At 72.1% G+C, this 230,686-nt stretch carries 180 protein-coding genes and 6 pseudogenes (1 of these 186 only partly in view); 89 read left to right on the plus strand and 97 right to left on the minus strand.

Annotated elements, in window-relative coordinates:
* Positions 1-150: 150 nt before the first annotated feature.
* The 3 genes from ACF059_RS12230 to ACF059_RS12240 all read right to left on the minus strand — a co-directional run bounded on the left by ACF059_RS12230 (position 151) and on the right by ACF059_RS12240 (position 3,501).
* A complete protein-coding gene (locus tag ACF059_RS12230; protein ID WP_392055043.1) occupies positions 151-1,137 on the minus strand; it encodes an SCO0930 family lipoprotein in 987 nt (328 codons plus the stop codon).
* 187 nt (positions 1,138-1,324) lie between these two features.
* A complete protein-coding gene (locus tag ACF059_RS12235) occupies positions 1,325-2,740 on the minus strand; it encodes an NADH-ubiquinone oxidoreductase-F iron-sulfur binding region domain-containing protein (protein WP_392055046.1) in 1,416 nt (471 codons plus the stop codon).
* A gap of 29 nt (positions 2,741-2,769) precedes the next feature.
* On the minus strand, positions 2,770-3,501 hold the full coding sequence (locus tag ACF059_RS12240) for a hypothetical protein (protein WP_392055049.1): 732 nt from the start codon (positions 3,499-3,501) through the stop codon (positions 2,770-2,772).
* A gap of 671 nt (positions 3,502-4,172) precedes the next feature.
* On the opposite strand from ACF059_RS12240, the gene ACF059_RS12245 reads away from it, so the two are divergent.
* Positions 4,173-5,258 carry a PucR family transcriptional regulator gene (locus ACF059_RS12245; RefSeq protein ID WP_392055052.1) on the plus strand — a complete coding sequence of 362 codons (1,086 nt, stop codon included), beginning with the start codon at positions 4,173-4,175 and terminating at the stop codon, positions 5,256-5,258.
* 200 nt (positions 5,259-5,458) lie between these two features.
* On the opposite strand, the gene ACF059_RS12250 is transcribed toward ACF059_RS12245, so the two are convergent.
* The 5 genes from ACF059_RS12250 to ACF059_RS12270 form a co-directional block, all read right to left on the minus strand.
* Entirely contained in the window at positions 5,459-6,835 is a 1,377-nt protein-coding gene (locus ACF059_RS12250; protein ID WP_392055055.1) for a DUF1996 domain-containing protein, read from the minus strand.
* A 9-nt stretch (positions 6,836-6,844) separates the two neighbouring features.
* Positions 6,845-7,483, minus strand: a complete 639-nt coding sequence (locus tag ACF059_RS12255) for a DUF4142 domain-containing protein (RefSeq protein ID WP_360893722.1) — start codon at positions 7,481-7,483, stop codon at positions 6,845-6,847.
* Between the two features lie 291 nt (positions 7,484-7,774).
* Positions 7,775-8,554 (minus strand): SDR family NAD(P)-dependent oxidoreductase, encoded by a 780-nt coding sequence (locus ACF059_RS12260; protein WP_392055058.1) that lies wholly within the window; start codon positions 8,552-8,554, stop codon positions 7,775-7,777.
* A 123-nt stretch (positions 8,555-8,677) separates the two neighbouring features.
* Positions 8,678-9,220, minus strand: a complete 543-nt coding sequence (locus ACF059_RS12265; protein ID WP_392055061.1) for a DapH/DapD/GlmU-related protein — start codon at positions 9,218-9,220, stop codon at positions 8,678-8,680.
* A gap of 168 nt (positions 9,221-9,388) precedes the next feature.
* Positions 9,389-9,967 carry a TetR/AcrR family transcriptional regulator gene (locus tag ACF059_RS12270; protein ID WP_392055064.1) on the minus strand — a complete coding sequence of 193 codons (579 nt, stop codon included), beginning with the start codon at positions 9,965-9,967 and terminating at the stop codon, positions 9,389-9,391.
* 91 nt (positions 9,968-10,058) lie between these two features.
* On the opposite strand from ACF059_RS12270, the gene ACF059_RS12275 reads away from it, so the two are divergent.
* Positions 10,059-10,505 (plus strand): anthrone oxygenase family protein, encoded by a 447-nt coding sequence (locus tag ACF059_RS12275; RefSeq protein WP_392055067.1) that lies wholly within the window; start codon positions 10,059-10,061, stop codon positions 10,503-10,505.
* A 175-nt stretch (positions 10,506-10,680) separates the two neighbouring features.
* Here ACF059_RS12275 and ACF059_RS12280 read toward each other — a convergent pair whose 3' ends face one another.
* Complete coding sequence (locus tag ACF059_RS12280; RefSeq protein ID WP_392055070.1) at positions 10,681-10,998, minus strand: hypothetical protein; 318 nt, start codon at positions 10,996-10,998, stop codon at positions 10,681-10,683.
* Positions 10,999-11,258: 260 nt separating this feature from the next.
* Between ACF059_RS12280 and ACF059_RS12285 the strand changes: the two genes are divergently transcribed.
* Positions 11,259-11,762 carry an N-acetyltransferase gene (locus ACF059_RS12285; RefSeq protein ID WP_392055073.1) on the plus strand — a complete coding sequence of 168 codons (504 nt, stop codon included), beginning with the start codon at positions 11,259-11,261 and terminating at the stop codon, positions 11,760-11,762.
* A gap of 133 nt (positions 11,763-11,895) precedes the next feature.
* On the plus strand, positions 11,896-12,372 hold the full coding sequence (locus ACF059_RS12290) for a macro domain-containing protein (RefSeq protein WP_392055076.1): 477 nt from the start codon (positions 11,896-11,898) through the stop codon (positions 12,370-12,372).
* Positions 12,373-12,582: 210 nt separating this feature from the next.
* Here the strand turns inward: ACF059_RS12290 and ACF059_RS12295 are convergent, their stop codons facing one another.
* Positions 12,583-13,044 (minus strand): MarR family winged helix-turn-helix transcriptional regulator, encoded by a 462-nt coding sequence (locus ACF059_RS12295; protein ID WP_392055078.1) that lies wholly within the window; start codon positions 13,042-13,044, stop codon positions 12,583-12,585.
* A 196-nt stretch (positions 13,045-13,240) separates the two neighbouring features.
* On the opposite strand from ACF059_RS12295, the gene ACF059_RS12300 reads away from it, so the two are divergent.
* The 3 genes from ACF059_RS12300 to ACF059_RS12310 all read left to right on the plus strand — a co-directional run bounded on the left by ACF059_RS12300 (position 13,241) and on the right by ACF059_RS12310 (position 15,869).
* Positions 13,241-14,446, plus strand: a complete 1,206-nt coding sequence (locus ACF059_RS12300; protein WP_392055081.1) for an MFS transporter — start codon at positions 13,241-13,243, stop codon at positions 14,444-14,446.
* Positions 14,447-14,499: 53 nt separating this feature from the next.
* The gene (locus tag ACF059_RS12305; protein ID WP_392055084.1) at positions 14,500-14,730 is read left to right on the plus strand and encodes a heme-binding protein; all 231 of its coding nucleotides are present in this window, start codon (positions 14,500-14,502) and stop codon (positions 14,728-14,730) included.
* Between the two features lie 104 nt (positions 14,731-14,834).
* A complete protein-coding gene (locus ACF059_RS12310) occupies positions 14,835-15,869 on the plus strand; it encodes a hypothetical protein (RefSeq protein ID WP_392055087.1) in 1,035 nt (344 codons plus the stop codon).
* Positions 15,870-16,017: 148 nt separating this feature from the next.
* Here the strand turns inward: ACF059_RS12310 and ACF059_RS12315 are convergent, their stop codons facing one another.
* The 7 genes from ACF059_RS12315 to ACF059_RS12345 form a co-directional block, all read right to left on the minus strand.
* A complete protein-coding gene (locus ACF059_RS12315) occupies positions 16,018-16,674 on the minus strand; it encodes a DUF2278 family protein (protein WP_392055090.1) in 657 nt (218 codons plus the stop codon).
* Between the two features lie 130 nt (positions 16,675-16,804).
* Entirely contained in the window at positions 16,805-19,645 is a 2,841-nt protein-coding gene (locus ACF059_RS12320) for a TIR-like protein FxsC (RefSeq protein ID WP_392055092.1), read from the minus strand.
* Complete coding sequence (locus ACF059_RS12325; RefSeq protein WP_392055095.1) at positions 19,638-20,591, minus strand: AAA family ATPase; 954 nt, start codon at positions 20,589-20,591, stop codon at positions 19,638-19,640. The genes ACF059_RS12320 and ACF059_RS12325 overlap by 8 nt, the downstream gene beginning before the upstream one ends.
* Entirely contained in the window at positions 20,588-22,660 is a 2,073-nt protein-coding gene (locus ACF059_RS12330) for a hypothetical protein (protein WP_392055098.1), read from the minus strand. Before ACF059_RS12330 ends, ACF059_RS12325 begins: the two co-directional genes overlap by 4 nt.
* A complete protein-coding gene (locus ACF059_RS12335; RefSeq protein ID WP_392055101.1) occupies positions 22,657-23,691 on the minus strand; it encodes a hypothetical protein in 1,035 nt (344 codons plus the stop codon). Before ACF059_RS12335 ends, ACF059_RS12330 begins: the two co-directional genes overlap by 4 nt.
* A 141-nt stretch (positions 23,692-23,832) precedes the next feature.
* The gene (locus ACF059_RS12340) at positions 23,833-24,288 is read right to left on the minus strand and encodes a GNAT family N-acetyltransferase (protein ID WP_392055104.1); all 456 of its coding nucleotides are present in this window, start codon (positions 24,286-24,288) and stop codon (positions 23,833-23,835) included.
* Between the two features lie 201 nt (positions 24,289-24,489).
* Positions 24,490-24,927 carry an SRPBCC domain-containing protein gene (locus ACF059_RS12345; RefSeq protein WP_392055107.1) on the minus strand — a complete coding sequence of 146 codons (438 nt, stop codon included), beginning with the start codon at positions 24,925-24,927 and terminating at the stop codon, positions 24,490-24,492.
* 202 nt (positions 24,928-25,129) lie between these two features.
* On the opposite strand from ACF059_RS12345, the gene ACF059_RS12350 reads away from it, so the two are divergent.
* From ACF059_RS12350 to ACF059_RS12360, 3 genes are all read left to right on the plus strand, one after another.
* Positions 25,130-29,116: a Pls/PosA family non-ribosomal peptide synthetase gene (locus ACF059_RS12350; RefSeq protein ID WP_392055110.1), complete on the plus strand. Its 3,987-nt coding sequence runs from the start codon at positions 25,130-25,132 to the stop codon at positions 29,114-29,116.
* A gap of 86 nt (positions 29,117-29,202) precedes the next feature.
* Positions 29,203-30,540: a M1 family metallopeptidase gene (locus ACF059_RS12355; protein ID WP_392055113.1), complete on the plus strand. Its 1,338-nt coding sequence runs from the start codon at positions 29,203-29,205 to the stop codon at positions 30,538-30,540.
* A gap of 110 nt (positions 30,541-30,650) precedes the next feature.
* A complete protein-coding gene (locus ACF059_RS12360; RefSeq protein WP_392055116.1) occupies positions 30,651-31,379 on the plus strand; it encodes a hypothetical protein in 729 nt (242 codons plus the stop codon).
* A 32-nt stretch (positions 31,380-31,411) separates the two neighbouring features.
* On the opposite strand, the gene ACF059_RS12365 is transcribed toward ACF059_RS12360, so the two are convergent.
* Both ACF059_RS12365 and ACF059_RS12370 read right to left on the minus strand, forming a co-directional pair.
* The gene (locus tag ACF059_RS12365) at positions 31,412-31,993 is read right to left on the minus strand and encodes a sigma-70 family RNA polymerase sigma factor (RefSeq protein ID WP_392055119.1); all 582 of its coding nucleotides are present in this window, start codon (positions 31,991-31,993) and stop codon (positions 31,412-31,414) included.
* A 208-nt stretch (positions 31,994-32,201) separates the two neighbouring features.
* On the minus strand, positions 32,202-35,237 hold the full coding sequence (locus ACF059_RS12370) for a BTAD domain-containing putative transcriptional regulator (RefSeq protein ID WP_392055121.1): 3,036 nt from the start codon (positions 35,235-35,237) through the stop codon (positions 32,202-32,204).
* A 325-nt stretch (positions 35,238-35,562) separates the two neighbouring features.
* Here ACF059_RS12370 and ACF059_RS12375 point away from each other — a divergent pair, with 325 nt between their 5' ends.
* The 3 genes from ACF059_RS12375 to ACF059_RS12385 all read left to right on the plus strand — a co-directional run bounded on the left by ACF059_RS12375 (position 35,563) and on the right by ACF059_RS12385 (position 38,643).
* Complete coding sequence (locus ACF059_RS12375; RefSeq protein ID WP_392055124.1) at positions 35,563-36,711, plus strand: serine hydrolase domain-containing protein; 1,149 nt, start codon at positions 35,563-35,565, stop codon at positions 36,709-36,711.
* 197 nt (positions 36,712-36,908) lie between these two features.
* A complete protein-coding gene (locus ACF059_RS12380) occupies positions 36,909-37,739 on the plus strand; it encodes an alpha/beta fold hydrolase (protein WP_392055127.1) in 831 nt (276 codons plus the stop codon).
* Between the two features lie 70 nt (positions 37,740-37,809).
* Positions 37,810-38,643, plus strand: coding sequence for an alpha/beta hydrolase (locus tag ACF059_RS12385; protein ID WP_366868231.1), 834 nt, complete (start codon positions 37,810-37,812; stop codon positions 38,641-38,643).
* A 79-nt stretch (positions 38,644-38,722) separates the two neighbouring features.
* Here ACF059_RS12385 and ACF059_RS12390 read toward each other — a convergent pair whose 3' ends face one another.
* The 4 genes from ACF059_RS12390 to ACF059_RS12405 all read right to left on the minus strand — a co-directional run bounded on the left by ACF059_RS12390 (position 38,723) and on the right by ACF059_RS12405 (position 43,362).
* The gene (locus ACF059_RS12390) at positions 38,723-40,027 is read right to left on the minus strand and encodes an MFS transporter (protein ID WP_392055130.1); all 1,305 of its coding nucleotides are present in this window, start codon (positions 40,025-40,027) and stop codon (positions 38,723-38,725) included.
* On the minus strand, positions 40,024-41,181 hold the full coding sequence (locus tag ACF059_RS12395) for a PLP-dependent cysteine synthase family protein (RefSeq protein ID WP_392055133.1): 1,158 nt from the start codon (positions 41,179-41,181) through the stop codon (positions 40,024-40,026). The genes ACF059_RS12390 and ACF059_RS12395 overlap by 4 nt, the downstream gene beginning before the upstream one ends.
* Positions 41,182-41,377: 196 nt before the next feature.
* Entirely contained in the window at positions 41,378-41,887 is a 510-nt protein-coding gene (locus ACF059_RS12400) for a hypothetical protein (RefSeq protein ID WP_392055136.1), read from the minus strand.
* A gap of 662 nt (positions 41,888-42,549) precedes the next feature.
* Positions 42,550-43,362, minus strand: a complete 813-nt coding sequence (locus tag ACF059_RS12405; protein ID WP_392055138.1) for a DeoR/GlpR family DNA-binding transcription regulator — start codon at positions 43,360-43,362, stop codon at positions 42,550-42,552.
* A gap of 128 nt (positions 43,363-43,490) precedes the next feature.
* Here ACF059_RS12405 and galT point away from each other — a divergent pair, with 128 nt between their 5' ends.
* From galT to ACF059_RS12420, 3 genes are read left to right on the plus strand one after another with little or no spacing between them, the layout of a single operon-like run.
* On the plus strand, positions 43,491-44,540 hold the full coding sequence (gene galT, locus ACF059_RS12410; protein ID WP_392055141.1) for a galactose-1-phosphate uridylyltransferase: 1,050 nt from the start codon (positions 43,491-43,493) through the stop codon (positions 44,538-44,540).
* Positions 44,537-45,769 (plus strand): galactokinase, encoded by a 1,233-nt coding sequence (gene galK, locus ACF059_RS12415; protein ID WP_392055144.1) that lies wholly within the window; start codon positions 44,537-44,539, stop codon positions 45,767-45,769. The genes galT and galK overlap by 4 nt, the downstream gene beginning before the upstream one ends.
* Positions 45,766-47,682 carry a glycoside hydrolase family 5 protein gene (locus ACF059_RS12420; protein ID WP_392055147.1) on the plus strand — a complete coding sequence of 639 codons (1,917 nt, stop codon included), beginning with the start codon at positions 45,766-45,768 and terminating at the stop codon, positions 47,680-47,682. Before galK ends, ACF059_RS12420 begins: the two co-directional genes overlap by 4 nt.
* Positions 47,683-47,766: 84 nt before the next feature.
* On the opposite strand, the gene ACF059_RS12425 is transcribed toward ACF059_RS12420, so the two are convergent.
* Complete coding sequence (locus tag ACF059_RS12425) at positions 47,767-48,069, minus strand: DUF1876 domain-containing protein (protein WP_392055150.1); 303 nt, start codon at positions 48,067-48,069, stop codon at positions 47,767-47,769.
* Positions 48,070-48,216: 147 nt separating this feature from the next.
* Here ACF059_RS12425 and ACF059_RS12430 point away from each other — a divergent pair, with 147 nt between their 5' ends.
* Positions 48,217-48,990 (plus strand): DUF72 domain-containing protein, encoded by a 774-nt coding sequence (locus ACF059_RS12430; RefSeq protein WP_392055153.1) that lies wholly within the window; start codon positions 48,217-48,219, stop codon positions 48,988-48,990.
* A 3-nt stretch (positions 48,991-48,993) separates the two neighbouring features.
* Here the strand turns inward: ACF059_RS12430 and ACF059_RS12435 are convergent, their stop codons facing one another.
* Complete coding sequence (locus ACF059_RS12435; RefSeq protein ID WP_392055156.1) at positions 48,994-50,097, minus strand: amidohydrolase family protein; 1,104 nt, start codon at positions 50,095-50,097, stop codon at positions 48,994-48,996.
* Between the two features lie 45 nt (positions 50,098-50,142).
* A complete protein-coding gene (locus ACF059_RS12440) occupies positions 50,143-51,459 on the minus strand; it encodes a cytochrome P450 (protein ID WP_392055158.1) in 1,317 nt (438 codons plus the stop codon).
* A gap of 263 nt (positions 51,460-51,722) precedes the next feature.
* On the opposite strand from ACF059_RS12440, the gene ACF059_RS12445 reads away from it, so the two are divergent.
* Together ACF059_RS12445 and ACF059_RS12450 are read left to right on the plus strand one after the other, a co-directional pair.
* Positions 51,723-52,292, plus strand: a complete 570-nt coding sequence (locus ACF059_RS12445) for a hypothetical protein (RefSeq protein ID WP_392055161.1) — start codon at positions 51,723-51,725, stop codon at positions 52,290-52,292.
* Complete coding sequence (locus ACF059_RS12450; RefSeq protein ID WP_392055164.1) at positions 52,293-52,934, plus strand: 2'-5' RNA ligase family protein; 642 nt, start codon at positions 52,293-52,295, stop codon at positions 52,932-52,934.
* Between the two features lie 33 nt (positions 52,935-52,967).
* On the opposite strand, the gene ACF059_RS12455 is transcribed toward ACF059_RS12450, so the two are convergent.
* The 6 genes from ACF059_RS12455 to ACF059_RS12480 form a co-directional block, all read right to left on the minus strand.
* Positions 52,968-55,886 (minus strand): NHLP bacteriocin export ABC transporter permease/ATPase subunit, encoded by a 2,919-nt coding sequence (locus ACF059_RS12455; RefSeq protein WP_392055168.1) that lies wholly within the window; start codon positions 55,884-55,886, stop codon positions 52,968-52,970.
* Position 55,887: 1 nt separating this feature from the next.
* Positions 55,888-58,161: an NHLP family bacteriocin export ABC transporter peptidase/permease/ATPase subunit gene (locus tag ACF059_RS12460; RefSeq protein ID WP_392055170.1), complete on the minus strand. Its 2,274-nt coding sequence runs from the start codon at positions 58,159-58,161 to the stop codon at positions 55,888-55,890.
* Positions 58,158-58,964: an HlyD family efflux transporter periplasmic adaptor subunit gene (locus ACF059_RS12465; protein ID WP_392055172.1), complete on the minus strand. Its 807-nt coding sequence runs from the start codon at positions 58,962-58,964 to the stop codon at positions 58,158-58,160. Before ACF059_RS12465 ends, ACF059_RS12460 begins: the two co-directional genes overlap by 4 nt.
* Positions 58,965-59,071: 107 nt before the next feature.
* Positions 59,072-59,317 (minus strand): hypothetical protein, encoded by a 246-nt coding sequence (locus tag ACF059_RS12470; protein ID WP_366868212.1) that lies wholly within the window; start codon positions 59,315-59,317, stop codon positions 59,072-59,074.
* A gap of 408 nt (positions 59,318-59,725) precedes the next feature.
* Entirely contained in the window at positions 59,726-60,544 is an 819-nt protein-coding gene (locus ACF059_RS12475) for a class I SAM-dependent methyltransferase (protein WP_392055176.1), read from the minus strand.
* Positions 60,545-60,595: 51 nt separating this feature from the next.
* Positions 60,596-61,225, minus strand: a complete 630-nt coding sequence (locus ACF059_RS12480) for a pyridoxamine 5'-phosphate oxidase family protein (protein ID WP_392056646.1) — start codon at positions 61,223-61,225, stop codon at positions 60,596-60,598.
* Between the two features lie 453 nt (positions 61,226-61,678).
* Here ACF059_RS12480 and ACF059_RS12485 point away from each other — a divergent pair, with 453 nt between their 5' ends.
* Entirely contained in the window at positions 61,679-63,799 is a 2,121-nt protein-coding gene (locus ACF059_RS12485) for a SpoIIE family protein phosphatase (RefSeq protein ID WP_392055179.1), read from the plus strand.
* A gap of 44 nt (positions 63,800-63,843) precedes the next feature.
* Here the strand turns inward: ACF059_RS12485 and ACF059_RS12490 are convergent, their stop codons facing one another.
* From ACF059_RS12490 to ACF059_RS12500, 3 genes are all read right to left on the minus strand, one after another.
* Entirely contained in the window at positions 63,844-65,121 is a 1,278-nt protein-coding gene (locus ACF059_RS12490; protein WP_392055182.1) for a cation:proton antiporter, read from the minus strand.
* Positions 65,122-65,272: 151 nt separating this feature from the next.
* Complete coding sequence (locus ACF059_RS12495) at positions 65,273-66,070, minus strand: VOC family protein (RefSeq protein WP_392055185.1); 798 nt, start codon at positions 66,068-66,070, stop codon at positions 65,273-65,275.
* Positions 66,071-66,136: 66 nt separating this feature from the next.
* Positions 66,137-66,877 (minus strand): hypothetical protein, encoded by a 741-nt coding sequence (locus ACF059_RS12500; protein ID WP_392055188.1) that lies wholly within the window; start codon positions 66,875-66,877, stop codon positions 66,137-66,139.
* 384 nt (positions 66,878-67,261) lie between these two features.
* Between ACF059_RS12500 and ACF059_RS12505 the strand changes: the two genes are divergently transcribed.
* Positions 67,262-68,389, plus strand: a complete 1,128-nt coding sequence (locus ACF059_RS12505) for a hypothetical protein (protein WP_392055191.1) — start codon at positions 67,262-67,264, stop codon at positions 68,387-68,389.
* A 17-nt stretch (positions 68,390-68,406) separates the two neighbouring features.
* Here ACF059_RS12505 and ACF059_RS12510 read toward each other — a convergent pair whose 3' ends face one another.
* The 6 genes from ACF059_RS12510 to ACF059_RS12535 form a co-directional block, all read right to left on the minus strand.
* Positions 68,407-69,852 carry a cytochrome P450 gene (locus ACF059_RS12510; RefSeq protein WP_392055194.1) on the minus strand — a complete coding sequence of 482 codons (1,446 nt, stop codon included), beginning with the start codon at positions 69,850-69,852 and terminating at the stop codon, positions 68,407-68,409.
* Positions 69,849-70,472 carry an ATP/GTP-binding protein gene (locus ACF059_RS12515; protein ID WP_366869395.1) on the minus strand — a complete coding sequence of 208 codons (624 nt, stop codon included), beginning with the start codon at positions 70,470-70,472 and terminating at the stop codon, positions 69,849-69,851. Before ACF059_RS12515 ends, ACF059_RS12510 begins: the two co-directional genes overlap by 4 nt.
* On the minus strand, positions 70,453-70,767 hold the full coding sequence (locus tag ACF059_RS12520; RefSeq protein WP_366869396.1) for a DUF742 domain-containing protein: 315 nt from the start codon (positions 70,765-70,767) through the stop codon (positions 70,453-70,455). The genes ACF059_RS12515 and ACF059_RS12520 overlap by 20 nt, the downstream gene beginning before the upstream one ends.
* Before the next feature lie 38 nt (positions 70,768-70,805).
* Positions 70,806-71,195 (minus strand): roadblock/LC7 domain-containing protein, encoded by a 390-nt coding sequence (locus tag ACF059_RS12525; RefSeq protein WP_366869397.1) that lies wholly within the window; start codon positions 71,193-71,195, stop codon positions 70,806-70,808.
* A 20-nt stretch (positions 71,196-71,215) separates the two neighbouring features.
* A complete protein-coding gene (locus tag ACF059_RS12530; RefSeq protein WP_392055197.1) occupies positions 71,216-72,697 on the minus strand; it encodes a sensor histidine kinase in 1,482 nt (493 codons plus the stop codon).
* A 418-nt stretch (positions 72,698-73,115) separates the two neighbouring features.
* Positions 73,116-73,700: a DinB family protein gene (locus ACF059_RS12535; RefSeq protein ID WP_392055200.1), complete on the minus strand. Its 585-nt coding sequence runs from the start codon at positions 73,698-73,700 to the stop codon at positions 73,116-73,118.
* A 133-nt stretch (positions 73,701-73,833) separates the two neighbouring features.
* Here ACF059_RS12535 and ACF059_RS12540 point away from each other — a divergent pair, with 133 nt between their 5' ends.
* On the plus strand, positions 73,834-74,202 hold the full coding sequence (locus ACF059_RS12540; protein ID WP_392055203.1) for a VOC family protein: 369 nt from the start codon (positions 73,834-73,836) through the stop codon (positions 74,200-74,202).
* A 143-nt stretch (positions 74,203-74,345) separates the two neighbouring features.
* On the opposite strand, the gene ACF059_RS12545 is transcribed toward ACF059_RS12540, so the two are convergent.
* A complete protein-coding gene (locus ACF059_RS12545) occupies positions 74,346-74,666 on the minus strand; it encodes a hypothetical protein (protein ID WP_392055206.1) in 321 nt (106 codons plus the stop codon).
* Between the two features lie 477 nt (positions 74,667-75,143).
* Here ACF059_RS12545 and ACF059_RS12550 point away from each other — a divergent pair, with 477 nt between their 5' ends.
* From ACF059_RS12550 to ACF059_RS12565, 4 genes are all read left to right on the plus strand, one after another.
* On the plus strand, positions 75,144-76,556 hold the full coding sequence (locus tag ACF059_RS12550) for a family 2B encapsulin nanocompartment shell protein (RefSeq protein ID WP_392055209.1): 1,413 nt from the start codon (positions 75,144-75,146) through the stop codon (positions 76,554-76,556).
* Between the two features lie 101 nt (positions 76,557-76,657).
* Positions 76,658-78,040: a family 2 encapsulin nanocompartment cargo protein terpene cyclase gene (locus tag ACF059_RS12555; protein WP_392055212.1), complete on the plus strand. Its 1,383-nt coding sequence runs from the start codon at positions 76,658-76,660 to the stop codon at positions 78,038-78,040.
* 3 nt (positions 78,041-78,043) lie between these two features.
* A complete protein-coding gene (locus ACF059_RS12560) occupies positions 78,044-78,952 on the plus strand; it encodes a geranyl diphosphate 2-C-methyltransferase (RefSeq protein ID WP_392055215.1) in 909 nt (302 codons plus the stop codon).
* 178 nt (positions 78,953-79,130) lie between these two features.
* Positions 79,131-79,682 carry a DUF5133 domain-containing protein gene (locus ACF059_RS12565; RefSeq protein WP_392055218.1) on the plus strand — a complete coding sequence of 184 codons (552 nt, stop codon included), beginning with the start codon at positions 79,131-79,133 and terminating at the stop codon, positions 79,680-79,682.
* A 15-nt stretch (positions 79,683-79,697) separates the two neighbouring features.
* On the opposite strand, the gene ACF059_RS12570 is transcribed toward ACF059_RS12565, so the two are convergent.
* Positions 79,698-80,144 carry an STAS domain-containing protein gene (locus ACF059_RS12570; RefSeq protein WP_392055221.1) on the minus strand — a complete coding sequence of 149 codons (447 nt, stop codon included), beginning with the start codon at positions 80,142-80,144 and terminating at the stop codon, positions 79,698-79,700.
* 209 nt (positions 80,145-80,353) lie between these two features.
* Here ACF059_RS12570 and ACF059_RS12575 point away from each other — a divergent pair, with 209 nt between their 5' ends.
* The 3 genes from ACF059_RS12575 to ACF059_RS12585 all read left to right on the plus strand — a co-directional run bounded on the left by ACF059_RS12575 (position 80,354) and on the right by ACF059_RS12585 (position 81,401).
* Entirely contained in the window at positions 80,354-80,650 is a 297-nt protein-coding gene (locus tag ACF059_RS12575) for a hypothetical protein (RefSeq protein WP_392055224.1), read from the plus strand.
* Between the two features lie 55 nt (positions 80,651-80,705).
* Positions 80,706-80,867 (plus strand): ANTAR domain-containing protein, encoded by a 162-nt coding sequence (locus tag ACF059_RS12580; protein WP_392055226.1) that lies wholly within the window; start codon positions 80,706-80,708, stop codon positions 80,865-80,867.
* A 132-nt stretch (positions 80,868-80,999) separates the two neighbouring features.
* A complete protein-coding gene (locus tag ACF059_RS12585; RefSeq protein WP_392055229.1) occupies positions 81,000-81,401 on the plus strand; it encodes an ATP-binding protein in 402 nt (133 codons plus the stop codon).
* A gap of 120 nt (positions 81,402-81,521) precedes the next feature.
* Here ACF059_RS12585 and ACF059_RS12590 read toward each other — a convergent pair whose 3' ends face one another.
* The 4 genes from ACF059_RS12590 to ACF059_RS12605 form a co-directional block, all read right to left on the minus strand.
* A complete protein-coding gene (locus ACF059_RS12590; protein WP_392055232.1) occupies positions 81,522-83,783 on the minus strand; it encodes a (Fe-S)-binding protein in 2,262 nt (753 codons plus the stop codon).
* Positions 83,784-83,953: 170 nt separating this feature from the next.
* Positions 83,954-84,559, minus strand: coding sequence for a TetR/AcrR family transcriptional regulator (locus ACF059_RS12595; RefSeq protein WP_392055235.1), 606 nt, complete (start codon positions 84,557-84,559; stop codon positions 83,954-83,956).
* 212 nt (positions 84,560-84,771) lie between these two features.
* Positions 84,772-85,809, minus strand: coding sequence for an LLM class flavin-dependent oxidoreductase (locus tag ACF059_RS12600; protein WP_392055238.1), 1,038 nt, complete (start codon positions 85,807-85,809; stop codon positions 84,772-84,774).
* On the minus strand, positions 85,806-87,116 hold the full coding sequence (locus ACF059_RS12605) for an NtaA/DmoA family FMN-dependent monooxygenase (protein WP_392055241.1): 1,311 nt from the start codon (positions 87,114-87,116) through the stop codon (positions 85,806-85,808). Before ACF059_RS12605 ends, ACF059_RS12600 begins: the two co-directional genes overlap by 4 nt.
* A gap of 623 nt (positions 87,117-87,739) precedes the next feature.
* On the opposite strand from ACF059_RS12605, the gene ACF059_RS12610 reads away from it, so the two are divergent.
* From ACF059_RS12610 to ACF059_RS12700, 19 genes and pseudogenes are all read left to right on the plus strand, one after another.
* Entirely contained in the window at positions 87,740-101,665 is a 13,926-nt protein-coding gene (locus ACF059_RS12610) for an SDR family NAD(P)-dependent oxidoreductase (RefSeq protein WP_392055244.1), read from the plus strand.
* Positions 101,666-101,709: 44 nt separating this feature from the next.
* Positions 101,710-112,584: a type I polyketide synthase gene (locus ACF059_RS12615; protein WP_392055247.1), complete on the plus strand. Its 10,875-nt coding sequence runs from the start codon at positions 101,710-101,712 to the stop codon at positions 112,582-112,584.
* Between the two features lie 18 nt (positions 112,585-112,602).
* A complete protein-coding gene (locus ACF059_RS12620) occupies positions 112,603-116,016 on the plus strand; it encodes a type I polyketide synthase (protein WP_392056649.1) in 3,414 nt (1,137 codons plus the stop codon).
* Positions 116,017-116,102: 86 nt separating this feature from the next.
* Positions 116,103-119,465 (plus strand): type I polyketide synthase, encoded by a 3,363-nt coding sequence (locus ACF059_RS12625; RefSeq protein ID WP_392056651.1) that lies wholly within the window; start codon positions 116,103-116,105, stop codon positions 119,463-119,465.
* Between the two features lie 10 nt (positions 119,466-119,475).
* Positions 119,476-123,468: pseudogene (locus ACF059_RS12630) on the plus strand (type I polyketide synthase); the annotation flags it as partial.
* A 6-nt stretch (positions 123,469-123,474) separates the two neighbouring features.
* Positions 123,475-124,260 (plus strand): thioesterase II family protein, encoded by a 786-nt coding sequence (locus ACF059_RS12635; RefSeq protein WP_392055250.1) that lies wholly within the window; start codon positions 123,475-123,477, stop codon positions 124,258-124,260.
* A gap of 133 nt (positions 124,261-124,393) precedes the next feature.
* On the plus strand, positions 124,394-125,638 hold the full coding sequence (gene ccrA, locus ACF059_RS12640; protein WP_392055253.1) for a crotonyl-CoA carboxylase/reductase: 1,245 nt from the start codon (positions 124,394-124,396) through the stop codon (positions 125,636-125,638).
* A gap of 102 nt (positions 125,639-125,740) precedes the next feature.
* Entirely contained in the window at positions 125,741-126,271 is a 531-nt protein-coding gene (locus ACF059_RS12645; protein ID WP_392055257.1) for a nuclear transport factor 2 family protein, read from the plus strand.
* Positions 126,272-126,326: 55 nt separating this feature from the next.
* Entirely contained in the window at positions 126,327-127,550 is a 1,224-nt protein-coding gene (locus tag ACF059_RS12650) for a cytochrome P450 (protein ID WP_392055260.1), read from the plus strand.
* Positions 127,547-128,779, plus strand: a complete 1,233-nt coding sequence (locus ACF059_RS12655) for a cytochrome P450 (RefSeq protein ID WP_392055263.1) — start codon at positions 127,547-127,549, stop codon at positions 128,777-128,779. The genes ACF059_RS12650 and ACF059_RS12655 overlap by 4 nt, the downstream gene beginning before the upstream one ends.
* Before the next feature lie 64 nt (positions 128,780-128,843).
* Positions 128,844-129,950, plus strand: a complete 1,107-nt coding sequence (locus ACF059_RS12660; protein WP_392055266.1) for a serine hydrolase domain-containing protein — start codon at positions 128,844-128,846, stop codon at positions 129,948-129,950.
* Between the two features lie 350 nt (positions 129,951-130,300).
* Entirely contained in the window at positions 130,301-131,113 is an 813-nt protein-coding gene (locus tag ACF059_RS12665; RefSeq protein ID WP_392056655.1) for a BTAD domain-containing putative transcriptional regulator, read from the plus strand.
* Positions 131,114-131,175: 62 nt separating this feature from the next.
* Positions 131,176-131,451, plus strand: a pseudogene (locus tag ACF059_RS12670) (4'-phosphopantetheinyl transferase); the annotation flags it as partial.
* Positions 131,452-131,466: 15 nt separating this feature from the next.
* Positions 131,467-131,853, plus strand: a complete 387-nt coding sequence (locus tag ACF059_RS12675) for a 4'-phosphopantetheinyl transferase (protein ID WP_392056658.1) — start codon at positions 131,467-131,469, stop codon at positions 131,851-131,853.
* Positions 131,854-131,893: 40 nt separating this feature from the next.
* Entirely contained in the window at positions 131,894-132,400 is a 507-nt protein-coding gene (locus ACF059_RS12680; protein WP_392055269.1) for a flavin reductase family protein, read from the plus strand.
* Positions 132,401-132,688: 288 nt separating this feature from the next.
* Positions 132,689-133,108, plus strand: coding sequence for an aspartate 1-decarboxylase (panD, locus tag ACF059_RS12685; protein WP_392056661.1), 420 nt, complete (start codon positions 132,689-132,691; stop codon positions 133,106-133,108).
* A gap of 14 nt (positions 133,109-133,122) precedes the next feature.
* A complete protein-coding gene (locus ACF059_RS12690) occupies positions 133,123-133,464 on the plus strand; it encodes a GNAT family N-acetyltransferase (RefSeq protein WP_392055272.1) in 342 nt (113 codons plus the stop codon).
* The gene (locus tag ACF059_RS12695) at positions 133,461-134,135 is read left to right on the plus strand and encodes an aspartate/glutamate racemase family protein (RefSeq protein WP_392055275.1); all 675 of its coding nucleotides are present in this window, start codon (positions 133,461-133,463) and stop codon (positions 134,133-134,135) included. The genes ACF059_RS12690 and ACF059_RS12695 overlap by 4 nt, the downstream gene beginning before the upstream one ends.
* 457 nt (positions 134,136-134,592) lie before the next feature.
* Positions 134,593-135,849, plus strand: a complete 1,257-nt coding sequence (locus ACF059_RS12700; RefSeq protein WP_392055278.1) for a transglycosylase family protein — start codon at positions 134,593-134,595, stop codon at positions 135,847-135,849.
* Between the two features lie 111 nt (positions 135,850-135,960).
* Here the strand turns inward: ACF059_RS12700 and ACF059_RS12705 are convergent.
* A pseudogene (locus ACF059_RS12705) lies at positions 135,961-136,686 on the minus strand (DMT family transporter); the annotation flags it as partial.
* Positions 136,687-136,975: 289 nt separating this feature from the next.
* On the opposite strand from ACF059_RS12705, the gene ACF059_RS12710 reads away from it, so the two are divergent.
* Positions 136,976-138,463, plus strand: coding sequence for an SDR family NAD(P)-dependent oxidoreductase (locus ACF059_RS12710; protein ID WP_392055281.1), 1,488 nt, complete (start codon positions 136,976-136,978; stop codon positions 138,461-138,463).
* Positions 138,464-138,571: 108 nt separating this feature from the next.
* Here ACF059_RS12710 and ACF059_RS12715 read toward each other — a convergent pair whose 3' ends face one another.
* Positions 138,572-138,718 carry a hypothetical protein gene (locus tag ACF059_RS12715; protein ID WP_392055284.1) on the minus strand — a complete coding sequence of 49 codons (147 nt, stop codon included), beginning with the start codon at positions 138,716-138,718 and terminating at the stop codon, positions 138,572-138,574.
* 332 nt (positions 138,719-139,050) lie between these two features.
* On the opposite strand from ACF059_RS12715, the gene ACF059_RS12720 reads away from it, so the two are divergent.
* On the plus strand, positions 139,051-139,224 hold the full coding sequence (locus ACF059_RS12720; protein ID WP_360902130.1) for a hypothetical protein: 174 nt from the start codon (positions 139,051-139,053) through the stop codon (positions 139,222-139,224).
* A gap of 219 nt (positions 139,225-139,443) precedes the next feature.
* On the plus strand, positions 139,444-140,427 hold the full coding sequence (locus ACF059_RS12725; RefSeq protein WP_392055287.1) for an NAD-dependent epimerase/dehydratase family protein: 984 nt from the start codon (positions 139,444-139,446) through the stop codon (positions 140,425-140,427).
* Here the strand turns inward: ACF059_RS12725 and ACF059_RS12730 are convergent.
* A complete protein-coding gene (locus ACF059_RS12730) occupies positions 140,413-141,852 on the minus strand; it encodes a lipase maturation factor family protein (protein ID WP_392055290.1) in 1,440 nt (479 codons plus the stop codon). The genes ACF059_RS12725 and ACF059_RS12730 overlap by 15 nt on opposite strands.
* A gap of 162 nt (positions 141,853-142,014) precedes the next feature.
* Here ACF059_RS12730 and ACF059_RS12735 point away from each other — a divergent pair, with 162 nt between their 5' ends.
* The 4 genes from ACF059_RS12735 to ACF059_RS12750 all read left to right on the plus strand — a co-directional run bounded on the left by ACF059_RS12735 (position 142,015) and on the right by ACF059_RS12750 (position 146,697).
* Positions 142,015-143,268 carry a DUF6777 domain-containing protein gene (locus ACF059_RS12735; protein WP_392055293.1) on the plus strand — a complete coding sequence of 418 codons (1,254 nt, stop codon included), beginning with the start codon at positions 142,015-142,017 and terminating at the stop codon, positions 143,266-143,268.
* Between the two features lie 7 nt (positions 143,269-143,275).
* A complete protein-coding gene (locus tag ACF059_RS12740) occupies positions 143,276-145,342 on the plus strand; it encodes a SpoIIE family protein phosphatase (protein ID WP_392055296.1) in 2,067 nt (688 codons plus the stop codon).
* Positions 145,343-145,425: 83 nt separating this feature from the next.
* Positions 145,426-146,286: an Fpg/Nei family DNA glycosylase gene (locus ACF059_RS12745; protein ID WP_392055299.1), complete on the plus strand. Its 861-nt coding sequence runs from the start codon at positions 145,426-145,428 to the stop codon at positions 146,284-146,286.
* Positions 146,287-146,313: 27 nt separating this feature from the next.
* Positions 146,314-146,697, plus strand: coding sequence for a hypothetical protein (locus ACF059_RS12750; RefSeq protein WP_392055302.1), 384 nt, complete (start codon positions 146,314-146,316; stop codon positions 146,695-146,697).
* 35 nt (positions 146,698-146,732) lie between these two features.
* Here ACF059_RS12750 and ACF059_RS12755 read toward each other — a convergent pair whose 3' ends face one another.
* Positions 146,733-147,233: a hypothetical protein gene (locus ACF059_RS12755; protein WP_392055305.1), complete on the minus strand. Its 501-nt coding sequence runs from the start codon at positions 147,231-147,233 to the stop codon at positions 146,733-146,735.
* A 219-nt stretch (positions 147,234-147,452) separates the two neighbouring features.
* Entirely contained in the window at positions 147,453-147,992 is a 540-nt protein-coding gene (locus ACF059_RS12760; protein ID WP_366864392.1) for a sigma-70 family RNA polymerase sigma factor, read from the minus strand.
* A gap of 317 nt (positions 147,993-148,309) precedes the next feature.
* On the opposite strand from ACF059_RS12760, the gene ACF059_RS12765 reads away from it, so the two are divergent.
* The 3 genes from ACF059_RS12765 to ACF059_RS12775 all read left to right on the plus strand — a co-directional run bounded on the left by ACF059_RS12765 (position 148,310) and on the right by ACF059_RS12775 (position 153,934).
* Entirely contained in the window at positions 148,310-149,506 is a 1,197-nt protein-coding gene (locus ACF059_RS12765; protein WP_392055308.1) for a CapA family protein, read from the plus strand.
* Between the two features lie 155 nt (positions 149,507-149,661).
* Entirely contained in the window at positions 149,662-152,964 is a 3,303-nt protein-coding gene (gene lysX / locus ACF059_RS12770) for a bifunctional lysylphosphatidylglycerol synthetase/lysine--tRNA ligase LysX (RefSeq protein ID WP_392055310.1), read from the plus strand.
* Between the two features lie 70 nt (positions 152,965-153,034).
* Positions 153,035-153,934 carry a polysaccharide deacetylase family protein gene (locus ACF059_RS12775; RefSeq protein WP_392055313.1) on the plus strand — a complete coding sequence of 300 codons (900 nt, stop codon included), beginning with the start codon at positions 153,035-153,037 and terminating at the stop codon, positions 153,932-153,934.
* Positions 153,935-153,980: 46 nt separating this feature from the next.
* Here ACF059_RS12775 and ACF059_RS12780 read toward each other — a convergent pair whose 3' ends face one another.
* The gene (locus ACF059_RS12780) at positions 153,981-154,643 is read right to left on the minus strand and encodes a class F sortase (protein WP_392055316.1); all 663 of its coding nucleotides are present in this window, start codon (positions 154,641-154,643) and stop codon (positions 153,981-153,983) included.
* Between the two features lie 430 nt (positions 154,644-155,073).
* Here ACF059_RS12780 and ACF059_RS12785 point away from each other — a divergent pair, with 430 nt between their 5' ends.
* Positions 155,074-155,574, plus strand: coding sequence for a hypothetical protein (locus ACF059_RS12785; RefSeq protein WP_392055319.1), 501 nt, complete (start codon positions 155,074-155,076; stop codon positions 155,572-155,574).
* A 153-nt stretch (positions 155,575-155,727) separates the two neighbouring features.
* On the opposite strand, the gene ACF059_RS12790 is transcribed toward ACF059_RS12785, so the two are convergent.
* The 3 genes from ACF059_RS12790 to ACF059_RS12800 form a co-directional block, all read right to left on the minus strand.
* The gene (locus tag ACF059_RS12790; protein WP_392055321.1) at positions 155,728-156,321 is read right to left on the minus strand and encodes a hypothetical protein; all 594 of its coding nucleotides are present in this window, start codon (positions 156,319-156,321) and stop codon (positions 155,728-155,730) included.
* A gap of 184 nt (positions 156,322-156,505) precedes the next feature.
* Positions 156,506-157,276 (minus strand): hypothetical protein, encoded by a 771-nt coding sequence (locus tag ACF059_RS12795; RefSeq protein WP_392055324.1) that lies wholly within the window; start codon positions 157,274-157,276, stop codon positions 156,506-156,508.
* A 36-nt stretch (positions 157,277-157,312) separates the two neighbouring features.
* On the minus strand, positions 157,313-157,438 hold the full coding sequence (locus ACF059_RS12800; protein ID WP_366864399.1) for a hypothetical protein: 126 nt from the start codon (positions 157,436-157,438) through the stop codon (positions 157,313-157,315).
* A 973-nt stretch (positions 157,439-158,411) separates the two neighbouring features.
* Between ACF059_RS12800 and ACF059_RS12805 the strand changes: the two genes are divergently transcribed.
* Entirely contained in the window at positions 158,412-159,242 is an 831-nt protein-coding gene (locus ACF059_RS12805; RefSeq protein ID WP_392056664.1) for an SAM-dependent methyltransferase, read from the plus strand.
* 107 nt (positions 159,243-159,349) lie between these two features.
* Complete coding sequence (locus ACF059_RS12810) at positions 159,350-161,491, plus strand: putative bifunctional diguanylate cyclase/phosphodiesterase (RefSeq protein WP_392056667.1); 2,142 nt, start codon at positions 159,350-159,352, stop codon at positions 161,489-161,491.
* Between the two features lie 19 nt (positions 161,492-161,510).
* Here ACF059_RS12810 and ACF059_RS12815 read toward each other — a convergent pair whose 3' ends face one another.
* Positions 161,511-162,578 carry an FAD-dependent oxidoreductase gene (locus tag ACF059_RS12815; RefSeq protein ID WP_392055327.1) on the minus strand — a complete coding sequence of 356 codons (1,068 nt, stop codon included), beginning with the start codon at positions 162,576-162,578 and terminating at the stop codon, positions 161,511-161,513.
* 139 nt (positions 162,579-162,717) lie between these two features.
* Here ACF059_RS12815 and ACF059_RS12820 point away from each other — a divergent pair, with 139 nt between their 5' ends.
* Positions 162,718-163,362, plus strand: a complete 645-nt coding sequence (locus ACF059_RS12820) for a TetR/AcrR family transcriptional regulator (protein WP_392055330.1) — start codon at positions 162,718-162,720, stop codon at positions 163,360-163,362.
* A 47-nt stretch (positions 163,363-163,409) separates the two neighbouring features.
* Here the strand turns inward: ACF059_RS12820 and ACF059_RS12825 are convergent, their stop codons facing one another.
* Entirely contained in the window at positions 163,410-164,288 is an 879-nt protein-coding gene (locus ACF059_RS12825) for a LysR family transcriptional regulator (protein WP_392055333.1), read from the minus strand.
* A gap of 71 nt (positions 164,289-164,359) precedes the next feature.
* On the opposite strand from ACF059_RS12825, the gene ACF059_RS12830 reads away from it, so the two are divergent.
* From ACF059_RS12830 to ACF059_RS12845, 4 genes are all read left to right on the plus strand, one after another.
* Positions 164,360-165,064 carry a succinate dehydrogenase cytochrome b subunit gene (locus ACF059_RS12830; protein ID WP_392055336.1) on the plus strand — a complete coding sequence of 235 codons (705 nt, stop codon included), beginning with the start codon at positions 164,360-164,362 and terminating at the stop codon, positions 165,062-165,064.
* 2 nt (positions 165,065-165,066) lie between these two features.
* The gene (locus ACF059_RS12835; RefSeq protein WP_392055339.1) at positions 165,067-167,046 is read left to right on the plus strand and encodes a fumarate reductase/succinate dehydrogenase flavoprotein subunit; all 1,980 of its coding nucleotides are present in this window, start codon (positions 165,067-165,069) and stop codon (positions 167,044-167,046) included.
* Positions 167,043-167,789, plus strand: coding sequence for a succinate dehydrogenase/fumarate reductase iron-sulfur subunit (locus ACF059_RS12840; protein ID WP_392055342.1), 747 nt, complete (start codon positions 167,043-167,045; stop codon positions 167,787-167,789). The genes ACF059_RS12835 and ACF059_RS12840 overlap by 4 nt, the downstream gene beginning before the upstream one ends.
* A gap of 136 nt (positions 167,790-167,925) precedes the next feature.
* Entirely contained in the window at positions 167,926-168,576 is a 651-nt protein-coding gene (locus ACF059_RS12845; RefSeq protein ID WP_392055345.1) for a hypothetical protein, read from the plus strand.
* 4 nt (positions 168,577-168,580) lie between these two features.
* Here the strand turns inward: ACF059_RS12845 and ACF059_RS12850 are convergent, their stop codons facing one another.
* Both ACF059_RS12850 and ACF059_RS12855 read right to left on the minus strand, forming a co-directional pair.
* Positions 168,581-170,992: an ABC transporter gene (locus tag ACF059_RS12850; protein ID WP_392055348.1), complete on the minus strand. Its 2,412-nt coding sequence runs from the start codon at positions 170,990-170,992 to the stop codon at positions 168,581-168,583.
* A 10-nt stretch (positions 170,993-171,002) separates the two neighbouring features.
* Positions 171,003-172,064: an LLM class flavin-dependent oxidoreductase gene (locus ACF059_RS12855; RefSeq protein ID WP_392055350.1), complete on the minus strand. Its 1,062-nt coding sequence runs from the start codon at positions 172,062-172,064 to the stop codon at positions 171,003-171,005.
* 72 nt (positions 172,065-172,136) lie between these two features.
* On the opposite strand from ACF059_RS12855, the gene ACF059_RS12860 reads away from it, so the two are divergent.
* Positions 172,137-172,628 carry a hypothetical protein gene (locus ACF059_RS12860; RefSeq protein WP_392055353.1) on the plus strand — a complete coding sequence of 164 codons (492 nt, stop codon included), beginning with the start codon at positions 172,137-172,139 and terminating at the stop codon, positions 172,626-172,628.
* A gap of 16 nt (positions 172,629-172,644) precedes the next feature.
* On the opposite strand, the gene ACF059_RS12865 is transcribed toward ACF059_RS12860, so the two are convergent.
* Positions 172,645-172,860 (minus strand): dodecin, encoded by a 216-nt coding sequence (locus ACF059_RS12865; RefSeq protein ID WP_366864411.1) that lies wholly within the window; start codon positions 172,858-172,860, stop codon positions 172,645-172,647.
* A 165-nt stretch (positions 172,861-173,025) separates the two neighbouring features.
* Here ACF059_RS12865 and ACF059_RS12870 point away from each other — a divergent pair, with 165 nt between their 5' ends.
* The 3 genes and pseudogenes from ACF059_RS12870 to ACF059_RS12880 all read left to right on the plus strand — a co-directional run.
* Positions 173,026-174,288 (plus strand): extracellular solute-binding protein, encoded by a 1,263-nt coding sequence (locus ACF059_RS12870; protein WP_392055356.1) that lies wholly within the window; start codon positions 173,026-173,028, stop codon positions 174,286-174,288.
* A 159-nt stretch (positions 174,289-174,447) separates the two neighbouring features.
* Positions 174,448-175,260, plus strand: a complete 813-nt coding sequence (locus tag ACF059_RS12875; protein WP_392055359.1) for a GNAT family N-acetyltransferase — start codon at positions 174,448-174,450, stop codon at positions 175,258-175,260.
* Positions 175,257-175,787 (plus strand): annotated as a pseudogene (locus ACF059_RS12880) (lysophospholipid acyltransferase family protein); the annotation flags it as partial. The gene ACF059_RS12875 and the pseudogene ACF059_RS12880, both read left to right, overlap by 4 nt.
* A 236-nt stretch (positions 175,788-176,023) precedes the next feature.
* Here ACF059_RS12880 and egtD read toward each other — a convergent pair.
* Genes egtD through egtA form a run of 4 tightly spaced genes read right to left on the minus strand, consistent with a single transcriptional unit; the run spans position 176,024 to position 180,496 of the window.
* Positions 176,024-177,034: an L-histidine N(alpha)-methyltransferase gene (egtD, locus tag ACF059_RS12885; RefSeq protein WP_392055363.1), complete on the minus strand. Its 1,011-nt coding sequence runs from the start codon at positions 177,032-177,034 to the stop codon at positions 176,024-176,026.
* Positions 177,031-177,789 (minus strand): ergothioneine biosynthesis protein EgtC, encoded by a 759-nt coding sequence (egtC, locus tag ACF059_RS12890; RefSeq protein WP_392055366.1) that lies wholly within the window; start codon positions 177,787-177,789, stop codon positions 177,031-177,033. Before egtC ends, egtD begins: the two co-directional genes overlap by 4 nt.
* Entirely contained in the window at positions 177,789-179,195 is a 1,407-nt protein-coding gene (gene egtB, locus ACF059_RS12895; RefSeq protein WP_392055368.1) for an ergothioneine biosynthesis protein EgtB, read from the minus strand. The genes egtC and egtB overlap by 1 nt, the downstream gene beginning before the upstream one ends.
* Entirely contained in the window at positions 179,138-180,496 is a 1,359-nt protein-coding gene (gene egtA / locus ACF059_RS12900; RefSeq protein ID WP_392055371.1) for an ergothioneine biosynthesis glutamate--cysteine ligase EgtA, read from the minus strand. Before egtA ends, egtB begins: the two co-directional genes overlap by 58 nt.
* 115 nt (positions 180,497-180,611) lie before the next feature.
* Here egtA and ACF059_RS12905 point away from each other — a divergent pair, with 115 nt between their 5' ends.
* A complete protein-coding gene (locus tag ACF059_RS12905) occupies positions 180,612-181,457 on the plus strand; it encodes a TIGR02452 family protein (protein WP_392055374.1) in 846 nt (281 codons plus the stop codon).
* A gap of 79 nt (positions 181,458-181,536) precedes the next feature.
* On the opposite strand, the gene ACF059_RS12910 is transcribed toward ACF059_RS12905, so the two are convergent.
* Complete coding sequence (locus tag ACF059_RS12910) at positions 181,537-182,001, minus strand: type II toxin-antitoxin system PemK/MazF family toxin (protein ID WP_366864418.1); 465 nt, start codon at positions 181,999-182,001, stop codon at positions 181,537-181,539.
* 142 nt (positions 182,002-182,143) lie between these two features.
* Between ACF059_RS12910 and ACF059_RS12915 the strand changes: the two genes are divergently transcribed.
* On the plus strand, positions 182,144-183,361 hold the full coding sequence (locus ACF059_RS12915; RefSeq protein ID WP_392055377.1) for a phosphatidylserine/phosphatidylglycerophosphate/cardiolipin synthase family protein: 1,218 nt from the start codon (positions 182,144-182,146) through the stop codon (positions 183,359-183,361).
* A 49-nt stretch (positions 183,362-183,410) separates the two neighbouring features.
* On the opposite strand, the gene ACF059_RS12920 is transcribed toward ACF059_RS12915, so the two are convergent.
* Entirely contained in the window at positions 183,411-184,286 is an 876-nt protein-coding gene (locus ACF059_RS12920; protein WP_392055381.1) for a YihY/virulence factor BrkB family protein, read from the minus strand.
* 213 nt (positions 184,287-184,499) lie between these two features.
* On the opposite strand from ACF059_RS12920, the gene ACF059_RS12925 reads away from it, so the two are divergent.
* The 4 genes from ACF059_RS12925 (at position 184,500) to ACF059_RS12940 (ending at position 189,271) form a co-directional block, all read left to right on the plus strand.
* Entirely contained in the window at positions 184,500-185,699 is a 1,200-nt protein-coding gene (locus tag ACF059_RS12925; RefSeq protein WP_392055383.1) for a thiolase family protein, read from the plus strand.
* 172 nt (positions 185,700-185,871) lie between these two features.
* Positions 185,872-187,311 carry an aldehyde dehydrogenase family protein gene (locus ACF059_RS12930; RefSeq protein ID WP_392055385.1) on the plus strand — a complete coding sequence of 480 codons (1,440 nt, stop codon included), beginning with the start codon at positions 185,872-185,874 and terminating at the stop codon, positions 187,309-187,311.
* An 83-nt stretch (positions 187,312-187,394) separates the two neighbouring features.
* Positions 187,395-187,802 (plus strand): thioredoxin family protein, encoded by a 408-nt coding sequence (locus ACF059_RS12935; protein WP_360903665.1) that lies wholly within the window; start codon positions 187,395-187,397, stop codon positions 187,800-187,802.
* A 41-nt stretch (positions 187,803-187,843) separates the two neighbouring features.
* Entirely contained in the window at positions 187,844-189,271 is a 1,428-nt protein-coding gene (locus ACF059_RS12940; RefSeq protein WP_392055388.1) for a dihydrolipoyl dehydrogenase family protein, read from the plus strand.
* 4 nt (positions 189,272-189,275) lie between these two features.
* Here the strand turns inward: ACF059_RS12940 and ACF059_RS12945 are convergent, their stop codons facing one another.
* On the minus strand, positions 189,276-189,476 hold the full coding sequence (locus ACF059_RS12945; RefSeq protein WP_366864447.1) for a DUF5988 family protein: 201 nt from the start codon (positions 189,474-189,476) through the stop codon (positions 189,276-189,278).
* A 119-nt stretch (positions 189,477-189,595) separates the two neighbouring features.
* Between ACF059_RS12945 and ACF059_RS12950 the strand changes: the two genes are divergently transcribed.
* Positions 189,596-190,369 carry a metallophosphoesterase gene (locus ACF059_RS12950; protein ID WP_392055391.1) on the plus strand — a complete coding sequence of 258 codons (774 nt, stop codon included), beginning with the start codon at positions 189,596-189,598 and terminating at the stop codon, positions 190,367-190,369.
* Here the strand turns inward: ACF059_RS12950 and ACF059_RS12955 are convergent.
* The 7 genes from ACF059_RS12955 to ACF059_RS12985 form a co-directional block, all read right to left on the minus strand.
* Positions 190,342-190,665, minus strand: coding sequence for a DUF2087 domain-containing protein (locus tag ACF059_RS12955; protein ID WP_392055394.1), 324 nt, complete (start codon positions 190,663-190,665; stop codon positions 190,342-190,344). The two genes, ACF059_RS12950 and ACF059_RS12955, sit on opposite strands and share 28 nt — an antisense overlap.
* Positions 190,666-190,817: 152 nt before the next feature.
* Positions 190,818-191,468: a hypothetical protein gene (locus ACF059_RS12960; RefSeq protein WP_392055397.1), complete on the minus strand. Its 651-nt coding sequence runs from the start codon at positions 191,466-191,468 to the stop codon at positions 190,818-190,820.
* On the minus strand, positions 191,465-191,947 hold the full coding sequence (locus ACF059_RS12965) for a DUF6114 domain-containing protein (protein WP_392055400.1): 483 nt from the start codon (positions 191,945-191,947) through the stop codon (positions 191,465-191,467). Before ACF059_RS12965 ends, ACF059_RS12960 begins: the two co-directional genes overlap by 4 nt.
* A complete protein-coding gene (locus tag ACF059_RS12970) occupies positions 191,938-192,567 on the minus strand; it encodes a DUF6230 family protein (RefSeq protein WP_392055403.1) in 630 nt (209 codons plus the stop codon). Before ACF059_RS12970 ends, ACF059_RS12965 begins: the two co-directional genes overlap by 10 nt.
* 107 nt (positions 192,568-192,674) lie before the next feature.
* Entirely contained in the window at positions 192,675-193,427 is a 753-nt protein-coding gene (locus ACF059_RS12975; protein WP_392055406.1) for a MerR family transcriptional regulator, read from the minus strand.
* Between the two features lie 28 nt (positions 193,428-193,455).
* Complete coding sequence (locus ACF059_RS12980) at positions 193,456-194,649, minus strand: methyltransferase (protein WP_392056670.1); 1,194 nt, start codon at positions 194,647-194,649, stop codon at positions 193,456-193,458.
* 69 nt (positions 194,650-194,718) lie between these two features.
* Positions 194,719-195,099: a tetratricopeptide repeat protein gene (locus tag ACF059_RS12985; RefSeq protein ID WP_392055409.1), complete on the minus strand. Its 381-nt coding sequence runs from the start codon at positions 195,097-195,099 to the stop codon at positions 194,719-194,721.
* A gap of 134 nt (positions 195,100-195,233) precedes the next feature.
* On the opposite strand from ACF059_RS12985, the gene ACF059_RS12990 reads away from it, so the two are divergent.
* Complete coding sequence (locus tag ACF059_RS12990) at positions 195,234-196,199, plus strand: pirin family protein (protein WP_392055412.1); 966 nt, start codon at positions 195,234-195,236, stop codon at positions 196,197-196,199.
* Positions 196,200-196,316: 117 nt separating this feature from the next.
* Here ACF059_RS12990 and ACF059_RS12995 read toward each other — a convergent pair whose 3' ends face one another.
* On the minus strand, positions 196,317-196,748 hold the full coding sequence (locus tag ACF059_RS12995; protein WP_392055415.1) for an NUDIX hydrolase: 432 nt from the start codon (positions 196,746-196,748) through the stop codon (positions 196,317-196,319).
* A gap of 209 nt (positions 196,749-196,957) precedes the next feature.
* Positions 196,958-198,436 (minus strand): RICIN domain-containing protein, encoded by a 1,479-nt coding sequence (locus ACF059_RS13000; protein WP_392055418.1) that lies wholly within the window; start codon positions 198,434-198,436, stop codon positions 196,958-196,960.
* Between the two features lie 297 nt (positions 198,437-198,733).
* On the opposite strand from ACF059_RS13000, the gene ACF059_RS13005 reads away from it, so the two are divergent.
* Both ACF059_RS13005 and ACF059_RS13010 read left to right on the plus strand, forming a co-directional pair.
* Positions 198,734-201,247 (plus strand): tetratricopeptide repeat protein, encoded by a 2,514-nt coding sequence (locus ACF059_RS13005; protein ID WP_392055421.1) that lies wholly within the window; start codon positions 198,734-198,736, stop codon positions 201,245-201,247.
* 300 nt (positions 201,248-201,547) lie between these two features.
* A complete protein-coding gene (locus ACF059_RS13010) occupies positions 201,548-202,273 on the plus strand; it encodes a DUF4241 domain-containing protein (protein WP_392055424.1) in 726 nt (241 codons plus the stop codon).
* Between the two features lie 123 nt (positions 202,274-202,396).
* On the opposite strand, the gene ACF059_RS13015 is transcribed toward ACF059_RS13010, so the two are convergent.
* The 3 genes from ACF059_RS13015 to ACF059_RS13025 form a co-directional block, all read right to left on the minus strand.
* The gene (locus ACF059_RS13015) at positions 202,397-202,522 is read right to left on the minus strand and encodes a hypothetical protein (protein WP_392055427.1); all 126 of its coding nucleotides are present in this window, start codon (positions 202,520-202,522) and stop codon (positions 202,397-202,399) included.
* Positions 202,519-203,121 (minus strand): HAD family hydrolase, encoded by a 603-nt coding sequence (locus ACF059_RS13020; protein ID WP_392055430.1) that lies wholly within the window; start codon positions 203,119-203,121, stop codon positions 202,519-202,521. The genes ACF059_RS13015 and ACF059_RS13020 overlap by 4 nt, the downstream gene beginning before the upstream one ends.
* Before the next feature lie 70 nt (positions 203,122-203,191).
* Positions 203,192-204,418, minus strand: coding sequence for an MFS transporter (locus ACF059_RS13025; RefSeq protein ID WP_392055433.1), 1,227 nt, complete (start codon positions 204,416-204,418; stop codon positions 203,192-203,194).
* A gap of 169 nt (positions 204,419-204,587) precedes the next feature.
* Here ACF059_RS13025 and ACF059_RS13030 point away from each other — a divergent pair, with 169 nt between their 5' ends.
* Positions 204,588-205,355, plus strand: a complete 768-nt coding sequence (locus ACF059_RS13030; protein WP_392055436.1) for a DeoR/GlpR family DNA-binding transcription regulator — start codon at positions 204,588-204,590, stop codon at positions 205,353-205,355.
* Positions 205,356-205,529: 174 nt separating this feature from the next.
* Here ACF059_RS13030 and ACF059_RS13035 read toward each other — a convergent pair whose 3' ends face one another.
* Together ACF059_RS13035 and ACF059_RS13040 are read right to left on the minus strand one after the other, a co-directional pair.
* Entirely contained in the window at positions 205,530-206,864 is a 1,335-nt protein-coding gene (locus ACF059_RS13035; RefSeq protein WP_392055439.1) for a hypothetical protein, read from the minus strand.
* A 701-nt stretch (positions 206,865-207,565) separates the two neighbouring features.
* On the minus strand, positions 207,566-208,042 hold the full coding sequence (locus ACF059_RS13040) for a DUF4265 domain-containing protein (RefSeq protein WP_392055442.1): 477 nt from the start codon (positions 208,040-208,042) through the stop codon (positions 207,566-207,568).
* Between the two features lie 165 nt (positions 208,043-208,207).
* On the opposite strand from ACF059_RS13040, the gene ACF059_RS13045 reads away from it, so the two are divergent.
* On the plus strand, positions 208,208-209,068 hold the full coding sequence (locus ACF059_RS13045; RefSeq protein WP_392056673.1) for an alpha/beta fold hydrolase: 861 nt from the start codon (positions 208,208-208,210) through the stop codon (positions 209,066-209,068).
* Positions 209,069-209,308: 240 nt separating this feature from the next.
* On the opposite strand, the gene ACF059_RS13050 is transcribed toward ACF059_RS13045, so the two are convergent.
* Entirely contained in the window at positions 209,309-210,415 is a 1,107-nt protein-coding gene (locus tag ACF059_RS13050) for a glutamate--cysteine ligase (protein ID WP_392055445.1), read from the minus strand.
* A 139-nt stretch (positions 210,416-210,554) separates the two neighbouring features.
* Entirely contained in the window at positions 210,555-211,034 is a 480-nt protein-coding gene (locus ACF059_RS13055; protein ID WP_392055448.1) for a peptidylprolyl isomerase, read from the minus strand.
* 421 nt (positions 211,035-211,455) lie between these two features.
* Between ACF059_RS13055 and ACF059_RS13060 the strand changes: the two genes are divergently transcribed.
* Positions 211,456-212,346 (plus strand): SDR family NAD(P)-dependent oxidoreductase, encoded by an 891-nt coding sequence (locus tag ACF059_RS13060; RefSeq protein WP_392055451.1) that lies wholly within the window; start codon positions 211,456-211,458, stop codon positions 212,344-212,346.
* Positions 212,347-212,435: 89 nt separating this feature from the next.
* Positions 212,436-213,014: a TetR/AcrR family transcriptional regulator gene (locus ACF059_RS13065; RefSeq protein WP_392055453.1), complete on the plus strand. Its 579-nt coding sequence runs from the start codon at positions 212,436-212,438 to the stop codon at positions 213,012-213,014.
* A gap of 450 nt (positions 213,015-213,464) precedes the next feature.
* Here ACF059_RS13065 and ACF059_RS13070 read toward each other — a convergent pair.
* The 7 genes and pseudogenes from ACF059_RS13070 to ACF059_RS13100 all read right to left on the minus strand — a co-directional run.
* Positions 213,465-214,211, minus strand: a pseudogene (locus ACF059_RS13070) (PIG-L deacetylase family protein); the annotation flags it as partial.
* 56 nt (positions 214,212-214,267) lie between these two features.
* Positions 214,268-214,882 carry an NUDIX domain-containing protein gene (locus ACF059_RS13075; RefSeq protein WP_392055455.1) on the minus strand — a complete coding sequence of 205 codons (615 nt, stop codon included), beginning with the start codon at positions 214,880-214,882 and terminating at the stop codon, positions 214,268-214,270.
* On the minus strand, positions 214,879-215,007 hold the full coding sequence (locus tag ACF059_RS13080) for a hypothetical protein (RefSeq protein ID WP_392055458.1): 129 nt from the start codon (positions 215,005-215,007) through the stop codon (positions 214,879-214,881). Before ACF059_RS13080 ends, ACF059_RS13075 begins: the two co-directional genes overlap by 4 nt.
* Before the next feature lie 96 nt (positions 215,008-215,103).
* On the minus strand, positions 215,104-215,460 hold the full coding sequence (locus tag ACF059_RS13085; protein ID WP_392055461.1) for an NUDIX domain-containing protein: 357 nt from the start codon (positions 215,458-215,460) through the stop codon (positions 215,104-215,106).
* Positions 215,461-215,696: 236 nt separating this feature from the next.
* Positions 215,697-216,236: pseudogene (locus ACF059_RS13090) on the minus strand (class I SAM-dependent methyltransferase); the annotation flags it as partial.
* Positions 216,237-216,273: 37 nt separating this feature from the next.
* The gene (locus ACF059_RS13095; RefSeq protein WP_392055464.1) at positions 216,274-216,852 is read right to left on the minus strand and encodes a class I SAM-dependent methyltransferase; all 579 of its coding nucleotides are present in this window, start codon (positions 216,850-216,852) and stop codon (positions 216,274-216,276) included.
* The gene (locus ACF059_RS13100; protein ID WP_392055467.1) at positions 216,849-218,273 is read right to left on the minus strand and encodes an MFS transporter; all 1,425 of its coding nucleotides are present in this window, start codon (positions 218,271-218,273) and stop codon (positions 216,849-216,851) included. Before ACF059_RS13100 ends, ACF059_RS13095 begins: the two co-directional genes overlap by 4 nt.
* A gap of 712 nt (positions 218,274-218,985) precedes the next feature.
* Here ACF059_RS13100 and ACF059_RS13105 point away from each other — a divergent pair.
* Together ACF059_RS13105 and ACF059_RS13110 are read left to right on the plus strand one after the other, a co-directional pair.
* Entirely contained in the window at positions 218,986-220,437 is a 1,452-nt protein-coding gene (locus tag ACF059_RS13105; protein WP_392055470.1) for a non-reducing end alpha-L-arabinofuranosidase family hydrolase, read from the plus strand.
* Positions 220,438-220,801: 364 nt separating this feature from the next.
* Complete coding sequence (locus tag ACF059_RS13110; protein ID WP_392056676.1) at positions 220,802-220,942, plus strand: LuxR C-terminal-related transcriptional regulator; 141 nt, start codon at positions 220,802-220,804, stop codon at positions 220,940-220,942.
* Between the two features lie 29 nt (positions 220,943-220,971).
* On the opposite strand, the gene ACF059_RS13115 is transcribed toward ACF059_RS13110, so the two are convergent.
* The 4 genes from ACF059_RS13115 to ACF059_RS13130 all read right to left on the minus strand — a co-directional run bounded on the left by ACF059_RS13115 (position 220,972) and on the right by ACF059_RS13130 (position 226,259).
* Positions 220,972-221,607 carry a VOC family protein gene (locus tag ACF059_RS13115; RefSeq protein ID WP_392055473.1) on the minus strand — a complete coding sequence of 212 codons (636 nt, stop codon included), beginning with the start codon at positions 221,605-221,607 and terminating at the stop codon, positions 220,972-220,974.
* 159 nt (positions 221,608-221,766) lie between these two features.
* The gene (locus tag ACF059_RS13120) at positions 221,767-222,687 is read right to left on the minus strand and encodes an NUDIX domain-containing protein (RefSeq protein WP_392055476.1); all 921 of its coding nucleotides are present in this window, start codon (positions 222,685-222,687) and stop codon (positions 221,767-221,769) included.
* 47 nt (positions 222,688-222,734) lie between these two features.
* Entirely contained in the window at positions 222,735-224,750 is a 2,016-nt protein-coding gene (locus ACF059_RS13125; RefSeq protein ID WP_392055480.1) for an ATP-binding cassette domain-containing protein, read from the minus strand.
* A gap of 315 nt (positions 224,751-225,065) precedes the next feature.
* Positions 225,066-226,259, minus strand: coding sequence for an MFS transporter (locus tag ACF059_RS13130; protein ID WP_392055483.1), 1,194 nt, complete (start codon positions 226,257-226,259; stop codon positions 225,066-225,068).
* 61 nt (positions 226,260-226,320) lie between these two features.
* Between ACF059_RS13130 and ACF059_RS13135 the strand changes: the two genes are divergently transcribed.
* Positions 226,321-227,337 (plus strand): ArsR/SmtB family transcription factor, encoded by a 1,017-nt coding sequence (locus tag ACF059_RS13135; RefSeq protein ID WP_392055486.1) that lies wholly within the window; start codon positions 226,321-226,323, stop codon positions 227,335-227,337.
* A 122-nt stretch (positions 227,338-227,459) separates the two neighbouring features.
* Positions 227,460-228,110, plus strand: a complete 651-nt coding sequence (gene lepB, locus ACF059_RS13140; protein WP_392055488.1) for a signal peptidase I — start codon at positions 227,460-227,462, stop codon at positions 228,108-228,110.
* Positions 228,111-228,518: 408 nt separating this feature from the next.
* On the opposite strand, the gene ACF059_RS13145 is transcribed toward lepB, so the two are convergent.
* Complete coding sequence (locus tag ACF059_RS13145) at positions 228,519-229,382, minus strand: haloalkane dehalogenase (RefSeq protein WP_392055491.1); 864 nt, start codon at positions 229,380-229,382, stop codon at positions 228,519-228,521.
* Positions 229,383-229,466: 84 nt separating this feature from the next.
* Positions 229,467-230,282, minus strand: a complete 816-nt coding sequence (locus ACF059_RS13150; protein ID WP_392055494.1) for an SDR family oxidoreductase — start codon at positions 230,280-230,282, stop codon at positions 229,467-229,469.
* Positions 230,283-230,362: 80 nt separating this feature from the next.
* Here ACF059_RS13150 and ACF059_RS13155 point away from each other — a divergent pair, with 80 nt between their 5' ends.
* Positions 230,363-230,686, plus strand: the 5' portion of a protein-coding gene (locus tag ACF059_RS13155) for a TetR/AcrR family transcriptional regulator (protein ID WP_392055496.1). Its footprint extends 255 nt past the window's final position; only the first 324 of its 579 coding nucleotides appear in the window; its start codon is at positions 230,363-230,365; its stop codon lies beyond the right edge, outside the window.

Raw genomic sequence — 230,686 nt, forward strand, 5'->3', positions numbered from 1 at the left:
ACGGGGGGGGGGGGGGGGGGGGGGGGGTGGGGGGGGGGTTGGGCGCCGTCGGGGGGGGGGGGGGGGGGGGGGGGGGGGGGGGGCGGGGGGGGGGGGGGGGGCCGGGCCCCCACGGGTCTGGGGTGCGGGCGGAAAGCCGGCCGCGGCGGTCTATGAGGCGGACTTCGCCTTCTTTCCCTTGTCGGTGACGGCGAACCAAAGGCCCTGCTTGTTGTGGCCGCTGATGTCACCGGGCTCCTTGTCCCCGGTGAACGAATAGACCGGCCAGCAGTCGATCGTCAATTGCTCGCTCCCGTCCGGCCGTTTCACCGAACCCACCAATTCGGCGGGAATTCCGCTCACCTTCGACTTGTCGACGGGCTTGGCCGGCTTCCAGGTGTCCAGGCAGGCATCGAGGCATCCGAACTTCATCGGCCAGGCGCTGTCCTTGTCGAACCGGTAGAGCGTCCGGCCCTCCGCGTCCGCGACGATGGTGCCGAGCTGGGTGTTCTGGACGGCGCTGAGTTCACTGCCCGCCGCGCTCTTGCCCTTCGCGGCGTCCTCGCCGTGCGCCCCCGCGGCCGGCTTCTTGCCTCCGGCGGCGGCCGGCTTCCCGTCGGCTCCCAGCGCGTGCCAGGTCCCGCCGACACCCTCGCCGAGCGTGTCGCCCGCCTTGGCGTCCTTGGCGTAGCGGTACACGGGCCACCCCGCGAGCGTCAGCTGCCGGGTACCGTCGGCCCGCGCGACCGAGCCGAGCAGGGTCGCGTCGATTCCCTCGCCGGCCGAGGCGTCGTCCGCGGACACCGCGGGCCAGGCCGTCGCGCAGTCGCCGTCGCAGTTGGACTTGGGGGGCTTGGCCGTGTCCTTGTCGAAGCGGTAGAGGGTGAAGCCCTCGCTGTCGGTGACCGCCGCGCCGAGCGCCGGGACCTCCTTCACCTGCAGCTGGCCGGCCGGCCCGTTCTTCCCGGCCTCGCCGGCCGGTACGGCGCCGGAACCGGCACCGTAGGCGTCGTAGGCGGACCCGAGCTGTTTGCTGTCGCTCACCGGCTTCACCGCGTTTCCCTTTCCCGGGGATTCGCCGCCGCTGCCACATCCGGCGGTCAACAGAAGTACCGCGATCGCCGACCCGGCGAATATGTCACGACGCGCTTTCTTCACGATCTCTCCTTCAGGTTCGGTCCCGCGATTTCCTGCCCGCGATTTCTTGTCTGCGTCATTGATACGGGGCGCCGGGCCCAAGGAGCCGATTTCCCCGGGAATTTATCGGATCACGCAAAGAATGAACCCGGGGGAAGGGCGGAGCCGTGTACCGGACGGACCGGGCCGGCTCATTCGCTCCGTCGGGTCACTCCTGGATGCGCAGCGCGAGCGCCGGGCAGCGCCGCACCGCGCGCAGCGCCTTCGGCCGCAGCCGCCCCGGGACCGGCATGGAGGCCTGGGCCGGATAGCCGTCGGCGTCGAGCCGGACGACGTCGGGGAGGATGTCCACGCACAGCCCGTGCCCCTTGCACAGCGTCCAGTCCACGACCAGTCGCTCGGGGCTCTCGTCCTGGGGCAACGGCAGCGCCCCCAGCACCCGTCGGCCGCACCCGCTGCCGAGGGCGTGGTCCATGAACTCCTCGGGGAAGGCGGCCAGCGCCGACGCCACGAAGTGCGACGTGCCGTCCGGATGGCTGCACGCGCCCCGGCCCCGCACCACGCGCATCCGCGCCTCCACCGCTTCGAGGGCTGCTCTGCCCCCGCCCGCGACGGCGTCCTCCAGTACGTCGGCCAGCGCGGGCAGCCCCCGTACGCACGGGCCGCACTGGCCCGCCGACTCCTTGGCCATCCAGCGGGTCACGCGCGCCACTTCGCCGGCCGGGCAGGTGTCCTGCGGCAGGGGCAGGACCGCTCCCGCCCCCAGCACCGCGCCGAGCGCGGCGAGGGACTGCCGGGACACCTCGGCGCCGCGGGCGGACCCCGGTGGCAGCCATCTGCCGTGGTAGCCGCCGACCAGTACGCCTTGACCGGCATCGGAGCCGCACAGTTCGAGGACGTACGCCAGCGAGGTCCCGGTGGGAGTCTCGACGACCGTGGAGCCGGCCACCGTCAGCAAGGTGGTGCCCGGCTCGCCGGGCAGGCCGCTCGCACGGTAGTCCAGCGCGCCGAGGCGGGCGGCGACGGCGAGCTGGGCGAAGGTCTCGGTGTTCGACAGCAGCGTGGGCGCGCCGCCCAGGCCCCTCTCGCTGGTGCGCACCTTCTGCCCGGACGGCAGCGCCGCACCGCCGTTCAGACCGCTGACGAGAGCGGTTCCCTCGCCGGTCACGAAGCGCTCGGGCAGCCGGGTCACCCGTACCCGCCGCCCGGCCGGGCCGCGTTCCGCGACGGCGTCCCGTACCGACTGCTCCACGTCCTCCCGGGTGACGGCCACGACCACGTCCTCGGCGCCGAGCGCGGCGGCGGCCAGGAGGGCTCCGTCGAGCACCAGGTGCGGTGCGTGCAGCAGCAGTGCGGTGTCCTTGAGGCAACTCGGCTCGCCTTCACTGCCGTTGACGACGACGGCCGTGAGCCCGTCCCGCTCGCGGGCCGAGCGCATGACCGCGCGCAGCTTCCGGGCGAAGGGGAAGCCCGCCCCGCCACGGCCCCGTAGGTCGATGTCCTCGGCCAGGTCGACCAGTTCGTCCGGACGCAACCGCGGCAGTGAGCCGTGTGCGGTGAGGTGGGCGACGCGGTCGAGGCGAGGGGCCCGGTCCAGTCCGGCCAGCAGCCTGGGGGCGCCCACACAGCCGAGGCTGGGGCGCGGCGCGCCGCTCACGTCAACCTCTCACCGGTCGCGAGCCGTTCGTCGAACGGGTCGACGCCACCACCCGGCCGGCTCGGCGCGTACGCGGGGAACACGACCGGGCGGCGCCGCGTCCATCTCCGCTGCCGGGGGAGGGGGACCGCAGGGGGCTTCCGCGGTGCGGCCAGGGGGACGGACGGACGAGAAGTCGCCATGTCGAGACGCGACTTGAGGCGTAGGACGAGTACGCCGGCGACGCCGGCCAGGCACAGGGCGTACGAGGCCGTCACCCAGGCGTCGGCGGCCCGGCCGGCCTTCAGCCCGTGCACCAGAGAGGCACCCCACGCCGGGTAGGCGCCGATGTGCAGGGCCCGCCACCACAGGGAGCGGCTCTTGGTCGCGAAGACGCTGCGCACGGCGCCGGACACCGCCACCGAGAGGAACAGATATCCGGCGAGCGTGCCGAGCCCGATGAGGACGGGGCGGCCGGCGTCCGTGAACGGCACGACCGCCGCGGTCGCGCTGGTCTGTCGCTGCGCGACCTTGACCCAGATGTGGAGGGCCAGGAAACCCAGCCCCGCCACGGCGAGACCGCGGTGCACTCCTTGGGCGAGCAGCCGGTGGCCCGAGCCGAGCAGCAGCCGGTCGGTGGCCATCAGGCCCCAGAGGACCGTGGCCGTGAGGGAGACGAGCGAGAGGACGCCCGCCCCGTAGTCGAGGAACTCCCACACGTGGGTCAGGGCGCCCGCGCGGGCCGCCACTGTGACGGAGACGAGAGCCGCGAGGGCGGCGCAGATCGCCCCGGGTCTCAGTCTGCCCGCCGTGGGAAGGAGGGAGGGCCGCCGTACGGCCCGCCGTCCGGCGGCCGGACTCGAGGCCGCGTGACGGCTTCGGCGGCGGGCTCTGTGTGAGCGGGGCATGTGAGGCTGGGGCAAGGGCATCCAGTTCTCCTGTGAAACTCCGCTCCGGCCGAGGGAACTTGGGGCCGGAGTGCAGAAGCATCGTGGAGGTGCACAGGGGCTCCACAGGATTTATCGAAACGTGATAATTTCTCGCACCGCGTCTCCGGCGCATCGAACAACACCGGAAGATTCCCCTCCAACGGAGGTTGTGACAGGCCCAGTGGTCGGACCTCTCAGGAGGGACGGGGGTCACAACCTCCTTGCCAGCGAAGGCTGTTGGCGAAGGGGGAACCTCGGTGGGCTGGTCGCTCTTCCCCGGGCGGGCTCACCCCGGCACGAACGAGGAAACGATGTGCGAACTTCTGAACCGCATCTGGTCCCGCCCCCGTGGCGAGTGGACCCGCGTCCTGCGACGGGAACTCCCCGCGTTGGCCGCCGAGATAGTGGAGGAGCTTCTGCATGGAATTCCGGAATTTTCCGCACTTGTCGATGACAACGATGCCATCGATGACGAGCTGCTCCGGCAGAGGGTGGAAGAGGCTCTTCTCACCGCTCTCGGCTACCAGGAGCAGCCCCGGGAACACGCACCGGACGAGGACGAGGCAGCGGACGAAAGCGAGGCCGAGATCAGCGACGAGGCCAAGATCAGCGACGAGTACGAGATCACGCACGAGGGCCGGCACGAAGGCATCGGCGTGGGCCGGCGGGAAGGCGTTGGCGACGGCCGGCGGGACGGCGGCCATGAGGACGCGCATGAGGCCGCTCATGAAGACGCCCATGAGGACGGCCACGAAGACGGCCGGGAGGGCGTCCGCGAAGGCGACCGGGCGCGCCAGGAGCTCTTCAAGGCGCTCACCGACGACAGGGCCGCATCGGAGACCTCCCTCACCGAGCTCGCCGAGGCGGCCGGATGGTCCCTGCCACCGGCCCTACGGGCCATCGTGCCCTCAAGCCCCGGCGAGACCGCACAGCTCGCCGCCGTACTGGACGACGCCCTCGCGGGTACCTTCGCCGGCCGGCCCTGCCTGCTCGTCCCGAGCCAGGACCCGGACGTCCGCGCCCCGCTGGAACACCTGCTCCGCGGCCGTTTCGCGGCCGTCGGCCACGCCGTCCCCCTGCGGGACGCGGCCTCCTCGCTGCGCTGGGCGCTACGCCTCTTCGCTCTGACGCCCACCCGCCCGGGCCTTGAAGCCCGCACCGTGTTCGTCGACGACCACCTCTCGACCCTGCTCCTGCTCCAGGACGAGCCCCTCGCCCACGCGCTGGCCGCCCGCTGGCTGCGACCGCTGGCGGACCTGACCCCGCGCCAGAGCGAGCGGCTGGAGGTGACCCTGCTCGCCTGGCTGGAAGGGGGCGGAGCCCCCGAGGCGGCCAAGGCCCTGAGTGTGCACCCGCAGACCGTGCGGTACCGCATGCGCCAGCTGGAGAAGCTCTTCGGAACCGGGCTGCGTGACCCCCGCACCCGCTTCGAGCTGGAGATGGCCCTGCGCAGCCGCCGCCTGATGGCCCAGGTGCGGCGTCAGCACTCCCGGGTGGGACGCAGGACCGCCCGCGTGATCACGGCGGACTTCACCCCCGTGGTCGTCGGACGCATCGCGCGTGTGAACGGCCTCTGAACCAGCTCTGACCACCGGTCCTGACCACAAGTCCTGACAACCGGTCCTGATCTCCAAAAAACGGTGTTGGCCCGAAGTCGGCTTCGGGCCAACACCTTTGTCCCGGAACGGGCGCAGTGGGTGGGGGAGGGGGCGCCCGCCCCGGGAGCGGAGGGGGATCCGCGGAGGGAGATCTCGCGGAGGGGATCCGTACCGCGCGGTCAGCGGCAGGTGCGCCCGTCGTTGATGCAGCCCACGGCCTTGTTCATCAGGCCGTTCGACATCACGTTGATGAAGTCGTCGTGGTCGGTGACCGGCTTGTGCAGCTGTTCGGGGAAGCTGTCCACGGCGAAGCGCGCGCCCGGCGCCACCCCGTAGGTGAGGCGCTGTACCAGCTGCGGAATGGCCTTGAAGCCCTTCGGGCAGCGGCCGTTCCGGTCCGGAAAGGCCACGTGCGTACGGTGGTTGGCGCTGTCGGTGTTCCGGCCGTCCCAGCAGCTCTGGAAGGTGAACGTGCGCACCACGTCGCTGCCCTTGGGGCAGATCGGGTACTTGTCCTTCAGCTGGCGGTTCTCGAAGCCGGTGCAGCTCCACGAGGCGTTCGCGTTGGCGTTGCCGTTGGCGAAGGCCTTGGCGTCACCGGTGATGATGCGCAGGAAGCGGGGCATGGCCGTGACCTTGCCGGCCGGACTCCCCTTGAAGGTGATCGTGACCTGCTTCGGCCGCAGGATGGTGCCGACGTTGCCGTCCTTGCCGCCACCGGCCGCCTTCGCGTCCCGCTCCGCCTTGCCGTCGCGCAGGCGCAGTACGGGCCAGTAGTAGCTGGACTGGTCGCCGTTGGAGCAGGTGGTGCCGGCCGCGGCGAGGCTGTCGTTGGTGGAGAAGGCGTCGGTGGACTTGTTGCCCACGTAGTCGTGCATGTGGTGGGCGCCGTTGGAGACACCGGGTGCGACGATCACGTTGTCGGGGTTGAAGTGGCCGTTCTCGTTGCGGCCGCACTGCGAGGTGAACGTACCCGTGGAGGCGCCCGCCGAAGGGGCCGGGGTGCGTACGTTCGGCCGGATCTTGGTGATGGAGACGAAGTCGCTGCGGGCCGGACCACCCTTCTGTGAGGTGCCGGAGGCGACGCCGAACTGTTCGCCGGAGGAGTCCGCGGCGGCGGGTTCCTCGGCGGCGGGCGCCTGCTTCATCTCGCAGCCGCTCAACGCCTTCAGCTCCTCCGGCGGTTGGCCCGAGCGGCCGATCGCGTCCGTCATCTCGGCGATGGTCTTGTCGCGCTGCTCGCGGAGCTCCCCGAGGAGGGCGTCCCCCTGCGCCTCGCCGGCGGCGAGCCGCCGGTAGGCGTCGGCCACCTGGTCGTCCAGCTTGGCCAGATTCCCGTCGACCTCGGCCTTGGCCTGGTCGGGGACGCTGGTGAGCCGCTCTCCCACGTCGGGGCAGTCGATGGTGGCCGTCAGCTGCCCCGCGCGGTCGCCCTCCTGTCCGGCGGACGCGTTGCCGGCGATGACGGCGACCCCGCCCCCGCCCAGCACGAGGGCGGAGACCACGGCCAGCAGCTTGTTCGACAACCGGGGGCGTTTGTGGCCCTTTTGGCTCATGCGATCACTTCACTTCGTCGGTCGGACATTGTCGGAAAGCGCGTCGAAATCGACCAGCCCGCTGTCTTCGAGGACCGAGATGTGGTCCAGCACCGTGGCATTGGCGGACGTGGCGAGGGCGCGCACCATGGAGTTGCGGGTCTGTGCCCGTACTCCGGCCAGCAGGGCGAACACCTTTCCGTGCGCTCGGCGCAGCAGTTGGATGAACAGCCGTTCGTAGTCGTCCCCGCGGGCGCGGGTCAGCTGGCCCAGCCACTCCTGCTGCTGCTCGGAGGGCTGGTTGGGCAGGTCGATGCCGAGGGCCTGGCCGACCTGGATGACCTGCCGGTCCAGCTCGGTGTGGCCCTCGACGAGGTGTTCCCCGGCCGTGCGCACCGCGGGGCGCGTCCCGCGCTGCTGGGCCTGCCGTCCCGCGGGCAGCTCCCACAGCCCGGCGAGCCGTACCTTCCGGACGAAGTCGCGGTCCGCGGCGGTCAGCGGCCCGTACGCCGTGCTCATGGTCCCGGCGCCGTCGTCCTCGCCCGCCGGACCCGCGACGGCGGCCGAGGCCCGGCCGTCGAATCTGTCCACGGGTATCAGCAGCGCGATCAGGGTGAGGGCGAGGGCGGTGATGACCACGCCGCTCCCGATCGTGTATCTGGTCGCCACCGAAAGGCTGTTGATGGATCGTCGCCGCAGTGACAGCACGGTGCCTCCTCGCTCCAGGGGGCCGGGAGGGGGCGGCGCAGGAGGGCCGCACGTGCCGTGCGGTGCACACCCGCATTCCCGGGGTGTCACGGGACGCTAGTGCCCGCCGCGGCGCCGCTGCGGGAGCACATCACCCTTGGACAAACATCCCGGCGAGCCCGCGAAAGACTGCTATCTTGCCGCGCCGGCGGGCGCGCCGGCGGGCGGCCGGCACGCCGTGCGCGGGCGCGCCGGCCCGGTCCGCCCTGCGCGTCACCGGGCTGCGAGCGGCCCGAGGTAGGTGCCTCCGGAGACGTCGATGGTCTGGCCGGTCACCCAGCGCCCCCGCGGGCCCGCCAGGAAGCCCACCACGTCCGCGACATCCTCCGGCTCGCCGATGCGCCCGAGAGCCGTGATCGACTCAAGGGCGGCCACCGCCTCGGGAACCGCGGCGTAGGGACCGATCATGTCGGTCAGCACCACCCCGGGTTCGACCGTGTTCACGGTGATACCACGTCGCCCCAACTCGTTGGCGAGCGACGGGCCGAGGGACGCCAGCGCCGCCTTGGTGACGGTGTAGCCGATCTGGCCGGGTTCCGCGATCCGGGTGGCCGCCGAGCCCATGTTGATGATCCGTCCGCCCTCCCGCAGCAGCGGCAGCGCCCGCTGGACCACGAAGAGCGGCGTGCTCACGTTGACCGCCAGCAGCCGCCCGAACTCCTCCTCGGTGAGCTGCCCGATCGGACTGACCGAGTGGATACCCGCGTTGTTGACCAGGATGTCCAGGCCATCCGCGCCGCGCTCGGCCAGCCCGACGGTGAGCCCCTCGAATAACCGGTCCACCGCACCGCTCTCGCCGAACCGGGCCCGTACCGCGAACGCCCGGCCGCCGGCTTCGGCGATCCGCGCCACCGTCCCGGCGGCGGCCGCCTCGTTGCCGCCGTAGTGGACCACGACCAGCGCCCCCTCGGCGGCGAGCCGCAGGGCGACCGCGCGCCCGATTCCCCGCGAGCCGCCCGTCACCAGCGCGGTCCTGCCGTCCAGTTCCCCCATGATCGCCTCTCCCCTCGTGATGCCCCGGTGGAATCCGGGAACGCCTCAGGCTAGGCGGACTTGGGGACGTGCGGTGCGGATCCCGCCGACGCGCGCCCACGCGCCGTGGCTTCTAAGAGGCCGTCACCACTGACGCTGCACGGCCGCCTTGCCACCGGTCACCAAGCTGGCCGGAGGAACGTCATCGGCCACGACCGCACCGGCGGCGACCACGGCGTCCCGGCCGATGCTGACCCCGGGCAGGATCGTGGCACCGGCACCGATCCACACGTTCTCCGCCACGTCGATGGGTGCGCCGGTGAGGTACAGCCGTCGCTCCGCGGGATCAACCGGATGCCCGCTGGTGATGAACGTGACCTTCGGTCCGATCATCACGCCCTCGCCGAGACGGATACCGGCGTAGTCCAGGAACGTGCAGTTCTGGTTGATGAAGACGCGTGTGGCGAGGTCGAGGTTCAGGCCGTGGTCGGTGAAGAAGGGAGGATAGATCGTGACCTTGGGCGGCAGGGGCTTGCCGAGGATCTGTGCGAACAGTGCCGCCTTGCCCGCTTCGTCTTCGAAGGGCAGGACGTTCAGCCTGGAGGTGAGCTCGGTGACCCGCAGGACCCTCTCGGCCATGGCCTGGAACTCGGCGCTGTGGATGCGCATGAGGCGGTCGCTGGACATGGCACGGTCCTTTCCGTGTACGAGTGACGACGAACAACCCGGGCAGCCTCGCGCTGGCACTCTATGTGCAACCGACGACCGGCTGACCGCTGGTCACGACCCGTTAAGGGAGGGCCACCCGGCACTTGGCCCCCGCCGTCCGGCACGGCGGCCCCACCGCACGGCGTTTCACACCATGGCGAGCCGGTCCACCAGCAGCTCCACCCTCGGCTCGGCGTCCTCGGGCAGCAGGCGGCCCGCTCGGGTCAGGGTCGCCAGGCCGTGCAGGGCCGCCCAGAACACCTCGGTGAACAGCCCCGGCTGGACGCCGTCGCCGGCGACCTCGGCGAGGGATTCGAGCAGGGCGGCGAAGGCGTCCTTCAGCGGCTCGGGGGTGTCCTCCTGGGCGTAGGCCAGGCCGCCGTCGAGCTGGAACAAGGCGTCGTATACCGCCGGGTGGTCCTCCGCGAAGCCGAGGTAGGCGCGGGCGAGGGCGATGACCCGCTCGCGCGGGCCGTCCGCTCTGGACGCCGCGGCACGCACCGCCGCGGCCAGCTCGACGGCGCCCTCCAGGGCGACGGCGCCGATGATCTCGCGCTTCCCGCGGAAGTGGCTGTAGAGGACGGGCTGGCTGTACTCGATGCGCTCGGCGAGCCGACGGGTGGTGACCGCGTCCCAGCCCTGCTGCTCGGCGAGTTCGCGGGCTGTCGCCACGATGAGGCGCTCGCGTTCCGCCCGGTCGCGCTCCTTGCGTTCCTTTACCGACATGAGTCGATCCTAGCACCGCTAGACAATCGAGCGTTAGCAGCGCTAGCGTTGCTAACAACACCTAGCAACGCTAGTTCTCCGAGGGGTCGTCATGTTCAGCACACTTGAGGTCGTCACCACTGTCGTCGTCGGACTGATGGTGGGGGTCGAGTTCTCCGTCGCCTTCATCATGAACCGGATCCTGGACGCGCTTCCCGAGGACAGCGGCCAGCTCGGCCACGCCCACGGGGGCCGCATGCTCGGCGCCCTGATGCCGTTCTGGTACATCGGCTCGCTCGTCCTCATCGCGATCTGGGCCGTCGCCGGATGGCACCGCGACGGCGCCGGACTCGTCGTCACCGCCGCCGGACTGCTGATGCTCGGCGTGGTCATGTCGATCCTGCTGCTCGTCCCGATCAACAACCGGAACAAGACCTGGACCCCCGAGAACCGGCCGGCCGACTGGAAGGAGCAGCTCCAGCGCTGGAACCGCTACCACTACCTCCGCGTCGCCGTCATCGTCGCCGCGTTCACCCTGCTGGTGACGGCCCTCGTCTGACACGACCACTGCCCCGACGTGGAACGCCCGCGAGCGCCCCGTTGACCCAGGTGCCTCGACCTCTTCGACAACGGCGTGGTGGTCGAACAGCTGGATGCAGCCTTCTGCCGATCACGTGGTCCCAGCGGCCTGACTTTCCGCTGTTGCCTCACCGCACTCACCGCACTCACCGCACTCAGCGCACGAAGTGCGTCACCGTGCCGTGGTGGTCGGGAGAGGTGAGGGTCCAGAGCATCAGCCCCACGATGATGGCCAGCAGGATCAGCCCCGTCCCGGTGTCGGGCTCCCAACGGGGCGGCTGCCGAAGCGGTGGGCTGGGTGTCGCGTCGTCGCGTGCAGTGTCGGAGTCGGCGCGCTGCCAGGGCGCGATCTCGGCCTCACCCCGGGCGATCCGCGCTGCCACGCGGCGTACGTCGGCCGCGTGGTAGGTCGGCTCGCGGGTCAGGTCCGGGGAGGGCGTGCCCGAGGTGCGTACGCCGTTGGCCCGCGCCACCGCCCTGATGCTGCTCGGCCTGATCTGCGGCCAGAGGACCCGGACTTGGACGTTCGTCAGCCAGCCTTCCTCGTCCTCAAGGTCCTGCTCGTCCGCTGCCCCATGCGAAGTCCCCCCACTCGCCGATCCCCCGTGGCTTGATACCCAGACAGCGGAAAGATCACCCAGCCGATCATCGGCAGGTGACAGCAGAGCCGGCCTGGCGGCATACGGAGAAAATCCAGGGGACGGACGGCCGCGCGCTGCTACGGTCGGCCGTCATGAGCTGGCTTCCCGATGACTTCGTCCACCCCGTCTTGGTACCGCTGCCGGGCGGTGGTCATCACCTGCGGCCGATCCGGGAGGGGGACACCCCGCTCGACTATCCGGCTGTGATGGGGTCGCGCGAGCGGCTGTGGAGCATTTTCGGCCCGGCCTGGGGCTGGCCCGCGGCCACCATGACCTACGAGGCCGACCGGGCCGACCTGTTGCGGCACGAGAAGGAGATCGCCGCGCACCAGTCCTTCAACTACGCGCTCTTCGATGCGGCGGAGACCGTTCTGCTCGGCTGCGTCTACCTCGACCCGCCGGAGAGGGCCGGCGCGGACGGCGAGATCTGCTGGTGGGTGGTGGACGAGCTGGTGGGCAGCGAGGTCGAACAGGCCCTCGACGCGCTGGTGCCGCAGTGGATCGCCGCCGACTGGCCGTTCGAGCAGCCGCGCTTCCTGGGTCGTGACATCTCCTGGCCGGACTGGCTCGCCCTGCCGCGGCATCCCGACGCGTGACGGCCTCCTGCGCGATAGTGCGCGGGCTCCCGGGGCCATGCGACTCGCGTGGTGCCGCTCGCTGATCCACGCTTCATCTCGGGGGAGGTCGTAACTCCCTGGACTTCCCGTCGCGTGCGAGGTCAGATGATCCGTGGAGACTTTGAAGATCATCGCGGGGGACGCGACCAACCCCCAGGCCAAGGGCCCGAAGGTCATTGCCCACATCTGCAACGACCTCGGCGGATGGGGCAAGGGGTTCGTCCTGGCGGTCTCGCGTCGCTGGCCTGAACCGGAGCGCGAGTACCGCCGCTGGCACCGCGAGCGCGCGGGCAACGACTTCGCCCTCGGGGCGGTGCAGTTCGTACACGTCAGAGCCGACATCTGGGTCGCGAACATGGTCGCGCAGCGTGGGATGAGGACCGGAAGCGGCGGTCCGCCCATCCGCTACGAAGCCCTGGAACGATGCCTGGACTCCGTAGCCGAGCACGCCCTGGCCCACAACGCCTCCGTGCACATGCCCCGCATCGGGTGCGGTCTCGCCGGAGGGAAATGGGCACGCATCGAGCCGGTCATCGACAAGACGCTGGGTGCGCGCGACATCGCCACCACGGTCTACGACCTGGCGTAGAGCTTCCCGCCCGCCCCTTCCCGGAACCGGGGCGCCGCCCCCGGACCCCGCACCCCGGTCCGCAGTTCTTACGGACCGGACTTACCCACCAGGCCCTGGGCGTGATCTACGAGGTGGGCTCGTCCGCCATCGGCTGCGCACGCTCGAGGAGGTCTTCGCCTACGCCGCGGCCGAGGAGATCACGCTGCGGATCGACGGCCACGGCAGGGACTACGCCGTCGCGGGGCGGGTGTTCTCGACCGCTGCGACCAGCGGGGCGAGCTCCGGATTGCCCGCGGCCTCGTCCAGCGCCTCGCGCAGGGCGGCGTCGTTGGTCGGGCGGGCGGCGGCCAGCAGGGCCAGGCCCGCCTCGCTCACATCGGTGTAGATGCCCCGGCGGTCGGTGTCGCAGATGTAGCGGTTCAGCAGGCCGCGGTCCTCCAGCCGGCTGACGAGACGGGTGGTCGCGCTCTGGCTGAGCACCACCGAGTCCGCGACCTGGTGCATCCGCAGGTGGCCGCCCGGACCGCTGTGCTGGCGGCTCAGGACGTCCAGCAGGGAGTACTCCCGCACGCTCAGCCCGTGCCCGGCCTGCAGGGCCCGCTCGATGTGCGACTCGATCCGCCCGTGGAGCAGCGAGAGGGCGCACCACCCCTGGGAGAGGGCGGTGAGCGCACTGTCCGTCGCCGTCATGGACTCCTCCTCGGGAGCGTCGTCAGGAGTGGTGGTCAGGAGTGTCTGGGACTCCGCACGGCCCAGGATACCTACATCTGCAATAGCCCGCGTTTGCATCTATCCCGCGTCTGCAATTAATGTGGACGCATGTAGGCGGCGCATGCAAGATCGCGCGTCGCCGACGGCACCCCCACCTCCCCTGGAAGGCACCTTCATGCCTCTCGCACTCCTCGCCCTGGCCATCGGGGCCTTCGGGATCGGCACCACCGAGTTCGTGATCATGGGCCTGCTGCCCGAGGTCGCCGGCGAGTACGGCGTCGCCATCCCCACCGCAGGCCTGCTGGTCACCGGCTACGCCCTCGGCGTCGTGCTCGGCGCCCCGCTGATGACCGTTCTCGGCACCCGCATCCCGCGCAAGCGCATGCTGATGCTCCTCATGGGCCTCTTCGTCGTCGGCAACGTGCTCTCCGCGCTCGCCCCGACCTTCGGCGTCATGCTCGCCGGCCGCGTCGTCGCCTCCCTCGCCCACGGCGCCTTCTTCGGCATCGGCTCCGTCGTCGCCGCGGAACTCGTCGCCCCCGAGAAGAAGGCGGGCGCGATCGCCATGATGTTCACCGGCCTCACCGTGGCCAACGTGGTCGGCGTCCCCCTCGGCACCCTGGTCGGCCAGACCCTCGGCTGGCGCGTCACCTTCCTGATCGTCGCCGCCCTCGGCGTCCTGGGCCTGCTGGGCATCGCCCGCCTGGTCCCGGAGCTGCCCCGCCCCGAGGGCGTACGCATCCGTCATGAGCTGGCCGCCTTCCGCAACGTGCAGGTGCTCCTCGCCATGGCGATGACCGTGCTCGGCTTCGGCGGCGTCTTCGCCGCGATCACCTACATCACGCCGATGATGACGAACGTCGCCGGTTTCGCCGACACCTCCGTCACCTGGCTCCTCGTCCTCTTCGGCCTGGGCATGGTGGGCGGCAACCTCCTCGGCGGCCGGTTCGCCGACCGGGCGCTGATGCCGATGCTGTACGTGTCCCTCGGCGCCCTCACCGTCGTCCTGGCCGTCTTCACGGTCACCGCCCACACCAAGGCCGGCGCCGCGCTCACCGTCGTCCTCATCGGGGCGCTCGGCTTCGCGACCGTACCGCCGCTGCAGAAGCGGGTCCTCGACCAGGCCGCCGGCGCCCCCACCCTCGCCTCCGCCGTCAACATCGGCGCCTTCAACCTCGGCAACGCGCTCGCCGCCTGGCTCGGCGGGCTGGTCATCGCCGCCGGCCTCGGCTGGACCGCCCCGAACTGGGTCGGCGCCGCACTGGCCGCCTCCGCGCTGGCCCTCGCCCTCGTCTCCGGCGCACTGGAGCGGCGTACGGCCTCCCGCCCCGGCCGCGTCGTCGCCTCCTCCGGGACCGTCCCGGTCCCCGCCCACCGCTGATCCGCCACCCCTCCCGGTACCTTCCCCAACCCCCACCCCCTGGAGCACCTCACATGCCCCGCACCGCCGTCGCCCCGCTGACCACCGAGGACGCCGAACTGCTCGTCGCGGCCGCACGCAACGCCGCCGAGCAGGCCGGGGCCACGGTGAGCGTCGCCGTCCTCGACGCGGGCGGCCTCCCCGTGCACCGCGAGGGCCGGCTCATCGGCGCGCTCGGCGTCGGCGGCGGCGCCCCCGCCCAGGACCACACCTTCGCCACCACCGCCCTGACCACCCTGGCCTGACCCGGGGGTCGCGCGCCCATGTGCCCCCGTGCCGCGTCGACACAGATGTCGGTCCGCTCGGGCATGATCGGCTCCGGTCGGACTCTGCGATGGGGTGGTGTGGCGTGGATGAGTGGCGGACCGATCCGACGTTCGCGATGTGCCGGGCGCTGGTGGACGGGGCCGAGCTGTCGTCGTTCGCGAGCGGGCCGTTCGACGTGCGGGCGGTGATGGCCGACATCCGGCCTGAGGCCAAGGAAGGATTTCTGCTCGGCGAAGTTCCCTGGGAGCACTTCCCTCAGGGGAATCGTGTCAGGGAGGCCGTCCACCTGCTGCACACCGGCGACTTGCCCGGGCGCACTGGAACAGGCGTTGGCGTGGTGAGCGGCATGTGCGCCAACGACATGCGGGCCGCCGCCGTGCTCGCCGTGCCGTTCCTGATCCGCATCGCCGCCGATACCGGCCACCCTCGCCGTGCCGACGCGCTCGCCGAAGTCTCCTGCCCTGCCCGCGCCCGTTACTTCGGCGTCGCGTCCCGCGATCAACTGCTGCTCCATCGCGCCGGGATCAACGACGACATCTACGACGGCTACGGCGTCGAGGTGAGCGGCTACCCGGCGGGCTGGTCGGTCGCAGCTGCCCGGGCCGCGATCACTGCCGACACCGCCCTCCTGAAGCCACTTCTCGACGACCCCGCCCCTGCAATCAGGATCCGCGCCGCCTACGCCCTGGCCACCGCCGCCGACCCCGAGCACGGGGTCCGCGCCGCCTTCCGCACCCGGCTCGCCGCCGAGCAGGATCCGATCGTCCGCGCCGCCCTGGTCCTCGCCACTGCCGAAGCCACCCACGCTCACCCCCACCCGCCGACCACCGAGTGGATAGGGGAGCGGTGGCGGGACCCGACACAGCCGCCCGAGGTCCGGCTGGCCGCCGCGATCGGCTGGCTCTGCCTCACCGAGGAACCCGCCTCCGACGACTTGCGCGCCGCCGTCGACGACCTCGCCACCGACGAGCGCGCCCACGCCATGGAGACCCTGCCCTGGATGGCCGCCGCCCGCGGATCCGGCGAGACAGGTCTGCGGCGCTGCGTCCGAACGATGCTCCACCCCGAACAGCCCGATCCGGTGGGGTACGACGACCCGTGGGCCCCGCACCGCTGACAGCTGGTCCGTCACCGAACGGAGTTCGGGCTTGTTCGATGTTCACCGACGGTCCGGTCCGCACCCTCGTGGGTCACAGCCACTCGTCGCTGGCCGCGACGAGGACGGTCGTCTCGTAACGGACCGCGAGCTTGGCGGCCGACGCCGTCTAGGCCGGGTGTCCGTCGGCGTCCGTGTGGTCCTTCTGGGTGGTGAACTTGTTCAGGAACACGTCGTAGTCGCCGTCCGGGCGGCGGGTCATCGTGCCGCCGTCCTGCCAGATGCCGTTCTCGGGCCACCACTGACTGCCGTACGGGTCGCCCTGGTTCTGGTGGATGTTGTGCATGCCCAGCCCCGCGGTGAACGGTTCGCCGAAGACCAGGATCGGCCGTCCCACGACGAGGATCGGTTCGAGGGCGAGGGCGGCGTCGAGGTTCGACCCCGACGTCCAAGGCTGCCGCAGCTTCACCCACCGTTCGAGGCGCTCCCGCAGGGCGGCCGGCAGCCACGACGGCCACGGCGGGCGGCCGCGCAGAGCCGGATGCCGGATGTAGTCGAGGGCGCCGGACCCGGCCTCACGGTCGAGTTCGTGGTAGCCGCTCGGCAGCGAGGCCACCGGGCCCAGCGCGGCGGCGGGCACGGTGAACCGCTTCCACTGCACGCCGGTCGCCGAATCGTGGCTGTCCACGTCGACGGCGCACTTGTAGCGCCCGTCCGGTGCGTCCACCCGGAGGTTGACGTGGAACCACGCGCCCTCGGTGTCCGGCGTGTCGCGGAAGTGCTGACGCAGGGTCCCGGCCAGGACGCCGTAGTGCTGGAATGACATGTTCCTCAGTGAAGCACCGGGCCGGGCGGGCAGCCATCAGGGCTCGCCCATGCGGTCGACCGCCGCGCATCCCTCACCTGCCCGCGTCCCCCATCTGCCCGCGTCCCCCATCTGCCCGCACGTCCCCACGTCACGGTTCGTCGTGCTCCTCCCCGCCCGGGGAGGAGGCCCCGGGCGAGGGCGGCAAGGCCCGTATGGGCCCGAGCAGCCGGGGTCGGGGCGCCTGGGACGAGGGGCCCCCGGTGGGCGGGTAGGCCTCGGCGTGCCTGAGGTAGTCCTGGGAGGTCGCGGCCACGACCTGCGGCATCACCGCGCCGAAGTCCTCCAGGGTGAGCACGCCTCGTGCCGCGGCCGCCGAGTACTCCGTGGTCCGGCTCATCAGCCGCGGAATCGTGCGCTGCAGCCCGGCGGCCAGCTCGGCGTCCGAGGCGTGACTCTGCCGGTCGTGCCGGCTCCAGGCGAGGATCAGGCTCGTTCCCGCCGGGTTCGCCGCATCCAGGGCCGCCAGGCCCTCGCGCAGGGTGGGCACCTCCAGTGCCCACCGGTCGACCAGCAGGATCAGCGGCCCAGGCGGAGGCTGGTTGCCGGCGGTCCCGGCGGTCGCGGCGGCCCCGGAGACCCTGGAGAGCTCCTCGTCGAAGCTGGACACGTTCACCTGGCTGTTGAGGTGGAACGCCAGCTCGGTGGCCACGTGCGCCAGCGGCCTCCTGGAATCGGCGTAGTACGGGTTCCAGTCGTCGGGGCTGTCACCGTAGTACACCGCGTCCCGTCCCTGGGGAAGATCGTGCACGGTGGGTGCCACAACGGCGATCCGCAGATTGCTCTGCGCCGGGGACGCGGTCAGCGTTTCGAAGGCGCTCGGGGCCGTCTGGTAGTCGACGGGGCGGCCGACGGCGATGTTCGCGGTGTCCGCCACATGGACGATGCGCCTGGCCAGTTGGTACACCGCCCGCTCGTACTCCTCGGCGAACGCCCGCAGTTTGATCATGCCGTACAGCCCGTCGGTCGCGTAGTGCTCGCCGAAGTGGCTGTGGTCGAAGGCCAACCGCCGTGCGACACGTGGCATTTGGTGCGGGGGCACCGGGACCCACGAGGCGGGGATGATCGCCTCCGTCGCCGACGAGTCGCTCCGCGCATGGTGGTAGGCGGTGCGCTGGGCGAAGGCGAACCACTCCTTTCCGCAGGTCGTGCTGGTGAAGTAGCGCGGCGAGTAGAGGGGTACGAAGGTCCGGCAGGTGGCCAGTACCTCCCCGAGCCGCTGTGCCCATCCCTCCCCGACGCGGAGCTGACGGTCCATGAACCCCGCCGGATATCCGGCGGGCATGTCCGTCAGGGCCGTCACGTGGGAGGACAGGTCGCGGAAGAGCCGCTGGACCCACATGTCGGGGTCCGGGTCCGTCTCGATGTAGCGCGGGGTGTGGGCGTAGCTGAGGAAGAAGTACGGTCGCTCGACGCCGGGATCCGCCCCCCGTTCGGCCACCGGCCCCAGCGTGCGCAAGATCGCCGGGGACACCTCCGCGAACGGCGTGTCACCGGCGGGGATCACCGCATCGCCGTCGGTGTCGGGGACGAGCGCCGGGAAGCGCGCCGCGGCGTCGGCGTGTTCCGTGATGAACCGGCTCACGGTGTCCCGCGTGCGCACCGCGTCGCGCGCGCCGAGGCGGGGAGCCAGCCGCTCGCGGACACCGTCCCGGAAGGTCAGGACCGGCCCGCCGCCCGCCGGCCCGCCCTCGCCCACCGCTACCAGGCCGCCGACGACCACCTCGGCCAGGTCGGCCGCGCTCGCCTCCGGTACCAGCTCCTGCCGCACCAGGTGCAGCATCCCGGCATGCATCCGCGGGTACGTGGAGCACAGCACGGCCAGCCGTACGGCGGGCGCGGACGCCCGGTGGAGGAAAGCCTCCACCAACTGCCCGGCGTCCGTGGCCGGATGGGGCGAGGCGGGCCTGTGGAGCACCGTGCCCGGCTCGGGGACGAGGACGGCCTCGCACCCCCCGGGGTCGCCGCGCATGAGCGTGCGGGCCCAGCGCCCGAGGGAGCGCGGGGTCAGCCCGACGACCGGCAGGGGCGTCCAGCCGGTCCGGCGCTCACCCGGCAGGTCGAACAAGTCCTCCAACAGTGGCGGAGCCAGGAAGTGCAGGCGGGCGTTGGCCACGCCGGGGGTGCCGGGAGTGGTGACCTTGACCGCGGGCAGGTCGAGCCCCGTGTGCCGCCAGATCTTCGGCGGGAGCGGGTTGACGAGCACGGTGGGGGCGGCGCCCGCCCACGCCTGGATCCGGCCCCAGAACCCGTCCGCGCCGCCGGCCCCCGCCGCGCAGTCCGAGACGACGAGCACCAGCCGGCGCCCCGGCGCCGTCCGGGACCCGGCCCGGCGACGGCGCGGCCGCGCCTCCCAGGAGTCCACCTCACGGACCCGCAGCGTACGGAAGGCGCCCGTCGTCGCCAGGACCTTCAGCAGTTCGTCGACGGTGTCGTCCCATACGGCCATGGTCGGCGACCGGTCGAGGACGACGGTCAGGTCGAACCAGCGCTCCGGGGCCGGGCGGAAGGCGGGCAGGAGTTCACCGCTGCGGGCGTAGCCGGACACGGTCTCCGCGACGTCCAGCTGGTGCCTGCGACCCGCCGCCCACGGCCGGCGCAGCGGACGCAGCGACCGGGCGATCTCCCGGGCCCGGGGCAGCGCGGTTCCCCGGGGTACGGACACCTGCCGGGCGGGCACCCCGTCGCCGCCGGTGCCCGCGGAGCCGTACCCGTACACCGACCGGCCCCAGGTGCTGAGCAGTTCACGCGGGTCGACCGTTCCGGCGCTCTCGCCCCCGGCCGCCTCCGCGCCCTCCTCGCGGGCCGCTTCCGCGCTCCCGCCCCGCGTACGGGCGGCGAGCCAGAGCAACTCGGCGACACAGAGCCCGTCCAGGTCGTGGCCGAGGCCGTGGAGCGCGGACACCACTGTCGTCAGCGGGTCCTCAGGCACCCGAGAGGTCCTTCATGAGGAGGGCGATCAGCCGCTCACGCTCGGCGCCCTGTGACCGGGTCGGTCCGTTCAACAGGTGCAGAGTGCCCAGCAGTTGGTCGACGGCCACGCTCTCACCCGCCGCGACCCGGCGCACGAACTCGTCGACGAGCTCCGCCGTCGGCCCCGACGCACCCACGTCCAGCCCCAGATGGCCGCGCACCACGTCACGGATGAGTGCGGCCGTCGGCTTGGGCATGGTGTAGCGCACGCACCGGCGCAGGAAGGGGGCGGGCAGCTCCTGTTCGCCGTTGCTCGTCATGACGATGAAGGGGAACTCGGTGCACTGCACGTGGCCGTCCTCCACCACGTGCCGGACCTCGCTCTCCCACGTCCGCACGCGGGCGGTGTGCTGTTCCTCGCGCATCAGCTCGGTGATCCGGAACTCGCCGCGTTCCAGGACGTCGAGAAGGTCCCCGGGCAGGTCGAGGTCGGCCTTGTCGATCTCGTCGATGAGCAGCGCGCGCGGCCGCTTCGACGGCAACAGCGCCGTGCCCAGGGGGCCGAGCGTCAGGAAGGCGGCCACATCGTCCCCGCCCGCGTCCCCGCCCGCCTGCGCCTTCTCCTGCTGGAGCCGGTGGGCGTGGATGCGGCCGAGGGCGTCGTAGCGGTAGAGCGCGTCCGCGAGGGTGCTGCGCGAGGTGATGTGCCACAGGAGTACGGGCCCCAGCGCGAGCTCCGCGGCCACCTGCTCGATCACCGTGGACTTCCCCGTGCCGGGACCACCGGTGATCAACAGGGGCCGGCGCAGCGCGAGGGCCGCGTTCACCGCCTCCGTCAGCCCGGCCGGCGGCCGGAACACGCCGGCCGCCGAGCCCCTGGGAAAGGTGCGCCACGGCGGTGGTTCGGGCAGTGTCGTGTCACCCCTCGGCACGCCGTCGCCTCGGTAGTACGCGTCCCGGGTCATGGAGTCCCCTCATCTCGGGTACGGGTCGGGGGAGCCGTGGTCCTGAAGAACCGGCAGAAGCGCAGCCAGTCCTCGTCGTCCCAGACGGCCCGGAGATCGGCCAGGTCCGCGCCGGCGACCCCCCGCCAGCGGTCCCGGTAGGCACGCGCGAGAGCGCCCGGCATGGCCCACCAGCTCCGGTCGAGGCAGCCGTGCCGCTCCCGCGGGAAGCCGTCCGCAGCGTGCGGCCACAGCAGTACGGGGGTGTAGGCGAGCAGCATCTCCATGAGTCGCGCGTCGGCGCCGGGGTGCTGGGTCAGCCCGATGCCGCGGGTGTAGCGGCCGTTGCGGAGGTGCCCGCGCAGGAGGTGCGGATCGGCGAGGTCCTCGTACGCGAGCCAGTCGACGGGCGTACCGGCCTGGTGCTGCGCGATCGACTGCCAGCGTTCGGCGACGACGGGCTCGATGCTGCGCAGTACGGCGTCCGGGGTCAGCCGGTTGCTCCAGTGCAGGCGCACCTCGTAGCGGATGCCCAGCAGCATGGCGACGCCGGCCTCCTCCGGCCGCCACGCCAGGAGCAGACCGCTGGGCACGGCCAGGTCGAGCCGCTTCAGGGGCAGATCCAGCGTCCGGGCGTGGTCCTCGGCCCACAGCACCGCGTCCTCGACCGCGTTCTCGGCTCCCCTGCGGTCCGCCGTCTCGCTGGGGAACTGCTCGTGGTGGATCATCGCCCCGTCCAGGAGCAGCCACCCGTCGAGCACTTCGGGCCAGTCCCCGGTCAGGGAGGAGTGCAGGCTGACGACCAGGCCGAGGCGCTGGCCCTGCGTACGCCGGGCGGCGTGCTCGATGGCGTCGTTGACCTCGACGGGGGCTTCGATGCGCTGCGCCCACGAGCGCAGTTCGGGGTCGTCGAGGTCCTTCCCGCAGGCCTGGCCGAGCAGCGCCACGAAGCGGGCGACGGCGCGCCGTCCGTCCCTGTCGGTGGCCGGATGGTTGAAGGTCAGCTCGTCGACGACGGCGACGTCGGTGAGGTGGGGGTCGCAGGCCGGCAGCCGGCCCTCGGCCGCCAGCAGGGTGTGCAGCGCGTGCCGGATCCGGGCGGTGGTCAGCTCGCCGCCGAGCCAGCCCCGCACGAACTCCACCGTGCGGACCGCGACGAGCAGCCCGTCCACGGCCTGCACGGCGCGCTGACGGGCCGGGCCGGGCGGGTGGCCGAGGAGTTCCGTCCGGCACCGCAGGGCCGCCCCCAGATCCGGGGTGGCGTCGGGCACCGGCATCCGGGGGTCCACGGCCGCGAGCGCCTCGGTCAGCTCCTCCGCCGCGAGCCGCCCGCCGAGTCCGCCGAGGAGCCCTTCGCGGGCCCGGGCGTTGCGCGCGATCCACAACGGCTCCCGGGCCGAGCCGTCCCCGTCGTAGTCGAAGCCGGTGATGTCCTGGCCGACGACCACGGCGCGCAGGGCGTCGCGCACGTCGCTCACGCGCAGCGTGCCGCCGGCCCCGTGCCGCCCGGCGCGCAGGAGCTCGCTCAGGTGCCGGGAGAAGGTCATGTCGACCGCGGACTGCCCCAGGGACGCGGACATCAGCAGACCCAGCCGGGTGCGGCCGCCCCGGGCGCCCGCGGCGAGGTCCTCGGCCGGGGGCGGCGCCCCGCCGGCGTGGCAGGTGTCCACGAGGCCCAGTACGCCGTCCACTCCGGGGTGGTCCACGGCGACGGCCAGCAGAGCGCTCACGTTCACGGAGTCGTGCCGGAGGTCCTCCGTGGAGTCCTCGCACATGAGGTGCAGGGAGCTGGTCCGGCCGGGCGCGAAGCCGTGGCCGAGGAAGGCGAGGACCAGCGCCGCGTGGTGCCGCGCCGCGTGCCCGATCGCCTCTTCCACCGTTTTCCGGACGATGTCGCTGGTCAGTCCGTCGCCGGCGATCAGCGCGCTGCGGCCGTGCGGCAGGCCGGGCGCGCACGCACCCAACGAGGGGTCGGTCAGTACCTCGTACAGCTCGGCGGCCGCCTCCTCCAGGCGCTCCAGGCGCAGCATCGACCCGCAGTGCGGGGCCACCACCAGGACGTGACGGCGACCGCTCAGGCCCCCTCTCACCCGCCGCCACCGCCGCTGCCGGTCCCACCCGCCGCCGCGGCGAGCGCCTCCGCGACGGGACCGGCCACCGCCGGCTGGGCGAGGTACTTCTCGGCGTCGTGGACCCAGGCGCCGTCCGAGTCCACGCGCCGGCTGGTCGGGGTGACCCCGGTGTCGCTGGGGCGCAACTCGCGCTCCAGATGCGGCCGGACGGCGATGATGTCGTCCCGGTCCCAGAAGTTCAGCCACGCGCCGACACATCCGGGGACGCTCGGCGGCTGGGGCAGGAGCCGCGGCCACACCACGGTCCTGGTGGCGATCGGCGAGCCGAGGGTCACCAACAGCGGCACGGGGACGGTGAGTTGGTGCAGCGTTTCGAGGGCGACGACCGAGCCCAGGGAATGCGCCACCACGACGGCCGGCCCGTCACCGATCGCCTCGCCTACACGGGCGCGGATCCTGCGGTCGAGGCTGACGCCCTGATCGTCGGGCTCACCGCGCGCCAAGTAGCGCGCCACCTGACCGAGATGGCTGACCATCATCTTCGGGGTGATCCACCGGGCGGCGCCGCCCCACGGCTTGAGGGCCAGCAGCGTCGTCGCGACGTTGAGCGCACGGCGGACGACCGCCAGGCTGCCCTGCTCCTGCGCGCGCGGCCGGGCCTGCGCCCGGGCGTGGTCCAGGATCCTGCGGTCCCGCTCGTCGGACCGCTCCGCATGCCCCGCGGCCACACCGTCCACCCAGGCGACGAGCAACTCCGAGAGGATCTCCGCCTCCGCCCCCGCCGCATCCTCCAGGGACCCGGCCCCCGCCGCGCCGGGGGCGCCGAGGACGTCCCCGCCCTGGGCCTGCCCGCGCGTGAAGAGGTCGGCGTAGTGGACGAACACGTGCCTGTCCGGACGGCCCGAGGCGCCGGAGAGCAGGTCACGGGCGGCCGCGCCGTGCCCGGCGGCCCGCATGCCGGCGGCCAGGGCCCGGGTCCAGGCGGTGAGCTCCCGGGCCGGATCGCGAAGGCCACCGATCCCGTGGACGAATACCAGGCGCGCCTGCATCAACCGCCTCCCCGTGGCAAGAGCAGTGTCCCCGCAGGCTAACAACCGCGGCGGGCGCGCGGGCCCCGATCGCGATACCCGGCCGGGCCGTGCGGCCGCCCCGGCTACCGGCCTTGACGGGGCCGCAGCCGCCGCGGTTCCTCAGCGGGTGGGTGCCATGTCGTAGGTGACCCACATGGTGCGCGTGGCCACCTGGTCGTACTTCGACCTCGCCCGGTGGTTGTCGTCGGCCGTGATCCACCGCACCACGCTCCAGCCGCGCTCGGCGGCGAGTGCGCGCAGGGCGTCGAGCAGGGCGTCGGCGGCGCCCGAGCCGCGGTGCTCCGGGGCCACGAACAGGTCGTCGAGGAAGCAGCCGACCGTGGCGGAGAGCGGCCGGGCGAAGGGGCGGTAGTGGGCCAGACCGCACAGCCGGCCGTCGGGGCCCTCGGCCACCAGGGCGCTGACCTCGTGGCCGGGGTCGGTCACCCACGACCACACCGTGGCGGCCGCCTCCTCGGTCTGCTCCACCTGGTAGAAGTCGGCGTAGCCGCGGTACAGGGCACGCCACTGCGCGAAGTCCTCGGGCCGTACGGCTCGTACCGTGATGTCGGACATGGATTCGGACTCCCTGATCGAAGGCGTACGGAGGGGACGGGGAAGGGGACGGGGACGGAACGCGGATCGATCATCCTGGAAGCGGGCGGCCCAGGCAGGCGCCGGGGTGTCGCAAACCGGGCCGGCGCAGCGCCGCCGTGGACAGGTGCCCGGGCAGCCGGCGACTGGTAGGTGGCGCGGCCTGCGGATCAGTCGCGGCCGTCACGTCCAGTCGTCGGGGCCCGGGTCGCTTCCCTCCGCCCAGGTCACCAGGCGCCGGACGTAGTGCGTCCAGGCCTCGGCGTGGGCGGCGCACGCGTCGGGGGAGGGCAGGCCCCGGTGCGTCAGGCGCAGCCGGGTGCCCTCGTCCACCGCTTCGAGCGTGATCTCCACGGTGCTGGAGCCGGGCGGTACGGCCTCGTCGCCCTCGGCCCAGCCCCAGCTGAACACGATCCGCGCGGGCCGCTCGATCGCGAGGAACCGCCCCGCGGCGACGGCGTCACGCCGCACGGTGGTCCGGTAGGCGCCGCCGGGCTCGAAGGTGAACTCCCCGTCCTCGCCCATCCACGCGAGCCACTTGTCGTCTTCGGTGAGGAAGGAGAACACCGTCGCCGGGCGCGCGGCGACGTGCCGCTCCAGCGTGACTGCGTCCGTGTCCACGGCCCGGTCACCTCCGCTCCGATCGCCCCCGCACCCGGTGTTCGCTCTATCGCTACTTCCCGGCCACGCGCAAGGCTTCGACCGGAAAATTCTTGATGGCGCACTAGACTGGCGGGCTGTTTGGCGCTGGAACGGAACAACCCGGGCAGACCCGGGCTCCGCCGGTGACCCGGTCGCCACCGGGAACGAGACGCGAGGGCCGATGTCAGCCACACCTGAGCGCGGTGACGTCACTCTGCTCGACGACGGCGCACCGCGCGAGGAGTCCGTCAAGTTCGCCCGGTTCACCGCCGGGCCCGCCGCCCCGCCGCGCACCCTCGTCGACGTCTTCGAGGACTCCGTACGGGCGTACCCCGACGAACTCGCCCTGGACGACGGCACCGAGCGGCTGACCTACCGCGCGCTGGCCGCCGTGGTCGAGCGCCGGCGGCGCTCCCTCGCCGCCGCCGGGGTGGGGCTCGGCGACCGGGTGGGCGTACGGGTGCCGTCCGGGACCAACGAGCTGTACGCGGGCATCCTCGCCGTACTCGCCGCAGGCGCGGCCTACGTACCCGTCGACGCCGAGGACCCCGACGAGCGCGCCGAGCTGGTCTTCGGCGAGGCGCGGGTGCGGGCGGTACTGGGCCCCGGGGAGCGCATCGACAGGACCGAGGCCGCAGAGGCCCGCCCCGACGACAGCAACCGCCCCGACGACAGCAACCGCCCCCACGCCGACCGCCCCCACATCGAACGCCGCCACGCCGAACGCCCCCGCCCCCACCGCCCCGGGCCCGAGCACGACGCCTGGATCATCTTCACCTCCGGCTCCACCGGCACGCCCAAGGGCGTCGCCGTCAGCCACCGCAGCGCCGCCGCCTTCGTGGACGCCGAGGCCGCACTGTTCCTCACCGAGGAGCCGATCGGGCCCGGCGACCGCGTCATGGCCGGCCTGTCCGTCGCCTTCGACGCCTCCTGCGAGGAGATGTGGCTGGCCTGGCGCCACGGCGCCTGCCTGGTGCCCGTACCCCGCTCCCAGGTGCGCAGCGGCGCCGACCTCGGCCCCTGGCTCGCGGACCAGGAGATCACCGTGGTCTCCACCGTCCCCACCCTGGCCGCACTCTGGGAGCCCGAGGCCCTGAACGAAGTCCGGCTGCTGATCTTCGGCGGTGAGGCCTGCCCGCCCGAACTGACCCAGCGCCTGGTCACGGAGGGCCGCGAGGTCTGGAACACGTACGGGCCCACCGAGGCCACCGTCGTCGCCTGCGCCGCGCTGCTGACCGGCGAGGAGCCCATCCGGATCGGCTTCCCGCTGACCGGCTGGGAACTGGCCGTGGTCGACGAGTCCGGCGAGCCGGTCCCGATGGGCGGCAGCGGCCAGCTCGTGATCGGCGGCGTCGGCCTCGCCCGCTACCTCGACCCCGAGAAGGACGCCCAGAAGTACGCGCCCCTGGAATCCCTCGGCTGGCAGCGCGCCTACCGCAGCGGCGACCTCGTCCGCGCGGAGCCGGAAGGGCTGGTCTTCCTCGGCCGCGCCGACGAGCAGATCAAACTCGGCGGCCGGCGCATCGAGCTGGGCGAAGTGGACGCCGCCCTCCAGGCCCTGCCCGGCGTCGCCGGCGCGGCCGCCGCCGTCCGCACGGCCCGCAGCGGCAACCAGCTCCTCGTCGGCTACCTCGTCGTTCAGGAGGGCTGGGACCACGCCGCGGCCGTGACCCGGCTGCGCGCCGAGCTGCCCGCGGCCCTCGTGCCGCTGCTCGCCCCCGTCGCCGAGCTGCCGACCCGCACCTCCGGCAAGGTGGACCGCGACGCGCTGCCCTGGCCCCTGCCCGAAGCGCAGAGCACCGGCCGCACCGAGCAGTTGTACGGCACCGAGGCCTGGCTCGCCGAGCAGTGGAGCGAGACCCTCGGCGTGGCCGTCACCGGGGCCGACGACGACTTCTTCGCGATCGGCGGCAGCAGCCTCGCCGCCGCGCAGCTCACCACCCGGCTGCGCACCCGCTACCCGAGGGCGGCCGTACTCGACGTCTATCAACAGCCCACGCTGCGCAAACTGGCCCGGCGGCTGGAGAAGTCCGTACGGGACGACGGCGCCGCACGGACCGTCGTACCGGTTCCGCTCCGCTCCCAGATGGTGCAGTCGCTCCTGCTCCTCCCGCTCTTCACCCTGGTCGGCCTGCGCTGGACGACGGTGGCGCTGGCCCTGGGCAACGTCCTGCACCGGTTCGGCCCGTACCCCTGGGCGCCGGCCGCGTCCTGGTGGCTCGTCGCCGCCGGCGCGGCGCTGTTCTTCAGCCCCCCGGGCCGGCTCGCCCTCGCGGCCGGCGGCGCCCGCCTGCTGCTGCGCGGGGTCACGCCGGGACGCCATCCGCGCGGCGGAAGCGTGCACCTGAGGCTCTGGACGGCCGAGCGGCTCGTCGAGTGCGTCGGCGCCACTTCGCTCACCGGCTCCTGGCTGGAGCGCTACGGCCGGGCCCTCGGCGCCAAGATCGGCCCCGAGGTGGACCTGCACTCGCTGCCCCCGGTCACGGGCATGCTCAAGCTCGGGCGCGGCTGCGCCGTGGAGTCCGAAGTCGACCTCTCCGGACACTGGCTGGACGGCGACCGCCTCGAAATCGGCCCGGTCAAGGTCGGCGCGGGCGCCGTGGTCGGCACCCGCAGCATCCTCTTCCCCGGCGCGCGCGTCGGCAAGCGCGCCGAAGTGGCCCCCGGCTCCGCCGTCGTCGGCCAGATCCCGACCGGCCAGCGGTGGGCCGGAGCGCCCGCCGGCAAGCTCGGCAAGGCCAAGCGCAACTGGCCCAGGGAACGCCCGCCGCGCTCGGTCCACTGGCGCGCCATGTACGGGGCGACCGGCTTCGGGCTCACCGCCCTGCCCGTGCTCGCCGCGCTGCCCGCCCTGCTCGTGGTGAGCCGGTTCGTGCCCCCGGGCGCCGGCCTCGTCCAGGCCCTGCGCGGAGCCCTGCTCGCCGTGGTCCCCGGCGCGCTCGCCTACGGGTTCGCGTACGCGCTCCTGCTGCTCGTAGGCGTCCGCCTGCTCAGCCTGGGCCTGTGCACCGGAAGCCATCCGACGCACAGCCGCGTCGGCTGGCAGGCCTGGACCGTCACCCAGCTGATGGACCTGTCGCGCGCCACCCTCTTCCCGCTGTACGCCGGGCTCATCACCCCGGTGTGGCTGCGGCTGCTCGGCATGCGGATCGGCCGCGGCGCGGAGGTGTCCACGGTGCTCGCGCTGCCGAGCCTGACCACCGTCGGCGAAGGCGCCTTCCTCGCCGACGACACCCTGACCGCCCCCTGTGAACTGGGCGGCGGCTGGGTGCGGATCGGACACTCCGAGATCGGCCGCCGGGCCTTCCTCGGCAACTCCGGAATGACCGCGCCGGGCCGCACCGTACCGGACGACGGGCTCGTCGGAGTCCTGTCCGCGACCCCCAAGAAGGCCAAGAAGGGCAGCTCCTACCTGGGCCTGCCCCCGGTCCGGCTGCCACGCTCGGCCGCGGACGCCGATCAGAGCCGGACGTACGATCCCCCCGCGCGCCTGCTGTGGGCGCGCGGTCTGGTCGAGCTGTGCCGGCTCGTCCCCGTCTTCTGCTCGGCCGCGCTCGCCGTACTGACGGGGGCGGCGCTCTGCGCGCTGCTCACCACGACCGGTCTGGGGACCGGGGGCGCCGCGCTGCTGTCCGGAGCGGTCCTGCTCGCCGCCGGCGCGGCCGCCTGCCTGGTCGCGGTGGCCGCGAAATGGCTGCTGGTGGGCCGTCACCGCACGGGCGAGCACCCGCTGTGGAGCGGCTTCGTGTGGCGCAACGAGCTGGCCGACACCTTCGTCGAGGTGCTGGCCGTACCGTGGCTGGCCGGATCGGTACCCGGTACGCCGCTCCTGGTCCTGTGGCTGCGCGCGCTCGGGGCCCGCATCGGCCGGGGCGTGTGGTGCGAGAGCTACTGGCTGCCCGAGACGGACCTGGTGGCGCTGGGCGACGCGGTCAGCGTGAACCGGGGCTGTGTCCTGCAGACACACCTCTTCCACGACCGGATCTTGAGGACGGATACTGTGGTCCTCCGTGAGGGCGCCACCCTGGGCCCGGGCGGAATCGTCCTGCCTGGGAGCACGGTCGGGGCCCGCAGCACCCTGGGCCCCGCCTCTCTCGTCATGGCCGGGGAATCGGTCCCCTCCGACAGCCGCTGGCTGGGCAACCCGATCGAGGCGTGGCGGCCCTGACGGGACCGCGGCGGCGCCTCGGCGCGGCGCTGTCCACCGGCACACCAGCACGTCGTACGAGCACAGCGCAGGGAGCGGAAGCGGCAGTGAGCGGCCACAGCACAGCGGCACCGGCGCCGGCGGACCCGTACTTCCCGGCCAACGGCGACGCCCGTTACCGCGTGCACCGGTACGAACTCGCTCTGGAATACCGCCCCGGTCCCAACCGCCTGGCCGGGACGGCCCGGCTCAGCGCGATCGCCGGACGCGCCCCGCTCACCGAGTTCCACCTGAACCTGGCCGAGTTCAAAACGAGCCGGGTCCTGGTCGACGGCCGGGCGCCGCACTACACCCACCGCGGCGGCAGACTCCGCATCCGGCCGGCCAAGCCGCTGCCCGCCGGCTCCGCCTTCACCGTGGAGGTGCACTGGGCGGGCAACCCCAAGCCGGTGCGCAGCCCCTGGGGCGGCATCGGCTGGGAGGAACTGACCGACGGCGCGCTGGTGGCCAGCCAGCCGGTCGGCGCGCCCTCCTGGTACCCGTGCAACGACCGGCCCGCCGACAAGGCCTCGTACCAGATCTCCGTCAACACCCCGTCCGCCTACACGGTGGTCGTCGGGGGCCGGCTGCTCACCCGTACGACCAGGGCCAGCACGACCACCTGGGTGTACGAGCAGCCCGCGCCGACCTCCAGCTACCTGGTCGGCCTGTCCATCGGCATGTACCAGACGGTGCTGCTCGGCGACCCCGGGCTCGGCGGCGTCCCGCAGAGCGCACACGTGCCGGCGCACCTGCTGCCCCGCTTCTCCCGCGACTTCGCCCGGCAGCCCGCCATGATGCAGCTGTTCGAGGAGCTGTTCGGGCCCTACCCCTTCGGCGAGTACGCGGTGGTCGTCGCCGACGAGGAACTGGACGTCCCGGTCGAGGCCCAGGGGCTCTCCCTGTTCGGCGTCAACCACGTGGACGGCGTGCGCGGCTCGGAGCGGCTCATCGCCCACGAGCTCGCGCACCAGTGGTTCGGCAACAGCGTGACCATCGCCGACTGGCGGCACATCTGGCTGAACGAGGGATTCGCGAAGTACGCGGAATGGCTCTGGTCGGAGCGCTCCGGCGGCCGGACCGCACACGAACGGGCGGCCGCCGCACACCGCCTGCTGGCCTCGCAGCCGCAGGACCTGCGGCTGGCCGACCCGGGGCGCAAGCTGATGTTCGACGACCGCCTGTACCAGCGCGGCGGCCTCGCCGTGCACGCGGTCCGCTGCGCCCTCGGTGAGGACGCGTTCTTCCGGATGCTGCGCGACTGGGCCTCGGTGCACCGCCACGGCGTGGTGACCACCGCCGGCTTCACCGCCCACGTGGCCCGCTACGCCGCCGCCCCGGTGGACGACCTCCTCGCGGCCTGGCTGTACGAGCCGTCGCTCCCGCCACTGCCCCCGGCGCCCTGACGGCGGCCTGTGCGTCTGTGGACACTGGAGGTCGGGGCTGTTCGCCTTCACGGCCGGGCCCCCGCACGACATCCGCCCCGCAGATGCGGGGGCAGGATTAGTCTGACCGGATGACAGCTGATCGCACAGCAGGCACGTACCGCCGCATCCTCGCCCTGGCCGGCGTGGCCGCGATCGCCCTCGCCGGGAGCGCCTGTTCCTCGTCCGGGAGTTCCGGCGGGGCCGCCTCGGGCGGTGAGAGGCTGTCCTACGACCGGGTCGCCTCGACGGCGAAGCAGCTGACGAGTACGTCGGCCTGCCCGTTCGGCCTGGACCCGGCGGCGGCGCTGAAGGCGGCCGGTGCCGAACGGACCGTCACCCCGGCGGCGTCCGGAGGCGACCCCGCGGCTCAGGGGACCGTCGACCCGGGCCGGCCGGCTGAGGCCTGGCCCAGCGGGGAGCCCACGCCACCGTTCGGGCTCCCCTCCAACCCCGCCGTCCCGCCGCACACGTCCGTCGTCTGCCACTTCACGGCTTCGGAAGCCCCGGTGCAGATCGACCTCGTGGCCGCGTCCGAGGACGGGGTGGCGGTGAACCTGGCGCTGCCGCAGATCGCCCGCCTCGGCACCCTCGGCACCGACGAGGTGATGGCGTTCTCCAAGGACAGGCCCGGGATCGGCCAGACCAGGGTCACCCCGGGCCGGGGCACGGCTGCCGTCGCGCGGGTGGCGGTGGCGGGCAAGGGCGACATGGCGCTCGTGGTCTCCCAGGGATGGCCCGTCACCCAGGCGGACCCGGCCCTGGCCGGCGAGTCGCTCAGGAAGGTCGCCGAGGCACTCGCCGCCCAGCTGCGGCCGTAGGCGGCGCCGGCAGGCGACCCGCCGCGCCGTGGTCATCCCGTGAGAACGCCCTGCTTCTCCAGCGCCTTGCGCAGCGCCCGCACGGCGTAGAAGGCGCGGCTCTTGACGGTGCCGGGCGGGACGCCGAGGTGCTCGGCCGCCTGGGCCACGCTGCATTCCAGGGAGTACATGAGACGGATGACGGTGCGCTGTTGCTCGTTCAGTTCCCGCAGGGCCTTGAGCACCGCATGGGTGGTGAGCGCGGATTCCGTGCCGTCCCAGGACGCGTCCAGGTCCTCGACCGGCATGAGCTCCAGCGGCCGGTTCCGGCGGGCCCGGTGGTGGTCGATGACGAGGTTCCTCGCCACGGTGAACAGCCATGGCCGGATCTGGTCGGCGCGGGTCCCCAGGGAGCGGCCGTGCTTCCAGGCGCGGGCCGCCGTCTCCTGGAAGATGTCCTCCGCCTTGTGCCAGTCGCCGTCGAGCAGCCGCGTGGCGTACCGGACGAGCAGCGGCCCGTGCTGGTCGTAGACGTCACGCATGAAGGCATCGCAGTCGGCGTCCGAGGTGACGTGGGGGGTGTGCGCCTGAGGCGGAGCGAGGGGGGTGGTCCCCGCTTCCATGATCCCGTTCATGGGTGGTGCCCGTTCCTGTGCGAGTGTGCTGTGGCCTGCTCGCCCGCATGTGCGGGGGAGTGGCTCAACACTCGTGGGGGGCCCTTGGCCGAACCTTGTCGTCTTCTTGCCGTCCCCTTCGGGTCGGGGTCGCGGGCGCGGTCGCAGTCGGCGCGAGGTGTGGGTGAACCGTCGCCCGCTCGCGGGCGTTCACAGGGCAGGGGCCGTCCTAGTGGGCGGGGCCACCCTGGTGGGGAACCGGGAGGCGGTGGCTTCCGGCCACCCGCTCCGGGACGGTGGGCGTGGGGTCCGTATGCAGGTCGAGGGCGGTGAGCCGGTCGCGGACCTGCTGGGCGCTGTGACGCATGGCTCGCGCGTCGGCGTTCTCCAGGGCCGTGACCCAGTCCGCTCGTGCGCCTTCCCGGTCGCCCTGGGCCAGCCGGGTGTCCCCGAGGCGCATCAGCGTGCCGATGGCGTTCCTGTGGTCGCCCAGCTCCTCGAACGCCCGCGTCGCCCGCTGGTAGGTGGCCACCGATTCCTCGTAACGGCCCAGGGCACGCAGGGTGTAGCCCACGATGTCCCACCCCTGGGCCAGCTGCCACGGCGCGTCCAGGCGCTGGAACAGGGCGATGCCCTCCTCGCTGTACGCGAGGCCCTTCTCCAGCTGCCCCAGGTTGGAGAAGAACCAGGCGAGTTCGAGGAGGCACTCGGCCAGCCACAACTCCTCACCGGTCTTCCGGGACAGCTCCAGTCCCCGCTCGGAGAACGTCACGGCCTCCTCCACCCGGCCGAACAGGAACAGCGCGCACGCCATCACGTAGTGGGCGCGCGCCTCGTCGCCGGTCGCGTCGAGCTGCTCGAAGATCGTGGTGGCGGTGCGGAGGTGCTGCAGGGCTTCTTCCTGGTGGCCGAGATAGCCGTGGATGCTGCCCAGGTGGCGCAGGCAACGCCCCTCTTCGAGCCGGTCGCCCCGGCGCCGGGCCACTTCGAGGGCCGGGGTCAGCGCCGTGATCGCTTCGGGCCAGAACTCCTGGCGCTGGAGATGCTCCTTGAGCGACCAGGCCAGCCCGGTGGTGTGGTGGTCGAGCCCCTGGCTCACGGCCGAGTGGAGCAGGCCGGCCAGCACCCGGTGCTCGGCGGTGAACCACCGGGTCGCCTGCTGGGCGCCGGTGAACGTCTCCGGGGTGACGCCCTGGGCGGGCGTGCCGAGGTCGAGTTCGGCCGTCGTGTCCTGCTTGAGGAGCTGGTTGGCCGCGTAGGCGGAGAACATGTAGTGGTCCAGGACCCGCAGGGTGGCGTGGTCGCGTTCCTGGGCGCTGTCGTGGAGCTGGGTGAGCTCGCCGGCGTACCAGCGCAGGAGGTCGTGCACGCCGTAGCGGCCCGGCTGTGGCTGTTCCACGAGGCAGGAACCGGTCAGTGCGGCCAGGGCGCGGCGGGTCCGGGCGAGGGGGAGGCCGAGGAGTCCGGCGGCGGCGGGGGCCGTGATGTGGGGGCCGGGGTGCAGGGCCAGGAGGCGGAAGAGCCGGGCTGCGTGCTCGTCCAGGGACCGGTAGGACCAGGAGAAGACGGTGCGCACGTCGGTGCTGCTGTCAAAGCCGGTGAACGCGTCGAGGTCGCCGTGGGTGTGCGTCAGGTCGTCGACGATGGCGTGCAGGGGGAAGGACGGGTCCAGTTCGGCGCGCGCGGCGACCACGGCCATGGCCAGGGGGAGTCGTCCGCACAGGCGGATGATCTCGGCCGTGGCGGTGGGTTCGGCGGCCAGTCTCTCGCTTCCCAGACGTCGTTCGAGGGCCTGGTGGGCCTCGGTCGGTGAGGGCAGCGCGAGCGTGAGGGGTTTGGCGCCGTCGCTGGCGATCAGGCCGGGAAGCTGGTTGCGGCTCGTGATCAGGGTCAGGCAGCCCGCACCCGCCGGGAGCAGGGGGCGTACTTGCTCCTCGTCACGGGCGTTGTCCAGGACCAGGAGGATCCGGCGGTCGGCGAGGAGGCTGCGGAAGAGGGTGCTGCGGGCCGGGGTGTCCTCCGGGATGCGCTGCGCGGGAACGCCGAGGGCGGTGAGGAAGCCGTGCAGGACGGTGCCGGGGTCCACGGCGGGTGCGTGGGGGTGAAATCCGCACAGGTTGACGAAGAGCTGTCCGTCGGGGAAGGACGAGGCGATGCGGTGGGCGTGGTGGACGGCGAAGGTGGTCTTGCCGACACCGGGGGCACCGCTGATGACGACGACGGGAGCAGCCGTCGGCCCGGTCCGGTCCGGTGCACCGCTTACGGCCGACAGCCACGCGCCCTCGGCGGCCCGCCCCGCGAACACCGGCAGGCTGGCGGGCAGTTGAGCCGGGCGGGCGAGGGACGGCGAGGTGGTCTCCTCCTCCGCGGCCGGGGCGTGGCGTGCGTCGACCGGATCGCGACCCTGCTCGGCGCCCCCGGCTCCCGGGGCGGAGGCCGCGCCGAAGCCGTTCAGCTCACCGGCTGAGGGGAGGGGCGGCAGGTCGTGGTGGAGGATGCCCTGGTGCAGGGCGCGCAGGGACGGGCCCGGTTCGAGGCCGAGTTCGTCGGCGAGGAGCCCGCGCAGCTCGGTGTAGCGCTGAAGCGCTTCGGGGTGCCGGCCGGCCAGGTACAGGGCGCGCAGCAGCAGGGCCCAGCCGGTTTCCCGCAGGGGATGCGCCGCGGTCAACTCCTGCGCCGCTTCCAGGGCTTCGGTGATCCGTCCTTGTACGAGCAGTGCGGTGGTACGGATCTCGCGTGCGGCCTGCCGCAGTTCCTCCAGGCGGGCTGTCTCCTGGGTGGCGAACAGGTGGTGCGCCGCGTCGGCGAACGCGGTGCCACGCCACAATCCCAGGGCGGCCTCGGCCTCTTCGCCGGCGCGCTCGGGCCGGCCCTCGTCCATGAACAGGCGCGCCCGGGCGAGGGACCGCTCGAAGCGCACGGTGTCACGGCTCTCGGACGGCACCCGCAGGGCGTAGCCCAGGGGCTCGGTGACCAGCAGTTCGAAGGCGCCGTTCCGACGCAGGTGCGGGGGTTCCAGGACCGCGCGCAGCTTGCTGACGTGGGCGTGCAGGGAGTTCACCGCCCCGCCCGGGCTCCGTCCCGGCTGCTGCGGCCACAACTCCTCGCACAGCGTCTGGGGCGCGACCGCCCGGCCGTCGGCGAGCAGCAGGCGGATCAGCAGCAGCCGCTGCCTGCGCCGACCCGGATCGACCAGCGCGCCCGCCCGCCGTACCACCAGCGGACCCAGCAGCCCGAAGTCGAGACCCTGCCCCACAGCTGTCATCGCATCCACCCGGAATCCCGCTCGACGGCGCCACCATCGGGGGCACACCCATGACCACGGCCCGCGGACACGCGCGCGACCTTCGCCGCGATGAGCTGTCCGCCGAGAGGGGGGTGGCCGGTGCGGGTGGCCGGTGCGGGTGTCCGGAGCGGTGAGGACCCGTCGTCCCCTGCCCGCATCACCGGACAGTGACCTTAGCAGGAGCCCTCCATGCGATGACGCCGCAGGTGGCGCGGTACGAACCGCTGTCCAACCGGCCATGAACCGGCATGAGGTCCCTGCCGTTGTGTGACCGAACGGCCGTCGTCACGAGTGGGGAAAAATCATGGTCACCATCGAGGGAACGAGCACCGCACGGTTCGAACCGGTCCGCGCGGCGCTCGCAGCGCACCTGGCGTCGGGAGAGGAGCTGGGGGCGTCGATCGCCGTCGACGTCGACGGAGTCATGGAAGTCGATCTGTGGGGTGGACACACCGACGCGGCGCGGACCGCTCCCTGGCGCCGGGACACGGTGGTCAGCCTGTGGTCGACCACCAAGACCCTCAGCAGCCTGGCGGCCCTCGTCCTCGTCGACCGGGGCGCACTCGACCTCGACCGCCCGGTCGCGCACTACTGGCCCGAATTCGCCGCCCAGGGCAAGCAGGACATCAAGGTACGGCACGTCCTGGCCCACACCTCGGGGCTCTCGGGCTGGCAGCACCCCTTCACCATGGACGACCTGTACGACGGGCCGACCGCGAGCGCCCGACTGGCCGCGCAGGCGCCCTGGTGGGAGCCGGGCAGCGCCTCGGGCTACCACGTGCAGACGCAAGGCCAGCTGATAGGAGAGCTCGTCCGGAGGGTCAGCGGCCTGACCCTGACCGAGTTCGTCGACAGCGAGATCGCCCGGCCGGCGCAGGCCGACGTACAGATCGGTGCGCGGCAGGCCGACTGGCCGCGCATCGCGGAACTGGTGGCCCCGGCGCAGCCCTCCGGGATACCCGACGGCCTGGATCCCGAGGGGATCTTCACCAAGACGCTGCTCGGCAGCCCCGCCCGGGACGAGCACGTCGACACCCCGCAGTGGCGCCGCGCCGAACTCGGAGCCGTCAACGGACACGGCAACGCGCGGGGCATGGCCCGCGCCCTCTCCGCGATCTCACGGCGCGGCCAGGTGAACGGCCGCCGGCTCCTCTCCGCGGCCACGGTGGACAAGGCCCTCGACGTGCAGGCCGACGGAGTCGACCTGTTCCTGGGGGTTCCCGTCCGCTGGGGCCTCGGCTTCGCCCTCGCCGACGCGAGGACGATGCCCCACATGCCCACCGGGAGGATCTGCTTCTGGGTCGGCCGGGGCGGGTCGATCGTCCTGATGGACCTCGACCGGCGCGTCACGTTCGCGTACACGATGAACCGGCTGGGCGACGGCATCCTCGGCTCGAAGCGCACCCACAGCTACATGCGGCAGGTCTACGAAGTCCTCGCATCCACGGGCTGAGCACAGGCTGAGCACGGGCTGAGCACGGGCTGAGCGCTGCCGGAACGACAGCGCCGTTCTCGGGGTGAACCGAACCGGTCCTGCCGTCGTAGGACAGGACGAACAAGCGAGGAACTCGGTGCCTCGGCTCTCGAACGCACCGCCATGTCGCCGGGCCCGGTCAGGGCCGACGGCCAAGAGAAGAAGGACATTCACGCATGCGCACCACCCCCCTCAGCCGCAGATCCGCCCTGCTCGGTGTCACAGCGGCCGTAGGGCTCTCCGCGGCCGCCGTCACCCTCCCCGGTGCGGCCAGTGCGACGCCCGTCCACCCGGAACGACCGACGATCGTGCTGGAGCACGGGGCCTTCGCCGACGCCGCGAGCTGGGACGGTGTCGTCACGCGGCTGCAGCGCGCGGGCTACCCGGTGGTGGCCGCCGCCAACCCGCTGCGCGGTCCGGCGAACGATGCCGCCTACCTGCGCAGCGTCGTCGACCACATCGACGGACCGGTGATCCTGGTCGGCCATTCCTACGGCGGTACCGTCATCAGCCAGGCCGCCGCGGGCCTGGAGGACAAGGTCAAGGCGCTGGTCTACATCGCCGCGTTCCTGCCCGACGTCGGCGAGAGCTCGCTCGGGCTGACGAACAAGTTCCCCGGCAGCACCCTCGGCCAGGCGATCGAGCCGGTCAACTACACGCTGCCCGACGGCGGTCAGGGCGCGGACGTGTACATCAAGGCGGAGAAGTTCCGCGGCCAGTTCGCCGCCGACGTGCCCGCCGACAAGGCCGGCCTCATGGCGGCGGGGCAGCGTCCGATCGCCGCCGCCGCGCTGGAGGAGAAGTCGACGAAGGCCGCCTGGAAGACGATCCCCTCCTGGTCCCTGGTGACCACGCAGGACCTCAACATCCCCGTCGCCGCCCAGCGTTACATGTCGGCCCGGGCCGGTGCCCGCACCACCGTCATCGACGCGTCGCACGCGGTGCCGGTCTCCCGCCCCGACGCCGTCGCCCGCATCGTGGAGCGCGCGGCCCACACGGTCCGCTGAGCGACAGAGCCGCCCCCCGTACCGGGCACCTCACCACCCACCGCACGTCTCATCGAAAGGCAGTAACACCATGGCGTTCATCACCGTCGGCCAGGAGAACTCGACCAGCATCGAGCTGTACTACGAGGACCACGGCACCGGCCAGCCGGTCGTGCTGATCCACGGCTACCCGCTCGACGGCCACTCCTGGGAGAAGCAGTCCGCCGCCCTGCTGTCGGCCGGCTACCGCGTGATCACGTACGACCGGCGCGGTTTCGGCCGCTCCAGCCAGCCCACCACCGGCTACGACTACGACACCTTCGCCGCCGACCTGAACACGGTCCTCGAAACCCTCGACCTGAACGACGTCGTCCTGGTCGGCTTCTCCATGGGAACCGGCGAGGTCGGCCGCTACCTGGGCACCTACGGCTCCGCCCGGATAGCCAAGGCCGCCTTCCTCGCCTCCCTCGAACCCTTCCTGCTCAAGACCGACGACAACCCCGGCGGTGTCGACGGCGCCGTCTTCAAGGACATCGAAGGGGCCGTCACCGCCGATCGCTACGCCTACTTCACCGCCTTCTACGAGGACTTCTACAACCTCGACGAGAACCTCGGCACGCGCATCAGCGAGGAAGCCGTCCGCAACAGCTGGAACGTCGCCGCGGGAGCCTCCGCGTACGCCTCGCTGGCCTGCGTGGCGACCTGGTCCACCGATTTCCGCGCCGACCTGCCCAAGATCGACGTCCCGGCGCTGATCCTGCACGGCACCGCCGACCGCATCCTGCCCATCGAGGCCACCGGCGCCCTCTTCCACCAGGCGCTCCCGCAGGCCGACTACGTCGTCATCGACGGCGCACCCCACGGCCTGCTGTGGACCCACGCCCGGGAAGTCACCGAGGCGCTCCTGGCCTTCCTGGCCAAGTGATCGCGCGCACCCCGCCGCCGCCCCCACGACGGCGGGGTGCCCCCCGGCCGCGGCCCGCTCCCGGGTCCGGTCGGTCCGGTCACATGGCCACGGTCTCCGGTCGCGTCCGCGCCGCGGGAGGTGCGAGCCGGCCCGTGCGGTGCAGTCCGTACAGGGCGGCGGCGCACAGCAGACCGAGGGTGAGGAGGGCCAGCCACGGCAGGGCGGACATCCCGGCGTCGCGTGCGGCGTCGAGCGCCGCGCCGGTGAGCAGGTTCCCGACGGTGATGCCGATCCCGCAGATGGTGTTGTACAGGCCGTAGTGCGTGGCGACCATGCGCCCCTCGGCGAGCCGGACGATCGTGTCCATCTCGAACGGGTAGGCGATCATGGTGCCCAGGGCCAGCAACAGGGCCGCCAGCGCGGGTGGTAGCGCGGCCAGCAGCCAGAGCCCGGCGCCCCCGTCCGGTACGGGTACGGCCGTGGCCGCCAGCAGCGGTACGAAGGCCAGGCCCATCGTCAGCAGCCCCCAGACGAGCGCGCGGCCCGGCTCGGTGCGGGCCTTGCACCAGGCGGTGATCTTCGTCTGGAAGAGGATCGTGCTCAGGCCCGAGACGGCGAACAGCCCGGCCACCGCCGCCGCGGCGAACCGCCCTTCGCCGCCCAGGCGCCGCACCTCCAGCGGAAGCGCCAGGTAGACCTGGAAGGACATGACGTACGAGCCGATCATGGCCACCGAGAAGAGCAGGAAGGGCCGGTTGGCCAGCATGCCGCGCCACTGGGCGAGCACCCCCTCGGCCGGGCCGTCCGCCCGCTCCCTCGTGTCCTCGCCGCGCCGGGCGGGCAGGGCGCGGATCTGGACGAGGCCCAGGACGGCGAAGATGCCCGCCGCCACCAGGCAGGTGACGCGGAAGTCGACCCCGGTGAGCACCATGCCGACCAGCGGCCCGAGGAGGATGCCGGCCTGGTAGAAGACGTTGAACAGGGCGAAGGCCTCGACGCGCCGTTCGCCCGCGTCGTGGGCCAGGTAGGCGCGGGTGGCGGGGTTGAAGAGCGCTCCGGCCAGGCCGGTGGCGGCCGAGGCGGCCAGCAGAGCCGGTGCGGAGTCGACGAGTCCGAGGGTGGCGAAGCCGACGACCCGCAACCCCAACCCGGCAATGATCATCGGCTTGTAGCCGAGACGGTCGGCGAGGGTGCCGCCGATCAGGAACATGCCCTGCTGGCTGAAGTTGCGGACGCCGAGGATCAGCCCGACGAGCCAGCCCGCCAGCCCGAGCGGGCCCGCGAGGTGGGCGGCGAGGTAGGGCATCAACATGTAGAAGCCCAGGTTGATGGTGAACTGGTTCACCGTCAGCAGCTGCACGCTGCGCTCGTACGTGCGGACCTGCGCGAGCGTGCCCTTCACGCGCTCCCGCCTTCCGCGCCGTCGCTCCCGCCTTCCACACCTTCCGCGCCGTGGGTCCCGTCGGACGGCGGTGTGCGGCCGGCGAGCGTGAGCGGGTCGACGACACGGGTGCAGCGGGTCCAGTGGGTCACCTCCTTCTCGTCCAGGCGGCCGATGACCTCGGGTTCGGGCGCGGGCGGTGAGCCGAGGAGGCCGTGGGCCGCGCAGTAGTCGTCGTCGTAGACGGTGCCGAGGTAGCGCTGCGGGCCGTCGGGGAAGACCGCCGCGATCCGCGTGTCCCCCGGCAGGGTCCGGGCCGCCCAGCCCGCCACCAGCGCGACGGCGCCGACGCTCCAGCCCCCGGTGGCGTAGTGGGAGGAGGCCAGTTGGCGGCAGGTCCACACCGCCTCGGCCGGGGCCACCCAGTGCACCTCGTCGAAGTTCTCGTAGGCGACGTTGCGCGGGTAGATGCTCGAACCGAGGCCGCGCATCAGCCGGGGCCGGGCGGGCTGTCCGAAGATCGTGGAGCCGACGGTGTCCACGCCCACCAGGGTCAGCTCCGGATAGAGCTGGCGCAGGACGCGCGAGATGCCGGCGGAGTGGCCGCCGGTGCCCACGCTGCACACCAGGACGTCGATGTGCCCCAGCTCCGTGGCCAGTTCGAGGGCGAGCGGGGTGTAGGCCGAGGTGTTGTCGGGGTTGTTGTACTGGTCCGGGCACCACGAATCCGGGTGCTGCTCCATCAGGTGGACCACCCGCTCGCGGCGGGCCTGCTGCCAGCCACCCGTCGGGTGCGGCTCCGAGACGACGTTGACCTGAGCCCCGTACGCGGTCAGCAGCCGGGTCATCGACCCCTCCAGGCCGGGGTCGGTGACCAGGGTGACCGGATGGCCGTACACCATGCCGGCCAGCGCCAGCCCGAGCCCCAGGGTGCCGCTGGTGGACTCGATGATCCGGGCCCCGGGCTTCAGGTCACCACGGGCACGGGCCCGCTCCACCATGTGCAGACCCGGGCGGTCCTTGATCCCGCCGGGGTTGAAGCCTTCCAGCTTCGCCCAGAAGCCCCGTCCCGCGGGGGCGAGCGGTTCCGATACGTGGAGGAGCGGAGTGTTGCCGACCAGCCCGGACAGGGCGGATCGCGCGGGGGGAGTCACGTCGGTCGTTGAGGAATGCATGAGTTCGCTCTCGGTCGATGGTGCGCGTCATGGACTCGCTCGTCGTGTCGCATGCGTACGCCGCCGTTGGGCGCTGGGCGCGGGCGCTGGGCGCGGGGACGGGCATGCCGCAGCCGATGCGCACGGCTGCTGCGTGGCGAGTGGTTTGGGGTGTGCGTTGCCGATCAGGCGGAGCAGATCGGGAACGAGCCATCCCCTAGATGCGCCACCGACAGATGGTGGTCAGGGTGGAGCGGCCGGTCGGGGGCGGGTGCGGTCCGCAGGCGTGCCGGGCGGAGGGGGACGGCGCGAGGGCCGGGGGCCGGCCGGCCAAGGACAGCAGCAACAGCCCCGGGGCGCCCGCCGTGGGCTGAGAGGTGTTCTGCGTCTGCGGGGTGAGGCCGGGGGAGACGCAGGTGGCGTGGTGTTGATCGTGCTGGGGGTGGCGGTCCTCGCCGGCCCCGGCCGGCGCCATGCGCACCGTGTTCCCGGCGGTGGTCGGTGCCGCCGAGGCGTATCCGGGCCGATGCCCGTGGCTGATTCCCTGTCCCTGTCCGTGTCCGAGGCCGTGGCCGTCATCGGCGGGATGGAAGGAACAGTGGACCGTCGCGAGCAACAGGAGGCCCAGCAGGCCCGCGAGCAGCCGGCCGGGCCGGGTGACCGCCCGGTGGGCACGGCGTACGAGGGAGGGGCCGGTGCGGCGGCCTGCGAGGGGGTGACGGGGCACAGTTCCTCCGTGCGGCAGTCGCCTCCCCCGTGGGCACGGGGAGCGGCTGGACAGGCGGCGGGCGTGGAAACTGGACGATTCCGAACATAGCGGCCACGGGGCCGCATACGCGTGAGCGCAGCCGTCAGCCGGTCGCGCGCGCCGCCGCTATACCCGGAGCACGCTCGACGTCCCCGGATGCCGGGGGAGGGGAGGGTCGTCGTCTCCCGGGGTACGAGGGGGAGTCACGCCCGGACACCCGGCAGGGGCGCGCCGCGCCTCGACCGGCGGGGCGGGAGCAGGCGCCTCCGGCGCCACCGTCTGCCGCGGGCCCCCCAGCGCGCACTCGTGCACGGGGTGGGCCGGCTCCGGATGACCGGGGGCCACCAGCGCTGGCGCGGAGCCGGAGTTGGGCACGGCGACCGAGGTGGAGGCGTGGCGGGCCACATGGCCCGAGGCAGGGTCCTCAAGGGGCGCGCCGAAAGCGCAGAGGAAGCCGAGGAGGAGGACGCTCAGCCCGAGCAGCCCTGCGAGACCCGCGCGTGAGCGGGCCCCTTCAGCGCGTAAGTGCGGTCGGGCTGTCATCACGGGTGATCTTAAGCGCTGGCCCGCCGGGCGGGGCTACGAGATCTGGACAGTCGTCCCCGGACCGGGGAAGTGGCCTAAGCCCGCCGCCCTCCCGCTCACGTCTCCTCGCCGGCGACGAGGAGCTCGCCCACCGCCTCCTTGAGCGCGGCGCGCGCCGGTGCGGGCGTGTCCCGGTCGGTCACGTACCAGTCGGCCTGATCGAGCGTCGCGAAACCGCTGAGCCCGACCATCCCCCACTTGGTGTGGTCCGCCACGACGGCGATCCGCCGTGCCGAGGCCACCAGGGCCCGGTTGGTCTGGGCCTCCATCAGATTGGGCGTGGTCAGACCGGCCGTCTCCGACACGCCGTGCGCGCCCAGGACCAGGAGGTCCACGTGGAGGGAGCCGATCACCAGGTCGGCGAGCGGGCCGGCCAGCGCGGCCGAGGGGGTGGGGGAGCCGCCGGTGAGCAGCAGGGTCGGGGCCCCGGCGGCCGGATCGAGCCCGGCGGCCCGCACCAGGTCCGCCACGGGCAAAGAGTTGGTGACGATCGTGAGCCGCGGGACGCCGAGGAGCCGGGCGGCGACCGCGTGCGCGGTCGTGCCGCCCGAGATCGCGACCACGCTGCCCGGTTCCACCAAGGTGGCGGCCGTGTCCGCGATGGCGGCCTTGGCCTCGCCCTCCAGATCGGACTTGGCCTCGAATCCGGGCTCGTGCCCGCTCGGCCCGTCCGCGGCGGCGACGGCCCCGCCGTAGACCTTCTCGACGGCGCCGCGCCGCGCGAGGGCGTCCAGGTCCCGTCGGATGGTCATGTCCGATACGCCGAGCTGACCGACCAGGTCCGCCACCCGTACCGCGCCGTCGCGCCGGACGGCGGCGAGGATGAACGCGCGTCGCTGGTGGGCCAGTTGGGTAGCCTGCTCGGCCAAGGGGCGACTCCCGGGTAAGCGGCCAATCCGGCCATAAAGCCCCAACGTAGCACGGTGACGGTGAGCGGCTCTGGGGAGTTGCGGGTCTGTGGCGGTTGATTCATGGGGGGATCTGTTTATTCTTGGGGGTGAAGAAGACCCTCGCCACACTCGCGGACGGCCGCGAACTGATCTACTTCGACACCGACAAGAGCGCCGTGCGCGAGGCGCCCGACCTCCGCCCGCCGGACCGTGTGCACAGCCACCCGGAACTGCGGCGCGACGAGGCCACCGGTGACTGGATCACGATCGCCTCCCACCGGCAGGACCGCACCTACCACCCGCCGGCCGGCGCCTGCCCCCTGTGCCCCTCCCGGGACGGCCGGCTCAGTGAGATCCCCGCCGCCGACTACGAAGTGGCCGTCTTCGAGAACCGCTTCCCCTCCCTCGCCGGCGAGGCCGGGCGCTGCGAGGTCGTGTGCTTCACCCCAGAGCACGAGGCCCGGTTCGCCGATCTCACCCCGGCCGCCGCCCGCCTCGTCCTGGACGCGTGGACCGACCGCACCGCGGAGCTCTCCGCCCTCCCGGGCGTGGAGCAGGTGTACTGCTTCGAGAACCGCGGGGCCGAGATCGGGGTGACGCTCGCCCACCCCCACGGCCAGATCTACGCCTTCCCCTTCGCCACCCCGCGCACCGTCAAGATGGCCTCCGCCGCGGCCGCCCACCGGGCCGCCACCGGCCGCAACCTCTTCGAGGACCTGCTGGAGCGCGCCCGCGCCGCCGGCGAACGGGTGGTGACGGCCGGGGAGCACTGGACCGCCTTCGTGCCCTACGCCGCCCGCTGGCCGTACGAGGTGCACCTCTACCCGCACCGCCGCGTCCCCGACCTGACCGCGCTCACCGAGGCGGAACGCGCCGAGTTCCCCGGTATCTACCTGGACCTCCTGCGCCGCTTCGACCGGCTCTTCCCCGTACCGGGGGAGCCGGACCGGACGGCCCCCGCGCCGTACGTCTCGGCCTGGCACCAGGCGCCCCGTACGGGTGGCGACGAACTCGCCCTGCACCTGGAGCTGTTCACCATCCGCCGCACCCCCGACAAGCTCAAGTTCCTCGCCGGCACGGAGTCCGGAGCGGAAGCCTTCATCAACGACGTGGCCCCCGAGGCGGCCGCCCGCCGGCTGCGGGAGGTCCAGGCGTGAGCCCGTCGGCGCAGGGGGACGACGACCGCCGGGCCGAGCGGGTCGCGGACGACTTCCACCGGATCTACGGAAGCCCCCCGGACGGCGTGTGGGCAGCCCCGGGCCGCGTCAACCTGATCGGTGAACACACTGACTACAACGACGGGTTCGCCCTCCCGATCGCCCTCCCGCAGACCACCCTGGTCGCCGCCCGCGCCCGTGACGACGGCAGGCTGCGGCTGCACAGCGCCCAGGGCGACGGCCGGATCACCGAACTGCCCGTGGCCGCGCTGGCCCCCGGCGCGACGACCGGCTGGGCGCGCTATCCGGCCGGCGTGGTGTGGGCGCTCGCCGAGGCGGGACACCCGGTGGGGAGCGCGGACCTGCACTTCGACAGCACGGTGCCCACCGGGGCGGGCCTGTCCTCCTCCGCGGCGCTGGAGTGCGCGGTCGCCGTCGCCTACGACGAGCTGTACGGGCTGCGCCTGCCCGGGCCCGCACTGGCCCGGATCGCCCAGCGCGCGGAGAACGCCTTCGCGGGCGTCCCCTGCGGGATCATGGACCAGATGGCCTCGGTCTGCTGCACCGCCGAGGCCGCCCTCCACCTCGACGCCCGCAGCCCGCAGCACCACCGGCAGGTGCCCTTCGACCTGCGGGGCCAGGGCCTGGGGCTCCTGGTGATCGACACCCGGGTCTCTCACGACCTGGGCGACGGGGCGTACGCCGCCCTGCGCGCGGGCTGTGAACAGGCCGCCGCGCTCCTCGGCCTGCCCGCGCTGCGCGACCTGCCCGCAGGGGAGCTCTCGCAGGCCCTGCGGAAACTTCCGGAGGCCCTCGCCCCCCTGGTCCGCCACGTGGTGACCGAGAACGCCCGGGTCGAGGAAGCCGTCTCCCGGCTGCGGGCGGGCGACGCCGCGGCGCTCGGCCCGATCCTCACCGCCGGCCACGCCTCGCTGCGCGACGACTACCGCATCTCCTGCCCGGAGACCGACCTCGCCGTGAGTGCCGCGCTGGGCGCCGGGGCGCTCGGCGCCCGGATGACCGGAGGCGGCTTCGGAGGGTCGGTCATCGCCCTGCTGGAGGCCGGGCGGGAGAGCGAGGTGGGCGCGTCCGTCACGGCCGCCTTCGACGCCGCCGGGCACCGGCCCCCGCGCCTGTTCGCCGTCGCCCCAGCCGCGGGCGCCCGGCGGATGCACCCCCGTACTCCCGTCCCCGCACGCTCTGCTCCCTTCCCTCGGAGGACCCAGTGAGACGATGTTTACGGCCCGCGCTGCTCGCCGGAGCGCTGCTCCTCGGAGCGTGGGCAGGCCCCACGGGTCCGGCGTCCGCGGCGACAGCCGGGTCCGCCGCGACACCGGCGTCCGCCCCGGGTTCCGCGGTCGCTCTGGCCGACGCGTGGACCCCTCCCCTCAGCACCCGCGGCCGGTACGTCGTCGACGCGTCCGGCAACCGCTTCAAGCTCAAGTCCGCCAACTGGCAGGGCGCACAGGGATCGTGGAACGGCTCCGGGGACATCAACGACCCGGCGAACCACCACGACGGCGAGAAGGCCGATCAGATGCCGCTCGGCCTGGACCGGGCACCGGTCGGCGTGATCCTCGCCGGTTTCCACGAGCTGGGCATCAACAGCATCCGCCTGCCGTTCTCGAACGAGATGCTGCACGACCAGCGCCCCGTATCGGACGCCTCGGTCGCCGCCAACCCGCACCTGCGCGGCAAGACCCCGCTCCAGGTCTTCGACGCCGTCGTCGCCGCCACCACGGCCGAGGGCTTCGCGGTGATCCTCAACAACCACACCAACACCTCGCGCTTCTGCTGCGGACTCGACGGCAACGAGCGCTGGAACACCAGCCAGTCCACCGCGCAGTGGGAGAGCGACTGGATCGGCCTCGCCCGCCGCTACAAGGACAACAAGCGCGTGGTCGGCGCCGACCTCTACAACGAGGTCCGCCGCACCGTCACCGACGACGCGAACTGGAACTGGGGCAACGACCACGACTGGTGGACCGCCTCGCAGCGCCTGGGCGACCGGCTCCTCACCGAGGCCAACCCCGACCTCCTGGTGATCGTCGAAGGCATCAACTGGCAGGGCATACCCCTGGACGGCTTCGCCCACGGCCGCCCCACGCTGGAGCCCGCGCGCACCCTGTCGCACACCCTCGTCGCCTCCGACAAGCTGGTGTACTCGGCGCACTTCTACGGATACACGGGCCCGAACCACACCGGCGCGACCGGGCTCGGCGAGACCCACGACCCGCGCTACCAGGACCTGTCCCGCCAGGACCTGTTCGCCACCCTGGACCGCCAGGCGCTGTTCGTCACCGGCGAGAGCGGCCGCCACTTCACCGCGCCGGTGTGGATCAGCGAATTCGGCATCGGCAGTGACGAGACCAACCCGCAGGCCCGCGCGTGGTTCGGCAACTTCGTCGACTACCTGATCGACCGTGACGCGGACTTCGCCTACTGGCCCCTGGTCGGATGGACCGGACACGGCAGCTGGTCCATCCTCAACTTCGACGCACAGGGTCGCCGTTCCGGCATCCTGGACGGTCCCGACTGGCGTGCGGCTCACTGGTCCCGGCTTGCATCGGCCCCCCACCAGAGCGGCCCCGTCGCCGCCTCGGACACGTGGGACATGCTCAACCTCGACCACGCCGACGCGGTCCAGTCGCTGCGTGTGCGCGCACACGGGGACTGGGACCCGGGGGCCCGCAAGGCGGTGTGCCCCGACGGTCAGCGCCTCATCGGACTGTCCCACCGGGACGGACGCGGTCTGTGCACCGACGCCGCGGCCCGCGGGCCGGTGGCTCCCGACGTGCGGGACACCGTGGTGCGCGACGAGCGGTACGTCCAAGGCGACTGGGCCGGCGGCTACACCAAGTACCAGTGCGGCCCGGGCCAGTTCATGACCGGGTACAGCGTGCGGGGCCAGGAGGTGTCGGCGGTGCTGTGCGGCGACACGGGCCGGACCCTGGGCACGAGCGGCCGCACCGTCTGGTTCGACCGCGGGGACAACCGGCCGGCGGGAGCGCCGGGCGGCGAGTTCGCCGCCGGCAACTACAAGGGCCAGTGCGGCCCCGGCGAATACGCGGCCGGTGTGGCCTTCACCGGCGCCTGGGCCAAGGGCAAGACCCCGGACGCCCTCCTCTGCCGCACCCTCTGAGAACCGATCCCGGACCGGGGGCCGGGCGCCCGGCGCGGGGGCCTTGCGGGCCACCGCGGCCCCGGCCCCCGGCCGGGAGGCGATCTACGGGGTCGGGCTGGCGTCGTCGGGCCAGCCGTAACCGGTCCGCGGTGGATCCGGTACGGCGCCCACCGCGGCCAGGTCCCGGTCGGCGGCGCGCATCAGCTGACCGGCCAGGTCGCGCATGGCCCTGCTGGCCGCCAGCTCGTCACCGATCGCGGGGACCTCCACGTCCTGCGGATTGCAGCGCGCCGTGCCGCGGCCCACCATCGTCGTCTTCCCGTTCTCCAGGACGGCCCGGGCCTTGGTCGTGCCGTCCTCCTCGGTCAGGTACACCCCGACCTTCCACTCCTCGGCGTGTGTCATGACCCGCCTCCTCGCGCTCCGGTCCCCTGGTACCAGTAGTTCCAGAATCCCTCGCTCCGCCGCCCGGAGCGAGGTCTGCACGCGAGCGAGGTCTGCACGCGAGGGATGCGCGGGGATACGTCCGCGCCCCGCGGGTAGGGGCGGGGCATGCCCATGCTCGTCGGAACCTCCGGGTGGCAGTACGAGGACTGGCGCGGCGGGCTGTATCCGACCGGCCTGCCGCAGCGGCTGTGGCTGGAGGAGTACGCCCGGCGATTCGCCACCGTCGAGAACAACAACGCCTTCTACCGGCTCCCGGCCAAGGAGGTCTTCGAGTCCTGGCGGCAGCGGACCCCCGAGGGCTTCGTCATGGCGGTCAAGGCCAGCCGCTACCTCACCCACATGAAGCGCCTGCGCGACCCCGCCGAACCGGTGCACCGGCTCCTGGAGCGCACCGAGGGGCTCGGTGACCGGATGGGGCCCGTCCTGCTCCAGCTGCCGCCCCAGTTCCGCGAGGACGTCGGCGCGCTGGACGCCTGCCTGAGGTGTTTCCCGGCCACCGTCCGGGTGGCCGTCGAACTGCGGCACGGCTCGTGGTGGGAGGCCGAGCGCGAGCTGCGGGCGGTGCTCGAACGCCACGGCAGCGCGCTGTGCTGGGCCGACCGGGGATCACGCCCGGTGACCCCGCTGTGGCGCACCGCGTCCTGGGGCTACGTGCGCTTCCACGCCGGGACCGCCGCGCCCCCGCCCCGCTACGGCCGGCAGGCCCTGGCGTCCTGGGCCGCACGGGTCGCCGACGCCTGGACGGACGCGGACGACGTGTACGCGTACTTCAACAACGACCCCGGAGGCGCGGCCGTCCTGGACGCGGCACGCTTCGCCCGCGCCGCGGCGGCGCTGGGCCGCACGGTGAGCCGTACGCCGCCGTCCCTGGCGCGCTGAGGGTCAGACCATGGCCAGCTGCGGGATCAGGTGCAGCGCGTTGTCGCGGTAGACGCCCGGCAGTTGGTCCGGGGTGAAGGCGGGGTCCGCGTCGAGGGTGGGGAGCGCCAGGTCCAGGACGGTGTCGGCCGGGGCCGCGGGCCAGTCGGTGCCGAAGAGGATGTGATCGGCGGGCACATGGGCGAGGAGGGTCGCCGCGGGCGCCATGGGCCCGGCCGTGTCGTAGTAGAAGCGCCGCAGGTGGTCGCGTACGGCCGCGGGGTCGACGGGCGGGTCGCAGAACCGTCCGAGCGCCTCGATGCGCGTCGCGATGTACGGCAGGAACCCGCCGGCGTGCGGAAGGATCACCGAGAGGTTCGGGAAGCGGTCCAGCGTCCTCTTGCTGATCATGTTCACGGCGGCCCGGGTGGTGTCCAGGAGGAAGTCGCACATGAAGTTCGGGATGCCCGGGACGGTGGCCGCGCCGGGCGGGCAGCCCGGCAGGTTGTGCGGATGGGTGTCCACCACGGCGCCGCAGTCGTCCAGTTCGTGGAAGACGCGGTCGTAGGCGGGATCCCCGAGGTAGACGCCGCCGTAGTTGGCCGTCACGTTGACCCCGACCGCCCCGAACTGGCCGAGGCCCCTGCGGACGGCCCAGGACGACGCGTCGGGGTCGTCCAGGAAGAGCGGCACGTAGAACGAGAACCGTCCGGGATGCGAACTCGCCACGTCCAGCATCGACAGCAGCGTGATGTTGATCGCCTCACGCAGCTGCGCGGACGAGTGGTAGCGCGCCGGCAGCATGGGCTTGAGGACGGCCGTCGCGATGCCCGCGCGGTCCATGAAGCCGATCGAGGCCTCGGCGTCGAACCGGGCCCACGGGGGCAGCTGCTCCGGCTTGATCAGTCCGTGGCGCTCGGCCCACTCGCGCCACTCGGGTGCGCAGAAGTGATGGTGCATGTCGATCTTCGACGGGACGGCGTGCGCGACGGAGAGCCGTTCGCCCTGGCCCGCCTCGGAGACCGGCCCGACCGGTCCGACCGGTCCGACCGGTCCGACCGGTCCGACCGGTCCGTCCGACGGGCCGCCGCGGAGGTGTAGCTCGGAGGTGCTCGCTGAGTCGTGCATGGGGTCCGCCGTTCGTTCGTTCCTCGTCCGCCCGTCGGGACCGGATCACTTTCCGGAGATCGGAGAGGCCGCCACCGCGGCCAGGGGCGCCGACGTACCGGACCGGGAGGGCTCCAGCACGATCCGAAGCTGCTGGAGGCCCCGGAACGCGGGCATGGGGCCCTTGAGCCACGCGCTCTTGCTCTCCTGCGTGTCGTACAGCGCCATGTCGGGGAAGCGTCGCAGCAGGGCGCCCAGCGCGACGTCGAGTTCCAGCCGCGCGAGCGGCGCGCCCAGGCAGTAGTGCGTGCCGAACCCGAAGCCGAGGTGCGACCCCTGGAGCCCCTCGCGCGTCACGTCCAGGTCGTCGGGGCGGTCGAACTTCTCGGGATCCCGGTTCGCCGAGGAAAGGGCGATCTGTACGAGGGACCCCTTGGGGATGAGCGTCCCGCGGATCTCGGCGTCCTCGGCGGCGTACCGGAACGTCGACGACTCCACCGACCCCTCGAAGCGCACGTTCTCCTCGACCGCCTGCGGGATCAGCAGCGGGTCCTCGCGGAGCCTGTCCATCAGTTCCGGACGCAGCAGCAGATTGAGGACGGAGTTGCCGATCTGGAACGCGGTGGTCTTGTGCCCTGCGAAGAAGATGACCCACAGGGACGACAGGAGCTCCGTGTCGTCCAGCCCCTCCTCGGCCCGGACGAGGTCGCTCAGGAAGCAGTCGGACGGGTGCTCGCGCGTGGACGCGATCAGCCGGGCGAACCGGTTGCGCAGCCACTCCTCGGCCGCCTCCAGCTCGGCCCTCAGCCGGGGATCGAACCGCGACCGCGCCACGACCGCGAACTGCCGCGTGATCTCGGCCCGGTCGCCCTCGGGTACGCCGATCAGTTCGCAGAGCACCGCGATGGGCAGGGGGAACGCGAACGACGACATCAGGTCGACCGGGTCGCCGCCCCTGCACCCGTCGAGGAGGCCCTCGGCGATCTCGGTGATCCGCGGCCTCATCTTCTCCACCCGGCCCGGTGTGAAGGCGCTGCGCAGACTGCGCCGCAGCCGGGTGTGCCGCGGCGGGTCGGAGAACAGCACGTTGTCGTCCAGCGCGTCGAAGACGCTGCCGTACACCGCGTGGTAGGTGTCCAGGGCCCCGTGCATGTCCTTGCTGAAGCGCGGGTCCGCCAGGGCGTCACGGGCGTCGTCGTACCGGGTGATCAGGTAGGTGTCGATCCCGTGCGGGGGCTTCAGCAGGCAGACCGGCGCCCGCTCGCGCAGAGCGGCGTAGTAGGCATGGGGGCACGCCCGGTAGTCCGGCGCCCCGGCGGACACGGCCGCCACGATCTCGTCAAGGGTTCCGCCACCCGCGGGCGGCGACGTCTCGTCAGCCATGCTCCCTGCCCTCCGTGACACTCGCTCTCGCTCTGTGCGCGACAGAGCGCTTCCCTGCCGGGGCCGGCCGCGAAACGGCGGGCGTCTCGTTGGAGTGGTGCCGCTCCGCGGGGGGACGGGGCGCTCGCTCCCGCCCGGCCGCGGCGGTGCGTCGATCGGCGGTCAGCCGATCGGCGGTCAGCCGTCCGGTCCGGTGGTGTGGCGAGCCCGGAGTTCCGGGGACATGGAGCTCGTCCAGCCAGCCCGCCCCAAGGAGTCCGCGCATGCTCCGAAGCCTCGCCCTGGCGCTCACCACAGCGGCCTCGCTCGCCGTGGCGCCCCTCGCCGCTCCCGCCGCCGTCTCCCCGCCGGCCGACACGGGCCCCGGCAGAGCCGCCGCCGACCGCGCCCTCGCGTACCGGGCGACCGTCGCCTACCAGCGGCACGAGAACGCCGTGCGCGCCGGTTACGTGCCGGACAAGTACTGCGTCGCCAACCGCACGGGACCGGGGGCGCTCGGCTACCCGCACTTCAACCACGCCCACGACAACTCCCTCGACCCGGCCGTGCCCGCGGCGCTGTACTACGAGGACGACCCGAGCGGCGGCAAACGCCTCGTCGGTGTCGAGTGGCTGGTCTACGACCGGGACCAGAACCCGGCGACGGACGACGACCGCCCCACGATGTTCGGCGTCCCCTTCACGGGCCCGCTGCGCGGCCACTTCCCCGGCCAGCCGGTCCACTACGCCCTGCACCTGTGGCTGTGGAAACACAACCCTCTGGGGGCGTTCGCGACCTACAACCCGAAGGTGACCTGCCTGCCCGGTACCACCCGTCCCGCGCCCGGTGGTTGAGTGGAGCCCCGGGATCGCGCCACGGCTCTTCCGGGTGTCCCGGAGGTCCCGGCCATCCCGGAGGTCTTCGCGGTCGCGAGCACGCCGCGGACCGCCGTGGCGTGGCTCCCTCCGGCCGAGCTGTGGCCGGCCATCCAGGCCATCCGCGAGGAGCACGATCCGCAGATCCGGCGGTGGCCACCCCATGTGAACCTGCTCTTCGGCTTCGTCCCGGAGCCGGACTTCGAGGCGGCCGCCCCGCTGCTGGCGGCCGCGGCGGCCGAGTGCGCGCCGTTCGGCGTCCGGCTCAGCGGGGTGCACAGCTTCCGGCACCGCCACTACGCGACCGTGTGGCTGGATCCCGCCGCCCTCGGCCCGGCCCCCTGGGACGGGCTCCGGCGCGCGCTGGTGGAGCGCTTCCCCCTCTGCCGGGGCCGCTCCGCCCGCTTCACGCCCCACCTCTCCCTCGGGCGGACCCGCGATCCGCACCGCCTGGCCGCGGAGTGCGCCGTACGGCTGGGCAGTGCGCGGGCTCAGGTCGACCGGCTCGTCGTACTCGCGCGCCGTGGCGAGGAGCCGATGACCCCCCGCGTCACGGTCGCCCTCGGCACGGGCGAGGTGCGCTGGGAGCCCGAGGGTGGCGCCGCCCCCGCGCTCCCCTGACCCGTCGCATCCACCCCTTAAGCCCGCGGCCCCTCACCGGAGCTGGCGGCGGACCAGTTCGTGGAACAGGCCGCCCGTGTCGGCGAGCAGGTCGGCGGGCGGGCCCTGTTGGACGATCCGCCCGTCCGCCATGGCGATGACACGGTCGGCGCCCATGATCGTGGACAGCCGGTGGGCGATCACGATGCGGGTCGCGCGCAGCGCACGCGTGGACTCGATGACCACCCGCTGGGCCTCGTTGTCCAGCGCGCTGGTGGCCTCGTCGAAGAACAGGATGCGGGGCCGGCGGATGAGGGCCTGGGCGATCATCAGCCGCTGGCGCTGGCCGCCCGAGATGGTGCCCCCGCCGTCGGTCAGCATGGTGTGCATGCCCATGGGCATGGCCTTGATGTCCTCGGCCAGGCCCGCCATCGCGGCGGCCTCCCATGCCTCCTCCGGCGAGTAGGCCTCGGCGCCGCGGATGCAGTCGAGGATCGAGCCGGTGAAGGGCTGCGCGTTCTGCAGGACGACGCCGCACTGTCGTCGCACGGCCCCCTGGTCGAGCGCCGCCAGGTCCTGGCCGTCGTACAGCACACTGCCCGCCGACGGCTTGTCGAAGCCGATGAGCAGCCGTAGCAGCGTCGACTTCCCGCAGCCGCTGGCCCCGACGATCGCGACGAACTCCCCTTGGCGCACGCGGAAGTCGATGCCGTCGAGCACCAACGGGCCGCCCTCGGTGTAGCGGTAGGACAGCTGCCGGGCCTCGACGGCCCCGCCCAGCACACCGGGGGCAACAGCGGCGGGGCTCCCCTCGGGCGCCGCCCTCAGGATCGGTGCGACCTCCTCGAACACGGGCAGCACGGCCGCCGCCGACAGGAGCGCGCCGGTCACCTGCGTGACCGAGGACAGCAGCAGCGTCACCGCCGTGCTGAAGGTCAGGAACTCACCCGCGGACATGGTGCCGCGGGCCGGTCCGGCCAGCAGCATGAACATCACCAGGGTGCACAGCGGCAGCCAGACCGCGTTGAGCACGGTGATGACGTTCTGGATGCGGCCCGCGCGCTGCTGCAGCTCGCGCGTCCGGGCGAACTCCCGCGCCCAGGCCGCGTAGGCGAAGCTCTCGGCCGCGGCGACGCGCAGCTTGGGCAGCCCGCGCAGGGTCTGGTAGGCCTGGTTGTCGAGACGGTTGTTGATCTTGACCAGCCGGCGCTGGTAGCGCAGCTGCCACAGTCCCAGCCCCAGGAAGGCCGCCGCGATGACCAGCAGCATCGCGACCGCGGCCAGCGCCAGCGGCACGCTGTAGAAGAGCAGCAGCGCCAGGTTCATCGTGCCGACCGTGCCCGCCTGGACGCAGACCGCGCCGATACCGGACAGCATGCGGCGTACGGAACTGATGCCCATGGCGGCACCGGCCAGTTCGCCCGTCGAGCGGCCCGCGAAGAACGTCGTGGGCAGCCTCAGCAGCCGGTCCCACACCGCGGGTTGCAGCGTGGCCTCGATACGGCCCTCCATGCGCAGGATGGAGACGTTCTGGACGAGCATGAAGGCGGCGCTGACCACGCTGGTCGCGATGAGCGCGACCGCGGTCTGCACGATCAGCCCGGTCTCGGCCTCGGGGACGTACTGTCCGAGCACCTTGCCGGTGGCCACGGGCACCAGCGCACCCAGGACCACCGCCACGAGCCCGCCGAGGACCAGGCCGCGCAGCTCCCTGCGGGTGCCGCGCACGCTGAAGCGCAGCAGCGACAGCAGGCCCGTCCTCCCCGGGGGCAAGGGGCGGTAGAACATGACGGCGCGCGGTTCGAAGGCGGCGGCGGAGCACGCGCCGGACGCGGCGACGCGCTGGCGCCGGCCGGTCGCGGGGTCGACCGCCACGTAGCCGCCGCGCCGCCAGAGCAGGGCGACCGGCGCCCCGTCCTTCACGCGCCTGCCCACCAGGGGACCGCTGTCCTCCCGCCACCAGCGCCCGCCGAGTCCCACGACGCGGGTGCGGATCCCCGACGCGAGCGCGATGCGCTCGACCGGGTCCGTCCGCTCGGAGCCGGCCCCGGACTCGGCCGGTGCGGACAGCGTGATGTGCCCCTCGGCGGCGACCAGGCGGCACACGGCCAGGGTCGCGTCGACGCTCGCGTGACGGCGGGGGGCCCGGCCCGAGCGGTCGATCGAGGCCAGGAGCGTACGGTCCGCCTCGGTGCGGGCGGCCCGGCCGGCCGCGATACCCGCCGCCGTACGGGCCTCGTGGGCGCGCTCGCGCTGCTCGATCCAGCGGTCCAGGGCGGAGCGCAGCCGGTACTGCTGGTCGACCATGCCCTGCCACAGCGCGGGGTCGACGAGCAGGGTGCCGGCCGCCTGCGCCTCGTAGGCGGCGCCGTGCAGCACGCTGCCCGGCGTGATCCGCATCCACTCGATGTCGTCGTCGGCCCCGCCGTCCCCGGGCCCGGTCGGTCCGTCCGGCCCGGCCGGTCCGTCCATCGGGGCTTCGTACAGCACCCGCAGCCCGCGGCCGATCCCGCGCGCGAAGGCGGCCTCCAGGGGGCTCAGGTACCCCTGGGCCGCGTACGACTGCGACTCGTACCACTGCGCCTCGTATGACTGGGCCGCGTACCACTGCCCCTCGTACCACTGCCCTTCCTGCCACTGCCCTTCCTGCCCCTGCACCGCCTGCCCCTGGTACGCCAGCTCCCGCAGCTCGATGCGGCGCAGCACGCACTCCCGCGAGGGCCGGGCCACCATCGTGTGCGCGGGTCCCTCGGCCGGGCCCAGCAGCAGCGCGCCCGCCTCCAGCCGGCCCAGGAAGTGCCAGGGCCCCAGCTGCGCGGCGTCGACGGCGAACAGGTCCAGGCCGCCCCGCACGACGAGCCACAGTACGGACGGCCCCTCCAGGTTCAGGCTGCGCAGGCCCGTGCAGTCCACCGGCGAGCCCAGCGCGCCCAGAGCCGCGACGACGGGGTCCGCGTTCGTCTCGGTGCCCACCTCAGTGCTCCTTGACCAGTTCGGCGTACGGGCCCCGCGCGGCCACCAGGTACTCGTGCCGCCCGCGTTCCACGACCGTGCCCCGGTCCAGCACGAGGATCTCGTCGCTGTCGCGGACGGTGCTGAGCCGGTGGGCGATGACCACGCAGGCGCAGCCGCGCCGCCGCAGGTTGTCGATGACGACCCGCTCCGTCACCGCGTCCAGGGCACTGGTCACCTCGTCGAGCACCATGACACTGGGACGCCGCACCAGGGCCCGCGCGATCTCCAGGCGCTGGCGCTGCCCGCCGGAGAAGTTCCTGCCGTCCTGCTCGACGCGGCTGTGGATGCCGCCGGGCCGCCGGGAGACCACGTCGAGGACGGCGGCGTCCTCCAGCGCGGCGACGACCGCCTCGTCCGGGACGGACGGGTCCCACAGCGCCACGTTGTCGCGGACGGTGCCCTCGAAGAGGAAGACGTCCTGGTCGACGAAGGACACGGAGGCGGCCAGCGCTCCCCGCGGGATGTCCTCCAGCCGCATCCCGTCGATGCGGATGGCCCCCTCCCCGGGCGCGTACAGGCCGGCGATGAGCCGGGAGACCGTGGACTTGCCGCTGCCGGAGCCGCCGACCAGCGCGACCTGCTGCCCGGGGCCGACCGACAGCGAGAAGTCCTTGAGCAGCGGGGCGTCCAGCGGGCTGTAGCCGAAGGTGACGCCGTCGAGCTCGACGTGGCCGGTGAGGCGACGGGTGCCCGGGGCGGGCTCGCGCCGGGTGTGGACGGGGTCGGCGGGGAAGTTCTCGACGTCCTTGAGCCGGGCGACGTCGGCCGCGAAGTCCTGGATCCGTCCGGCGACGCCGTTCAGCCGGGTGATCGGCGCGGTGAAGCTGGTCACCAGGGCCTGGAAGGCGACGAGCAGTCCGACGGTCAGGTGCCCCTCCACCGCCCGCAGGCCGCCGATCATCAGGATCAGCGCACTGTTGAGCGCCGCCAGAGTGGGTGCGACGATCGCCAGCCACGCGCTGGGCACGCCGAGCCGCTGCTGCACGTCGAGCGTCACCGCGTGCTGTCCGGCCCAGCGACGGAAGAAGCCGTTCTCGCCGCCGGTGGCCTTCATCGTCTCGATGAGCTGGAGGCCGCTGTACGAGGTGTTCGTCAGCCGGGCGCTCTCGGCGCGCAGCTTGCGGGTGCCGGTGGCGCGCACCTGGACCGCGATCCGCATCGCCACCACGTTGAGCAGCGCGATCAGCACCCCGACGACGGTCAGTTGCGGGTCGTAGGTCCACAGCAGCACGGCGTACAGCACCACGACCACGGCGTCCACGCCCGCCGCGGACAGGTCGCGGGCGAGGGTCTCGGCGACCGAGTCGTTGGACCGCAGCCGCTGGACCAGATCGGCCGGGTTGCGCTGGGCGTAGAAGCCGACGGGAAGCTTGAGCAGGTGGCGCAGGAAGCGGGCACTGCCCAGGGTCGAGGAGATCACACGCCCGCGCAGCAGATTGGCCTGCTGTACGGCGGTGAGCGTGGCCGTCAGCACCAGCGCGGTCGCCATCGCCGCGAAGAGCACGCCCAGCAGCGACGTCTGTCCTCCGATGAGGAACATGTCGATGTACGTGCGGCTCAGCGCGGGCACGCTCACACCGACGGCCACCAGCAGGAGGCTGGAGACCACGGCAGCGGCCATCGTGCCCGAAGTGCCGCGCAGGCGGGCCGGTACGGCGCCGAGGACGCCCGGCTTGCGGCCACTGCGGCGAAAGCCCGCGCCGGGCTCGAAGGTGAGCACGATGCCGGTGAAAGCGGCGTCGAACTCGTCCATGGGGACGAACCGGCGTCCCTTGCCCGGGTCGTTGACGTACACGCCCCTGCGGCCGAAGCGGCGCCCCATGCCGTCGTAGACGACGTAGTGGTTGAACTCCCAGAACAAGATGGCCGGGGCGCTCACCTCGGCGAGCGCGGCCAGGTCCATCTGCATGCCCTTGGCCTGGAGTCCGTAACCACGCGCCGCCTTCAGGAGGTTGCTGGCCCGCGAACCGTCGCGCGAGACGCCGCAGGCGATCCGCAGCTCCTCCAGGGGTACGAAGCGGGCGTAGTGGCCGAGCACCATCGCCAGCGCCGCGGCGCCGCACTCCACCGCCTCCATCTGCAGCACGGTGGGGGTGCGTACGGTACGCGGCCTCCTGCCCGGGGGCGCGGGAGCGGGGGCGGCGGCGCGGCGGCGGCCCCCGGAGGGCGGGAGCCTGCGCGGCGACGGCTTGGACCGCCCCTGGGGCCGGGCGGTTTCCTGGGGCACGGTCATGGGAGCAGCCAGTCGACGGGGCGTTGGGCGGAGAGGTGGACGGAGCCGGTGACCGGCGTGCGGGAGTCGACGGCGTACGGGGGCCCGTCCGCGGAGGACCAGGCGTAGCCGGACCGGGTGGTCGCGGAGCGCTCCAGCGTCACGAGCACCGCGACGGGATCGCCCGGCCGGGAGAACCGCGCGGCCAGGGCGTCGTCGCCGAGGAAGCCGGCGATCTGTGCCTGTGTCTGGGGTGCGCGGCCCACCGCCTGGACGCGGCCGCGCAGCACACCGAACCGGTTCCGCGGGGCGGACTCGACGCCGAGGTCGACCCGGGCGCCGACCCGGACCGCCGACGCGTCGGCGCCCGGCACGTACAGCACGGCCACCAGGGGGTCGTCCGCGTTCGAGACGCGTTCCACGGTCGCCACGTTCGCGCCGGTCGTGATGACCGCGCCCGTCCTGGCGAACAGCGTGGTCACCCTGCCGGCGGTCAGGGCGCGCACGGGCCGGTCGCCCTGGTCCGTACGGACGGTGAGCAGGGGAGCGCCGGCGGACACCGCCCGGCCCTCCTCGACGAGGACGTCGGTCACCTGCCCGGCGACCGGACTCTGCAGCAGGTAACTGCCTTCGGCGTGGGTGAGGATGCCGGGCGCGCTCAGCTTGGAGGACACCGTGCCCGTGACGGCCCAGAAGCTCGCGGCGGCCATGACGGCGACCGTGACGGCCAGCACGAGGCGCCCCTGCGGGCGGGCGAAGCGTAGGGGCACATCGAGTTCTTCGGGGGACTGCAGCTTGGAAAGAGCCTTTTTGCGGAACTCCACGGACTATTCCTTCAACTGCAATCGTTCGCCGTACGTGTTTCGCCCGGGCCGGTTCCCCCGTGAACCCCTGAGCCGGGAAAGCCCAGGGGTTCACGGGGAATTGCGGCTCAGAGACCGGCTATACCGGTGCCGGAGGTGATCGAGACGCCGGTGATGCCCGTGGCCAGGCCCGGGACGGAGCCGGCGAGGCCCTGGACGGCCTGGACGGTGTTCAGGGAGCCGACGACGCCCAGGACGCTGGAGACGTCGCTGGTCGCGGCGCCGGCGAGGCCGCCGGAGATGCTCACGAGGCCGCCGGAGACGCCGTCCAGCTCGGTGTCGGAGATCTCGCGGGTCTCGAGGTTGTCACGCATGGTGCGCACCCTTCATTCGTTGGGGGGAGTGGGGGGATTCCATTCCTGCGACGTCCAACGACCCCGAGCTCAAGGGCCGTTCTCCGGACTGCCGCAGCGGGGCTGATGAAAGCACGCGAACGGGCCGCCGGGCCAATTCGGCTGACGCTCCCTCATGAAGAAAGGCGTACCCGGGGCGACGGGTGTGCAGCTACTTTCACCGAATGGTGACAACGTCTCCGCGAGATCGGGTAACAGATACGGGCCCTCCGTCCCGCGCCGGGAGCATACGGGGGCAAAACGGTCACCTTCGGGTGGGCTCGGCCCGGTCCACCGGGGAACCGAGGGGGAGAGCGGACCGGGTCACGCACACGATGTGGAGGTTTTCGAAAGGTGCGACGAGGCCGCTCGCAACTTCGTTCCTCCTGGTCAGGGCCTGGCCGGGGACCGGCCCAGGACCATCCACGCCCGCGCGGTGAGAGGGATCGAGCCGTCGTCGGCGGTGGGGAGCGAGGAGCGCAGCCGCTCCCGCAACCGGGCCCGCCGGTCCTCGGGCAGGGCGGTGGCGTAACCGGGGGCGGGGCCCTGGCCGCCCAGGAACGGAGTCCAGTAGTCGTCGAAGTCCCGGAAGCGGGTCGGCACGTCGATCGCCGCCACGTCCACGGCGCTGAGGCCCGCACCGGCGAACAGCGCACGCAGCGGGCCGGGCCGGCACAGCGGGAAGCGCGTCCCCTCGTCCAGATCGCCCGCCCGCTCGTCGAGCGCCGCGGCCGCCTCCCAGAAGCGGCGGATGAGCTGCATGCCCTCGGCGTAGTCCCATACGTAGGCGCCCACGACCGAGCCCGGCCGCGCGGCCCGGACCATCTCGGACACCGCGCGCGCCGGATCGGGTACGAAATTCAGCGTCAGCCCGCTGACGACCGCGCCGGCCACGCCATCGGGCACCGGCAGGGCCATGGCGTCACCGACGACGAAATGCGTGCGGGGAGCGGACACGAGGCGCCGGGCGTGGCGGACGAACCCCTCCGATGAGTCCACGCCGACCACCTCGCCCGCGCCGCCCCCGTCCAGCGCCGCCCGCGCGACCGCGCCCGTACCGCAGCCGACGTCCAGCCAGCGCTCGCCCGGGGAGGCGCCGAGCCGGCCCACGAACGCGGCCGCCACCGCCCGGCTCCACCGCCCGATGTACGGCTCGTACGCCGCGCCCACGGCCCACGCGTCCCGACCGTGACCACTGTCCTGGGGCATCGCAGCACCACATCCTCTCCGCGGCCGGGCGCCCTCCGCCCCGGCCCACGGTCAGGATCGCAAGACCCCGGCCCCGGAGCGCTGGCCCGGCGCCGTGTCGAGGCCGGTGAAATAGCTCGCGTCCTTGGGACGGGCCGCGTCGTGGCCGGCGGGGCGGGGAGCCGGTTCCAGGTGGGGGATGTACTTGGAGCAGTGGATGTAGGCCTCTTCGACGCTCAGGCGGACCCACCGCTCGGGGTCGCGTCCCGGCGCGACGTCGGTGGGCAGGCCGGGATGGAGGGAACGCAGGTCCGCGTCGCTGAAGAGGCGGGACGCGCCGTTGACGTGCAGGCCCACGTGGTGGTGGGTGAAGTCCACGAACAGCATGCCGAGGTGCGGGTTCTCCGTCATGTTGCCGGCGCTGGCGAGCACACCGTTCCCACGGAACTCGGGGTAGGCGAGCGTGTGGTCGTCGATCACGTGGACGAAGCCCGGCGGCCCCGCCCGGAAGCTCGCGTCGCACTCGCCGTGGGAGTCGGCGGTGGCCAGGAAGACCATGGTCTGGCGGCCTATGAAGTCGCGCATCTCGGGTGTGAGGCAAGGACGCACCTGCTGGTCGTAGAACCGGGCGGCGCGCTCGGCGGTGCCCAGTTGCTGCTGGAGCTGGTGTTCACCTGCTGATCCAAAGGGCGGCCGGGGCATGGTCACGGGCGTTCTCCTGGCAGGACGGGTGAGCGCGTGGCTCGGGAACGGGAAAGGAGGCCGACCGCGCCGACCGGTGAACGCGGCTCGACGGACTCGCGTTGAGGCGCGGTGGTGGTGAAGTCCGCGGCCGGGGGAGGGTCGTGTGGGGAGGGGTGGGGGCGCGGGCAGGCGGACGTGCCGTGTGAGCGACGGATCCGTAACCTCAAGGGACCAGCGCTCCCGCGTCCGTTGTCCGAGATGGTCTGCCCCACCCGCTTGATCCGCTCAGGCGGCCGCGACCCCGATGGGGACTCATGCGGGACGCTACCCGACCATCCGGGTGACTCAGAAGTAGTTAAGGGACACGGGAGTCGTGTCCGCTCCCGTGGTGGCGGAGCGTACGGAAGCCATCACCGAGCGCTTGCGGCTGCCCGTCCCGCCCGCGCGCCACCCGAGGTCTCCGCATAATGGATGCACGGAACGGCGGACGGGACGCCGGACGGAACGGCGGACGGGAAGGGGACTCTCGTGCCATCGGCTCGGCCGGGGGGCGCGGAGGCTCACGGCCCTATCTGGTCCGAGCCGGGAACGCTGCTCGAACACGTGCCCGTGGCCGTCTTCGGCATCGACGAGCACGACCGCCTCTGCTACTGGGGCCCCGGCGCGCGGGAGCTCTTCGGATACGACGCCTCGGCCGTCCTGACCCGGCCCGGCGCCCTCCTCTTCGCACCCGGGCCCCTGGACCCCTCCGACGCCTGCGCCCGGCTGACGGAGCGCGGCCGCACCCAGGGCTACTGGAGGGGCAGGCTGGCGGCACGCCACCGCGACGGCACCGTCTTCGACTGCGGCTTCAGGGTCTTCTCCGTGACCGGAGCCTCAGGACCTTCGGTGGTGATGGTCCTGGCGAGCCGCAGCGACGAGCTCGACCGGGTCAAGACCAACCTCGCCTTCCTCGACGCGCTCTTCGAGACCTGCCCCATCGGCCTGGTCATGCTCGATGCGGACCTGCGCTACGTCCACCTCAACCAGGCGCTCGCCGACATGGACGGCCTGACGATCGAGGCGCACCTCGGGCGCCGCACGGACGACGTCATGATCGTGTCCGACGACGGCGAGTTCCGGCGCATGCTCGGCGACGTGGCCCTCGGGGGACCGCCGGTCGTCGGGACCCTGGTGGGCATGCGCCCGCGCGGGCATCCCGACCGCGATCAGGTGCGGTCCGTGAGCTTCTTCCCCCTCAGCCGGGCCGTCGGCTCGCGCCCCGGAGTGGGCGGGCTGATGGTGGACGTGACGGACCGGGAACAGGCCATTTTGGAAGCCACCGCCAGCCGTCGACGCCTGGCGCTGCTGGACGGGGCCTCCACGCGCATCGGAACCACCCTGGACGTGAACCTCACGGCCCAGGAGCTGGTCGACGCGGCGATGCCCGACTTCTGCGACGGCGCCGTCGTCGAGGTCGTGGAGTGGATGGACGAGGCGGCGGAGTTCGATCCCGAGCGGCCGCTGATCACCCGCAGGATCGCCTCCGGGACGATCCTCCCGCCACCGGCCACCGAACTCGTGAGCGGGGTGGAGACGGTGCGGTATCCACCGGGCTCCGTCATCCACGACATGCTGCGCACCGGCCGTGCGATCTCCGCCGTGGTCAACGACGCCTTCCTGGCCCGGACCGTCCTCATCGAGTCACGCGCACGCCTCCTGATCGAGAGCGGGCTGGCCTCCATCCTCGTCGCCCCGCTCATCGCCAGGGGCACCGTCCAGGGCATCGCCATGTTCGGCCGGTCCGCGGGCCGGCCGGCCTTCACCGAGGACGACGTCAGCCTCGCCGGAGAGCTCGCCTCACGGGCCGCGATCTGCCTGGACAACGCCCGTCTGTACAGCCGCGTCCAGGACATCGCCCTCACCCTGCAACGGGCACTGCTGCCCAGCGCGCTGGCGACCAGCCCGTACGTGGACGTCGCCCACCGGTACGTGCCCGGCAGCCGGATCACCGAGGTCGGCGGGGACTGGTACGACGTGATCAGCCTGCCGGACGGCCGGGTCGTGCTCGTGGTGGGCGACGTGATGGGGCACGGGGTGCGTGCCGCGGCCGCCATGGGCCGCCTGCGCATCACCACCAAGGCCCTGGCCAGGCACGACATCGAGCCCGCCGACCTGCTCGTCGAGCTCGACGCGTGCGCCCAGGAGGCCGGCATCGAGCTGGCCACGTGCCTGTACATCGTCTACGACCCGGCCGGCGGACGCGCCCGCATCGCCAGCGCCGGTCACCCGCCACCCCTGGTGCTGCGGCCGGACGGCACGGTGGAGAGCATCGACGAGGTCCTCGGAGTCCCCCTCGGCGTCGGCGGCTGCCCCTTCCGGACGATCGAGACCGAACTGCCCGAGAACGCCACCCTCGCCCTGTACACCGACGGCCTCATCGAGGCGCGCGGCCGGGACATCGAGGGCGGCCTGCACGCCCTGCGCGCCGAACTGGTCAGCGCCCCGGGTCCGTTGGAGGAGATGGCCGACCACGTGCTCGCACGCCTGCTCCCCGTACCACCGGCCGACGACACGGTCCTGGTCCTCGCCCGGGTCCGCCGAGGCCCTTGAGGAGGCGTGGTGGCGCGGCGCGGACCCTCAGGAGGAGGAGGCCGTCAGGAGGAGGAGGCCCCGGCCATCGCCGGAGCGGGCGACGGCGCGGCGGTCTTCGGCAGCAGGACGTTGAGGAGGGGCGCCGCGACGGCCGTGGTGACCAGGGCCATCAACACCATCGACGAGAACAGCTGCACGGTCAGCAGCCCCATGCTCAAGCCCACGTTGAGAATGACCAGTTCGGTCAGCCCACGGGTGTTCATCAGCACGCCGAGCGCGGTGGAGTCCCGCCACCCCATTCCCGTCAGGCGGGCCGACAGAGCGACGCCGCCGAGCTTGCCGAGGCAGGCCACGGCGATGATCGCCCCGGCCTGGAGGAAGCCGGTCATGGATAGCGAGGTCAGGTCCACCGAGAGGCCGGTGACGACGAAGAAGACCGGCATCAGGACCTTGCCCACGGTCTCGATGGGGACGCCCGCGGCCCGGTGCAGCAGACCGTCGCCGCGCCGCGGCATCACCAGACCGAACATGAAGGCACCGAAGATGGCGTGGATGCCGATGTGCGAGGTGACCACCGCCGAGGTGAACGCGCCGCCCGCCACGAGCACCGCCAGGTAGGGACCGTGGTCGGGACGCAGGCGGTCGCTCACCGCGGCGAGGGCCGGGCGCACCACCCACAGCATCACCACGAGGTAGACCGCGGACCAGCCCATCACGCCCAGGAACCCGGCCGCGCCGCTGGCGTTCGTCATGGCGACGACCACGGCGAGCATGCACCAGGCCAGCACGTCGTCCACGGCGGCGAGACCCAGGGCGAGCACGCCGGTACGGGTGGACTGCAGGTTGTGTTCGGAGATGATGCGGGCGAGCACGGGGAAGGCCGTGATCGACATGGCGACGCCGAGATAGAGCGCGAACTCGGCGAAGGGCACGGTGTGCCCCTTCACCACGTCGTGCGACTCGTAGATCATCCAGGCCAGGCCGACGCCCAGGACCATCGGCAGGGCGATCGAGCTGATCCAGATCGCCCCGGTGGAGCCCATGTGCCCCTTGAAGGAGCGCGTGTCGAACTCCCAGCCGATCGTGAACATGAAGAGGAGCAGGCCGACTTGGGCGATCACACCCAGGTGCGGGCGTATCTCCTCCGGGAAGAGCTGGGAGGGCAGGTCCCCGGGCAGCAGCCCCAGCAGGCTGGGTCCGAGACAGATCCCGGCGGTGATCTCGCCCACGACGGCGGGCTGCCCGATGCGGCGGAACAGCACGGTGAGGGCGGTGCCGGTCACGAAGACCAAGGCCATACCGCCGATGGCGGTGACGGTGATCCACTCCGCATGGGGCACAGTGTTCTCCTCTGGGGTGAGTCCGCCATGCACGGTAGTCAGCCCCTGGCACGGGAGCGGCGGCTCTTTCGGACCTCTGTCCTCACGAGCCGCCGCCGCACCTGCCACCCAGAAGTCGCCTGCACCTTCCCCGCGTTGAGCGGGCCGGCCCTCAGCCCCCGGCCGGGGTGAGCACCACGAAGTCCGCGTTCGCCGGGTCGAGGCAGACGGCCAGCCTCCCGACGCCCTCGGCGTCCGCAGGCCCCATCTGCACGCTGCCACCGTTCTCGGTGACCTTGGCGACCGCGGCGTCGCAGTCGTCGACGGCGAAGACCGGGTGCCAGTACGGCCGCCCGCTCGCCAGGGCGAGGTTCTCCGCGGGCATCTCCATCAGGCCGCCGTGCATGCGCTCCTCGGGAAGCCCGGCGGGGGTGATGAGGGTGTAGGTGCCCCCGCCGCCCGGCAGCTCCGAGTCGCTGAACCGCCAGCCGAAGACACCGCCGTAGAACTCCTTGGCGGCCGCCGCGTCGCTCGTGTACAGCTCCGTCCAGGACAGGGAGCCCGGCTCGTCCGCCAGCTCCATGCCCTTGTTCGTGCCCGGCTGCCACACGGCGAACTGGCCCCCCAGTGGGTCGTTGAACTGCGCCATCCGGCCCCATTCGTCCAAGTCCCTCGTCGCGACGCGCACCGTGCCGCCGGCGCGCTCGACGGCCCGGGTCGTCTCGTCGGCGTCGGAGACGTTGAAGTAGATCATCCAGGCCGAGCGCGCCCCCTCCTCGGTCAGCTTGCCCAGTCCGGCCACGACCTTGCCGTCCTTGCGGAACATGCCCCCCTCCATGTCCTCGCCCTCGCCCATGGACTCGTAGTCCCAGCCGAGTACGGCGCCGTAGAAGGCCGCGGCGGCGCGTACGTCGGGGGAGCCGAGGTCGATCCAGCAAGGGGACCCGGGGGCGAAGTCAGTGGTGATCATGGTTGTACCCTTTCGCGCGTCCGTGCAGGGAGCACGGGCCCCGACGTGACGCCGGGCGGCTGCGTGCTACTGGAGCTGGGACAGGTCCACCGAGTCGGCGGGAGCGGGCGGCGTGGCCACCACGGGCTCACCGAAGGCGGAGAAAGTGGCGTCCACCCGCTCGCCGGACTGATCGGTGCCCTCGATCCGCAGGAGGTACGGCTCGTCCTCGGTCGAGACCTGGAAGGTGCCCGTCTCGCCCGCGTGCCGGCTGCTCACGGTGATGGCCGGACGGCCGTCGACGGCGGTGCGCCCGCCCTTGTCCAGCTGCTCGTTCACCGGTTTCGAGGAGAACTCCTTCTTGAAGAAGCCCAGGTCGCAGAATTCGGCGAAGTCGCGCAGCAGCGGGCTGCCCGTCGTGCCGTGCAGGTACCGGCCATTGATGAGCGCGATCGCGTCCTCGGCCGCATCGCCCGGTACCTGGGCGCGCAGAATGTCCTCGTCGAGCTTCATCCACACGTCTTTGCCGCGTTTGACGATGTCGGCCTTGCCCGACTTCCCGGGAGGCGCGACGGAGCCGACGCAGTTGCCCCGCTCGTCGAACCGCAGGTCCAGAGAGGTGGTGCCCGAGCTGTCCTTCACCGTGGCCACCATGCGCATGGACGTGACCTGCGACATGGCCTTGCGCGCCGCGTCCGCGATGGCCGGGGCGCTCTTGTCGGCGACGCCGTTGTCATCGGCCCGGGCGGCCCCCGCGCCCGTGAACATCAACAGACAGGCGGCGCCGGCGGCCGCGCAGCGGGCCGCGGCTGACCGGGGTGCGGACATCGCGCATCACCTCCGCTGGCCGCCCCCGGACGGCATCGGGCGTCGCCGTCGGGCTCCGGGGCGACCGGTCTCACCCGTTCAGCGTAGGTCCGCGCCGAGCCGCGCGCAGTCCGGGTGGCCCCCGGGACCTACCGCGGACGCGGCAGCCGGGCCGGGCGGCGCATGCCGACTGGCGCTCCTTGGTGGATCATGGCGTGCTTTGAGATCGAATTTGAGCCAAATTGACCCAGAAGGATCGTTCCATTCCCCGCAAACCAGCCGTAATCGGGGGCCGAGAACGGCCATGGGGGGTTGCGGATTGGCCGGGGCGGGCGCACGTTTTGGAGCACCAGAGGGCGGGATGAGGCCGGTGTCCGTCCCCGTGGCAGCAGTGAGGGGGATCTCATGACAGTCCAGGCGATCAAGCTGCCCGTACTGCCGATGCCGTATCCGGTGCGGGTGAACCGGCACCTGCCGGCCCTGCGCGAGGAGAGCGCGACGTGGGCCCGGGACATGGGCATGCTGGCCGCCGTCGGACGCCCGTCGGCCCACCGGCCGATCTGGACCTCCTCGCAGTTCCACGCCATGGCCGTCGACCAGCTCACCGCCTGGGCCCTCCCCGACGCCTCACTGAGCGACCTCCGGCTCAATCACCGGTTCAACCTCTGGGCCCTGGCCTGGGACGACTACTTCGCCTACGCCTTCAAACGGACGGGTGACCTCGCCGGCGCGCACGCCTTCACCGCCCGCCTCCACGCCTTCCTGCCCACGGAACCGGGCGCCCGGTTGCCGGCGCCCACCAATGCCGTCGAAGAGGGCATGGCCGACCTGCAGCAACGGCTGTTCCCCCCGAAAATGGCGCACTGGCGGCGCGGCCTCAACCGCGCCCTGGCCCGGTACATCGACGCGGGAGTTCAGGAACTGGCCAACAGCCGCGCCGGCCGTGTCCCGGACCTCGTCGAGTACGCCCAGTTCCGCCGCGAAAGCTTCGCCGCGTACACGGCCCCGTACTCCGTGGAACTCGCCACCGGCGCCCGGATACCCGAGGAGATCCGGCACAGCCGGGCCTTCGGCGCGCTGCTGGACGCCTTCATGGACTACATGGGCATGGCGAACGACATCGCCTCCTACCAGCGGGAAGTCGACGACGAACACGACGTCAACAACCTCGTCGTCGTCCTCCAGAGCGCCCTGCACCTCACCGTCCAGGAGGCGATGGACGCGGCCGCCGATCTGGTGACCGCCCGGCTGCGCCACTTCGAGCACCTCATACGGAGCGAGCTCCCCCCGGTCGTCCAGCGGGCCGGGCTGAACCACGCCGCCCGGATCGAGCTGGAAGCGTGGCTGCGGGGGGCCCGCAGTTTCCTCTCCGGCCTCCACGCCTGGTACACCGGGGCGCTTCGCTACGTGCCGGCAGACGGTCCGTTCCCGCAGCAACGGCCGTCCCCCGCCACGCAGCCCCCCGCCGCCCTGCCCGCCGCCGCGCGGTACGTCCCGGCCCCCTCGGGCCGCACCACGCCGACGCACGCATAGGGCCCCGGGCACCCCTTCTACTCCCTGCGCAGGAACCGCCTCAGCCGCGTCCACCACGAGGTGGCAGGTTCCGTCGGGCGCGCCGAGTCGACCTCGTACGCCGGCCAGGCGGGCGCCGTCGCGATGCCGCTGCTCGGCGGGGGCGCGGCCGGCAGCGGCGGCAGCACGTCATGCGCCTCCGGACTGCGGTGGGCGAACTTCACGGGCAGCGCGGTCAGATGCCGCGACCAGGTGGAAGAGCGCCACGTGAGCTCCTCCTCGGACACCGCCAGGCTGATGTCGGGCAGCCGGGTCAGCAGGATGTCGATGCCGGCGTCGGCGATGACACGGCCGATGTCCTGGCCGGGGCACTCATGGGCGCCGGCGCTGAACGACAGGTGCGCGCGGTTGTGGTGCACGCGGGTCGTGGGGTCCGGGCGGACCGTCTGGTCGACGTTCCCGGCGGCCAGGCCCAGCAGGAGCATGTCCCCGGCCTTGATCTCCTGCCCCCCGAGGGTGGTGTCACCGGTGGCCCAGCGGCCCGGGCACACCATCAGCGGCGGCTCGTCCCACAGGACCTGCTCCACCGCCTCCGGCAAGGTCATCTGGCCGCCGGCCAGCGACCCGCGGAACCGCGGGTCGGTGACCACCATGCGCAACACGTTGGACATGAGGTTCGCGGTCGTCTCGTAGCCCGCGAGCAGGATCAGCCGCAGGTGGTGCTTCACCTCCTCGTCCGTGAGGCCGGCCGGGTGGGCCATCAGCACGGACGCGATGTCCTTGCCGGGCCGGGCGCGCTTGTCGATGACGAGCTGTTCGAGGGTCTCCAGCACGTAGGCGTTGCTCGCGAGCGAGGTCTCGGTGCCCTTGAAGAGGTCACGGGCGGCGTGCACGAGCCGGGGACCGTACTCGTCCGGCATGCCGAGCAGGTGGGTGAGCACGAGCATGGGCAGGTGCTCGGTGAACTGCCCGACCAGCTCCGCCCTGCCCGTCTCGCAGAACTCGTCGACCAACTGGTGTGCGAAGCGCGCGATGTGGCGGCGGATCCCGCGCTGGTCGAACTGGTCGAGGCTGGCCGTGACCGCGCCGCGCAGGCGCTGGTGCTCCTCGCCGTCCGCGCAGACGCAGTCGGGCCGCCAGCCGATCATCGGCACCAGCGGCGAGGTGGCGGCGTCGATCTCGCCGCTCTTCCAGCCGTGCCAGGTGCGGGGGTCGCGGGAGAACTGGGTGGAACGGCTGGCCACATCACGGTTCTCCAGGTACCCCAGGACGAGCCAGGCCCGTACGTCCCCGTCGAGCAGGACGGGCGCCACCGCACCGTGGGCGGCGCGCAGCTTCTCGTACAGGCCCATGGGGTCGGTCTCGGCCGCGGGGCCCCAGAGCGGGGTCGCCGCATCGAAGCCCGTGGCGGTATGGGCCGGGCAGCCCGGCGGCGGGACGAGCCCTGGCTGCGTGGTGGTGTGGTCGGCGGGAGGGAGGGTCATACGGACTCCTGAGCGGCGGCGAGAGTGCACAGGTAGCCCATCAGCGAGAGCAGCGCGTCGCGGCTGGACGACCGCTCGCGTGCGTCACAGGTGACGATGGGCACCGATTCGTTGAGCGCCAGAGCAGCGCGCAGCGCTGGTAGCGGGTGCTGCGGCGCCTCCGGGAAAGTGTTGACGGCCACGACGAAGGGGACCCGGCGGTCCTCCAGGCGGGTGATGATCTCGAAACAGACTTCGATCCTGCGGGTGTCGACGAGGACCACGGCACCGAGGGCGCCCTCGAAGATGCCGTTCCAGAGGAACCAGAAGCGTTCCTGTCCGGGCGTCCCGAAGAGGTAGAGGATCAGCTCCTCGTTGATGCTGATGCGGCCGAAGTCCAGGGCGACGGTCGTCGTGTGCTTGCCCTCCGCACCGGGATTCGTGTCGATTCCCTCGCCGGCCTGGGTCATGGTCTCTTCGGTGGTCAGGGGCGGGATCTCGCTCACCGCCCCGACCATGGTGGTCTTGCCCACCCCGAACCCGCCCACGATCACGACCTTGACGCCTCTGGCGCCGTGCGGCAGCAGCACGTCCGAGCGGCGGGGGCCGGCTGCGGCTGCGTCAGAGCCTGCGTAGTCCATGGATCACCGCCTCCAGAAGGCCGAGTTCGGGGACCGCCGCGACGGGAACGGGAGCAGTGGCCTCGACCCGCTCCTGGTCCACGAGTTTGGAGAGCAGCACCGTGATGACGCTGAACGGCAGACTGAGGTACGCGGAGATCTCGGCCACCGACAGCGGGTACTGGCACATGGAGAGGATGGCCGCCTGCTCGGGCTGCATACCGGGCTCGGGCGCCGCCCGCGACGCGACGAGGGTGACCAGGTTGAAGGCTTTGGCCGAGGAACCCGGGCCACCGGAGATGACGTAAAGCGGCACCGGAGTGCCTTCGTCCCACGGATGCTGGTTGTGTGACGTCACGTTGCCTGCCCGATGTCATCACGAGGCGGGCTGGTCATGTGCTGGCCGATCCGGATCACCAGCGTCCGCATGCGGTCGCCCAGCAACCCCGCGTCCACCTCCGCATCGGCCAGCACCGCGAGATAGGCCCCGGGTCCGGCCGCCATGAGGGAGAAATATCCGCCGTCGACTTCGATCCCGACCATGTGGGTCGAGCCGTTTCCGTGGGGGAACTTCTGCGCGATGGCCTTCGCCAGGCTCTGGATGCCCGAGCAGGCGGCGGCGATCGCGTCGGCGGTGTCGGGCTCCGTGTTCGCTTGACCGATGCACAGGCCGTCCGACGACAGCACGACCACGTGTCGCACGTACGGGACGCTGGTCTCGAGCTCCTTGAGCATCCAGTCCATGTTGGGCAGTGGCGGCACGGTTACTCACCCTCGTCTGATGGCTCGCTGGTTGGCTGGGAAGATCCCGTGACCGGTCTGTTGTCTCCGCTGAACGCCTCCCACATCAGGCCCGGTTGCCGGGGTGCGCCGGCCACGCCCGGGGTGGGGGCCGGAGCGGCGGGGGGTGTGGGGGCCGTACGGACGACCGGTGTGGGGACGGGCGACTCGCGTCGCCGCTGCGGCAGACCGTTGACGGTGTGGGGCACCTCGACGGAGTCTGCTGCGGCATCGCGCGTCATCGTCGGCCTCGGCACGGTCGGCGCGCCCGTCGGCCTCGGCGCGAACGGTGCGCCCGTGGGCCTCGGCGCGAACGGTTGGAGTTTCTGGGCAGGCTGCTGAACCGGGGTGATCAGGCGCCGCGGGACCAGCACGACGGCCCGCACCCCTCCGTAGGCGGAGGTGCGCAGTTCGACGTCCAGGCCGTGCTCGCGGGCCAGCCTGCTGACGACGGGCAGGCCGAGTTGCGTCGCCTCGCCCAGGTCAGCGAGACCGCTGCCGGAGGCCGCCTGGGCCATGACCCGGTCGACGCGCTGGCGGACCTCTTCGGTGAGCCCGACCCCGCGGTCCTCGATCTCGATCGCGATACCGGAGGGCACCTCGCTCGCGGTCACCTCGACCGGGGCGTGCGGCGGCGAGAAGGTCGTGGCGTTGTCGAGCAGTTCGGCGAGCACGTGGATCAGCGGCTCGGCTCCCGGACCGATCACGGCCACTTCGGTGACCGACTGCAACTTCACGCGGGGGTAGTCCACGATGCGCGACATGGCGCCCCGGATGACGTCGTAGAGCGGGATCGCCCTCGACCACTGACGCCCGGGCCGGGCGTCACCCAGTACGGCGATGCTGGCCGCGAGGCGCCCGATCAGCGCGTTGCGGTGGTCGATGTCCTGCAGGCCGTGGGAGACCACGACGTCCGTACCGTGCAGGATCTGCATGTCCCGCAGGTCCTTGGCGAGTTGGTGCACGATCGCCTGGACCCGGCGGGCGATCGCCACCAGGGCCCGCTGGGACGACTCCCGGGTGCGCTCCTCGGCGTCCACGGCTTCCAGGAGCGTGCGCAGAGCCTCCCGGAGCGCTTCGGCGAACTCGCCGTCGAGGTGGTTGCCGAAGGGGACGGACTGCAGGATCTCAGTAGCGGGCTCGCCCTTCTGCATGCGGGCGACCGCCGCCGGCAGGAGCTCTTCGGCGAGCCATACGGTGGTGGCGCGCTGATCGGAGAGCCGCGCGAGCAGCACGCTCTCGCGCTGCGCGTAGTACCGCTGTACCTCGGCGTTCGCCCGGGCGTGGCGGGCCGCCTCCGCCGAGCGTCCCCTGCGCGCCGTCTCGGCGGAGGTGAGGGCCGTCAGGACGACCGCGACGAGGCCGCACCAGGCAACCGGCGTGCGTATCTGCGCGGGACCGTAGAGCAGCGCCACCGCGCTGGCCCCGGCCAGAACGCCGGGGGGGATGAGCCATGCTGGAGCCATTGCACGGGGCAGCGCTCTAGCGGTTGAACCTGCACGAACCATCGAAGGGTCCTAAACAGTCTGGAATGAGTGGACTGGGCGTGCTGCGGTGCGCGGACGAGAACGGTCGCGGCCTCGTCCGGCCGGGCAGGGACGCGTCCATGACGACGCCCGACCGTTCGGTTCGAGATTGCATCGGTGGTCACACCTCTCTGCGGCCAGGATTGGTCCCCGCGCAATGCGGCGTTTGACTCGCAGTGAGCAGCGCAACACGCAAGGCGAGCATAGTCAGTTCGCGTACGCCAGGTGGGCTTGACCGGAACGGAGGGCCCCGTTGATCGATCTGGACCGCAGTTGATCGATCGACGCCACGACGCACACGTCACCTGCATGGAAATCGACTGCATTCGGCGACTTGCCGGGGCGCACCGCACCGCGGCTAACCCCTGACGGCTGCGGCCGACTTGGCGGCCCGCTCGACCCTCGCCCAGTGGGCCGCACGGGCCTCCTCGTCGATCCGCCTCTCGTGTTCGGGGCGCAGCCCGGTCCGGCCGTCGAGTCCCTCGCGCAGGATGTCGGCGTGCCCGGCGTGCCGGATCGACTCCCCGAGGACGTGGACCATGACGGCGAACAGGTTGGTGTCGGCGTGGGGCTCCGGCCACCACGGCACGCGGCCGGGGGCGTCGAGGGGAAGCGCGTCGATCGTCGCGTCGGAGTGGTCCCACGTGCGCCGGTAGAACGCGGCGATCTGCTCGCGGGTCTCGTCCTCGGCCGCCCACAAGTCGCTGCCGTCGGAGTCCTGCCACCGGCACAGTGGCAGTGGGGACGGGCGGCCGAAGACCTCGCCGAAGTAGCGGGCCTCGACGGTGGCCACGTGTTTGACCAGGCCCAGGAGATTGGTCCCGGTCGCCGTCAACGGGCGCCGGGCGTCGTATTCGGACAGGCCGTCGAGCTTCCAGAGCAGCGCCTCGCGGTCCCGCCGCAGGCGACCGTGCAGGGTGTCCTTCGCGAATTCATCGATCATGCGGCATGAGCCTGCCATGGGCCCTGACGAGCCCCCGCCCCGGCCCGCCTGCGTGGGGCCGCACCGAGACCGATGAGTTCCCCGTCCCGGGACGGTCTACCCCCGCGACGCGACCGTTCTCGACAGGAGTGCCATGTCCACCATCCAGCCGGTGATCGTGACCGCCGAACAGGACCTTCTGCTCGGCTTCTATACGGAATTGTTCGGCGCTGAGGAGAACTTCCGGGAACCGGCGGAAGGCCCGGCCTTCTACCTCGGCTTGCGCATCGGCGACACCGACCTCGGGCTGGTCGCCAAGGCGGACGCGGGGACCGGGACGGCGTCGCGGATCCTGCTCGGCATCGGCGTCGACGACGTGGACGAGACGCTCGGCCGGGTGGAGGCCCTGGGCGGCACAGTCCGCAGCGGCCCCCACGACATGCCGTGGGGCCAACGCGTCGCCCACATCCTGGACCCGGACGGCAACCCGGTGAACCTCACCCAGCCGATCCCGGCCCGGTGACGCCCTTCCGGGCCATGGGGGCCGGCTGCCGCGCCGGACACCCGGGCCGGCCGCTTGGGGAAGGGGCGGCCCGGGTGGAGCGGCCCGGTGTCAGGCGGGCGCGTCGTGTGGCTCGGTGGTGCGGGGCAGAGGGTCTGCCTGTCTCAGTTGCCGATGCCGGAGCTGCCGATGCCGGAGTTTCCGATGCCGTGGCTGCCGATGCCGGTGTTGGAGATGCCCGCGTTGCCCAGGCCCCAGTTGGCGATGCCCGCGTTGCCGACGCCGTCATTGGCGATGCCCGCGTTGCCGACGCCGTCATTGGCGATGCCCGCGTTGCCGATGCCGTCGTTCGCGATGCCCGCGTTGCCGACGCCCGAGTTCCCGACGCCTGAGCTGCCCACGGAGGGGCCCGGCCCGTCGTGGGCGCTGGCCGCGCCGGCGCCGCAGACGGCCAGCACCGTCGCGGCGCCCAGTGCGGTCGTCACGCGGAGAAGAGTGGTGCGCATCATCCCATACCTCCCATTTTGGACATTCTTGCCCGTAATCCTTAGCACGCTGCCGTGTCGAATGCGGGGAGGAGTGCCGGGAAGTCGCCGTGTCGTCCGGAGGCCTCGTCCAGGGCCGGATGGTGGAGCCGGCCCGTTGTGGGTCCTCGACGGAGGGTGGCTCTTCGGATCGCGCGCTGCCGTAGGTCTCTAACACGTCCTGCGGTCCGGCGCGTGATCTCCCCGTCGGAGATCACTGAATCGAAGGCACTTCCGCCCGCTTCACCGCAACGCCTGCTCCGCCGTTGCTACGTTCTCAACGTTTCTGCATGGATTCCCGGACATCACGCCGCATGTCAACGTTCGTTGGCTGCACGCCTGATGAGCCCGTACATCCGGTATGCCCGCCTTGCCCGGCACGAGCGTACGCCTCGACCAGCGATGGTCGATCACCGCCTTCCATGAAGGAGATCGTCGATGACCGTTGACACCAGCCCGGAAGCACAGCTGGATCCGCCCAAGCGGTCCAGCCTCGGCACGTCGGCCGCCCGTAACCTTGCCACCACGACCAAGTCCGCCCCGCAGATGCAGGAGATCACCTCCCGCTGGCTGCTGAGGATGCTGCCCTGGGTGGAGACCAAGGGCGGTGCCTACCGGGTGAACCGCCGGCTGAGTTACACCGTCGGCGACGGGACCATCGAGTTCGTCCAGGACGGTGCCCGCGTCCAGGTGATCCCGCGCGAGCTCGGGGAACTGGCCCTGTTGCGCGGCTTCGACGACGAGGAAGTGCTGGCGGCGATCGCCGGCCGGTGCGTGCAGCGTGATTTCCGTGCCGGTGAGGTGCTGGTCGAGCGGGGTGCTCCCGCCGAGCAGATCCACCTGATCGCCCACGGTCGGATCAGCCAGACCTCCGCGGGCAAGTACGGCGACGAGATCTCCGTCGCCGTCCTCGCCGACGGTGACCGCTTCGGTGAGAACGCCCTGCTGGACTCCGACGCCCGGTGGGACTACACCGCCACCGCCGAGACCCCCGGCACCCTGCTCACGCTCTCGCGCGCGGACTTCGCGGGCATCATGGCCGGGGCCCCGCACCTGCAGGAGCACATCGACCGGTTCAGCTCCCTGCCCCTGCAGCGTCAGAACAAGCACGGCGAGGCCGAGATCGCGATGTCGGCCGGCCACACCGGCGAGGCCGAACTGCCCGGCACGTTCGTCGACTACGAGTCGAAGCCGCGCGAGTACGAACTCTCCATCGCCCAGACCGTCCTGCGCGTCCACACGAGGGTCGCCGACCTCTACAACGGGCCGCACAACCAGACCGAAGAACAACTCCGGCTGACCATCGAGGCCTTGCGCGAGCGCCAGGAACACGAGCTGGTGAACAACCGCGAGTTCGGCCTGCTCCACAACGCCGCCTTCAAGCAGCGGATCCAGACCCACTCCGGCCCGCCCACCCCGGACGACATGGACGAGCTGCTGTGCCGCCGCCGCGGTACCAAGCTCTTCCTGGCCCACCCGCGCACGATCGCGGCGATCGGCCGCGAGATGAACGCCCGCGGGCTCTACCCGGACCACGTGGACGTGGGCGGTCAGCAGGTCCCGGCCTGGCGCGGGGTCCCGATCCTGCCGTGCAACAAGATCCCCATCAGCAAGGAGAACACCAGCTCGATCCTCGCGATGCGCACCGGCGAGGACAACCAGGGCGTCATCGGCCTGCGCCAGACCGGTCTGCCCGAGGAGTACGAGCCGGGCCTGTCGGTCCGTTTCATGGGCATCGACGAGAAGTCGATCATCTCCTACCTGGTCACCACCTACTACTCCGCCGCGATCCTGGTGCCCGACGCCCTCGGCGTCCTGGAGAACGTCCAGATCGCCCGCCGCAGCGACTGACCGGCCGGCGGGACCCGTACGACGACAGCCCGGACCCTCCCGGGCCGGCCGAGCGCGCCCGGAATCCGGGAGAGACCACCCACCTCACCAAGGAGTCACGGATGCCCGAGCCCGGGCCTTCCCCTCTGCAGTCGAGCCTGCCCGGGGCCGCTGCCCAGTTCGGGGCCCACGTCCTCGGCAGCGCCCAGGCCCGCGCGTCCGGCACCCTGCCGGGCGTGCCCGCGGTACCCGGCAGGCCCGCGATGCCGGGCCCGGCCGCCGTACCGGGCGTGCCCTCCGTACCCGGCAGGCCCGCGATGCCCGGCCCGGCCGGCCTGCCGGGCCTCTCCGCCCCGTCGGCATCCACCGCCCCGACCGCCCCTCCTGCCCCGCCCGCCCCGAGCCCCGCCCTGCAACGGCTCCTGAGCGGTCCCAGCGGCCTGGGCACCCTGGGCCTGCACCCGGCCGCCCGCCGAGAAGAGCCCCCCGTACCCGCGGCGGCCCCGGAGCCCGGGGCTCCGGCGGCCGGGAGCCCCGTCCCCGGCCTCTACCACCACCCCGTGCCGGAGCCGGACCCGGTGCGGGTGGAGGAGGTCAGCCGGCGGATCAAGGCCTGGGCGGTGGAGGAGGTCGACCTGTTCCCCGATGCCTGGGAGAACCAGTTCGACGGCTTCCACGTCGGGCGCTACATGGTGGCCTGCCACCCGGACGCCCCGACCATCGAGCACCTGATGGTCGCCACCCGGCTGATGGTCGCCGAGAACGCGGTCGACGACTGCTACTGCGAGGACCACGGCGGCTCGCCCATCGGCCTCGGCGGCCGCCTCCTGCTGGCCCACACCGCCATCGACCCCCTGCACACCACGAAGGAGTACGAGCCGCAGTGGGCGGAGTCCCTCCACGCGGACGCCCCCCGGCGCGCCTACCGCTCCGCGATGGACTACTTCCTTCGGCAGTCCACGCCCTCCCAGGCCGACCGGTACCGGCACGACATGGCCCGGCTGCACCTGGGCTACCTCGCCGAAGCCGCCTGGGCGCAGACGGAGTACGTCCCCGAGGTGTGGGAGTACCTGGCGATGCGGCAGTTCAACAACTTCCGCCCCTGTCCCACCATCACCGACACCGTCGGCGGGTACGAGCTCCCGGCCGACCTGCACGCCCAGCCGGCCATGCAACGGGTCATCGCGCTCGCGGGCAACGCCACCACCATCGTCAACGACCTGTACTCCTACACGAAGGAACTGGCCTCCCCCGGACGGCACATGAACCTTCCCGTGGTGATCGCCGACCGGGAGGGAACCTCCGACAAGGAGGGCTACCTGAAGGCGGTCCAGGTCCACAACGACCTCATGCACGCCTTCGAGGCGGAGGCCGCCGCCCTGGCCGCGGCCTGCCCCGTCCCGAGCGTGCTGCGCTTCCTGCGGGGAGTGGCCGTATGGGTCGACGGTAACCACTACTGGCACCAGACCAATACCTACCGCTACAGCCTGCCCGACTTCTGGTAAAGGATGGGACTTTCTGTGACCAGCACGAGTACCCGCACGACCACGAGCACCGGCACCACCACGTCCGCGTTCGTCCCTTCTCCCGCGACCCCCTACCAGGGGGACATCGCCCGCTACTGGAACAACGAAGCCAGGCCCGTGAACCTGCGCCTCGGTGACGTGGACGGCCTCTACCACCACCACTACGGCATCGGCGACGTCGACCACTCCGCCCTCGGCGACCCGTCGGACAGTGCATACGAGAAGAAGCTGATCGCCGAGCTCCACCGGCTGGAATCGGCACAGACCGAGGTCCTCCTGGACCACCTCGGCCCCATCAGCCGCGAGGACACGCTCGTGGACGCCGGCTGCGGCCGTGGCGGCTCGATGGTCATGGCCCACCAGCGCTTCGGATGCAAGGTCGAGGGCGTCACCCTCTCCGCCAAGCAGGCCGACTTCGCCAACCAGCGCGCCCACGAGCTCGGCATCGACGACCACGTGCGGGCCCGCGTCTGCAACATGCTCGGCACGCCCTTCGAGACCGGGCAGGCCACGGCGTCCTGGAACAACGAGTCGAGCATGTACGTCGACCTGGACGACCTCTTCGCCGAGCACTCCCGCGTCCTGAAGGTCGGCGGCCGCTACGTCACCATCACCGGCTGCTGGAACCCCCGTTACGGGCAGCCCTCCAAGTGGGTCTCCCAGATCAACGCCCACTTCGAGTGCAACATCCACTCCCGCCGCGAGTACCTGCGCGCCATGGCCGACAACCGCCTCGTCCCCCAGGCCGTCATCGACCTGACGCCGGACACTCTCCCGTACTGGGAACTGCGGGCCACGTCCTCGCTGGTCACCGGCATCGAAGAAGCGTTCATCAACTCCTACAAGGACGGCTCCTTCCAGTACGTCCTGATCGCAGCCGACCGCGTCTGACCGCGTCTGAACCGCGACTGATGGCCACTGACTGCGACTGACCGCCTGATTCGGGGCGAGGGCCCGGCCCGTCATCGACGCCGCCGGGCCCTCACCCTGCTGCCGCAGGGCCTCACGTCCCTGGGCGTAAACTGGGAAGGCGTCGAGCACCCGGGTGCGCTCGTCGGAGGTGATCGTCATGGCTGCTGCTGACGCGCCCGTCCCTGCCGCGCCGGAGCGGGAGAGCACCCGCGACCGTGTGTCGGGAATGCGAACCGACCCGCTACGGCCCCTTCTGCGCGACCCCACCGTCGCGCGGGCCGTCGGCATGCTGATGGCCACGATTCCCGGCCCGGCCCGCGTCGCCGAGCAGGTCCTGACCTCGGCCGCCGAGGCGGCCGGAGTGAGCGCGGTGGACCTCGCCCACGCCATGACCGCCGGACGAGGCGGGACGGAAGGCGCGCCGATGCCCGCCCCCGTCCAGCGCGCCCTGCGCCATGCCGTGCAGGCGGCCCGGGAAGCGGCTCCCACGCCGGGGGCCGGGCGGTGGCCACGTCTGCTGCCGAGCCGGGAGGAAGCCGAGCAGGCCCTGGCCCGATTCTTCGACGCCCGCGTCCGCCTGAGCGCCGCACCCGACGACGACGAGGCCCGCCGGACCGTCGAGGACACCCTCTTCACGCTGTGCGTACTGATGGCACAACCTTCCGCCTACGCCGCCGTGCGCGAAGCCGTCCAGTACGTCGACTCCTGACCAGGGCCAGGGCGTTCAGCGGGCCGGCGGCGGGGGCCCCGGGGCGTCGGCGGGTGCGTAGTCGCCGTGGGCGGCGTCGATGCCGAGGGCCAGCTGGGCCTCGGTGTGCTCGGTCAGGATCTCGCTCAGGCCGCGCAGGTCGTCGTCGTGGCCGTCGAGGTGGTTCAGGGTGAGGTGCAGCAGCTGCAGGGGCTGGCGCTGCCAGTTGTAGATCAGCACCGTCGCGCCGTGCCGTCGCCCGTACCGGTGCAGGTCGATCAGACCACGCAGCCCGGACACGTCCATGAAGGAGACGTTCTGCAGATCGCACGCGACGACAGCGACGTCACGGGGGAGCCGTGCGCGCACCTCGCCGAGGGTGTGTACCGCCTGGTGGTCGGCCTCGCCCGCGAGGAGCACGTGCACCGTGGGGCCGTAGCGCCGCAGGGTGACGCGCAGGGGGCCGCCGCCGAAGGTGTCCATGGCGTCTCTCACCTCGCCACGACGGGGATCGCGGACGCTTCGATACTGGCTCCGTTCCAGGCCTCCGTGCAACCTGTGCCGGGGGTGGGCTAGGGGGTGGAACCGGGGCCCCTCTGGACGCCCGACCGGCGGCGTGGTGAGTGCGACGGCAGGGGGTCCGCGAGACGATGGGAGCACGCGGCTGACGGGTGGAGGTGAGGGCCGGAGCCGTGGACGCCGTCCGGCCCGAGGACAACGACCGGCCCGCCGACGACGGCTCCGCGCGCGAAGCGGAGCCCACCTCGGGCTTCGCCGGTCTCTTCAACGGTGCGGTGGACGGGGTGACCGGCACGGACGTGCCCGCGGCGCTGCGTCGGGCCTGCGTGGACCTGATGGACGTGACCGGGGCGTCGGTGTCGCTCGCCGGAGAGGACGCCGACACGCGCACACCCTGTGGTGGTCGAGCGACAAGGTGGCGCGGCGGCTGGCCGAAGCCCATTACACCCTGGGTGACGGACCGTGCCTGACCGCCGTCGCCCGTCTGACACCGGTGCTCGCCGCCGACCTCACCCAGGCAGCGGCATGCTCGCCGCCACCGCCGGCCTCACCCCCCACGAGGCGGCCCGCTACCTCCGCGCCTACGCCGCACGCAGGGGCCGGCGGCCCACGGAGATCGCCGAACAGCTCGTACGACGCACGGTCCGGCCCGAGGCGGTGCTCGCGGACGCCGCCGAGAGGCGGTGACACCGGGAGCCGCCCGCCCGGCTCGCCCATCCGGTCCGGGATGCAGGACTGGACCGGGCAGGAGCGGGCAGACGCACCACCGGAGGGCGCAGTAAGGCGCGTCCTTGGAGTCGAGGCATGCGGAGCCGATCCATGCATCTCCTCCCGCACCTGGAGCTGAGCGGTCCGGGCGCTCCGGCCGACGCCAGACGCGCGGCGCGCGACTTCCTGGCGGAGTCCGACGCCGACGCCGCTCCCGCCTTCACACCCGTCGCGCTCGACACGGCCCTGTTGGTGATCAGCGAGCTGGTCACCAACGCCGTCCGCCACACCTCCGGAAGCTGCGTACTGGAACTGCGCCGGGCCCGCGACGGCGGCCTGGACGTCGACGTCACCGACACCAGCACCGCCGAGCCCCGGCCCCGCCCGCCCGGCCATGAGGGCGAGGGCGGATGGGGATGGCACCTGGTCAACCAGCTCGCCAGCCAGGTCGACGTACGTCCCCTCGACGAGCAGCGCGGAAAAACCATCCACGTCCACCTGCCCCGGGATTAGGCGCCCGGACCGGTCTTCTCCGCGCGGCGCCGCCGTCGTGGCGACGGTCCTGCCCCCGGGAAGGGGTCAGGACCGTCGCCCGGTACGCCCAGGCACTGGTACGCCACGTGAAGGCAGCGGCTACGACACCGGCTGCGGGTTCACGTCCTCGTCCTGTGCGGGATCCTCCTCCACTCCCGTCCGTACGGACTCCAGCAGCAGCTGGGCGACGTCCACGACCTGCACGGACTCCTTGGCCTGGCCTTCGTTCTTCTTGCCGTTGACGGAGTCGGTCAGCATGACGAGGCAGAACGGGCAGGCGGTGGAGACGATGTCGGGGTTGAGGGAGAGGGCCTCGTCGACGCGCTCGTTGTTGATGCGCTTGCCGATCCGCTCCTCCATCCACATCCGCGCGCCGCCGGCGCCGCAGCAGAAGCCGCGTTCCTTGTGGCGGTGCATCTCCTGCTGGCGCAGCCCGGGCACGGCCGACATGATCTCGCGCGGCGGCGTGTAGACCTTGTTGTGGCGGCCCAGGTAGCAGGGGTCGTGGTAGGTGATCAGGCCGTCGACCGGGGTGACCGGGGTCAGGCGGCCCTCGTCGATGAGGTGCTGGAGCAGCTGGGTGTGGTGGATGACCTCGTACTCGCCGCCCAGCTGCGGGTACTCGTTGGCGATGGTGTTGAAGCAGTGCGGGCAGGTCGAGACGATCCGCTTGGCCGACTTCGGCTTCCTCGTCGCCGGGTCCTCGTCGTCCTCGCCGAAGGCCATGTTCAGCATGGCCACGTTCTCCTGGCCCAGCTGCTGGAACAGCGGCTCGTTGCCCAGGCGGCGCGGCGAGTCACCGGTGCACTTCTCGTCGCCGCCCATGATCGCGAACTTGACGCCCGCGATGTTCAGCAGCTCCGCGAAGGCCTTGGTGGTCTTCTTGGCCCGGTCCTCCAGCGCGCCGGCGCAGCCGACCCAGTACAGGTAGTCGAACTCGGAGAGGTCCTCCGCGTCCTTCCCGATGATCGGGACCTCGAAGTCGACCTCCTTGGTCCACTCCACGCGCTGCTTCTTCGCCAGGCCCCAGGGGTTGCCCTTCTTCTCCAGGTTCTTGAGCATCGTGCCCGCCTCGGAGGGGAACGCGGACTCGATCATCACCTGGTAGCGGCGCATGTCGACGATGTGGTCGATGTGCTCGATGTCGACCGGGCACTGCTCCACGCACGCACCGCAGGTCGTGCAGGACCACAGCACGTCCGGGTCGATGACGCCGTTCTCCTCGACGGTGCCGATCAGCGGGCGCTCGGCCTCCGCCAGAGCAGAGGCCGGGACGTCCTTGAGCTGCTCGGCCGTCGCCTTCTCGTTGCCCTCCATGTCCTTGCCGCCGCCGGCCAGCAGGTAGGGGGCCTTGGCGTGCGCGTGGTCGCGCAGCGACATGATCAAAAGCTTCGGGGACAGCGGCTTGCCCGTGTTCCAGGCCGGGCACTGCGACTGGCAGCGACCGCACTCCGTACACGTGGAGAAGTCCAGGATGCCCTTCCAGGAGAACTGCTCGACCTGCGAGACACCGAAGACGTCGTCCTCACCCGGCTCCTCGAAGTCGATCTCCTTGCCACCACTCGTCATCGGCTGCAGCGCACCGAGAGCGACGGCGCCGTCCGCGTTGCGCTTGAACCAGATGTTCGGGAAGCCCAGGAAGCGGTGCCAGGCCACACCCATGTTGGTGTTGAGCGAGATCGTGATCATCCAGATGAAGGAAGCCGAGATCTTGACCATGGCGAAGAAGTAGACGAGGTTCGACAGCGTCCCCGTGCTCAGCCCGTCGAAGGCGAGCACCAAGGGGTACGAGGCGAAGTACGCGGCCTCGTAGCCCTCGACCTGGTGCAGCGCGCCCTCCAGGCCGCGCAGGACCATGATGCAGATGCCGATGGTGAGGATGACGGCCTCGACGAAGTACGCCTGCCACGCCTTCGAGCCGGCGAAGCGCGACTTGCGGCCGGGCCGGGAGGGCAGGTTCGCCAGGCGGATGACGATGAGGGTGAGGATGCCCACGGTCATCATCGAGCCGAACACCTCGACCACCAGCTCCCACGGCAGGAAGCTGCCGATGATCGGGAGCAGCCAGTCGGCCTGGAAGAGCTGGCCGAAGGCGTTGACGATGGTGAGGAGCAGGCTGAAGAAGCCGACGGCGACGAACCAGTGGGCGACGCCGATGACGGCCCAGTTGTTCATTCGGGTGTGGCCCAGGAACTCCCTGACCACGGTGACCGTCCGGGTGACGGGATCGTTGGTCCGCGATCCGCCCGGGACCGGCTGGCCGAGCAACACGAAGCGTAAGAGCTGCGCGATGGCTCGGCCGAACAGTGCGACGCCGACCGTGGCGAGCACCAGCGACACAATGATCGCGGTGAGTTGCATGAGGGGCTCCTCGGGCCTGCGAGAGCGGGTAATTCGAGAACTACTCGGCGGTAACTTTGGTGTTCTCGGCAGAGATTACCCAGGATCGAGAGCTTCATGAAGTCGGGCCATCGGTGATCTACGTCGCTGTGCCGGCTCTGACGCGCGTACCGCCGGTGCCCAGCCCGTGGTCATGTCTTCAGTGGGGAGGGCGGCGCAGCGGCGACGAGGGCGCCGTGAACGAGAAGCTGAACGAGGTCCGGCAAGTGCGGGGCGGGCAGCGGGTGATCGGGAGTGCGGGAGCGCGCGAACAGCAGATCGAAGAAGGCCCGGGCTATCTGGGGCGCGGGCAGCCGCAGGGACGCCTCCTCGGGCGCCAGCAAGGCCGACAGGGCGGCGACGACGGAGTCGACGGCCTCGCGGACCTCCCGCATGCCCTCGGCGGAAGCGGCTGCATCGCCCCGAGCCCGGGCGTGTCCTACCGTCTCCAGGTAGGCGACCACCGTGCCCAGGCGTGTCAGGTAGGCCTCCAGCACCTCGGCGGACGCGAGCAGTCGCGCCGCCACCGGGGCGTCCAACGGAATGCCGGAAAGGGCGCACACGACGTCGTCGGGGCGCGCGGCCTCGGCGAGACACGCGTCGAGTAACTCACTTTTGTCGGTGAAGACGTGGAAGATCGTCGCCTCGCTGATGCCGGCGGCGCGGGCGATCCTGCCGGTGGTCACGGCGAGGCCGTTTTCCGCGATCAGTGAGAGTGTGGATCGGACGATCATCTGGCGACGCAGTTCAGGGCTCATGTTGGGAGCCCGCCGCCGCTCAAGAGCCTGGCCTGTCCTGCGCCGAGGTTGCTGACGAGTGATCATTTGATCAATTGTGCCCTACAGGTGTCTCGGTGGCCTCCTTTCCTCAGCCGTGGCGGGCCGCCTCCCCCGACCGGATCGGTGGAGGGAGACGGCTCGTTCGGGTCGCCGCGTGCCGGGGACGACGTGCGGTGCGGCCCCGTGCCGAGTCAGACCGTGAGGTAGCGCCCGGCAGGCCTCGGCAGGCCCAGGCGTTCGCGCAGGGTGGCCCCGGCGGGAGCGGCCGGCCGGCCGCCGCACTTTCGGCGCACCTCGGCCGCGAGGGCGAGGACGGCGTCGTGCGCCCCGTCCGCAGGGCCCGCGGGCGCGAGCAGGGTGAAGCCGTCTGCGGCACTCGCGTCGAACAGGGCCAGCAACCGGTCGGCCGCGGCCGGGCTGCCGTCGACCGGGACGTCCAGCAGGACGGTGATGTCGTCGGCGTCCCGCCCGGCCGCCCGGGCCTGTTCGCGTACGGACTCGCGGACCCGGGCGGCGCTCTGGTCGTCCTGTGCCGGGACCAGGACGACATCGGCGATACGGGCGGCGAGCGCGAGGTCCTCGGCGTCCCTCACGTGGTGGACCAGGACGGGGTGCCCTTGCGGCGGGCGGGCGATGTTCAGCGGTCCGGCCACGTCGAAGTGCTCACCCTGGTGGTCGAGTGCGTGCAGCTTCTCGGGGGTGAAGTACACGCCCGACTCCCGGTCCCTGCGGAAGGCGTCGTCGTCGAAGCTGTCCCACAGGCCGGTCAGCACCGTGACGAATTCCGCGGCACGTGAGCACCGCGCGGCCGCCGAAACCCTTTCCGGCCGACTGTAGTTGGCCGCCGCGTCCGGGTCCGCTCCGGTGAGCGGCTGCCAGCCGGCGCGCCCAGCGGAGAGGTGGTCCGCCGTGGCCAGGATCCGCGCCGCATGGTAGGGGAGTGTGTGTTCCGTCGACATGGAGGCCACGAGCCCCACGGTGCGCGTGCGGACCGCCAGGGCTGCGGCGAGGGTGCCGGCCTCGAAGTACGGGCCGTCGGCCGGGTCGTGCGCCGCCGACTGGCGGTCGTGGAGCAGCAGCGCGTCGATTCCGGCGGCCTCCGCCTCCCTGGCCCGGTCGCATACCCGCGCGAACGAGCCGGCGCCGGAGTCCGGCGAGGCTCCGTCCACGGCCCCCGGGGCAGTGATCAGCCGGGTGAACAGGGTGAGGCGTCCATCGCTCTGGCTCATGCGGCACCTGCCGTGATCGTCGCTTCGTCGGACGGGGTGGTTGCGCCGTCGGAGGGAGGGGCGTCCAGCCCCAACTTCTCGCGCAGTGTGCCCTCCTCGTACTCCTCGCGCACCAGGCCGCGTCGGCGCAGCTCCGGCACGACGTGGTCGACGAAGGCGTCCAGGGAGGCGGGCAGATGGGGAAAGTCCACGATGTAGCCGTCGGCCGCGCGCTCGGTGAACCCGCGCTCCATGTGGTCCGCCACCTGCTCCGGTGTACCGGCGAAGAAGTCGGCGACCTGCCGCAGGGCGAGTTGACGCAAGGTCAGGTTCTCGCGGTGGGCCAGTGTCATCCACATCTTCGCCGTGCTGGACGAGCGGTTGGACGCGGGAAGGTCCGGAACCGGGCCGTCCAGGGGATACCGGGTCAGGTCGACGTCGCCCAACTGCTCCTGAAGCGCCCGGACGGCGACGATGTCGGGCACGAGGTCGTGCAGCTCACCGATGAGTCGGCGCGCCTCCTCCTCGGTGCTGGCCACCAGGGGCTGGACACCGGGCCAGATCTGGACCAGTTCCGGGTCCCTGCCGTGTGCGGCGACCCGGCGCTTGAGGTCGGCGTAGGTCTCCTGGCCGTCCGACAGCCGGGTGTGCCGGGTGAAGATCACTTCGGCGTGCCGTGCGGCGAACTCCCGGCCCACGGGCGAGGCCCCGGCCTGGAATATCACGGGCCGCCCCTGGGGGGAGGCCGGCAGGTTCAGCGGACCCCGTACATCGAAGAACTCGCCCTGATCGGCGGGCAGCGGCGTCGAGGAGGTGGGCTGCGACCCCGCCTGCGCCGCCGCCCACAGCCGCTTCGTCACGCCGATGAACTCTTCGGCGCGGACGTAGCGCCGGTCGTGCTCCATGTGCGCGGGGAAACCGAAGTTGCGCGACTCCCAGGGCGCGGCGGAGGTCACGACGTTCCACCCGGCCCGGCCCTCGCTGATCTGGTCGAGGGAGGTGAACCTGCGGGCGATGTCGTACGGCTCGTTGTAGGTGGTCGTCGCCGTCGCGGCGAGCCCGATGTGCTCGGTTCCGGCTGCGTAGGCGGCCAGCAGGCTCAGCGGCTCGAAGTGCTCGTTGCGTGCGGTCTGACTGATGTGCTGGACGTCGGTGCCCCAGACGGCCACCACGTCGGGCACGAAGAGGCAGTCGAACGTGCCTCGTTCGAGAGTGCGTACGCACGCCAGGTGGAAGGCGAAGTCGAGTTGGGCGTCGATCGGAGTGGACGGGTGCCGCCAGGCGGCGATGTGCGAGCCGGGGCCGTCGATGATGGCCCCGAGTTTCATCGTACGTTTCCGACGAACCATGCGATTTTCCCTCGGCTGAAGTTTCCCGGATGAAATGACTTCAGCTCGGAACGCGCGCTCCCCGGACGCTCCGAGCGGTTACTTCGCAGTAACGGTACTAGGTGATCGTGGCGTATCGCTGGATGGGTGTGCTGAAACCGCGCTGAAACCGCGGGGAGTCATACTGGCCAGTAATCACCCGGTGTGGTGTGGGCGCACACCTTATTGAACGGCCTGTCAAGCGGCTTTCCGCGGTGAAGTCGAGTGATTGCAATCGGGGGGACCGAGTGGCGTGTTTCGATGCGGAGACCGAGGTGGTGAGGGGTCGGCCGCACCCACCGTGGCCGCTGGGCGCGAACACCGCGACTTACGTCGTGAGCAGGGAGTCGTCACGACGAGGGGCGACGGCTCTCGCATGCGGGAGAACGTGAGAGCCCCTATGTGACGCCTCCCCGCAATCAGTGTGGGCGGTATCCGGGGAATCGCGCATCGGCGACTCCCTTCGAATCATGGCCAATCCGATCGATGTATTTCTGTCCCATCCCGGTTCCTGGGCGAACCGGTCCGCACGTGTGCCTTTTTCTGGTCTTTCTGGAGGGATGTCGCCGGTGAGTAGCGAAGTCATGTCTGGGCACGACGGCCAGAACTCCGGTGCAAAAATCGCCGTCGTCGGATTCTCCTGCAGAGTCGCAGGAGCGGCCACTCCCGATGATTTCTGGCAGCTCCTGAAGGACGGGCGGTCCGAGGTCGGACCATTCCCGGTCGAACGGCGATCCGGCCAGGAAGCGGGCCTTCCCGACCTGCCGGGTGGCTACCTGGACAGCGTGGACCGGTTCGACGCGGACTTCTTCCAGGTGTCGCCGGCCGAAGCGGCCGCGATGGACCCCCAGCAGCGCCTGGCGCTGGAGCTGAGCTGGGAGGCGGTGGAGAACAGCGGGACCTCGCCCCATGCTCTGCGGGGCACCAGGGCGGGCGTGTTCGTAGGGGCGATCAACGACGACTACGCGTCACTGCTGCACCGCCAGGGCGCGGACTCGGTGACACGGCACAGCCTGACGGGCACTCAGCGCAGCTTCATCGCCAACCGGATCTCCTACCACCTCGGCCTGCGCGGCCCCAGCGTCCTGGTGGACTCCGGCCAGTCCTCCTCGCTCGTCGCCGTCCACCTCGGTGTGCAGAGCCTGCTGCGCGGCGAGTCCGACGTGGTCCTGGCGGGCGGCGTCAACCTCATCCTCTCCGAGCACAGCACGAGGACGCTCCAGCATTTCGGCGCCCTCTCGCCCGACGGCCACTGCTACACGTTCGATGCGCGCGCCAACGGATACGCCCGAGGCGAAGGCGGCGGATTCGTGCTGCTGAAGCCCCTCTCCCGGGCGGTCGCCGACGGCGACCGGGTCCTTGCCGTCATCGAAGGCAGCGCCATCAACAACGACGGCGGTGGAGACGGCCTGACGGTCCCCAGTGCGACGGCCCAGCGCGAGCTGATACTCCAGGCCTGTGCGGCCGCCGGTGTCTCGCCCGCGGACATCCAGTGCGTCGAGCTGCACGGGACCGGCACCAAGGTCGGTGACCCGCTGGAGGCCGCCGCCATCGGCCAGGCGCTCGGGGCCGCACGCCCGAGCGGCAAGCCCGTACGGGTCGGTTCCGTCAAGACGAACATCGGCCACTTGGAGGGGGCGGCCGGGATCCTCGGGTTGCTGAAGGTCGTCTCCTGCGTCAGCCACCGCGAGTTCGTCCCGAGCCTCAACCACGAGACGCAGAACCCGGGCATTCCCCTCGCCGACTGGAACCTCCGCGTGCAGGGAGAACACGAGGCGTGGCGGGGTGAGAACGGCCGGCTCGTCGCCGGCGTCTCCTCCTTCGGCCTGGGAGGCACGAACTGCCACGTGGTGGTCGCCGACGCGCCGCCCGAGCTGCGCGAGCGCGCGGCCACCCCGTCGGAGCCCCTGCCGGCGCTGTCGAGCACGGGCGCAGGCGCCCTCCCCTGGTTGGTGTCGGCCGGGAGCGAGGCGGCCCTGCGCGCACAGGCGGAACGGCTGGACGCCTATGCCGGGCAGCGCCCGGACACCGATGTCCACGCGGTCGGCCGCACGCTGGCGGCGGGGCGGGCGCAGCTCACCCATCGGGCCGTCGTCGTGGGCGAGGACGGAGCGAGCCTGCGGGCCGGACTCCAGGCTGTGGCGGCGGGCGCCGGCGCCGCGAGGACGGTCCGCGGCGTGGCCGGTGACGCGCACACCACCGCACGCGGGGACCGCGACACGCTGTCCGACACGAATGACGGAGTGGTGTTCGTCTTCCCCGGTCAGGGCGCGCAGTGGCCGGGCATGGCGGTGGGACTGCTCGGATCGTCCACGGTCTTCGCTGAGCGGATGGCGGCGTGCGAGGCGGCGCTGTCGCCGTACGTCGACTGGTCGCTGACCGAGGTGGTGCGGGACCTGGCCGAAACGAGCCGGCTCGACCGGGTCGACGTCGTGCAGCCGGTGCTGTGGGCGGTGATGGTGTCCCTGGCGGAGGTATGGCGCTCGGCGGGCGTCGAGCCTGCCGCGGTGATCGGGCACTCCCAGGGTGAGATCGCGGCGGCGGTGGTGGCCGGTGCCCTGCCGCTGTCGGACGGCGCGAGGGTGGTCGCACTGCGCAGCCAGGCGATCCGCCGGGGCCTTTCGGAGCGGGGCGGCATGGTCGCCGTGTCGATGGGCGCCGCAGCGGTCGGTGAGCTGATCACCGCATTCGGCGGGCGGCTGTCGGTCGGTGCGGTCAACGGCCCGTCGTCCACTGTCGTTTCCGGCGAGCCGCGAGCACTGGAGGAGTTGCTCGCCCACTGCGAGTCCGCAGGGATCCGGGCCCGCAGGGTGCCGGTGGACTACGCGTCGCACTGCGCCGAGGTGGAGGTCGTCCGCGACGAGGTACTGCGGGAACTGACCGGGATCGCTCCCGTGCGGGCGGCGGTTGCGTACTACTCGGCAGTGACCGGTGGATCGGTCTCCGGCCCAGAGCTGGACGCGGACTACTGGTACCGGAACCTGCGCGAGACGGTGCGGTTCGAGGAGAGCGTACGGGCCGCGGTCGCGGACGGGTTCACCCGCTTCGTCGAGGTGAGCGCCCATCCGGTCCTGGTGACGGGGCTGGAGGAAACCCTCGAAGCGGCCGGTGCCGGCGAACGGGGCCTGGTGCTCGGCACGCTGCGTCGCGGCGAGGGCGGCTGGGACCGGTTCCTTCTGTCGGCCGCCGAAGCCTGGACGCGCGGCGTCGACGTGGACTGGCCCGCCGTGCTGGGCCCCGGCCCGAAGGCGGACGACCTGCCGACCTACGCCTTCCAGCGCCGCAGCCACTGGCTGGACGCGGCGGCGCCGGCCTCCCGACCGGAGCAGGGCGCACAACCGCAGCCGGACGCACCGCGTGATCAGGTAGGGGAGCCGCAGGCACCCGCCGCGGACGCGACTCCGGAGCGGACGGCGGATCTCGTACGGGCCGAGACCGCCCTCGTCCTGGGCCACGCGTCCCCCCACGACATCGACATGGACCGTACGTTCAAGGCGCTCGGCTTCGACTCCGTGGCGGTGGTCGACCTGCGCAACCGGCTGAAGGCCGCGACCGGCGTCAACCTGACCACGACCGCCCTCTTCGACCACCCTTCTCCGTCCGCGATCGCCACGCACCTGCACCGTCAGCTGCTCGGAGCCGACGACACGGCGCCCCGGCAGCCGACTGCGCGTACCGCCGGCGCCGCCGAGGACGAGCCGATCGCGATCGTGTCGATGACCTGTCGTTTCCCCGGCGGCGTGCAGTCGCCCGAGGACCTGTGGGAGCTGGTGCTGGCGGAGCGGGACGTGATCGGGGACTTCCCGGTGAACCGCGGCTGGGACCTGGAGAAGCTGTACGACCCGCGGCTGGAGCGGCGCGGCACGAGCTACGTGCGGCGCGGTGGGTTCCTCCACGACGCCGTCGAGTTCGACCCGGACTTCTTCGGCATCTCCCCGCGTGAGGCGCTCGCGATGGACCCGCAGCAGCGGCTGCTGCTGGAGACGTCATGGGAAGCGCTGGAGCGAGCCGGTCTGGACCCGTCGTCGCTGCGCGGCACCCAGACGGGTGTGTTCTTCGGCGCGATGTTCCAGGACTACGGGCCCCAGCTGCAGGACGGTGCCGAGGGAGTCGACGGGCACCGGCTGACCGGAGGAACCACCAGCGTGGCCTCCGGCCGGGTGGCGTACACCCTCGGCCTGGAGGGGCCCGCGGTGACCGTGGACACGGCGTGCTCGTCGTCCCTCGTCGCGCTGCACTGGGCCGTACGGTCGCTGCGCTCGGGCGAGTGCTCCATGGCGCTGGCCGGCGGGGTGACGATCATGCCGACGCCGGGGATGTTCGTGGAGCTCAGCCGTCAGGGTGCGTTGTCGCCGGACGGGCGGTGCAAGGCGTTCTCGGCGGCGGCCGACGGCACCGGGTGGGCCGAGGGCGTCGGCGTGCTCCTGGTGGAGCGACTTGCGGACGCGCGGCGCAACGGGCACCAGGTACTGGCGGTGATCCGCGGCAGCGCGACCAACCAGGACGGCGCCAGCAACGGACTGACCGCGCCGCACGGCCCGTCGCAGCAGCGCGTCATCCGCGCCGCGCTGGCCGACGCGGGCCTCGCGCCCGATGAGATCGACGTGGTCGAGGCGCACGGCACGGGCACCAAGCTGGGCGATCCGATCGAGGCCCAGGCACTGCTGGCGACGTACGGACAGGGGCGGCCGGAGGACCGGCCGCTGCGCCTCGGGTCGCTGAAGTCGAACATCGGGCACACGCAGGCGGTCGCGGGCGCGGCCGGTGTGATCAAGATGGTGATGGCGATGCGGCACGGTGTGCTGCCGCGCACCCTGCACGCGGACGAGCCCTCGCCGCACATCGACTGGTCCGAGGGCGCGGTGGAACTGCTGACCCGGTCGGCGGAGTGGACGAAGGACGGCCGCCCGCGCCGGGCGGGCGTCTCGTCGTTCGGCATCAGCGGCACCAACGCGCACCTGATCCTCGAGGAGGCGCCCGCCGACGTCCGGTCGGCGCGTTCCGGTCCGGGCTCGGCCGACGAGAGCGGCGACACCGGCCTCGCGGTCACCGGCGCCGTGGTGCCGTGGCTGGTGTCGGGCGCCTCGGAGGAGGGGCTGCGGGCGCAGGCCGGGCGGCTTGCGGCCTGGGCACAGGCCGGTACGGAGGCCTCCCCGCTGGACGTGGGCTGGTCCCTCGCGGCGTCGCGAGCGGTGCTGGAGCACCGGGCCGTGGTACTGGCGTCCGACCCGGAGGGACACCTGCGCGGCCTGTCCGCGACGGCCGAAGGCCTGCCCGCTGCCGGTGTGGTCTCCGGCGCGGCGGACGTGCGGGGCCGGGTGGTGTTCGTCTTCCCCGGCCAGGGCTCTCAGTGGCAGGGCATGGCAGCCGAACTGCTGGACTCCTCGCCCGTGTTCGCCGCCCGGCTCGCCGAAGTGGACGCGGCGCTCGGGAAGTTCGTCGACTGGTCGGTGGAAGACGTACTGCGGCAGGCGCCGCAGGCTCCCTCGGCCGAGCGGATCGAGATCCTTCAGCCGGTGCTGTTCGCGGTCAACGTGTCGCTGGCCGCGATGTGGCAGGCGGCCGGCGTACGGCCGGCGGCGGTGGTGGGACACAGCCAGGGCGAGATCGCCGCCGCGCACGTGGCCGGCGCGCTGTCACTGGGGGACGCTGCCAAGCTGATCGTGCTGCGCAGCGCGCTGTTCGCCCGGGAGCTGGTCGGCAACGGCGCCGTCGCCTCGGTGGCGCTGCCGGCGGACGCGGTGCAGGAGCGGCTCGCCCCGTGGGAAGGCCGACTGGTGATCGCCGGGCGCAACGGCCCCCGGGCCGTGACCGTCGCCGGTGACCTGCCGGCGCTGGAGGAGTTCGTGGCCTCCTGCCAGGCGGAGAAGGTCCGGGCGCGAGTGGTCGGGTCGACGGTGGCCTCGCACTGCGCGCAGGTCGACCCGCTGCGCGAAGAGATCCTGGAGCTGTTCGCCGACATCGTCCCCGGTCAGGGCCGTGTGCCCTTCTACTCCACGGTCACCGGTACCGTCCGCGACGCGAGCGAGCTGACGGCGGAGTACTGGTTCGACAACGCCCGGCAGCCGGTGAACTTCGAGGCCACCGTGCGGTCCCTGCTGGCGGACGGATTCCGGTTCTTCATCGAGTCCAGCGCACATCCAGTGCTGACCACGGGAATGCAGGCGACGTTCGAGGACACGGAGACCGAAGCGGTGGCGATCGGTTCGCTGCGCCGTGACGAGGGCGGTCCGGCCCGGTTCCTGACCTCGCTGGCCGAGGGGTACGTCCGCGGACTGCCCGGCGTGGACTGGAAGGCGCTGTTCGCGGGGTCGGACGCGAAGCCGGCCGAACTGCCGACGTACGCCTTCCAGCGCCGGCGCTACTGGCTGGAGACCACCACCGCCGGAACCGGCGATCCGAGCCGCCTCGGGCTCGACGACGCCCAGCACCCGCTGCTGGGCGCGGCGGTGCGGACCGCGGCCGACGGCGACGTGCTGCTGACCGGCCGGCTGTCGTTGCAGACCCACTCCTGGCTCGCCGACCACGCCGCCCTGGGCAGCGTGCTGCTGCCGGGCACCGCGTTCGTGGAGCTGGTCCTGCGGGCGGGTGAGGCCGTGGACTGCGACCGGCTGGCCGAGCTCACGCTCGAAGCCCCGCTGATCCTGCCCGAGCGCGGCGGCGTTCAACTGCAGGTGGCGGTGGAGGCGCCGGACACCGGCGGGCGGACCCGGGTGGCCGTCTACTCACGGCCCGAGACGACGGACGACGACGGCACCGACGAGCAGTGGACCCGGCACGCAACCGGCCTGCTGGACAGGGCGGACGGGACGCCTTCCGGGGCTCTGACGCCCTGGCCGCCGCAGAACGCGGAACGCATCGACCTGGACTCCTTCTACGAGCGGGCCGGGGACATCGGCTACGGCTACGGGCCGGCCTTCGAGGGCCTGCGCGCCGCCTGGCGCGTCGGCGAGGAGATCTACGCCGAGGTGGCCCTCGCCGAGGAACAGGAGGCGGAGGCGTCCCGGTTCGGCATCCACCCCGCCCTTCTGGACGCCACGCTGCACCCCGTCCTGCTGAACGCGCTCGACGAGCGTGACGGTCAGGTCACACCTCCCGTGCGGCTGCCCTTCGCCTGGACCGGCATCACCCTGCACGCGGTCGGAGCCACGTCCGTACGGGTACGGGTCGCCCCCGTCGGCCCGGACGCGGTCTCCCTGACCATCGCCGACGCCTCGGGCGCGCCGGTGGCCTCGGTGGAATCACTGACCCTGCGCCCCGTGTCGGCGCAGCAGCTCACCGCCGCCGCGGACACCACCCACAACGCGCTGTTCCGCACGCAGTGGACCGCGTTGCCCGTGGCGGACGGTGCCGTGGACATCAGTGGCTGGGCGCTGCTCGGCGCGCCGGAGAGCGGGCTGTTCGACGCTGCCCGGCACGCCCGCGACCTGGAATCGCTGTTCGCCGACGACGCACCGCACGTCGTGGTGGCCATGCCCTGCGACACGTCGGCGGACGGCGGCCTCGCGGCGGCCGCCCGCGAGGCGACGACCGAGGCGCTGGCACTGGCACGCGCCTGGCTGGCCGACGACCGAGCCGCAGACTCCCGTCTCGTCGTCGTGACGCGGGGGGCCGTGTCGACCCGCAGCGGCGAGGACGTCGTGGATCTAGCACATGCGCCGGTGTGGGGTCTGCTGCGGTCGGCGCAGTCGGAGAATCCCGGCCGGTTCGTCCTGGTGGACGTCGACGGTCTTGAGGAGTCCCGCGAGGCTCTCGCCGCAGCGGTGGCGGCGGCAGTGGCGGCGCAGGAGCCGCACGTGGCCGTGCGCCAGGGGAAGGCCCTCGTACCCCGCTTGACGCGGGCCGCCGCCCCGACGCCGACAGAGGCCGCCGGACCGCTGGACACGACGGGCACGGTGCTGATCACCGGTGGCACCGGATCCCTCGGGGGCCTGCTGGCCCGGCACCTGGTCACCGAGCACGGCGTACGGCACCTGGTACTCGCCAGCCGCCGCGGCCCGGACGCGTCAGGCGCGGCGGAGCTGAAGGCCGAGCTCATCGAGCGGGGTGCGGCGCACGTGGAGATCGCCGCGTGCGACGCCGCCGACCGCGACGCGCTGGCCACCCTCCTGGCCGGCATTCCGGCCGACCGGCCGCTGACCGGTGTGGTGCACGCCGCCGGGATTCTGGACGACGGCCTCGTGGCGTCCCTGACGCCCGAGCAGACGGAACGGGTGCTGCGACCCAAGGTCGACGCGGCGGTCAACCTGCACGAGCTGACGCGCGGCCTGGACCTGTCGGCGTTCATCCTGTTCTCCTCGATCGCGGGCACCTTCGGCAACCCCGGCCAGGGCAACTACGCCGCGGCCAACGCCTTCCTGGACGCCCTCGCCCAGCACCGCCACGCGCAGGGCCTGCGCGCCCACTCCCTCGCCTGGGGTCTGTGGGCCCAGTCCAGCGACATGCTGGGCCACCTCGCACAGGACGACCTGTCCTGGATGAAGCGCGCGGGCATCCAGCCCCTGCCGTCCGCCCTGGGCCTGGCCCTGCTGGACGTGGCGACCAGGCTCGACGACGCGCACCTGGTGCCCGTACGCCTGGAGATGGCCACCCTCCGGCACGAAGCCACCTCCGGCATGCTGCGGCCCCTCTTCCGCAACCTGGTACGGACGGTGGCCCGCAAGGCGGCCGCCACCGCCGACGCCTCCGGCGGCAGCGGTCTGGCCCAGCGCCTGTCCGCCCTGAGCCAGGACGAGCAGAGCCGGGTGCTTCTTGACCTGGTCCGCGCACAGGTGGCGACCGTCCTGGGGCACGCCACCGCGGAGACGATCGCCGCCGGCCGCCCGTTCAAGGAGCTCGGCTTCGATTCGCTCACCGCGGTCGAGCTGCGCAACCGCCTGAACGCCGCAACCGGGCAGCGCCTGCCGGCCACGCTGGTCTTCGACCACCCCACCCCCGGGCAACTCACGGAACACCTGCGCACGGAACTCCTGGGAACGGGGTCGGCGCCCGCGACAGGGGCAACCCCCGCGGTGCCGGGCGGTGTGGCGGACGAGCCGATCGCGATCGTGGGCATGGCCTGCCGGTATCCGGGCGGCGTGAGCTCGCCGGAGGACCTGTGGCGGCTGGTGGAGTCGGGCGGGGACGCGGTGTCGTTCCTCCCGACCGACCGCGGCTGGGACGAGGACCTGTACGACCCGGACCCGGACGCGACCGGCAAGAGCTATGCCCGCCAGGGCGGATTCCTCTACGACGCAGGCGAGTTCGACCCGGCGTTCTTCGGGATCTCGCCGCGTGAGGCGCTGGCCATGGACCCGCAGCAGCGGCTGCTCCTGGAGACGTCGTGGGAGGTGTTCGAGCGGGCGGGAATCGACCCCAGCACGCTGAAGGGCAGCTCGACAGGCGTGTTCACCGGCGTGATGCACCACGACTACGGCAGCAACTCCGAAACGCCCGAAGGTCTGGAGGGCTACGCCGTCACCAGCACCCAGGGCAGCGTCGCCTCCGGCCGCATCGCCTACACCTTCGGCCTGGAAGGGCCTGCGGTCACCGTCGACACCGCCTGCTCCTCCTCACTGGTCGCCCTGCACCTGGCGGCGCAGGCACTGCGGTCCGGCGAGTGCTCGCTCGCCCTCGCGGGCGGCGTGACGGTGATGGCCACCCCGTGGGTCTTCGTGGAGTTCAGCAGGCAGCGGGGCATGGCGCCCGATGGCCGGTGCAAGGCGTTCTCGGCGTCGGCGGATGGCGCCGGCTGGTCCGAGGGCGCGGGCGTACTCCTGGTGGAGCGCCTCTCGGACGCCCGCCGCAACGGACACCGGGTGCTCGCGGTCCTGCGCGGCAGCGCCGTCAACCAGGACGGGGCGAGCAACGGCCTCACCGCGCCCAACGGCCCCTCGCAGCAACGGGTGATCCGCCAGGCGCTGGCCAATGCCGGACTGTCGGCGGCCGACGTGGACGCGGTGGAGGCGCACGGCACGGGCACCACGCTGGGCGACCCGATCGAAGCGCAGGCGCTGCTCGCCACCTACGGCCAGGACCGGCCCGCCGACCGGCCCCTGCGGCTGGGGTCCATCAAGTCGAACATCGGTCACGCACAGGCCGCCGCGGGCGTGGCGGGCGTGATCAAGATGGTGCAGGCCATGCGGCACGGCCTGCTGCCGCAGACCCTGCACGTGGACGAGCCTTCGCCGCACGTGGACTGGACCGCGGGCGCGGTGGAGCTGCTGACCGAACCGGCGCAGTGGGCGGCGGACGGTCGCCCGCGCCGGGCGGGTGTGTCGTCATTCGGCATCAGCGGCACGAACGCGCACGTCATCCTCGAGGAGGCCCGGCCCGAGCCTGGGCCCGAGCCCCTCGCCGGGACCGGCGACAACCCGCCCTCCACGGCCGTGGTGCCCTGGCCGGTGTCCGGCCGGTCCGAGGCCGCCCTGCGGGCTCAGGCCGAGCGGCTTTCCGCCTTCGTGGAAGCCGCCACCGAGCCGACCGTGCCCGACGTCGCCTACTCCCTGGCCTCGACCCGGGCGGCGCTTGAGCATCGTGGCGTCGTACTGGCCTCGGACCGTGCGTCCGCCCTGGCGGGTCTGACCGCCCTGGCGGACGGCGTTCCCGCCGCCGGTACGGTCACCGGCAGGGCGTCCGAAGACCCGGGCCGGGTCGCGTTCGTCTTCCCCGGTCAGGGCTCACAGTGGCGGGGTATGGCGGCGGGGCTGCTCGCATCCTCGCCGGTGTTCGCCGCACGCCTCTCGGAGTGCGACGAGGCGTTGAGGCCGCACGTCGGCTGGTCGGTCACGGACGTGGTCCGGGCCGGGGCGGGCGACGCTGACCACGACCCGTCGCCGGACCGTGCTCCGTCGCTGGACGACGCGGTGGTCGTGCAGTGCGCCCTGTGGGCCGTCATGGTCTCGCTGGCAGCAGTCTGGCAGTCGGTGGGCGTGCGGCCTGACGCCGTCATCGGTCACAGTCAGGGCGAGATCGCCGCCGCGGCCGTGTCCGGTGCGCTGTCCCTCGACGACGCGGCGAAGGTCGTGTCACTGCGGGCCCGGGCGATCGCCGAGCACCTGTCAGGCCGGGGCGGCATGGTGTCCGTACCCCTGCCCGCCGACCAGGTCCGCGAGCGCCTGGCCCGGTGGGGCCGGCGGATCTCGGTCGCCTCCGTCAACGGGCCCTCCTCCACGGTCGTCTCGGGCGATCCGGAGGCCCTGGACGAACTGCTGGCCGACTGCGCGGACGACGGGGTGCGCGCCAAGCGGATCCCGGTGGACTACGCCTCCCACTCCGCCCAGGTGGAGTCCATTCGCGAGCAGGTGGTCAGCGCGCTCGAGGGGATCGAGCCGCGTAGCGGCGAGATCCCGTTCTACTCGACCGTGACCGGTGGGGTGTTCGACACGTCGGGCGTGGACGCGGAGTACTGGTACGCGAGCCTGCGGCAGGAAGTGAGGTTCGACGAGACGGTACGGGCCCTGCAGGCGGAGGGTTTCGGTGTCTTCGTCGAATGCAGCGCGCACCCGGTGCTGACCGTCGGGCTCCAGGAGACCTTCGAGGACACCGGCACGCACGCCCTCGCACTCGGCACCCTGCGCCGCGACGAAGGCGGCTGGGAGCGGTTCCTGACCTCCCTCGCCGAAGGGTACGTACAGGGCCTGGACGTGGACTGGGAAGCGGTTTTCGCCGGCACGGGCGCCCAGCGTGTCGACCTGCCGACGTATGCGTTCCAGCGGGAGCGTTTCTGGCTGGATGTTCCGTCGCGTTCGGGTGATGTGGTGGGTCTGGGTTTGGTGGCGGCTGGTCATCCGTTGCTGGGTGCGGTGGTGTCGTTGCCGGATGAGCGGGGTGTGGTGTGGACGGGGCGGTTGTCTCTGGGTGAGCAGTCGTGGCTGGCTGATCATGCGGTGTTGGGTTCGGTGGTGGTGCCGGGTGCGGTGTTGGTGGAGTTGGTGTTGTCCGCTGGTGGGCGGGTGGGGTGTGGTCGTTTGGAGGAGTTGACGCTTCAGCAGCCGTTGGTGTTGGGGGCGGTTGGTGGGGTGCGGTTGCAGGTGGCTGTGTCGGGGGTGGATGGGGCCGGGCGGTGTGCGGTGACGGTGCATTCGTGTCCGGATGGTGGCGGGGATGTGGTGGGTGGTGAGGTGTGGACGCTGCATGCCAGTGGGACTTTGGCGGGTGTCGGTACTGAGCCGGGTGCGGGGGATCTGGATGTGGATCTCGGTGTGTGGCCGCCGCGGGGTGCTGTGTCGGTGGGTGTGGGTGATCTGTATGACCGGCTGGCTGATTGCGGGTATGGGTATGGGCCTGTGTTCCAGGGGGTGCGGGCTGCTTGGCGGCGTGGTGAGGAGGTGTTCGCCGAGGTTGTTGTGCCGGAGTCGGTGAGTGGGGTGGGGTCGGCGGGTTTCGTTGTTCATCCGGCTCTTTTGGATGCTGCTCTTCATATGTCGATTGATGTGTCGGCTGATGAGGTGCGGTTGCCGTTCGTGTGGTCGGGTGTCGAGCTGTCCGGCGCGGGTGCGGGTGTGGGTGGGTCGGTGGTGCGGGTTGCTGTGGTGCCGTCGGCTGCTGGTGGTGTGTCGTTGCGGGTGGTGGACGGGTCGGGTGTGCCGGTGTTGTCGGTGGGCCGGCTGGTGACGCGTCCGGTGGCGCGGGAGCAGTTGCGGGCTGCTGATGGCGGACTGCGGGACGCACTGTTCGGTGTGGAGTGGACTCCGTTCCCGGTCTCGGTCTCGGCGCAGCTCCCGTCGGAGTGGGGCGTATGGGGTTCGGAGGATGGCTCCGGGCAGGTTTCCCCTCTGGTGACGTGGGAGCACAGCGGCGACGCGGAGGAAACCGCGTCGGCAGCGACAGCCCGAGCGCTGGGTGTGGTGCGGCAGTTCCTGGCCGATGAGCGGTTCGTGGGCTCGCGGTTGGTGGTGGTGACGCGGGGGGCCGTGGCCGTGGGGCCCGGTGAGGGTGTGCGGGATCTGGCGGCGGCGCCGGTGTGGGGGCTGGTGCGGTCCGCTCAGGTGGAGCATCCGGACCGGCTGGTGCTGGTCGACGTCGAGCCTGAGCTGTCCTCGGACGCGGAAAGGGCGGCGCTGCGCACGGCGTTGGGTACGGGCGAGCCGCAGGTCGCGGTCCGAGGCGGCCAGGCTTCGGTACCCCGCCTCGCGCGGGTGTCAGCGCCCCCGGAGAGCACGACCCGGGCGGCCTTCGGTTCTCGGGGCTCGGTGTTGGTGACCGGCGGCACGGGTGGTCTGGGCGCGTTGGTGGCCCGGCACCTGGCGTCCGAGTACGGCGTACGGGATCTGCTGCTGGTGTCCCGACGGGGCGATGCGGCTGACGGGGTCAGCGAACTCATAGCGGAATTGCAGCAGTTGGCCGTTCGCGTGCGGGTGGAGGCGTGTGATGTGGGGGATCGTGATGCCCTCGCCGCGCTGCTGGCGTCCATCCCGGCCGACCGTCCGCTCACCGGTGTGGTTCACAGCGCCGCCGTACTCGATGACGGTGTGATCGAGTCGGTGGACGCGGAGCGCCTGGACGCTGTGTTCCGCCCCAAGGCGGAAGCAGCCCGGCACCTGCACGAGCTGACGGAAGGGCTGGACCTTTCGGCGTTCGTCCTGTTCTCGTCCTTTGCCGGGGCCGTGGGGAGTGCGGGGCAGGCGAGCTACGCCGCCGCCAACACCTACCTGGACGCCCTGGCGCACGAGCGCCGTGCGCGAGGTCTCTCCGCGGTGTCGTTGGCGTGGGGTTGGTGGGGTTCCGACGGCGGGCTGACGGGTGGCCTGTCCACGGTCGACCGGGGCCGGCTGTCGGCCCTGGGGCTGACTGCCATGTCCGCCGAGGAGGGGCTCGCGCTGTTCGACGCGGCCGTGGCCCAGGACCGGGCCCTGTGTGTGCCGGCTCGTCTGGATCTGGCGGGGTTGCAGCGGCGCGACGCGGAGGCTGTGCCGTCGGTGCTGCGGTCGCTGGTACGAGGTGGGGTGCGGCGCGCTCGGGCCGAGGATGCGAGCGCCGACTCGGGGCTCGCGGCCCGCGTCGCGGGCCTGGCCGAAGGCGAGCGCCGACGGGTGATCCTCGATGTGGTCCGGGGCCATGTGAGTGGGGTGCTGGGTTACGGACCGGGCCAACTGGTGGGAGTGGACATCCCGTTCAAGGGGCTGGGCTTCGACTCACTGATGGCGGTCGAACTGCGCAACCGCCTCAACCGGGCCACCGGACTGCGACTCCCGGCCACCCTCGTCTTCGACTACCCCACGGTCCAGGAGCTGGCTGAGCACTTGGACACCTCATTGGATGCGGGAGACGGCCCCGGGATCGAGCCGATTCTCGCGGACCTCGGGAAGATCGAGCACCTGCTGACCGGGCCGGCTCTCGGTGGCGAGGCTCGGCAGCGCATCGTGGACCGGCTCACGAGCCTGCTGGCTCTCTCCGGGCCACGCGAGGACACCGTAGGACCCCTCGCACCGTCGGACCCGGACGACGGCACCGGCTTCGTCGATCAACTGGAAGCCGCGACGACGGACGAAATCCTCGACGTCATCGAAAAAGAATTCGGCACCTTCTGAACCAGCCCCGGCCCATCCTGAACGCCTTTGCGGAGTGACCTCACATGAGTGATGAGAAGAACCTGCTGGACAAGCTGAAGTGGGTCGCGCGGGAGCTGCACCAGACTCGTCAGCAGCTCCAGAGCGCTGAGCAGCGTCATCGCGAGCCGATCGCGATCGTGGGCATGGCCTGCCGGTATCCGGGCGGCGTGAGCTCGCCCGAGGACCTGTGGCGGCTGGTGGCCCAGAACGGCGACGCCGTGTCGGACTTCCCCGAGGACCGGGGCTGGGACACCGACTCGCTGTTCGACCCGGACCCTGAGCGGCCGGGCAAGAGCGCGACCCGCAAGGGCGGATTCCTCTACGACGCCGCTGAGTTCGACCCGGGTTTCTTCGGCATTTCGCCGCGTGAGGCGCTGGCGATGGACCCGCAACAGCGCCTGCTGCTCGAAACCTCCTGGGATGCGGTCGAGCGCGCCGGGATCGACATGGCCACGTTGAAGGGCAGCCGTACGGGCGTCTACGCAGGCGTGATGTACCACGACTACGCCGCAGGTCTGGAGACCGTACCGGGCGAGATCGAGGGGTACTACGGCACCGGCACGGCGGCCAGCGTCGTATCCGGCCGGGTTCCGTACACCTTCGGCTTCACGGGCCCGGCGATCACGGTCGACACCGCCTGCTCATCGTCCCTCGTCGCCCTGCACCTGGCGGTGCAGGCGCTGCGCAGGGACGAATGCTCCCTGGCGCTGGCCGGCGGCGTGACGGTCATGTCCAGCCCGGTGATGTTCGCGGAGTTCAGTCGTCAGGGTGGTCTGTCGGTCGATGGCCGGTGCAAGGCGTTCGGCGCCGGCGCGGATGGCACGGGCTGGTCCGAAGGTGTCGGAGTACTGGTCCTTGAGCGCCTGTCGGACGCGCGGCGCAACGGGCATCGGGTGCTGGCGGTGGTGCGGGGCAGTGCGGTCAATCAGGACGGGGCGAGCAACGGGCTGACCGCCCCGAGCGGTCCGGCGCAGGAGCGGGTGATCCGCCAGGCACTGGCCGATGCGGGCGTATCGGCCGACGGGGTCGACGTGGTGGAGGCGCACGGTACGGGTACCAAGCTCGGGGACCCGATCGAGGCGCAGGCGTTGCTTGCCACCTATGGGAAGGACCGGTCAGCGGAACGGCCTCTCTGGCTCGGGTCGTTGAAGTCGAACCTGGGGCACGCCCAGGCCGCAGCGGGTGTCGGCGGCGTGGTCAAGATGGTGATGGCGATGCGGCACGGTGTGCTGCCGCGGACTTTGCATGCGCAGGAGCCGACGCCGTTGGTGGACTGGTCGGCGGGTGGGGTGGAGTTGCTGGCCGAGGCGCGTCCGTGGCCGGAGGCCGGTCGTCCGCGCCGGGCGGGTGTGTCGTCCTTTGGCATCAGTGGTACGAACGCGCACGTGATTCTTGAGCAGGCTCCCGAGGAGGAGGGCCCGGTCGAGGACGCTCCGGTCGAGGGTGCCTCCCGGGACAGTGGTCTGGTGCCGTGGTTGGTGTCGGGTCGGACGCGGGAGGCGTTGGCGGCGCAGGCGGGGCGGTTGCGTGAGTTCGCGGCCGGCGGGGAGTCGTTGGATGTGCGGGCGGTGGGGCGGGGGCTGGCGGTGGGCCGGTCGGTGTTCGAGCACCGGGCCGTGGTCTTCGGTGAGGACATCGAGGCGTTGCTTGCGGGGCTTGATGGTCTTGTGAGTGGTGAGGGTGTTTCGGGGCTGGTGCGTGGGGTGGCTGAGGGGCCTGCGCGTATGGCGGTGATGTTCACCGGTCAGGGCAGTCAGCGGGTGGGGATGGGGCGTGAGTTGTATGAGGCGTTCCCTGTCTTCGCGGAGGCGTTGGATGAGATGTTCGGGCTCTTTGAGGAGGAGCTCGGGGGGTCGTTGCGGGATGTGGTGTTCGGTGAGGGTGGTGCGGCGGCGGGGTTGCTGGATCGCACGGTGTTCGCTCAGGCGGGGATTTTCGCTGTTGAGGTGGCGTTGTTCCGGCTGGTGTCGTCGTGGGGGGTTCGGCCTGATTTCTTGATCGGGCATTCGGTGGGGGAGATCGCGGCGGCGCATGTGGCGGGTGTGATGTCGCTGGGTGATGCGGTGCGGTTGGTGGGGGCGCGGGGCCGGCTGATGCAGGCGCTTCGCTGTGATGGTCGTATGGCGGCGGTGGAGGGCTCCGAGGCGGAGGTCCGGGCCGGGCTCGCCGAGGCCGGGTGTGGTGGGCGTTTGGAGATCGCGGCGGTCAACAGTGCGTCGTCGGTGGTGGTGTCCGGTGACGGGGATGCCGTGGATGAGTTCGTGGCCGAGTGGAAGGGGCGGGGGCGTCGGGCCAGGCGGCTGACGGTCAGCCATGCGTTCCATTCGGCTCATATGGACGGGATGTTGGAGGAGTTCCGGGCTGTCGCGGAGGGGATCGAGTACCGCTCCGCCGCTGTTCCCGTGGTCTCGAACGTGTCCGGTGGGTTGGCTGGGGAGGGTGAGCTCTGCTCGGCGGAGTACTGGGTGCGGCATGTGCGGGAGCCGGTCCGTTTTATGGACGGTGTCCGGTTCCTGGAGGCGCAGGGTGTGACGGCGTTCTTGGAGCTGGGTCCCGATGGTGTGCTTTCGGCGCTGGGGCCGGACTGCCTGGTGGACGGCGGGGAGCGTGCGCCGGTGTTCGTGGCGGGGCTGCGGGGCGAGGGTGTGCCGGAGCCTCGTGCGTTGTTGGGTGCTGTCGCTCAGGCGTACACGCAGGGGATGGGGGTCGACTGGTCGGCGGTGCTGGGTGCCGGTCCGGTCGCCCGTGACCTGCCGACGTATGCGTTCCAGCGGGAGCGTTTCTGGCTGGATGTTCCGTCGCGTTCGGGTGATGTGGTGGGTCTGGGTCTGGTGGCGGCTGGTCATCCGTTGCTGGGTGCGGTGGTGTCGTTGCCGGATGAGCGGGGTGTGGTGTGGACGGGGCGGTTGTCTCTGGGTGAGCAGTCGTGGCTGGCTGATCATGCGGTGTTGGGTTCGGTGGTGGTGCCGGGTGCGGTGTTGGTGGAGTTGGTGTTGTCCGCTGGTGGGCGGGTGGGGTGTGGTCGTTTGGAGGAGTTGACGCTTCAGCAGCCGTTGGTGTTGGGGGCGGTTGGTGGGGTGCGGTTGCAGGTGGCTGTGTCGGGGGTGGATGGGGCCGGGCGGTGTGCGGTGACGGTGCATTCGTGTCCGGATGGTGGCGGGGATGTGGTGGGTGGTGAGGTGTGGACGCTGCATGCCAGTGGGACTTTGGCGGGCGTGGGCACTGAGCCGGGTGCGGGGGATCTGGATGTGGATCTCGGTGTGTGGCCGCCGCGGGGTGCTGTGTCGGTGGGTGTGGGTGATCTGTATGACCGGCTGGCTGATTGCGGGTATGGGTATGGGCCTGTGTTCCAGGGGGTGCGGGCTGCTTGGCGGCGTGGTGAGGAGGTGTTCGCCGAGGTTGTTGTGCCGGAGTCGGTGAGTGGGGTGGGGTCGGCGGGTTTCGCTGTTCATCCGGCTCTTTTGGATGCTGCTCTGCACATGTCGATTGATGTGTCGGCTGATGAGGTGCGGTTGCCGTTCGTGTGGTCGGGTGTCGAGCTGTCCGGCGCGGGTGCGGGTGTGGGTGGGTCGGTGGTGCGGGTTGCTGTGGTGCCGTCGGCTGTTGGTGGTGTGTCGTTGCGGGTGGTGGACGGGTCGGGTGTGCCGGTGTTGTCGGTGGGCCGGCTGGTGACGCGTCCGGTGGCGCGGGAGCAGTTGCGGGCTGCTGATGGCGGACTGCGGGACGCACTGTTCGGTGTGGAGTGGACTCCGTTCCCGGTCTCGGTCTCGGCACAGCCCCCGTCGGAGTGGGGCGTATGGGGTTCGGTCGATGATTCGGCACCGGTCCCTTCGTCGGTGGTGTGGGCCCACAGCGGTGATGTGTCGGAGAGCCTGTCGGAGGTCACGTCGCGGGCACTGCGGACCGTGCAGGAGTTCCTGGCCGATGAGCGGTTCGTGGGCTCGCGGTTGGTGGTGGTGACGCGGGGGGCCGTGGCCGTGGGGCCCGGTGAGGGTGTGCGGGATCTGGCGGCGGCGCCGGTGTGGGGGCTGGTGCGGTCCGCTCAGGTGGAGCATCCGGACCGGCTGGTGCTGGTCGACGTCGAGCCTGAACTGTCCTCGGACGCGGAAAGGGCGGCGCTGCGTACGGCGTTGGGTACGGGCGAGCCGCAGGTCGCGGTCCGAGGCGGCCAGGCTTCGGTACCCCGCCTTGCGCGTCTCGCTGCGCATCGAGATGACGAAGGGCGGACGCCGTTCGGTGCCATGGGCACGGTGTTGGTGACCGGTGGTACAGGCGGGTTGGGCGCGTTGGTGGCCCGGCACCTGGCGTCCGAGCACGGGGTACGGGATCTGCTGCTGGTGTCACGACGGGGCCGTGCGGCCGAGGGCGTGGACGATCTGGTTCTGACCCTTTCGGGGTTGGGCGTCCGGGTACGAGTGGAGGCCTGCGACGTCGGTGATCGTGACGCCCTCGCCCGCCTGCTCGCCTCGATCCCGGACGACCGTCCGCTCACCGGGCTCGTCCACTGCGCGGGCGTCGTCGAGGACGGAATCGTCGACACGGTGACCCCTGCCCAGCTGGCCGGCGTTTTGCGGCCGAAGGCCGAGGCGGCCCTGCATCTGCACGAGCTGACGGCCGGCCTCGACCTCTCGGCGTTCGTCCTGTTCTCGTCCTTTGCCGGAGTGCTGGGAACGGCGGGGCAGGCGAACTACGCCGCCGCCAACGCCTACCTGGACGCCCTGGCGCACGAACGTCGTGCACAGGGGCTGTCGGCGGTTTCCGCGGCCTGGGGCCTGTGGGAGGAGGACCGCGGCATGGGCGGCCAGGTGACCGAGGTCGACATGGCCCGGATCAGGCGCCTGGGCGCTGTGCCGATGCCGACGGAGGAGGGGCTCGCGCTGTTCGACGCGGTCGTGGCCCAGGACGGGGCCCTGTGTGTGCCGGCTCGTCTGGATCTGGCGGGGTTGCAGCGGCGCGACGCGGAGGCTGTGCCGTCGGTGCTGCGGTCGCTGGTGCGAGGTGGGGTGCGGCGCGCTCGCGTCGAGGATGCGAGCCCTGACTCGGGGCTCGCGGCCCGCGTCGCGGGCCTGGCCGAAGGCGAACGCCGACGGGTGATCCTGGATGCGGTCCGGGGTTTCGCGAGTGGGGTACTGGGCCATGCCCCTGGGCAACTGGTGGGACCGGACACGCCGTTCAAGGGGCTGGGCTTCGACTCGCTCATGGCGGTCGAACTGCGCAACCGCCTCAATGGGGCGACGGGTCTTCGACTCCCGGCCTCCCTCGTCTTCGACTACCCCACTCCCCGACGCATTGCCGAGTACCTGACGCGGGAACTCGCCGGCCAGGCCGAGGAACATCCGGCCGTCGCCGCGGCGGTGGTGTCGTCGGGAGCCTCCGACGATCCCATTGTGATCGTGGGCATGGCCTGCCGGTATCCGGGCGGCGTGCGAACCCCGGACGACCTGTGGCAGTTGGTCTTCGACGGGCGGGACTCCATCGGTCCGTTCCCCGACGACCGCGGCTGGAATGCCCGGGACGTCTTCGACCCGGACACGCAGGCTGCGGGGAAGCCGTATGCGGCCGAAGGCGGTTTCCTTTACGACGCGGCCGAGTTCGACCCGGGTTTCTTCGGCATTTCGCCGCGTGAGGCGCTGGCGATGGACCCGCAACAGCGCCTGCTGCTTGAAACCTCGTGGGAGGCGGTCGAACACGCGGGTATCGACCCGAAGTCGCTCCTGGGCACCGACACCGGCGTGTTCACCGGTGTCATGTACCACGACTACGCATCGAGGCTGCCGGACATCCCGCAGGGGCTGGAAGGCTTCCTGGGGTTCGGCTCTGCCGGGAGTGTGGCCTCTGGCCGCCTGTCGTACTCCCTCGGCCTTTCGGGTCCCGCGATGACGCTCGACACGGCGTGTTCGTCGTCGCTGGTGGCGATGCACCTGGCGGCGGACTCGCTGCGGCGCGGCGAGAGCTCCCTCGCCCTGGCCGGTGGCGTGACCGTGATGGCGACACCCGGAGCGTTCGCGGAGTTCAGTCGCCAGGGTGGTCTGTCGGTCGATGGCCGGTGCAAGGCGTTCGGGGCCGGGGCGGATGGCACGGGCTGGTCCGAGGGCGCTGGTGTCCTGGTTCTTGAGCGGTTGTCGGACGCGCGGCGCAATGGGCATCGGGTGCTGGCGGTGGTGCGGGGCAGTGCGGTCAATCAGGACGGGGCGAGTAACGGGCTGACCGCCCCGAGCGGTCCGGCGCAGGAGCGGGTGATCCGCCAGGCGTTGGCGAATGCCGGACTGTCGGCGGCTGATGTGGACGCGGTGGAGGCGCACGGTACGGGTACCAAGCTCGGGGACCCGATCGAGGCGCAGGCCCTTTTGGCCACCTATGGGAAGGAGCGGCCGGAGGATCGGCCTTTGTGGCTGGGGTCGTTGAAGTCGAACCTCGGTCACACGCAGACGGCCGCCGGTGTGGGTGGGGTCATCAAGATGGTGATGGCGATGCGACACGGTGTGCTGCCGCGGACTTTGCATGTCCAGGAGCCGACGCCGTTGGTGGACTGGTCGGCGGGTGGGGTGGAGTTGCTGGCCGAGGCGCGTCCGTGGCCCGAGGCAGATCGTCCACGCCGGGCGGGTGTGTCGTCCTTCGGGATCAGTGGCACCAACGCGCACGTGATTCTTGAGCAGGCCCCTGAGGAGGGTGGCCTGGTTGAGGAGTCGGCTTCGGGTGCTTTGGTGCCGTGGTTGGTGTCGGGTCGGACGCGGGAGGCGTTGGCGGCGCAGGCGGGGCGGTTGCGTGAGTTCGCGGCCGGCGGGGAGTCGTTGGATGTGCGGGCGGTGGGGCGGGGGCTGGCGGTGGGCCGGTCGGTGTTCGAGCACCGGGCCGTGGTCTTCGGTGAGGACATCGAGGCGTTGCTTGCGGGGCTTGATGGTCTTGTGAGTGGTGAGGGTGTTTCGGGGCTGGTGCGTGGGGTGGCTGAGGGGCCCGCGCGTATGGCGGTGATGTTCACCGGTCAGGGCAGTCAGCGGGTGGGGATGGGGCGTGAGTTGTATGAGGCGTTCCCTGTCTTCGCGGAGGCGTTGGATGAGATGTTCGGGCTCTTTGGGGAGGAGCTCGGGGGGTCGTTGCGGGATGTGGTGTTCGGTGAGGGTGGTGCGGCGGCGGGGTTGCTGGATCGGACGGTGTTCGCTCAGGCGGGGATTTTCGCTGTTGAGGTGGCGTTGTTCCGGCTGGTGTCGTCGTGGGGGGTTCGGCCTGATTTCCTGATCGGGCATTCGGTGGGGGAGATCGCGGCGGCGCATGTGGCGGGTGTGATGTCGCTGGGTGATGCGGTGCGGTTGGTGGGGGCGCGGGGCCGGCTGATGCAGGCGCTTCGTTGCGATGGTGGTATGGCGGCGGTGGAGGGCTCCGAGGCGGAGGTCCGGGCCGGGCTCGCCGAGGCCGGGTGTGGTGGGCGTTTGGAGGTCGCGGCGGTCAACAGTGCGTCGTCGGTGGTGGTGTCCGGTGACGGGGATGCCGTGGATGAGTTCGTGGCCGAGTGGAAGGGGCGGGGGCGTCGGGCCAAGCGGCTGACGGTCAGCCATGCGTTCCATTCGGCTCATATGGACGGGATGTTGGAGGAGTTCCGGGCTGTCGCGGAGGGGATCGAGTACCGCTCCGCCGCTGTTCCCGTGGTCTCGAATGTATCCGGTGGGTTGGCTGGGGAGGGTGAGCTCTGCTCGGCGGAGTACTGGGTGCGGCATGTGCGGGAGCCGGTCCGTTTTATGGACGGTGTCCGGTTCCTGGAGGCGCAGGGTGTGACGGCGTTCTTGGAGCTGGGTCCCGATGGTGTGCTTTCGGCGCTGGGGCCGGACTGCCTGGTGGGCGACGGGGAGCGTGCGCCGGTGTTCGTGGCGGGGCTGCGGGGCGAGGGTGTGCCGGAGCCTCGTGCGTTGTTGGGTGCTGTCGCTCAGGCGTACACGCAGGGGATGGGGGTCGACTGGTCGGCGGTGCTGGGTGCCGGTCCGGTCGCCCGTGACCTGCCGACGTATGCGTTCCAGCGGGAGCGTTTCTGGCTGGATGTTCCGTCGCGTTCGGGTGATGCGGCGGGACTGGGTCTGATGGCGGCTGGTCATCCCTTGCTGGGTGCGGTGGTGTCACTGCCCCAGGGGCGAGGCGTGCTGTGGACCGGCCGCCTGTCCCTGGCCGAACAGCCGTGGCTGGCCGACCACACGATGTTCGGCCGGGTCGTCCTGCCCGGGTCGGTACTCGTCGAACTCGCCCTCCAGGCAGGCGATCACCTGGGCTGCGCCCATCTCGAAGGGCTGACCTACCACCAGCTGCTCGTGCTACCGGACGAAGCCGGCACCGCCGACCTCGCCGCCGCCGCTGCCGCCGCTGTGTCCATCCAGGTGCTCGTGTCGGAGTCGGACGAGGAAGGCCGTAGGACGGTGGAGGTGTTCGCCCGGCCCAACGGCGCGACGGAGGACACCGCGTGGACGCTGCACGCGTCCGGCGCGCTCACCCACGACGGGGCCGAGGCACACGCCGAGGGCGCCTTCGAGGGCGTCCAGCCGGACGTATGGCCGCCCGCCGATGCCTCCCCGCTGCCGGTGGAGGACCTGTACGAACGGATGGCGCAGGCCGAGACCGGTCTCGGCCCTGCGTTCCGGGGGATACGGGCCGCCTGGCGGCGCGGTGAGGAGACGTTCGCCGAGGTCACCCTGCCGGAGTCGGCGAGGGACGAGGCGGCCGCGTACGGCATCCACCCTGCGCTGCTGGACGCCGTGTCACGCGTGGCCTCTCTGCATGCGGGGGCCGCGGTCGGAGCCCGGATGCCGTCGGCCTGGTCGAGCGTTGAGCTGCTCGGGGTGGGCGGAACCGACGTGCGGGTGACTGTGGTGCCGTCGGCCGGCGAGGTGTCGGTGCGGGTCGTGGACGCGTCGGGCGCGCCGGTGCTGTCCGTCGGCCGACTGGTGACGCGTTCGCCGGAGCGGAACGAACTGGCGTCCATCACCAGCACGTTGAGGGACGCATTTTTCGCGGTGGACTGGAATCCGGTCGCGGTCACGGCCTCGGCCTCGGCGGAGCCTCCGTCGACGTGGGAGGTGTGGGGTTCGACGGACGGCTCCGGACCTGCTCCCCGTCGGGTGGTGTGGGAGCACAGCGGCGACACGGCGGAACACGCGTCGGCGGCGACCGCGCGGGCGCTGCGGACCGTCACCGAGTTCCTGGCGGACGAGCGGTTCGTGGACTCCCAGCTGGTGGTGGTGACGCGTGGGGCCGTGGGCGTGGGTTCCGACGGCGGCGTCGCGGATCTGTCTGCGGCACCGGTATGGGGTCTGGTGCGTTCGGCACAGTGGGAGCATCCGGACCGGCTGGTGCTGGTCGACGTGGAGCCCGGACTCTCCGAGGCGGCCCAGGAAGCCGCGTTGCGCATCGCGTTGGGTTCAGCGGAATCGCAGGTGGCCGTCCGGGGCGGCAGGGCGTTCGTGCCGCGCTTGGCGCGCACCGCCGCATCCACGGACAGCACCACCCGGGCGTCCTTCGATGCCCGGGGAACGGTGCTGGTGACCGGTGGCACGGGCGGTCTGGGGGCGTTGGTGGCCCTGCACCTGGCGTCGCCCGCCTACGGCGTGCGGGACCTGCTGCTGGTGTCCCGGCGGGGAGGTACGGCCGAGGGCGTGGACGAACTCGTCGTCCAGCTCGCCGAGTCGGGTGCCCGGGTGCGGGTGGAGGCGTGTGACGTGGGTGATCGTGACGCCCTCGCCCGCCTGCTGGCCTCGATCCCGGACGACCGTCCGCTCACCGGAGTGGTCCACTGCGCGGGCCTCGTCGATGACGGTGTGATCGAGTCACTGGACGCGGAGCGGCTGGCCGGCGTGTTCCGTCCCAAGGTGGACGCGGCTCTCCATCTGCACGAGCTGACGGCCGGCCTCGACCTCTCGGCGTTCGTCCTGTTCTCCTCGGTGGCCGGAGTGTTCGGAGCCGCCGGCCGGGCGAGTTACTCCGCCGCGAACGCCTTCCTGGACGCTCTCGCCTACGAGCGCCGCGCACAGGGTCTGCCCGCGGTCTCCGCGGCCTGGGGCCTGTGGGAGGAGGACCGCGGCATGGGCGGCCAGGTGAGCGAGGCCGACCTGGCCCGGATCAGGCGCGAGGGCGCGATTCCGATGACCGCCGAGGAGGGCCTCGCCCTGTTCGACGCGGTCGTGGCACACGACCGGGCCCTGTGTGTGCCGGCCCGCCTGGACCTGGCGATGCTCGCCGGCGCCGACGCTCCGCCGCTGCCCGTGCTGCGTCAGCTCGTACGGCCCGCCCGCCGACGGTTGAACCCGGCCGCCCGGCAGGAGGACGCACCGGCGAACGCGGCCGAAGAGCTGGCCGGGCGCCTGGCCGGGCTGTCGGACGCCGAGCAGGTGCGTACCCTCCTCAGTCTCGTACGCGGCCACGTGGCCACGGTGCTCGGCCACGCCGACCCGGAGGCGGTCTCCCCGGACCGGGGCTTCCTGGAATCCGGATTCAGCTCGGTGGCCGTGGTCGAACTCCGCAACCGGCTCAGCCAGGCGACCGGCATGCGGTTCTCCGCGGTGACGCTGTTCGACCACCCCAATCCCCGGGCCGTGGCGCGGTACCTGCAGACCAGGCTCAAGGACGCCGCTGCCTCGGCCGCCCCCGGCCTGGGCGGCGCCGGCAGCGCAGCCGAGTTCCAGGCCGCCCTCGCCGCTCTTCCGCTCTCCCGCCTGAAGGAGGTCGGAGTCCTGGACGCCCTGCTGCGGCTCACCGGATTCGACGGCGCGCTCGGCGACGGGGGCGCGTCCGAGGAGGCAGCCGGAGTACAGGGCGGGCAGGCCGCGCCGGGCGGCGCCGACGCACACGCTGTGACACCAGAGTCCATCGACGCCATGGATCTGGAAAGCCTCGTTCACATGGCGATCAACACCGACGCCTGAAAAACCCTCGGGAGTTTGCTGATGGACACCACCGACGATCGAGTTGTGCACGCGCTGCGCGCGTCGATCAAGGAAACCGAGCGGCTGAAGCAACAGCACCAGCAGCTCGTGGAATCGCTGAACGAACCGATCGCCATCATCGGTATGGCCTGCCGTCTCCCCGGCAAGGTCACCTCTCCGGAGGACCTGTGGCAGCTCGTTCTCGACGACGGCGACGCGATCGGCGCGTTCCCCGACGACCGCGGCTGGGACCTGGACGCGCTGTACGACCCCGAACAGCGGCGCAAGGGCACCCTGTACGTGCGGGAAGGCGGCTTCGTCGACCGCGCGGCCGACTTCGACGCCGCCTTCTTCGGTGTGAGCCCGCGTGAGGCCACCGCCATGGACCCCCAGCAGCGGCTGCTGCTCGAAACCGGCTGGGAGGCCTTCGAACGGGCCGGCATCGACCCGACCGCCCTGCGCGGCACGGACGTCGGTGTCTTCTCCGGCACCAACATCCAGGACTACGCGTCGCTGCTCCTGAGCTCCCCCGGCGCCTTCGAGGGACACGTCGGGACGGGGAACGCAGCCGCGGTGCTCTCCGGCCGCCTCGCCTACACCTTCGGCTTCGAGGGGCCCGCGGTGACCGTCGACACGGCATGCTCGTCCTCGCTGGTCGCACTGCACCTGGCGGCACAGTCCCTGCGCCAGTCGGAGTGCTCGCTGGCACTGGCGGGCGGGGTGACGGTGATGTCCACGCCGATGGGGTTCGTCGAGTACAGCGGCCAGCGCGTACTGGCCAAGGACGGGCGCTGCAAGTCGTTCGCCGCCTCGGCCGACGGCACCGGATTCTCGGAGGGCGTCGGCATGCTCCTGCTGGAGCGGCTGTCGGACGCCCGGCGCAACGGCCATCCCGTCCTGGGTCTGATCCGCGGGTCCGCGGTCAACCAGGACGGTGCCAGCAGCAGTCTGACCGCGCCGAACGGTCGCGCCCAGCAGCGGGTGATCCTGCAGGCGCTGGCGAACGCCCAGGTTCCGTCGGACCAGGTCGACGTGCTGGAGGCGCACGGGACCGGTACCGAGCTCGGGGACCCGATCGAGGCGGAGGCGCTGCTGGCCACCTACGGGAAGGACCGTGCGCCGGAACGTCCCTTGTGGTTGGGGTCGGTGAAATCCAACATCGGCCACACCCAGGCGGCGGCCGGCCTCGCCGGAGTGATCAAGATGGTCCTGGCGATGCGGCATGGCGTGGTGCCCAGGACCCTGCACGTGGACAGTCCCACGCCGCACGTGGAATGGGGGTCGGGCGCCGTGCGCCTGGCCACCGAGCCCGTCGCATGGCCGGAGCACGGGCGGCCGCGCCGCGCGGGCGTGTCGTCGTTCGGGATCAGTGGGACCAACGCGCACGTCATCCTCGAACAGGCCCCGGCCCCGGCGCCCGGTACCGACGAGCCCGCTCCGGAGCCGGAGTCGGCGGCGCCGGCCGGCACCCTCCTGTGGACCGTCTCCGGGCGCAGCGAGCAGGCGCTGCGCGCCCAGTCGGCGCAGCTCGCCGCCCACGTGCGGAGCAACCCGGAGCTGTCGGCCGCCGATCTGGCCGTGTCCCTCGCGGCGCGTACGGCGTTCGAGCACCGTGCCGTCGTGGTCGGTGCGGACCGGGCCGGCCTGGAGGCCGGGCTGGACGCGCTGGCGGCCGGGCGCGAGGACGCCCGTGTGGTCCAGGGGGTGAGCACCGCCTCCGGCAAGACCGTGTTCGTCTTCCCGGGTCAGGGATCCCACTGGCCGGACATGGCCGAGCGGCTGCTGGAGTCGTCGGCGGTGTTCCGCGAGCGCATCGAGGAGTGCGATGAGGCGCTCTCCCCGTACGTGGACTGGTCGTTGACGGACGTCCTGCGGCAGAAGCCGGGCGCGCCGTCCCTGGACCGCCTGGACGTGGTGCAGCCGGTGCTGTTCTCCGTCATGGTGGCGCTCGCCGAGGTGTGGCGGGCTCACGGCGTCGAGCCCGATGCGGTCATCGGCCATTCGCAGGGGGAGATCGCCGCCGCGTACGTCGCCGGCGCACTGTCGCTGAAGGACGCGGCACGGATCATCACCCTGCGCAGCGTCATGCTGAACCGGCTGACCGGGAAGGGCGCCATGGCGTCGTTCCTGCTGTCCGCCGAGGAGGTGGCGCGCCGCATCGAGCCGTACGGAGACAGGCTCTCGATCGCCGCGGTCAACGGCCCCACGTCGGTCGTGGTGTCCGGGGAGCCGGAGGCCGTGGACGAGCTGGTGGCGCTGTGCATGGCGGACCGGGTACGGGCACGGAAGGTGCCCGGCGCCACCGCGGCGGGTCACTCGGCTCAAGTCGAGGCGTTGCGCGCCGAGTTCGTCGACTCGCTGGGATCCGTCGCGCCGCGCCGGGCGAGCGTGCCCTTCTACTCGACGGTCCTCGGCGAGGTGGTCGACACGGCCTCATTGGACGCCGGGTACTGGTACCGGAACCTGCGCGAGCCGGTGCTCCTCGAAGGCACCGTACGTCGGCTGCTGGAGGACGAGCACCGGTTCTTCATCGAGGTCAGCCCGCACCCCGTACTGACCGTGGGTCTTCAGGAGACCTTCGAGCAGGCGGGCGCGCCGGCCGCGGCGGTGGGGACGCTGCGCCGGGACGAGGGAGGGGAGGAACGATTCCTCACCTCGGTCGCGGAGGCGTATGCGCGGGGGCTCCCGCTGGACCTGACCCGCATGCCGCACCTGTCCGACGCCCGTCGCGCAGACCTGCCGACGTACGCCTTCCAGCGCAGGCGGTTCTGGCCGGACGTGCACATGACGTCCGCGCCCGCCCGGCCGGCCGGCGCGGTGGACGTGGCTTCCCCCGGCTCTGGGGGCCGTCAGGACGCCGAGAGCGTCGCACCGGCCGACGAGGGCGGCAACGGGCACATGCTGCGACGTATGGCCGAGCTGCCCAGGGACGAGCACGAGGCGTTTCTGGTGGACATGGTGTGCGAGCAGGCCGCCGCGGTACTCGGCCACGGCTCGGCCGAGGAGACCGAGATGTGGCGGCCGTTCCAGGACCTCGGCTTCGACTCGCTCACGGCCGTCGAACTGCGCAACCGGCTCGGTGCCGCGCTCGACCTCACCCTCCCCGTCACCCTGGTCTTCGACCACCCCACGCCGCAGGACCTCGTCGACCACCTGGCGACGGCGGTGGCGGATACCTATCCGGACCTGTCCTCCGCCACCCGCTCCGAGGCGCTGACCCACCTCGACAAGCTGGAGGCCGTACTGGCCGAGCCGCAGGCGGACCTCGACCAGAACGAGGAGATCAGCCTCCGCCTGGAGCGCATCCTCAGCAACTGGGCGGACGCCCGGGCCGCTGCGGAAAACGCCGCGATCACCGTGAGCGACGAAATGCAGGCGGCCACGGACGAGGAAATGTTCGACATCATCGGCAAGAAATTCGGAATTTCGTAAATCGGCCACCGAATCACAGTCCGACGAGCCAGTGCGAAGGGGCCGATATGGCTGACGAAGAAAAGCTCCGGTACTACTTGAAGCGAGTGTCCGCCGAACTCGAAGCGACGCGGGAGCGACTGCGCGAGGCGGAGGCGCCGCCGCGCGAGGAACCCATCGCGATCGTGGGGATGGCGTGCCGCTTCCCGGGCGGCGCCGATACGCCGGAGCGGCTGTGGGAGCTGCTGGCGGCCGGCGAGGACGCGGTCGGAGAGTTCCCGCGGGACCGCGGGTGGGACATCGAGCCCCGTGACGGGAAGTCGTATGCGGCCGAAGGGGGTTTCCTTTACGACGCGGCGGAGTTCGACCCGGGTTTCTTCGGGATATCGCCGCGTGAGGCGCTGGCGATGGACCCGCAACAGCGCCTGCTGCTCGAAACCTCCTGGGAGGCGATCGAGCGGGCCGGCATCGATCCGGTCAGCCTCAAGGGCACCGACACCGGGGCGTTTCTGAGCACCAGCTACCAGGAGTACCTGGCGCGGCTGCAGCAGACCGGTGCGGTCGTCGACGGGTTCATGCTGTCGGGCAACTGCGTGAGCGTCGCCTCCGGACGCGTCGCCTACGTGCTCGGCCTTTCGGGTCCCGCGATGACGCTCGACACGGCGTGTTCGTCGTCGCTGGTGGCGATGCACCTGGCGGCGGACTCGCTGCGGCGCGGGGAGAGCTCCCTGGCCCTGGCCGGCGCCGCGACGATCATGGCTGCCGAGGGCATGTTCGTGGAGTTCGGCCGTCAGGGTGGTCTGTCGGCGGATGGCCGGTGTAAGGCGTTCGGGGCCGGGGCGGATGGCACGGGCTGGTCCGAGGGCGCTGGTGTGCTGGTTCTTGAGCGGTTGACGGACGCGCGGCGCAATGGGCATCGGGTGCTGGCGGTGGTGCGGGGCAGTGCGGTCAATCAGGACGGGGCGAGCAACGGGCTGACCGCCCCGAGCGGTCCGGCGCAGGAGCGGGTGATCCGCCAGGCGTTGGCGAATGCCGGACTGTCGGCGGCTGATGTGGACGCGGTGGAGGCGCACGGTACGGGTACCAAGCTCGGGGACCCGATCGAGGCGCAGGCCCTTTTGGCCACCTATGGGAAGGAGCGGCCGGCGGGGCGGCCTTTGTGGTTGGGGTCGTTGAAGTCGAACCTCGGTCACACGCAGACGGCCGCCGGTGTGGGTGGGGTCATCAAGATGGTGATGGCGATGCGGCACGGTGTGCTGCCGCGGACTTTGCACGTGCAGGAGCCGACGCCGTTGGTGGACTGGTCGGCGGGTGGGGTGGAGTTGCTGGCCGAGGCGCGTCCGTGGCCGGAGGCCGGTCGTCCGCGCCGGGCGGGTGTGTCGTCGTTCGGGATCAGCGGTACGAACGCGCACGTGATTCTTGAGCAGGCTCCCGAGGAGGAGGTCCCGGCCGAGGACGCTCCGGTCGAGGGTGCCTCCCGGGACAGTGGTCTGGTGCCGTGGTTGGTGTCGGGTCGGACGCGGGAGGCGTTGGCGGCGCAGGCGGGGCGGTTGCGTGAGTTCGCGGCCGGCCGGGAGTCGTTGGATGTGCGGGCCGTGGGGCGGGGGCTGGCGGTGGGCCGGTCGGCGTTCGAGCACCGGGCCGTGGTCCTCGGTCAGGACACCGACACGTTCCTCGCCGCACTCGACGCCTTGGCCAACGGGCAGGCTCCCGACCACGTCCTCACCGGTGTGGCGCCGGGAAAGCCGGTCAAGGGAAAGACCGCGTTCCTGTTCACCGGGCAAGGCTGCCAGCGGGCGGGCATGGGCCGCGACCTGCACGCCGCGTTCCCCGTCTTCGCCCAGGCGCTGGAGGAGGTGGCCGCGCACTTCGACGCGCATATGGACACTCCGCTGCTGCGCGTGATGTTCGCGCCGGGCGACGACCCGCGCAGTCGGCTCCTCGACCGTACGGACCATGCGCAGCCCGCGATCTTCGCCTTCGAGGTGGCGCTCTTCCGCCTGCTGGAGAGCTGGGGCGTGCGCCCCGACGTGCTGGCCGGTCACTCGCTGGGCGAGCTGTCCGCGGCGTGCGTGGCGGGGGTGCTGTCCGTACCGCAGGCGGCCGCGCTCGTCGCAGCGCGGGGACGGCTCATGCACGCCCTGCCCGCCGTCGGCGCGATGGTGGCCGTGCAGGCGACGGAGGAGGAGGTCCGCGCGGGACTCGCGGGCAGGGAGGGCGCGGTGGACATCGCCGCGCTGAACGGCCCGTCCTCGGTGGTCCTTTCCGGTGACGCGGACGCCGTCGCGGAGCTCGCAGGCCACTGGGCGGCCCAGGGGCGCAAGACCAACCGGCTGAAGGTGAGCCACGCCTTCCACTCCCCGCACATGGACGCCATGACGGAGGAGTTCGGACGCGTCGCGGCCGGCCTGTCCTACGCATCCCCACGCATCCCCATCGTCTCGGACGTCACCGGCGACCTCCTCGGTGCGAGCGAGGCCCGCAACCCCGCGTACTGGGTGGCCCACATCCGCCGCGCGGTGCGCTTCCACGACCAGGTACGCCGTTTGCAGCGGTACGGGGTCGGCGCCTTCGTCGAGGTCGGTCCCGATACGGTGCTCAGCACCGCGGGACAGGCCTGCCTGGCGGCCGAGCCCGGCAGGAGCGCGCCCCTGCTGGTGTCCACGGCGCACGCCGAGCGCCCCGAGGTGCCCGCGCTGCTGACCGCGCTGGCCACGCTGCACACCCGCGGCGTGGCCGTGGACTGGCGGGCGTGGTTCGGCGACGGTCCGTGCGCGGCCGACCTTCCCACCTACGCGTTCCAAAAGCAGCACTACTGGCCGCAGGGCCCCGCCGGATGGCGTACCGACCCCGCCCGCTTCGCACCGGACACGGACGCGGAAGGGGCACAGGACGCGGCACGGGGCGACGACCAGGGCGCCCGGTCCGAGCTCGGCGCCGAGGCGGCGTCGCGCGTCGCGGCGTGGCGGGCGCTGCCCGCCGGTGAGCGGCACGACGCGCTGCTGCGGATGGTGAGGACCGAGGCGGCCACCGTCATGGGACACGACACGCCGGAGGCGGTGGAACCGGAGCGGGGCTTCCTCGACCACGGCTTCGACTCGCTGATGACCGTGAAGCTCCGCAACCGCCTGGTGGCCGAGACCGGGCGGGACCTGCCGACGACGCTGCTGTTCGACCACCCCACACCGCTCGCCGTCGCCGACTACCTGCTGACCGAGCTCGCCGCGCCGGCCGAGGCCCACGCCGCACCACACCAGTCCCTGTCGGACCAGCTCGACCGCCTTGAGGCCGACCTCGCACGGCTGCCCGCCGGCGACCGGCAGCTCGCCCGGGCCACCGAGCGGCTCAAGGGCATGCTCGCGGTCCACGGGCCTGCGAGAAGCGCGGGGAGCGGGGACGGGGACGCGCTGGACACGGCGACCGACGACGAGATGTTCGAGCTGATCGAGAAGGAACTCCGCCGTGGCTGAACACGTGGACGAGAGCAACGAGACAAAGCTTCGCGAGTATCTGCGACGGGTCACGGCCGACCTGAGGCGGACCCGCCAACAGCTGGAGGAGGCCGAGGACGCGGCCCACGAGCCGGTGGCGATCGTGGGCATGGCCTGCCGGTTCCCGGGAGGCGACGGGGACGTCGCCTCGCCGGACGACCTGTGGGAGCTGGTCACCGAGAGCCGCGACGCCATCACCGGCTTCCCCGAGGACCGGGGCTGGGACGTGGACGCCGTCTACGACCCTGAACCGGGCACTCCGGGGAAGACCTACTCGCGTCACGGCGGCTTCCTGAAGGACGCGGCCGGGTTCGACGCGGCCTTCTTCGGCATCACACCGCGCGAGGCGCTGGCCATGGACCCGCAGCAGCGCCTGATCATGGAGGTGTCCTGGGAGGCGTTCGAGCACGCGGGCCTCGATGTGACCACCCTGCGGGGCGAGGACGTCGGGGTCTACGTCGGCTCCAACAGCAACGACTACCTGCTCAACGTGCTCGACGCGCGGGAGACGGCCGAGGGGTTCATCGGGACGGGCAACTCCGCCAGCATCCTCTCCGGCCGCGTCGCCTACACCTTCGGTTTCGAGGGTCCGGCCGTCTCGGTCGACACCGCCTGCTCCTCCTCGCTCGTGGCACTGCACCTGGCCGCGCAGTCCCTGCGGCAGCGGGAGTGCTCCCTGGCGCTGGCGGGCGGCGCCACGGTGATGGCCACGCCGACCGCGTTCATCGAGTTCAGCCGCCAGCGGGGCCTGGCGGCCGACGGCCGCTGCAAATCCTTCTCGGCCACGGCCGACGGCACCACCTGGTCCGAGGGCGCGGCGGTGCTGCTCCTGGCCAGGCTCTCCGACGCGCGGCGGCTGGGATACCCCGTGCACGCCGTCATCCGCGGCAGCGCCGTCAACCAGGACGGTGCGAGCGCGGGGCTGACCGCGCCGAACGGGCCGTCGCAGCGCCGGGTGATCCGTCAGGCGCTTGCCAACGCACGGCTGACGGCGGACCGCGTCGACGCGGTGGAGGCCCATGGCACCGGCACCCCGCTCGGCGACCCGATCGAGGCCAAGGCGCTGCTCGACACCTACGGGCGGGCCCGCGCGGAGGGCAGACCGCTGTGGCTGGGGTCGCTGAAGTCGAACCTGGGCCACACCCAGTCCGCGGCCGGTGCGGGCGGTGTCATCAAGATGGTGCAGGCCATGCGGCACGGCGTACTGCCCCGCACCCTGCACCTGTCGGAGCCCACCCCGCGCGTCGACTGGTCCTCGGCCGACGTGCGACTGCTGACCGAGGCCCAGCCATGGCCGGACACCGGAGAGCCGCGTCGCGCGGCGGTCTCGTCCTTCGGCGTCAGTGGCACCAACGCACACGTGATCCTGGAGGGCCCGCCCCCCGAGGAGGCCCCGGACGAGCCGCGGGCCACCGGCGGTCCGCTGCCGTGGGTCGTCTCCGGCCGCAGTGAGGAGGCCGTGCGGGCGCAGGCCGAGCGCCTGGCGGACCACCTGGCCGCGCGTCCCCACCTGGCACCGGCGGACGTCGCCGCGTCCCTCGCCACCACGCGGGCGGCCTTCGAACACCGGGCCGTCGTCGTCGGGCGGGAGCGCGAGGAGCTGCTGGCCGGCCTGTCGGCCCTGGCAGCCGGCGCCCGCGCGCCGGGCGTGGTCACCGGCCGGACGACGCCGTCGGGAGGCAAGACGGCGTTCCTGTTCACCGGGCAGGGCAGCCAACAGGCCGGGATGGGCCGCGAACTCGCCGCGTACAGCCCTGTGTTCGCCGACGCGCTCGACGAGGTGTGCACCCACCTCGACCCGTACCTCGACCGGCCACTGCGCGAGGTGCTGTTCGCCGCGGACGGCACGCCCGAGGCCGCCCTGCTCGACACCACGGCCTACACCCAGCCCGCGCTGTTCGCCGTCGAGGTCGCACTGCTGCGGCTGCTCGAGGACTGGGGGCTTCGGCCCGACCTGGTGGCGGGCCACTCGATCGGCGAGCTGACCGCCGCTCATGCGGCCGGTGTCTGGTCCCTCGCCGACGCCTGCGCCCTGGTCGCGGCCCGCGGTCGGCTGATCCAGGCGCTGCCCGGGGGCGGAGCCATGATCGCCCTCCAGGCGACCGAGGACGAGGTGCGCGCCCAGCTCGCCGGGGGCCGGGCCGGGCTGGACATCGCCGCCGTCAACGGGCCGGACGCGGTGGTGGTCTCCGGAGACGAGACGGCGGTCTCGGACCTGGCGCGCGGCTGGGCCGCGCGCGGCCGCGAGACCAAGCGGCTGCGGGTCAGCCACGCCTTCCACTCGTCCCACATGGACGGGATGACCGAGGCGTTCGCGGACATCGCCCGGGGCGTCTCCTACAACGCACCCGCTCTCCCCGTCGTCTCCGCCCTGACCGGCGGGCCCGTCACCGACGAGATCTGCCGTCCGGAGTACTGGGTGCGCCACGTCCGCGAGACGGTGCGCTTCCACGACGCCGTCCGCGCCCTGCGCGACCGAGGGGCCACCACGTTCCTGGAGGTGGGGCCCGGGGGAGTGCTGACGGCCGCGGGCCGGCTGTGCCTGCCCGACGCCGCACCCGAGACGTTCGTGCCCGTGCTGCGACGCCGCGTGCCCGAGCCGGAGGCCGTGCTCACCGCTGTCGCCCAGGCCCACACGGTCGGTGTGTCACCGGCGTGGAACCGCCTGCTGCCGGTGGGCCGGACCCGCGTGGAACTGCCCACGTACGCCTTCCAGCGCCGGCGCTACTGGCTGGCGGGCATGGCCGGTGCGGGGGCCCGGCCCGATGCGCGGCCATCCGCCGTCGAGCCGTCGACCGAGCCCGCGTCCGGGACTTCGCAGTCGCCGCAGGTGTCGCGGTTGCCGCAGAGGCTGGCCGAGGCGTCCGAGGAAGAACGCGGCAGCCTCCTGCTGGCGCTCGTACTAGAGCAGGCGGCCACTGTGATGGGCGGCGCCGACACCGCGGAGATCGCCCCCCACCGCCCGTTCCTGGAGCTCGGCTTCGACTCCCTGATGGGCGCCGAGCTGCGCGCCGCGCTCGCCGCCGACTGCGCGCTGACCCTGCCGGCCGGCCTGATCTTCGACCACCCGACGCCCACCGAGCTGGCCGCATTCCTCGGCGAGCGCCTTGCCGCGGCCGGCTCCGGCGCGAACTCGACCGCGGCGACCTCTCCGTACTCCCTCGAAGCGCTGTACCGCAACGCGAACACCCTCGGCCGGCCCGAGGACGCACTGGAGCTCACCAAGGTCGCCTCCCGGCTGCGCCCGGTCTTCCACAGCGTGGCCGGGGCCGGGCGGGACCCCGTCACGGTGGAGCTGGCGCCGGCCACCGACCGGGCCGGGCTGATCTGCTGCCCGGCGCCCGTGCCGCTGTACGGGGCGCAGCAGTACGCCCGTCTCGCCGCCGCCTTCCGTGGCACTCGGGGCGCCGCGGCCCTGCTCGCCCCCGGCTTCTCGCCGGGCGAACTGCTGCCGGCCGACTTCGAGGTGATGAAGGACTTCCTCGCCGAGGGGATCCGCCGGCAGGCCGACGGCGCCCCGTTCGTCCTCCTGGGCCACTCCTCCGGCGGTTGGTTCGCCTACAGCCTGGCGGCCCACCTGGCGCACACCGGGCTGCGCCCGGAGGCCGTGGTGCTGCTGGACACCTATCTGCTGAACGATCCTGCGCTGCACAGGATGGAGCGCGAACTCGCCCAGGGTGTCCTGGACCGTGAGGAGGACTTCGGGGCGATGACGGACGTACGGCTGACCGCCATGGGCAAGTACTTCCAGTTCTTCACCGACTGGGTGGCCGAGGAGGCGGGCGTGCCGACCCTGCTGCTGCGGGCGTCGGAGCCGCTGGGACACGTCGCGGAGGGGCAGGAGTGGCGCCCCGACTGGAAGTTCGACAGCACTGTTCTCGATACGGAAGGCGATCACTTCACGATGATGGACGCATACGCCCCGCAGACAGCCCGGGCTGTGAACGCCTGGCTCTCCGGCCTCGCCGGTGGCAGGGGCTGATCGGCGATGACGACGAACCACGCGGGAGAATCGCGGCCGTTGACCGCCGGCCGCCTGTGGATACGACAGTTCCATCCGGCTCCGCAGGCCCGGATGAGGCTCGTGTGCCTGCCTCACGCCGGGGGCTCCGCCAGTGCCTACTTCGCGCTGTCCAAGGAGCTGGCACCGGAGGTGGAGGTACTGGCCGTCCAGTACCCCGGGCGGCAGGAACGGCGCAACGAGCCTCTGCTCGACTCGATCGAGGAGCTGCGTGACGGGGTGGCCGAGGCGTTGACGCCGTGGCTGGACCGGCCGGTCGCCCTGTTCGGCCACAGCATGGGAGCGGTGCTCGCCTACGAGGTGGCACGGTCGCTGTGCCGGGACGGGGGCACGCCGCCCGCCCACTTGTTCGTATCCGGGCGCGGGAATCCGGCGCTGGAGGTCACCATGCCGTTGGACGAACTGGACGACCGGGCGATGATCAAGGCCCTGCACGACCTCGGCGGTACCGATATGGGCCTCCTGGCCGACGAGGACGTGCTGCGGATGGTCGCGCCGGCCATTCGCAGCGACTACCGAGCGGTCCGGACCTACCGCCATGCGCCCGGTCCTCTTCTGCCGTGCCCCATGACCGCCCTGGTCGGCGACGCGGATGCCATGGCTCCGGTCGAGGAGGTCGACAAGTGGCGTGCGTACACCTCGGCGGATTTCCGGCTGAAGGTATTTCAGGGCGGGCACTTCTATCTGTCGAATCAGTTCCAAAAAGTGGGCGAACTTGTGTACGATAGGCTGAGTTATTCGCTCTCCATGTGAGCGCTCGGCTGACGGATTGAGTCTTCTTCTCCGTCCGGCCCGCATATGTCGAATGCGCAGTGGCGCTGCCACGCGACATATCTTCCGAATTTCTCCTGATCCGGCATGAGTTTGTATCCAGACGGGGTTCTGCGTGCGACATACTCTTTTCGAACTGGGTGACATACCCCCGATCGGCACCGTACCCAAGCAGATGTACGCCTCGGTGATCCGGCGGGAACGCTACGGTCCGCCACACCAGGCGTTCCGGAGCGAGGTCGTGGACGTGCCCGAGGTGCGGCCCGGCCAGGTGCTGGTCCTCGTGATGGCCGCCGGCATCAACTACAACAACGTCTGGGCCTCCCTCGGGCGGCCGGTCGACGTGATCTCCGAGCGGCTCAGGCGCGGTGACCACGACGACTTCCACATCGGCGGGTCCGAAGGGTCCGGCGTGGTGTGGGCGGTGGGCGAGGGCGTCAGCCAGGTCGCGGTGGGCGACGAGGTGATCCTGTCCGGCTGCCAGTGGACGGAGACGGCCTCCGACATCCGCATGGGCGCCGACCCCATGACCTCCGGCTCGCAGTCGGTGTGGGGATACGAGGGCAACTACGGCTCCTTCGCGCAGTTCGCCCTCGTCGACGACTACCAGTGCCACCCCAAGCCGCCGGGCCTGACCTGGGAGGAAGCCGCCTGCTTCCTGCTCACCGGCGCCACCGCCTACCGTCAGCTGTGCGGCTGGGCGCCCCACGACGTGCGGCCGGGCGACCCGGTCCTCATCTGGGGCGGAGCCGGCGGCCTAGGTTCCATGGCCATCCAGATCACCCGGGCCCGGGGCGGCATTCCCGTCGCGGTGGTCTCGGACGAGGAGCGGGCCCGGTACTGCCGCGAACTCGGCGCCCAGGGCACCGTCAACCGACTCGACTTCGACCACTGGGGGCGGCTGCCCGACATCGGCGACCGGGAGGCGATGGCTCGCTGGACCGAGGGCGTACGGGCCTTCGGCCGGAGCTTCTGGGAGGCGCTGGGGGAGCGCAGGTCCCCGCGCGTCGTCCTGGAGCACAGCGGCCAGGACACCATCCCGACCTCCATGTACCTGTGCGACAACGCCGGGATGGTCGTCATCTGCGGAGGCACCACCGGCTACAACGCCGACGTCGACCTGCGCTTCCTGTGGATGCGTCAAAAGCGCCTCCAGGGCTCGCACTTCGCCAATCTCCGTCAGTGCCGAGACGTCATCCACCTCGTCGCCACCGGACAGCTCGACCCGTGCCTGTCCTGGACCGGCGGGTTCGAAGACATCGGCAAAGCGCACCAGTTGATGTACGACAACCAGCACCCGCAGGGCAACCAGGCGGTATTGGTCAACGCCCCGCGCACCGGCCTGACCACGATGTCCTGACCCCGCCGGCACCTCCGGTCCCCTCAGGCCGCTTCCGCGTCCGAGCAGACCCTGGCGCGCCCGAAAACCAACAGAAACACAGCGAACCAAGGAGACACCACGATGGACCAGCTCGACATCCTGTGGAGCGAGCGCGAGATCCGGGCCGTGCTGCAGCGGTACTGCCGCGGGCTTGACCGACTCGACGAGGAACTGGCCAAGTCCGCCTACCACGACGACGCGCACGACGACCGGGGCGTCATCCGCGGCAACGCACACGACTTCGTCAAGCAGATCGTCCCCATCCTGCGCGACGCCTACAACGGCACCCTGCACACCCTGCACGGCAGCACGATCGAGGTCGACGGGGACACCGCGGGCGTGGAGACGTACTGCACCGCGTACCACTACCGCGAGAGCGACGGCATCAAGCGGGTGGAGCAGTACGCCGGACGGTACGTCGACCGGTTCGAACGGCGCGAGGGTGCCTGGAAGATCGCTCGCCGGCTCGTGCTGATCGACTGGAGCCTCGTTCAGGAGGTGCCGCTCGACCCCGCCGAGGCCCAGGCCGGCTTCAACCCCTCCCGGCGTGACCGCTCCGACGCCAGCTACCAGGTGCTGCCGCTGAAGGGCCCGGACGCCCCCACCCTCTGAGCCGCGCCCCCGAGCCCCGCCCCCACACAGCACCACGTCCCGAGGAGTCCAGACCGTGTCCGACACCCAGCAGCAGCCGGCCACGCTGCCGCGGCAGCGCACCTGCCCCTTCTCGCCGCCCCCCGAACTCGAAGAACTGCGGCGCACCGACCCCATCAGCAGGATGCGGTTCGCCGACGACTCCGAGGGATGGCTGCTGACCCGCCACGCCGACGTCCGCGCCGCGCTCGCCGCCCCCCGCGTCAGCTCGCACCCGGGCAAGACGCCCCAGCCGTGGCGGAACCTGGCCCCGGAGATGCGCGGCGAGGAGTACCTGCCGGGCTTCCTGATCTTCATGGACCCGCCCAACCACACCCGCTACCGTCGCCTGCTGACCAAGTGGTTCACGATGCGGGCGATCCGCAAGCTCGAACCGAGGATCGAGCAGATCGTCACCGACACGCTCGACGCCATGGAGGCCCAGGGCGGCCCCGTCGACCTGGTCCAGGCCTTCGCGCTGCCGATCCCGCTGCTCGTCATCTGTGAGCTGATGGGCATCCGCTATGACGACCGGGCCGAGTTCATGGACATGGTCCTGCGACTCCAGGACCTGGAGGCCACCCCCGAGGAACTGGGGGCCCTGGGCGCCAAGATGAACGAGTTCATGATCAACCTGTGCGCCGCCAAGCGGGAGAACCCCGGCGACGACCTGCTGAGCCACCTCATCCAGGACCCGGACGCCACTCCCGCGCTGACCGATGTGGAGGTCGCCGGCATCGGCGTACTCATGCTGATCGCGGGCCACGAGACCTCAGCCAACATGCTGGGCGTCGGTACCTACACCCTGCTGCAGAACCCGGATCAGTGGGCTCTGCTGCGCGACGACATCGGCCTGATCGACCAGGCTGTCGAGGAGCTGCTGCGGCATCAGACCATCGTCCAGCAGGGGCTGCCGCGCGGCGTCACCGAGGACATGGAGATCGCCGGCCACTCGGTGAAGGCCGGTGAAGCCCTGCTGGCCTCGCTGCCGGCGGCCAACCGCGACCCCGACGTCTTCCCCGAACCGGACCGCCTGGACATCACGCGCGAGCACAACCCGCACCTCGCCTTCGGCCACGGCATCCACCTGTGCCTGGGCATGGAACTGGCCCGGGTGGAGATGCGCTCGGCGTGGCGCGGCCTCGTACAGCGCTTCCCCACCCTGCGCATGGCGGGGGCGCCCGAGGACGTCCGCTGGCGTGACGACCAGATCGTGTACGGGGTCTACAACCTCCCGGTGACCTGGGGCGACGCTTCGTGACCGCCCAGGAGACCGGTGTGCGCGGATGCCCCTTCGGCGCCGGCGAGGCTCCCGCTTATCCCTTCCACCAGCCCGACAGGCTGGAGCCGGACCCGTACTGGGAACCGCTGCGCCGTGAGCAGCCGCTGCAGCGCGTCACCCTGCCCTACGGCGGCGAGGCATGGCTGGCCACCGCCTATGAGGACGTGCGCAAGGTCTTCGCTGACCGCAGGTTCTCCCGGGCGCTCGCCGTCGCACCCGGGGCCCCTCGGTTCCTGCCGCACCAGCCGCCGCCCGACGCGGTGCTGAGTGTCGAGGGCCCCGATCACGCGCGGCTGCGGCGCCTGGTGGGGAAGGTCTTCACACCCCGCCGGGTCGAGGAGATGCGCCCCCTCATCCAGCGCACCGCCGACGGGCTGCTCGATGCCATGGAGGAGATGGGGCCGCCGGCTGACCTGGTCGAGGACTTCTCCCTGCCCTTCGCCGTGGCGTTGATCTGCGAGCTGCTCGGCGTGCCGCCCGAGGACCGGAAGCGGTTCTGCACCTGGTCGGACGCGCTGCTGACCACCACCGCGCACACGCCCGTCCAGGTGCGCGACTACATGATGCAGATGCACGACTACCTCGGCGGGCTCGTCGCGCAGCGGCGGGTGCGGCCCACCGAGGACCTGATCGGCGCGCTGGTGACCGCCCGGGACGAGGAGGACCGGCTCACCGAGGGCGAACTGGTCCGGCTGGCCGAGGCCATCCTCATCGCCGGGTACGAGACCTCGGCCAGCCAGATCCCCAACTTCCTCTACGTCCTCTTCCGCAACCCGCACCTGCTGGAGCGGCTCAGGAACGACCAGGACCTGATTCCCGGCGCCGTCGAGGAACTGCTGCGCTTCGTGCCCATCGGCACCGTCGACGGATTTCCCCGGACGGCCACGGAAGACGTCGAACTCGGCGGAGTCGTGGTCAAGGCCGGGGAGACGGTCGTGCCGTCGATGGGCGCGGCCAACCGCGACCCGGCCCTGTTCAGCGACCCGGACGAGCTGGATCTGACCCGCCAGCCGAACCCGCACCTGGGATTCGGCGCCGGCCCGCACCACTGCATGGGCGCTCAACTGGCGCGCGTGGAACTGCAGATCGCCCTGACGACACTGTTGCGCCGGTACCCCCGCCTGAGGCTGGCCGTGCCGGAGGAGAGCCTTTCGTGGAAGGCGGGACTGATGGTCCGGGGTGTGCACACCATGCCGGTCATGTGGTGAGGACGCCGCTCATGAAGCCCAGGAAGTCTTCCGACACCATCACGAAGAGGGTGAAGCGACCGCGATGAACGCCATCAACGAACGGGAACACAGCCCGAAGGAAGCGGGCATGGACCCCGCAGTCCTGCGACGACTGACCGATGTGGTGCAGGCGAGGGGCGGCGCGGCTCAGCTGTGCGTCCTGCGGCGGGGCGCCGTGGTCCTGGACCGCGCCTTCGGCTGCTCTCCCGACTCCCTCTTCCTCCTCTACGCGGCCACCAAGCCCTTCGCCGCCCTCGCCGTGCACGCGCTCGCCGAGCGGGGCCTGATAGAGCTGGACCAGCCGGTGGCCGCCTACTGGCCGCAGTTCGCCCAGCACGGCAAGGGGACGGTGACCGTCCGCCACGTCCTGCAGCACCGGGCCGGTGTGCCGGTCGGCCGGGGCATGCTGCGGACGATGCGGACCGCCCACGACTGGGAGCGCTCGGTGCGCGACCTCGAACAGGCCCGGCCCCGGTGGCCGGGCGGCAAGGTCGCCGCCTACCACTTCATGAGCTACGGATTCCTCCTCGGCGAACTCGTGCAGCGCGTCACCGGGCGGCCCTTCCGTGATTTCGTCACCTCTGAGTTTTTCGTCCCCTTGGGGCTGAACGATTTGCATATGGGATTGCCCGATGATGCCTGGCACCGACATGTGCCGGCCCGAGCCGACCACCCTTCCGAGTGGCCGAACCAGTGGATGAGCAACCGGCGCCGCTACCGGCAGTCCGTCATTCCGTCCGCGGGCCTTTCCGGCACCGCAGCACAACTGGCCCGCTTTTATCAAATGCTTTTGGAAGGGGGGACGCTCGACGGTGTCCGAGTGCTGCAGCCTGAAAGTGTGGCAGAGGCCAGGAAACCGTCCAATGACGGGGGAAGCGACGCCTCCCTGAAACGCCCGGTCCGCTGGTCCCACGGATTCATGCTGGGCGGCCCGGGGGCGGATCCACGCGATCTGGCCCAGGTGATGGGCAAGGCGAGCAGCGCGAGCACCTTCGGGCACGCGGGCACCACGTCCAGCGTCGTGTGGGCCGATCCGACCCGTGAGTTGGTGTTCGCGTATCTGTCCAACGTGCAGCCCGAGTTCGGAGCAGGTATTGAGCGGCTTCGCGAGGTCAGCGATCTGGCGATCGCCGCCGCCGAGGCCGGCTGACCCGCGCGGCCGCCAGAAGCGGGGCGGTCGAACGGCGCTGTGGAGCGGCGGACTTCGCCACCGCGCGGCGCGCTCGGGCGCCGCCCGGACCGTGGTTGACCGACCCGCCTCCGTCCCCGTGCGGCGCTCCGCCGGACCGAGCTCTCCGATCGCGGCGCGAAACCCCGCGGAAACGCAGCCGATCGCCGTGTGACCTGCGACAGGTGATCTACCGCACAACACGGCCCATCGTTCGGCAGTCCCTTGATCGTGGTGGATGCCGATGTAAGTATGTTCATCCGCCACCTTATTCCGGCTCGCCGGACGCAGGTGACCCCGGAGGAGGGCCGGTGCCGAACATGCCTACATGGATGAAACCTGAAAATCCACAATTCCCACCACAAGTGGGAATACTTGGCCCCTTGGAGGTCCGCTTCACCGAAAGATCCGGATCGGAAGTATCGGTAAGTGGCATTCGCGTTCGCTCATTACTTGCTGCACTGACTGCGCAGTTAGGTGAAGCGATGTCGACCGAGCGCATCCTCAAAGAAGTCTGGGCCGACAACCGGCCCACCACGGACCGCAAGGCGGTGGCCGTAGCCGTGCTGCGACTCCGCCGTGCCCTCGGCGACCGCGAAGGGCAGTGGCTGCTCACCCGTCCTTCCGGGTACGTCCTGGCCATCCCCCCGGACCACCTCGACGCCGTGAGGGCGGAGCGTCTGGTGAGGGAGGGGAAAGCGGCCCTGGCCGCGGGCGACCCGGACACGGCGTCCCAATTGCTCACGCGCGCGCTCGCCGAGTGGCGCGGAGATCCCTACGCGGACGCCAACGCCACCTCGACGGTGGTCCAGCGCATCATCGAACTGGAAGGCCTGAAGGCCGAGGCCGTCCAGGCCCGTATCGACGCCGATCTCGATCTGGGGCACCACCAGGAACTGGTCGGTGAACTGCGCTCGCTGACCGCCGCGAACCCCCTGCACGAGCCGCACTGGCTGCAGTTGATGCTCGCCCTCTACCGGTCCGGTCGGCAGGCGGAGGCGCTGGCCTCCTACATGAGGCTGAGGCAGGCCCTCGCCGACAACCTGGGCGTGGACCCGGGCCCGCAGCTCCAGGAGCTGCATCTGCGGATCCTGCGCGCGGACGCGGGGCTGCTGACCCAGTCGGCGACCGCGGTGTCGGCGTAACCGCTGCGGACGGGCCGGTCCTCGCGCCGGCGCCACGGACCGGAGAATTCGGCAAAGGAGCCATGTTCGTGCTGCGGACGATCTTACCTTCGTGCGTCGCCGTCGCGGAGTCGTGTGACGACCCGCCCGAGGGATGGCTGTACCCGGAGGAAGCGGCCCTGATCAGCGCGGCGGTGGACGCACGGCGCCGGGAATTCACCACCGTGCGTCACTGTGCGCGTCGTGCGATGCGTGACCTGGGACTGCGACCCGTTCCCGTGCTGCCCGGCAGACATGGTGCTCCCCGCTGGCCTTCGCAGGCAGTGGGCAGTCTCACGCACTGTGCCGGATACCGGGGCGCCGCGGTGGCGCGGGTGGAGGACATCGCCATGCTCGGGGTCGACGCGGAGCCGCACGGGCCGCTTCCCGACAGGATGCTGGAGTCCATCGCCCTGCCGCGGGAGAGACGGCAGGTTGAGGCGTGCCTGGTCCGGTACCGGGACGTGCGCTGGGACCGCCTGCTGTTCAGTGCGAAGGAGTCGGTCTACAAGGCGTGGAATCCGTACACGGGCCAGCGCCTGGAGTTCGAGGACGCCGACATCGACATCGATCCGGAGGCGATGACGTTCACGGCGCGGCTGCTCGCCCCGCGCCCCGACCTTCCTGCCGGTGTGCCGCCCGCCCCGGATCGGCTCGAAGGGCGGTGGTTGGTGAGCGAGGGCGTGGTCCTCACCGCCATCGCGGTGCCCGCGCCCCTCTGATCACGGCGCATCCGATGCGTCCCGTCTGGAAGGAATCGAAATGCCAACGGAGGAGCTGACGGACAGCTTCCGGCGCGCCATGTCCTCATTCCCGAGCGGGGTGACCATCGTGACGACCGTTGACGCCGAGGGGAAGTGGTGGGGCTTCACCGCTACTTCCTTCTGCTCGCTCTCCCTGGATCCCCCGCTGGTACTGGTCTGCCTCTCGGTCGACGCGCAGTGCCACGCCGCCTTCTCGGCCGCACGATCGTGGGTGGTCCACATCCTGCCGCCCAAGCACCGAGACCTCGCCCTGTGGTTCTCTTCCAAGGGCGTCGACAAGTTCTCCCGGGGCGAGTTCACGACGAACGCCCACGGCCACCCCCTGCTCGAGGGTGCCTGCGCCGTGCTGGAATGCGCAGCGACCGCCCGATACGGAGGCGGCGACCACTCCATCCTCGTGGGAGAGGTCACGAACGCCCGCGTGTACGACGAAGACCCGGCAGTGTACTTCCGGCGGGAATTTCACACTTTGACACCGCTGCTCGAGCCGAGCTCCCCCTCCTGATCGCCGCCCACTCGACCGCGGCAGGCGCGCGCCGGCCTTCGGCCCGTCGCCGTGGATCCGCTCACAGCGGGGGGCGCTGCCGAGAGGTGTTGCGTAGGCTGGCGCCGTCGTCGCGGTGGGGGAGTGGGTGGGCCGGTTTGGCCCCTCGGCACCTGCCTGGCGGTGCGTCAGAGCAGTCGGCGGTGCGGTCGCGGGGAGCTGACCGGACAGGCGACTCGTTGTAAGGTAGGGAAACCGCCCTTGACCTGCAAAAACGCAGGCAGGGAGCCTATGTCCAGGAGTACCTCGATGATGCGCACCATGTTCAAGTCCAAGATCCACCGGGCCACCGTCACCCAGGCCGACCTGCACTACGTCGGTTCCGTGACCGTCGACGCCGACCTGTTGGACGCCGCCGATCTGCTGCCCGGGGAGCTCGTCCACATCGTGGACATCACCAACGGGGCGCGGCTGGAGACCTACGTCATCGAAGGTGAGCGCGGGTCCGGCGTCATCGGGATCAACGGCGCCGCCGCGCACCTGGTGCACCCGGGGGACCTGGTCATCCTGATCAGCTACGCGCAGGTCGAGGACGCCGAGGCGCGGGCGCTGAAGCCCCGTGTGGTGCACGTCGACGCCGACAACCGGATCATGGAACTGGGCGCGGACCCGTCCGCCCCGGTGCCGGGTACGGATCAGCGGCGCAGCCCCCACGCAGTGGCCGTCTGAGGGGAGCGGGGACCGTGGCGATCGAGATCCGGGACGAGCGCGAGGCCGGGCGGCTGCTCGCCGTCGAGGACGGGGAGGTGGCCGGCACCATCGCCTACTTCGTGCTGGCCGACGCGCCCCACGCCCTGGTGGCCGTGCACACCGTCGTCGAGCCGGGGCGCGAGGGCCGGGGCATCGGCGGGGAGCTGGTGAAGGCCTTCTACGAGATCGCCGCCGCCGAGGGCGTGCCCGTGGTCCCGCTCTGTCCGTATGCCGCGCGCTGGGCCGGCAAACACCCCGACCTGGCGCCCGCGGCGCCGGCCGAGGTCGTGGCCGCCGCCAAGGCGCAACTGGACGCCGACCCGGACCTCTGGTGACGGAGCCGGTCGGTGCGGCGGTGGCCGGCGGCGCCGCTCTGACCCTGCTGCACACCTCGCCCGCGCACGTCCCGGTCTTCGACGCGCTGCGGGACCGCCACCACCCGGGGGCCGTATTGCGGCACCTGGTGGCGGTGGAGCTGCTGGACCGGGCCCGCGCCCACGGGCCGGAGTCGGTGGCCCCGGCCCTGCTGGAGCTGCTCGGCGAAGCCGGGCCCGGGCGCGTGCTAGTCACCTGCTCGACGATCGGGGCGGTCGCGGAATCCCTGGCTCCGGCCCTCGGGGCCCCGGTGCTGCGGGTGGACCGGCCGATGGCGGCCGCGGCAGTGCGCGCCGGTGCACGGATCGCCGTACTGGCCACCGTCGAGTCCACGCTCGCCCCGACCCGGGAGCTGCTGGCCGAGGAGGCGGGCGGGCGGCCCGTGTCGATCCGTACGCGCGTGGTCGCGGGGGCGTGGGAGCGGTTCGAGGCGGGGGACACCGCCGGGTATCTCGCCCGCGTGGCGACGGCCGTCGAGGGTGTCACCGACGCGGACGTCATCGTGCTGGCCCAGGCCTCCATGGCCGGGGCGGCCGACCTGGTCACGGGCCGGATCCCGGTCCTGTCCAGCCCGGCCCCGGGCCTGGCGGCGGGGCTGCGGCTGCCCCATCCGGAGGGTGAAACGGCCTAAAACGCGGCAAAATGGGACTCATGGTACGCAAAGCCGAGCAGACCGTGCCGCCGGTCCCCGAGCCGTCGCCCGTCCCGGAGCCTCCTCCCGCGCCCGGACCCGGGCCCGGGCCGAGCCCGGGGCCCAGCCCCTTCCCGGACCCCGAGCCCATCCCGCGGCCCGTGCCGCCCAGCCCGGAGCCGATGCCGCCGCCGATGCCCCCGCCGAGCCCGCTGACCAGAGCCGGCTGACCTGAGTCCGCCGAGCCCCCCTGACCAGAGCCCGCTGACCTGAGCCGGCGGGCTTGAGGCGTTGACCTGGCCGTACCGAGCACGGGCGCCGCCGGTGCGCCCCGGCGTGCTTCCCACGGCCGGGAGGACGCCCAAGTTCCGCACGCGTGCGCCCGGTTGTGCCCCTTGTCATGCCCTGGTCGGCTCGTTAGGTTGTGGGGTTCCTGATGTCTTCCTGGGGGGCTCCCATGGGTGTACGGGGCCGGCACCGCCGGTATCAGCCGAGCAGCATCAACCGGGCCTCGCTGGCCGTCACCGCAGGTGGGGCCGGGATCGCCTTACCGCTCATCGGCGCCGGAGCCGCCCACGCCGCCTCCGTGGACACCTGGAACAAGGTCGCCGCCTGCGAGTCGACCAGCAACTGGGGCATCAACACCGGCAACGGCTACTACGGTGGCCTCCAGTTCAGCCAGAGCACCTGGCGCGCCTTCGGCGGCGCCGCCTACGCTCCCCGCGCGGACCTCGCCACCAAAGACCAGCAGATCGCGGTCGCCGAGAAGGTCCTCAAGGGCCAGGGCCCCGGCGCCTGGCCGAACTGCGGAAAGCACGCCGGCCTGACCCGCAGCGGTCCGGCCCCGGCCGTCGCCCCGCAGGGCCCCTCGCAACCGAAGGCGATTCCGGCGCAGGCCACGGCGCCCCGCCCGACCGGGACCTCCGTCCTGCCGAACCCGTACGTCGTCGCGCCCGGCGACTCGCTCTCCGTGATCGCCACCCGGCAACACGTCGAGGGCGGCTGGCAGGCGCTGTACGAGACGAACCGCGCCACCGTGGGCGGCAACCCGAACCTGATCTTCCCCGGCCAGCGGCTCACCCTGCGGATCACGGCCGCGCCGACCACGCCCGCCGAGCCGCCCGCGCAGAACCCGGAGAAGCCGCCGCGGACCGCCGAGCCGGTGAAACCCGTGGAGCCGGCGGCCGAGAAGCCCGCCGCGGAACCGGCCAAGCAGCCAGCTGAGAAACCAGCTGAGAAGCCAGCCGAGAAGAAAGCCGAACCGAAGGCCGAGAAGCCCGCCTCAGTGCAGGAGAAGCCGCAGGCGGGCAGCGGCTTCCACGCCCCCGTCGACGCCGCCCTCGGCACCGCCTACCGGGTGTCCGGTTCCTCCTGGTCCAGCGGCTACCACACCGGCGTCGACTTCCCGGTCGCCACCGGCACCACCGTCAAGTCCGTCGGCCCGGGCCAGGTCGTCTCCGCCGGCTGGGCCGGCGCCTACGGCTACCAGGTCGTCATCCGGCACACCGACGGCCGGTACTCCCAGTACGCCCACCTCTCCGCCCTGGGCGTGAAGGCCGGCCAGCAGGTCTCCGGAGGCCAGCGCATCGGCCGCTCGGGATCGACGGGCAACACCACCGGGCCGCACCTGCACTTCGAGATGCGCACGGGGCCCGGCTACGGCTCCGACATCGACCCGTTGAAGTACCTCCGCGGCCACGGCGTCCGCATCTGACCCGCGCGTGTGCGACGGCACGGCGGTGAGCAGGATCAGGCCTGCCGCCGCCAGCGCGGCGCTGGTCAGCGCAGCCGCCGTGCCCGCCGCCCCGTAGCGGAACCCCTCGCCGAACAGCGTGATGCCGACCGTCGCCGCGACCACCGGGTTGATCACCGTGACCGTGGCGAGCGGGGCGGTCAGACCGGCGCCCCGGTAAGCCGCCTGCGAGAGCAGCAGCCCGCCGGCCGCCAGCGCCGCGATCGCCGCCAGATCGGGCCACAGCACGGTCAGGGCGTCCGGGGAGACGTTCTCGGCCACCGATTTGGTGAACACCGAGGCCATGCCGAAGGCCGTACCGGCCGCCGCGGCCAGCAGCACGCTGCGCAGCACCGCCCGGTGCATCCGGTGCGCGGCCAGGAACAACGCCGCCACCGCGGCCCCCGTGGCCGTGAGCAGCACGCCGCGCTCACCGCCCGCCAGGGCCTGCTCGGCCCGCCCCTCCCCGCCGGTCAGCGCCAGCAGTCCGGCCAGGCCCACCGTCGCCAGTACGGCGCCGCGCCAGGCCGCCGCGCCCGCCCGGCGCCCTACGAGGACGGCCGCCATCGGCAGGGCGAAGACGATGGTGAGCGCGCCGAGCGGCTGGACCAGGCTCAGCGGCCCGTACGCGAGCGCCACCACGTGCAGCAGCGCGCCCAGGCCGTTCAGCCCCACGGCCACCCACCAGCCGCCCCGGCGCAACGGCGCGTACGGGCGGTCCGGCGTGCTCGCCGCGACCTGTTCCTGGACGATCGCCCCGCCCGCGTACGCCAAGGCGGACACGAGGCAGAGCAGGACCGACAGCGCCAGTGCACTCATAAGGTCCACAATGCACGACCCCCTGGAGCTATTCCTCCGCCCACAGGTGGTGATCAGTCATACTCCGGACGTAGTACGGGAGTACGCAGCGTGGTCACGGCAGTAGCGCAGCGCTACCCCTGTCGTGGCCCAGAGTTACCCCTGGCAGCCCCAAAGTGACGGTCCGCTCGCCGTGCGTGAGGGCGGCGCGAGCGGGTTTGGACCGGGGCGCGTGGGATCCGTACAGTTTCCCTTTTGAGGACTTCCGCAGCAGGCGGATGCGGACGAGTGATCAAGGAACGCAGCGGCCATGACGGTGACCGAAGACAGTCAGGACTACGGGCAGGACTACGGCCCGGGCATCGACCCCGACCGCCTCGCGCTCTGCCTCAGCGTGCTCGACGAACTGGACAAGATCGACGTCGACCACCCCGACGCGATCACCGTACGCCGCGCCACCGCCGGGCTCTACCGCACCGTCAAGCAGCGCCGCCGCCAGGAGCGCCGAGCCGCCAAGACCGCCAACGACAGGGCCGTCACCGAGGCGACCGCGACCGGCTCCGCCGAGCGCATCGACGACGAGACCGAGGGCCTGCTGCCCTCCTCGGCCACGGACGCCGGCCGGATCGCCGGCATACTCCAGCGCCCGCGCTCCTGCTACGTCTGCAAGGTGCGCTACGTCGAGGTCGACTTCTTCTACCACCAGCTCTGCCCGAGCTGCGCCACCGAGAACCGGGCCAGGCGCGAGGCCCGCGCCGACCTGACCGGCAAGCGCGCCCTGCTCACCGGCGGCCGCGCCAAGATCGGCATGTACATCGCGCTGCGGCTGCTGCGCGACGGCGCCCACACCACGATCACCACCCGCTTCCCCAAGGACGCCATCCGCCGCTTCAAGGCGATGGAGGACTCGGCGGACTGGCTGCACCGCCTGGAGGTCGTCGGCATCGACCTGCGCGACCCGGCCCAGGCCGTGGCACTCGCCGACCAGGTGGCCGAGGCCGGCCCGCTGGACATCCTGATCAACAACGCGACGCAGACCGTGCGCCGCCTGCCCACCGCGTACGCGGCGCTGGTCGACGGCGAGAGCGCCCCGCTGCCGGCCGGCGAGCTCCCCGCCCACCACGTCATCGGCGCCTTCAACTCCGGTGCGGTCGACGGCCTGGCGGCGCTGCCCGTCGGCGTGAGCGGCCTGGAGGCGCAGAAGGTCGCCGACCTCGCCCTGGTCGCGGGCAACGCCAGCCTGGAGCGGCACCTCGCCGGGACCGCCATCGACGCGGGCGGCCTGCTGCCCGACGTCGTCGAGAGCAACACCTGGGTGCAGACCATCGACCAGATCTCCCCGGTGGAGCTGCTCGAAACCCAGCTGTGCAACTACACCTCGCCCTTCATCCTGATCAGCGCGCTCCGCCCGGCGCTGGCCGAGGCCGCCCGGAAGGCGTCCAGCGGGCGTGCGTACGTCGTGAACGTCTCGGCGATGGAGGGCGTCTTCAGCCGCGGCTACAAGGGCGCGGGACACCCGAACACCAACGCCGCCAAGGCCGCGATGAACATGGTGACGCGGACCAGCGGCCAGGAGATGTTCCAGACCGACCGCATCCTGATGACCTCGGTCGACACCGGCTGGATCACCGACGAGCGCCCGCACTACGACAAGCTGCGCCTCGCCGAGGAGGGCTTCCACGCCCCTCTCGACCTGGTCGACGGCGCGGCCCGGGTCTACGACCCGGTCGTCCGCGGCGAGGCGGGCGAGGACCTGTACGGCGTCTTCCTGAAGGACTACGCCCCCGCGAACTGGTAGTCCGCCCCTTCCCGGCCCGCTCGACGCCCGCGACGACCCCCTCGGTGAACCGAGGGGGTCGTCGCCGTTCCGGGGCCGCCTCCCGCGAGAGCGGCGCGAAACGTGCCGTCACCCGGACAGAGCAGCGTGCCGGGCCTCCTGCGCCAGGCCCGCGACCTGGAGTTCCTTGCCCGAGGGTGGTGGGCGGTGCAGCCGGGCCGACGTCCGCCGACCGGGCTCCGCGAGGCCCGCGCACACCAGATCCGTGCGCTCCACCGCCTTTGTGACGTACGGCAGTTGGTGCCTCGGCGCCCTGGGCCGGGACCACCGTCGTTCCCCTTCGTCGCACCCCGTCCGCCCGGTCCCGGGCAGTGCGTTCGGCACGGCCCCGCCGAGCCGCGATGTGCCGAATGCGCGGCGAAACTGGGTGAACGGACCGGATTTTGCCGTTCCATCGAGCGGGGGTCCGCTCATATGTGTACTCTGGGGCATCAAGACGGCCCCTATCCGGGCCGCGCTCCACTAAGGCGCCACCGCGTCCGGAACCCTCTTCATCCCTGCCCGGCGTGCGGTCCGCCGCCGGGTTACGCGACACGAAGGAGTGCGCGGTGACTGAAATGACCAAGCCCGAACCGGAGTTGCTGGAACGGACGGGATCGCGCAACAAGCCCCGGACCGACGAGCTCGGAAGCCTCGAAGTCTGGGCACGATCCGCCCCGATCCGCTTGGCGGGCTACGAGGACGACCTGGCGGAATCACACATCCTGCGCGGTATCGACTAGCCGCCAGCCGCTGGTCCGCAGAACGGTACAAGCGCCCCCGCGTCCACCGGCGCCGGGGCGCTGTCCGTGCCCCGGCTGCTGCCTGCCGGCTACCGCCCGCCGGTCGCCGCCCGCACGGCCCTGGCGCGCGTGGTTCCCGTACCGGCTACGCCCTGAGCGTCTTCGCCGTCGGCGATCACGGCTTCCGCGCCCCCGTCCCGCCCGGGCAGGCTGACGCCCATGAAGCTGCTGATGCTGGGTGGTACCGAATTCGTCGGACGCGCGATCACCGAGGACGCCCTCGCCCGGGGCTGGGAGGTGACCGTCTTCCACCGTGGACGCCACGCGCCCCCGCCGGGCGCCGTCGCCCTGCACGGGGACCGCACCGCCCCCGGCGGCCTGGACGCGCTCACCACGGGGGAGTGGGACCTCGTCGTCGACACCTGGGGCGGCGCCCCCACCGCCGTGCGCGACAGCGCCCGCCTGCTGCGCGACCGGGCCGCGCACTACGCGTACGTCTCCAGCCGCTCGGTCTACGCCTACCCCGCCCCCGCCGGACTCGACGAGGACGGTCCCCTCGTCGAGGGCTCGCCCGACGCCGGGTCCACGGCCTACGCCGAGGACAAGCGGGGCGCCGAGATAGCCGCCGTGGACGCCTTCGGGGAGCGGGCCCTGCTGGTGCGCGCCGGGCTGATCCTCGGCCCGTACGAGAACGTCGGCCGGCTGCCCTGGTGGCTGAACCGCACCGCCCGCGGCGGCCCGGTGCTCGCCCCCGGACCCCGCGAGCTCCCGCTCCAGTACATCGACGTACGGGACCTCGCGCACTGGACCCTGGACGCCGCGGCGGCGGGCCGCGGTGGCGCGTACAACCTCGTCTCCCCGGTCGGGCACGCCACCCTGGGCGAGCTCCTCGACGCCTGCGTCGCCACCACCGGCGGCGTCGCCGAGCTGCGCTGGACCGATCCGGCCCTGCTCGAAGGGGCCGGCGTCGCGCCCTGGACCGAGCTCCCGATCTGGCTCATCGAGGGCGAACCGCACGACCACATGTTCGGCGGTGACGTCAGCAAGGCGCTGGCGGCCGGCCTCACCTGCCGCCCGGTCGCGGAGACCGTGGCCGACACCTGGGAGTGGCTGCGGACGCTCGGCGGGGTGGCCCCGCAGCGGGCCGACCGTCCGGCCCCCGGCATCGACCCCGAGCGGGAGGCCGCGCTACTCGGGCTCTGACCAGGACGCCTCCGCGAGGCGGGTCGGGGGCAGGTACTCGCGCACCAGCGTGCGGTGCCACCAGTCGCCCGTCTCGCGCAGCTCCCGCCAGGTCGTGAACCGGTAGCGGTACAGCAGGGCCCGGACGTACACGGGCGGTGCGTCGGGGAAGGGGTTGTGGCGCAGCAGCCGCAGGGTGTCCCGGTCACCCGCCAGCAGCCGCTCCACGAACGGCCCGAACCAGTCCCGCGCATAGCCGGGGGAGATCGCCGCGAACCACATCAGCCAGTCCAGCCGCAGATGGTACGGGGCGAACTGGCGGGGGATCCTGCGCAGTTCGGTCGGTTTGCCCTTGAAGCCGTACTCCCGCCAGGCGCCGTCCGTGTGCGGGAGGCGGTCGGCGGTGCCCTCCACCACCACCTCCATGCGGACCCGGCCCACCGAGCCGAAGGCCCCGTAGGTGTTGACGAGGTGCAGCGCGTCGAAGGAGCGGTTCATCACCTGTCGGCGCGAGACCATGTTGAGCACCGGGCGGTGGCTGAGGAACAGGACCAGGGCCGTGACCGCACACACCAGGACCACGTACCAGAGCGGGGCCGTCCGCGTCGCGGCGGCCGGGGGAGGGCCGGCGAGCCCGGTGAAGTCCACGGCCGGCAGGGCCAGGGTGATCGTCAGCCAGTTCAGCCAGGCGAAGTTGCCCGAGAGCACCAGCCACAGCTGCGTGGCGATGACGGCCCCGGCGGCGTACGAGGCCACCGGCTGCGGGGTGAACAGCAGGACCGGGACGATCAGCTGCGTCACGTGGTTGGCCGCGCACTCCACCCGGTGCACCGGCTTCGGCAGGTGGTGGAAGAACCAGCTCAGCGGCCCCGGCATCGGCTGCGTCTCGTGGTGGAAGTACAGACAGGTCAGATCGCGCCAGCAGGAGTCCCCGCGCATCTTGATCAGCCCGGCCCCGAATTCCACGCGGAAGAGCACCCAGCGCAGCAGCCACAGGACCAGCACCGGCGGCCCCGCCCGCGCGTTGCCGAGGAAGACGGCGAGGAAGCCCACCTCCAGCAGCAGCGACTCCCAGCCGAAGGAGTACCAGGTCTGCCCCACGTTCACGACGGACAGGTAGAGCAGCCACAGCAGGGCCCACATCGCCATGGCCGCGCCCAGCGGCACCTCGTCCCCGGCCCCGGCGGCCAGGGCCGCGGCCAGTGCGGCCCCGGTCCAGGCGCAGCCGGCGAAGAAGCGGTCGGAGTAGTGCAGTTGGAACAGGCTCGGGGCGCGCCGGAACGGCACGTACCGCACGTAGCGCGGCACGGGCAGCATGCCGTGCGCTCCGATCAGGGCCCGGAACTGCAGGGCGGCCCCGACGAAGGCCACGAGGTAGACACCGGCCAGGGCCCGCTGGAAGACCAGCCGGGCGAGCCAGTATCCGGGCGCCGTGAACCAGTCCATCGCCTCCAGTATCGGACCGGTCGGGGACGGGTGCGAACGGCGGCGCGCCTGCGCGATGCCTTGAACATGTTCAAGCAGCGCTCCGGTTGCGCCGCTCCGGTTGCGGCGCTCCCGGGCATGCGGCAGACAAGAGGGAGCAACCGGGGCGAAAGGGAGATCCACGTGCAGGCACCGTCACCTCCGACACCTCGTCAGGCGCCGCGCCGTCACGCACCGGCCGGCGCCGCCCTCTTGGCCGCCCTCGGCCTGTTCGCCGCGGGATGCGGCGGCTCCGACGCGCCCGCGAGCGGCGCCGGACCCGAGAGCCAGGAGCTCCACCTCCAGCCCGTGGGCTCACCGGGGCCCGACCCCTTCACCGCCTCCTCGGCCACCGCCGAGTCCGCCCCCGTCCAGCCCCCGATGCCCAATCCGACCGGCCAGGGCATCCGCACCGTCAACGCGGACACCCCCGGCCTGTACGGCGGCACCCAGCGGCTCGGCAGCTGCGACGTGGAACAGCAGGTCCGCTACCTCACCGCCGACAACGCCAAGGCACGCGCCTTCGCCCAGGCCTCCGACATCGAACAGGCGAAGATCCCCGAATTCCTCCGCGACCTCACCCCCGTCGTCCTGCGCGCCGACACCCGCGTCACCAACCACGGCTTCCGCGACGGCCGCGCCGACAGCTTCCAGTCCGTCCTCCAGGCCGGCACCGCGGTCCTCGTCGACGAACACGGCATGCCACGGGTCCGCTGCGGCTGCGGCAACCCGCTGGCCTCCCCGCGCGCCGCCAAGGGCTCCCCGGTGCACAAGGGCGACCCGTGGAACGGCTACCAGCCCAACCAGGTCGTCGTCATCGAGCCCACCGCCCACGAGATCAACAACCTGGTGATCGTCAACATCGCCGACAACACCTGGATCGAGCGCAAGCGCGGCGACGACGGCGCCCAGGACCGCACCCCGCAGGTGGTGCCCCCGTTCGACCCGGCCGACGGCATCCCGAACGGCCCGGTCACCCCGCCCGGGACCACCCCGGCCGACCCGTGCCGCAGTCCCGAGGACAACGGCCCGTCCCGCGGTGCGACGCCGACCTCGCCCGCGCCCCCGCCGTCGGAGACGGACTGCCCGCCCAGCGCGTCGAACCCGTCGAACCCGTCGAGCCCGCAGAGCTCCCCGGGCGGGAACCCGCCGTCGAACCCGGTCACCCCGCAGCAGCCGCCGCCCTCGGACCTCTCCCCGGACCAGCCCTCTGACGTCCCCACCGACCTGCCGAGCGACCTGCCGCCGGACGTCCCGACCGACCCCGGGATCCCGCTCGACCCCGAGGCGACGACGCCGCAGCCGAGGGATCCCTACGAGCCGTACGCGGACCCGTACACCGACCCGAACCTGCAGCCGCCGCCCCCGGACGACGGCTACCCGCTGGAGAGCGCCTGACCGGCCCGTGTGTCATGGTGGATCGGTGCCGACCACCGTATCGCTGCCGGACGACTGGCCCGCACACCCGGACCAGTCGCTCTCGCTCAACCGGATGGGCAGTTTCGACTGGGACCTGACCACCGGGCTGATGCACATGGACGGAGCCGCCCTCGACGTCTTCGACACGCCCCCCGACGACTACGACGGCCGGCCCGCCTCCCTCTCCCGGCGCGTCCCGCCGGCCGAGGCCGCCCGGCTCGACGCCCTGGTCTCCGCCGCCCTCAAGAGCGGCCAGGACAGTTACGGCGCCTACTTCCGCATCCGCTGCCACGACGGGCGGCTGCGCTGGACGCACACTCAGGGCCGGGTCATGCGCGACCGCGGCGGACGCCCGCACCGGATCATCGGCATCGTCCGGGACGCGACCGAGGAGCTCAGCCATTCGGCGGAGCGCCTCGGCCTGGACGAGGAGCGCCGCCGCCAGACCTCGGTCGTCGAGTCCACCACCGCGGCCCTCGCGCACGCCCGGACCGTGCAGGACGTCATCGACGCGCTCGGCGACGCCCACGGCCTGGAGCGGCTCGGCTCGATGGGCATGGTGATGGGCCTGGTCGAAGCGGGCCGGATCCACCTCGTCGCCGAGGGGCCCACGGGCAGCTTCGTCCCCGGCACCCGCTACACCCGCGTCGACGAGCAGTACCCGATGAGCGAGGTCGTCCGCTCGCTCCAGCCGCGCTTCCTCGACTCGGCGCAGGAGTTCGCCGCGGAGTACCCCGCGCTCTGGGAAAAGATCTCGTACATGCGGATCTCGGCGGCGGCCTACCTGCCGCTCATCGCCCAGGCCCGCCCGATCGGCGCGATCGGACTGCTCTACCAGGACAAGGACGGCTTCACCCAGGACGAGCGCAACCTGCTCGTCGCCCTCGGCAGCAGCATCGCGCAGAGCCTCCAGCGCGCCATGCTGCTGGAACAGGAGCACGACCTCGCGGAGGGCCTGCAGCAGGCCATGCTGCCGAGGCGGATCCCGTCGGTGCCCGGCGGGGAGATCGCCGTGCGCTACCGCTCCGCCCGGATGGGCCAGGACATCGGCGGCGACTGGTACGACGTCATCCCGCTGCCCGGCGGCCGGGTCGGCGCGGTCATCGGCGACGTCCAGGGCCACGACACGCACGCGGCGGCCGTCATGGGCCAGCTGCGGATCGTCCTGCGCGCCTACGCGGCCGAGGGGCACGCGCCCGGCACCGTCATCGCCCGGGCGTCGGTGTTCCTCCACGAGCTGGACACCGACCGCTTCGCGACATGCACCTACGTGGAGGCCGACCTCTCGACCGGTGTGCTCCAGCTGGTCCGGGCGGGCCACATCGACCCGCTGCTGCGCACCCGTGACGGGGACTGCCGTCCCCTGCCGGTGGAGGGCGGGATGCCGCTCGGCCTCTCGGCGGAGTTCGGCCACATCGAGTACCCGGTGACCACGGCGGAACTGGACCCTGGGGAAACGCTCCTGCTGTGCACGGACGGCCTCGTCGAACAGCCCGGCACCGACCTCGACGACGGGATCCGGCTGCTCGCCTCGCGCGTCCGCAGCGGACCGGCGGACCTCCAGCTCCTGGCGGACCGGCTGTGCGAGGTCGTCGACGACCGCGGCGGGGACGACGACATGGCGCTGCTCCTGCTGCGCCGCGAGGCTGCGGTGTCCGCCCAGGGCGGCGGCGGCCGCCTGCAGCAGCACGTAGCCCCGGGCGATCCGGAGGCCCTCGTGGCGGCCCGCCACATGATCGGGACGGCGGTACGGGCGTGGGGGGCGCGGGAACGGTCCGACGAGATCGAGCTGGTCGCGGACGAGCTGATCGTGAACGCGCTGATGCACACGGACGGCCCGGCGATCGTGACCCTGCGGGTCCTGACCGGCCCCCAGCGCAGGCTGCGGGTGGAGGTCGAGGACCGCTCCAGCGCGCTGCCGAGGCGGCGCGAGGCCGGGGAGTCGGGGGTCTCGGGGCGCGGCCTGATGCTGGTGGACCGGCTGGCCGACGTCTGGGGCGTGGAGTCGCGGGGCGGCGGCAAGTGCGTGTGGTGCGAGTTCGTGATGGCGTAGGGACGCTGCCCCGGGAGGCCGGCCGGCCGTGATCCCGCGGCGCCCGGCTCGCGTTTCGGCCGGGGCGGCGGCAGGCTGGAGCCATGCCGGAGCTGCCCGAGGTCGAGGCCCTGCGGGAGTACCTCGACGAGCACCTCACCGGGCGGGTGGTCGAACGCGTCCTCCCGCTCGCGGTCAGCGTGCTCAAGACGTACGACCCGCCGCCGGCCGCCCTCGAAGGGCAGCCGGCCGGCGCCGTCGCCCGGTACGGCAAGTTCCTGGACCTGCGGATCGGCGAGCTGCACCTCGTCACCCACCTGGCCCGCGCCGGATGGCTGCGCTGGCGGGACACCCTGCCGGCGCAGCCGCCCGGCCCCGGCAAGGGCCCGCTCGCCCTGCGCGTCGCCCTGGAGGGCGGCGGCGGCTTCGACCTCACCGAGGCCGGGACCCAGAAGCGCCTCGCCGTGTACGTGGTCCGCGACCCCCAGGAGGTCCCCGGCATCGCCCGCCTCGGCCCCGATCCGCTCGCCGAGGACTTCGACCGGGACGCCTTCGCCGCCCTGCTCGCGGGGGAACGGCGCCAGATCAAGGGCGTCCTGCGCGACCAGAGCGTCATCGCGGGCATCGGCAACGCCTACAGCGACGAGATCCTGCACGCGGCGCGGGTCTCGCCGTTCAAGCTCGCCGCGTCCTTCGGGGAAGAACAGGTCACGCAGCTCCACGCGGCCCTCCAGGAGACCCTGCGTGAGGCCGTCGCCCGGGCGCACGGAGTGGCCGCCGGCGCCCTGAAGGCCGAGAAGAAGAGCGGACTGCGGGTGCACGGCCGGGCCGGGGAGCCGTGTCCGGTGTGCGGGGACACCGTCCGCTCGGTGTCCTTCGCCGACTCCTCGCTCCAGTACTGCCCCACCTGCCAGACGGGCGGCAAGCCCTTGGCCGACCGCCGCCTCTCCCGCCTCCTCAAATAGCCCGCGCGCTGCGTAGACTCCCTCGCCATGGCCGAGGAGCAGCAGTCGCCACCCCGGCGCGAGGTCGTCACCGGGGTGCCCCGGGGCGCCCGCCGCCGGCCGCACGCGCACGCCCCCGCGCGTTCGGAGATCTCCGAACAGACCACCCTCGGGGCCACCTACGTACGGGCCCTCATGCGCAGCCAGCTGCGCGCCGGGCTGGCCGCGCTGGCCGCGCTGGCGTCGCTGGTCGGGGCGCTGCCGCTGCTGTTCGCGCTGCCGCGCGCCGCGTCGGGCTCCTTGGTCTGGGTCGCGCTCGGCCTGCTGGTCTATCCGGTGATGTGGCTCATCGCCCGGTGGTACGTCACCCGGGCGGAGCGCAACGAGGCCGATTTCACCGGGCTCGTGATGGATCCGGCGGACCGGGGCTGAGCCGCTGCCGTCTGTCGCTTGCCCGTGGCCCGGGATCAGAACAGGTGCATGGCCAAGTGGCCCAGCGGCAGGCCGAGTTGCCAGGCGGGGGTCCACACGCGCGCGTTCTCGTCGAGGCCCATGCGGGTCTCGGCGTGGCCGTGCCGGCCGGGGTCGAGGTTGGTGGCGAACAGCTCGGTGCGGTCCAGCCAGCGCCACGCCGCCCGGGCCAGTTCCAGGTCCGGGTCCTCGCCGCGGCCGTCCTCCCTGGCCTCCTCGCCCAAGGCCAGGAAGCGGGTGTGGACCCAGTCGCGCCAGGGATGCCCGTACGCCGTGAGTGACAGCCACTCGTCGAGCTGCGACACGACGCGGATGCCGGAGAGCTCTCCGGCGGCGTCCGACAGGTAGATGGTCAGGGCGAGCGTGTCGCGTCCGGCCCGGAACTCCAGGGTGCTGACCGGGATCAGCCGGCCCGTGCGCAGCAGTTCGTCAGCGATGTACTCGGCGTAGAGCCAAGCCATGGGCACCGCGAGCCCGCCGTCACTGGTGCCGTTCATACCCTCGGGCTGCACCGTTCCACCTTCTCCCGTGCGTCGAGCGTCCCGTCGTCAGCACTGAGCCTTCACCGTGCGACGCGCCGACCGGGGGATGTTTACTCAACTTGGACGCTCTGATGCCGCATTCCGTGCGTTTTTTGTCCGGTCCGCGTCCATCGGGGACGTTCCGCGACCTTTTCCGGCGCCGCCCCGCCACAGAACGCGTCCGCGGGCACTCGTTCAGGCGCCGAGGTCGTACCCGTAGCCCTGGAGGCCCTTCTTCAAGGCGCGCAGGGCGTAGTAGGTACGGGATTTGACCGTCCCGGCCGGGATCCCGAGCTCGGCCGCGGCCTCGGCCACCGACCGGTCGCGGAAGTAGACCTGCACCAGGACCTCGCGGTGCTCCGGCCCCAGGGACCCCACGGCCCGCCTGACGTCGATCGCCGTCACCGAGCCCACCACGGCGTCCTCGGGTGCGGGGGCCTGCTCCAGACCTTCCGGATCCACCTCCTGCGGCCGTGAGAGCCGGGCCCGCCGGGCGTCGATCGCGAGGCGCCGGGCCACCGTGAACAGCCACGGCCGCAGGGATTCGTGCCCGGTCGACAGGACCTCCGGATGCTGCCAGACCCGTACGAGGGTCTCCTGTACGAGGTCCTCGGCGCGCTGGGCGTCCCCTGCGGTCAGCCCGAGCAGGAAACCGAACAGCGCTCGCCCGTGGTCGCGCTGGAGTTCGGCCAGCGCCTCGGGGTCCGTGCGCGGGAGGGTGGGGGAGAGCGGCACGAGGGGCTCCTTCCGAGGGGGGTGGGGGCCGAAGCGGCGGCGGCTCGTCAACCCTGACCTGCGCGGAGCCGACCGGGAACCGTCCGGCCCCGGCGTTGCGCCCAAGCACCCGGGTCGTCCGCCGGGCGGCCGTGCCGGGCGGTGAACGGTCGAACGGCGCGGCGAACGGCAGCGGGCGGCAGGCGACGGGTGTCCGTGTCCGCCGATGGGGTGGAGGCGCGCCCAGCGGACGGACCCGTTCCTTGACTTGGCTCGTGTATGTCTATGGATTGCAGGAGAACGATCGTCGGATAGTCGTACTAACGAGAGCTGGACCGATGACCACGCGAATCCGTCCGCAGGCCGTCGCCCTCCTGTCGGCCCTCCTCCTGTCCGCGGCCGCCGGATGCACGGCCGCCGGGGACTCCGCACCGGCCCGCCTGGGGGACTCCGGCGGACCGGCCGCCTCCACGGCCGCGGGGTCCCCCGCCGCCCGGGGCTTCACCCTGCTCGCCAGCGGCGACGTCCTGCCGCACACCTCCGTCATCCAGCGCGCGGCGCACGACGCCGAGGGCGACGGCCACGACTTCAGGCCGATGTTCTCCGGCGTCAAGCCCGTGGTCTCCGCGGCGGACCTGGCCCTGTGCCACATGGAGACCATCTACGGCGAGGACGGCGGCCCGTTCTCCGGCTATCCGGCCTTCACGTCGCCGCCCCAGGTGGCCGACGCCCTGAAGGAGACCGGGTACGACGGCTGCTCCACCGCCTCGAACCACACCCTCGACGACGGGGCCGCCGGCCTGCGCCGCACCCTGGACCGCTTCGACAAGGTGGGACTCAAGCACGCCGGTTCGGCCCGTACGGCGGCCGAGGCGGCCGCGGTGACCCTGTACACGGCGGGCTCCGCCAAGGTGGCGCACCTCGCCTACACCTACGACACCAACGGCTACCCGCTGCCGGAGGGCCAGCCCTGGGCGGTCAACCTCATGAAGCAGGACAAGATCATCGCGGATGCGCGGGCGGCCCGGAAGGCGGGCGCGGACGTGGTGCTGGTGAGCGTGCACTGGGGCACGGAGTGGCAGACCGAGCCGGACGCGACCCAGCTCTCGCTCGGCAAGGCGCTGACCGCCTCACAGACCGGCGGCCGACCCGACATCGACCTGATCATGGGAACGCACGCCCATATCCCGCAGCCCTACGAGAAGGTCAACGGGACGTGGATCGTCTACGGCATGGGCGACCAGGTCGCGGGCGAGATGTTCAACTACACCGGCGCGCGCGACCTGCGCGGCAACTACGGCTCGATCGGCCGTTTCACCTTCGCCCCGCCGGCCGCCGCCGGGCAGCGCTGGCAGGTCACCAAGGCCGAGTTCGTGCCGCAGATGATGGACCTGTCGGCCGGCCGGGTCGTCCACCTGCCCGACGCCCTCGCCAAGGATCCCGGCCGGGAGGACTACGAGAGCGCCCGGGACGACATCAGCGAGGCCGTCCTGAGCCGCGGCGCCGCCAAGGACGGACTGACCATGGGCAGGTAGTGGGGCCCAGCGGGGCCACGGGCAGAGGGTGGCGCCGCCGGCACGGAGCGGCGTCTCGGGCAGAAGGCGGGGCCCCCGGTAGGGAACGGCGTCACGGGCAGCGAGCCGTCCGGCTCGGCGCGCGCCCGGGCGCGGCCCTCCCTACAGTGCGAACCATGAGTGCCACCGTGGAGGAGACGCGCGGGACCCGGAACCGCTTCCTGAACCGGGTGCCCGACGCCTTCGGCGCGTTCTTCGGAACGCTCGGCCTGCTGTGCGCACTGCTCTCGTTCTCCCCGACGCTGCGGCGGCTCCTGCGGCACGTCGTGCGGTTCCTCGACACGGTCGTCGTCCCCGTCAGCGCGAACCTCGCCTACGCCGTCTTCCTCTTCCTCCTCGCCGCGGCCCTCGGCACCCGCAAGAAGGTCGCCTGGTGGATCGTCATCACCTATCTGGCCCTGCTGATCCTCGTCGACGTGCTGATCATGGCCGAGGGGGACTACTGGGTCGGCGGGCCCTCCATGGTCCTGGCCGTCGCCGCGATGGGTGTACTGATCGCCGCCCGGGGAGAGTTCTACGCCGCCTCGCGCCCCGGCGCCCTGTGGCGGGCCCTGCTCGTCCTGGGCCTCGGCCTGCTCGCCGCCGTCCTGGTCGGCTGGGGGCTCGTCGCGCTCTTCCCCGGCTCCCTGCCCCGGGGCCAGTGGCTGGACTGGGCCGCCAAGCAGGTCTTCGGCGGGCTCTTCTCCGCCCGCCAGTTCGACGGCCGTCCGCCCAGGCCGCTGTACTTCCTGCTCGGCCTCTTCGGCGCCCTCGCCCTGCTGAACGCGGCCACCACCCTCTTCCGCTCCCAGCGCCTGACCGCCGCCCTGCACGGCGACGAGGAGCTCCGCATCCGCGCCCTCCTCGGCGCCTACGGGCGGGCGGACTCCCTCGGCTACTTCGCCACCCGCCGCGACAAGGCCGTCGTCTTCGCCCCCAACGGCAAGGCCGCCGTCACCTACCGCGTCGAGGCGGGCGTCTGCCTCGCCAGCGGCGACCCCGTGGGGGACCCGGCCGCCTGGAGCCCCGCCATCGACGCCTGGCTGACCGTGGCCCGCCGCTACGGCTGGCAGCCGGCCGTCATGGGCGCCTCCGAGGACGGCGCCACCGCGTACGCCCGCTCGGGGCTCAGCGCACTGCAGCTCGGCGACGAGGCCATCCTGCACGTCGCCCGCTTCGACCTCGACGGCCGGGACATGCGCGTCACCCGCCAGGCCGTCAACCGCGTGAAGCGCACCGGCGCCACCACCGTCATCCGCCGCCACTCGGCCCTCTCGGAGGACGAGATGCGAAGGATCGTGGACCGGGCCGACCGCTGGCGGGACACCGAGACCGAGCGCGGCTTCTCCATGGCCCTGGACCGGCTCGGCGACCCGGCCGACGGGGACTGCCTGCTGGTCGAGGCCCTCGACGCCCAGGGCGAACTGATCGCCCTGCTGTCCTTCGTCCCCTGGGGCAAGGACGGTATCTCGCTCGACCTGATGCGCCGCGACAGCACCGCCCCGAACGGCGTCATGGAGTTCATGGTCGCCCAGCTGTGCGCCGCGGCCCCCGGCCTCGGGGTCCGCAGGATCTCCCTCAACTTCGCCGTCTTCCGCTCCGCCTTCGAGGAGGGCGGCCGGATCGGCGCCGGCCCCGTCCTCAAGCTGTGGCGCAGACTGCTGCTCTTCTTCTCCCGCTGGTGGCAGCTGGAGGCGCTGTACCGCTCGAACGTCAAGTACGGACCCGAGTGGTACCCGCGGTTCCTCTGCTACCAGGACGCCGGCTCGCTCGCCCGGGTCAGCCTCGCCTCCGGCATCGCCGAGGGCTTCGTCTCCGTACCCCGCCTGCGCACCCTGTGGGGCAACGGCCACCCCAAGGGCCTCACCGCGCCCGTGACCACCGCCGGGCTGCCCTCCATCGACTCCCTGGGACTGGACGCCGTGGCGCAGGAGGGCGACGCCGTACGGCCCGAGCGGCAGCCCGAACAGGTCCGCGTCCGGCACGCCAAGCTGGAGCGGATCCGGGCGTCCGGCACCGACCCCTATCCGGTGGGAATCCGTCCGCGGACCCACACCGTCGCCGAGCTGAAGGCCCTGCACCCCGCACCCCCGCCCGGCGCCCGGTCCGGGGAGCAGGCCACCCTCGCCGGGCGCGTGATGCTCGTACGCGACCTCGGCGGCGTGGTCTTCTGCGTCCTGCGCGACTGGTCCGGGGACGTCCAGCTGATGTTCACCCGGGACGAGAGCGGGCCCGGGGTCCTGGAGTCCTTCACCTCCCAGGCCGACTTCGGCGACCACGTGGTCGTCAGCGGCGAGGTCGGCGCCAGCAAGGCCGGCGAACTGTCGCTCGTGGTCGAGTCCTGGCAGTTCACCGGCAAATGCCTGCGCCCCCTCCCCGACAAGCGCAAGGGCCTCGCCGACCCGGAGGCCCGGGTCCGGCGCCGCTACCTCGACCTCGTCGCGAGCCCCGACGCGCGGGACGTGGTGCGGGCCCGCTCCAGCGCCGTCCAGGCCCTGCGCCAGGGACTGCTCGACCGCGGCTACCTGGAGGTCGAGACCCCGATGCTCCAGCAGATCCACGGCGGCGCCAACGCCCGGCCCTTCCGCACCCACATCAACGCCTACGACCTCGACCTGTACCTGCGCATCGCGCCCGAGCTGTACCTCAAGCGGCTCTGCGTCGGCGGAATGGAGAAGGTCTTCGAGATGGGCCGCACCTTCCGCAACGAGGGCGTCTCCTACAAGCACAATCCCGAGTTCACGATGCTGGAGGCCTACCAGGCCTTCGCCGACTACGACGTGATGCTCGACCTCACCCGCGAACTGATCCAGGGCGCCGCCACCGCCGCCTTCGGCTCGCCCGTGGCCCACAAGGCGGGGCCGGACGGGAAGCTGGTCGTCCACGACATCTCCGGGCCCTGGCCGGTCAAGACGATGTACGGGGCCATCAGCGAAGCCCTCGGCGAGGAGGTCGACGCCGACACCGAGGAGCCCGTCCTGAGGACGCTCTGCGACCGCGCGGGCGTGCCGCACGCGCCCGAGGACAGCCGCGGGGACGTGGCCCTGGAGATGTACGAGCGGCTGGTGGAGGAGCGGACCACGCTGCCCACCTTCTACAAGGACTTCCCCACCGACGTCTCCCCGCTCACCCGCCAGCACCGCAAGGACCCGCGGCTCGCCGAGCGATGGGACCTGGTGGCCTTCGGCACCGAACTGGGCACGGCGTACTCGGAGCTGACCGATCCCGTGGAGCAGCGGCGCCGGCTCACCGCCCAGTCGCTGCTCGCGGCGGGCGGCGACCCGGAGGCCATGGAGCTGGACAACGACTTCCTGGACGCCCTGGAGTACGCGATGCCGCCGACGGGTGGGCTCGGCATCGGCGTCGACCGCCTGGTCATGTTCCTCACGGGCCTGACGATCCGCGAGACGCTTCCGTTCCCCTTGGTGCGGCGCGGCTGATCGGGTGAGGGGCGGCGGGCCCGTCCGCGCCTCTCGACATCTTCGGTGATGTCGTTGATACGTAGTAATAATGAAAAATGACGATCCGACAGTGGGGCGGCGCGCGCTCCTGCGCACCGCCGTCTTCCTCGGAGTGGCCGCCGCCTCCGGACTGCTGTCCGTCGGCGGCGAGAGCGGTGGCGCCGGGCCTGCGGGCAGGCCGGGCCCGGGCAGCCCCGGACCAGCGGCCGGACCGGGCCCGAACCCCGCGGCGGGAGCCCCCGCGGCGTTCCCCGAGCGGCTGTCCGAGAAGTCCTACCGGCTGCGCCCCATGACGGCGGAGGTCCCTGCCCGCCCGGCCGCGGTGAAACCGGCCGTCCGGACCCGGCCCATCCTGGAGCTCCCGCAGGACGCCGGCACGTCGAGCTCCATGGTGCTCACCTTCGACGACGGGCCCGACCCCCGCTACACGCCGGGCATCCTCGACACCCTCGCCCGGTACGGCGTGCGCGCCATGTTCTTCGTCTGCGGGGAGATGGCCACGGAGAACCGGGACCTGGTGCGCCGGATGGCCGCCGAGGGCCACGTCATCGGCAACCACACCTGGACCCACCCGCTCATCCCCAAGCTCAGCCGGCCCGCCCTCGCCTCCGAGATCGGCCGCACGAGCGAGGTCGTCGAGCAGACCGTCGGAGAGGCGCCGCTGTGGTTCCGGGCGCCGTACGGGGCGTGGAACCGGGCCGCCTTCGAGATCGGCGCCGAGCTGGGCATGGAGCCGCTGGCCTGGACCGTGGACACCCTGGACTGGAAGGAGCCGGGCACCGGCACGATCGTCTCCCGGGTCCTGGGCGGCGCCGGACCAGGCGTGATCGTGCTGTCGCACGACGCCGGCGGCAACCGGTCGCAGAGCGTCCAGGCCCTCTCCTCCTACCTTCCCCAACTGCTGGCGCGCGGCTACCGGCTGACCGTGCCGACGCTGCCGCCCCGCTGAGGGGGCGGCCCTCAGCGGGGCGGATCTCAGCTCAGCGGGCCTCAGCTCAGCGGGCCTCCACCATGCGGGCGAAGACGACCACGTTGCCGTCGTAGCCGTGGGCCTTCGAGTAGCCGCCGCCGCAGGTGATCACGCGGAGCTCCGGGTGCCCGGTGTCGCCGTACACCCGGGCACCGGGGAAGGACTCCTTGGAGAACACCTCCACGCCGTAGACCTCGAACACGGCCGTGCGTCCGTCGTACCGCTCCACCTCGATGGTGCTGCCCTGCTTCACCGAGCCCAGCCCGTAGAAGACCGCCGGGCCCTGGGCGTTGTCCACGTGCCCCACGATCACCGCCGAGCCGCGCTGGCCCGGCGAGATGCCGTTCAGGTACCAGCCGGCGAGATTGCGGTCCTGCGGCGGCGGGGCGTCGATCCAGCCCTCCGCGTCCAGCCCGACCGTCATCACCGGCGCGTCCACGCTGATCGTGGGGATCCGGATGCGCTGGACCGAGGAGTGCTCCAGCACCTCCATGTCCGCCGGAGGCGTGGGCGGATTCGCCGGGAGCTGATCCGCCGTCACCGCGACGGCCGAGGCCGCGGTGGGCTGGGGCGGTCCGTCGTCCACATCGACACCGTTGCGCACCATGGCGAGGCCGGTGAGCATGACCAGGGCGATGACGCCCCACGGTGAGCGTTTGCGTGACTGCCCGGTCTCGTCCTCGCCCATCGTTCTCCCTTCCCGACGCGGGGGTCCCGACCCGCGTTCCCGTCCCACCCCTGTACGCCCTACTTCACGCACGTTAAGGCCGCCTCGTCAGGACGGCGAGAGGGGAGGGGCGAACGGGTGGCCGTGAACCGGAAGGGGGGACGAGGGGGAGCCGGAGGACCGGGCCCCGAAGAGGTCGGGAGGGGCCTGATGGGGCCGGATGGGGCCGGATGGGATGCGCCCATCCAGGTAATCGTCACATAAATGCCTGACGGGTCGTGACCTGCGGATCCGTCAGCTTCGCCGCTCGCGCTTCGGCGTGTCGCTCAACCGGGCGGACCAAAGCCGGACATGCGCAGCTTGCGGGTGGACCCGAGGGTTCGATTGGGAGGCGTTCTCGTCGATCATCCGGGGCCGACGCTCCGGGGCGCTTTCCGCTGGAGGTTCCACCATGCGTGTCTTGCGCGCCCTTACCGTGACGGCGGCAGCCTGCGCCGCGATCGGCCTCAGTGCCCCGTTCGCCTCCGCCAACCCCCCGCAGGGTGGGAACGGCGGCCCCACCAACGTCTCGGTCAACCCGTACGCCGTGCACCAGGGATCCACGATGCAGGTGAGCGCGTCGGGCTGTGGACAGGGCGGTACCGTCACGTCGCCCGGCAACTTTCCGCCGGCCAACCTGTCCGCGGGGTCGATCGGCTTCGCGACCGTCCGGATCTTCAACCACGCCTCTCCCGGCACCCACACGCTCCAGGTCAAGTGCAACGACAGCAGCCTGGTCGCCACCGCGCGCTTCAGGATCCTGGAGGGCAACCCCGCCCAGGGCGGCATCGGCGGATCCTTCGGCCCGTCCACCGCCGAGACCGCCATCGGCGCGGGCCTCGTCGGCGCCGCGGCCCTCGGCGCGGGCGTCCACGTAATGCGCCGTCGCCGCCCGCTGCGCGGCCGGGCCTGACCTGCGGGCGTTCCCGGACACGGCCCGCCGCCGGTCGCCCCGAGTCCTCACGGGACTCGGGGCGACCGGCGGTGGCGGGGAGCGTCCGGGGTCCGTCGGCGGCCGAGGCTCCTTCGGCGACCTGGCTCCCTGCAAGGTCCCCTTCCGGTTCCTTCATTGACCGCGATGGCTTCCCCTGCGGCGCAGTGCGTACGCGGTGCCGCCCGCAGCGGCGAGGAAGAGGCCGACGCCCGCGCCGAACTCCACCGGATCCATCCCGGCGACGCTGCCCCCGAGGCCGCCGCGGACACCCCGGGCGGCGGCCGAGGCGGCGGCCGAGGTGGCGGCGGGCGGGGTGGGCCGGGCGGTGGCGGTACTCGTGGAACTCGTGGTCGGTCTGCTCGTGCCGCCCGCGATCGTCAGGTCGGCCGAGCCCGTCTCACCGTTGCAGGTGAAGGAGACGGAGTAGACGGCTCCGCGCCGGGCGTCCCGGTCCACCGTGATCCGCGCGCTCTGGCCGCGCAAGATGCTCACGGTGTCGAAGACCCCGGAGGAGACGGTGGCGTAGGCGGCGTTGCAGCCGGTGACCGCGAGCTCCACCTGACCGCCGGGGGCGACGGTCGAGGGGGTGATGGTGAAACCGAACGAGGTGATGGGCTGCGCCTCGGCCGCGGAGGCGGCGGGCGCGCCGAGGACGCCGAGCGCGAGTACGGCGCCCGAGGCGCCGGCGCTCAGCAGGGCTGTGGCAGCGGTACGTATCGCACCCATGGTTGATTCTCCGGATCTCCGAGGAGCAGCCGCGGAACGGTTTCCGCACGTGGGGGGTCGTGCGCCTCGATGTCCGCCACGCTAGGTCCGGGAGCGGGGACCCGCGATCAGTAACGCGCGAATGGGTTATCCCACTGGGCCGAACCGGGGACGGAAGGCCCGCCCCCGGTTTGCGGGGCCGTCCTCAGTCGCCGAGGTCCAGGTGACGGAACTGGGAGAGGAACGGGTCGGCGGTGGCGGCGATGCCCCGGCCGAACGGCGCGTCGAAGTCCCAGATCAGGAACAGCAGGAACGCGATGAGCGCGCTGAACAAGCCGGCCAGCAGCAGCTCACGGAACGACCGCCTGATCTGCAGGGTGAAGATCAGACCCACCGTCACGAGGGCGCCGACGATCAGTCCGAACCACACCACCCCGGGCATCGTGGCCCCGGCGCTCTCGCCGCGCGCACTGCGGGCGTCGTCCGCCACCGCGACCTGGTCGACCAGCGGCTGGTACGCCTGCCCCTCGTGGTCGGTCTGCGGCTCGTAGTCGGTGACGTCCCGGCGGATACGTTCCAGCAGCTCGCCGCCGCGGTCGGTGAGGTTGCCGTGGTCGGCCATCTCCTTCCACTCCGTTTCGACCACGTACGTCACGTACGCGTCGACGTCGGAGCGGATCTTCTTGCGCACCTCGGCCGGATAGACCTCGGAGCGGACGCTGATCTCGTGCAGGGCCTGCGCCTCCTGGCGCACGTACTCCTGGGCGGCGCCGCGGCCCTCCCAGACGCCGGCGATGGCCAGGCCGAGGACGATCGCGTAGATCACCCCGATCATCATGGTCATGTACTCGATGACGTCCGGGGTTTCGTTCGGATCGTCGTCATCGCCGATCCTGCGGTGGTTCAAGAGGGCGATGGACAGCACCACGGCGCATGCCGCGGCCATCGCGAGGGTCAGGACGAGCCATTCCGACAAGATGACTCCCAATCGGTTGCTGGTGGGACGCAGGGGCTACCGCGGGCGCAGCGCGACGATCGCGAGCACGGCGGGAGCCGCCGTCAGCAAGGTGAAGGTCACGGGCGAGACGCGGTGCTCGGTCGGCTTGCGGGCCGGTGCGTGGTAGGCCGGACGGGCCACGGGCTTCGGTTGGGCCGGGGTGACCACCGGGGCGGGCGCCGGCGGTGGTGCGGGCCGGGACGGTGCCGGTTTCGGCGGGGCCGGTGCCGGACGGACGGGCTGGGGGACGGGCTTCGGCGCCGCCCGGGGCGGCGGCGGGGGAGTGGGCTTCGGGCTCGGCGGGGGTGGTGGCGGGGGTGGTGGCGGCGGCACGGGAGGCGGTGGGGGCGGGGGCGGTGGAGTGGGCTTCGGGGGTGGCTTGGGCGGACACGGCGGGGGAGGCGGCGGAGGGCAGGGCGGGTGGCCGTGGTGGCCCCAGCCGTGTCCGCCTCCATGCCCTCCGCCGTGACGTCCGCCCTGACCGCGATCGAGACCGCGATCGTGGCCGCGGTCGGGACCTCGGTCGTGACCGCCTCCACGCGCCTCGGCCCGGCCTCTCGCGCCGTCGCCGGTGTGCCCGGCGGCGCGCTCGGCATCGTGATGTCCGCCACCCGGACCGCCGGGGCGGGGGCCTCCGCCGGCCACCGCGAGCACCGTGGGGGCGGCCCGGTCCTCGCCGGAATCGGTCGTCGCGTAGGCGCGGCTATCAGCCACGGCCGGAGTGGCGGACAACGCCGCCCACAACAGGACCGGGACCGCCAGCAGGCGCCTGGCACAGGCTCTCTTCACCCCGGGAGCATGGGCCCGCGCGCCCCGGCACGCGCGACGCTCGTCCACGGTTCGCCTGAACGGGTGGACCGTTGACCATAGAGGTTTGAGCCAGTTCCGGTTCGGTTGCGTGTGCTTCTGATCGCCTTCCGACATTTCTCAAATGGGATGTGTCGGAAACGCTCATTCTCCGTGCCGGGTGGGGCACGTGCCTTTGGTGTGTGACGAAGAACGGATCGCCAATTTCCGCTTTTGCTCGCCCTGTTGGGCAATGATCAGTACATTCGGCTCCAGCAGCAGTCCGACCTCGGACGGACCACCGTAGGAACAACGCTTGGAGACCCCGATGGAGCGCCCGGCCTGGGCCCCGCCAGGCATCGACATTTCGGTGCCGAGCGTGTCCCGCATCTACGATTACTACCTGGGCGGGTCCCACAATTTCGAGGTCGACCGCCAGGCGGCCCGGCGCGCCATGGAATTCATGCCGGGGCTGCCCAAGATCATGCAGGCCAACCGCGCATTCATGCGCCGGGCCGTCCGCCACGCGGTCGCCGAGGGCGTCACGCAGTTCCTCGACATCGGCTCCGGCATCCCCACCTTCGGCAATGTCCACGAGGTCGCGCAGGCCGCCAGCCCCGAGGCCCGCGTGGTGTACGTGGACCACGACCCGGTGGCCGTGGCCCACAGCCAGGCGGTCCTCGACGGTGACGACCGCACCGGCGTCATCGCCGCCGACCTGCGCAAGCCGAAGGAGATCCTGGAGGCCCCCGAGGTCGGCCGACTGCTCGACCTCGGCCGTCCCGTCGCCCTGCTCCTCGTCGCCGTCCTGCACTTCCTGGAGGACGCGGACGACCCGTACGCCGCCGTGGCCGAGCTGCGCGACGCGCTGGCCCCCGGCAGCCTGCTGATCCTCACGCACGCCTCGTACGAGGGGATCCCGCTCACGGAGGAGGTCGCGGGCGGCGTCGTCAGCGTCTACCGGGACATCCGCAACCCCCTCGTCATGCGCACCCGGGAGCGGATCATCCCCTTCTTCGACGGGTTCGAGATGCTGGAGCCCGGACTGGTCTCCATGCCCGACTGGCGGCCGGACCGCCCTGCGGGCGCGCTCGACGGCGAGGCGGCGGAGGACCCCTACGCCTTCTCCGGCTTCGGTGGCGTGGGACGCAAGGCGTGAGACTTCCGGTACAGACGACGGGCGCGCCGGGCGCCGCCGTGCCCGAACCCGCCGCCGCGCCCGGCGCGGCCCCGGCCTCCGAGCAGACCTCGGCCCCGCAGGGTGGCATCGAGGACCGGATCGCCCGTTTCGCGACCATCTGGGGACGGGCGATCTTCCCCGTCACGGCGACCTCGCTGACCCGGACCGAGTTCGAACGGCACCTCCTGCCGCTCACCCGGACCCTCGCCGAGGCCCTGCGCGCCCGGCCCTTCGACGCCGGCGTCGCCCAGCGGGTGGGGGCCGAGCTCGTCGCCGTGCACTGCACCGACCCCGAGGCACTGGCCGGCACCCTGGGCGTGGTCGAGTCGTACCTGGTGCTGTACTGCGGCCCGGACGGACCCGAGGGCTCCGGCGTGGAGGGCACCGAGGAGTACCGGTCCCGCTGCGCCCGGCTCCAGCACGCCATCGCGGCGGGCTACGCCCGCGCCCTGCGCGAGCGCACCCTCAAGGAGCAGGAGGCCATCGCCCGTTCCGCGCTGACCGCCCGTTCCGACGCCCAGCAGGCCCTGCACGCGAGCGAGGAGCGCTTCCGGGCCGTCTTCGAGGGCGCGGCCATCGGGATCGGGATCGCCGACCTCGACGGGAACGTCCTGGAGGTCAACGACACGCTGCTGCAGATGTTCGGCGGCCTGGAGGGCCACGTCCGCAGCCGCAACGTCAGCGAGTGGGGGCACCCCGACGACACCCCGCACGTGTGGCGGATGTACGGCGAGCTCGTGCGCGGCGAGCGCGAGAGCTACCGCGTGGAGAAGCCGTACTACCGGCACGACGGCACCGTGCTGTGGACCAACCTGACGGTGTCGCTGCTGCGCGACGCCGCCGGGAACCCGCAGTACCAGCTGGCGCTGATGGAGGACACCACCGAACGCCGCCTGCTGAACCTGCGGCTGCGCTACGAGGCCACTCACGACGCCCTCACCGGCCTGCCGAACCGGACGCTGTTCTTCGAGCGACTGGAGAAGGCCCTCAGCGGGGCCGGTGGCAACCGCTACGGCCTGTGCTACCTCGACCTCGACGGTTTCAAGGCGGTCAACGACAGCCTCGGGCACTCGGCGGGGGACCGGCTGCTCGTGGAGGTCGCCGACCGGCTCCAGAGCTGCGCGACCGGCCCCGGCGAGGTCGTCGCCCGGCTGGGCGGCGACGAGTTCGTGGCCCTGACCACCGGCAGCGACACCGAGGAGAAGGTCACCGACCTCGCGGTCCGGATCCTGACCGCGCTGTCCACGCCGATCCGGCTGGAGGGCCGGGAGCTGACCGTCCGGGGCAGCATCGGCATCGTCGAGGGCCGCGCCCAGGAACGCACCGCGGCCGAGGTGCTGCGCAGCGCCGACATCACCATGTACCGGGCCAAGGCGGCAGGCGGCAACCGCTTCGAATTCGCCGACGCCGAGGCCGACGCCCGCGCGATCACCCGCCACGGCCTGACCAACGCCCTGCCGGCGGCGCTGGAGCGGGGCGAGTTCTTCATCGAGTACCAGCCGCTGGTCCACATGCGCGACGGCAGCGTGCACGGAGCCGAGGCCCTGGTGCGCTGGTCCCACCCGCAGTACGGGGTCCTCGGCCCGGACCGGTTCATCCCGCTCGCCGAACGGACCGGGCTGATCGTGCCGCTCGGCCGCTGGGTCCTGGAGGAGGCCGTCCGGCAGGCCCGCATCTGGCAGCGCGAGCACGGCGGCTCGGCCCTGCGGATCAACGTCAACCTCTCGCCGACCCAGCTGCACCATCCCGGGCTGGTCGCCGACACCGTGGCGGTCCTGGAGAAGTCCGGCCTCGCCCCGGGCGCGCTGTGCCTGGAGGTCACCGAATCGGCCCTGATAGGAGCCGACGACGAACTGCTGGAACCGCTGCGCAGGCTCGCCGCCCTGGGCGTGGACATCGCGCTCGACGACTTCGGCACCGGCTATTCGAACCTGGCCAACCTGCGCCGCCTGCCGGTCAGCGTCCTGAAGCTCGACCGCTCCTTCACCCAGGGGATGCAGCAGCAGCCCGCCAACCCGGTGGACGTCAAGATAGTGGAAGGGATCGTCGCCCTGGCCCACAGTCTCGAACTGGCCGTCACCGTCGAGGGGGTGGAGACCGGCGTCCAGGCCGCCCAGCTCCGCGCCCTCGGCTGCGACACCGCCCAGGGCTGGTACTACGCGCGCCCCGGCTCCCCCGACCGCATTCACGCCCTCTCCCTCTGCGACGCCGTACCCACTCCCTCCTGACCCCGTCGCTGCCCCCGGGTCAGCCCAGCCCGGCCTCGGTGCCGCGGCCGGGCTGGCGCACCGCGGCCACGACCCGCTCGTACCGCGCGACGGTGTCGACCAGCACGTGGGCGGCCGCCGGGAGCCGTTCGGCCTCGTAGGCGTCGAGCAGGCCGTCCGCCGCCGGTCCGGGGAGGGCGGCGGCCAGGGTCCGGCCGAGGGCGACCGCGTCCTGTATCCCGGTGTTCATGCCCAGGCCCCCGGCTATGGGGTGCACGTGTGCCGCGTCCCCGGCGAGGAGGACCCGGCCCTCGCGCATCCGGGCGGCGATGCGCACGTTGACCCGCCAGGACGAGAGCCAGGTGGGATCCGCCAGGCGGATCCCCGGCATCCTGGCGTGCCGGTCGAAGAGCCGCTGGAAGCCCCCCAGCGAGGGCGGTCGGGCCTCGCCGCCCTCGGTGAGCTCCGGGGAGGCCTGGAGCTGGAAGGTGTCGGTCCCCGGCATCGGGCAGAGCAGTATCCCCCCGCCCTCCGAGGTGAACCACTGGTGCCAGAACGCCCGGCTCAGCCCGGGCGCCCTCACGTCTCCGAGCACCATCGTCTCCGTCTCGTCGGTGCGTCCCTCGAAGGGGATCCCGAGGAGCTTTCGGACCGCACTGCGTCCCCCGTCGCACCCGGCGGCGTAGCCGGCGCGGACGGCACGGCCGTCCGCGAGCCGTGCGGTGACGCCCGTCCCGTCCTGGGTGATCGCGGTGACCTGGGCTTCGTACTCGACCCGGACGCCGAGGGCCGCCAGGCGTGCGCGGAGGACCTCTTCGACCTGCCACTGGCCGATCAGCAGGCCGGCAGCGGTCGGGGTGTCTTTGACGTGGTCGCCGTCGAAGTACTTGCGCAGGATCACCTCCCGGGCGCCGATGGCTGACAGCTCCTGCGCCACGCCGAGCCTGGCGAAGACCTTCAGGCTGGTGGGCGTGAGGCCCTTGCCCCGGGACTCGCGGTGCGGTGCGCGACGGGCTTCGAGCACCCGGACGCTGACACCGCGCAGGGCCAAGTCGCACGCCAGGGTGAGGCCGGTGGGGCCGGAGCCCACGATCAGCACGTCGGTCATCGGAAGTCCTCTCGTCGTCGATGTCTCAAGGAGAACCGCTGCCCAGCGAAAAAGCAACCCGGTATCGAAAATTACTCGGATCAAAAATTTACTGAGTATGAAGAGTGACTCGGTAAGGATTCCGTGCTACGTTGTGAGCATGGACAACACCTCTGGACTGCGCGAGAACAAGAAGCTCCGTACGCGACGCCAGCTGGCGGCGACGGCGCTCGAACTCTTCCTGGAACGGGGCTTCGACGACGTCTCCGTGGCGGACGTCGCCGCCGCCGCGGAGGTTTCCAAGCCGACGCTGTTCCGGTACTACCCGAGCAAGGAGGACCTGGTCCTGGACCGGTTCGCCGACCACCAGGACGAGCTGGCGCGCATCGTGCGCGAGCGGCCGGCGGGTCAGGGGCCGGTCGGGGCCGTGCACGCGCACTTCATAGAGGCGCTCGACCGCAGGGACCCGATCACCGGGCTCTGCGACGATCCCGACGTCGTCGCCTTCCAGAGACTGCTCTACTCCACGGCGAGTCTCCAGACCCGGCTGGCCCACTACGGCGCCCGCGAGGTGGAGCTGCTCGCCGCCGTGCTGGAAGGCGAAGCCGTCCCGCCCCTCACCGCCCGGCTGGCCGCCCTGCACCTGGTGCACGTCCGCCACGAGCTGGGCCGCGAGAACTGGCGGCGGATCGCCTCCGGGAGCAGCGCCGGCGAGGCCCACCCCGCTGCCGTCACCGATGCCGACCACGCCTTCGGGATGCTCGCCGGCGGGCTCGACCAGGCCTTGCCCATACGCACGGCCTGATTCGGCGCGCGGTTTCGGCGCCTCTGGCCAGGACGTCCGCCGGCGGGTCAGCCCAGGAGCATCCGCTTCAGCTCACGGGCCGCGCGCGGGGGAGCCACGTCCGTGCGGTGGGCCAGGGCGATCGTGCGGCGCAGCGGAGAGCCGGCGAGGGGGGTCACCCGCAGGCCCCGACCCGCGCCGTCCACCACCATCGCCGGGACCACCGCGAGGCCGAGCCCCGCCCGGACGAAGCCCAGCACCGCGTCCATCTCGCCGCCCTCCACGGTGAAGGCCGGCTCGAAGCCCTCCGCGCGGCAGGCCGTCACGGTCAGCTCCCGCAGGTCGTAGCCGTGCCGGAACATCACCATCGGCTCGTCGCGCAGCCCGGAGATGGTCAGCTCGCCGCCCCCGCCCGGCGCCGGTCGTTCCGCCGAGGAGACCACGACCAGGTCTTCCGTCAGCAACTCCATCGTCGTCAGGGCAGGCGCCGAGGGTGGCAACGGCAGGGCGATCAGGGCCAGGTCCAGGGCCCCGCGCGCGAGCTCCCGTACGAGGTCAAGCGAACCGCTCTCCTCGATCAGCAGCTCGATGCCCGGGTGCGCGGAGTGAAAGGCGCGCAGTACGTCCGGCAGCAGGCCCGTGCACACGCTCGGCGTGGCGCCCAGCCGGACCCGGCCGCGGCGCAGTTGCGCCAGCTCCTGCACCTCCAGGCGCGCCGTGTCCGCGTCCGCCAGGATCCTGCGGGCCAGCGGCAGCAGCGTCTCGCCCGCATCGGTGAGCGTGATGTTGCCGCGAGCCCGGCTGAACAGCTCGGCGCCCAGTTCCCGCTCCAGCGCCTTGATCTGCTGCGAGAGCGAGGGCTGGGCCACGTGCACCCGTTCCGCCGCGCGGGTGAAGTGCCGGGTCTCGGCGACGGCCACGAAGTACAGGAGCTGCTGAAACTGCATAGGCCATGTCTATCAAGATGACCGACATCATGTCTTGGACCTTTCAGGCCCTGCGTCCTTACCTTCGATCCATGGCTCTGGCAACGCGCACCCGGACCGGCGGCTCCGCCGTCTCGACCGTCTGGGGCTCCACCATCGGAAAGAAGACCGTCATGGCGGTCTCCGGGCTGATCATGCTCGGCTACCTCGTCGCGCACATGCTCGGCAACCTCAAGATCTTCTTCGGCCCCGACGAGTTCAACGGCTACGCCCGCTGGCTGCGGCACATGGGCGAGCCCTTCCTGCACAGCCACTGGGGACTGTGGGCCGCCCGCGTGGTCCTGCTCGCCGCGGTGGTCGCCCACGCCGTCAGCGCGTACCAGCTCAGCCGCCGTGACATCAAGGCCCGCCCGGTCGCCTACGCCCACAAGCGCCGCCGGGCGAGCTACGCCACCCGCACCATGCGCTGGGGCGGTGTCATCCTCGGCCTCTTCATCGTCTGGCACCTGCTCGACCTGACCACCCTCACGGTGAACGAGCGGGCCCTGGAGGGCCACCCGTACGAGAACGTGGTCGCGACCTTCTCCACGTGGTACGGCAACACGATCTACCTCGTCGCGATGATCGCCATGGGCCTGCACGTGCGGCACGGCTTCTGGAGCGCCGCCCAGACCCTCGGCGCCGGTAACGCCCGCCGTGACAGGGCGCTCAAAGCCCTCGCGGACCTGCTCGCCGGCGTACTGACCGCGGGCTTCGTCTCCGTCCCGATAGCCGTCATGACCGGACTGGTGAGCTGACCGTGACCAACCACGCCACCCCCTATGCCGCCCAGGCGCCCTACGCCTCCTACGCGACCGGCGAGCCCCTCGCCGACACCAAGGCCCCCGACGGCCCGATCGCGGACCGGTGGGACCGCCGCCGCTTCGAGGCCCGGCTCGTCAACCCCGCCAACCGCCGCAAGCACACCGTCATCGTCGTCGGCACCGGCCTGGCGGGCGGAGCGGCCGGCGCGACCCTCGCCGAACAGGGCTACCACGTCGTCCAGTTCTGCTTCTCCGACTCGCCCCGCCGCGCCCACTCGATCGCCGCCCAGGGCGGCATCAACGCCGCCAAGAACTACCGCAACGACGGCGACTCCGTGCACCGCCTCTTCTACGACACCGTCAAGGGCGGCGACTTCCGCGCCCGCGAGTCCAACGTGCACCGCCTCGCCCAGATCTCCGTCGAGATCATCGACCAGTGCGTGGCCCAGGGCGTCCCCTTCGCCCGCGAGTACGGCGGCCTCCTCGACACCCGCTCCTTCGGCGGCGTCCAGGTCTCCCGCACCTTCTACGCCCGCGGCCAGACGGGCCAGCAACTCCTCCTCGGCGCCTACCAGGCCCTGTCCCGGCAGATCGCCGCGGGCAACGTCGAGATGCACGCCCGCACCGAGATGCTCGACCTGCTCGTCATCGACGGAGCCGCCCGCGGCATCGTCGCCCGCGACCTGATCACCGGCGAGATCAGCACCCACTTCGCCGACGCGGTCGTGCTGGCGAGCGGCGGCTACGGCAACGTCTTCTACCTCTCCACCAACGCCATGAACTCCAACGCGACCGCCGTCTGGCGGGCGCACCGGCGCGGCGCCTACTTCGCCAACCCGTGCTTCACCCAGATCCACCCCACCTGCATCCCGCGCACCGGCGACCACCAGTCCAAGCTCACCCTGATGAGCGAGTCCCTGCGCAACGACGGCCGCATCTGGGTCCCCAAGGCCAAGGGCGACACCCGCCCCGCCGCGGACATCCCCGAGGCGGAGCGCGACTACTACCTGGAGCGGATCTACCCCTCCTTCGGCAACCTCGTGCCCCGCGACATCGCCTCCCGCGCCGCCAAGAACGTCTGCGACGAGGGCCGCGGCGTCGGCCCCGGCGGCCAGGGCGTCTACCTCGACTTCGCCGACGCCATCCGCCGCATGGGCCGCGACAAGGTCGCGGAGAAGTACGGCAACCTCTTCGACATGTACGAGCGGATCACCGCGGAGAACCCGTACGAGGTGCCCATGCGGATCTACCCCGCCGTGCACTACACGATGGGCGGCCTGTGGGTCGACTACGACCTCCAGACCACCGTCCCCGGCCTCTTCGCCATCGGCGAGGCCAACTTCTCCGACCACGGAGCCAACCGCCTCGGCGCCTCCGCACTCATGCAGGGCCTCGCCGACGGCTACTTCGTCCTGCCGTCCACGATCAACGACTACCTCGCGCGGCGCCCGCACCGAGGCGCCGTGCACGACACCCACCCCGAGGCGGTGGCCGTCGTACGCGAGACCCGCGACCGGCTCGCGCGGCTGCTCGCCGTCGACGGAGACCGCACGCCCGACTCCTTCCACCGCGAGATCGGCGCCCTCATGTGGGAGTACTGCGGGATGGCCCGCTGCGAGGACGGACTGCGCAAGGCCCTGGACCGCATCCCCGAGATCCGCGCGGAGTTCTGGCGCCGGATCAAGGTGCCGGGCCGGGGGGAGGAGTTCAACCAGTCGCTGGAGAAGGCCAACCGCATCGTCGACTACCTGGAACTCGCCGAGCTGATGTGCCTCGACGCACTCCACCGCACCGAATCCTGCGGCGGCCACTTCCGCGAGGAGTCCCAGACCCCCGACGGCGAGGCGGCGCGGCGCGACGAGGAGTTCGCCTACGCCGCCGCCTGGGAGTTCACCGCGACCGGCGCCGCTCCCGTCCTGCACAAGGAAGACCTCGTCTTCGAGTACGTCCACCCCACCCAGCGGAGCTACGCATGAAGCTCACCCTGCGCGTCTGGCGCCAGCGCGGCGCCGACGCCCCCGGCCACATGGCGTCCTACGAGGTCGACGGCATCTCGCCGGACATGTCCTTCCTGGAGATGCTCGACACCCTCAACGAGGACCTCATCCTGCGCGGCGAGGACCCGGTCGCCTTCGACCACGACTGCCGCGAGGGCATCTGCGGCGCCTGCAGCCTCGTCATCAACGGCGACGCCCACGGCCCGGAGCGCACCACCACCTGCCAGCTCCACATGCGGTCCTTTGCGGACGGCGACACCATCGACGTCGAGCCCTGGCGGGCCGCCGCCTTCCCGGTGGTCAAGGACCTCGTCGTGGACCGCGGCGCCTTCGACCGCATCATCCAGGCGGGCGGCTACATCACGGCGCCCACCGGCGCCGCTCCCGAGGCGCACGCCACCGCGGTACCCAAGGCCGACGCCGACTTCGCCTTCGAGCACGCCGAGTGCATCGGCTGCGGCGCCTGCGTGGCGGCCTGCCCCAACGGCTCCGCGATGCTCTTCACCTCCGCCAAGGTGAACCACCTGAACGTCCTCCCGCAGGGCTCCCCGGAGCGGGAGACCCGGGTGCTGGACATGGTGGCCCGGATGGACGAAGAGGGCTTCGGCGGCTGCACCCTGACGGGGGAGTGCGCCACCGCCTGCCCGAAGGGGATCCCGCTGCCGTCGATCGCGGCGATGAACAAGGAGTGGCTGCGGGCGCTCCGCAAGGGCCCCCGCTGACCCCGCTACGGGCCGTACGCCGCACCGCGCCTGCGGGGGCCCGGGCGGCGGGGGGCCCTGCGCCGATCGGCTGACCGGCGCAGCCCGTCCCGCGCCGTGCCCCGGCGGCGCCCGGCCCATGGGGGACAGTGGCCGCATGCCACACGCCCCCGCCGGGTCCGGACCGCGCCGCCGAGCCGTACTGGCCGCCGCCCTCGCCCCGCTGGCCGTGGCCGGCTGCTCCGCGGGGGAGCCCGCGCCGGGCCCGGCGCCCGGCGGGCAGGCCGCGCCGAAGGACGCGCTGATCATGGTGATCCGGCACGCGGAGAAACCGTACGCCGGTGACTCCGGCTGGGACGAGGACGGCGAGGACGACCCCGGCTCGCTCGCCGGGCGCGGCTGGCGCCGCGCCGAGGAGCTCCCGCGGCTCTTCCCGCCGGCCCGCGGCTCCTCGCTGCCCCGCCCCGCCGTGGTCTTCGCGGCCGGAGGCAAGGGGACGGCGCCCGCCCGCTGCAAGCAGACCGTCGCGGCGCTGGCCACCGCACTGCGCACCCCCGTCCGCTCGGAGTTCGCCGTGGGCTCCGAACAGGCGCTGGTCGAGGCCGCGTTGGCGGGGCCCATGCCCGTACTCGTCTGCTGGGAACACACCGGGATTCCCCGGCTCGTCCGCGCCCTCGGCGCCCACCGGCTTCCCGGCACCCCCGCGACCTGGCCCGACCGCCACGACCTCGTCTGGACGTTCACCCGCCGCCGCGGCCAGTGGACCTTCCGCGAGCTCCCGCAGCACCTGCTGCCGGGGGACGCGTAAGCCCCTACCGGTCGAGCGCCCGCGCCAGGTAGGCCGCCGTGCGGCCCCGGCCCGCCGCCGCCACCTGGGCCGGGGTGCCGGAGGCGACGACGCGGCCGCCCTCCGTGCCGCCGCCCGGGCCCAGGTCGATGACCCAGTCCGCGCCCGCCACCACCTCCATGTCGTGCTCCACGACCACCACCGAATGCCCGGCGTCCACCAGCCCGTGCAACTGCCGCAGCAGCACCCGCACATCGGCCGGATGCAGGCCGGTCGTCGGCTCGTCCAGCAGGTACAGGGTGTGGTCCCGGCGCAGCCGCTGCAGCTCGGTGGCCAGCTTGATCCGCTGCGCCTCGCCGCCCGAGAGCTCGGTCGCCGGCTGCCCCAGCCGCAGGTAGCCCAGCCCGATGTCCTCCAGCGCGCGCAGACTGCGCGCCGCCGCCGGAACCTCCGCGAAGAAACCGGCAGCGGACTCCACCGTCAGGCCGAGCACCTCCGCGATGTTCAGCCCCGCGTAACGGACCTCCAGGGTCACGGCGTTGTACCGCGCACCGGCGCACTCGGGGCACGGGGCGTAGGTACTGGGCAGGAACATCAGCTCCACCGAGACGAAGCCCTCGCCCTGACAGGTCTCGCACCGGCCGCCCGCCACGTTGAAGGAGAACCGGCCCGCCTTCCAGCCGCGGGCCTTCGCTTCCGGAGCCGCCGTGAAGAGGCGCCGCACCACGTCGAACAGGCCCGTGTAGGTGGCCAGATTGGACCGCGGGGTCCGGCCGATCGGCTTCTGGTCCACCTCCACCAGCCGCCGTACGGGAAAGTCCGGCTCGGCCAGCTGCTCGGCGACCTCCCGGGCCAGGACCTGCCCGACCAGCGTCGACTTCCCCGACCCCGACACCCCGGTGACGGCCGTGAACACCCCGAGCGGGAACCGCGCGTCCAGGTCCCGCAGGTTGTGCCGGTCCACCGCCGTCACCCGTACCGACCCGGCCGCCTCGCGCACCCGCCGGGAAGCGCCAGCGGGCTGAGGCCGCCGCTGCGCGAACAGGTGCCGGGCCGTCGCCGAGTCCTCCACCCCGGCGAGGTCCTTCGGCGGGCCGCTGTAGAGCACCTGACCGCCGTGCTCACCGGCCAGCGGCCCCACGTCCACCAGCCAGTCCGCGTGCCGCACCACGTCCAGCTGGTGCTCCACGACGAAGACCGTGTTCCCGGCCTCCTTCAGCCGGTCCAGTACGCCGAGCAGCGCCTCGGTGTCGGCCGGGTGGAGCCCCGCCGACGGCTCGTCCAGTACGTACACCACCCCGAAGAGCCCCGACCGCAGCTGCGTCGCCAGCCTCAGGCGCTGCAGCTCGCCGGCTGACAGGCTCGGCGCGGTCCGGTCCAGGCTCAGGTAGCCGAGCCCCAGCTCCGTGACGGGCCCGATGCGCGAGCGCAGGTCCTCGGCGAGCACCCGGGCGGCCTCCCCGGCGGCGGGTGCGCCGGACAGGACGCCGTCCAGTTCCGTCAGGGGCATCGCCGCGAGCGAGGCGATGCCGTGGCCGGCGAAGGTGACGGCCAGGGCCTCCGGGCGCAGCCGCCGCCCCTCGCACACCGGGCACGGCGCGTCGGTGAGGAACCGCTCGGCGCGGGCCCGCAGGGTGGCGCTCTTGGTGTCGCCGAAGGTGCGCAGGACATAGCGCTGGGCGCTCATGTACGTGCCCTGGTAAGGACGTTGGATCCGGTCGGCCTCCCGCACCGGGTGCACGGTCACCACCGGCTGTTCCTCGGTGAACAGGATCCACTCGCGGTCCTTCGCGGGCAGCTCCCGCCAGGGCCGGTCCACGTCGTGGCCGAGGGTCTCCAGGATGTCGCGCAGGTTCTTGCCCTGCCAGGCACCCGGCCACGCGGCGATCGCGCCCTGGCGGATCGACAGGCTGGGGTCGGGCACCAGGAGTTCCTCGCTGGTGCGGTGGATCCGGCCCAGCCCCTGGCACGCAGGGCAGGCGCCGGCGGCGGTGTTGGGCGAGAAGGCGTCGGAGTCGAGCCGCCGCGCTCCCGGGGGGTAGGTACCGGCCCGCGAGTACAGCATCCGCAGGGAGTTGGACAGCAGGGTCACCGTGCCGACCGAGGAGCGCGAGCCGGGGGAGGAGCGGCGCTGCTCCAGAGAGACGGCGGGCGGCAGCCCGGTGACGGAGTCCACCTTCGGGGCGCCGATCTGGTGGATGAGGCGGCGGGCGTAGGGGGCGACCGACTCGAAGTACCGGCGCTGGGCCTCGGCGTAGAGCGTGCCGAAGGCCAGCGAGCTCTTCCCGGAGCCGGAGACCCCGGTGAACACGGTGAGCGCGTCACGGGGGATGTCCACGTCGACGCCCCGCAGGTTGTGCTCCCGGGCGCCCCGGACCCGTACGAATGGATCGAGAGACGCGTGGGGAAGGGCGGGGGATGCGGCGGCCTGGTCCATTCGTCCCAGTTTAGAGGCCCCTGGAGCCCGAGAGCCCCGTGGAGCCCGAGAGGCCCGTGGAGCCCGAGAGGCCCGTGGGGCCCGAGAGGCCGGCCAGGCGCGCCAGTCGGCCGTAGGAGTCCAGCAGCGCCGTCCGGTCGTAGGTGGAGGTGGTGACCAGCAGCTCGTCCGCACCCGTCAGCGCGGCCACCTCGGAGAGCTCCGCCGCGACCTGCTCCTCGGTGCCGTGGATATGCCCCGCGAGGGCGTTCTCGTACAGCTCCCGCTCCTTCGGGCTCATCTCCAGCGCCTCGACCTCCTCGGCCGGGCGCAGCGGCGGGAAGCTGCCCCGGGTCCGGGAGTACGCGAGGGACCACGCCTCCGGAACGAGCATGCGCCGGGCCTCCTGCGTGGTCGCGGCGACCGCCACCGTCCCGGAGACCACCACGTACGGCTCCGAGCCCCCGGCGGCCGGCCGGAACTCCTCGCGGTACCGCGCCACGGCCTCGGCGACGCGCCCGCGGCTACGGAGGTCGCCGACCACCAGCGGCAGCCCGGCCCGGGCGGCGATCCCCGCGCCCTCGCCCGTGGCCAGGACGAAGGCCGGTACGCGGAGCCCCTCGGCCGGGTGGGCGTGCACCTCGGGATGCGCCCGCTGGGTGCCGTCGAGCCAGCCCAGCAGCTCCGCCAGCTGCTCCTCGAAGCGGTCGGCGTCCCCGATGTCGCGGCCCAGGGCCCGCCGGATCCCGTTGGTGAAGCCGACCGAGCGGCCCAGCCCCATGTCGATCCGGCCGGGGAACAGCGACTCCAGGACCCCGAACTGCTCCGCGACCACCAGCGGCTCGTGATTGGGCAGCATGACCCCGCCCGTCCCGACGCGGATCCGCCGCGTGGCCCCGGCGACGGCCGCGGCCAGCACGGTCGGCGCGGAGCCCGCGACCCCGGGCACGCTGTGGTGCTCCGACACCCAGAAGCGGAGGTAGCCGAGCTCCTCGGCCGTACGCGCGAGGTCCACGGTGTCGCGCAGGGCCTGCGGGGCCGAGTGGCCCTGGCGGGTGCGCGACCGGTCCAGTATCGAGAGGGTGCGGATCACACCGTCCTCAACGTCCCAGGGCCGTGGGCATTCCCGGCGGGCGGCGCGCCCCGCATCTCCTAGGGTGGCGGCATGACCGGGATCACCACGCGGCCGCTGGCCGTCTTCGACATCGACAACACCCTGGCGGACACCGCCCATCGCCAGCACTTCCTGGAGCGCCGCCCCCGCGACTGGGACGGCTTCTTCGGCGCCGCGCCGGCCGATCCGCCGCTCCCGCGTGGTATCGCGCTGGCCGTGGAGAGCGGGCAGGACTGCGAGGTGGTGTATCTGACCGGGCGCCCCGAACGGTGCCGGGCGGACACCGTCGACTGGCTCGCCCGGCACGGTCTGCCCGAGGGGCGGGTGTGGATGCGCGGCAACCAGGACCGGCGGCCCGCCCGGACGACCAAGCTGGAGATCCTCAAGCGGCTCGGCCGGGGCCGGGAGGTGCGCATGCTCGTGGACGACGACGAGCTGGTGTGCCAGGCGGCGCGCGCCGCCGGTTTCCGGGTGGTCCTCGCCGACTGGGCGGCGGACGCGCCCGAGCTCAAGGAGGCCCAGGAGACCGAGGGCCGGACCTGAGCGAGGGCTCCCGGGCTCAGTCCTCGCCGTCGAGGCGGAAGCCGACCTTGAGGCCCACCTGGAAGTGGGCGATCTCCCCGTTCTCGATGTGTCCGCGTACCTGGACCACCTCGAACCAGTCAAGGTTCCGCACGGTCTGGCCCGCCCGGGCGATCCCGTTGCGGATGGCCTGATCGATGCCCTCGTGGGAGGTGCCGACGATCTCGGTCACCCGGTACGTGTGATTGGACATGGAGTCTCCCGACAGTGGGTGGCTTTTGCCTGGTTCTACGGTGCCCCAGTAAGTCCGGCTGCGCGAACTTTGCGTGAACAGTCCCCGGGGAAAGGCACTTGACCGGCCTATTGGTCTATGCCAATTTCTAGCCATCTGAGATCGAGCCCCCAGAAGGTGACCCTCTTGAAGATGCGCTTCCTCGCCGTGTGCACCGCACTCGCGGCCGCGACCGCCCTCACGGGCTGCAGCCAGCTGGCCGACCCGGCCGCAGCGCCGCAGAAGGTGACGCTCTGGCTGATGAAGGGCAGCGCCTCGGAGGACTTCATCGACGCGTTCACCGCGTCGTTCGAACAGGAACACCCCGGCACCGACCTGGAGGTCAGGATCCAGGAGTGGACGGGCATCGGCGACAAGGTCAACGCCATCCTCGAAGGCAGGAGCAAGGAGAGCGCCGACGTCATCGAGGTCGGCAACACGCAGGTGGCCCGGTACATCGAGACCGGCGGCATCGAGGAACTCACCCTGGAGGGCCTGCGCGAGTGGGGCAGCAAGGACTGGCTCAAGGGCCTGTCCGACCCGGGAAGCATCAACGGCGCCCAGTACGGCATCCCGTGGTACGCCGCCAACCGCGTGGTCATCTACCACAAGGACCTCTTCGCGAGCGCCGGGATCAAGACGCCGCCGAAGAACCGCCAGGAGTGGATCCAGGCCACCCAGAAGCTCGACAAGGGCGACCAGCAGGGCATCTACCTCGCGGGCCAGAACTGGTACGTGCTCGCCGGCTTCATCTGGGACGAGGGCGGCGACATCGCCGTCGAGACCAGCGGCCAGTGGGTCGGCGCCCTCGACGACGAGAAGGCCCTGGCCGGCATGGACTTCTACAAGCAGCTCCAGGCCCTGGGCGACGGCCCCAAGGGCGCCGACGAGGAGACGCCTCCGCAGTCCCAGGTCTTCGCCCGCGGCCAGGTGGCCCAGATCATCGCCCCGCCCGGCCAGGTCGCCGAGATCGAGGCGGCCAACCCGGCCCTCAAGGGCAAGCTCGGCTTCTTCCCGATTCCCGGCAAGACCACCGACAAGGTGGGAGCCGTCCTCACCGGCGGCTCCGACCTGATCATCCCGGAGCGGACGAAGCACCGGAAGGGCGCCGTGGACGTGATCACGGCCCTCGTCAGCGAGAAGTGGCAGACCGAACTCGCCCGGACGATGAGCTACGTCCCCAACAAGACCACCCTCGCGCGCGTGGTCGAGGGCAACGAGGGCGCCGCCGCCATGGCACCCGGCGCCGCCCAGGGCCGGGCCACCCCCAAATCCGCCCGCTGGGCCGAGGTGGAGGCCAAGAACCCGATCAAGCCGTTCATGACCGCCGTGCTGACGGGCCAGGACCCCCGGCAGGCGGCCCGGGCGGCCTCCGAGGAGATAGGGAAGGTGCTCAGCGCGGACCGCTGAGAGGGGCCACCAGCGAGTTCAGCGTCCGCACATCCAGGTGCCGCTGAGCGGTCATGTCGAATCCAGCCGGTCACGGAAGAAGTAAAGGAGCCAGGCCGCCCACCTGCACGGCCACCCACCGTGCGGGCCCGGCCCTCCGTGCCCGGATCAGGAGCAGCCATGACCATCGCACCCCTGTCCCCTTCCCCCCTCCTCCCCACCGCCCCCGCCGTCGCCCCCACCCGGGGCTCCGCGCCGGCCCCCGGCCCCCGCTACGCCGTCCGCATCGCCCGCGACGAGGCCGAAGTGCGCGCCGCCCAGCGGCTGCGCCACCAGGTCTTCGCCGGCGAGCTCGGAGCCCGCCTGGACGGGCCCGAGCCCGGTCTGGACGCCGACGCCTTCGACGCGTACTGCGACCACCTCCTCGTCGTCGACGAGGAGACCGGGCAGGTCGTCGGGACCTACCGGCTGCTGCCCCCGGAGCGGGCCGCCGTCGCCGGACGCCTCTACTCCGAGGCCGAGTTCGACCTCTCCGCCCTCGCCCCCATCCGCCCCGACCTCGTCGAGGTCGGCCGCTCCTGCGTCCACCCCGATCACCGCAACGGCGCCGTCATCGCCCTGATCTGGGCCGGCCTCACCCACTACATGGACCGCTCCGGGCACAACTGGCTCGCCGGCTGCTGCTCCGTGCCGCTCGCCGACGGCGGGGTCCTGGCCGCCGCCACCCGGGACGCCGTACTGACCCGCCACCTCGCCCCCGAGGAGTACCGGGTCACCCCGCACCTCCCCTGGAACCCCGAGGGCATCACCTTCCCCCACCGCACGGAGCTGCCCCCGCTGCTGCGCGGCTACCTCCGCCTGGGCGCCTGGGTCTGCGGCGAACCCGCCCTCGACCCGGCCTTCGGCTGCGCCGACCTGTACGTGCTCCTCTCGCTGCGCCGCACCAACCCGCGCTACCTGAAGCACTTCCGCTCGCTCGTCCCCGGCGCATGAGCGTCTGGCTGCCCACCTCGCCCTGCACCCCCGAGGCCTGCGCCGGCCACGCGGGGAGCACCGCGAGCGTCCCCCGCGCGGCGGCCCGGCTCGCCGCTGGCATCGCCCTGGTCCTGCTGGGCATCCTGGGCGCCCCACCGGTCCGGCTGCTCCCGGCCGGCCCCCGGCACACGGTGGTGCGGGCCTGGTCCACCGCGCTGGTACGGGCCTTCGGCATCCGGATCAGCGTCTACGGGAACCCGGGCGCGGGCGGCGGCCGCCTCGTCGTCGCCAACCACATCTCCTGGCTGGACGTCCCGCTCGTCGGCGCCGCACTGCCCGGCCGGATGCTGGCCAAGAGCGACATCCGCGCCTGGCCGGTGCTCGGCGGCCTCTCCGACCGGGCCGGCACCCTGTTCATCGAGCGCGACCGGCTCCGCTCCCTGCCCGCCACCGTCGGGGCGATCACCCGCGCGCTGCTGGCCGGCGACCGGGTCACCGTGTTCCCCGAGGGATCCACCTGGTGCGGCCGGGCCCGGGGGACGTTCCACAGGGCCGTCTTCCAGTCGGCGCTGGACGCGCGGGTGCCCGTACAGCCCGTGCGGATCGCCTACCTGGGCCGCGACGGGACCACCGCCGGGGCGCCCGCCTTCGTCGGGGACGATTCGCTCACCGCCTCCCTGTGGCGGATCGCCCGGGCCCGCGGGGTGCGGGCCGAGGTCGTCCTGCTGCCGCGGATCCCGCCGGGCCGGCACGCGAACCGGCGGGACCTCGCGGCCGCGGCTCAGGAGGCCGTCGCCGGAGCCTTCGTGTCGGCCGGACCGCTCGGCGAGGGGCCTACCTCGGAGAGCGACAGCGCGAAGCGGCCCGCCGCGTCCGTCCACCACTGGGTCAACTCAAGCCCGGCCGCAGCCAGTTCCTTGCGGACGCCCTCCTGACGGAACTTCGCGGACACCTCCGTCAGGATGTCCTCGCCCGCCGCGAACGGCACCACCAGATCCAGGGCCCGGACCTTCACCACCACCTCCGACCGGGCCCGCAGCCGCATCTCGATCCACTCCTGCTCCCTGTTCCACACCGCCACGTGCGTGAAGTCGGCGGTGTGGAAGTCCGCGTCCAGCTCGCGGTTGATGACGGCCAGCACGTTCTTGTTGAACTCCGCCGTCACACCGCGCGCGTCGTCGTACGCGGCGACCAGCACGGCCTCGTCCTTCACCAGGTCCGTGCCCATCAGCAGCGCGTCCCCGGGCGACAGCATCGCCCGTACGGACGCCAGGAACACCGCCCGCTCCGGCGGCAGCAGGTTCCCGATCGTCCCGCCCAGGAACACCACCAGCCGCGGCCCGGGGGAGTCCGGCAGGTGCAGCGCACGCGTGAAGTCGGCCAGCAAGGCGTGCACCCGCAGCCCCGGATGTTCCGCGAACAGGGTCTCGGCAGCACCCCGCAGGGCGCTCTCGCTCACGTCCACGGGCACGTACGTGTCCAGCGCGGGCATCGCCTCGATCAGGTGCCGGGTCTTCTCCGAGGAGCCGGAGCCCAGCTCCACCAGGGTGCGGGCGCCGCTCGCCGAGGCGATCTCCTGGGCCCGCTCCAGCAGGATCTCCCGCTCCGCGCGCGTCGGGTAGTACTCCGGCAGGCGGGTGATCTCCTCGAAGAGTTCACTGCCCCGCGCGTCGTAGAACCACTTGGGCGGCAGCACCTTGGGGCTGCCCGTCAGGCCCCGCAGCACATCCGTGCGCAACGCGGTCTCCGCCGCGTGCTCGTCGAGGGTCCGGGTCAACTGGAAACTGTTCACGGGCAGTTCTCCTTGAGCGGGGTCAGCTCGACCCACGAGCGGGTGGCGGTCAGCAAGGTCCGGTCGGGCACTTCGCACCACCGGGGATCGTCGTCGTAGGGCTCGGAGGCGACCACGGTGCGCCGGTCGTCCGGCTCGGACAGGTACCAGAGCGAATCCCCCCACGCGGTGGCGGCGATGGCCGTCCCGTCCGTCACGAGCAGGTTCAGCCGCGAGCCCGGCGCGGCCGTGGCCAGGTCGCGGACCGGCTCGGCGAGCGCCGTGCCCAGGTCGTCGCCCGCCCGCAGCCGGTGCAGTACCAGGGCCCAGATCAGCGCCGAGTCCGTGCGCGCGGCCAGCCGGAGCAGTTCCCCCGGCGGCAGCCCGGCCGCGAGCGGGACCGCCGCGTCGGGCCAGTTCCGCAGGGCGCCGTTGTGGCTGAACAGCCACGGCCCGTCCGCGAAGGGCGCGGCCGCAGCCTCCCCGTCGGCCCCCGGCTGCGTGGCGTCCCGTACGGCGGCCAGCGCGGCCCCGCTGCGCACCACCCGGCCGAGGTCGGTGAAGGTGAGGTCGGCCCAGACCGGCCCGGCCCGCCGGTAGCGGGCCGGCACGGGATCGCCCGGCGCGTACCAGCCGATGCCGAAGCCGTCGGCGTTGACCGTGCCGGACCGCTGCCGGCGCGGCTCCCAGGACTGGCGCACCAGCGAGTGCTCCGGCTCGCTCAGCAGCCGCCCGAGCGCCACCTCGGGCCCCAGATAGGCGAGATGGCGGCACATCAGGCGTCCCTCGCGGTCCGGAAGCCGGAGAAGATCTGCCGCCGTACCGGCAGGTCCCAGTTGCGGAACGTGCCCCGGCAGGCCACCGGGTCCACCGCGAAGGAACCGCCGCGCAGCACCTTGTGCTCCGGGCCGAAGAACACCTCCGAGTACTCCCGGTACGGGAAGGGACGGAAGCCCGGGTAGGGCAGGAAGTCGGAGGCCGTCCACTCCCACACGTCACCGATCAGCTGGCGCACACCGAGCGGGGAGGCCCCGGCCGGGTAGCTGCCCGCGCGGGCCGGGCGCAGATGGCGCTGCCCCAGATTGGCGTGGGCGGGCGTCGGGTCCTCGTCGCCCCACGGGTAACGCGTCGAGCGGCCGGTCCCGGGATCGAAGCGGGCCGCCTTCTCCCACTCCGCCTCCGTGGGCAGCCGCCGGCCGGCCCAGCGGGCGTAGGCGTCCGCCTCGTACCAGCTGACGTGCAGCACCGGCTCGTCGTCCGGCACCGGTTCCGTCACCCCGAAGCGGCGGCGCACCCACTGGCCGCCCTCCGCACGCCAGAACAGCGGCGCCCCGATGGAGTGGGCCCGTATCTGCTCCCAGCCCTCGGGGGTCCACCAGCGGGGCTCGCCGTAGCCGCCGTCCGCGATGAACTCCTTGAAACCGGCGCAGGTCACGGGCGTCGTGTCGATCCAGAACGGCGCCACCTCCCGCTCGTGCGCGGGGCGTTCGTTGTCCAGCGACCAGGGCTCGACCGAGGTCCCCATGGTGAACGGCCCGCCGGGCACCAGCACTTCGCCGGCGGTCGGGGCCGGGCCGCTCGGTGGGGAGGGGTCCGGGGCGGCCAGCACGGGCGCACCCCTGCGGAGCTGGTGGGTGATCAGCATCGTCTCGTCGTGCTGCTGCTCGTGCTGGGCGATCATGCCGAAGACGTAGCCGGAGTCGAGGAGCGCCGTCCCCTCCAGCGGGGTGCGCTCCAGCAGGTCGAAGACGCGGCCGCGCACCTCGGCCGCGTACGCGCGGGCGTCGTCGGGGCCCAGCAGCGGCAGCTTCGGCCGCTCGGCCCGGGGGTGCTCGAACGCGTCGTAGAGCGGGTCGATCTCGGGGCGCATGGCCTCGTGTCCCGCGACGTTGCGCAGCAGCCAGAGCTCCTCCATGTTCCCGATGTGCGCCAGGTCCCAGACGAGCGGGGACATGAGGGGGGAGTGCTGGGCGGTCAGTTCGGGGTCGGTCACGGCGTCGGTGAGCGCGGCCGTGCGCGCCCGCGCTGCCGTCAGGGCGGCCGCGGCCCGCTCGCGCAGGTCGGGCGTGGACGGCGTGCCCGGCGTGGCGGGATTGCCCGGTGTGGCGGGCGTGGATTGCGTGGTCACCGTCGGGTCTCCTTCGCGGTGAGCTGCAGTTGCTCCTGCTCGTCGGCCGGACATCGGCCGCGCAGGACGAAGCGTTCGGTGAAGGCGCCCACCGTGTCCTGGACGTGCGCGCTCGCGCCGAGCCGGGGCAGGGCCTCGGCCGCGGCCAGGAAACAGGCCCGCGCGGCCGTCCGCAGGTCCCGGTCGCGCAGGCCGTCGCGGGCGGCGGACCGCCAGAGCGGATTGCGGGGGGCGGGCCGCGGCCCGTAGGCGTCGGCCAGGGGCTTGGTCGCCCGGTACGCGGTCTCGGCGGCCTCCGGATCGTCGAACAGCGCGTGCACGACGGCCAGCGGCACCAGCCAGCCGTCGTCACCGGGCTGCGCGTCGATCATCCGCAGCTCCAGGTGGCCGCGCGGCCGCACCGGGGGGAACAGGGTGGTCAGGTGGTAGTCGAGGTCCTCGGCGGCGGGCGCGCGCAGCCCCGGGCCGCCGCCGGCGCGCAGCCAGTCGCGGAAGGTCGTGCCGCGCGGGATCTCCCAGGGCTCGCCGTCGTACGACCGTACGCACATCACCTCGGTGTCCAGCGCCTGCCGCGTCCACCCGGTCCGCGGGTCCGCGTCCAGCGGCGGGGCGAGCGAGCGCCGGGTGTCGAGGTCGCTCCAGAGTCCTTGGCGGGCGCAGCGCCAGCCCGCGTACGGGCCCTCGTGCGCGGGGGAGTTGGCGAAGGCGGCCACGAGGACCGCGCCCAGCAGGTGCGCCATCCGCCAGCGCCGGCCGTGGCCGAGCACGCCCGGCTCCTCGTACCCGGCGTCCACGCAGACCTGTACCGAGGCGGAGGCGCACATCATGGCGCGCCCGGCGGGGCCGGTGCGGTCGAGGTAGGTTTCCATCGCGTCGTAGCGCGGGCTGTTCAGCAGCCGGCGGTACGGCCGACGCGGATCGTGGCCGAGGCCCCGCAGGACGAGCCCCTGCGCGAGCAGGGCGGCCCGTACGGCGGTCAGGTCGGCCTGCAGGCCGTCCACGCATCCGGTGAGGGAAGCGGCGGGGGCCGAGCTGAGTTCGAGCTGACCGCCCGGTTCCACGGTCAGCCCGGAGTGCAGTGGCAGGGCGCGGGCGGCGGTGTGCGCGGCCCGCAGCCGCTCGGGGGTCAGGGGCTGCCCGGGCCGTTCGGCGTCCAGGACCAGCCATTCGAGCTCGGCGCCGATGAGACGGGGCGGACCCGTCTTGAAACAGATGCCGTGGATCAGGGCCTCGGCCTCGGGCTCGGTGATCGGGGAAGCCGCGGAGGGCTCGGAGGGGCCGGGGGTGGTGGGGGCCGTGGTGACCGTGGGGGGAGCAGGTGAGGCGGATGAGGGAGGTGGATCGTGTGATGGCATGACCGGGTCCTCGTCTCCTGTCGTCTGCGATGACATCACCCGTGCCTACCCGTCCCTCGAACCCTCGAACACAAATTCCTTTGCCGCCCGGGAGAGCCGTGTCGAGGATGAGCCAATGAGCAGCAGATTGCGCGAGATCGCGCGGGAGAACGCGGAAATCCTGGCGTCCGGCGGCTATCGGACGCGGTCGGGGCGGCAGGTCCCGCTTGCCGCCGCCCTGGCGGAGGCCAAGGCAGGAACCAGGATATATGGACCAAACCGGGTCATTCCAAGCGAGGAAATCCCCCCGAGGTACGCCCGGACGGCGATCGAGGTCACGGGGGAGAGCAGCACGGTCGCGGCCCGCAGGCTTACCGCGCGCCATGAGGAGGAGCCGGAGGAGGCGTCCCGGGTGGCGGTGCTGAACTACGCGTCGGCCCGGAATCCCGGGGGCGGCTACGTCCGCGGCGCCAAGGCCCAGGAGGAGGCGCTGTGCCGCGCCTCGGCCCTGTACGAGACGCTGCTCCAGGCCCCGGAGTACTACGAGGTCCACCGCGCGGAGCGCAGCACCTTCTACACCGACCGGGTGATTCACTCGCCCGGGGTCCCCGTCTTCCGCGACGACCGGGGCGAGCTGCTGGAGACCCCCTTCCGAGCCGGCTTCCTCACCTCACCCGCCCCGAACGCGGGCACGATCCGGCGCCAGGAGCCGGAGCGCGTCGCCGAGATCCCCGCGGCGCTGGCCCGGCGCGCCGGGCTGGTCCTGGAGGTGGCGGCGCTGCACGGCTACCGGCAGCTGGTACTGGGCGCGTGGGGGTGCGGAGTGTTCCAGTGCGACCCGGCGGAGGTGTCCGAGGCCTTCCGGGGGCTGCTGGCCGGCCGCTTCGCCGGGGTCTTCGAGCGGGTGGTGTTCGGGATCCTGGACCGCAAGCCCGAGACGCGGGAGACCTTCGAGCGGACCTTCGCGGACTTCGGCGGCTGAGGCGCGGCCGTCCGGGTGGGGGCCGCCTCCCCGCCCTCGCCCTCGCCCCCGGCCCCCGTCTCCCGGACCGCTACTGCCCCTACTGCCAGCCGTAGCGCTCGCACAGCCGGTCGACCACCAGCCGAAAGCGCCCCCGGTCCAGTGCGCAGGCCTCGCGCCGCATCCCCGACTCGTGCACCCGCAGCACGCGGTCGACGGCCACCCAGGACTCCCGCCCGGCGCTGTCCCACGGGCCCGTCCCGATCGCCACCCACTCCCGGTCGTGGTCGTGCCGCTTGCTGGACAGCTGCACGGCGAGGAGCGTCCGCCCGCCCGCTTCCCGCGCCACGACCAGCACCGGGCGGTCCTTGCCGCGGCCGTCGTTCTCCTCGTACGGGACCCAGGTCCACACGATCTCGCCGGGGTCGGGATCCCCGTCCGGGTCGGGGGCGTACTCGGTGCGGACCGGCCCGATGGAGCGCGGATCGGCCTCCACGGTGGCGGTGTCCCCGTCCCGTCCGGGCTGCTCGATGTGACCGTTGCCCTGATGCGAAAGTGCCGTCATGCGGCGGAGCGTACTGGGTTTCCGGGGCGGGGAAGGCCGGGCCGGGTGCGGCCTCCCGCGCGAGCCCGGGCTCGGGTACCGGAGCCCTCCGTGCCGTCGGATAGGGTCCTGAGCGCCCATGTCCCGACCGAGGAGAGCCCGTATGACTGACGGAGAGCGGCCGCTCGGCGGTGCAACGGCCGTGACCGCCGACAGAGGCCTGGCGGACGAACGGATCCACCGCATACGCCGGCGCCTGGAGCGGCTCATCGGCATCGCGGCGACCGAGGGCAACGCGGTACGGCCCCTGCGCAACGGGGACGAGATCTTCACCGCGATGCTGGAGGCGATCGACGGCGCCCGCCACACGGTCGACATGATGACCTTCGTCTACTGGCGGGGCGACATCGCACGGCGCTTCGCCGAAGCCCTGAGCGACCGGGCGCGCGCGGGGGTGCGGGTGAGGCTGCTGCTGGACGGTTTCGGCAGCCGTCTCATAGAGCGGGATTTGCTGGACCGGATGAGCGGGGCCGGAGTCCAGATAGCGTGGTTCCGCAAACCGCTCTACCTCTCGCCGCTCAAGCAGAACCACCGCTGCCACCGCAAGGTCCTCGTGGTCGACGAGCAGACGGCCTTCACCGGAGGCGTCGGCATCGCCGAGGAGTGGTGCGGTGACGCGCGCAACCCCAGCGAATGGCGCGACACGCACGTCGAGGTCCGGGGGCCCGCCGTCGACGGCATCGCCGCCGCCTTCGCCCAGAACTGGGCCGAATGCCACGAGGAGCTCTTCGACGAGCGCGACCGGTTCGTCAGCCACGGGCCCAGCGGGGGCGCCATCGTGCAAGTGGTGCGGGGCTCGGCCAGTTTCGGCTGGCAGGACATGCAGACCCTGATGCGCGTGATCCTCGAATCGGCCGAGGAGCGGGTCCGTCTGGCGACCGCCTACTTCGCCCCCGACACCTACTTCATCGACCTGCTCTGCGCCACGGCCCGCCGCGGCGTGGAAGTCGAGATCCTGCTGCCCGGCCCCCACACGGACAAGCGGGTGTGTCAGCTGGCGGGGCAGCACCGGTACGAGGCGCTGACCGCCTGCGGCGTGCGCATCCACCAGTACCAGCCGACCATGATGCACGCGAAGGTCATCACCATGGACGGCATCGTCTCCCTGATCGGTTCGACGAACTTCAACCGCCGTTCCCTCGACCACGACGAGGAGGTCATGCTCGCCGTCATGGACGCCGAGTTCACCGCCACCCTCGACGCGCACTACGACGAGGACCTCGAAGCCAGCGAACTGATCCGCGCCGACCGCTGGAAGCGGCGCTCGCTGCTCCAGCGCGCCCGGGAGACCGCAGTGCTGCCCCTGCGCCGCTACCTGTAGCGGAAGGAGGCGGGCGCGGCGCTCCGGCGGCCGGCGGCGCGACGCCGGGTCATTCCCCGGCCCGTGCGAGCACCGCGTTGAACTGCGCGCCGGCGAGCAGTGCCAGGTTGGAGAACCACAGCCACACGAGGAAGACGACGACCCCCGCCAGCGAACCGTAGAGGCGGCTGTAGGTCCCGAACTGCGTGTAGAAGGTGAAGAGCGCCGAAGCGCCGAGCCACAGGAACGCCGCCAGGGTGCCGCCCGGAAACCCCCGGCGCACTCCGCGGGCTTGTGCGGGCCCGGTCCGGTAGAGGATGAGGATCAGGGCCGTGACGACCACCAGGAGCACCGGCCACCGCAGGACCCCGAGGGTGTCCGGGCCCGAGTAACCGGCGGCCGCCGCGAGCCGGCGGGCCACCGGGCCCGTCGCGACGAGGCTCGCGGCGCCCGCGGCGAGCAGGGCCAGCAGTACGCCGGCGGTCAGGACGAGGACGTGCGCCGCGCGCAGGGGCGGCCGTGTGTCGGGCAGCCGGTGCATCGCGTGCAGCGCGCGGCGGAAGACCGCCAGGTAGCTGGAGGCCGACCACAGGGCGCTCACGACGCCGCTGAGGAGCAGCACCCACAGGGAGGACGGCGCCGAGGTGAGGCCGTCCAGAGCCTCGCGGAGCACCTCGGCCGACTGGGGAGGGGCGTAGGAGGTGAGGTCGAGGATCAGGCGCTCGCGGGTGTCGGTCCCGGCCAGTCCCACGAGGGAGACCGAGACGAGCAGGGCGGGCACCAGCGCCAGCACCGCGTAGTAGGTGAGGGCCGCCGCGTAGTCGGCGATGTTGTCGTGCCAGAGGCGTACCGCGGTGCCGCGCAGGGGTGAGCGCGCCCGTCTCAGCAGCTCGACGGCGCGGTTCCCCGGTGTGCTCCGGTGCGTGCGGAGGGTGTTCGATGCCACGCTGTCCTCTTGCCCGGCGTCACCGCTCCCATCCTCCGTCCCCTCCGGCCATTTCGCGGCGGGCCCCGTGCGTCCCCGGGGGCCGTTGACAGGCGGCGATGTACGGAAGGAGACTGCGGGCGCGCCCCACCGGGCGCATCCGGGGGCGTGTCCCCGTGCCCACACCGGCACCGATGCGCCGCCGCCCGTACGGATCCGCCCAGGAGAGCCGCCATGAGCATCCGCACCGTCCGCGACGTCTACGTCGTCGACGCCGTCCGCACCCCGATCGGCAAGTTCGGCGGTGCCCTCGCCGGGGTCCGGCCGGACGACCTGGCCGCGCACGTGGTGCGCGCGCTGGTGGACCGTACGCCCGACCTGGACCCGGCCCGTATCGACGACGTCGTGTTCGGCGACGCCAACGGCGCGGGTGAGGACAACCGGGACGTGGCCCGCATGGCGGTGCTGCTGGCGGGGCTGCCCGTGAGCGTCCCCGGGGTCACCGTCAACCGGCTCTGCGGGTCCGGTCTGGAAGCCGTCGTCCAGGCCGCCCGGGCCATCGCCGTCGGCGACGCGTCCGTGGCGATCGCGGGGGGCGTCGAGTCGATGAGCCGCGCCCCCTGGGTCGTGCAGAAGCCCGAGCGGACCTTCCCCGCCGGGCACCAGCAGATGTGGTCCACCACCCTCGGCTGGCGGATGACCAACCCGCGCATGCCCGCGGAGTGGACCGGCTCGCTCGGCGAGGGCGCCGAGCTGGTGGCGGACAAGTACGGCATCACCCGCGAGGCGCAGGACGCCTTCGCGCTCGAAAGCCACCGCAAGGCCGCGGCCGCGTGGGCCGCCGGGCTGTACGACGACGAGGTCGTGCCGTACGCGGGCGTGGACCTGCTGCGCGACGAGTGCATCCGGGAGGGTTCCACCCCCGAGGCGCTGGCCAGGCTGAAGCCCGCGTTCCGCACCGACGGCCGGGGCACGGTCACCGCCGGCAACGCCTCGCCGCTCAACGACGGCGCCGCCGCGCTGCTGTTGACGGACGAGGAGGGGCTGGCCGCCACCGGCCGGGAGCCGCTCGCCCGGATCAGCGCCGGCGCCGTCACCGGGATCGAGCCCCAGTTCTTCGGTCTGGGTCCCGTCGACGCCGTCCAGCGGGCGCTGTCCAAGGCCGGCCGGGGCCTCGGCGACCTGACCGCCTTCGAGCTCAACGAGGCGTTCGCGGCGCAGGCGCTGGGCTGCCTGGCGGCCTGGCCGGAGCTCGACCCGGCCGTGGTCAACCCGCGGGGCGGCGCCATCGCGATCGGCCACCCGCTCGGCGCCTCGGGCGCCCGGCTGGCCGGCTCCGTCGCGCACCAGCTGGCGGCGGCGGGCTCCGGTACGGGCATGGCGGCCCTGTGCATCGGCGTCGGGCAGGGCATCGCGCTCGTCCTGGAGCGCTGAACCCGCCGCCCCGGCGCGGGCGTCGATCATTTCCGGTCATCGTCGAGCGCCAACTGCCTTATAACTGAACAGAAGTGGCGCTCCGGGTCTGGCACGATGGCGCGTGCTGCCACCCCTCGGGGGTGTTCCGCCGCCCAGCAGCCCGCCCATCCCCACCCGGAGGCCCCGCGCCATGCCGCTCCTCGACCCGACGCTCTGGCAGGACGGACCCACCCTCACCGGCGGCGCCGCTGCGGTCGTCGAACCCGCCACCGGCCACGCCCTCGCGACGCTCGCCCTCGCCGCGCCCGCGGACGTCGCGGAGGCCGCCGTACGGGCCGGGGCCGCGCAGCGCGACTGGGCGCGCGCCCCTCACACGGAGCGGGCGGCCGTGCTGCGCCGGGCCGGGGACCTGTTCACCGCCCACGCCGACGAGCTGCGGACCTGGCTGGTCCGCGAGTCCGGCTCGATACCCGGCAAGGCCGACTTCGAGCTGCACGTCGCCGCGCAGGAGTGCTACGAGGCGGCCGCGCTGGCCTCGCGCCCGACCGGGCAGGTGCTGCCCAGCGAGGGGCCCCGGCTGTCCTTCACCCGCCGGGTCCCGGCCGGGGTCGTCGGGGTCGTGACCCCCTTCAACGCCCCGCTGATCCTCGCGATCCGCTCGGTCGCCCCTGCCCTGGCGCTCGGCAACGCGGTGCTGCTCAAGCCGGACCGGCGCACCGCCGTCTGCGGCGGCCTCGCCCTCGCCGCGGTCTTCGCCGCCGCCGGACTGCCCGACGGGCTGCTGCACGTCCTGCCCGGCGGCCCCGAGACGGGCGCCGCGGTGGTCGCCGACCCGCGGGTCCGCGTGGTGTCCTTCACCGGGTCCACCGCCGCCGGACGGGCCGTCGGCGAACTGGCCGGCCGTCACCTGACCCGAGCCCACCTGGAGCTGGGCGGGAACTCCGCACTCGTCGTGCTCCGCGACGCCGACGTCGAGGCCGCCGTCGCCCAGGCCTCCTGGGGCTCCTTCTTCCACCAGGGCCAGATCTGCATGACCGCCGGCCGCCACCTCGTACACGCCTCGCTCCACGACGAGTACGTCGAGCGGCTCGCCGCGCGCGCCGAGGCACTGGCGGTGGGGGACCCGTACCGCGAACCGGTCCACCTGGGCCCGCTCATCGACCGCGCCCAGGTGGAGCGCGTCCACGCCCTGGTGGAGGCCAGCACCGCCCAGGGGGCCAAGCTCCTCGCCGGCGGCACGCACCGGGACCTCTTCTACCGGCCGACCGTCCTGGCGGGCGTCGACGCCGACACCCCGGCCTACGCCGAGGAGGTCTTCGGGCCGGTCGCGCCCGTACGGTCCTTCGCGACGGAGGAGGAGGCGGTGGAGCTGGCCTCGGCGGGCCCGTACGGCCTCTCCCTCGGCATCGTGACCCGGGACGCGGCGCGCGGGCTCGACCTGGCCGAGCGGATCCCGACCGGGATCGCGCACATCAACGACCAGACGGTCAACGACGAGGCGGTCGCCCCGTTCGGCGGAGTCGGCGCTTCCGGCACCGGCGCCCGGTTCGGCGGCGAGGCCAATCTCGACGCCTTCACCGAGCTCCGCTGGACCACGTCCCGCGCCACGCCCGCCGGCCACCCTTTCTAGTCACAGCACGAGTCGGGCGGAATGTCCGCGGCAGGTTGTTCGTTCTCAGAGACCAGACGGCTCAATCAGGAGGTCAGCACACCGTGGCTACAGTCGAGCTCACCAAGGAAAACTTCGACCAGACGGTCAGCGAGAACCCGTTCGTACTGATCGACTTCTGGGCGGGCTGGTGCCGGCCGTGCCTCCAGTTCGCCCCGGTGTACGACAAGGTCTCCGAGGCCAACCCCGACCTGGTCTTCGCCAAGGTCGACACCGAGGCGCAGCAGGAGCTGGCCGGCGCGTTCCAGATCACCTCGATCCCCACCCTCATGATCGTCCGTGACCAGGTGGCCATCTTCGCCCAGCCCGGCGCCCTGCCGGAGGCGGCCCTGAAGGACCTCATCGGCCAGGCCCGCGCCCTCGACATGGACGAGGTCCGTGCGAAGATCGCCGCCACGCAGGAGGGCGGCCAGGCCCCCGGAGCCCAGGACCCCGGCACGCCGGAGGCATGATTACGTGACGCGGACGCGGGCCAGCGGTGACACTGGCCCGTATGACTGAAGCCGTGGAGTACGACGTCGTGGTGCTCGGCGGGGGGCCGGCCGGCGAGAACATCGTCGACCGGACCCGCGCCGCCGGGCTGAGCACGGCGCTGGTGGAGAGTGAACTGGTCGGCGGCGAGTGCTCGTACTGGGCCTGCATCCCGAGCAAGGCGCTGCTGCGCCCGGTGCTGGCGCGGGCCGATGCCCGCCGCGTGCCGGGCCTGGCGGGGGCCGTCGGCGGCCCCCTGGACGACGCGGCGGTGTTCGCGCACCGCGACTACTGGGTCGGCGACTGGAAGGACCAGGGCCAGATCGACTGGCTCGACTCCACCGGCGCCCACGTCTACCGCGGCCACGGCCGGCTCTACGGGGTCCGCAAGATCGCCGTCACCAGCCCCGAGGGCGAGCACCACGTGCTGTCGGCCCGGCACGCGGTGGTCGTCGCCACCGGCACCCGGGCCGTGATCCCCGACCTGCCCGGCATCGCCGGGGCCCGCCCCTGGACCAGCCGCGAGGCGACCTCGGCGCAGCAGGCCCCCGGCCGGCTGCTGATCGTGGGCGGGTCGGTGGTGGCCGCCGAGATGGCCACCGCCTGGCAGGCACTAGGCTCGCAGGTCACCGTCCTCGTACGCGGCTCACGGCTGCTGCCCCGGATGGAGCCCTTCGCCGGAGAACTGGTCGCCGAGGCGCTGCGCGCGGCCGGCGCGGTCGTCCGTACGGGAGTGAGCGTCGAGGCCGTCGTACGGGACGGCTCCACCGGCCCCGTCCAGGTGGTGCTCGCGGGCGGCGAGATCCTGGAGGGCGACGAACTGCTGATGGCGACGGGCCGCGCACCGCGGACCGAGGACATCGGGCTGGACACCGTCGGCCTGCCCGCCGGGGAGTGGATCGGGGTCGACGACACCTGCCGGGTGCCCGGGCACGACTGGCTGTACGCTGTCGGGGACGTCAACCACCGCGCGCTCCTCACCCACCAGGGCAAGTACCAGGCCCGGATCGCGGGCGCCGCCATCGCCGCCCGCGCGGCCGGCACCCCGCTGGAGACCGGCCCGTGGGGCGCCCACGCGGCGACCGCGGACACCCACGCCCTTCCGCAGGCGGTCTTCACCGACCCCGAGGCCGCCGCCGTGGGCCTGACCCTGGCCGAGGCCGAAGGGGCCGGCCACCGCGTGCGCGCCGTCGACTACGACCTGTCCAAGGTCTCCGGCGCCGGACTGTACGCCGACGGCTACCGCGGGCAGGCCCGGATGGTCGTCGACCTCGACCGCGAGGTCCTGCTCGGGGTCACCTTCGTCGGCCCGGGAGCGGCCGAGCTGATCCACGCGGCCACCATCGCGGTCGCGGGGGAGGTGCCGATCGCGCGGCTGTGGCACGCCGTGCCGTCCTTCCCGACGATCAGCGAGGTCTGGCTGCGGCTGCTGGAGGCCTACCGCGGGTGAGCCGTCACTCGGCGATCTCGGTGCGCTCCCACCACTCGTAGACGGGCAGGGGGCCCTCCGGGCTGTTCTGGTGGCGCGAGGTGGCCTTGAAGTGCTCGTATCCGCCGCGGTGCGGGATCTTCAGGTCTTCTCCGGGAGAGCCGACCGGGACGACCCGCTCCGGCAGATCGTCCGGGCCGCCCTCAAGCAGTGCCTTGTTCGCCATGACCCCAGTCTTCCCACCCCCGGCACGGCCCGCATCACGAGGCGCGCCGCCGGGCGTACCCCCGCGCCGCGGGGGACTCGACCAGAGATCCTCGACCAGAGATCAAGGAGACACCGCACGTGATCGTGATCGCCCACCTCAGCGACATCCATCTCGACGGCGGCCGGCGCGCGGCCGACCGGACCCGCATCGTCATGGAGTACCTCGATGCGCTGCCGTACGACCTCGACGCAGTGCTCGTGAGCGGGGACATAGCCGACCACGCCGCCGCCCACGAGTACGAGCAGGCCGCCACGTTGCTGCGCTCGCGGCACCCCCTGGTCGTCTGCCCCGGCAACCACGACGAGCGCGCCGCCTTCCGGCAGGGCCTGTTGGGGGAATCGGGGGAGGGGCCGGCGGCCGTGGCACCGGTCGACCAGGTCGTGCGCGGTGACGGGTTCGTGCTCGCGGTCTGTGACTCCTCCGTGCCCGGGGCGCACCACGGCCGGCTGGAGGAGTCCACCCTGGCCTGGCTGGACGGCGTACTGACCGACACGCCGCGGGACACCGCGGTGCTGGTCGCCTTCCACCACCCGCCCGTCGCGCTGCAGACCCCGTACGTCGACGAGATCCGCCAGTTCGGCGAGGAGCGGCTCGCGGAGCTGGCCGAACGGCACCCGCACCTGACCGCGTTCCTGTGCGGGCACGCGCACACCGCGGCCGCCACCACCTTCGCGGGACGGCCGGTCCTGGTCGCGCCCGGCGTGGTCTCGACCCTCCGGCTGCCGTGGGAGAGCCCCTCGGGGTCCTCCCCGCACGTCCACCTCGACGAGCCGCCGGCCGTCGCCTTCCATGTGCTGGCCGACGACGGGCGGCTGACGACCCATTACCGGGTGGTCGTGGACCGCCGGTAGCTGCTTCCGTCGCGGGTCCGCGTGAGCAGGCCCGCGGTGATCAGGTAGCGGCGCAGCGCCGAGCAGTCCTCGTGCACGGTGCGCAGCGCGTCGTTCACCTCGGGTTCGGTGTACTCCCGGTCCACCGCGAAGAGGGTCTCGGCGAGGTGCACGAGCAGTTGCTCGCGGCGGGCGGCCTTGCGCGGAATGGCGATGAGACGCCCGCCGGAGAACAGGTCCTGGACGTCCCTGCGGGCCGGGCGCGGTGCGGGGGACTGAGGTGCGGGGGGCTGAGGGGCGTCGGTGCTTTGTGACATGTCGGCGAGCTTGACCCGTCCGGGGCCGGGGGGCAACGGAATTTCCCACGGAGCTCTGACGGAGGTCCCACGGGACGCCCTCGGGACGCCCGCGCGAAGGGCCCGCTGTCCCGTGGGGTGTCCGGGGCAGCGGGCCGCGACCGCTGTTCGGCTCAGGGGCCGACGGTGATCTGCTGCGCCGGGTCGGTGGTGTCGCCGACCCTGTAGACCGCGTTGAAGGTGGACGAGGTCGCGCTCGTCGGGCAGCCGAAGCCACCGGTGACCGTGACCGGCACCGAGGCGTTGGTGAACGTCAGGGTGGACGGGGCGCCGTTGGTCCAGCTGCCGCCCACGCTCGCCGCGGCCGTGGGCGCCGCGGTGACCGTGCACGTGGCGAGCCCGGTCGTCTTGACCACCAGCCCGCCGACCGGCACCGTCATGGTCGCCGTGACGGGGGAGCCGTTCTGCATCGACACCGCCCAGGCTCCGCTGGTGGTGACCGTGGGGGTCACCCCCGGCATGCTGGAGGTGCAGGAGCTGTAGGTGGGCGCCGAGATCGGCGAGGACACCGGACCGGCGGGGTTGGTGTTGCCGGGGGCGGCCGGCACGGTGCCGGTGGCGACGGAGACCGTACAAGTCACCGTCACCGAACCGGCCTTGAGGGTGGCCTTGCCGCTGAGGGTGGCCTGGAAGCCGTGCCCGGCCGGGGTGACGGTGGTCGACCCGGCCAGCGGCAGGGGAGTGGCGGTGGCGGTGGCCGAGGCCGCCGCCACGGCTGCGGCGACGGCCATCCCGAGGGCGAGCGCGGTGCGCGTGCGGCTCATGGCTGTGCTCCTTGGGGATCGGAGTGCGGGGTGGGGGGATCGGTGGGGCGAGCGGAAGTCGGGACCGTGACGGGGGGAGCGGAGTCGGGCTGACCGGCTGGGGGACCGGCGGCGGAATCGGAGGCGGAAACGGCGTACGGCTGCCACGCGAACATCAGGCCGCCGCCGAGAATGCCGAGCAGGGTGCCGATCAGGAAGCCGCCCAGATTGGAGAGCACCAGGGCGGCGGTGGCGATCAGCGTGGTGAGGACACCCGCCAGGGCGCGCTGTGGGGGAGCGAACCAGGCGGTGAGGCCGAGCACGATCATCACCAGGCCCATCAGGACGGACGGGATGCCCGCCACGCCCTGCTGGAGCATGATCTTCAGTGGTGCCAGCGGCAGGACGCAGATCCACGCTCCGGCCAGGACCGCGAACAGCCCGCCCCAGAACGGTCTGCTGCGCCGCCACCGCCGCCACCGCGAGCGGCTCAGAAGCATTCCTTCTTGCCCTTGCTGACGTTCATGCTCAGCCCGGACAGCTTGAAGGTGCCGGCGTTGGTCGCCCACGCCGTCTGCTGGAGGCCGGTGATCCGGACCGTGTCCGCCTGCTGGGCGAAGAGGTCCTGCATGCCCTGCGCGTCCGCCGGCCCCTTGTCGAGGGTGGAGGCGTCGCGCCCGATCTCGATGTTGCTGAAGACGGCGTCGCCGGAGAGCTGAGTGGCGTCGACGAACAGGTTGCTCGCCTCCACCGGCGCTTTCTGACCTGCGGTCAGATTGAGCGAGATGTCGCCGACCACCGGGAGCGAGGTGACCACCGACTGGCAGAGACTGTGGAGCTTGGCCTCCCTGATGGCGGTGACCGCCACCGGGATGAGTTCACCCCGGGCGTTGACGTCGACGCTGCCGTACTGGGCGAAGCCCTCGCCCTCCAGGCTGCTCGCCGACACCTTGAACTGTTGCCCCGACACCGCGAAGGAGGCGGCCAACGCGCCCTGCGCGAGGGCGATTCCGAGGCCGGCGGTCACGGCGACGGCGGGGACGGTCAGGACGGCGAAGCGCCGCCAGCGGACGCGGCCGGAGCCGCTGGGAACGTCGGATAAGTGAGGGGAACCGGTCATGAGGTCGTCCCTAATATCGGCTGTGCACCGTTGTTACCGACGAGTTGAATGTAAGAGTGCCAATGGCGGTTGGCAAGGTTGTGCGAGTGCACCCTTTGAGCCGACTCCTACTGCTCCGTACGTAGCAGTTCGCCGACTTCCGCCTCCACCCGCCGGGCCATCGCCCGCGCGAACTCGGTGGTCACGACCTCGCCGGCCACCGGCCGCAGGGCCGCCACCGCAGAGGTGATGTGCTGGAGTTGGGTGGCCGAAAGCTGCTCCAGCCCCTCGACACCGATCACATGGCGCCGGAACAACCCGACGAACCGGTCCGCGAGCGCCGCCGCCTGCGCCTGTACGAACTCGCCCGCGTCCAGGATCTCCGCCAGCGGGACTCCCTGCCGCACCAGCGTGAGCGTCGCGTGCAGCAGCCGGGGACTCGGGTGCGTGACCCGGTCCCCCTCGATCGTCACGTACCCCAGCTCCGCCGCCCGCCGGGTGTCCTGGGCGGTGGCCGTGGGGCCGAACAGCTGCCGCAGCTCGGCGCGGGTCATCGTCACCGGCTCCTCCTGCACCCAGTCCCGGGTCATCTCCCGTTCCAGGCCCAGCAGCCGGGACAGGCCGCCGCCCTCCTCCCACGCGCGCAGCAGCTCGGCGATGCCGTTGACCGTGTAGCCGCGGCCCAGCAGATCGCTGATCAGGCGCAACCGGGTCAGGTGGTCGTCGGAGTACCAGGCGATCCGGCCCTCCCGGCGCGGCGGCGGCAGCAGCCCGCGCTCCTGGTAGTAGCGCAGGTTGCGCACCTTGACGCCGGCCGCCCGGGCCACGTCCTCCCGGCGGTAGCGCTCGCCACCGCTCCCGTCCCCCACCTCGCTGCTCACGCGGCAGAGTGTAGGACGTACTGGCAGGTCACATAGGTCGCGGACGATCCTGCTTGACCGCCCGCAGGACGACGAACTTCGGCTCGCTCGCCACGACTTCGCTGTTGCCGAAGAGCCGGCGCAGGTGCGTGTGGTAGCCCATGTGCCGGTTGGCGACGATCCACAGCTCGCCGCCGGGCCGCAGCACCTTGCGCGACTGCGCGAACATCCGCAGCGCCGTGGCGTCCGTCGTGGCCTGGTGGGAGTGGAACGGCGGGTTGCTCAGCACCAGGTCCACGGAGCCCGGGGCCAGCATCGCCACCCCGTCCCCGACGAAGAACTCGGCGGTCCGCCGTCCCTGGCGGATGTTCGCCGCGTACGTGGCCCGCGCCGACGCGAGCGCCTGGTACGACTCGTCCGTGAAGACGACCTCGGCGTCCGGGTCGTGCACCTGCACCGCCGTACCGACGACACCGTTGCCGCAGCCCAGGTCCACGACCCGGGCCCCGTCGGTGTTGGTCGGCAGGTTCTTCAGGAAGAAGCGCGTACCGACGTCGAGCCGGTCGGCGCAGAAGATCCCCGCGTGGTTGACGACGGTCAGGCCGGAGGCCGACCCGGCGTCCTCGTCCACCGTGTACGTCAGCGGCCACGGGCCCGGTGCGGTGGGGCGGGCCGCCCCCGGCGTGCCCGGTGTACAGAAGATCAGCCGGGCCTTCTTCTCCGCGAGCGAGGTCTTCGTCGGCCCGAGGATCTTCTCGAACAGCCGCAGCGTGGAGGTGTGGATCTCCTTGACCATGCCGGCGCCGACGACGACGGTGCCCGCGTGCACGTGCGGAGCCAGCCGGTACAGCTGGTCCTCCAGCAGCGCCAGGCTCTTGGGCACGCGCACCAGCAGGACGTCGATCCGCTCGGGCGGCGGGTCCTGCGTGGTGAGCAGCGTCACCGTCGACTTGGACGTGCCGATCCCGGCCCGGTCGAGGTTCGCGGCGGTGGCCGAACGGGAGAGGGCGGAGTCGGTGATCTGCGTCGGGCGGTACGCGGCGAGCGCCGTCGTCAGCGTCCCCCAGCGGTCTCCGAGGACGGTGATCTGGCCGGCGGAGGCCAGATCCACCGGGCCGCGCTCCCCGGTACCGGAGTCCAGGTGGCGCAGCAGGTACTCGTCGGCGGCGTCCCAGGCCTGGAGCCGGTCGCGCGGGTCCTCGGGGAAGCGGGAGAGCTCGTAGGAGCCGAAGGGTGTGGTCAGACGGTTCATATGGGACCCAGGCTATCGGAGGAGGCCGCCCGACCCCGCATCGCACGGGGCCGGGGCGCGCTACTCGGGAAACTCGCCCGCCATGGCGGCGGCCGTCCGCAGGTAGCGGCGGGCCTCGCCGGCCCGGCCCAGTCGCTCCAGGGTGCGACCGAGCATCAGCTGCGCGTAGTCCTCCACCGGCCAGCGCTCCAGGATGGCGCGGAGCTCGTGCTCGGCGCGGGAGAGCCGGGCGGAGTGGTAGTAGGCACGGGCGAGCAGCAGTCGGGGCGCGAGCTGCTCGGGCGCCTCGGCCGCCAGCGCGTCCAGGATGCGGGCGGCCGTCACGTACTCCTTCGCCTCGAAGAAGAGCTGGGCACGCGCCCAGCGCTCGGCCGCGGTGCCGTGCGAGACGTAAGCCGCCTCTCGGGCGTCCACGGCATCGCGCGGGTCGGTGGCATCCATCGGGCCCCTCATGTCCACGACATCCCTTCGCCGGTCAGGTGGTTCCTCGCTGCCTCCAACACCACTGCGCGGTGCAACATTCCACTCAAAGATTCGACTCAACGCGGACGCCCCGTCGGGGCTAGGTTGTCCGCATGAGCAATCTCGATCGCCAGCCCGCTCTCTCCGCCTGCGGCGGCCGCGGTTTCGTCGTCGCCGAACCGGTGCGCGAGCTCCTCAGCCCGCGCACGGTCAAGCTCGGGGAGTCCACCGAGGTCCGCAGACTCCTGCCGAACCTGGGCCGCCGCATGGTGGGCGCCTGGTGCTTCGTGGACCACTACGGCCCGGACGACATCGCCGACGAGCCCGGCATGCAGGTCCCGCCGCATCCGCACTCGGGGCTCCAGACGGTGAGCTGGCTGCACGACGGCGAGGTACTGCACCGCGACAGCGTCGGCAGCCTCGCCACGATCCGCCCGCGCGAGCTCGGCCTGATGACCTCCGGCCGCGGCATCAGCCACTCCGAGGAGAGCCCGCGCCCGCACGCCCGCCTCCTGCACGGCGCCCAGCTGTGGGTGGCCCTGCCGGACGCCCACCGCGACGTGGAACCGCACTTCCAGCACCACGCCGAGCTTCCCCGGGTGACGGCCCCGGGCCTGGACGCGACGGTCATCCTGGGCACCCTGGACACGGCGACCTCGCCCGGCGCGGCGTACACCCCGATCGTGGGCGCGGACCTCGCCCTGGCGGCCGGCACCGAGACCCGCCTCCCGCTCGACCCGGACTTCGAGTACGCGGTCCTGTCGATGTCGGGCGAGGCCCACGTCGACGGCGTCCCGGTCCTCCCCGGCTCGATGCTCTACCTGGGCTGCGGCCGCACGGAACTCCCGCTGCGCGGGGTCTCGGACGCCGGCCTGATGCTGCTGGGCGGTGAGCCGTTCGAGGAGGAGATCGTCATGTTCTGGAACTGGATCGGCCGCTCCCACGAGGACATCGCACAGGCCCGCGAGGACTGGATGAACGGCTCGCGCTTCGGCGAGGTGAAGGGCTACGACGGCTCTCCGCTTCCGGCCCCGGAGCTGCCTCCAACCCATCTGAAGCCCCGGGGAAGGGTGCGCTGACCTGCCGGTTTGTGTGGACGAGGGCCGGATGCGGTGCTCGCGCCCAGCCCTCCGGTTTTGGTTTCGCAGGGAAGGCTGCTGCGGGGCGGCTAGGCATTCTCGTCCTGGTAGCCGTGGTCAAGATCGAAGGACGACGTCCAGGTGGCGCTGGACCGGCTTGAAGAGTCCGTACGGGATGTACCGCGGAATCTCAGACAGGGTCACCCACGCGATCTCAGCGACTTCATCAGCGTCCGCCACATGCGCGGTCCCGCCGACCACCTCACAGGCCGTGTACGACACTTGCCGACCGGTGATCGGATGGACCCGCTCGCCCAGCAGGACAACGGCGACCACGTCCAGGCCGGCCTCCTCCCTCGTCTCGCGGATGGCGGCCTCCTCGCAGGACTCGCCCGGTTCTACTTTGCCCGCCGGGAACTGCCATGAGAGCAGGCCCTCTGCAACTCGGCGCCGTATGAGCAGTACTTGACCCTCATGAACCACAACGGCCCCGGCAATCCGACGCTCAGGTCGAGCATGGCCATTCAGCGACGTCTCTCGGTCACTCACGGCGTCCGCCGCCGTTGGGGGCGAGGAGTGCAAGAGGGGTATGGAGCCTTCGGGAGGGTTGCCATGTCACCAGGATGGCGCAGCGGATCCGGGCCGTGGCCGGGGAGGGCGCGCGGGGTCTGCCGCGGCGGTGCGGCGGGGAACGGCCCGGTCCGGCGCCGCATCTTTGCGGTGCCGGACCGGGCCGTCCGGTCGTGCGCCGGTCCCCGTCAGCGCTTGGGGCAGGCGGCCTGGGTGACCTTGCCGGCCTTGGCCGTCGACGTGCCGGGGTCCAGGGTCAGGCACTTGCCTGTCCACTGGTTGATGAAGTAGTAGCCGTGCGACTGGCCGTTGCTGTCGGTGTTGGTCGGCATGACGTTCCACAGCTGGCTGCCGGAGAACCACTTGGTCTCGCAGGGCCACCAGAAGAGCTGCGTGCCATCGCCGGGCGGAGTCCCGTTGTTGTACGGAACGGTCAGGCAGGAGCCGTTGCCCGCCTTGATCCAGTAGTGGCCCTTGCCGTCGTAGTTCGGCTTGGTGGCCGTCCACTGGTGGCTGCTGGGCGCCGGGTTCGCACAGGCCCGCTGCGTGACGAGGCCGCCGGAGCCGTCGGGGAACTCGTCGCCGCGCACCATGCAGCGGTTGGTGCCGTAGGTGCTGACGTACTGCTTTGCGTCGTTGACGGTCCACACCGCCGGGTGGGGCTCGAAGACGTAGTTGTCGCGGTTGAGTTCGTCGACCACCGACACGGGCGTGAGGCCCGACTTGTCGGAGATCTGGTAGTGGTCCACTGCGACGAAGTTCGGGTTGCGGCCGCCTGCGGCGGGCCGACATGACTTTTCGATGCGGCTCTTGAGCTGGGCGCCGTTGTCGATCTTGGCGTAAGCCTTCGGGTCGAGGTTGTCCGAGCTGAACTGGTTCATGGTGAACAGAGGGGTGAGGCCGGTCGTGCCCGGCATCGGGTTCGTGTTCAGCGCATTGCCGTTCCGCGACTCACAGCCCGACGGCTGCCCTTGGCCGTAGCTGTACCGGTTCTCCACGGTGTGCGACCAGGTGTTCATCAGCGTGCCGGAGCCGGCGGCCGTGTCGCCCCAGCTGTCCTGGAAGATGACCAGGCGCTGGTTGGCGGAGACCATTTCTCTCAGCTTCGGCCAGTTGTTGCTGAAGATGCCCCAGTCGTTCTGGTTGAAGAGCATCTTGCCGGCGCCCTTGGCTTCCAGCATGTCGGTGATCGTCTTGCTCACCGTCTCCTTGCTGGCGTAGTTCTCCAGGAACAGGGTCACCACTTCCTGCGGGTTCTTCTGCAGGAAGTTCACGACGGTCAGGAGGCCTGTCTTGAAATCGTCGTAGCACACGCGCACATCGGGGCTGGTGCCGTGGCACATCTGCACGGGCCCGGTGCCCCGGGAGTCGTACGTGTCGAGCATCAGGCCCCGCACGCCGCCCTCGAGCTGCTCCTTGATGCTCTGCGACTGGTTCGGCGGCACGGGCCACTGCGTGTCGTCGTCGGCGTAGGCGTTGTGCGAGGTCACGAACGACCACTGGTGATAGCGCGCGTTCCCGTACTTGCTGCTCGCCGCCACCGCCCCTGTGGGAGCCGTCAGCGCCGAGGCCAGGACGAGGAGCGCGAGCGCGGGCAGGGCGAGCAGGCGCAGCAGGCGAGCACGGCGGTCGGTGCCCGGACGGGACGCGGTACCACTGGATCTCATGTGTGATTCCCCTGGTAGAAGCAGCCGCCGGCGACCGCGGTCACGGTACGGCGGCGACCGGGTGTACGAAGATGCTCCGGGCCCGGTGCGCAGCCGCACACGAGAGCGCGGGCGGAGCGGCGACGGGCCGGCCACCGGCGGGGCTGGTCGGGCTCCCCCCGGGGTCGCCCCAGCCAACCGCGGCCGGCCGATCCGGACCAGGCAGTTCCACCGGCAGAAGTACGGTCCGGCATACTTCTGCTGGAGCAAAGGACCGGCGGACCGGCCGGTCCGCGCGGCACCGGGGGACGAGCGGGTATGGGGACGGACGCACCGGCCACCGGTGGATTCGGCGAGCACCTGCTCCGCCTGCGCACGGACGCCGGGCAGACCCAGGAGGAACTGGCGCACGCCGCAGGGGTGAGCGTGCGGGCCCTGTCGGACATGGAGCGCGGCCGGTCGCGGGGGCCGCAGCGGCGCACCGTCGCTGCTCTGGCCGCGGCGCTGGGGCTGGACGCGACCGGCACCGAGGCACTGGAGCGGGACGCCAGCCGGGGACGGCCCCGCGCGCGCCAGGCCGCGGGTGAGGCGGCGGCCGGCTCGTACGCGGACACCGGCCCCCCGGCGGACGCAGGTCCCCCGGCGGACACCGGCCGCCCCCCGGCGGACGCCGGTGGGAAGCCGGCGACCGGGCCGCCCGGGTGCGCCGGCCCGGCGGGCGCTGCCGCCCCGGGCCCCTCCGTCCGCCACACCCTCGCGCTTCCGCGTGACCTGCGCGACTTCACTGCGCGCGGGCCCGCCCTGGCGCGGCTGACGGCCCTGGCCGAGCAGTCCGGCCCCGACCGGCCGCAGGTGGCGGTCGTCTGCGGGCAGCCCGGCCTGGGCAAGACCGCCTTCGCCGTGCACGCCGCCCACACCCTGGTACCCCTCTTCCCCGACGGCCAGTTCTACCTCGACCTGCGCGGCATGGATCAGAGACCGACCCCGCCCCGCGACGCCCTCGCCCGCCTGCTGCGCGCCCTCGGCGCCACCGACGTACCCGCCGGCACCGACGACCGCAGCGGCCTCCTTCGCTCCCTCCTGCGCGACCGCCGCGTCCTGCTCCTCCTGGACAACGCCGCGGACGAGAACCAGGTACGGCCCCTGCTGCCCGGGGAGGGCGCATCCCTCACCCTCGTCACCAGCCGCCACGCCCTCGCCGGCCTCGAAGCGGTCCACCGCGCCGAACTCGCCCTGCTCCGGCGCGAAGAAGCCGTCGAACTCCTCACCCGCATCATCGGCCCGCACCGGGTCACACAAGAAGCCCAAGCCGCGCGCGACCTCGCCGAACTCTGCGGCCATCTCCCCCTGGCCGTCCGCATCGCCGGACAACGCCTCGCCGCCCGCCCCACCGAGCACATCGGCAAACTCGCCACCCAGCTTGCCGAACAAGGCGGTCGGCTCGACGCCCTGAAGGCCGGCTCGCTCGAGGTCCGGGCCGCCTTCGCCCTCTCCTACCGGCAGCTGAGCCCGCAGGCACGGACCGTCTTCCGACGCTCCTGCCTGGCCGGCGGCCCCGACTTCAGCCCCCAGACCGCCGCCCTGTTGGCCGACCTGCCCGCCCGCACTGCCGCCCGGTGTGCCGAGGACCTGGTCGACGCCGGCCTCCTCCAGTCCCACCCCACCGCTGACCGCTACCGCTACCACGACCTCCTGCGCCTGTTCGCGGCCGAGCAGTTGGCCGAGGAGGACGGGCCGGAGGAGATCGCCGCCTCCGAGGACCGGGCCGCCCGCTGGACGCTCCGCCGGGCCACCGCCGCCGCCCTGCACTTCGAGGCGGAGTACGGGTCGGCCGCAGCCCAAGGTGACGCGGAAGGGGATCCCGACCCGGCCACCGCGCCGGTCGGCAGCGACCGGGCCCGGGCCTGGCTGGAGGAGGAACGGGCTCAGTGGCTCGGGGCCCTGCGCCACGCCCAGTCGACCGGCCGCCACCGGCAGGTCGTCGATGCGGCAGAGGCGATGCACTGGTTCTCCGACGCCACCATGGACTGGGAGCTGTGGGCCGAGGTGTTCCTGCGGGCCGCCGACTCCGCCCGGGCGCTCGGCAGCACCCGCGAGGTGGCCGTGCAGATGAACTACCTGGCCTGGGCCCGAAACATGTGCGTCTTCGACTACGCCGGAGCGCTGGCCGCCGCGGACGCCGCTCTGGAGGCGGCCCTGGAGGCGGGCGACGAGCTCCAGGTGGGCTGGGCCCTGGGATACGGCGCAGGGGCGCTCCAGCGGCTCGGCCGGCTCGGGGAGGCCGTCGCCCGGCTGAGGGCGTCGGTCGCCCGGTTCGCCGGACTGTCTTGCGACGAGAGCAGGCTGGCCGAACTCACCGCCCTGAACGCGCTGGGCCAGGTCCTGCGCATGGACGGCCGGCCCGAGGAAGCACTGGCCATCCACCGCCGCAGCGAGGCGCTCTGCCGGGCGGGCATCCCGGGGCGGCCGACCGTAGTGAGCCGTGCGTACCTGTCCCTGGTCAGCCAGTGCATCGGCAACGACCTGGCCGCGCTCGGCCGGTGGAGCGAGGCGGAGGCGCCGCTGCGTGAGGTGCTGAGCCTTCGCGCGGTGAACCCGGTGTCCTTCTGGAGCGAGACCGCCCGGCTCGAGCTGGGCGTCGTCCTGCGACACCTCGGCCGTCACGATGAGGCCCGGCAATCCCTGACGGCCGCCCATGAGGCCCTGGTCCGCCTGAACCACCCGCGGCAGCTCGAAGCCGCCGCCGAGCTCAGCACCCTGGAAGCCGCTGCCGCGGCCGGTCGCGTGCGTGCTCGTGGCAGCGCCGCCGACCGCCCCGCCGGGCCTCGGTGACAAGGCCCCCGGCCGCCCGCAGGCCCCGGTCACGATCCCGATCCAGCAGATCGCTGCCTCATGTAACGGTGCCGGCAGCCTGGCCCCTCAGGCTCGACGGGCGAGCCGAAGGGTGCAGCCTGGCCCACACCCGGGCCTGAGTCAGCCAGGGCCGGCCGACCTCTGCCGCTTCCTGCCGCGGTGCCTGTTTTCTGAACCCGGCCCGGGGTCCTACATGCCCGTCCAACGGTGGCCGGGATGCGATGTCCGAGTGGGGGCCTATCGTCGTGAGTTCTGATTGGGTCGTGGTGAGGACACAGGGTGGCATACGTGGGGGACGGTCGACTGGTGGCGGCGCCGGAGGTGTGCGCCTATCTCGATGCGGTGTTCACGCCGGGCACGCGGCTGGGGGTGCGGAGTGATGATCGGCGGACCTTTGTTGAGGTGGTCGAGGTGGCTCGGGTGACGTCGATCCGCGTGCCCAGCGGCCGGCTCGTGGTGGACTCCCCCTGGCGGGAGGACGAAGACGGGGAGCCGCGGGAGCTCGTCGTTCGCATCCCTCCTGGTACGTACGGGGTGGATGCGGCATGGACGGAGGCGCCATACGAGTTCATGGGGGAACACTTCTCCGGGCGTGAGGTAGCCGCGACGCGCCTGCACGTGCGGGAGGGCACGGTGGCGGTCTGGGAGATGGGCCTCGCCACTGGAGACGACATCGAACGTCTTCGTCAGGGCGACGAGGTCGGATTCAACACGGACACCTCCACGGGCAGCTTCGGCGACGCAACAGCCTGGCCCGCGCTGACAGCGCCGTTCCGCACGTTCTGGGAGCAGGGCAGGACAGCACCGGGCACCCTCGTGGCCCGCGACACCGAGAGCATGGGGGGCGGCGAGTTCGAGATGGTCCGTGATGAGGCCCGGGGCGCAGACCTCATCACCTTCTCCGCCACCGAAGGACTTTCCGTAGCCTGGCTTGGCCGTACAGAAGACGGAGAGCTCAGCTCCATCGTCGTCATGGGCCACATGGGCATGGAAGCCCTGGCCTGAGGACCATTCAGCACGGCTTCCCGGCGACGGCAGCTGCTCTCGCTGTCTGCCGCAGCTGCACGGAGCCCCAGCTTCCGTTCGCGTTCGGCGATTGCCGCGACCATGTCCCGGGCCCCGCCTCGTTCAGCTCCTGGTGGGCGCGCTCCAGGCGTAGGCCGGGCCCCGGCCGGCCTCGGCGCCCCGGCACGGTGGCGGGAAGTAGCCGTCCACGGTGGCGCACAGGGCGTAGAGGTGCGCTGTCGCCGTCACGGCGACGGGGCCTCCAGTACGGCGCGCAGCCCCTCCGGTGAGGTGAACACGTGCCCCTGCATGCCGAGTTCGCGGGCCGCCCGTACGTTGTCGGCCCGATCGTCGACGAACAGGACGTCCTGCGGGGGCAGGCCGAGGGCGCCGAGGCACCACTGGTAGGCGGCCGCCTCGGGTTTGGCGCTGCCGATCCGGCAGGAGAGGCCGCGGACCGCGAACCCCTCCATCCAGGGCTGGGTGGCCTCGAACAGCGCGGCCAGTTCCTCGGGGATGTTGGAGAGCAGCCCGAGCACGAGCCCCCGGTCGTCGAGCAGGCCGAGCAGCTCCACCATCCGGGGGTCGATCTCGCTCCAGCTGGCGAGGTCGGCTGCGATCAGGTCCTCGGTGAGGCGGGCGTCGAGCGGGCGGCCCGCCTTGGCGCAGACCTTCTGCCAGTAGGCGGGGCCGGCCAGTTCGCCGCGGTCGTAGGGCGGACGCTGCGACCAGTACGCCTCCCAGAACCGGTCCGGGTCACCGCCGGCCGTGCGCTCCAGGACGCCCTGCGAATCGGCCGACTGGACCCGGGCGATGACGCCGAACAGGTCGAAGAGAACGGCTTTCATGGGTGCGACTTCCTCATGTTCCTCGTGTTCCTCGTCTTCTCACAGGGCAAGGGGGTGCGGCGGTTCGTGGTCAGGGGGCGGGGACGGCGTCGGCGCGTCCGCTCTCGCTGGGGCGGTCCACCCCGCCGGGATCGGGGGCGTTGCGCCGCAGCCACAGGCTGAAGAGGCCGCAGAGCACGGCGAGCGCGAACATCACCAGCGGCACCGTCTTCACGTCCATCGTGTCGATGACGGCGCCCAGCAGGGGCGGGAAGGCCACGCCGCCGATCATCGACGCGGTGATGACGTAGGCGCCGGCCGCGGCCACTCCGGGGACGGCCCGGTTCAGCCAGGGCAGGCAGGTCGGGAAGATCGGCGCGATCATCAGGCCGACGCCGAAGTAGGCGTACGGGGCGAGGGCCGGCACCGTCGCCAGGAGCAGGAAGCCGGCCATGCCCGCGCAGCAGACCGTCAGGATCGAGGGCGCCGACCAGCGCAGGCTGAGGGGGGCGACCACGAACCGGCCGATGGTCATGGCCGCCCAGTAGGCGGAGGTCGCGGTGGCGGCGGTGGCCGCGCCGTACCCGACGGCTTCGAGGTGCGTGGGCTCCCAGCCGCCGACGCCGGTCTCGATGGCGACGTGCAGGACGTAGACGCCGATGAACACCGCGATGATCGGGAGCACTCGGGCGCCGCCCGCCGAGGCGTCCTCGGCGGAGGCGGGCTTCGGCTCACGGGCGGCCACGCCGCCCAGGGTCAGCAGGATCAGCAGGCTGATGACGCCGATGCCGAGGAAGATCTCCGGGTAGTGGTCCGCGCCGAGCCAGCCGATGAGGGCCGGGCCGGCGATGGCACCGACGCCGAAGTGGCCGTTCAGCAGGTTGAGCATGGCGGTGCTGCGCCGGCCGAAGCCGACGGCGAACAGCTGGTTGAGGCCGTAGTCGATGCCGCCGAAGCCCAGGCCGATGACGAACGTGCCGGCGAGGGCCAGGGTCCAGTCGGGCGAGAAGGCGAAGGCGGCTGCGCCGACGGCCATCAGCACGTACGAGCCGCCGAGGAGCACCCGGTTGTTCAGCCGGCCCCGCAGCAGGTGGTAGACCAGCACCCCCGCCAGGGCCCCGACGAAGTGGGCGCTGAGACTGAGGCCGGCGACGGCGGGGCTGAGACCGTACTCCTCCCGCAGGGCCGGGATCGCCGGGCCGTAGAGCGCCTGCAGGGCGCCGATCACCACGAACGCCACGCACGAGGCGACGATCGCGACGGTGGTGAGGAGAGGCCTTCGCGCTTCCGGCAGGTCGGCCTCACTGGTGGCGGACATCGCACTCCTCATCGTTCGCAGTCGAATGAACGTCTCACTCGTTCACAGAGGCATGAAGTTCACGCCACCTTGTGCACAGTACTCATGGAGGATGTTCGTTTCAACAGATTCAGTGGGGGAAATGAACATCGCGGCGCTCGGGTGCCCTGTCTGTGCTAAAAGCAGACACATGAACGTGATGGAGAGGCACAAGTTCGTCGTGGGGCTGCTCATGCAGCAGAACCGCGCGACCGTGGCCGAGCTGGCCCAGGCCACCGGGACGTCGGAGATGACCATCCGGCGCGACCTGGAGCTACTGGAGTCCCGCGGGGCCCTGCGTCGGGTGCGCGGCGGGGCCGTCAGCAGCCTGCCCGGTGGCGTCGAGCCGCCTTACGCCGTACGGGCCATGTCGGGGGCGCAGGCCAAGGGACGGCTGGCCCGCGCCGTGGTGGACCTGCTCACCGACGGTGAGACCGTTGCCCTCGACACCGGCACCACTGCGGTGGCCGTCGCCGAGGCCATGGCCGGCCGCCAGTTCACGGTCACCCCCCTCTCCCTGCACGCCGCCTTCGCCCTCTCCGGGCAATCGGGCATCCACCTGGTGATGCCCGGCGGGCAGGTGAGGCCCGAGGAGCTGTCTTTCTACGGCGAGGCCCCCGTGCACACCTTCAAGGACCTGTGCTTCGACACGTTCGTCCTGGGCTGCTGCGGCGTCGACCCGATCCAGGGAGCCACCGCCTACAACCTCGACGACGTCCACGTGAAGCGTGCGGCGGTGGCCGCGGCGCAGCGGGTGATCCTGGTGGCCACCGCGGACAAGATCGGCCGTACCGCGCTGGGCCGCATCTGCTCGATGGAGGAGATCGCCCTCGTCGTCACGGACGCCCCTGCCGATTCCCCTGCGGTCGAGGCGCTGCGTGACCAGGGGGTCGAGGTGGTCCATCCGGCGGACGGCTGAGCCGCGCGGCCCCGGGGGTGGGGCCGATCGGCGTCTTCGTTTCACGTCCCGCGTCCTTCCACGCCTGCGTCCTCCGGCGTGGCGGGCCCCGGTCCTCTCTCGCGAATTCACTGAACAGGGGCCCCCTCCGCGGCGGCCGCTTACTCCGCGAGGGTGCTGCCGGGGGAGGGAAGCTCACTCGCCCCCGCAGCCCGATCCGCCACTGGAGCCGCAGCTCGATGCGCAACTCGAACCGCCGCAGCCGCCCCCGTTGTAGCGGTTGCCGGAGTCGCTCCCGCTCCTGCGGGTCGACGAGCCGCGCGGGGGGTTCCTGCGGCGCTCCTCCGCCCGGCGCTCCTCCGCCCTGCGCTGGTTCTCCCGGAAGCGCTCCTCCGCCTCCTGGGCCTCCCGGAGCCGCTCGCGCTGTCGGGCGGGGCCGTCCGCCGGTTCCCACGGGCCCAGGCCGTGGCGGCGGTCCGGGCGGAGCGGGGTCGTGGTGACGGTCGCGTGCATCCGCCCCATCTCCTGATGGCGGTGGTATTCGACGCAGGCGTATTCGAGGGCGACTTCGTCGCCCTCCGCGAGGGTGCCGTACAAGACCGCTTCGAAGGGCTCGTGCCGAGGGTCGATGTCGTGGTGCCCGTTGCCCACGCCGTACGCCGAGCCGCTGCCCAGGAGCCGTATCCGGGCTCGGGTGTCGTTCTTGCCGGGAAGGTACGCGATCAGGGGGGCTGCCGAGCGGGTACGGGCGTCCGCGCACACCCAGTGCCGCCCCTTCGCCCCGACGCGCACGCCCACGACCAGGGCCGGCTGGGGCTCCTCCTGCAACCGCCGGGCCGCCCGGTAGGCGAGCTGGCCCCGGCCGTAGAAGGTCGTACCGGCCACCAGGAGCACCAGAGCGATGCGCTGCTGCCCGACGGCGTCGTAGGCGACGCCGGACGCGGTCAGGTCGCCGAACAGGCCCTCGGTGAGGATGGCCGCGGCGACCAGGCAGAGCGCCAGCCCGAGGTAGATGTGCTGGTGGCCGCGGTGGCCGTCCGATTCCGGCGTGCCTTCGGGCAGCGGGAAGCGGCGCTTTCCCGCGGCGGCGAGGGCCAGGGCCCGCTGTCGGCGCCGGGCCCGCAGCCGCAGACAGCCCCCTGTGAACGCGACGGCGCCGGCGGCGAGGACGACCAGCCATCCGGTCCTCGCCGGATGGTCGACGGGGTCGGGCCGGGTCAGAGCCAGAACCGCCTCCGCAGCGACGTACACGGCCGCCGGTACGGCCGCGACCGGAACGTACCGATACCAGAACGGCAGGGCTGTCAGCAGGATCAGCCCCGGATACCTCAGCCAGTCCGTCCCCTCCCCGGGCCCGCTGTGCCAGGCCGCGGAGGTGGACGAGAGCCGGCACAGCAGGACGTACGCCACCGCCACCAGAGCGGCCAGGACCCAGCCGCCCACGGCCGGGGCGAGAACGGCCGGGACCGCCGCCTTCCGCCACCGCTCGGCGTCGGCCACCGCCCAGGTGGCGACGCCGCCCCCGGACACAGACCGGGAAACGACACCGTCCCCCGTCACGGACCAGGCGCCGACACCCTCTTCCCGCACACTCCCGGTCGGCAGAGTCCCAGGTGGCAGGTACTTGATGTGATACTCCGTCACCGGACCACCGCCGCCACGCGCCCCCGTATGCCCATCCCGAAGCCCCCTCCGCTCGCTCCCCCGTGCATTCCCGGCCAGTCTGCCCGTCACGCGCCTCCGCGCAGAGCGCGCTTTCCAGCCGAGCCTTCCGGCCAGACTCGAACGCAGGCCCTCTCGCGTTCACGGGACAGCGACCGCGCAGGCCTGGGACCGGCTACACCACCGGCTGACCCGCCGGGCGGCATGGGGTGATTCACGACGGCCCCTTGCCCATCATCGAGGGCACCGTGATCAGGTTGACGGTCGAGAAACTGCCCAGCGGCGGGGTCAACAAGCCAGTCTGGCTCCGGTGGTCGGATACCGGCGCCACCACGGACGACGTTGACCGATGCTGGCAGGCCTTCCTGCGAAGGTCCGACGTGGAGCACACCTTCCGTCTGCTCAAGCAGACGCTCGGCTGGACCCGAGCCAAGCTCCGGGACTCCGACCGACCGCTGGACCTGGCTCGTCCTGGCTGTCCACGCGTCCGCGCCACAGGCGAGTCCTACGCCCGACCGGCACATCACAAGGTCGGCACCAAGCCTCGACGAATCGGAGAGCCGGCAGGCTCAGGCGCTCCACCACTCGTCGGTGCCACATCCGACCTCGTAGTGCCACCATCCCTCTGCCTGCCCCTGTGCCAGGAGAGTCTTGATCCCGGCGAAGTCCGCGCCTGCCGGTGCGGTGAAGGCCACCATGGGAAAGTCCTCGCTGAAGACCTCGCCTCCGAGCTCGAACACTGAAAGGCGCTGATGCACCGCCTGCGGACTGCGTCCCAGCGGACCGTTGGGCACAGGCACCACACGGATCGTGCAGTTGCCGGACGAACTGACCCGCCCGACAGCCCAGTGGAGCCCGTCGGCATCGGTCTGGTATCGCACTACATCGCCCTCGGCGACCCCGTTCTGGAGAAACGGAATGTTCTGCACACACGCCGTGTCATCGCCGAGCGGCGTCGCCCACAGGCCCTCGGTGTCCTGGGGGAACCATCCCTCGCGAGGGATGAACCGGAACCAGACCTTGACCATTTCGCCCACGTTCTCCATGACGGCCATCATGCGCCGACCGTCACCGAGGCCTCGCACCGGGTCTGAGCTGTAAATCAACCTCAGCCGTCACGGCACGGCGGGCGGTTTAAGCTCAAGCTGAGCTTGCTCTTCAACCTTTGGCGGAGCCTCAGTGACACCGGTAGGTTCTCCGCGGTGACCTTGATGAAGACGCAGGGCCTCACGTCGATGACCGACGAGGCACAGTTACGTTGGATGGCGCTGGGGGACCCGACTCGGCGGCCGGCCGTGGTCATGCTCCATGGCGGTCCGGGGCTGCCGGATTATCTGGGCGATGTCGCCCCCATGGTCGCGGACCTCGCCCCTGTGTACCGGTACCACCAGCGGGGCACGGGTCAATCCCCGTGGCGGGGGCGCCATTCCTTCGCCCGGCATGTCGACGATCTCGTGGAGTTGCTTGACGCATGGGGCGTACCCAGAGCTGTGCTGATCGGGCACTCCTACGGTACTGACCTGGCGAGCCGGTTCTGCCTGACGCATCCTGACCGGGTTGCCGCGATGCTTCTGATGTGCGGGCCGTTCGTCGGTGAGTGGCGTACCGGGGACCGAGCGGAGCGAGGCCGCCGCATGTCCGCAGTGCAGCTGGAGCGGCTCCACGCATTGAAGGAGTTGCCGCACCGCACAGAGGAGCAGGAAGTCGAGCTGCTCACACTGGCCTGGTTCACCGACCACGCCGATCCTGAACGGGGGTGGCACTGGGCCGCGCAGGGTGCCCGGCGGCGTCGCCCCGTCAACTGGGCTATGAACAGCGAGCTGGGCAAGGCAGGGTGCGCGGACCCGCTCGATGAGCATCTTGCCGAGCTGCGCGCATGCCTGCCCGCGCAGGCCGAGCTTCTCGGTGGGGCCGACGATCCCCGCCCCATGTCGGCCCTTGAATCACTCGCGCTCAGGCTCGGTCTCCCGCTGACCCGCGTGGAAGACGCTGGGCACGAGCCCTGGTTAGAGCAGCCCACCACCGTGCGTGCGCACCTTCGGCGATTCGTGCTGGGCGCGGTGGGCTCATAGGGCTTCGACCGAATTGCCGGCGGCCTCTTCCCACGCTGCTGGCACCGCGACAGGGCCGGTGTCGAAACGGTCCTCGAAGTAGGCCGCTGACCTGGGTGTTCGACGGACGCTGAGGCGGCCTTCGTCTGATCACGTGCTCCGACCAAGGACACACATGACCACGACGAAGGCCGTTGAAGGTGAGTTGCTGCCTGATCATGTCCCGGCGAGCGGGACAGCGGCAGAGGTGAAAAGACAAGCTCAGGGCTTGATCGTCAACTCCGCGCACCGGGTGGCGACCGCCGCGAGCGTTTCCCCGCTGTCGTGGAGCCGACGCTGGATGCGGGCGCCGTTGCCCTGTTCGTGCAGGTGGGCGATGGCTTCCCGGACCCGCTCGTCGTCGCCGTGGTCCACGAGGGCCTCTCGTACGTGCTGGTACAGGGCCTCGACGGCGTGCACGGCTGACGTCTCCCGCATGGTCTCGGGATGCAGCAGCGGGCCGTCCAGGCCCGAGCGGCCCGCCCGCCAGCTGGCCAGGCGCAGCAGGCTCGTGCCGATCCTGGCCGGGGGTTCGCCGTTGCGCCACGCGCGGGCCGCGGTCTCGACCAGGCCGCGTACGAGAGCGGCGAGCAGGACCGGGGTGGAGGCGTCCAGGCAGACGTCGGCCACCCTGACCTCCACCGTCGGGTAGTTGGCCGACAGGCGGGCGTCGAAGTAGATCATGCCCACGTCCCGGAGCACCCCGGTGTCGATCATCGCCTGGACCTGCTCGTGGTACCGGTCCGCGGAGCCGAAGACGTCGACCGGCCCGGCGGACGGCCAGCGGTTCCAGACCCGGCTGCGATAGCTGCCGTATCCGCTGTCCTCACCCTGCCAGAAGGGCGAGTTCGCGCTGATGGCCGTCAAGACGGCCAGCCACGGTCGGATACGGTCCAGGACCGCCACGCCCTCCTCGTCCGATTCGACCGAGACGTGCACGTGGCAGCCGCATGTCAGCTGCTCCTGCGCCGTCAGGCCGAACTGCTCTCCCAGCCACCGGTAGCGCGGCCCCGCGCTCAGTGAGGGCCGTACCGGCAGCGGCGAGGTCGCGACGGCCGCCACCACGGCGCCCGCACTCGCCGCGTGGTGCGCGGCCTCCCCGCGGATGCGGACGATCTCGTCGTGCAGCTCGCCCATGTGGGTGACCGGTTTGGTGGCGAACTCCAGTTGTTCCTTGTGCAGTTCCTTCTCGAACGCGTGCTCCCCCTCTCCCGGGCGCAGCCAGGCCAGGCGGTCCGCCGCCGCCAGAACCGCTCCGGAGACGGCCAGCGGTTCACCGCTGCGCTCGTCCACCAACAGCAGTTCCTCTTCCACACCCACACTTCTCATACCGCCACCTGGGGATTGTGCTTTCAGATGGTCGTCGTCTGCCCTGCCTTCCGGCGACCATGCCGTCGGCGGTCCACGAGCCCGGCGGCCCACCATTCCGGCGGGCCGCCGTCAACCCGGCCTCCCCCCCGTGCCGTGTCTACCGGTCCGCGAGGGTGGTGTCTTCGATCTCGACCTTCATCTTGGGCTTCCCGCCGCCCGCGGGGCTGGAGCCGTCGTCGCCGCCCTTTCCGACCTTCTCCAGCAGGTCGATGCCATGGGTGATGTTCCCGAACACGGTGTAGTCGGGAGGCAGCCGGGAGTCACCGAAGACCAGGAAGAACTGGCTCCCGTTGGTGCCCGGGCCCGCATTGGCCATGGCGACGGTGCCCTTCGGGTACGTGGCACCTTCCGTGTTCTCGTCCGCGAACTGGTAGCCCGGTCCACCCGAGCCGGTGCCCGTCGGATCGCCGCACTGCAGCATCTTCAGACCGGTGGCGACGCTCAGGCGGTGGCAGGCGGTCTTGTCGAAGTAGTTCTTCTTGGCCAGGAAGGCGAACGAGTTGACGGTGCAGGGGGCGTGTTCGGCGTCCAGGGCCAGGGCGATGTCGCCCCGGTTGGTCTTGAGCGTGGCGCGCACCGTGCCGCGGTAGGCGGGTTTGACGAGTGGCGTACCGATGTCTTTGGGTGCCCCTGCTTCCTTGGCCGGGCTGTACAGGCACTCACCTGCCTTGGGAGCGGTCGGTGCCGCCTCGGACAGCCCGGTACCAGTGAAGAGCCCGGCAGTGAGAGCGGTACAGGCCGCGACTCGCAGTGTGGTCGAGAACATGCAGGTCCGTTCAGAGGCAGACGATGGAGGCTCGATCTTGATATCGGCCTCTGGCGAGGAGCCGGGAGGCAGGGCCTGGCTGTCCCCCATATGAGGGATGCGGCCTTCGCGTGGCATGTCCCGCCACCAGCCATCCGCCCACCGCCCTCCTTTAAGCGGATAGGTAATCCGTTTGTGTTACCGTCTCCCCGGTAAGCGGATGAACTATCCGCATGTCTGGGTGGAGGGGTGCATGAAGAAGACAGCTGTGGTCACGGCAGGGACGGCCGGCATCGGACTGGAGACGGCCCTGGGGCTGGCCGACGCCGGGTTCTCGGTCACCGTGGTCGGACGCAACGCCGACCGGGGTGCCCGAGCGGTGGACCGGATCAACGCGACGAACCCGGCGCATCGCGCACGGTTCCTGCCCGCCGACCTCGGCTCGCTCGTCCAGGTGCGCGCGCTCGCCGACCGGATCGCCGCCGAGCACGCCGCATCCGGCGACCCGCTGACCGTGCTGGTCAACAACGTCGGGGCGATGTTCCCGCAGCGGCAGACCCTGGACGGCATCGAGGCGTCGTTCGTGGTCAACCACCTCTCGCCGTACCTGCTGACGGAACTGCTGCTGCCCACGCTGACAGGCGGGGCGCCGAGCAGGATCGTGAACGTGACCTCGGGCGCGGTCGGGCTCGCGAAGAGGAACTTCGACGCCGTCGAGCCGCCCGGCGGCTACTACGGCTTCCACTGGTACGGCCGCGCCAAGCTCGCCAACCTCGCCTACACGCTCGACCTGGCGAACCGACTGAAGGGCACGGCCGCCTCCGTCTTCGCCGCCGACCCGGGAGGCGCTGCCACCGACATGACCAACGGCACCCTGACCGACCCGAAGGTCGTCTCACCCGCCCTGCGGTTGCTGTGGCCGCTGGTGCGTCGCAAATTCGAACGCTCCACCTCGGGTCCGGCGTCCGTGGCCGCCCGGCCCTCGATCGTCGCCTCCACTGACGGAGCCCTCGCGGGCCGGACCGGCATCGTCATCGGGCCCCGGGCGCTCCCGGTGACGCCGCTGCGCGCGGCGACCGACCCCCGCATCGCCCAGGACGTGCGCCGGCTCAGTGAACGGTACGCACCTCTCACGGTCTCCTGACCCGCCAGGCGGTGCGGGCGCTGTCGGCGGCGTCCGGACGGGTGATCCGGAGGGAGGATCCGGATGGGGAATCCGGTTAGCATGTCCCCATGACGACGCCCCTGCGCAAGGACGCGGCCCGCAACTGGGACCGGATCGTCGCGGTCGCCCGTGCCCTGGTCGACCAGGGCGTACCGCTGCAGCTGAACGACGTCGCCGGCCGCGCCGGACTCGGAGTCGGTACCGTCTACCGGCACTTCGCCACCCCCGAGGCGCTACTGGAGACCGTAGCCACTCCCTGCCTGGAAGCCCTGGTCGACCACGGCCAGCAGGCTCTGACCGGCACCGACCCCTGGCGCGCGCTCGAAGGTTTCCTGTTCCGCACCGTCGAAGCGCAGGTCACCGACGCGTCCCTGGCTCCCGTCGCCGCCGCAGCCACCGACACCCTGCCGCGCACCACGGAACTCAAAGAGACGCTTCGGTCCGTCGGCACCGCACTCCTCGGCCGTGCTCGCGCTGCCGGAGTGGTCCGACACGACCTGGCCGCCGCCGACCTCGTCCCGCTGATGTGCGGCATCGCATACGCCGTCAACGTCCACGGCGGCACACCCGCCGACCGGATCGACACCGCACACCGCTACCTGGCCACACTCCTCGAAGGACTGCACACCACGCCACAGCACGCGTGAGGACACCGCCCGCGCCTCGCCAACTGCCCGACAGTAGCGCGAGGTTCAGGCCGATCCACCTTCACCATCGCTCCGGCCTCATGAATCTCCGCATCGCGGCTCCGTGAACCTTGCGGACTTCTGGGCGAGCACCTCGGCGAGGAACCCGGGTGCCCGGGCGCCGAGCATCCGGTACAGCGTGACCATGCTGGTGATCGCGGTGTCCGCGACTTCCTCCTGGACGTGCAGCCAGGAACCCTGCCCCTTACGCGGATTCGTCCCCCAGGCGCCGACCACGGCCTGCGCGGATTCGCCGACCTCCTCGGCGAGCTTGAGGACCTGTAGCGTCCACTGCTGCTCCGGGGTCATCCCGCCCTCGGTGTCCAGGCCGGTGAACAGTTCGCCGAGCACGCCGATCGTGTCCCACACGGCCGGGTACGGCGGTTGCGGGGTGAGCGCGTTCTGTACGGGGCCGGCCAGGGGACTGGTGTCCAGGCGGGTGTACCACTCGGTGGCCAGGATCCGGTGCCGGACGTCGTCCGGGGCGCCGGACAGAAGAGCGGGGAGGGCGCGCCGGCCCTCGACTTGGCTCCGGTGCGCGCGGATGGCCTCCCACTTCGTCGCCGCCACGGGCCCCACGTCGACGCTCGCGGTGACCCGGTCGTCGGGGACGGCCCGGACCGTCTTGCCGACGCGCGCGAAGAGCGGGCCGAGGTCGCCGACGCCCGACTGCGGGTGCGTCGCCAGGTACAGGGCGCCTGGCGCCCAGGGTTCGCCTGCCTCGGGGTAGAGGTGGGGGAGAGCGGCGGCGTGCACGGCGAGCTGGGTGACGCGGTGGGTGTGCAAGTGGTCGGGGTGGCCGGTCAGCTGGCCGTACTGGTCGTGGGTGATCACGATGTCCGGCCGCAGCTCACGGATGTGGCCGACGAGCAGCCCGACCACCTCATCGAGGGGTGCGTCGCACAGGCGGGGCCGGCCGGGCGCGGACTCGGGAACGCGGGCGTCGGCGTAACCGAGCATCCGGGGTTTCCCGGCCCCCAGGATGGCGAGGGCGTCGGCGAGTTCGGCGGTCCGGTGCGTGTCGGCGGCCCAGGTGGCGGTGACCACGGCGGTCGCCGCGCCCGCGGCGGCGTGCTGTGCGAGGACGCCGCCGGCGAGGAGCGCTTCGTCGTCGGGGTGTGCGAAGACGGCGAGGAGGGAGGGCTTTGGTTGTGTCACAGGTGTCTCCGGACTGAGGAGTGGGTGTGCGGTGGGCGGCGGTTGGCGGTTGGCGGTTAGAGGCTTGGTGCCGCTCCCTTGTCGGCGGCGGCGGGGGCTGCGGCGGGCGGGGCAGCGGGTCGGCCGGCGGTGGTGCGCTGCGCGCTCCTCGCGGTCAGCAAGATCGCCGCGAGGGTGCCGGCCTCGGTGATCCGGCCGTCGCCGCACATCGCCACCGCTTCGTCCAAGGTGACCCATTGCAGCTCCATGTCGGCTTCGCTCGGCTCCCGTTGGTGCTCGCCGATGCTCAGGCCCCGGGCGAGGTACAGGTACTCGCGGGTACGCGCGCCGGCAGGCATCCGCCACATCATCGTCAGCAGCTCGACCTCGGAGGCGCGGATCCCGGCCTCCTCGGCGAGTTCCCGTCGTGCGGCCGACAGGGGGTCCTCGCCGGGCTCGCATCCGCCGCCGGGGCACATCAGCAGCCGCTGTCCGCAGACGTAGACGTTCTCCTCCACCAGGGCGATCCGCCCGCGGTCGTCAAGGGCCACGACGCGCACGCCGTCGGTGGAGTCGATGTACTCGTACGTCCCCATGCTCTGGTCGGTGCGCCGCACGGAGTCCCGGCGCACCACCACCCGAACGCCTGTGTACTGCACGGTCGATGAGACCGTGGTCCAGCCGTCGATCACGCCGACTCCTTCGTCTGGGACTGCTCCACCGGCTGGAGGCCCAAGGCCGCTCGGGGGGCGACCCGCCTGCCCGGCGAGGCGCGGTGGATGTGCGGCGAACCGGCGTGGAACGTGTACGAGGGCATGGCGCTCCCAAGGTGATGGTGAGGGTGGTCTTGCGGGGCCTGAAGGCCCAAGGCTCACGCGGCTGCGGTGACGCGCTCGGGCTAGGGCCGGCCGGGCTATGGGTAGGCCTGGCGGGGCCGTTCGTTGGGCTGGAAGTGGGCGGGCGGGAGGTCGAGGGGGAGGGCGGGGTTCCAGGCCGTCAGGCACTGGGCGCTCGGTACGAAGAGCGGCTGGGGCAGTGCGTCGGCGGGCCAGAACCTCCACGACCCCAGGGCCTCCTCACGCTGGTGGGGGGTGCCCGTCCAGCGGGTGATGAGGACGGGGACCGTGATCCGGACGACGTCGCCCACCCGGTCCAGGAGCGTGCCCAGCACCTGCACGGCATCGGTGTCGGGGTCGGGGTCGGCCACGATCCCGGCCTCCTCGTGGAGTGCACGCACCGCGGCCTCGGCAAGGCTTTCGCCCGGCTCCACGGTGCCGCCGGGCCCTGCGGGCCGTGGACGATCACGCCGACGCCCAGCGCGGCCGTCGGCACGGGTGGAGCGCTGCTGCGCGGGCGGCTCGGTACCCGCTCGGGGCGGCGTGCCACGTACAGCCGGTAGGAGACCGTGCTGTCCGGCTGCGGGGAGTCGATCGCGGTCACCGACTCCACGATGAGGCCGCGCTCACCGAGGAGGTCCTCCCACAGCTGCGGAGTCAGCGTCCACATGTTCACGGGGTGGTCCTCGGTGGTGCCGGGCAGCCGCAGGATTTCGGGCCGCGCGGCCACCTGCGTAGCGGGGCCGACCCCGGCGGAGTTCGTGTGCAGCGCGGAGAAGAGCAGGCGCCCGCGGGGCCGAAGGGCGTTCGTGAGGGCGGCCAGGAGCCGGGCCGGGTCCAGGTACGGGACCGAGCAGACGGAGTAGATCAGGTCGTACGGATCTGAGTTCCGCAGGTGGGTCACGGCGTCGGCGCACACCAGGTGCAGGCCTGGGGTGTCCGGGTATCGGGCCAGGGCGCGCCGGTGCTGTGCGGGGGAGGCGTCCACGGCGGTGACGTCGGCGCCCGCGGCGGCCAGGCGGGCGGCGTGCCGGCCGAGACCGCTGCCGAGGTCGAGGACCCGCAGCCCCGATACCTCGCCGAGGACCTCGATGCCGGGCCCGGCGCCCTCGATGCCCCAGTTCCACTGATCGAGTTCGGGCAGCTCGATCCCGCGGGCCAGTTGGTGGGTCCCGTAGGTGTTCCAGAGCGCGACGGTGTCCTTCTCCATGGTCGACACGTCCTCCTTCAGGAAGCGGCGGATTGGTTCAGGGGTGTAGGGCGAAGCAGCGGAGTACGTCGAGGTCGGCGCTCTGGACCATGGACCAGCCGGAGGTGAGGAGTTCGGTCTCGGCGGGACTGATCCCGAGGCCGTGGAGGGGGTCGGTGTCCTCGCGGCGGCCTGCGATCTCGGTGACCACCCAGAAGATCCCACCGGGTGCGAGGAGGTGGCGGACGCGGCTGAGGAAGGCCCCCTTGTCGTCCATCCACCGGTAGACCAGACGGCAGGTGATGACCGCGTACGCGGGATCCGGCAGAGCTGTGAGATCGCCGGTGGCGATATCGGTGCACAGCCAGGCGGGCTCCGAGCCCGGCCGTGCGTCATGGGAGGCGGCGAGCGCGACGGCGCTGGGGGAGATGTCGACGCCCGTGGCGCGGTATCCGAGCACGTGGTGGAGGTGACGGGCCAGGGAGCCGTCGCCGCAGCCGACGTCGAGGGCCGGGCGTCCGCGGCCGGCGCCGAGGTGTTCGTCCATCAGGCGCGCTTCGGTACCGTTCAGGTGGCGGTACCGGCGGCCTCCGGACCACAGCGCCTCCCAGTAGTCGGCGTACGCGATCGTCTTCACGACGCTCCTTCACGGATCGGAGGGATCGGACGGATGGGACGGACGGGCGGCACGGCCGGCACGGTGTTCCGGGCGAGCGGGGAGGGCATCTCCCGCAATGCGCGGAGCGGGGAGAGGACCAGGAGGACCACAGGGACGACCTGGAGGATCGCGCCGACGGCCAGGGTGCCGCGTACGCCGAGGAGCAGGACCAGAGCGCCGGCGACCGCGGCGGCGACGGGTCGGGCCCCGGCGGTGAGCGTGGTGCTCGCGGCCTGCATGCGGCCCTGGAAACGTGGCTCGCACAAGGTCTGTCTCAGGGACCTCTGGCTCGTCCCGGAGGCCGTCGCCCAGAACAACTGTGCGGCCAGCGCCGCTGCGAGGGCGATCTGCCAGGCGAGGCCGGGTCCGGCCAGCAGGAGGGGGATGTGGCCCAGCGGGCTGACAGCGAAGCCGATGATGATCGTCGGTCCGATGCCGATACGGGAGGCGATGCGCGGGGCGAGGAGCGCCCCGGCCAGGCTGCCTACGCCGCCCACCCCCACCATCACGCCGAACGCGCTCGGGGACATGCGCAAGCTGGTCAGCAGGTAGTACGCCCAGTACGTGTTCATGATCGCGAGGCCGAAGCCGAGGGTGGACAGTGCGATGATCACCGTGCGGATGGTGGGCTGCCCGGCCACGTAGCGCAGGCCCTCACCGATGTCCCGCGCGAGGCCGCCGCGGCCCTCGGCCGGTGCGGAGGCCGGTGCGGGGGCCGGCTCGGGGGTGCGGATGCGCCACACGAGGAACGCGGAGACGAGGTAGGACAGGACGTCGGCGAGGACGGAGCGGGCGGCGCCCACCGCGCCGACCAGAGCGGCGCCCACGTTGCTGCCCGCGCTGTCGGCCACCGACGAGGCCGCGCCCAGCCGCGCGTTCGCGTGCTGCAGCAGGTCGGCCTCGACGAGGACGGGCAGATAGCTGATGGACGCCGAACTGTGCACGACCCTGGCGATGCCGAGGACGACGGCGACCGCGTAGAGCTGGCCGATGCCGAGCACCCCGGCGAAGGCGGCGGCCGGAATGGTCACGAGAACTGCGGCAGCGGTGAGGTCCGCTGCGATCATCAGAGGGCGCTTGGCGTGCCGGTCCGAGAACGCGCCGGCCGGCAGCGCCACGATGGCGTTCGGGAGCTGGCCGAGGAAGGCGAGCAGCGCGATCTGGGTGGTGGAGGCGTCGAGGTCGAGCACGGCGAGGGTGGGGAGGGCGACGGTGCTGACCGCCGAGCCGGACAGGCTGGCGCACTCGCTACTGACGAGACGCCGCAGATCCGGAGAGACGCGCCGCCGCGCCTTGGCCGGGACCTCGTGCGTGAACTGCCCGCTGTGAATGATTTGAGTCGCTGGTGGGGGCGGGGGTGGCGCATCGGTGGGTTCGCTGTGTTCTTCCGATGCGGTCATCGGGTCCCCCTGGAGCGCCGGTCGGATGCTGTCGGAAGCTCAACGACCGCCGCTGATATTTCGAACACACGTTTTTCGGTCGGCCGTGAAATCCCGGGATATGGCGCGTGGCAGACGATGGGGGCTACACCGACCCGCTCCCAACAACCGCCCTGCCACGAAAGAGGGTTGGCCGAATCGCCGACAGTCTCAAGTGCTGCAGGGCAACGGGCTCGAGCCTCCGCGAACGCAACGCGTTCCTCCTTCGGCGAGACCGAAGCCCCGTGCCGCGTCGCGGCAGCCGCCGAGTCGTCACACTCGAAGCGACGTTCAAGAGATCGAACAGGCAACGCCTTCCCGCTGCCGCGCGCGCCGACGAGTGTGAGCGCTCACATCGGACTGGTCAACAGGTTTGACAGGACACGGATCTGATCAACTCTCAGTTGGGGGCGAGTCGTGACGCGGGTGCTTGACGTTCTCTCATGTCCCGTGGTTTTCTCCCTGCAACACGGCGGATGTTCGACTTTCAAGTTGTTAGCGCTAACAAAATGCCGAAGGTCCGGTGCTCCCCCCACCCCGCAGGGGTCATGTCCAGCCGCCGCCTCGGACGCGTCGTGCCCGACCCGCACGAACACCGAGAAGGACCGCCCCCGCCCAAGTCGCCCCTCGGAAGGTGCAGATGAACGCTCTCGGTGCAGCTCCACGAACCTCACGGCGAGGATGGCGGCCTCGAATGGCCGCTCTGCTGTCGATGGTCTTCGTAGCCGGCTTCCTGGCGATGGTGAACCCGTCGGCGGCCTCGGCGGCCTCGGTCGACACCGGCAAGTGGTACGTGCTGGTGAACCGCAACAGCGGCAAGGCGCTGGACGACTACAACTTCGCCACCGCCGACGGTTCGCCCGTCGTCCAGTGGACCCGGTCCGGCAACGAAGCCCAGCAGTGGCGCTTCCTGGACTCCGGCAGCGGCTACTACCGCCTGCAGAACCGGAACTCCGGCAAGGTCCTGGACGACTACGGCTGGTCCTCGGCCGACGGTGCCGACGTCGTCCAGTGGAGCGACCTCAACGCGACCAACCAGCAGTTCCGCCTCGCGGACTCCGCCGACGGCTACGTCCGCTTCCTGAACCGCCACAGCAACAAGGCCCTTGAGGTCCAGGGCGCCTCCACCGCCGACGGCGGCAAGATCGTCCAGTACGCCGACTGGGGTGGCGGCAACCAGCAGTGGCAACTCGTCCCCGTCGCCGACGTCGGCACCGGTACGTGCGCTCTTCCCTCGACCTACCGTTGGACATCGACCGGCCCGCTGGCGAACCCGAAGTCGGGGTGGGCCTCGCTCAAGGACTTCACCAGCGTCGTCCACAACGGCAAGCACATCGTCTATGCCACGACGCACAACACCCTCGCCGGTAACGACGGGCGCTGGGGATTGACGACCGTCAGCCCCTTCACGAACTGGTCCGACATGGCCACCGCCACCCAGAACACGATCCCCTTCGACGGCTTCGCGCCGACGCTGTTCTACTTCGCCCCGAAGAACCTCTGGGTGCTCGCCTACAACGGGGGTTGGCCCAACACCTTCTCCTACCGCACCTCGAGCGACCCCACCAACCCCAACGGCTGGTCCGCGCCTCAGGAACTGTTCACGGGCACCCTCCCGAAGGGTGGCCCCCTCGACGTCACCCTCATCGGCGACGACACGAACATGTACATGTTCTTCGCCGACGACGAAGGCGGCATCTACCGGTCCAGCATGCCCATCGGCAACTTCCCGGGCAGCTTCGGTTCGTCGTCCACGAAGATCATGAGCGACACGCCGCTCAACCTGTTCGAGGCGGTTGAGGTCTACAAGGTCCAAGGCCAGAACCAGTACCTCATGATCGTCGAGGCCCAGAACTACACAGGGTACGGTCGCTACTTCCGCTCCTTCACGTCCACCAGCCTCGGCGGCACGTGGACACCGCAGGCCGATACCGTGACCAACCCCTTCGCCGGCAAGGCCAACAGCGGCGCGACCTGGACCAACGACATCAGCCACGGCGATCTGGTGCGCACCAACCCCGACCAGACCAAGACCATTGACCCCTGCAACCTGCAGTTCCTCTACCAGGGGCGCGACCCCAGCACCGACGGCATGGACTACGGCCTCCTGCCGTACCGGCCGGGCGTGCTGACACTGCGGCGCTAGCCGGTGGGCGTGACACAGGGCCGGCTCCGGAGTCCCTGACGTTCGCGGGCGACGACGTACGCCGAACCGGGTGAGCGTCACAGTGGAGCGATGAGAAACGCGTGGGGTTGGAGCGGCGGGCTCGGTGCAAGGCCGAGCCCGCCGTACACATGCCGCTGGGACTCAGGTTCGTTGCTCCAGGACCGCGTCCAGTGCCCGTCGGATCGCGCCCGGGCGCGATCGCCTCCTCGCCGAGCTCCGATGCCACCACCTTGGGCGGCACGACGCAGAGCTCGTCGAGCCGACGCTGCAACTGGGTCGTCACCAAGTCCTCCCGGTCCCTGCGAAACCGCCGCCGGCCGCCAGCAGGCCAGGGTTGTAGGCCATCGCCGACCACCTCCGAGTCTCGCCCCGGACCGCCGAGCACCACGTCGCCAACGCCTTGCGCAAACTCGGAATCAGCAGCAGGACGCAGCTCGCCGCCGCGCTGGCCACCACGGACGAGAAACCCTCGACGCCCGAGTAGCTCCCAGCTCCCAGCTCCGAGCTCCCGGGTCAGATCGTGACCGGGCCGTGGGCGGTGGCGAACTCGACCGCGACGAGGCCCGGTTCCTCTTCCTCGACCCAGGTGACCTCGATCTGGTCGAGGGGGTGGTCGGCCGGTTCGCCGAGGAATTCGGCGATGGAGGCGGCGTCGCCGGCGATGGAGACCCCGTGGATGGTGGTGGGGGTCCGCGGGTCGGCGCTCGGACGCTCCTCGGTGGGGACCAGCCACTGGAGGAAGTACGGCAGTTGCGGGTCGTCCATCAGCTCCAGCAGGCCGATCTGCTTCCACCTCAGGTCGTACCCGTCGGGGCGGACACGGTGACCCTCGGCCGAGGTGCGGCCGAGGCGGGCCTCGACCGGGGTGATGTCGTCGACGGAGACCACCCATCCGAGCCAACCGCCACCCTCGGCGGCGCGGCGCGCGACGGCCTGGCCGAAGGGGGCGCGGTCGGCGGCGGGGTGGTCGAGTGTGGTGACGACCTCGACGTAGGTGCCGCCGCTCAGCGGGAGGATGAAGTTGCGCGTGCCGAACCGCGGGTGCACGCCCCCGTCGACGAACCCGGCGCCGAGGGCCGATCCGATCCACTGGACGGTAGAGACGAAGCTGTCGCGGGCCACCGCATAGGACACGTGATCAAGTCGCACCGCGCCATCATGACCCGCCGACCCGCACACCTCTGGACGCCACGCCAAGCAGACCTCCACCGTGTTCGCCGATCCGCCCGATGGCCTGCGCGGCGAACAGGTGCCGCCGCTACGGCGCCGGACGGAGGCCTGCGGCATGGTGGCGGCACGGTCAGACGGTCAGGTCCAGCCGAGTTCGGTGTAGGTGCGGCCGGCCCGGATGCCGTCGATCGCGGCGCGGGTGTAGGGGACGAGCCGGTCGGGGAGGGCGTCGGCGGGCCACCAGTCCCACGAGACGCAGCGGTCCGGCTCGCGGACCTGCGGTGTGCCGGTCCACCGCCGGGCGCGGAAGACGAGCTGCATACGGGGCTGCCCGCCGGGATGATCCACGACGTGCACGACGTGCACGAGCTCGACACCGCCCGGGTCCACCTCGATGCCGGCCTCCTCCTGTGCCTCGCGGACCAGGCAGGCCACGGCGGACTCCTGCTCGCAGTGGCCGGCGAGGAAGTGGTGGGTGGAGCCGGCGTATGCGGAGTCGGGGTGCCGGAGGCCGAGGAGTACCTTGCCGTCCTGCTCCAGATAGAGGTGGACGCCCACGACGTTGAGGCGCGCCCGCCCTCCGGCGCGGGCTTGGACCGGTACCGGGGCCACGGTGGAGGCACGGGCACGGGCACGGGCACCGGTCTGGGCCTGGTGGAGGTCGATGACCTCCTTCGTCCACGGGCACATCGTCAGGTACCGGATGGTGCCGGCGTCGAAGTGCCGGAACATGATGCCCTCGGGACACGGCAGGCTGTCGGCGTCGCCGTCCCAGGCACCGAGGTACACGCGGATCCGGCCCTTGACCCCGTCGGGGCCCCGGCTTTCGACCACCGTGAACTCCTCCAGCGGGACCACCAGACCGGTCTCCTCCAGCAGTTCGCGCTCCACCGCCTCCCGGCAGGACTCCGCTCCTTCGCGGCCGCCGCCCGGGAGGCTCCAGGTCCCCGGATCGCAGATCCTCTTGTTGGCGTCCCGCAGGTGCAGCAGGTAGCGGCCTCGGGAGTCCACGAGCAGCGCCGCGGTTCCGCTGGGGTCGTCGGTCAGGGGCACGGTCATCACAGGCTCCTTGAGGTGGGGATGCGGCGGATGCGCCGGGTGAGCGCTCATGAACGGTCCTTCGCGGCCGGTGCGTCGTGGTCGCCGACCGGCTGCGCCGGGAAGGAGGCGTCGAAGGCGGCGGCCTGGACGAGGTAGGCGTCGCGGAAGTCCCCGGTTCCGGTCTTCGCGTGCATCAGCTCGGCGAAGGTCCCCGACTCCGCGACCCGCCCGTCCTTGAGGACGTGGATCAGGTCGGCGTGACGTACGGAGTGCAGGCGGTGGGTGATGAGCACGATGGTCTGCCCAGTGGTCGCGGCGAGCGCCCGGATCTGGTCGAAGACGCGCTGCTCGGCGACCGCGTCGAGCGCGCTGGTGGGCTCGTCGACGATGAGGATGTCGGCCTGCCGGTACTTGGCGCGGGCGATGCCGATGCGCTGCCACTGGCCGCCGGAGATCTGGTGGCCGCCGCGGTAGCCGCGGGCCAGCAGGGTGCCGAGCCCCCGGGGCAGGTCCGCGAGGACCTCGTCGGCCCCGGAGAAGGCGGAGGCCCTCTCCACCGCCGGGTCGTCGATGGCCCGGGCGGCCTCGCCGATGCCGACGTTGACGCGGAAGGTGAACGGCCAGTGGTAGAAGTCCTGTGACATCAGGGCGACGCGTCCGAAGACCTGGTCGCGGTCCGCGACGGCGGCGTCGACGTCGTCCCACCAGATCGCCCCGCTGCCCTCATCGGGCAGGTACAGGCCGGCGAGCAGTTTGACCAGCGTGGACTTGCCGGAGCCGTTCTCGCCGACCAGCGCGATGATCTTTCCCGTGGGGAACGCCAGGCTGACGTCGCGCAGCGTGGGTGCGGGCTTCTCGGAGCCGCTGCCGGGGTAGGTGAAGGTGACCTTCTCGAACCGGACCTCCCGCAGCCGCTCGGGCAGCGGCTGCCCGCCCACGGGGATGGCCCGGGTCCTCGCCTCCCGGCACAGCCGCTCGAAGTCGGCGACGAACAGCGATTCCTGGTGCAGCTCGGTGATCTGCAGCACCAGGGTGTCCAGGCTCGCGGCGCCGGTACGGATGGCCAGGACGGCCGTGCCCGCGACGGCGAGCTCCATCGCCCCGCCCCAGAGCAGCGCGCCCAGGGCTCCGTAGGCGAGGAGGGTGGCGATTCCGCCGGCGCCGTCGGCGATGAGGCCGATGCGCGCGGCGCGGCGGGCCAGCCGGGTCTGCTCGCGCTCGCCGGTCTCGGCCATGGCCCGGAAGTGGCCCAGCAGGAACGGTCCGACGCCGTGGACGCGGACCTCCGCCGCCGCCTCCTTCTGGGTCAGCAGCTGCCCGAGCAGATGCCCGGCGCGGGCGTGCTGGACGAAGGCGTGGAAGGAGATGTACCGCTGCTTGGCGATCGTCAGCGAACTCCAGGCGCTGGGCAGGGTCATCAGGACCAGCAGCGGCAGCAGGACCGGGTGCAGGACGGTCAGCACACCGGCCGCGGCGATGAGCGAGACAGCGGAGTTGAGGGTGTTGGTGCAGTAGCGGATCATGCGCCGGGCGGAGTCGGCCCCGTACCGGGCCGCGTCCAGGAGCCGGTGGAACTCGTCGTCCTCGATCGCCGCGAGCTCCGTACGGTGTACCAGCCCCAGGTACTGCTCGGTCGCGACCCGCTGCACCTTCGGCTCCAGCGCCCCTGTGGCGGCCGTCGACGCCGACCGCAGCAGGGACCCGAGTAACGCGGTGACGGCCACGACGACGAGCGCGGGCACGGCCTGGGTGAGCCGCGCGTGGGTGCTGCCGGTGCCGAGGATGTGGGCGAGCACACTGTTGACAGCGACGAGCCCGACGGCCTGGGCGACGCCCCGGCCGGCCTCGGAGGCCAGGACGATGCGCAGGGCCCGAGCGTCGGCCAGGTGCGCGAGCCGCAGGCCGGTCCCGGCCAGGCGCGGCAGTTGCCTGGCCATGGTCCACAGCCCGAGCTTCAGCCAGGCACCCTCGTGCCGCTCCCAGCCGATGTCGTAGGCGAGCTCGCCGCCGAAGAGGAGCCGCTCGGAGTCTGACACCGGCGCGGCGCCGGGTCCGGATCCGGTCTTCTCGTGCTCGCTCATGCGGCCCTCCCCGTAGGCAGTCGAGACACACTGGAGCGGGTGAGGGGCGCGTCAACGTGGCGCCCGCGCGCCGGGCAAGGGCGGAGGGCGGCCTTGGGATGTTCGATTGTGGCTGGCGCTGTGTGGTGGGGCGGCGACGGATTCACGAGGTCCTCCGGATGGGCGTACGACTGGTACTGGTGCTCTAAGAACGGCTACCGATCGGGTCCGTCACGGCCGATCCGGGGGCGCATGGTGAACGAATGTTCTGGTTGGCGTGGGTGGGCTTGGCGTACCTGTGGGGGCGGCGCTGAAACTCGCTCGAACAGGGTGGACTCACCCGGCCGGGGGATTGTCGGCCGTGGCCTCGCCCGTCGCCGTGCCCCCGCGTAGTCCTGGCGCGAGAAGCGAGGTCGCGGTCAGCGAGACCGCTGCCGTCACCACGATGCCGATGGCCGGTGACGTCAGTTCCGCCACGGCCCCGGCCATGGCCGCGCCGACACCTTGCATGGTGAGCATCCCGGAGTTGTGGAGGCCCAGCGCCTGCCCGCTGAGCGCGTCGGGCATCAGCCCCATCAGCCGTTCCTGGAGCAGGAGTCCGGCCGCGTACCCGAACGTGGCGACGGCCACCAGCGCCAGGGCGACGGGCAACCCCGGCCTCAGGGGAAAGAGCAGGTAGGGGGCGGCGAGCAGGACACACAACGGGACGGAAAGCCGCTCTCGCCACCGGACCGGCAGGAAACGGCCCACGACGACGTCCCCGACGAGCATCCCCACCGCCCCGAAGGCGAAGAGCAGGGCCGCGTCATCGGGCGCGTACGGGACGTACAGCGACTCGACCCCGACGATCAGCCCGTTCGGCACCCACAGCGCGAGGTAGACGTACCGCCGGGGCGCCGACGACCAGAGCCGTGCGTTGGTACGCCAGGTCTCGGCGACCGACGCCCTCCCCGTGCCCCGGGGTGGCCGGCTTCTGAGCCCGCAGCCCGCCACCACAGCGGCCAGCACGTACAGGCCGGCGGACAGGAGCAGCGTGCCGCGCGCCGAGAACACCGTCACCAGCGCGCCGCCGAGCGCGAAGCCGAAGATCTGGACGACTCCGGCCGACATGTTGAAGACGGAGCGCCCCAACAGGTAGCCGTCCCGCGTCAGGACCTCGCTGAGCAGCCCGTACCGCACCCCGCCGCTGACCGACCCGACCACACCGAGCCCCAGGAGCACTGCGAACACGGCCCAGACCGGCAGCCCGGCCTGCACGGCTGAGCCCGCACCGAAGAGGAGGCCGAGGGCCGTCATGGCCGCGCGCGGTGGCAGCCGGTCCGCAGCGGACAGTACGGTGGCCGCCCCTACGACCTGGGCGAACGCGGTACCGAACATGGCCAGGGAGGACAGCAGGGCCGAGTCCGTCTGCCGGTACACCAGGACGCTCAGGGCCAGCCCGCTCACCGTCTGGGCCATGGTCTGCCCGGCCGAGGCGAGGAAGAGAGGGGTGAACTCGCAGGTACGAAAGAGCTTCCGGTACGAACGCATGTCGGGCAGCCTCTCCGGCAGGCGATCCCGGCCGTTAGATTTTCGCGGGGAGGCGAAACCAATGGGCTGGTGGCGAGTCGATACGGACACTCTTGCCGGGAGCCGTTTCGTCGTCTCTCCGCTGGCCGAGGTGCTCGCCGGCCTGAAGACCCTGCATCGCGGCCGCGGCGCCCACGTCGGTGAGCACCGGTGGCTCGCCGCCCACCTCTCCGGCTACCGGGACCGTCTTGCCGGCGACCCCGTCACCGCCACCCTGGTCAGGGCCGCGCTCGGGCGCCGGTGGAACGCAACCTTCCTCACTCCCACGCCCCTCCTCGGCGACGGGGGCCGCGCCTTCGCGGAGGAGGTGGAGCACATCCGCAGCAGTGAACCGGCGGGCGTTCGCGCTGACTTGGAGGAGTCACTGAACGGCCCGCTGCCGAGTCTCCTGCGCCGCGACGACCTGGCCCAGCGGGCCGCAGACCTGCTGGAGTGGGTGTGGACCGAGGCCGTCGAGCCCACCTGGCCGCGCCGGCTTCGAATGATCGAGGCGGACATCGTCGCCCGTACCGCGCGGCTCGGACTGCACGGCTGGGCCACCGCTCTGGACGAGATGCGCCCGGACATGCGCTGGCTCGGGGGCGACCGTCTGCAGATCACCGTCTGCGACAGCCCACCGCTGGAGCTCTCCCGCGGGCAGCTGATGTTCGTCCCGGTCACCCTGAGCCAGAGCTGGGTGTGCTGGGACGTCCCGTTGGCCGCGTCCGCCGCCCCCCGGCGTTCGCGGTCCGCCCGACGGTACGCGGTCGTCTACCCGTGCGCGGGGGTCCTGGCCGACGACGACCTCCGCACCCCGCCGCCACAGGCTCTGGCCGCTCTACTCGGCTCGGCCCGCGCCGAACTCCTCACCCTGCTCGACACCCCGAAGAGCACGACCCAACTGGTCGCTCTCACCGGCCTCCCCCTGGGCTCGGTGGGCCGCCACCTGCGCATCCTGCGCGAGGCCCGTCTGGCCCAGCGCCGACGCGCAGGCCGCTCGGTCCTCTACTTCCGCACTCCGACCGGCCAGACCCTCGTGGCAGCACAACTCCCGGCGTGAGCACGGGCATGCCAAGGTCAACCAGCTCCGGTGAGCCGTGGGGGCGGCCGGGGGCCCCGTGTCGTGTGGTTTCGGCCAGACCGTAGTCTTCTGGCCATACGCACGGGTGGGAGAGGGTACGGATGGCACGCAAGCCCGGACGCCGAAGGGGCATTGGGGCGATCGCCCTGCTGGTGCTGGGCGTCGCACTGATCGGCGGACCGATCGCGTTCATGCTGAGCTCGTTCACCGCGACGCATCAATCCGGCGACAGCATGCGGCCCACGGTCATGCCGGGGGACCTCATCCTCCTGCGCAAGGATCCGACCGAGGTCCGGCGCGGAGACGTGGTGATCTACGATTCCGGCGAGTGGGGGATGCAGGGCCCGATCCTCGGACGAGTGGTAGCGGTGGGGGGCGACCGCATCTCCTACGCCCTGGGGAACGCGACCCTGACCCTGAACGGTCAGCCGCTTGACGAGCCGTACGTGAACGGCGCGCCCGGGGACGGTGGGGTGCCCTTCGACGTCGAGGTGCCGAAGGACCGGGTCTTCATCCTGGGCGACAACCGCGGCAACGCCGCCGACTCGCGCTTCCATCAGGACACCAACAAGGGCACACTGCCGGAATCGGCCGTGACGGGGGTCGAAGAAGGCCAGGGGAGCCCGATATCCATGGGCTTCGGCTTGGCGCTGTTCGCGGGGATATGCCTGCTGCCCGTAGCGGTGGGTCTGGGGATCTCCGCGCGTGTGGTGCGGCGGCGGAAGCCCGTGCCGGCGGCGGTCCGGCCCTGATCAGGGCCAGTCCTCGGTGATGGGGTACATGTGGGCGTAGGGGTTTGGCTCCCCTGTAGAGGGGTCCAGTCCGGCTCTGGGCCGTCGATGTTGCTCTCGCCGGCTGACGAACGTGTCCGTCCGCTTCCCCAGCGACGCATTGCCGAGCGGGCACGCCTCGAACTGGCCCCGCATCATGCGGGTACGTGTCCAGCAGAGCCTTGTAGTCACTGGGCAGCTTGGCGCCCAGCGCCGCTTCTGCCGCAGTCCAGTCGATCTGCTCGCCGCCTGCGAGGTCTGCCGGTGAGGGGCCCGGCCGAGGGCTTCCCGGTCGGCACTTCCGCCGGGTAGCCGACCGGAGCCGGCGACTGGCTCCGTATCGCCGGTACGACGCCGCTCCTGGGCCACGGCTGGGGGAGCGGCCGTACCTCAGCGCAGGGCGTGCCGGTCCGCCCAGGCGGTGAGGGCGGCGGCGATGGTGAGGGGCTGGTCCTCGGGGGTGTGGTGACCGGCGACCGCGTCGTGGTGCTCGATCTCGAGTGCGGCGATGTTGCGCGCGCACCAGCCGACCACCTCCGGGCCCATCATGGTGCCGGGACCGGCTGCGAAGGTGAGCAGCAGTTTGGGTACGTCCGTACTGCCGGCCAGCCACTTGTCGTAGTCCTCGATCCGGGCGACGACGTCGGCGGGTTCGCCTCCCAGTGGCATCGAGCGGGGCCACTGCAACAGCGGTCGGCGGCTCTCCCTCGTCGGGAACGGGCGCCGGTAGACGTCCAGGTCGGCCGGGTCGAGCGGGGCGGCGACGGTGCCGGGCAGGGCCTGCTCGATGAAGGCGTTGTCGTCGAGGATCATGGCCTCACCGACCTGAGGCGTCTTGATCGCCTGGAACATCGGACGGCCGCCCTCGGGGAACTCCTCCCAGGTCATCGGCTTGACGATGGTCTCGGTGAACGCGACGCCCCGCACGCGCCCGGGGTGCCGGGCGGCCCAGTCGAAGGCAAGGGCACCGCCCCAGTCATGCCCGACCAGCACCACGTCGTCGAGGCCGAGCGCATCGAACCAGGCGTCGAGGTAACGGGCCTGGTCGGCGAACGTGTAGGCGATGTCGGGCTTGCCCGACTCGCCCATGCCGATCAGGTCGGGGGCCAGCAGCCGGCGCGGTGCGCCGACGGCGGGCAGGACGTTGCGCCATAGGTAGGAGGAGGTCGGGTTGCCGTGCAGGAAGACCATCGGCGCACCCGCGCCGAGTTCGCGGTGGTACATGGTGGAGTCGAGAACGGGCTGAACGGGCAAGGGAGTTACTCCTGTCGCGAGGTGGGGCTCGGGGTTTGGTGGCAGGTCCTGGTTGCTGGTTGCTGGTTGCTGGGTACGGGGAGGTCAGTGGAAGGCGGCCGCGGTGCGTGCGGCCCAGTCCGCAAAGGTGCGCGGTGCCCGGCCGAGGAGCTGCTCGACGGCGGGGCTGGGCTGCTGCTCGGCGGGCAGCGGCTCGCCGAGGATGGCGAGGGTGCCCTCCACCACCGGTTCGGGCATGAAGGCCAGCATCCGCGTGCGGGCCTCTTCGCGGGACTGCTCGACGAACCGCACCGGCGTATCCAGGGCCTCGCCGATCGCGGCGGCTCGCTGACGCGGAGTCACCGGGGCGGGCCCGGTGAGCTCGTACGTGCTGCCCGCGTGGCCGGTCCCGCGTAGGACCGCGGCCGCGACCTCGGCGACGTCCGCCGGGTCGATGGTGGGCAGTCCTACGTCGCCGAACGGCGCGGCGGCCGTACGGTCCGCGCGGATCGTTCCGGCCCAGGCGAAGCTGTTGGAGTTCAGGCCACCGGACCGCAGGATCGTCCAGTCGAGGCCCGACCGGCGCACGGCCTCTTCGAAGGCCGCGGGGTGGCGGTAGACGTCCGGCCGTGTGCCGGCCCCTTGTGAGGAGAGCAGGACCACGCGCCGTACTCCGGCTGTCCTGGCGAGGTCGAGGATGCCCTGCGGGTCCTCGCCGGCCACCAGCAGGAACAGCGCCCGGGCCCCGTCGAGTGCGGGGCGCAGGCTCTGCGGGTCGGCCAGGTCGGCGGCGAAGTGCCGTACACCGTCCGGGCGTTCCTCTGCGTGGCGGGAGACGGCGGTCACCTGCTCGCCGGCCTCGACGAGGACCCGTACCAGCTCGCGGCCGACGTTTCCGGTGGCACCCGTAACAACGAACATGAAGGCCCTTTTCTAAGTTAGTTGACCGACTCAGAACGGGATCGTAGCCCGCGCCGCGTCAGGCGTCTAGAGTTAGTCAGGTGACTCACTCAACGAATGCCCGCCGTTCATCGGGCAAGCGGGAACGGCTGGCGGCCGCGGCGGCGCAGGTGCTGCACGAGAAGGGCGTCGAACAGACGACGCTCGCCGACATCGCCCGCGCGGCGGACGTCCCGGTCGGCAACGTGTACTACTACTTCAAGACCAAGAACGAGCTGGTCGAGGCGGCGATCGACGCCCACATGCAGGGGCTGCGGACCGCGATCGAAGCGCTCGACGCACTGCCCACCCCGCAGGAGAGGCTGAAGGCGCTTCTGCGGGACTGGGTGGAACAGCGCGAGGTCACTGCCCGGTACGGCTGCCCC

The sequence above is a fragment of the Streptomyces sp. NPDC016562 genome, from assembly GCF_043076955.1.
In the GTDB taxonomy this organism is placed as follows: Bacteria; Actinomycetota; Actinomycetes; order Streptomycetales; family Streptomycetaceae; genus Streptomyces.

Excerpts from the sequence above, each read along its gene's own strand:
- ACF059_RS12250 (WP_392055055.1), bottom strand. The coding sequence starts at position 6,835 with ATGAGCCAAAAGGGCCACAAACGCCCCCGGTTGTCGAACAAGCTGCTG.
- ACF059_RS12260 (WP_392055058.1), bottom strand. The coding sequence starts at position 8,554 with ATGGGGGAACTGGACGGCAGGACCGCGCTGGTGACGGGCGGCTCGCGG.
- ACF059_RS12265 (WP_392055061.1), bottom strand. The coding sequence starts at position 9,220 with ATGTCCAGCGACCGCCTCATGCGCATCCACAGCGCCGAGTTCCAGGCC.
- ACF059_RS12270 (WP_392055064.1), bottom strand. The coding sequence starts at position 9,967 with ATGTCGGTAAAGGAACGCAAGGAGCGCGACCGGGCGGAACGCGAGCGC.
- ACF059_RS12275 (WP_392055067.1), top strand. The coding sequence starts at position 10,059 with ATGTTCAGCACACTTGAGGTCGTCACCACTGTCGTCGTCGGACTGATG.
- ACF059_RS12285 (WP_392055073.1), top strand. The coding sequence starts at position 11,259 with ATGAGCTGGCTTCCCGATGACTTCGTCCACCCCGTCTTGGTACCGCTG.
- ACF059_RS12295 (WP_392055078.1), bottom strand. The coding sequence starts at position 13,044 with ATGACGGCGACGGACAGTGCGCTCACCGCCCTCTCCCAGGGGTGGTGC.
- ACF059_RS12300 (WP_392055081.1), top strand. The coding sequence starts at position 13,241 with ATGCCTCTCGCACTCCTCGCCCTGGCCATCGGGGCCTTCGGGATCGGC.
- ACF059_RS12305 (WP_392055084.1), top strand. The coding sequence starts at position 14,500 with ATGCCCCGCACCGCCGTCGCCCCGCTGACCACCGAGGACGCCGAACTG.
- ACF059_RS12315 (WP_392055090.1), bottom strand. The coding sequence starts at position 16,674 with ATGTCATTCCAGCACTACGGCGTCCTGGCCGGGACCCTGCGTCAGCAC.
- ACF059_RS12325 (WP_392055095.1), bottom strand. The coding sequence starts at position 20,591 with ATGACCCGGGACGCGTACTACCGAGGCGACGGCGTGCCGAGGGGTGAC.
- ACF059_RS12335 (WP_392055101.1), bottom strand. The coding sequence starts at position 23,691 with ATGCAGGCGCGCCTGGTATTCGTCCACGGGATCGGTGGCCTTCGCGAT.
- ACF059_RS12340 (WP_392055104.1), bottom strand. The coding sequence starts at position 24,288 with ATGTCCGACATCACGGTACGAGCCGTACGGCCCGAGGACTTCGCGCAG.
- ACF059_RS12350 (WP_392055110.1), top strand. The coding sequence starts at position 25,130 with ATGTCAGCCACACCTGAGCGCGGTGACGTCACTCTGCTCGACGACGGC.
- ACF059_RS12360 (WP_392055116.1), top strand. The coding sequence starts at position 30,651 with ATGACAGCTGATCGCACAGCAGGCACGTACCGCCGCATCCTCGCCCTG.
- ACF059_RS12365 (WP_392055119.1), bottom strand. The coding sequence starts at position 31,993 with ATGAACGGGATCATGGAAGCGGGGACCACCCCCCTCGCTCCGCCTCAG.
- ACF059_RS12370 (WP_392055121.1), bottom strand. The coding sequence starts at position 35,237 with ATGACAGCTGTGGGGCAGGGTCTCGACTTCGGGCTGCTGGGTCCGCTG.
- ACF059_RS12375 (WP_392055124.1), top strand. The coding sequence starts at position 35,563 with ATGGTCACCATCGAGGGAACGAGCACCGCACGGTTCGAACCGGTCCGC.
- ACF059_RS12380 (WP_392055127.1), top strand. The coding sequence starts at position 36,909 with ATGCGCACCACCCCCCTCAGCCGCAGATCCGCCCTGCTCGGTGTCACA.
- ACF059_RS12385 (WP_366868231.1), top strand. The coding sequence starts at position 37,810 with ATGGCGTTCATCACCGTCGGCCAGGAGAACTCGACCAGCATCGAGCTG.
- ACF059_RS12395 (WP_392055133.1), bottom strand. The coding sequence starts at position 41,181 with ATGCATTCCTCAACGACCGACGTGACTCCCCCCGCGCGATCCGCCCTG.
- ACF059_RS12425 (WP_392055150.1), bottom strand. The coding sequence starts at position 48,069 with ATGACACACGCCGAGGAGTGGAAGGTCGGGGTGTACCTGACCGAGGAG.
- ACF059_RS12430 (WP_392055153.1), top strand. The coding sequence starts at position 48,217 with ATGCCCATGCTCGTCGGAACCTCCGGGTGGCAGTACGAGGACTGGCGC.
- ACF059_RS12435 (WP_392055156.1), bottom strand. The coding sequence starts at position 50,097 with ATGCACGACTCAGCGAGCACCTCCGAGCTACACCTCCGCGGCGGCCCG.
- ACF059_RS12440 (WP_392055158.1), bottom strand. The coding sequence starts at position 51,459 with ATGGCTGACGAGACGTCGCCGCCCGCGGGTGGCGGAACCCTTGACGAG.
- ACF059_RS12445 (WP_392055161.1), top strand. The coding sequence starts at position 51,723 with ATGCTCCGAAGCCTCGCCCTGGCGCTCACCACAGCGGCCTCGCTCGCC.
- ACF059_RS12460 (WP_392055170.1), bottom strand. The coding sequence starts at position 58,161 with ATGACCGTGCCCCAGGAAACCGCCCGGCCCCAGGGGCGGTCCAAGCCG.
- ACF059_RS12470 (WP_366868212.1), bottom strand. The coding sequence starts at position 59,317 with ATGCGTGACAACCTCGAGACCCGCGAGATCTCCGACACCGAGCTGGAC.
- ACF059_RS12475 (WP_392055176.1), bottom strand. The coding sequence starts at position 60,544 with ATGCCCCAGGACAGTGGTCACGGTCGGGACGCGTGGGCCGTGGGCGCG.
- ACF059_RS12480 (WP_392056646.1), bottom strand. The coding sequence starts at position 61,225 with ATGCCCCGGCCGCCCTTTGGATCAGCAGGTGAACACCAGCTCCAGCAG.
- ACF059_RS12485 (WP_392055179.1), top strand. The coding sequence starts at position 61,679 with ATGCACGGAACGGCGGACGGGACGCCGGACGGAACGGCGGACGGGAAG.
- ACF059_RS12495 (WP_392055185.1), bottom strand. The coding sequence starts at position 66,070 with ATGATCACCACTGACTTCGCCCCCGGGTCCCCTTGCTGGATCGACCTC.
- ACF059_RS12500 (WP_392055188.1), bottom strand. The coding sequence starts at position 66,877 with ATGTCCGCACCCCGGTCAGCCGCGGCCCGCTGCGCGGCCGCCGGCGCC.
- ACF059_RS12505 (WP_392055191.1), top strand. The coding sequence starts at position 67,262 with ATGACAGTCCAGGCGATCAAGCTGCCCGTACTGCCGATGCCGTATCCG.
- ACF059_RS12510 (WP_392055194.1), bottom strand. The coding sequence starts at position 69,852 with ATGACCCTCCCTCCCGCCGACCACACCACCACGCAGCCAGGGCTCGTC.
- ACF059_RS12515 (WP_366869395.1), bottom strand. The coding sequence starts at position 70,472 with ATGGACTACGCAGGCTCTGACGCAGCCGCAGCCGGCCCCCGCCGCTCG.
- ACF059_RS12525 (WP_366869397.1), bottom strand. The coding sequence starts at position 71,195 with ATGGACTGGATGCTCAAGGAGCTCGAGACCAGCGTCCCGTACGTGCGA.
- ACF059_RS12530 (WP_392055197.1), bottom strand. The coding sequence starts at position 72,697 with ATGGCTCCAGCATGGCTCATCCCCCCCGGCGTTCTGGCCGGGGCCAGC.
- ACF059_RS12535 (WP_392055200.1), bottom strand. The coding sequence starts at position 73,700 with ATGATCGATGAATTCGCGAAGGACACCCTGCACGGTCGCCTGCGGCGG.
- ACF059_RS12540 (WP_392055203.1), top strand. The coding sequence starts at position 73,834 with ATGTCCACCATCCAGCCGGTGATCGTGACCGCCGAACAGGACCTTCTG.
- ACF059_RS12550 (WP_392055209.1), top strand. The coding sequence starts at position 75,144 with ATGACCGTTGACACCAGCCCGGAAGCACAGCTGGATCCGCCCAAGCGG.
- ACF059_RS12555 (WP_392055212.1), top strand. The coding sequence starts at position 76,658 with ATGCCCGAGCCCGGGCCTTCCCCTCTGCAGTCGAGCCTGCCCGGGGCC.
- ACF059_RS12560 (WP_392055215.1), top strand. The coding sequence starts at position 78,044 with ATGGGACTTTCTGTGACCAGCACGAGTACCCGCACGACCACGAGCACC.
- ACF059_RS12565 (WP_392055218.1), top strand. The coding sequence starts at position 79,131 with ATGGCTGCTGCTGACGCGCCCGTCCCTGCCGCGCCGGAGCGGGAGAGC.
- ACF059_RS12570 (WP_392055221.1), bottom strand. The coding sequence starts at position 80,144 with ATGGACACCTTCGGCGGCGGCCCCCTGCGCGTCACCCTGCGGCGCTAC.
- ACF059_RS12580 (WP_392055226.1), top strand. The coding sequence starts at position 80,706 with ATGCTCGCCGCCACCGCCGGCCTCACCCCCCACGAGGCGGCCCGCTAC.
- ACF059_RS12585 (WP_392055229.1), top strand. The coding sequence starts at position 81,000 with ATGCATCTCCTCCCGCACCTGGAGCTGAGCGGTCCGGGCGCTCCGGCC.
- ACF059_RS12590 (WP_392055232.1), bottom strand. The coding sequence starts at position 83,783 with ATGCAACTCACCGCGATCATTGTGTCGCTGGTGCTCGCCACGGTCGGC.
- ACF059_RS12595 (WP_392055235.1), bottom strand. The coding sequence starts at position 84,559 with ATGAGCCCTGAACTGCGTCGCCAGATGATCGTCCGATCCACACTCTCA.
- ACF059_RS12600 (WP_392055238.1), bottom strand. The coding sequence starts at position 85,809 with ATGAGCCAGAGCGATGGACGCCTCACCCTGTTCACCCGGCTGATCACT.
- ACF059_RS12605 (WP_392055241.1), bottom strand. The coding sequence starts at position 87,116 with ATGAAACTCGGGGCCATCATCGACGGCCCCGGCTCGCACATCGCCGCC.
- ACF059_RS12610 (WP_392055244.1), top strand. The coding sequence starts at position 87,740 with ATGTCTGGGCACGACGGCCAGAACTCCGGTGCAAAAATCGCCGTCGTC.
- ACF059_RS12615 (WP_392055247.1), top strand. The coding sequence starts at position 101,710 with ATGAGTGATGAGAAGAACCTGCTGGACAAGCTGAAGTGGGTCGCGCGG.
- ACF059_RS12635 (WP_392055250.1), top strand. The coding sequence starts at position 123,475 with ATGACGACGAACCACGCGGGAGAATCGCGGCCGTTGACCGCCGGCCGC.
- ACF059_RS12645 (WP_392055257.1), top strand. The coding sequence starts at position 125,741 with ATGGACCAGCTCGACATCCTGTGGAGCGAGCGCGAGATCCGGGCCGTG.
- ACF059_RS12660 (WP_392055266.1), top strand. The coding sequence starts at position 128,844 with ATGAACGCCATCAACGAACGGGAACACAGCCCGAAGGAAGCGGGCATG.
- ACF059_RS12665 (WP_392056655.1), top strand. The coding sequence starts at position 130,301 with ATGAAACCTGAAAATCCACAATTCCCACCACAAGTGGGAATACTTGGC.
- ACF059_RS12680 (WP_392055269.1), top strand. The coding sequence starts at position 131,894 with ATGCCAACGGAGGAGCTGACGGACAGCTTCCGGCGCGCCATGTCCTCA.
- panD (WP_392056661.1), top strand. The coding sequence starts at position 132,689 with ATGATGCGCACCATGTTCAAGTCCAAGATCCACCGGGCCACCGTCACC.
- ACF059_RS12700 (WP_392055278.1), top strand. The coding sequence starts at position 134,593 with ATGGGTGTACGGGGCCGGCACCGCCGGTATCAGCCGAGCAGCATCAAC.
- ACF059_RS12710 (WP_392055281.1), top strand. The coding sequence starts at position 136,976 with ATGACGGTGACCGAAGACAGTCAGGACTACGGGCAGGACTACGGCCCG.
- ACF059_RS12725 (WP_392055287.1), top strand. The coding sequence starts at position 139,444 with ATGAAGCTGCTGATGCTGGGTGGTACCGAATTCGTCGGACGCGCGATC.
- ACF059_RS12730 (WP_392055290.1), bottom strand. The coding sequence starts at position 141,852 with ATGGACTGGTTCACGGCGCCCGGATACTGGCTCGCCCGGCTGGTCTTC.
- ACF059_RS12745 (WP_392055299.1), top strand. The coding sequence starts at position 145,426 with ATGCCGGAGCTGCCCGAGGTCGAGGCCCTGCGGGAGTACCTCGACGAG.
- ACF059_RS12750 (WP_392055302.1), top strand. The coding sequence starts at position 146,314 with ATGGCCGAGGAGCAGCAGTCGCCACCCCGGCGCGAGGTCGTCACCGGG.
- ACF059_RS12755 (WP_392055305.1), bottom strand. The coding sequence starts at position 147,233 with ATGAACGGCACCAGTGACGGCGGGCTCGCGGTGCCCATGGCTTGGCTC.
- ACF059_RS12765 (WP_392055308.1), top strand. The coding sequence starts at position 148,310 with ATGACCACGCGAATCCGTCCGCAGGCCGTCGCCCTCCTGTCGGCCCTC.
- lysX (WP_392055310.1), top strand. The coding sequence starts at position 149,662 with ATGAGTGCCACCGTGGAGGAGACGCGCGGGACCCGGAACCGCTTCCTG.
- ACF059_RS12775 (WP_392055313.1), top strand. The coding sequence starts at position 153,035 with ATGAAAAATGACGATCCGACAGTGGGGCGGCGCGCGCTCCTGCGCACC.
- ACF059_RS12780 (WP_392055316.1), bottom strand. The coding sequence starts at position 154,643 with ATGGGCGAGGACGAGACCGGGCAGTCACGCAAACGCTCACCGTGGGGC.
- ACF059_RS12785 (WP_392055319.1), top strand. The coding sequence starts at position 155,074 with ATGCGTGTCTTGCGCGCCCTTACCGTGACGGCGGCAGCCTGCGCCGCG.
- ACF059_RS12790 (WP_392055321.1), bottom strand. The coding sequence starts at position 156,321 with ATGGGTGCGATACGTACCGCTGCCACAGCCCTGCTGAGCGCCGGCGCC.
- ACF059_RS12805 (WP_392056664.1), top strand. The coding sequence starts at position 158,412 with ATGGAGCGCCCGGCCTGGGCCCCGCCAGGCATCGACATTTCGGTGCCG.
- ACF059_RS12815 (WP_392055327.1), bottom strand. The coding sequence starts at position 162,578 with ATGACCGACGTGCTGATCGTGGGCTCCGGCCCCACCGGCCTCACCCTG.
- ACF059_RS12820 (WP_392055330.1), top strand. The coding sequence starts at position 162,718 with ATGGACAACACCTCTGGACTGCGCGAGAACAAGAAGCTCCGTACGCGA.
- ACF059_RS12825 (WP_392055333.1), bottom strand. The coding sequence starts at position 164,288 with ATGCAGTTTCAGCAGCTCCTGTACTTCGTGGCCGTCGCCGAGACCCGG.
- ACF059_RS12830 (WP_392055336.1), top strand. The coding sequence starts at position 164,360 with ATGGCTCTGGCAACGCGCACCCGGACCGGCGGCTCCGCCGTCTCGACC.
- ACF059_RS12840 (WP_392055342.1), top strand. The coding sequence starts at position 167,043 with ATGAAGCTCACCCTGCGCGTCTGGCGCCAGCGCGGCGCCGACGCCCCC.
- ACF059_RS12845 (WP_392055345.1), top strand. The coding sequence starts at position 167,926 with ATGCCACACGCCCCCGCCGGGTCCGGACCGCGCCGCCGAGCCGTACTG.
- ACF059_RS12850 (WP_392055348.1), bottom strand. The coding sequence starts at position 170,992 with ATGGACCAGGCCGCCGCATCCCCCGCCCTTCCCCACGCGTCTCTCGAT.
- ACF059_RS12860 (WP_392055353.1), top strand. The coding sequence starts at position 172,137 with ATGACCGGGATCACCACGCGGCCGCTGGCCGTCTTCGACATCGACAAC.
- ACF059_RS12865 (WP_366864411.1), bottom strand. The coding sequence starts at position 172,860 with ATGTCCAATCACACGTACCGGGTGACCGAGATCGTCGGCACCTCCCAC.
- ACF059_RS12875 (WP_392055359.1), top strand. The coding sequence starts at position 174,448 with ATGACCATCGCACCCCTGTCCCCTTCCCCCCTCCTCCCCACCGCCCCC.
- egtC (WP_392055366.1), bottom strand. The coding sequence starts at position 177,789 with ATGTGCCGCCATCTCGCCTATCTGGGGCCCGAGGTGGCGCTCGGGCGG.
- egtB (WP_392055368.1), bottom strand. The coding sequence starts at position 179,195 with ATGTCCGGCCGACGAGCAGGAGCAACTGCAGCTCACCGCGAAGGAGAC.
- egtA (WP_392055371.1), bottom strand. The coding sequence starts at position 180,496 with ATGCCATCACACGATCCACCTCCCTCATCCGCCTCACCTGCTCCCCCC.
- ACF059_RS12905 (WP_392055374.1), top strand. The coding sequence starts at position 180,612 with ATGAGCAGCAGATTGCGCGAGATCGCGCGGGAGAACGCGGAAATCCTG.
- ACF059_RS12910 (WP_366864418.1), bottom strand. The coding sequence starts at position 182,001 with ATGACGGCACTTTCGCATCAGGGCAACGGTCACATCGAGCAGCCCGGA.
- ACF059_RS12915 (WP_392055377.1), top strand. The coding sequence starts at position 182,144 with ATGACTGACGGAGAGCGGCCGCTCGGCGGTGCAACGGCCGTGACCGCC.
- ACF059_RS12925 (WP_392055383.1), top strand. The coding sequence starts at position 184,500 with ATGAGCATCCGCACCGTCCGCGACGTCTACGTCGTCGACGCCGTCCGC.
- ACF059_RS12930 (WP_392055385.1), top strand. The coding sequence starts at position 185,872 with ATGCCGCTCCTCGACCCGACGCTCTGGCAGGACGGACCCACCCTCACC.
- ACF059_RS12940 (WP_392055388.1), top strand. The coding sequence starts at position 187,844 with ATGACTGAAGCCGTGGAGTACGACGTCGTGGTGCTCGGCGGGGGGCCG.
- ACF059_RS12945 (WP_366864447.1), bottom strand. The coding sequence starts at position 189,476 with ATGGCGAACAAGGCACTGCTTGAGGGCGGCCCGGACGATCTGCCGGAG.
- ACF059_RS12955 (WP_392055394.1), bottom strand. The coding sequence starts at position 190,665 with ATGTCACAAAGCACCGACGCCCCTCAGCCCCCCGCACCTCAGTCCCCC.
- ACF059_RS12960 (WP_392055397.1), bottom strand. The coding sequence starts at position 191,468 with ATGAGCCGCACGCGCACCGCGCTCGCCCTCGGGATGGCCGTCGCCGCA.
- ACF059_RS12965 (WP_392055400.1), bottom strand. The coding sequence starts at position 191,947 with ATGCTTCTGAGCCGCTCGCGGTGGCGGCGGTGGCGGCGCAGCAGACCG.
- ACF059_RS12970 (WP_392055403.1), bottom strand. The coding sequence starts at position 192,567 with ATGACCGGTTCCCCTCACTTATCCGACGTTCCCAGCGGCTCCGGCCGC.
- ACF059_RS12985 (WP_392055409.1), bottom strand. The coding sequence starts at position 195,099 with ATGGATGCCACCGACCCGCGCGATGCCGTGGACGCCCGAGAGGCGGCT.
- ACF059_RS12990 (WP_392055412.1), top strand. The coding sequence starts at position 195,234 with ATGAGCAATCTCGATCGCCAGCCCGCTCTCTCCGCCTGCGGCGGCCGC.
- ACF059_RS13000 (WP_392055418.1), bottom strand. The coding sequence starts at position 198,436 with ATGAGATCCAGTGGTACCGCGTCCCGTCCGGGCACCGACCGCCGTGCT.
- ACF059_RS13005 (WP_392055421.1), top strand. The coding sequence starts at position 198,734 with ATGGGGACGGACGCACCGGCCACCGGTGGATTCGGCGAGCACCTGCTC.
- ACF059_RS13020 (WP_392055430.1), bottom strand. The coding sequence starts at position 203,121 with ATGAAAGCCGTTCTCTTCGACCTGTTCGGCGTCATCGCCCGGGTCCAG.
- ACF059_RS13025 (WP_392055433.1), bottom strand. The coding sequence starts at position 204,418 with ATGTCCGCCACCAGTGAGGCCGACCTGCCGGAAGCGCGAAGGCCTCTC.
- ACF059_RS13030 (WP_392055436.1), top strand. The coding sequence starts at position 204,588 with ATGAACGTGATGGAGAGGCACAAGTTCGTCGTGGGGCTGCTCATGCAG.
- ACF059_RS13040 (WP_392055442.1), bottom strand. The coding sequence starts at position 208,042 with ATGGAGAACGTGGGCGAAATGGTCAAGGTCTGGTTCCGGTTCATCCCT.
- ACF059_RS13045 (WP_392056673.1), top strand. The coding sequence starts at position 208,208 with ATGAAGACGCAGGGCCTCACGTCGATGACCGACGAGGCACAGTTACGT.
- ACF059_RS13050 (WP_392055445.1), bottom strand. The coding sequence starts at position 210,415 with ATGAGAAGTGTGGGTGTGGAAGAGGAACTGCTGTTGGTGGACGAGCGC.
- ACF059_RS13060 (WP_392055451.1), top strand. The coding sequence starts at position 211,456 with ATGAAGAAGACAGCTGTGGTCACGGCAGGGACGGCCGGCATCGGACTG.
- ACF059_RS13065 (WP_392055453.1), top strand. The coding sequence starts at position 212,436 with ATGACGACGCCCCTGCGCAAGGACGCGGCCCGCAACTGGGACCGGATC.
- ACF059_RS13080 (WP_392055458.1), bottom strand. The coding sequence starts at position 215,007 with ATGCCCTCGTACACGTTCCACGCCGGTTCGCCGCACATCCACCGCGCC.
- ACF059_RS13100 (WP_392055467.1), bottom strand. The coding sequence starts at position 218,273 with ATGACCGCATCGGAAGAACACAGCGAACCCACCGATGCGCCACCCCCG.
- ACF059_RS13105 (WP_392055470.1), top strand. The coding sequence starts at position 218,986 with ATGGCCGCTCTGCTGTCGATGGTCTTCGTAGCCGGCTTCCTGGCGATG.
- ACF059_RS13120 (WP_392055476.1), bottom strand. The coding sequence starts at position 222,687 with ATGACCGTGCCCCTGACCGACGACCCCAGCGGAACCGCGGCGCTGCTC.
- ACF059_RS13125 (WP_392055480.1), bottom strand. The coding sequence starts at position 224,750 with ATGAGCGAGCACGAGAAGACCGGATCCGGACCCGGCGCCGCGCCGGTG.
- ACF059_RS13130 (WP_392055483.1), bottom strand. The coding sequence starts at position 226,259 with ATGCGTTCGTACCGGAAGCTCTTTCGTACCTGCGAGTTCACCCCTCTC.
- ACF059_RS13135 (WP_392055486.1), top strand. The coding sequence starts at position 226,321 with ATGGGCTGGTGGCGAGTCGATACGGACACTCTTGCCGGGAGCCGTTTC.
- lepB (WP_392055488.1), top strand. The coding sequence starts at position 227,460 with ATGGCACGCAAGCCCGGACGCCGAAGGGGCATTGGGGCGATCGCCCTG.
- ACF059_RS13150 (WP_392055494.1), bottom strand. The coding sequence starts at position 230,282 with ATGTTCGTTGTTACGGGTGCCACCGGAAACGTCGGCCGCGAGCTGGTA.